The 230686-nt window shown below is 41.5% G+C and carries 185 protein-coding genes and 1 tRNA gene (2 of these 186 only partly in view); 91 read left to right on the top strand and 95 right to left on the bottom strand.

Annotated features, from left to right (window positions below; all coding sequences use genetic code 11):
• Window positions 1–524: the start of a phosphate acetyltransferase gene (pta, locus tag LH29_RS17935; RefSeq protein ID WP_045032431.1), read on the bottom strand. Its footprint begins 1570 nt before the window's first position; only the first 524 of its 2094 coding nucleotides appear in the window; its start codon is at window positions 522–524; its stop codon lies off the left edge, out of view.
• Between the two features lie 298 nt (window positions 525–822).
• On the opposite strand from pta, the gene LH29_RS17930 reads away from it, so the two are divergent.
• Window positions 823–1833 (top strand): DUF4421 family protein, encoded by a 1011-nt coding sequence (locus LH29_RS17930; RefSeq protein WP_045032429.1) that lies wholly within the window; start codon window positions 823–825, stop codon window positions 1831–1833.
• A gap of 27 nt (window positions 1834–1860) precedes the next feature.
• Here LH29_RS17930 and LH29_RS17925 read toward each other — a convergent pair whose 3' ends face one another.
• Entirely contained in the window at window positions 1861–3288 is a 1428-nt protein-coding gene (locus LH29_RS17925) for an outer membrane beta-barrel protein (protein ID WP_045032427.1), read from the bottom strand.
• Window positions 3285–3848: an RNA polymerase sigma factor gene (locus LH29_RS17920; RefSeq protein ID WP_045032793.1), complete on the bottom strand. Its 564-nt coding sequence runs from the start codon at window positions 3846–3848 to the stop codon at window positions 3285–3287. The genes LH29_RS17925 and LH29_RS17920 overlap by 4 nt, the downstream gene beginning before the upstream one ends.
• A 690-nt stretch (window positions 3849–4538) precedes the next feature.
• On the opposite strand from LH29_RS17920, the gene LH29_RS17915 reads away from it, so the two are divergent.
• Window positions 4539–5771 (top strand): serpin family protein, encoded by a 1233-nt coding sequence (locus tag LH29_RS17915; protein WP_052671065.1) that lies wholly within the window; start codon window positions 4539–4541, stop codon window positions 5769–5771.
• 48 nt (window positions 5772–5819) lie between these two features.
• Window positions 5820–6473 (top strand): NigD1/NigD2 family lipoprotein, encoded by a 654-nt coding sequence (locus tag LH29_RS17910; protein WP_082063824.1) that lies wholly within the window; start codon window positions 5820–5822, stop codon window positions 6471–6473.
• A 350-nt stretch (window positions 6474–6823) separates the two neighbouring features.
• On the opposite strand, the gene LH29_RS17905 is transcribed toward LH29_RS17910, so the two are convergent.
• The 4 genes from LH29_RS17905 to LH29_RS17890 all read right to left on the bottom strand — a co-directional run bounded on the left by LH29_RS17905 (window position 6824) and on the right by LH29_RS17890 (window position 12615).
• A complete protein-coding gene (locus LH29_RS17905) occupies window positions 6824–8464 on the bottom strand; it encodes a hypothetical protein (RefSeq protein ID WP_045032424.1) in 1641 nt (546 codons plus the stop codon).
• Between the two features lie 246 nt (window positions 8465–8710).
• Entirely contained in the window at window positions 8711–10102 is a 1392-nt protein-coding gene (gene lpdA, locus LH29_RS17900) for a dihydrolipoyl dehydrogenase (RefSeq protein WP_045032422.1), read from the bottom strand.
• Between the two features lie 209 nt (window positions 10103–10311).
• Window positions 10312–11424 (bottom strand): methylmalonyl Co-A mutase-associated GTPase MeaB, encoded by a 1113-nt coding sequence (meaB, locus tag LH29_RS17895; RefSeq protein ID WP_045032420.1) that lies wholly within the window; start codon window positions 11422–11424, stop codon window positions 10312–10314.
• A gap of 93 nt (window positions 11425–11517) precedes the next feature.
• Window positions 11518–12615 (bottom strand): DUF1573 domain-containing protein, encoded by a 1098-nt coding sequence (locus LH29_RS17890; protein ID WP_045032419.1) that lies wholly within the window; start codon window positions 12613–12615, stop codon window positions 11518–11520.
• Between the two features lie 159 nt (window positions 12616–12774).
• Here LH29_RS17890 and LH29_RS17885 point away from each other — a divergent pair, with 159 nt between their 5' ends.
• The 8 genes from LH29_RS17885 (at window position 12775) to LH29_RS17855 (ending at window position 21309) form a co-directional block, all read left to right on the top strand.
• The gene (locus LH29_RS17885) at window positions 12775–14040 is read left to right on the top strand and encodes a sensor histidine kinase (protein WP_045032418.1); all 1266 of its coding nucleotides are present in this window, start codon (window positions 12775–12777) and stop codon (window positions 14038–14040) included.
• 3 nt (window positions 14041–14043) lie between these two features.
• A complete protein-coding gene (locus tag LH29_RS17880; RefSeq protein ID WP_045032416.1) occupies window positions 14044–14751 on the top strand; it encodes a response regulator transcription factor in 708 nt (235 codons plus the stop codon).
• 247 nt (window positions 14752–14998) lie between these two features.
• Entirely contained in the window at window positions 14999–15157 is a 159-nt protein-coding gene (gene rpmH / locus LH29_RS24335; protein ID WP_074780230.1) for a 50S ribosomal protein L34, read from the top strand.
• Between the two features lie 207 nt (window positions 15158–15364).
• On the top strand, window positions 15365–16171 hold the full coding sequence (locus LH29_RS17875; protein ID WP_045032414.1) for a PASTA domain-containing protein: 807 nt from the start codon (window positions 15365–15367) through the stop codon (window positions 16169–16171).
• 2 nt (window positions 16172–16173) lie between these two features.
• The gene (locus LH29_RS17870) at window positions 16174–17214 is read left to right on the top strand and encodes an RluA family pseudouridine synthase (RefSeq protein ID WP_045032412.1); all 1041 of its coding nucleotides are present in this window, start codon (window positions 16174–16176) and stop codon (window positions 17212–17214) included.
• A complete protein-coding gene (locus LH29_RS17865) occupies window positions 17207–18196 on the top strand; it encodes a D-alanine--D-alanine ligase (protein WP_045032410.1) in 990 nt (329 codons plus the stop codon). Before LH29_RS17870 ends, LH29_RS17865 begins: the two co-directional genes overlap by 8 nt.
• Window positions 18197–18332: 136 nt before the next feature.
• Window positions 18333–19865: a replicative DNA helicase gene (gene dnaB / locus LH29_RS17860; protein WP_045032408.1), complete on the top strand. Its 1533-nt coding sequence runs from the start codon at window positions 18333–18335 to the stop codon at window positions 19863–19865.
• Between the two features lie 178 nt (window positions 19866–20043).
• Window positions 20044–21309, top strand: coding sequence for a hypothetical protein (locus LH29_RS17855; protein ID WP_045032406.1), 1266 nt, complete (start codon window positions 20044–20046; stop codon window positions 21307–21309).
• 230 nt (window positions 21310–21539) lie between these two features.
• Here LH29_RS17855 and LH29_RS17850 read toward each other — a convergent pair whose 3' ends face one another.
• The 5 genes from LH29_RS17850 to LH29_RS17830 all read right to left on the bottom strand — a co-directional run bounded on the left by LH29_RS17850 (window position 21540) and on the right by LH29_RS17830 (window position 28558).
• A complete protein-coding gene (locus LH29_RS17850; protein ID WP_045032404.1) occupies window positions 21540–23003 on the bottom strand; it encodes a RagB/SusD family nutrient uptake outer membrane protein in 1464 nt (487 codons plus the stop codon).
• Between the two features lie 18 nt (window positions 23004–23021).
• Entirely contained in the window at window positions 23022–26126 is a 3105-nt protein-coding gene (locus LH29_RS17845; RefSeq protein WP_045032402.1) for a SusC/RagA family TonB-linked outer membrane protein, read from the bottom strand.
• 1020 nt (window positions 26127–27146) lie between these two features.
• A complete protein-coding gene (locus LH29_RS17840) occupies window positions 27147–27353 on the bottom strand; it encodes a hypothetical protein (protein WP_045032791.1) in 207 nt (68 codons plus the stop codon).
• A 284-nt stretch (window positions 27354–27637) separates the two neighbouring features.
• The gene (locus LH29_RS17835) at window positions 27638–28144 is read right to left on the bottom strand and encodes a hypothetical protein (protein WP_157493753.1); all 507 of its coding nucleotides are present in this window, start codon (window positions 28142–28144) and stop codon (window positions 27638–27640) included.
• Between the two features lie 33 nt (window positions 28145–28177).
• On the bottom strand, window positions 28178–28558 hold the full coding sequence (locus LH29_RS17830; protein WP_045032398.1) for a hypothetical protein: 381 nt from the start codon (window positions 28556–28558) through the stop codon (window positions 28178–28180).
• Window positions 28559–28865: 307 nt separating this feature from the next.
• Here LH29_RS17830 and LH29_RS17825 point away from each other — a divergent pair, with 307 nt between their 5' ends.
• Both LH29_RS17825 and LH29_RS17820 read left to right on the top strand, forming a co-directional pair.
• Complete coding sequence (locus LH29_RS17825) at window positions 28866–29111, top strand: hypothetical protein (RefSeq protein WP_157493752.1); 246 nt, start codon at window positions 28866–28868, stop codon at window positions 29109–29111.
• Window positions 29105–29587 (top strand): DUF6261 family protein, encoded by a 483-nt coding sequence (locus LH29_RS17820; protein WP_045032394.1) that lies wholly within the window; start codon window positions 29105–29107, stop codon window positions 29585–29587. Before LH29_RS17825 ends, LH29_RS17820 begins: the two co-directional genes overlap by 7 nt.
• A 170-nt stretch (window positions 29588–29757) precedes the next feature.
• On the opposite strand, the gene LH29_RS17815 is transcribed toward LH29_RS17820, so the two are convergent.
• The 8 genes from LH29_RS17815 to LH29_RS17780 form a co-directional block, all read right to left on the bottom strand.
• Window positions 29758–30438 (bottom strand): hypothetical protein, encoded by a 681-nt coding sequence (locus LH29_RS17815; protein WP_157493751.1) that lies wholly within the window; start codon window positions 30436–30438, stop codon window positions 29758–29760.
• A 116-nt stretch (window positions 30439–30554) separates the two neighbouring features.
• Window positions 30555–32228, bottom strand: coding sequence for a SusD/RagB family nutrient-binding outer membrane lipoprotein (locus LH29_RS17810; protein ID WP_198152495.1), 1674 nt, complete (start codon window positions 32226–32228; stop codon window positions 30555–30557).
• A 32-nt stretch (window positions 32229–32260) separates the two neighbouring features.
• Window positions 32261–35518, bottom strand: a complete 3258-nt coding sequence (locus tag LH29_RS17805) for a SusC/RagA family TonB-linked outer membrane protein (RefSeq protein ID WP_045032390.1) — start codon at window positions 35516–35518, stop codon at window positions 32261–32263.
• Between the two features lie 898 nt (window positions 35519–36416).
• Window positions 36417–37844 (bottom strand): SusD/RagB family nutrient-binding outer membrane lipoprotein, encoded by a 1428-nt coding sequence (locus tag LH29_RS17800; RefSeq protein ID WP_045032388.1) that lies wholly within the window; start codon window positions 37842–37844, stop codon window positions 36417–36419.
• A 19-nt stretch (window positions 37845–37863) separates the two neighbouring features.
• Window positions 37864–41028: a SusC/RagA family TonB-linked outer membrane protein gene (locus LH29_RS17795; protein WP_045032386.1), complete on the bottom strand. Its 3165-nt coding sequence runs from the start codon at window positions 41026–41028 to the stop codon at window positions 37864–37866.
• A gap of 711 nt (window positions 41029–41739) precedes the next feature.
• Window positions 41740–42441: a YjjG family noncanonical pyrimidine nucleotidase gene (locus LH29_RS17790; protein WP_045032384.1), complete on the bottom strand. Its 702-nt coding sequence runs from the start codon at window positions 42439–42441 to the stop codon at window positions 41740–41742.
• Window positions 42442–42476: 35 nt separating this feature from the next.
• Window positions 42477–43160 carry a 16S rRNA (cytidine(1402)-2'-O)-methyltransferase gene (gene rsmI / locus LH29_RS17785; RefSeq protein ID WP_045032383.1) on the bottom strand — a complete coding sequence of 228 codons (684 nt, stop codon included), beginning with the start codon at window positions 43158–43160 and terminating at the stop codon, window positions 42477–42479.
• Complete coding sequence (locus tag LH29_RS17780) at window positions 43153–44076, bottom strand: hypothetical protein (protein ID WP_045032381.1); 924 nt, start codon at window positions 44074–44076, stop codon at window positions 43153–43155. The genes rsmI and LH29_RS17780 overlap by 8 nt, the downstream gene beginning before the upstream one ends.
• Before the next feature lie 135 nt (window positions 44077–44211).
• Between LH29_RS17780 and LH29_RS17775 the strand changes: the two genes are divergently transcribed.
• Both LH29_RS17775 and LH29_RS17770 read left to right on the top strand, forming a co-directional pair.
• The gene (locus LH29_RS17775) at window positions 44212–44790 is read left to right on the top strand and encodes a thymidine kinase (protein WP_045032380.1); all 579 of its coding nucleotides are present in this window, start codon (window positions 44212–44214) and stop codon (window positions 44788–44790) included.
• Window positions 44790–47258: a bifunctional UDP-N-acetylmuramoyl-tripeptide:D-alanyl-D-alanine ligase/alanine racemase gene (locus LH29_RS17770; protein ID WP_045032378.1), complete on the top strand. Its 2469-nt coding sequence runs from the start codon at window positions 44790–44792 to the stop codon at window positions 47256–47258. The genes LH29_RS17775 and LH29_RS17770 overlap by 1 nt, the downstream gene beginning before the upstream one ends.
• A 52-nt stretch (window positions 47259–47310) precedes the next feature.
• Here LH29_RS17770 and LH29_RS17765 read toward each other — a convergent pair whose 3' ends face one another.
• Window positions 47311–48012, bottom strand: a complete 702-nt coding sequence (locus tag LH29_RS17765) for a Crp/Fnr family transcriptional regulator (RefSeq protein WP_045032375.1) — start codon at window positions 48010–48012, stop codon at window positions 47311–47313.
• A 139-nt stretch (window positions 48013–48151) separates the two neighbouring features.
• Complete coding sequence (locus tag LH29_RS17760) at window positions 48152–49795, bottom strand: NAD+ synthase (RefSeq protein ID WP_045032374.1); 1644 nt, start codon at window positions 49793–49795, stop codon at window positions 48152–48154.
• Window positions 49796–49933: 138 nt separating this feature from the next.
• On the opposite strand from LH29_RS17760, the gene gldB reads away from it, so the two are divergent.
• Window positions 49934–50950, top strand: coding sequence for a gliding motility lipoprotein GldB (gene gldB / locus LH29_RS17755; protein WP_045032371.1), 1017 nt, complete (start codon window positions 49934–49936; stop codon window positions 50948–50950).
• Between the two features lie 1118 nt (window positions 50951–52068).
• On the opposite strand, the gene LH29_RS17750 is transcribed toward gldB, so the two are convergent.
• Entirely contained in the window at window positions 52069–52830 is a 762-nt protein-coding gene (locus tag LH29_RS17750) for a 3-keto-disaccharide hydrolase (RefSeq protein ID WP_045032369.1), read from the bottom strand.
• A gap of 205 nt (window positions 52831–53035) precedes the next feature.
• On the opposite strand from LH29_RS17750, the gene LH29_RS17745 reads away from it, so the two are divergent.
• A complete protein-coding gene (locus LH29_RS17745; RefSeq protein WP_045032368.1) occupies window positions 53036–54082 on the top strand; it encodes an ATP-dependent 6-phosphofructokinase in 1047 nt (348 codons plus the stop codon).
• A gap of 300 nt (window positions 54083–54382) precedes the next feature.
• Here the strand turns inward: LH29_RS17745 and rsmG are convergent, their stop codons facing one another.
• Genes rsmG through LH29_RS17730 form a run of 3 tightly spaced genes read right to left on the bottom strand, consistent with a single transcriptional unit; the run spans window position 54383 to window position 56758 of the window.
• A complete protein-coding gene (rsmG, locus tag LH29_RS17740) occupies window positions 54383–55003 on the bottom strand; it encodes a 16S rRNA (guanine(527)-N(7))-methyltransferase RsmG (protein ID WP_045032366.1) in 621 nt (206 codons plus the stop codon).
• Window positions 55004–55010: 7 nt separating this feature from the next.
• Window positions 55011–55619, bottom strand: coding sequence for an RNA polymerase sigma factor (locus tag LH29_RS17735; protein WP_045032364.1), 609 nt, complete (start codon window positions 55617–55619; stop codon window positions 55011–55013).
• Entirely contained in the window at window positions 55601–56758 is a 1158-nt protein-coding gene (locus tag LH29_RS17730) for a glycosyltransferase (RefSeq protein WP_045032362.1), read from the bottom strand. The genes LH29_RS17735 and LH29_RS17730 overlap by 19 nt, the downstream gene beginning before the upstream one ends.
• A 177-nt stretch (window positions 56759–56935) precedes the next feature.
• Here LH29_RS17730 and tgt point away from each other — a divergent pair, with 177 nt between their 5' ends.
• The 5 genes from tgt (at window position 56936) to LH29_RS17705 (ending at window position 65019) form a co-directional block, all read left to right on the top strand.
• Complete coding sequence (gene tgt / locus LH29_RS17725) at window positions 56936–58063, top strand: tRNA guanosine(34) transglycosylase Tgt (RefSeq protein ID WP_045032360.1); 1128 nt, start codon at window positions 56936–56938, stop codon at window positions 58061–58063.
• Between the two features lie 5 nt (window positions 58064–58068).
• Window positions 58069–59148: an LptF/LptG family permease gene (locus tag LH29_RS17720; protein WP_052671062.1), complete on the top strand. Its 1080-nt coding sequence runs from the start codon at window positions 58069–58071 to the stop codon at window positions 59146–59148.
• A gap of 254 nt (window positions 59149–59402) precedes the next feature.
• Window positions 59403–60947 (top strand): acyl-CoA carboxylase subunit beta, encoded by a 1545-nt coding sequence (locus LH29_RS17715; protein ID WP_045032357.1) that lies wholly within the window; start codon window positions 59403–59405, stop codon window positions 60945–60947.
• Window positions 60948–60967: 20 nt separating this feature from the next.
• A complete protein-coding gene (locus LH29_RS17710) occupies window positions 60968–61294 on the top strand; it encodes a biotin/lipoyl-containing protein (RefSeq protein WP_045032355.1) in 327 nt (108 codons plus the stop codon).
• 89 nt (window positions 61295–61383) lie between these two features.
• A complete protein-coding gene (locus LH29_RS17705) occupies window positions 61384–65019 on the top strand; it encodes a PKD domain-containing protein (protein WP_045032353.1) in 3636 nt (1211 codons plus the stop codon).
• 2 nt (window positions 65020–65021) lie between these two features.
• On the opposite strand, the gene LH29_RS17700 is transcribed toward LH29_RS17705, so the two are convergent.
• From LH29_RS17700 to LH29_RS17675, 6 genes are all read right to left on the bottom strand, one after another.
• Window positions 65022–66032, bottom strand: coding sequence for a PorP/SprF family type IX secretion system membrane protein (locus tag LH29_RS17700; protein ID WP_045032351.1), 1011 nt, complete (start codon window positions 66030–66032; stop codon window positions 65022–65024).
• Window positions 66033–66171: 139 nt separating this feature from the next.
• Complete coding sequence (locus LH29_RS17695; protein ID WP_157493750.1) at window positions 66172–66588, bottom strand: hypothetical protein; 417 nt, start codon at window positions 66586–66588, stop codon at window positions 66172–66174.
• 181 nt (window positions 66589–66769) lie between these two features.
• The gene (gene ispE, locus LH29_RS17690) at window positions 66770–67573 is read right to left on the bottom strand and encodes a 4-(cytidine 5'-diphospho)-2-C-methyl-D-erythritol kinase (protein WP_045032346.1); all 804 of its coding nucleotides are present in this window, start codon (window positions 67571–67573) and stop codon (window positions 66770–66772) included.
• A gap of 68 nt (window positions 67574–67641) precedes the next feature.
• On the bottom strand, window positions 67642–70518 hold the full coding sequence (gcvP, locus tag LH29_RS17685) for an aminomethyl-transferring glycine dehydrogenase (RefSeq protein WP_045032344.1): 2877 nt from the start codon (window positions 70516–70518) through the stop codon (window positions 67642–67644).
• A 92-nt stretch (window positions 70519–70610) separates the two neighbouring features.
• A complete protein-coding gene (locus LH29_RS17680; protein ID WP_045032342.1) occupies window positions 70611–71252 on the bottom strand; it encodes an MBL fold metallo-hydrolase in 642 nt (213 codons plus the stop codon).
• 3 nt (window positions 71253–71255) lie between these two features.
• The gene (locus LH29_RS17675) at window positions 71256–71906 is read right to left on the bottom strand and encodes a protein-L-isoaspartate(D-aspartate) O-methyltransferase (protein WP_045032339.1); all 651 of its coding nucleotides are present in this window, start codon (window positions 71904–71906) and stop codon (window positions 71256–71258) included.
• Window positions 71907–72071: 165 nt separating this feature from the next.
• Here LH29_RS17675 and LH29_RS17670 point away from each other — a divergent pair, with 165 nt between their 5' ends.
• Window positions 72072–72935 (top strand): Gfo/Idh/MocA family oxidoreductase, encoded by an 864-nt coding sequence (locus tag LH29_RS17670; RefSeq protein WP_045032336.1) that lies wholly within the window; start codon window positions 72072–72074, stop codon window positions 72933–72935.
• 91 nt (window positions 72936–73026) lie between these two features.
• Window positions 73027–74445 carry a sugar transferase gene (locus LH29_RS17665; protein ID WP_045032334.1) on the top strand — a complete coding sequence of 473 codons (1419 nt, stop codon included), beginning with the start codon at window positions 73027–73029 and terminating at the stop codon, window positions 74443–74445.
• Between the two features lie 123 nt (window positions 74446–74568).
• Here LH29_RS17665 and LH29_RS17660 read toward each other — a convergent pair whose 3' ends face one another.
• Genes LH29_RS17660 through LH29_RS17650 form a run of 3 tightly spaced genes read right to left on the bottom strand, consistent with a single transcriptional unit; the run spans window position 74569 to window position 76029 of the window.
• Window positions 74569–74880: an antibiotic biosynthesis monooxygenase family protein gene (locus LH29_RS17660; protein WP_045032333.1), complete on the bottom strand. Its 312-nt coding sequence runs from the start codon at window positions 74878–74880 to the stop codon at window positions 74569–74571.
• A complete protein-coding gene (thpR, locus tag LH29_RS17655; protein WP_045032331.1) occupies window positions 74877–75443 on the bottom strand; it encodes an RNA 2',3'-cyclic phosphodiesterase in 567 nt (188 codons plus the stop codon). Before thpR ends, LH29_RS17660 begins: the two co-directional genes overlap by 4 nt.
• A 1-nt stretch (window position 75444) precedes the next feature.
• Window positions 75445–76029 (bottom strand): DUF4294 domain-containing protein, encoded by a 585-nt coding sequence (locus LH29_RS17650; RefSeq protein ID WP_045032329.1) that lies wholly within the window; start codon window positions 76027–76029, stop codon window positions 75445–75447.
• Window positions 76030–76136: 107 nt separating this feature from the next.
• Here LH29_RS17650 and LH29_RS17645 point away from each other — a divergent pair, with 107 nt between their 5' ends.
• The 7 genes from LH29_RS17645 (at window position 76137) to LH29_RS17615 (ending at window position 83424) form a co-directional block, all read left to right on the top strand.
• Window positions 76137–77393: an arginine deiminase gene (locus tag LH29_RS17645; protein WP_045032327.1), complete on the top strand. Its 1257-nt coding sequence runs from the start codon at window positions 76137–76139 to the stop codon at window positions 77391–77393.
• A 27-nt stretch (window positions 77394–77420) separates the two neighbouring features.
• The gene (locus LH29_RS17640) at window positions 77421–77948 is read left to right on the top strand and encodes an RNA methyltransferase (protein ID WP_045032326.1); all 528 of its coding nucleotides are present in this window, start codon (window positions 77421–77423) and stop codon (window positions 77946–77948) included.
• A gap of 93 nt (window positions 77949–78041) precedes the next feature.
• Window positions 78042–79334 carry a DUF2851 family protein gene (locus tag LH29_RS17635; protein WP_082063821.1) on the top strand — a complete coding sequence of 431 codons (1293 nt, stop codon included), beginning with the start codon at window positions 78042–78044 and terminating at the stop codon, window positions 79332–79334.
• Window positions 79335–79350: 16 nt separating this feature from the next.
• On the top strand, window positions 79351–80415 hold the full coding sequence (locus LH29_RS17630; protein WP_045032324.1) for a potassium channel family protein: 1065 nt from the start codon (window positions 79351–79353) through the stop codon (window positions 80413–80415).
• A 2-nt stretch (window positions 80416–80417) separates the two neighbouring features.
• Window positions 80418–81680, top strand: coding sequence for an outer membrane protein assembly factor BamB family protein (locus LH29_RS17625; RefSeq protein ID WP_045032322.1), 1263 nt, complete (start codon window positions 80418–80420; stop codon window positions 81678–81680).
• 70 nt (window positions 81681–81750) lie between these two features.
• A complete protein-coding gene (locus LH29_RS17620) occupies window positions 81751–82680 on the top strand; it encodes a sensor histidine kinase (RefSeq protein WP_052671060.1) in 930 nt (309 codons plus the stop codon).
• A 102-nt stretch (window positions 82681–82782) separates the two neighbouring features.
• Complete coding sequence (locus tag LH29_RS17615) at window positions 82783–83424, top strand: hypothetical protein (RefSeq protein WP_045032320.1); 642 nt, start codon at window positions 82783–82785, stop codon at window positions 83422–83424.
• On the opposite strand, the gene porE is transcribed toward LH29_RS17615, so the two are convergent.
• Window positions 83421–85412 carry a PorE family type IX secretion system protein gene (gene porE, locus LH29_RS17610; RefSeq protein ID WP_045032785.1) on the bottom strand — a complete coding sequence of 664 codons (1992 nt, stop codon included), beginning with the start codon at window positions 85410–85412 and terminating at the stop codon, window positions 83421–83423. The genes LH29_RS17615 and porE overlap by 4 nt on opposite strands.
• Window positions 85413–85578: 166 nt before the next feature.
• The gene (locus LH29_RS17605) at window positions 85579–87768 is read right to left on the bottom strand and encodes a glutamine synthetase III family protein (protein ID WP_045032318.1); all 2190 of its coding nucleotides are present in this window, start codon (window positions 87766–87768) and stop codon (window positions 85579–85581) included.
• A gap of 256 nt (window positions 87769–88024) precedes the next feature.
• Between LH29_RS17605 and LH29_RS17600 the strand changes: the two genes are divergently transcribed.
• From LH29_RS17600 to LH29_RS17590, 3 genes are read left to right on the top strand one after another with little or no spacing between them, the layout of a single operon-like run.
• Entirely contained in the window at window positions 88025–89392 is a 1368-nt protein-coding gene (locus LH29_RS17600; protein ID WP_198152494.1) for a glutamine synthetase family protein, read from the top strand.
• 56 nt (window positions 89393–89448) lie between these two features.
• Complete coding sequence (locus LH29_RS17595) at window positions 89449–90498, top strand: aminoglycoside phosphotransferase/kinase family protein (protein ID WP_198152493.1); 1050 nt, start codon at window positions 89449–89451, stop codon at window positions 90496–90498.
• Window positions 90499–90510: 12 nt separating this feature from the next.
• A complete protein-coding gene (locus LH29_RS17590) occupies window positions 90511–91368 on the top strand; it encodes an HAD-IIA family hydrolase (RefSeq protein WP_045032315.1) in 858 nt (285 codons plus the stop codon).
• Between the two features lie 228 nt (window positions 91369–91596).
• On the opposite strand, the gene LH29_RS17585 is transcribed toward LH29_RS17590, so the two are convergent.
• Together LH29_RS17585 and LH29_RS17580 are read right to left on the bottom strand one after the other, a co-directional pair.
• Complete coding sequence (locus LH29_RS17585) at window positions 91597–92715, bottom strand: pyridoxal phosphate-dependent aminotransferase (protein ID WP_045032313.1); 1119 nt, start codon at window positions 92713–92715, stop codon at window positions 91597–91599.
• A 101-nt stretch (window positions 92716–92816) separates the two neighbouring features.
• A complete protein-coding gene (locus LH29_RS17580) occupies window positions 92817–93830 on the bottom strand; it encodes a glutamine synthetase beta-grasp domain-containing protein (RefSeq protein ID WP_082063818.1) in 1014 nt (337 codons plus the stop codon).
• Window positions 93831–94233: 403 nt separating this feature from the next.
• Between LH29_RS17580 and LH29_RS25205 the strand changes: the two genes are divergently transcribed.
• Both LH29_RS25205 and LH29_RS17570 read left to right on the top strand, forming a co-directional pair.
• A complete protein-coding gene (locus LH29_RS25205; RefSeq protein WP_045032311.1) occupies window positions 94234–95760 on the top strand; it encodes a TldD/PmbA family protein in 1527 nt (508 codons plus the stop codon).
• A gap of 135 nt (window positions 95761–95895) precedes the next feature.
• Window positions 95896–97215: a TldD/PmbA family protein gene (locus tag LH29_RS17570; protein WP_045032309.1), complete on the top strand. Its 1320-nt coding sequence runs from the start codon at window positions 95896–95898 to the stop codon at window positions 97213–97215.
• A gap of 68 nt (window positions 97216–97283) precedes the next feature.
• On the opposite strand, the gene LH29_RS17565 is transcribed toward LH29_RS17570, so the two are convergent.
• The 3 genes from LH29_RS17565 to LH29_RS17555 all read right to left on the bottom strand — a co-directional run bounded on the left by LH29_RS17565 (window position 97284) and on the right by LH29_RS17555 (window position 104065).
• Entirely contained in the window at window positions 97284–100103 is a 2820-nt protein-coding gene (locus tag LH29_RS17565; RefSeq protein ID WP_045032307.1) for a M16 family metallopeptidase, read from the bottom strand.
• 162 nt (window positions 100104–100265) lie between these two features.
• Window positions 100266–101279: a dihydroorotate dehydrogenase-like protein gene (locus LH29_RS17560; protein WP_045032305.1), complete on the bottom strand. Its 1014-nt coding sequence runs from the start codon at window positions 101277–101279 to the stop codon at window positions 100266–100268.
• 458 nt (window positions 101280–101737) lie between these two features.
• The gene (locus tag LH29_RS17555) at window positions 101738–104065 is read right to left on the bottom strand and encodes a sodium-translocating pyrophosphatase (protein WP_045032302.1); all 2328 of its coding nucleotides are present in this window, start codon (window positions 104063–104065) and stop codon (window positions 101738–101740) included.
• A 328-nt stretch (window positions 104066–104393) separates the two neighbouring features.
• On the opposite strand from LH29_RS17555, the gene LH29_RS17550 reads away from it, so the two are divergent.
• Complete coding sequence (locus LH29_RS17550) at window positions 104394–106061, top strand: FAD-dependent oxidoreductase (protein WP_045032300.1); 1668 nt, start codon at window positions 104394–104396, stop codon at window positions 106059–106061.
• A gap of 220 nt (window positions 106062–106281) precedes the next feature.
• On the opposite strand, the gene LH29_RS17545 is transcribed toward LH29_RS17550, so the two are convergent.
• The 4 genes from LH29_RS17545 to LH29_RS17530 form a co-directional block, all read right to left on the bottom strand.
• Entirely contained in the window at window positions 106282–107769 is a 1488-nt protein-coding gene (locus tag LH29_RS17545; RefSeq protein WP_045032298.1) for a UxaA family hydrolase, read from the bottom strand.
• Window positions 107770–107868: 99 nt separating this feature from the next.
• On the bottom strand, window positions 107869–109371 hold the full coding sequence (locus tag LH29_RS17540) for a tagaturonate reductase (RefSeq protein WP_157493748.1): 1503 nt from the start codon (window positions 109369–109371) through the stop codon (window positions 107869–107871).
• 849 nt (window positions 109372–110220) lie between these two features.
• Window positions 110221–110604 (bottom strand): endonuclease domain-containing protein, encoded by a 384-nt coding sequence (locus LH29_RS17535; protein ID WP_045032294.1) that lies wholly within the window; start codon window positions 110602–110604, stop codon window positions 110221–110223.
• A gap of 175 nt (window positions 110605–110779) precedes the next feature.
• Entirely contained in the window at window positions 110780–111493 is a 714-nt protein-coding gene (locus tag LH29_RS17530) for a DUF6261 family protein (RefSeq protein WP_157493747.1), read from the bottom strand.
• A 652-nt stretch (window positions 111494–112145) separates the two neighbouring features.
• Here LH29_RS17530 and LH29_RS17525 point away from each other — a divergent pair.
• The gene (locus tag LH29_RS17525; RefSeq protein ID WP_045032290.1) at window positions 112146–113159 is read left to right on the top strand and encodes a DUF2971 domain-containing protein; all 1014 of its coding nucleotides are present in this window, start codon (window positions 112146–112148) and stop codon (window positions 113157–113159) included.
• A gap of 186 nt (window positions 113160–113345) precedes the next feature.
• Here LH29_RS17525 and LH29_RS17520 read toward each other — a convergent pair whose 3' ends face one another.
• The 6 genes from LH29_RS17520 to gcvT form a co-directional block, all read right to left on the bottom strand.
• The gene (locus LH29_RS17520; protein ID WP_045032288.1) at window positions 113346–113939 is read right to left on the bottom strand and encodes a hypothetical protein; all 594 of its coding nucleotides are present in this window, start codon (window positions 113937–113939) and stop codon (window positions 113346–113348) included.
• A gap of 137 nt (window positions 113940–114076) precedes the next feature.
• Complete coding sequence (locus tag LH29_RS17515; protein WP_052671059.1) at window positions 114077–117052, bottom strand: PEP/pyruvate-binding domain-containing protein; 2976 nt, start codon at window positions 117050–117052, stop codon at window positions 114077–114079.
• Between the two features lie 352 nt (window positions 117053–117404).
• The gene (locus LH29_RS17505; protein ID WP_045032286.1) at window positions 117405–118655 is read right to left on the bottom strand and encodes a DUF1015 domain-containing protein; all 1251 of its coding nucleotides are present in this window, start codon (window positions 118653–118655) and stop codon (window positions 117405–117407) included.
• A gap of 193 nt (window positions 118656–118848) precedes the next feature.
• Complete coding sequence (locus LH29_RS17500) at window positions 118849–119769, bottom strand: NAD(P)-dependent oxidoreductase (protein ID WP_045032284.1); 921 nt, start codon at window positions 119767–119769, stop codon at window positions 118849–118851.
• A 71-nt stretch (window positions 119770–119840) separates the two neighbouring features.
• Complete coding sequence (gene serC / locus LH29_RS17495) at window positions 119841–120908, bottom strand: 3-phosphoserine/phosphohydroxythreonine transaminase (RefSeq protein ID WP_045032282.1); 1068 nt, start codon at window positions 120906–120908, stop codon at window positions 119841–119843.
• A 432-nt stretch (window positions 120909–121340) separates the two neighbouring features.
• Window positions 121341–122426 (bottom strand): glycine cleavage system aminomethyltransferase GcvT, encoded by a 1086-nt coding sequence (gcvT, locus tag LH29_RS17490; protein ID WP_045032280.1) that lies wholly within the window; start codon window positions 122424–122426, stop codon window positions 121341–121343.
• A gap of 179 nt (window positions 122427–122605) precedes the next feature.
• Here gcvT and LH29_RS17485 point away from each other — a divergent pair, with 179 nt between their 5' ends.
• Window positions 122606–122950, top strand: coding sequence for an Hpt domain-containing protein (locus tag LH29_RS17485; RefSeq protein WP_045032278.1), 345 nt, complete (start codon window positions 122606–122608; stop codon window positions 122948–122950).
• A gap of 49 nt (window positions 122951–122999) precedes the next feature.
• On the opposite strand, the gene clpB is transcribed toward LH29_RS17485, so the two are convergent.
• The gene (gene clpB / locus LH29_RS17480; RefSeq protein ID WP_045032276.1) at window positions 123000–125588 is read right to left on the bottom strand and encodes an ATP-dependent chaperone ClpB; all 2589 of its coding nucleotides are present in this window, start codon (window positions 125586–125588) and stop codon (window positions 123000–123002) included.
• Between the two features lie 840 nt (window positions 125589–126428).
• On the opposite strand from clpB, the gene ppdK reads away from it, so the two are divergent.
• Window positions 126429–129140 (top strand): pyruvate, phosphate dikinase, encoded by a 2712-nt coding sequence (gene ppdK, locus LH29_RS17470; RefSeq protein WP_045032272.1) that lies wholly within the window; start codon window positions 126429–126431, stop codon window positions 129138–129140.
• A 376-nt stretch (window positions 129141–129516) separates the two neighbouring features.
• Here the strand turns inward: ppdK and LH29_RS17465 are convergent, their stop codons facing one another.
• The 4 genes from LH29_RS17465 to LH29_RS17445 form a co-directional block, all read right to left on the bottom strand.
• Window positions 129517–130176, bottom strand: a complete 660-nt coding sequence (locus LH29_RS17465; protein WP_045032270.1) for a response regulator transcription factor — start codon at window positions 130174–130176, stop codon at window positions 129517–129519.
• Window positions 130169–130960: a sensor histidine kinase gene (locus LH29_RS17460; protein ID WP_052671058.1), complete on the bottom strand. Its 792-nt coding sequence runs from the start codon at window positions 130958–130960 to the stop codon at window positions 130169–130171. Before LH29_RS17460 ends, LH29_RS17465 begins: the two co-directional genes overlap by 8 nt.
• A 760-nt stretch (window positions 130961–131720) precedes the next feature.
• Complete coding sequence (locus LH29_RS17450) at window positions 131721–132371, bottom strand: hypothetical protein (protein ID WP_045032266.1); 651 nt, start codon at window positions 132369–132371, stop codon at window positions 131721–131723.
• A gap of 200 nt (window positions 132372–132571) precedes the next feature.
• Entirely contained in the window at window positions 132572–133714 is a 1143-nt protein-coding gene (locus LH29_RS17445; protein ID WP_045032264.1) for a hypothetical protein, read from the bottom strand.
• Window positions 133715–133920: 206 nt separating this feature from the next.
• Here LH29_RS17445 and ruvX point away from each other — a divergent pair, with 206 nt between their 5' ends.
• From ruvX to LH29_RS17420, 5 genes are all read left to right on the top strand, one after another.
• Window positions 133921–134346 carry a Holliday junction resolvase RuvX gene (gene ruvX / locus LH29_RS17440; protein WP_045032263.1) on the top strand — a complete coding sequence of 142 codons (426 nt, stop codon included), beginning with the start codon at window positions 133921–133923 and terminating at the stop codon, window positions 134344–134346.
• Between the two features lie 53 nt (window positions 134347–134399).
• Window positions 134400–134954, top strand: coding sequence for a peptide deformylase (gene def, locus LH29_RS17435; RefSeq protein ID WP_045032262.1), 555 nt, complete (start codon window positions 134400–134402; stop codon window positions 134952–134954).
• A gap of 53 nt (window positions 134955–135007) precedes the next feature.
• Complete coding sequence (locus LH29_RS17430) at window positions 135008–137020, top strand: ComEC/Rec2 family competence protein (RefSeq protein WP_082063817.1); 2013 nt, start codon at window positions 135008–135010, stop codon at window positions 137018–137020.
• Window positions 137021–137308: 288 nt separating this feature from the next.
• Complete coding sequence (gene trkA, locus LH29_RS17425) at window positions 137309–138643, top strand: Trk system potassium transporter TrkA (RefSeq protein ID WP_045032258.1); 1335 nt, start codon at window positions 137309–137311, stop codon at window positions 138641–138643.
• A 17-nt stretch (window positions 138644–138660) separates the two neighbouring features.
• Window positions 138661–140106, top strand: coding sequence for a TrkH family potassium uptake protein (locus tag LH29_RS17420; RefSeq protein WP_045032256.1), 1446 nt, complete (start codon window positions 138661–138663; stop codon window positions 140104–140106).
• 5 nt (window positions 140107–140111) lie between these two features.
• On the opposite strand, the gene LH29_RS17415 is transcribed toward LH29_RS17420, so the two are convergent.
• Window positions 140112–140726 (bottom strand): L-threonylcarbamoyladenylate synthase, encoded by a 615-nt coding sequence (locus tag LH29_RS17415; RefSeq protein WP_045032254.1) that lies wholly within the window; start codon window positions 140724–140726, stop codon window positions 140112–140114.
• 118 nt (window positions 140727–140844) lie between these two features.
• On the opposite strand from LH29_RS17415, the gene mnmD reads away from it, so the two are divergent.
• The 12 genes from mnmD to LH29_RS17355 all read left to right on the top strand — a co-directional run bounded on the left by mnmD (window position 140845) and on the right by LH29_RS17355 (window position 152241).
• Complete coding sequence (gene mnmD / locus LH29_RS17410; RefSeq protein WP_045032776.1) at window positions 140845–141510, top strand: tRNA (5-methylaminomethyl-2-thiouridine)(34)-methyltransferase MnmD; 666 nt, start codon at window positions 140845–140847, stop codon at window positions 141508–141510.
• Window positions 141511–141871: 361 nt separating this feature from the next.
• Window positions 141872–142387, top strand: coding sequence for an IS1096 element passenger TnpR family protein (locus tag LH29_RS17405; protein ID WP_157493746.1), 516 nt, complete (start codon window positions 141872–141874; stop codon window positions 142385–142387).
• Window positions 142388–142491: 104 nt separating this feature from the next.
• On the top strand, window positions 142492–143394 hold the full coding sequence (gene miaA, locus LH29_RS17400; protein WP_045032252.1) for a tRNA (adenosine(37)-N6)-dimethylallyltransferase MiaA: 903 nt from the start codon (window positions 142492–142494) through the stop codon (window positions 143392–143394).
• 1 nt (window position 143395) lies between these two features.
• Window positions 143396–143848: an NUDIX domain-containing protein gene (locus LH29_RS17395; RefSeq protein WP_045032250.1), complete on the top strand. Its 453-nt coding sequence runs from the start codon at window positions 143396–143398 to the stop codon at window positions 143846–143848.
• Window positions 143849–143959: 111 nt separating this feature from the next.
• Window positions 143960–144445, top strand: coding sequence for a D-glycero-alpha-D-manno-heptose-1,7-bisphosphate 7-phosphatase (locus LH29_RS17390; protein WP_045032248.1), 486 nt, complete (start codon window positions 143960–143962; stop codon window positions 144443–144445).
• Window positions 144446–144463: 18 nt separating this feature from the next.
• On the top strand, window positions 144464–146680 hold the full coding sequence (locus LH29_RS17385) for a RelA/SpoT family protein (protein ID WP_045032246.1): 2217 nt from the start codon (window positions 144464–144466) through the stop codon (window positions 146678–146680).
• Window positions 146681–146745: 65 nt separating this feature from the next.
• Entirely contained in the window at window positions 146746–147189 is a 444-nt protein-coding gene (locus tag LH29_RS17380; RefSeq protein ID WP_045032245.1) for a Fur family transcriptional regulator, read from the top strand.
• Between the two features lie 170 nt (window positions 147190–147359).
• A complete protein-coding gene (locus LH29_RS17375) occupies window positions 147360–148637 on the top strand; it encodes an adenylosuccinate synthase (RefSeq protein ID WP_045032243.1) in 1278 nt (425 codons plus the stop codon).
• Between the two features lie 248 nt (window positions 148638–148885).
• On the top strand, window positions 148886–150313 hold the full coding sequence (locus tag LH29_RS17370; RefSeq protein ID WP_045032241.1) for a nicotinate phosphoribosyltransferase: 1428 nt from the start codon (window positions 148886–148888) through the stop codon (window positions 150311–150313).
• 6 nt (window positions 150314–150319) lie between these two features.
• Window positions 150320–151420 (top strand): alanine racemase, encoded by a 1101-nt coding sequence (locus tag LH29_RS17365; protein WP_045032239.1) that lies wholly within the window; start codon window positions 150320–150322, stop codon window positions 151418–151420.
• 98 nt (window positions 151421–151518) lie between these two features.
• Window positions 151519–151773: a TfoX/Sxy family protein gene (locus tag LH29_RS17360; protein WP_045032237.1), complete on the top strand. Its 255-nt coding sequence runs from the start codon at window positions 151519–151521 to the stop codon at window positions 151771–151773.
• Between the two features lie 42 nt (window positions 151774–151815).
• Window positions 151816–152241, top strand: a complete 426-nt coding sequence (locus LH29_RS17355; RefSeq protein WP_045032235.1) for a VOC family protein — start codon at window positions 151816–151818, stop codon at window positions 152239–152241.
• A 75-nt stretch (window positions 152242–152316) separates the two neighbouring features.
• Here LH29_RS17355 and LH29_RS17350 read toward each other — a convergent pair whose 3' ends face one another.
• Complete coding sequence (locus LH29_RS17350; RefSeq protein ID WP_045032232.1) at window positions 152317–153780, bottom strand: aminoacyl-histidine dipeptidase; 1464 nt, start codon at window positions 153778–153780, stop codon at window positions 152317–152319.
• A 212-nt stretch (window positions 153781–153992) separates the two neighbouring features.
• Between LH29_RS17350 and LH29_RS17345 the strand changes: the two genes are divergently transcribed.
• Window positions 153993–155522, top strand: coding sequence for a peptide MFS transporter (locus LH29_RS17345; RefSeq protein WP_045032231.1), 1530 nt, complete (start codon window positions 153993–153995; stop codon window positions 155520–155522).
• A 555-nt stretch (window positions 155523–156077) separates the two neighbouring features.
• On the opposite strand, the gene LH29_RS17340 is transcribed toward LH29_RS17345, so the two are convergent.
• On the bottom strand, window positions 156078–157181 hold the full coding sequence (locus LH29_RS17340) for a DUF4831 family protein (RefSeq protein ID WP_045032228.1): 1104 nt from the start codon (window positions 157179–157181) through the stop codon (window positions 156078–156080).
• A 121-nt stretch (window positions 157182–157302) separates the two neighbouring features.
• On the opposite strand from LH29_RS17340, the gene aat reads away from it, so the two are divergent.
• Complete coding sequence (gene aat, locus LH29_RS17335; protein ID WP_045032227.1) at window positions 157303–157971, top strand: leucyl/phenylalanyl-tRNA--protein transferase; 669 nt, start codon at window positions 157303–157305, stop codon at window positions 157969–157971.
• Between the two features lie 44 nt (window positions 157972–158015).
• Here the strand turns inward: aat and LH29_RS17330 are convergent, their stop codons facing one another.
• Window positions 158016–158669: a hypothetical protein gene (locus LH29_RS17330; RefSeq protein ID WP_157493745.1), complete on the bottom strand. Its 654-nt coding sequence runs from the start codon at window positions 158667–158669 to the stop codon at window positions 158016–158018.
• A 104-nt stretch (window positions 158670–158773) separates the two neighbouring features.
• On the opposite strand from LH29_RS17330, the gene LH29_RS25035 reads away from it, so the two are divergent.
• Window positions 158774–158896, top strand: coding sequence for a hypothetical protein (locus tag LH29_RS25035; protein WP_262485566.1), 123 nt, complete (start codon window positions 158774–158776; stop codon window positions 158894–158896).
• Between the two features lie 120 nt (window positions 158897–159016).
• Here LH29_RS25035 and LH29_RS24955 read toward each other — a convergent pair whose 3' ends face one another.
• The 3 genes from LH29_RS24955 to LH29_RS17315 all read right to left on the bottom strand — a co-directional run bounded on the left by LH29_RS24955 (window position 159017) and on the right by LH29_RS17315 (window position 163417).
• Entirely contained in the window at window positions 159017–159844 is an 828-nt protein-coding gene (locus LH29_RS24955) for a nuclear transport factor 2 family protein (protein ID WP_082063815.1), read from the bottom strand.
• A gap of 544 nt (window positions 159845–160388) precedes the next feature.
• The gene (locus tag LH29_RS17320) at window positions 160389–163049 is read right to left on the bottom strand and encodes a T9SS type B sorting domain-containing protein (protein WP_045032225.1); all 2661 of its coding nucleotides are present in this window, start codon (window positions 163047–163049) and stop codon (window positions 160389–160391) included.
• Between the two features lie 2 nt (window positions 163050–163051).
• Window positions 163052–163417: a BlaI/MecI/CopY family transcriptional regulator gene (locus LH29_RS17315; RefSeq protein WP_045032224.1), complete on the bottom strand. Its 366-nt coding sequence runs from the start codon at window positions 163415–163417 to the stop codon at window positions 163052–163054.
• Window positions 163418–163890: 473 nt separating this feature from the next.
• Between LH29_RS17315 and LH29_RS17310 the strand changes: the two genes are divergently transcribed.
• Entirely contained in the window at window positions 163891–164994 is a 1104-nt protein-coding gene (locus LH29_RS17310; protein ID WP_045032222.1) for a glycoside hydrolase family 43 protein, read from the top strand.
• Window positions 164995–165176: 182 nt separating this feature from the next.
• On the opposite strand, the gene LH29_RS17305 is transcribed toward LH29_RS17310, so the two are convergent.
• The 7 genes from LH29_RS17305 to LH29_RS17275 form a co-directional block, all read right to left on the bottom strand.
• Window positions 165177–168449 carry a VPS10 domain-containing protein gene (locus LH29_RS17305; RefSeq protein WP_045032220.1) on the bottom strand — a complete coding sequence of 1091 codons (3273 nt, stop codon included), beginning with the start codon at window positions 168447–168449 and terminating at the stop codon, window positions 165177–165179.
• A 207-nt stretch (window positions 168450–168656) separates the two neighbouring features.
• Window positions 168657–170210, bottom strand: a complete 1554-nt coding sequence (locus LH29_RS17300) for a MutS-related protein (RefSeq protein ID WP_198152492.1) — start codon at window positions 170208–170210, stop codon at window positions 168657–168659.
• Window positions 170211–170300: 90 nt separating this feature from the next.
• Window positions 170301–171050 (bottom strand): LytR/AlgR family response regulator transcription factor, encoded by a 750-nt coding sequence (locus LH29_RS17295; RefSeq protein ID WP_045032216.1) that lies wholly within the window; start codon window positions 171048–171050, stop codon window positions 170301–170303.
• Window positions 171051–171053: 3 nt separating this feature from the next.
• Window positions 171054–172103, bottom strand: coding sequence for a sensor histidine kinase (locus LH29_RS24015; RefSeq protein ID WP_052671055.1), 1050 nt, complete (start codon window positions 172101–172103; stop codon window positions 171054–171056).
• Window position 172104: 1 nt separating this feature from the next.
• Window positions 172105–172827, bottom strand: coding sequence for a LiaF transmembrane domain-containing protein (locus LH29_RS24010; protein ID WP_052671054.1), 723 nt, complete (start codon window positions 172825–172827; stop codon window positions 172105–172107).
• An 89-nt stretch (window positions 172828–172916) separates the two neighbouring features.
• The gene (locus LH29_RS17280; RefSeq protein ID WP_045032214.1) at window positions 172917–173306 is read right to left on the bottom strand and encodes a LiaF transmembrane domain-containing protein; all 390 of its coding nucleotides are present in this window, start codon (window positions 173304–173306) and stop codon (window positions 172917–172919) included.
• 206 nt (window positions 173307–173512) lie between these two features.
• The gene (locus tag LH29_RS17275; RefSeq protein WP_045032212.1) at window positions 173513–175216 is read right to left on the bottom strand and encodes a glutamine--tRNA ligase/YqeY domain fusion protein; all 1704 of its coding nucleotides are present in this window, start codon (window positions 175214–175216) and stop codon (window positions 173513–173515) included.
• A 110-nt stretch (window positions 175217–175326) separates the two neighbouring features.
• Here LH29_RS17275 and folB point away from each other — a divergent pair, with 110 nt between their 5' ends.
• From folB to LH29_RS17250, 6 genes are all read left to right on the top strand, one after another.
• Window positions 175327–175677: a dihydroneopterin aldolase gene (gene folB / locus LH29_RS17270; RefSeq protein ID WP_045032210.1), complete on the top strand. Its 351-nt coding sequence runs from the start codon at window positions 175327–175329 to the stop codon at window positions 175675–175677.
• A 250-nt stretch (window positions 175678–175927) separates the two neighbouring features.
• Window positions 175928–176098, top strand: coding sequence for a hypothetical protein (locus tag LH29_RS24665; protein WP_157493744.1), 171 nt, complete (start codon window positions 175928–175930; stop codon window positions 176096–176098).
• A gap of 67 nt (window positions 176099–176165) precedes the next feature.
• Window positions 176166–176236: transfer RNA gene (locus LH29_RS17265), tRNA-Cys, on the top strand.
• Between the two features lie 307 nt (window positions 176237–176543).
• Window positions 176544–177020, top strand: coding sequence for a (2Fe-2S)-binding protein (locus tag LH29_RS17260; RefSeq protein WP_045032208.1), 477 nt, complete (start codon window positions 176544–176546; stop codon window positions 177018–177020).
• A gap of 38 nt (window positions 177021–177058) precedes the next feature.
• Window positions 177059–179206, top strand: a complete 2148-nt coding sequence (locus LH29_RS17255; protein WP_045032206.1) for a xanthine dehydrogenase family protein molybdopterin-binding subunit — start codon at window positions 177059–177061, stop codon at window positions 179204–179206.
• A 209-nt stretch (window positions 179207–179415) separates the two neighbouring features.
• Window positions 179416–180162: a lysophospholipid acyltransferase family protein gene (locus tag LH29_RS17250; RefSeq protein WP_045032204.1), complete on the top strand. Its 747-nt coding sequence runs from the start codon at window positions 179416–179418 to the stop codon at window positions 180160–180162.
• Here LH29_RS17250 and LH29_RS17245 read toward each other — a convergent pair.
• Both LH29_RS17245 and LH29_RS17240 read right to left on the bottom strand, forming a co-directional pair.
• Window positions 180146–181507: an APC family permease gene (locus LH29_RS17245; protein ID WP_045032201.1), complete on the bottom strand. Its 1362-nt coding sequence runs from the start codon at window positions 181505–181507 to the stop codon at window positions 180146–180148. The two genes, LH29_RS17250 and LH29_RS17245, sit on opposite strands and share 17 nt — an antisense overlap.
• Before the next feature lie 11 nt (window positions 181508–181518).
• Entirely contained in the window at window positions 181519–182154 is a 636-nt protein-coding gene (locus tag LH29_RS17240) for an O-methyltransferase (RefSeq protein WP_045032199.1), read from the bottom strand.
• Between the two features lie 578 nt (window positions 182155–182732).
• Here LH29_RS17240 and LH29_RS17230 point away from each other — a divergent pair.
• Both LH29_RS17230 and LH29_RS17225 read left to right on the top strand, forming a co-directional pair.
• The gene (locus LH29_RS17230; protein ID WP_045032195.1) at window positions 182733–183170 is read left to right on the top strand and encodes a peptidylprolyl isomerase; all 438 of its coding nucleotides are present in this window, start codon (window positions 182733–182735) and stop codon (window positions 183168–183170) included.
• A gap of 491 nt (window positions 183171–183661) precedes the next feature.
• Entirely contained in the window at window positions 183662–183985 is a 324-nt protein-coding gene (locus LH29_RS17225; protein ID WP_045032193.1) for a hypothetical protein, read from the top strand.
• Window positions 183986–184051: 66 nt separating this feature from the next.
• Here LH29_RS17225 and LH29_RS17220 read toward each other — a convergent pair whose 3' ends face one another.
• From LH29_RS17220 to LH29_RS17150, 15 genes are all read right to left on the bottom strand, one after another.
• Entirely contained in the window at window positions 184052–184501 is a 450-nt protein-coding gene (locus LH29_RS17220) for a GatB/YqeY domain-containing protein (RefSeq protein ID WP_045032191.1), read from the bottom strand.
• Window positions 184502–184517: 16 nt separating this feature from the next.
• Complete coding sequence (gene ftsZ / locus LH29_RS17215; protein ID WP_232302860.1) at window positions 184518–185897, bottom strand: cell division protein FtsZ; 1380 nt, start codon at window positions 185895–185897, stop codon at window positions 184518–184520.
• Between the two features lie 32 nt (window positions 185898–185929).
• Window positions 185930–187285 (bottom strand): cell division protein FtsZ, encoded by a 1356-nt coding sequence (gene ftsZ, locus LH29_RS17210; RefSeq protein WP_052671052.1) that lies wholly within the window; start codon window positions 187283–187285, stop codon window positions 185930–185932.
• A gap of 11 nt (window positions 187286–187296) precedes the next feature.
• Window positions 187297–188580 (bottom strand): cell division protein FtsA, encoded by a 1284-nt coding sequence (gene ftsA, locus LH29_RS17205; protein WP_052671051.1) that lies wholly within the window; start codon window positions 188578–188580, stop codon window positions 187297–187299.
• Window positions 188581–188582: 2 nt separating this feature from the next.
• Window positions 188583–189335: a cell division protein FtsQ/DivIB gene (locus tag LH29_RS17200; RefSeq protein ID WP_045032187.1), complete on the bottom strand. Its 753-nt coding sequence runs from the start codon at window positions 189333–189335 to the stop codon at window positions 188583–188585.
• Window positions 189332–190720, bottom strand: coding sequence for a UDP-N-acetylmuramate--L-alanine ligase (gene murC / locus LH29_RS17195; protein WP_045032184.1), 1389 nt, complete (start codon window positions 190718–190720; stop codon window positions 189332–189334). The genes LH29_RS17200 and murC overlap by 4 nt, the downstream gene beginning before the upstream one ends.
• Window position 190721: 1 nt before the next feature.
• The gene (murG, locus tag LH29_RS17190; RefSeq protein ID WP_045032183.1) at window positions 190722–191828 is read right to left on the bottom strand and encodes an undecaprenyldiphospho-muramoylpentapeptide beta-N-acetylglucosaminyltransferase; all 1107 of its coding nucleotides are present in this window, start codon (window positions 191826–191828) and stop codon (window positions 190722–190724) included.
• A 77-nt stretch (window positions 191829–191905) separates the two neighbouring features.
• Window positions 191906–193129, bottom strand: a complete 1224-nt coding sequence (locus tag LH29_RS17185) for an FtsW/RodA/SpoVE family cell cycle protein (RefSeq protein WP_045032180.1) — start codon at window positions 193127–193129, stop codon at window positions 191906–191908.
• The gene (gene murD, locus LH29_RS17180) at window positions 193129–194466 is read right to left on the bottom strand and encodes a UDP-N-acetylmuramoyl-L-alanine--D-glutamate ligase (RefSeq protein ID WP_045032179.1); all 1338 of its coding nucleotides are present in this window, start codon (window positions 194464–194466) and stop codon (window positions 193129–193131) included. The genes LH29_RS17185 and murD overlap by 1 nt, the downstream gene beginning before the upstream one ends.
• 1 nt (window position 194467) lies before the next feature.
• Complete coding sequence (mraY, locus tag LH29_RS17175) at window positions 194468–195718, bottom strand: phospho-N-acetylmuramoyl-pentapeptide-transferase (RefSeq protein WP_045032178.1); 1251 nt, start codon at window positions 195716–195718, stop codon at window positions 194468–194470.
• A gap of 9 nt (window positions 195719–195727) precedes the next feature.
• Window positions 195728–197185 (bottom strand): UDP-N-acetylmuramoyl-L-alanyl-D-glutamate--2,6-diaminopimelate ligase, encoded by a 1458-nt coding sequence (locus LH29_RS17170; RefSeq protein WP_045032176.1) that lies wholly within the window; start codon window positions 197183–197185, stop codon window positions 195728–195730.
• Between the two features lies 1 nt (window position 197186).
• Entirely contained in the window at window positions 197187–199286 is a 2100-nt protein-coding gene (locus LH29_RS17165; protein WP_045032173.1) for a penicillin-binding protein, read from the bottom strand.
• A gap of 2 nt (window positions 199287–199288) precedes the next feature.
• Window positions 199289–199600: an FtsL-like putative cell division protein gene (locus LH29_RS17160; RefSeq protein ID WP_157493743.1), complete on the bottom strand. Its 312-nt coding sequence runs from the start codon at window positions 199598–199600 to the stop codon at window positions 199289–199291.
• Between the two features lie 41 nt (window positions 199601–199641).
• A complete protein-coding gene (gene rsmH / locus LH29_RS17155) occupies window positions 199642–200547 on the bottom strand; it encodes a 16S rRNA (cytosine(1402)-N(4))-methyltransferase RsmH (RefSeq protein ID WP_045032171.1) in 906 nt (301 codons plus the stop codon).
• Between the two features lie 5 nt (window positions 200548–200552).
• Window positions 200553–200999: a division/cell wall cluster transcriptional repressor MraZ gene (locus LH29_RS17150; protein WP_038558544.1), complete on the bottom strand. Its 447-nt coding sequence runs from the start codon at window positions 200997–200999 to the stop codon at window positions 200553–200555.
• A gap of 378 nt (window positions 201000–201377) precedes the next feature.
• On the opposite strand from LH29_RS17150, the gene LH29_RS17145 reads away from it, so the two are divergent.
• Entirely contained in the window at window positions 201378–202229 is an 852-nt protein-coding gene (locus LH29_RS17145; RefSeq protein ID WP_045032167.1) for a 1-acyl-sn-glycerol-3-phosphate acyltransferase, read from the top strand.
• A 155-nt stretch (window positions 202230–202384) separates the two neighbouring features.
• A complete protein-coding gene (locus LH29_RS17140; protein WP_198152491.1) occupies window positions 202385–203344 on the top strand; it encodes a GNAT family N-acetyltransferase in 960 nt (319 codons plus the stop codon).
• A gap of 75 nt (window positions 203345–203419) precedes the next feature.
• On the opposite strand, the gene LH29_RS17135 is transcribed toward LH29_RS17140, so the two are convergent.
• Window positions 203420–205318 (bottom strand): amidophosphoribosyltransferase, encoded by a 1899-nt coding sequence (locus tag LH29_RS17135; protein WP_045032165.1) that lies wholly within the window; start codon window positions 205316–205318, stop codon window positions 203420–203422.
• Window positions 205311–205775, bottom strand: a complete 465-nt coding sequence (locus LH29_RS24005; protein WP_052671048.1) for an SPOR domain-containing protein — start codon at window positions 205773–205775, stop codon at window positions 205311–205313. The genes LH29_RS17135 and LH29_RS24005 overlap by 8 nt, the downstream gene beginning before the upstream one ends.
• A 202-nt stretch (window positions 205776–205977) precedes the next feature.
• Here LH29_RS24005 and LH29_RS17125 point away from each other — a divergent pair, with 202 nt between their 5' ends.
• Window positions 205978–206331 (top strand): carboxymuconolactone decarboxylase family protein, encoded by a 354-nt coding sequence (locus tag LH29_RS17125; RefSeq protein ID WP_045032162.1) that lies wholly within the window; start codon window positions 205978–205980, stop codon window positions 206329–206331.
• A gap of 48 nt (window positions 206332–206379) precedes the next feature.
• On the top strand, window positions 206380–206700 hold the full coding sequence (locus tag LH29_RS17120; RefSeq protein WP_052671047.1) for a NifB/NifX family molybdenum-iron cluster-binding protein: 321 nt from the start codon (window positions 206380–206382) through the stop codon (window positions 206698–206700).
• Here LH29_RS17120 and yjjX read toward each other — a convergent pair.
• Window positions 206697–207215, bottom strand: a complete 519-nt coding sequence (gene yjjX, locus LH29_RS17115) for an inosine/xanthosine triphosphatase (protein ID WP_045032160.1) — start codon at window positions 207213–207215, stop codon at window positions 206697–206699. The genes LH29_RS17120 and yjjX overlap by 4 nt on opposite strands.
• A 68-nt stretch (window positions 207216–207283) precedes the next feature.
• Here yjjX and LH29_RS17110 point away from each other — a divergent pair, with 68 nt between their 5' ends.
• From LH29_RS17110 to LH29_RS17050, 13 genes are all read left to right on the top strand, one after another.
• The gene (locus LH29_RS17110; protein WP_045032158.1) at window positions 207284–207730 is read left to right on the top strand and encodes a GNAT family N-acetyltransferase; all 447 of its coding nucleotides are present in this window, start codon (window positions 207284–207286) and stop codon (window positions 207728–207730) included.
• 39 nt (window positions 207731–207769) lie between these two features.
• The gene (locus tag LH29_RS17105; protein ID WP_045032155.1) at window positions 207770–208432 is read left to right on the top strand and encodes an AlbA family DNA-binding domain-containing protein; all 663 of its coding nucleotides are present in this window, start codon (window positions 207770–207772) and stop codon (window positions 208430–208432) included.
• Between the two features lie 90 nt (window positions 208433–208522).
• On the top strand, window positions 208523–209677 hold the full coding sequence (locus LH29_RS17100) for an alkaline phosphatase (RefSeq protein ID WP_045032153.1): 1155 nt from the start codon (window positions 208523–208525) through the stop codon (window positions 209675–209677).
• Between the two features lie 107 nt (window positions 209678–209784).
• A complete protein-coding gene (locus LH29_RS17095) occupies window positions 209785–210732 on the top strand; it encodes a bile acid:sodium symporter family protein (protein WP_045032150.1) in 948 nt (315 codons plus the stop codon).
• A 13-nt stretch (window positions 210733–210745) separates the two neighbouring features.
• Window positions 210746–212083 carry a 1-acyl-sn-glycerol-3-phosphate acyltransferase gene (locus tag LH29_RS24000; RefSeq protein WP_052671046.1) on the top strand — a complete coding sequence of 446 codons (1338 nt, stop codon included), beginning with the start codon at window positions 210746–210748 and terminating at the stop codon, window positions 212081–212083.
• Window positions 212084–212094: 11 nt separating this feature from the next.
• Entirely contained in the window at window positions 212095–213177 is a 1083-nt protein-coding gene (locus tag LH29_RS17085; RefSeq protein WP_045032148.1) for a DNA alkylation repair protein, read from the top strand.
• Window positions 213178–213186: 9 nt separating this feature from the next.
• Window positions 213187–213630 carry a GNAT family N-acetyltransferase gene (locus LH29_RS17080; RefSeq protein WP_045032146.1) on the top strand — a complete coding sequence of 148 codons (444 nt, stop codon included), beginning with the start codon at window positions 213187–213189 and terminating at the stop codon, window positions 213628–213630.
• Window positions 213631–213738: 108 nt separating this feature from the next.
• A complete protein-coding gene (locus LH29_RS17075; RefSeq protein WP_045032144.1) occupies window positions 213739–214008 on the top strand; it encodes a DUF4884 domain-containing protein in 270 nt (89 codons plus the stop codon).
• 127 nt (window positions 214009–214135) lie between these two features.
• Entirely contained in the window at window positions 214136–214588 is a 453-nt protein-coding gene (locus LH29_RS17070; protein WP_045032143.1) for a GNAT family N-acetyltransferase, read from the top strand.
• Between the two features lie 355 nt (window positions 214589–214943).
• Window positions 214944–215279, top strand: a complete 336-nt coding sequence (locus LH29_RS17065) for a hypothetical protein (RefSeq protein WP_045032142.1) — start codon at window positions 214944–214946, stop codon at window positions 215277–215279.
• 144 nt (window positions 215280–215423) lie between these two features.
• A complete protein-coding gene (locus LH29_RS17060; RefSeq protein ID WP_045032141.1) occupies window positions 215424–216956 on the top strand; it encodes an alpha/beta hydrolase-fold protein in 1533 nt (510 codons plus the stop codon).
• Between the two features lie 110 nt (window positions 216957–217066).
• The gene (locus LH29_RS17055; protein WP_157493742.1) at window positions 217067–217606 is read left to right on the top strand and encodes a helix-turn-helix domain-containing protein; all 540 of its coding nucleotides are present in this window, start codon (window positions 217067–217069) and stop codon (window positions 217604–217606) included.
• 152 nt (window positions 217607–217758) lie between these two features.
• Window positions 217759–219552: a cation:proton antiporter gene (locus LH29_RS17050; protein ID WP_052671045.1), complete on the top strand. Its 1794-nt coding sequence runs from the start codon at window positions 217759–217761 to the stop codon at window positions 219550–219552.
• Window positions 219553–219844: 292 nt separating this feature from the next.
• Here LH29_RS17050 and gltA read toward each other — a convergent pair whose 3' ends face one another.
• Window positions 219845–222106 carry an NADPH-dependent glutamate synthase gene (gltA, locus tag LH29_RS17045; RefSeq protein WP_045032137.1) on the bottom strand — a complete coding sequence of 754 codons (2262 nt, stop codon included), beginning with the start codon at window positions 222104–222106 and terminating at the stop codon, window positions 219845–219847.
• 165 nt (window positions 222107–222271) lie between these two features.
• Window positions 222272–224029 carry an aspartate--tRNA ligase gene (aspS, locus tag LH29_RS17040; protein ID WP_045032135.1) on the bottom strand — a complete coding sequence of 586 codons (1758 nt, stop codon included), beginning with the start codon at window positions 224027–224029 and terminating at the stop codon, window positions 222272–222274.
• 268 nt (window positions 224030–224297) lie between these two features.
• Here aspS and LH29_RS17035 point away from each other — a divergent pair, with 268 nt between their 5' ends.
• Entirely contained in the window at window positions 224298–224744 is a 447-nt protein-coding gene (locus LH29_RS17035; protein WP_045032132.1) for a nucleoside deaminase, read from the top strand.
• Between the two features lie 329 nt (window positions 224745–225073).
• A complete protein-coding gene (locus LH29_RS17030; protein WP_045032130.1) occupies window positions 225074–226168 on the top strand; it encodes an acyltransferase family protein in 1095 nt (364 codons plus the stop codon).
• An 85-nt stretch (window positions 226169–226253) separates the two neighbouring features.
• Here the strand turns inward: LH29_RS17030 and LH29_RS17025 are convergent, their stop codons facing one another.
• Both LH29_RS17025 and aroB read right to left on the bottom strand, forming a co-directional pair.
• Window positions 226254–227522, bottom strand: a complete 1269-nt coding sequence (locus LH29_RS17025) for a 3-phosphoshikimate 1-carboxyvinyltransferase (RefSeq protein WP_232302859.1) — start codon at window positions 227520–227522, stop codon at window positions 226254–226256.
• A complete protein-coding gene (aroB, locus tag LH29_RS17020; RefSeq protein WP_045032126.1) occupies window positions 227523–228587 on the bottom strand; it encodes a 3-dehydroquinate synthase in 1065 nt (354 codons plus the stop codon).
• Window positions 228588–228684: 97 nt separating this feature from the next.
• Here aroB and LH29_RS17015 point away from each other — a divergent pair, with 97 nt between their 5' ends.
• The 3 genes from LH29_RS17015 to LH29_RS17005 all read left to right on the top strand — a co-directional run.
• Window positions 228685–229137, top strand: coding sequence for a hypothetical protein (locus tag LH29_RS17015; RefSeq protein ID WP_045032124.1), 453 nt, complete (start codon window positions 228685–228687; stop codon window positions 229135–229137).
• Window positions 229138–229156: 19 nt separating this feature from the next.
• Entirely contained in the window at window positions 229157–230260 is a 1104-nt protein-coding gene (dprA, locus tag LH29_RS17010) for a DNA-processing protein DprA (RefSeq protein WP_045032122.1), read from the top strand.
• A 61-nt stretch (window positions 230261–230321) separates the two neighbouring features.
• Window positions 230322–230686 carry the beginning of a DEAD/DEAH box helicase gene (locus LH29_RS17005; RefSeq protein WP_045032120.1) on the top strand. Its footprint extends 958 nt past the window's final position, so 365 of the gene's 1323 nt are visible here — the first part of the coding sequence; its start codon is at window positions 230322–230324; its stop codon lies off the right edge, out of view.

Raw genomic sequence — 230686 nt, 5'->3', positions numbered from 1 at the left:
TTCATAACAACCGACTGCACCACAACATCTCTTTCAGCAAATGATTTAATAGCCAGGTCGATATTGGCAATGGCACTACCCATGTTTCTATCTTTTGCCGAGCTAACCAAAATGGTAGGAATCGATAGGTTTTTGGCAAACTCAATATTCAGATCCAACTCAAAAGTAACGCCCTTATTGTCGAAATCCGATCCTTCAACCACAACCACATCAAACTTCTCTTTTAGCTGTTTGTAGCGATCGATAATCTGATCGATCAAACGCGCTTCCTGCCCCATGTTTTTGTACTTAACAACCTGCGACATGGTAAAACCATAAGCGTCTTTGTACTCCATATCGAGGTTAAAATACGATATCATGGTTTCGATGTGATTATCGTGAACTCCCTTTGGATAATCGTTAATGATTGGCCGGAAATACCCGACCTTTGTTACTTTTGAAAGTAATACTTTTAAAACACCCAGCGTAACAAGCGATCTTCCTGTGTTACTTTCGGTGTTTGTGATATAAATTCCAGTTTTCATTCAAAAATTTTAAAAACTCTGTATATTAATTATTTTCTAATGTAACGAACACCATTGGGTTATTTGATGAATCGTCCAGGTTGCGTTGAATAGTTGGCAAAAGTATAAAAGAAATTTTCTTGTCACCCAGCAGTTGTCTTAATTAACTGTTAACAGCGCAAAATTTCACATTTCGTTGAAATTAACACCTGACAATCATCATATTGACAAAAACTGTGTCTTGGATAGTATCCGGCCAGAACTGGTACTCACAGGAAGATTGTTTCCTAAATATCAGCGAAATGATTATTTTTCAATCATGAAACTGATCTGCACTTTTCTCTTTTCCGGTTTTCTGTTTTTGAACGGTTATGCCCAAAAAGAAGAGAACAAAACTGCAACCGGGAAAAACGCTTTTATTGAAAAACACAAACAACAACTGGCCATAAAACTTTCGTTTACCAACAACACCGAATTTTTTCAGATTTACCAGCAAAACCAGGGGTACACAATAAAACCAAACACCTCGATAAAAACCAACCTGATTTTTAGTTACCGGGCTTTTTTGTTTGGTATTGGATACAGCCCCAGATTTATTCCCGGAAACGACGATGAGCAGCAAAAAGGCCGATCGAAAATATTCTGGACAGGAACAAATGTAAATCTGCCACACTGGACACAACACCTGGAATACACCAAAATAAAAGGCTTCTATTTTCACAGCAGCTCGAACCTTTTGCAAAGCGGAAGCAAGGATGCCAACTACACAAAATTGCCCGATTTAAATTACACCCGTATTTCGGGTTACACCGCCTATAAATTGAATCCGAATTTCTCTTTTTCTGCTATCGAAACACAAACCGAAAGACAGCTAAAAAGTGCAGGAAGCCTTGTTCCAACTTTTGTTTACAGGTATTATATTATTGATGACAAAAAGGAACTTTCACCAAATAACAGCTCGCAAAAGAGTAATAACCTTTCGCTTAGCCTTCAATTGGGCTACTTTTATACCTGGGTGGTAAACAAAAGCTTTTTTGTATCGGCAGGTGCTGCAACAGGCGGAGGCATAATTCACACCAACCTTGAAACCCGCTTTTATACAACCCGCTACAAAACAATTACTAATTATGCCGTTTTCAGAGCAAAAGCAATGCTTGCTGCGGGGTATAATGCCGACCGGTTTTTTACAGGAATACAATTAACGGGTAATCTTGAAGAATACAAACAACAAAAAACAACTGCTACTTTAAACGAGAATTTTCAGTTTCAGCTTTATGCCGGGTACCGCTTTGATGCGCCAAAATTCCTTCGTAGTATTTTCATTGAATAAAAGGCATTTTCCGCTCAGATTCGCGTACTAAAACTCATAATAAACTCCGGTGTAAAAACCAATCCGGTACGGACGATAATTAACATCGGGGTTCGAGTTTATCGAAGAAAGGTAATAATTCAGGCGAGGCTCCAGCGCAAACGAGAAGTGTTTCCCCAATGCATAATTAACTCCAACCCCAAGTGTTCCCGAAAAATTAAGCGTTGAGATATCGGCAGTACTTCCAATGTTTTGCACACCGTAACTATTATCGAGATAGGCATTGTTGCCAATTACAAATCCGGCGTTTATTCCACCAAGCAGTTCTACACCTATTTTTTTGTCGAGCACGCTATAACGCAAATACAGCGGAACTTCCACAAATTCGAATACCTGCGAGAACTCACCATCAGAGTACAATCGTTGTGCTGTAACATCGTTTGAGTTTTCAAGGTTTGCCGAAATATTGGCTCCCCGTGGTGTACTTTTCATTTCAATTACACCGGCTGTGCTGTTCATGGCAATTCCTCCCTCGCTTCTTCCGGTTTGCACCAGATTTGAAAAGCCCGTATTCATTCCATCGTATGCTGCATCGGGTGCTGCCCCATAAAGCATGTCTTTGTCTGATGCAAACAGATTAAATGAGTTATCGGCTTTTTGGCCGTCCTTCGCATAATAAATTCCACTCTCAACACGCAGGCGTTTACCGGTTTTGTACTGCACCGAAATACCACCGCCAATATTACTTCCGCCATTATCGCTTTCGTAAGTCATATTTTGGGCATACGAATCGTTGTGGCTGGCCGAGTGCGACGAATATCCCGGAGAAACCTGGGCTCCGATAATCCATCCGTGCTCCTGCTGTTTTTGTTCGTTTAAGTTTCGCAGGTTGGCAGCAATCAGCATTTCATCGGCAGTAAAACGTTCTTCAATTTTTGTTTCATTACTCTTTTCTACTAATGAAACATTGGATTGATTTGCTGCAAATATGGCCTCAATACGCTCTAACAAGCTGTAGCTTTCAGCTGAACGTGTTGCTATAAACTGTTCGGTTTCAGACTCATTTTGATCAACAGCACGTTCGCCTTCTGCCAGCATTCTGGTTTCCGATATTGTTTTGTTCGTTTTCGTATCTGTTGTATTTATATCCTGCGCTCCGGCCAGTTGGTCAACTTCTATTTCAATACCTTTATCTTGTGGCAAAACTGCAGGTTCCTGCGTTTTTTCGGGTGCCGGTTGTTGCTCAGCCATAGTTGGCTCTTCAATAACAGTTTTTCCGCTAAAGTACCACCCGGCAATAAAGGCCAGTACAACAACTGCCGCTGCCGATATCCAGCCGGCATAAACCCTACGGCGCTTTTTCCGCTGCCCATCGAGTTGCGACTGAATACTATCCCAAACATGCGACGGTGGCGCAGCCGAAAAACCATCAAGCTTTTCTCGGATCGAATCGTCAATATTTAGTTTTTTACTCATCCGGCTGTATAATTACTTGTTTTCTCAATATCTCCATAAAGTTCTTTTACCCGGCGTTTCAAAATATCTCTGGCGCGTGCCAGGTTCGATTTTGATGTGCCCACGGTAATTTTCATCTCTTCACTAATTTCCTGGTGGTTCATTCCTTCAATTACAAAAAGGTTAAAAACCATCCGGTAACGAGGTGGTAGCTGCTGTATTACTGCAATTAATTCTTTTGCTGAAATTCCGGCCAGAATATCATCCGACACATTTTGCCCCTCGTAAATACTTACATCCTCTACCGGATGCATAACATGCTGTTTCCTGAATTTCTCTAACGAAACATTTACCATTATCCTCCTTATCCACCCTTCCAAAGAACCTTCGTGCCTAAAGCGGCCAATATTCTGAAATACCTTTATAAACCCTTCCTGCAGGTTATCTTCGGCTTCGGTACTATCTTTGGCATAGCGCAAACAAACCCCAAACATTTTTGGTGCAAATAGTTGGTATAATTGTTCCTGTGCACGTTTATTTCCCGAAGCACAACCGTTTATTATTTTTTTCAGGTCTTCCAAAATTTTTCGCAAATAACACCCAAAAGTACTGATAAAAACGAATTGGCTTTCATCTTTCTTTTGGCATCTGCTGTAACTGTCAGTTCTCTCAAGCTAAAATCACTGGTTAGATGTGTGCTTTGTTAAAAAGGTTGCGTTGAGTTGGAAATTCTTTATGCAAGCCATTAATTTTGTTGCTATTTATTTTCGCACTAGGCGGAATGGACGAAAAAAATCATAAAAATGCTCCCCGACACGTGTCGGAATGAAAATAAACTATAGAATTTCATCTCGACGGCTGTCGGAATGAAAATCAGCGGTCAGTTTTTATCCTGACAGCTGTTGAGTAATTAAAAAATCATCAGAATGCTGCTCGACACACGTCGACATGAAAAAAAATCATTGAATTTCATCTCGACGGCCGTCGGAATGAAAATTAGCGGTCAGTTTTTATCCCGAAAGCTGTCGAGTAATAAAAAAGATAGCAGAATGCCGCTCTACACGCGTCGGCAAGAAAAACGGCAATGAACTACCCAATGAAGAGTAAACCAGGTCTCCCGATGGCTGCGCATCGGGATCAGTTCGACTGTATAATTTCAGTTCTCCGTCTGCTGACGGATTCTGAAATTAGAGTCTCACTGATTTAACATTTGTTACGCAACCTTAACTTGCCTAAACACATCTATAATGTAAATTTGTTAAACCTTTATTATGAGAACTTCATTTCCGATACTTTTAGTTTTGTTTCTTTTGATTGCCGGTTCGTGTAATCAGGATGATATAACAGTTCCAAAAACAATTACTCTCGATGAAAAATCGGTTGAGTTAATTGAAGCGGAAAACGAATTCGGGCTGGAACTTTTTCAGAAAATTTATGCCGGCGAAGAAGAATCCGATAATATTATGGTATCGCCATTAAGCGTAAGTTTGGCACTGGCCATGACCTACAACGGAGCCAACGGCGAAACCAAAACAGCCATGGAAGAGACATTGAAAGTTTACGGATTAACGCCCGAAGATATTAATGAATCGTATGCATCGCTTGTGGCTGCATTAAAATCGCTCGACCCGAAAGTTATACTCGAAATTGCCAATGCAATATATTATCGCGAAGGATTTCCGGTTGAAGAAGACTTTGTTGCCACTAACCAAAATTATTACGAGGCTGAAGTTGAAGCTCTTGATTTTGGTTCGTCGCAGGCACTGAATACCATTAATGATTGGGTGGCTGATAAAACCCATGATAAAATTGATAAGATAATCGATAACATCAGCGGCGATCATGTTATGTTTCTACTGAATGCCATTTATTTTAAAGGAATATGGCAGTCCGAATTTGACGAAGACGCCACCGAAGAACTGCCTTTTTATCTGCAAAACGGCTCGACGGTACAAGTACCTACCATGAAAAAAACCGAATCACTGCCATACTATTCTAATAATGTATTTCGGGCTGTAAAACTGGCTTATGGTGCCGGCAACTACAATATGTTCGTTTTTCTTCCGCACGAAGAAAATTCGCTTGAAGATATCGTAAATGAACTGGGCGTTAATAGCTGGAAAAGCTGGATGGAAAGTTTTAGTGACACAGTTAATATCGACTTAAAATTGCCGCGCCTTAAATACAAATACGAGATAATGTTAAACGATGTACTCTCCGATATGGGCATGGGAGTTGCGTTTGGTGATGGTGCCGATTTTACAGGAATCAACAAAGGTGGAGGTCTTAAAATTGATTACGTAAAACATAAAACCTTTATAGACGTAAATGAAAAAGGCACCGAAGCTGCTGCGGTAACTGTTGTAGCAGTTGTTGTAACCTCTGTAGGACCAAACAATATGCAGTTTAATGTAAACCGTCCGTTTTTATATGCTATTACCGAAAAAGACTCGGATGCCATCCTATTTATGGGAACTGTTAAAAACCCTAAAAGTGAAGAATAAAGTGAAATAAACGCAAACGACCTGCGTTATACATAAAATTAAAAAGCCATGAAACGATTAATCGGAATACTATCTGTATTTCTTATTGTATTTACCAGTTGCCAGGATGATGAACTGATGTCGTTTGACGCAAAAGGTACCGTAATTGATTATGCCGGTGCCGGCGATTGTGGTTTTATCATTGAGCTCGATAACGGCCGCAAAGTTCAGCCCTTGTACTACCCCGATGATTTTACTTTTTCGCAGGGACAACGTGTGCTGATTTCTTACACCGAACTTAATAACGTTTATATAAGCTGCGACCAGGGCGTGCCTTGCGAGGTTACCTACGCCGAAGAATTGTCGTGCTCGCCTTATGTTGACCTTTATTTTGAGAATTACGACAGTCTGGCCCGCGACCCTGTGCATTTGCACGAAGCCTACATGGATGGCGATTGCCTGTATTTTAAACTATCTTACAGCGGAGGTTGTGTGGATCACACCATTGATTTGGCGCGGATGCATCCATGGACAGCCAGCAGCTCAACGGTTCCTACTTTTGAGATCAGGCACAATGCCAACGGCGATTTGTGCGAAGCCTGGTTCACCCGCGAGTTTCGTTTCGACTTGTCGGATTTAAAAGCCGAAGGAAAAACCGAATTTGTACTTACCGCCAAACTTATCGGCGACGAAGTGTACAACAAAATATTTCAGCTAGATTAGGTATTCCACTAATTTTGCTGCTTAGTTAGTTCTCCAAAGGGTTGGTTGTTAAACCAGCCCTTTTTTTTTTGCTTGACCTGGATTATAACTTTCCTTGCTAAGCTGCCCAACTAAGGACCCTTGTATACACATCCTTTTCCCAACCTCTTACATTCTTCATTATCACTATTCAAAAAATATCGAAATCAGCTACAGATTGATGCGTTTGACGTTGTTCTACATTGGATATTCGTTATTGAATATTGATCATTTTCCATGCTTTTTCAAAATTTGTATTTGGGTATAAAGAATAGCATAAAAAAACGGGGAACATAAAATGCTCCCCGCTTTTGCGTTATATCGTTCTTGGTTTAAAAAATGCTGTATGAAATACCTGCCGACAAACTAATGGTAGTTTTTGCATAAGTTTCATCATAGCTTCCGATACCTGGATGTGTAAACGTTACGGTATCATCCTGGTAGAAAGTATTAGAAACACCGGCGTCGAAAGTTAGTTTATCGGTAATGTTCCACATAATTCCGCCGCCCAAGGTATGCGATGAGTTGCTGTAACTAAAATCGCTTTGGTACTGAGGTGTTACACCATTTTTCGAGCGCAAACCACCAACACTAAATGCAAAATTATCGGCTACATTAAACTGCAAACCCAGCGCCAGCTCGGTGTAGTTACCTTTAATATCGCGGTGTACCTTCTGTCCTAAAGTAGAATAACGAATATTGTTACCGTAATTAACATCTCTATCGAAATACATATTGAATGAAAGTTGTGCTTCCAGCCAACCCAAACCACGATAACCTACACCCCCTGCCAAAATTGCGGGAATATCATTCGATGATTCAGCTCCATCAGGAAATAAGCCCATATCGTCAACGTCGGTTTCGTTTTCCAAAGTCAACTTGGTTTCAAACTCGTATTTTACGGCAAATGTCCAGTCATCGGTTGGCGAAATGTTAAAACCAATAATCGGGGTAAAACCCATTCCTTTTTGTTTGGTTTTTACTTCTTTATCACCCAGTTGCGAAGCTGTTCCGGTAAGAGTTTGCGCAGTACCACTTAATGTTTGTGCGGTTGACGCAAAAGCCGGTGCTGCTTGTACATATGCACCATTTATCTGGTTCAGATTCATAGCCGAAATTTGTTCCGGTGAAAGTCCCATTAATTGCAAACCGGCCTCAATTTGTCCCTGCTGTACAGCATCCATTTGTCCTGCACCTACCAATTGAGCTAATGTATAATTACCTGCAACAGGAAGTATTGGCGCTAATGCTTCCGGCACATTTGCCAAAGCGTTTAAATTTGCTGCCATTGTGCTTACCTGTGTAGATGCTCCGTTTAACCAGGCAGCCGCATTCACTCCATTTAGCTGAATATTACGGATTGCTCCTTCGTACTTGTTTGTTGACGGCACTATACGCAAACCTCCATAAAACGAGAATTTATCATGAGGCGCATAAGATGCCCCTACCTGAATTCCCCAAAATGTTGAAGAAGCCTCCAAAGCCATTTCCAGATCGTAACTGTTTACTGCCAGTGCAGGGTCGACCTGTCCCAGCGCGGCCAATTGACCTGGAATCAGTGAAAAAGGTACTTCAAGTGTTGGAATACCCGATGGAAACTCGGCTGTTCCACCACCACCTACCGGACCAATTCCTAATGAAAAGGCCCAGTTATTTTTTTTGTAAACAGCATAAACATCAGGAAAAACAGGAATTGTAGTTTCTCCTTCGTAATGTCCTGAATTTAATGTAGGAAACTGAGTATCGATATCGCGGGTCTGAAAAATTGTTTGGCTGTAAAAAGCAAAATACCAGCCATCTTCCATTTTTACCAGTCCTGCGGGGTTATAGAAAACAGCATCAATTTCTAAAGCTGCATTTCGCGACAACATACGAATGTATTGCGCACTTTGGTTGTAGTTAGTTAATAAACCTCCTGCAAAAGCAAGCTGAAGCAGCATAGAAAATGCCACTAGCAATGTCAGTTTTTTCATTTATTTCAAGTTTTTATTAAAGAATTTTTCCCTTTATTTAACAATAGTATTCCGAGAAATTTACGGTTACTGTAGTTGATGCCTGAGCGGCAAATTTAAAACTAATTCTGAAATACAAAAACTTCACGATTGATTTTCAGCTTTTTATGGTTTTTTGGAACAATTTCGTCATTTATTCGACACTTATTGTACAAAAAACCCGAAGTTAAATACCTCGGGCTCTTTATTTTATAGTTTTTCTATTTTTTAAATATGTATCACCTCGTCGTAAGCAGCAGCTGCGGCTTCCATCACTGCCTCGCTCATTGTTGGGTGCGGATGAATGGTTTTAATCAACTCGTGTCCGGTGATCTCAAGCTTCTTGGCAACTACCATTTCGGCTATCATTTCGGTAACATTTCCACCGATCATATGTGCACCAAGTAACTCGCCGTACTTCGCATCGAAAATCAATTTAACAAAACCATCTTTTTGTCCGGCAGCACTTGCTTTTCCACTGGCAGAGTAAGGGAATTTACCCACTTTAATTTCGTAACCCGCTTCTTTAGCTTTTGCCTCGGTTAATCCAACCGAAGAAACCTCAGGGCTGGTATACGTACATCCCGGAATATTTCCGTAATCTATTGGCTCAGGATTTAATCCTGCAATTTTTTCAACACAGGTAATACCTTCGGCCGAAGCAACGTGAGCCAACGCCGGTCCGGCAACAATATCGCCAATGGCGTATACCCCGTCAACGTTGGTTTTGTAGTATTCGTCAACCTTCACACGGCCATTATCGGTTTCAACACCTATTTCTTCCAATCCAATATTTTCAGTATTTGGAGCAATACCAACTGCCGAAAGAACAATGTCAGCTTCAACCACTTCTTCGCCTTTTTTGGTTTTAATGGTTACTTTGCACTTATCGCCCGAAGTATCCACGCTCTCAACCGACGAACCGGTCATCACTTTCATTTTCGATTTTTTGAAATTGCGTTCCAGCTGTTTGGCAACATCGGCATCTTCGTTAGGCACCAGTGTTGGCATAAACTCAACCAGTGTTACTTTGGTTCCGATAGTGTGGTAGAAATAGGCAAACTCGCTGCCAATAGCACCTGATCCAACAACAACCATACTATCAGGCTGCTTATCGAGTGTAAGCGCTTTGCGGTAACCGATAATCTTTTCACCGTCTTGTGGCAGATTTGGCAATTCGCGCGAGCGGGCGCCTGTTGCCAGAATAATGTGTTTAGCGGTGTACGACGATTTTTTGCCTTTGTCGTCGGTAACTTCAACGGTATTTTTTCCGGCTAATTTTCCCCAGCCAAAAATCGATTCTACTTTATTTTTCTTAAACAAGAACTGAATTCCCTTGCTCATTCCGTCGGCAACATCGCGGCTACGCTTTACCATTGCACCAAAATCGGGTTTCACTTCTCCTTCAATGGCTACACCATAATCGGCAGCGTGGATAGCATACTCAAAAGCCTGTGCACTTTTTAGCAACGACTTTGTAGGAATACATCCCCAGTTTAAACAAATTCCGCCCAGGTTTTCTTTTTCAACCACGGCAACTTTTAATCCGAGCTGCGACGCACGAATTGCTGCTACGTATCCTCCTGGTCCGCTACCTATCACTATTACATCGTAATTCATTGTATTTTGAAATTTATTGATATTTGATTTATGTAAGTAACACCTTACCTACAGAAAGGTTTTAACAAATTTACTTCTTTTAAGATGGATTTGAAAGTGTTAACTACATGAAAGATCTCATAAAACAAAGCAAGCAAAAGGATAGAATAATTCCATTTTTTGCCTGCTTTATTACCGTTGCCAACTATTTAAGATATTAACAGCTCCGTTTATTTTAATTTTGAATACGTATTCAATAACTCGGTGGCTGCAACAAACGAACTCATCTGATCGGTAAGTACATAATTTTCGAGCATTTTCAATTTCGTTTTAATCTCGGGATGATCGTAAAAGTTTCGTTTCAATTGCTCTTCGATGGTTTCGTACATCCAGTAGGTGGCTTGTTCGTTTCGTTTTTGGTAGAAATATCCGTTATCAACCGTTTGTTTCCGGTAGTTTTCAATCTGCTCCCAAATGGTCTCAATTCCGGTTTTTTTATAGGCCGAACAGGTAACTACGTTGGCAGCCCACCCCGAATCTTTGGCCGGAAAAAGATGAATAGCATTTCGGTATTGTACTTTTGCCATTTCTGCTTTTTCAATGTTGCTGCCATCAGCTTTGTTAATGGTAATCAGGTCGGCCATTTCCATAATTCCACGTTTTATTCCCTGGAGTTCGTCGCCCGCTCCGGCCAACATTAGCAACAAAAAGAAATCGGTCATGGAATGTACTGCGGTTTCGCTTTGCCCTACCCCAACTGTTTCAATAAAAATATTGTTGTAACCGGCAGCTTCGCATAAAATAATGGTTTCGCGGGTTTTTCGCGCAACACCTCCCAGCGATCCTGCCGATGGACTGGGACGTATGTAAGCATTCCTATCGCTGGCCAATTCTTCCATGCGCGTTTTGTCGCCCAAAATACTTCCTTTGGTACGTTCACTGCTCGGATCGATGGCCAACACAGCCAGTTTTTCGCCTTTGTTCGTTAGATATTTTCCGAGTGCTTCAATAAAGGTACTTTTCCCAACCCCCGGCACTCCGGTTATTCCAATTCGAACCGAATTACCACTGTGTGGCAAACACTTTTGTATAATTTGCTGGGCCAGTTGCTGATGTGCTGATTTTGAGCTCTCGACCAAAGTTACAGCTTTACTAAGCAGTGTGATATCGCCTTTTAAAATGCCGTCAACATACTCGTCAACCGACAGTAATTTTCTATTCTTTTTCAAAAAACGCTGAACCGAATCGTTGTTAACCATATCCGGTTTTTCCACTCCTGCATTAACTATCAACCCTTTGTACTGTGGGTCGTTTTCTATATGGTGTTTATCCTTTTCTGACATCCGAATAAAATTTATCGTTCAAAAGTACAGCAAAAGAGAAGGTGCTGCAAGTTTCGCCTGCAACACCTTCTGAAATATTGACTTTAAATAAACTTAGCCTGCATTAGGTACAACAATCTGGCTTGAAATGCGCAGTGTTGAAGTTGGTGTTTTTGGATCGTTGGTAATAACCGTGATCGATTTACTTTGACGGCCACGTTTTCCGCGCGAGTCGAAAGTAACTTTAATTGGCGCTGTTTCGCCGGCTGCGATTACACTTTTCGATGGAGCTACAGCAGTACATCCGCACGACGAACGAACTCTTCTGATGATCAAATCGGTTTTACCATTATTGGTTAAAGTAAAAGTATGTTCCTTTTTGTCGCCCTGATTCATTTCGCCAAAATCGTATGATGTTTCGTTGAAATCAGCCACAGGAGCTTTTGCCAACTCTTCTGCTGAAAGGTGCGAGAAATCTTCTTCGATTGTTGCACTCACTCCCACTGAATTTTTGTAGTCGTTACTTCCGTTTAACGACAAGTAAATTCGGTGCGATGCAAATCCATAAGTGTCGGCAGCATCCGAATCGTAGGTAACAATCAAATTACCCCTTCCGTTTGCCGGAATAGTTGCCGGTTCAACTTTGGCCTCAAGGTGCTTTGGAACGGTACGGAAACCTACTTCAACCGGTTTATCGGTATCGTTTACCAATTCCAGTTCTTTGGTTACTTTTTCTCCTTTTGTAATTTTTGCATACGATAGGTAGTTTGATTTTACCCTAAGATCTCCAATTTTTCTTGGATATTGCTCTGCCAGTGTTTTTTCGCGTGGCTCAACTTTGCCGTTAATTCTTAAAATAACCGTACGGTTCTCGGCATTTGAGCTAACAGTTACCGATTTGTTGAATGACCCCGGACGGTTTTTAGGATCATAACTAACATCGATACTTCCACTTCCACCAGGTGCAACAGGTTCACGCGTCCATTTTGGAGTTGTACAACCACACGATGCACGAACATTTGACAGCACCAGTGGCGCGTCGCCCTTGTTTGTAAACTTAAAAGTTGTTTTTTGCACACCATCTGACTCTTTAAACGAACCAAAATCGTATGCCTCTTTGTCAAAAACAATTTTTGCTTGTCCCTGGCCCATCGCTGTATTAACAGCAATCACCAGTGCAAAAACTGCTAATAGTTGTAAAATGCTTTTCATAATTTATTGATTAAATTTGTCTTTTCTTGAAATCTATAAAACAAATGTATTGATGCTTGGCTAGTTTCGCTGTTAACTGAATTCAATTATTTGTTAATGAGTTGTTAACTAAAGCCGGCAAACAAAAAAATATATAGCTTAGCTATTCAATAAAAATCCATGCAAGGTAAAGCACTTAAATACATTATAATGCTGGCGACTGTGTCGATAGTTGGCGTATTTTTGGTGCAGTTTGCTTTTATACGCAGTTCCTATAATCTTTCAGAAACACAATTTCAGGAAAGTGCAAGTGTGGCGTTAAAAGAAGTTGCCTGGCAGGTTATGCTGGCAACCGGAACCACTGAAACGTTCGACAGCATTACACCGGTTGAAGTGATTTCGAACAACACCTACCTAGTGAATGTTGGTGTGGCCATTGACAAAGAACTGCTAAAACAACACCTTACCACCCAGCTAAAAAGGCACGATATATATTACGATTATGAATTTTCGATATACAGCCCCATTCAGGAGCAAATGGACGAAAGCACGCTTGTGCATATCGACGAAAACGAGGAGCCATCGGATTTTGATTTTCCGCTAAATGAGGAATACACCAACTATTTTGGCATTCATTTCCCCGACCGGTCGCCTTACTTTTTAAACCAACTCTCCATCTGGTATTTTTTAACCGCCTTGTTAATGCTGGTCATCTTTTTCTTTGGATATACCCTGTGGGTTATCATCCGCCAAAGGCAATTATCAGAGATTCAGAAAAACTTTATTAACAACCTCACCCACGAATTAAAAACACCTATTTCGTCGATAGCGCTTGCAGCAAACGTAATTAACGACAAAAAGATTTTGAAATCGCCCGACCGCCTGTTTAACTATACACACATCATTCAGGAACAAACAATACGGTTATCGAACAATGTTGAAAAAGTGCTTAACTTAGCATCGATTGAGAAAAGCCGGATTCTGCTTAACCTGGAGAAGGTAGATCTCACCGCGTTCTTACAAGAAGCCAGTGATCATTTTCGGGAATCGAAAGCCGGACAGAATGCAAAAGTTGAAATAAAAACCAAAATCAGCGACTGTACCATTCTGGCCGATCGTTTCCACTTTGCCAACCTGGTATCGAACATTCTTGAAAATGCAGCAAAATACTGCGATAAAAAGCCGGTAATTGAGATTGAACTTCTGCAAAAGCAAAATAGTTATGAACTTAATTTTATCGACAACGGTATCGGGATTCCGCGCGAACACAGGAAGCGGATTTTTAAAAAGTTTTACCGGATTCCTACCGGTAATGTGCACAACGTAAAAGGTTTCGGGCTTGGACTCGACTATGTGTACAAAATTGTAAAAACACATAACTGGAAAATAAAAGTAAACGATAATCCAAAAGGGGGAAGTATTTTTAGCCTAACCATTCCAACGTAAATTATGAGCAGCAATTCATTTAAAATATTATTGGTTGAAGACGACGAGGCGCTTCGTTTTATAGTAAAAGATAATTTAGCGGAGCACGGCTACGATGTTGAAGTAGCTGCCGATGGCGAAATTGCACTAGAACTTTTCGGGCAAAACAGCTTCGACCTGATTGTGCTTGATGTTATGCTACCAAAAATTGATGGTTTTCAGGTGGCCGAAACCATACGTAAAACCAACGACCAGGTACCGATTATCTTTTTAACGGCTCGCAGTATGACCGAAGATAAAATTACCGGGCTTACCATAGGTGGCGACGATTACATACCCAAGCCGTTTAGCATGGAAGAGCTGCTTTTAAAAATCAAGATATTTTTAAAACGTAGCCAGTCGCAGCCAATCGATACTGAATCGTCGAGCGTTTTAAAAATCGGGAAGTTCGATTTTCATTTCGACGATCTTTCGCTAACATCCAACGGAGACACCCGCAACCTTACACTTAAAGAGGCTGAACTGATTCGCTTTTTTGCCAAAAATGCCAACAAAGTGCTTAGCCGTAACGAGATTCTGGAAAACGTTTGGGGTTCCGACGATTATTTTCTGGGACGCAGCCTCGATGTTTTTATCTCGCGCCTGAGGAAATATTTTAAAGCCGATCCTTCGGTAAAAATCATTAACCTCCATGGTATTGGTTTCCGGTTCTCGGTAAAAAAGGATAAATAGAAAATTGTGAACGGCTAAACAAGGCACCACAACTGCATTCTAAAGCTTTCAGAACAATTTTATTGATAAAGAATCGTGAACGCTGAAAAAATGCTTTTCTTTGCGCAGATAAAATACTGATTAATAGAAATAAACACACAAGGTGTATTTTTACAGAAAAAAGTGTTTAACTTTTTGGAAGAATTAAAAAAAGCACTATTTTTGCAGTCCGAAAATTCTGAATAGAAACAAGTAAAACTTTATAGAAATGAAACGTACATTTCAACCATCGAATAGAAAAAGAAAGAACAAGCACGGCTTTAGAGAAAGAATGTCGACTGCAAACGGTCGTAAAGTATTAAAAGCCCGTAGAGCAAAAGGTAGAAAAAAACTTAGCGTCTCAGACGAGCCAAGACATAAGAGATAATTCATTTTATCTTGTTACATTTTGCGGGAAGGTAAAGAATTCAGTTCTTTACCTTTTCGTGTTTATGCATGTTTGTAAAGCGGCTTCTCCAAACCAAACTCCCAATATCATTTTATTCCATATTTGAAATTTGTTTAACGCCGAAATCCTTTCATCATACTTTTTTTGACTTATTTTTGTTCTCTTAAATAAGTACTGTACAAAAAAATGAGTTTAGGAAAATTTATCACCAGCCGTGCTTTTGTAAAGCACCTGTTAATTGCTATCGGACTTGTGGCACTTCTCTTTTTTATAACACTGAGAGGTTTAAAACTTTACACCCAACATGGAATTTCCTATCCGGTTCCAGCATTAACAGGTTTGAGTATGGATGAAGCTACGGCCAGCGCTGAAGCCAATAAGCTGCGCGTGGAAGTAATCGATTCGGTTTACAACAAAAATTTTGAGCCGGGCACTGTGGTCGACCAATTGCCACTGGCCAATTCACATGTAAAAGAAAACCGAGTGATCCGCGTTACCATAAACTCAAACGAGCCCGAAAAAGTTGTCTTGCCGCGTTTAACCGACATTTCTTTCCGTCAGGCACAGGTACTTATCGAAAGCACCGGATTACAGGTGGGAATTATTTCTTACCAGCCATCGGAATATAACGACCTGGTGTTAAAATCGCTACAGGATTCGGTTGAAATTTATGAAGGCGATAAAATCGTTAAAGGTTCAGCTATTGATTTGGTTGTAGGCCGAAGCCAGGGAAATATGCAAACAACTTTACCTAACCTCACTGGCTTTTCACTGGATGAAGCAAAGTCGACCATTACCGACGCCATGCTAAATATGGGCGCTGTTATTTACGACGAAACTGCAGAAACTGCCGAAGACTCGGCCAGTGCAAGAATATGGAAACAACAACCAAATCCGCAATTTACAAAACAGGTAAATCTGGGTTCATCGGTTGATATCTGGTTAACCAACGACACTACAATTATTAACCAGGCTTACGAAAGAAATTTTTAATAATGGAAGATTACAATCAGGAAAACGAAGAACTGGAAGAAAACGGGCTATACGAACATTACCGTTTATCAGTCGATCCGGGGCAATCTCCCCTGCGCATCGATAAATTTCTTTCAAACAGATTAGACAATGCCTCGCGAAGCCGCATTCAGGCTGCTGCCGATGCGGGAAATATTCTGGTGGACGGAAAACCCGTAAAGCCCAATTACAAGATAAAACCCAACGAGGAAATATTGATCGTAATGGATTTTCCGAGGCGTGAGCTAAAGATCATCCCCGAAGATATTCCGCTCGATATTGTTTACGAAGACGATCAGCTGATCGTGATAAATAAACCACCGGGCCTTGTGGTACATCCCGGACATGGTAACTATACGGGAACTTTGGTAAACGCATTGGCCTGGTATTTCCGCGATCTCCCGTTGTTTAATAGTGAAGATCCCCGGCCGGGACTGGTTCACCGGATCGACAAAGACACATCGGGACTGCTGGTGGTTGCCAAAACCGAACTGGCAAAAAATAAACTGGCGCTACAGTTTTTCGAGAAAACCACCGAGCGTCGTTATCACGCACTGGTTTGGGGAAGTGTAAAAGAAGATGAAGGTACCATAACCGGGCACATTGGTCGCAGCCTGAAAAACAGGCAGGTTTTTACCGTATTCCCTGAAGAAGATCATGGTAAACATGCCGTTACGCATTACAAAGTGCTGCGCCGCATTGGTTATGTTACACTGGTAGAATGCCGCCTTGAAACCGGGCGCACACACCAGATAAGGGTGCACATGAAGCACATTAACCACACACTGTTTAACGACAGCAACTACGGTGGCGATCAGATTCTGCGCGGGACCACATTCAGCAAATACCGACAGTTTGTACAAAACTGTTTTAAAGTGTTGCCCCGCCAGGCACTGCATGCCAAAACACTCGGATTTATTCATCCAACAACAGGAGAAAAAATGTTATTCAATTCGGAACTGCCTGAAGACATGGCTACCGCAATTGATAAATGGGAAAATTATATAGCAAACAGAAATGAGTAAGATCAACAAACCCAACATAGCCGTAATTGCCGGAGGCGATTCATCGGAATTTGTAGTGTCCGTAAAAAGCGGAGCAAACGTTTTAAAAGCTGTCGATAGCGAGAAATTCACCCCGTGGTTAGTTCAAATGCAGGGATTAAACTGGGAAGTTTTTCAAAACGAAGAGAAAATTGCCGATATCGACAAATCGGATTTTAGTTTTACCATAAACAACGAAAAGATAAAATTCGATTTTGCCTACATTACCATTCACGGAACACCTGGTGAAGACGGGATTTTACAAGCTTATTTCGAATTACTGAAAGTTCCCTACTCCAGCTGCAACGTTCATGCGTCGTCGCTTACTTTTAACAAGTGGTTTTGTAACAACTACCTGCGCTCGCACGGCATAAAAATGGCCATTTCAAAGAAATTCACAAAAGGCGAAGCTATTGATGCCGAAGCCATTGTTAAAGACCTTGGACTGCCCATTTTCGTAAAACCAAATGCCGGAGGTTCAAGCTTTGGAATTACCAAAGTTAAAGAAACCGGCGAAGTAAAAGCCGCCATTGAAAAGGCATGGCAAGAAAGCGACGAAGCGCTGGTGGAACAATTTATCGATGGACACGAGTTTACCTGTGGTGCCGTTCGCCTGAAGGGTGAAAAAGTGGTTTTCCCGATTACCGAAGTAATTCCGCAAAATGAGTTTTTTGATTTCGAAGCAAAATACACGCCGGGAGCTACACAGGAAATTACCCCTGCAAGGTTACCCGAACCGCTCTTCAAAAAGTGCCAGGAGCTCACTTCTAAGATTTACGACTTATGCGAATGTTCCGGAATCGTTCGAATCGACTTTATTTTGCAGGGGGACGAATTCTATTTCCTTGAGGTAAATACTACGCCCGGAATGACTGCTACCAGCTTTATTCCGCAACAAATCAGGGCAATGGGAAGCACGCTTAAAGACATTATTACTCAAATCATTGAGGAAAAATTAGGATAGAAAACTATCAACAATTGTGAATAGCGCTGGTTGATAATAGAGCGCTTAATATCTTGTATCAGGCAAGGTAAATTTCTATTTTTGACATCCGTTACTACTAACGGAGCGGTAAATTTTATATGCACACAGAAACAATATGGCACAACGAAAGAAAACCAATCAACAACAAAACACGATAGAGCAAATCAACGCCCAATACGGACAATTACCACCTCAGGCAGTTGATGTTGAGGAAGCTGTGCTTGGAGCACTAATGCTTGAGCGCGACGCTTACGTTACGGTTGCCGATACTATTGATTCAAACAGTTTTTACAAAGAAGAACACCGAAAAATATTCGATGCAATTAAAACCCTTTCGGGAAAGGAAAAGCCTGTCGATTTGTTAATGGTAACACAGGAGTTAAAAGACCGTAACCAGCTTGACGAAGTTGGCGGACCGGGTTACATTACCCAGCTTACCCGCCGTGTTGCTTCGGCTGCACACATCGAATTTCACGCACGTATTATTGCGCAAAAATTTATGCAGCGCGAGTTGATTCGTGTTTCTTCCGAAATTCAGACAAAAGCATACGACGATACCATCGACGTTGACGACCTCATTGACTTTTCAGAGTCGGCATTGTTCCAGGTATCCGAAGGAAATATAAAGAAAGAGACCGTACCGATTAAACCCATCCTGAACCAGGCAGTGCTGCAAATTGAGGCTGCACGTAGCAAGCCCGACGGATTAAGTGGCGTACCATCAGGATTTACTGCGGTAGACCGGATTACATCGGGTTGGGAACGCTCGGCACTGGTTATTCTGGCTGCACGTCCTGCAATGGGTAAAACAGCCTTCGTGTTATCGATGGCCCGAAACATGGCTGTTGATCACCGTCAGGCAGTGGCTATTTTCTCGCTCGAGATGTCGTCGTTGCAGTTGGTAAACCGTTTAATATCGGCAGAGTCGGAATTGGGTGGTGAAAAAATTAAAACCGGGAAACTGGAAGATTACGAATGGGCGCAGCTAAACCAGCGAATAAAAACGCTTGACGAAGCACCTATTTTTATCGATGATACGCCTGCCCTTTCGATTTTTGAATTCAGGGCAAAATGCCGCCGCTTAAAAATGCAGCACGATGTTGACATTATCATTGTCGACTACCTGCAGCTGATGACAGCCGGTACCGACACGCGCGGAAGTCGTGAACAGGAAGTAAGTATGATCTCGCGATCGCTAAAAGCCATTGCAAAGGAGCTGGACGTACCGATTATCGCCCTGTCGCAGTTGAGCCGTGCTGTTGAATCGCGTGAAGGCAAACGTCCACAGCTGTCCGATCTTCGTGAATCGGGAGCGATTGAGCAGGATGCCGATATCGTGTGTTTTATTCACCGCCCTGAGTACTTTGGTATTACCGAAGATGAATCGGGTAATTCGCTGCTGGGAATTGCTGAGTTGATCATTGCAAAACACCGTAACGGTGCCACTGCCGATGTTCCGCTGCGTTTCCAGAAAGAAATGGCTCGCTTCTCCGATCTCGATCCGCAATTCGATTCGGGAGATTTCTCCCAAGAGGTCCAAACTTTTGGCTCCTCAATGAATGAAGACGATGACAACCTGGCGGCCGGAATGACAACAAACAGCGGATTCGACAGTCAGCACTCCTCAACCAGCGACGCTCCGTTTTAGGAAGGATTAAGGATGAATGCAGAATGATGAATATAGAATGTTGATTAACGATTGCAGATTTGAGATAAAAAAATACATGTAAAACATGAAACCTCTTCTGAAATCAAAATTCGTTAATCATCATTCGCAAATCAAGTTGAACCAAAAGCCCGTTTCGCTGTACTAATACAAAAACAACATGCGCACACTCATAAAAATATTCCTTTTGCCGGTACTGCTCTTCATGGCATTGCATGCCGGAGCCGTTTCGCTGCTCGTTCCAATGGACGAAATGCAAAAGGATCACCTGAAATCGTACGGCATTGCCTATTGGGTGCTGGAACAGGATATTGAGGTAAAATGGTTGCTTAACTACCGCGGAGGCAGTTTTTTAATGCAGCACTACCCCGAGATTGAAAATGAGTGTGTAATTCGTGGTGTTAGTTTCGAGGTGATTAGCGATGCACAGGCTTCGGGAATTTTAAATGAAATTGCCCAGCCCGATATGAATCAGGATGCCGTGGCAATGAATAAAGCGCCGAAAATTGCGGTGTATTCGCCACCCAACAAACAACCCTGGGACGATGCCGTGACCATGGTTTTAACCTACGCTGAAATTAACTACGATATTATTTACGACGAAGAAATACTAAACGGCAACCTGAAAGATTACGACTGGCTGCACCTGCACCACGAAGATTTTACGGGGCAGTTTGGCAAATTCTGGCGCTCGTACCAGCACATGCCGTGGTACCAGGAGGAAGTGAGCATTAACAAACAGCTGGCACAAAAACTGGGATTTATGAAGGTGTCGGAAATGAAATCGTTTGTTACACGCGAAATACAGAAATACGTGCAGAACGGCGGTTTCCTGTTTGCCATGTGTGCCGCTACCGATACGTACGATATTTCGCTGGCAGCAGTGGGTGTTGATATTTGCGAAAACATGTTTGATGGCGACCCGATGGAAGCCAACGTTGATGAAAAGCTCGATTTCCACAACACCTTTGCATTCGAGAATTTTAAGCTGGAAAAAAGCCCGTATGTGTACGAGTTTTCGAATATTGATGCTACCGACCACCGGCATGTAGCCCGCGAAAACGATTACTTTACCCTGTTTGATTTTTCAGCCAAGTGGGACCCGATACCCACCATGCTTTGCCAAAACCACCGCAACCTGATTAAAGGTTTTATGGGGCAAACAACAGCGTACCGCAAAGAAGTGCTAAAATCGAATGTGCTGGTATTGGGTGAAAACAAACCGGCCAACGAAGCACGTTATATTCATGGCGAGAAAGGTAAAGGATTCTGGACATTTTACGGTGGACACGATCCCGAAGACTACCGCCACCTGATTGGCGACCCGCCAACCGACCTAAGCCTGCACCCCAACTCACCGGGCTATAGGCTGATTTTAAATAATGTGTTGTTTCCGGCAGCTAAGAAGAAGAAACGGAAGACGTAGAAAACATTGATACCACAAAGTGATTTGGGCCAAGCTCACAAATAAATTTTCCTGAAAAAATGAAAAAAACCGGGAGGATTTATAAATTCTACGAAGGGTAATTGTGAGTAAATGTAGAGTGAGTTATACCTCCCGGCTGGGATCTTCAACTTGAATTATCAAGTTTGAGAATGAACTGGCCCAAAAACCAATCCATTCTCATTTATTTCGTTAAATAATACAGGTGAGTATTATCTCCAACCACCGTTAGAGTAATCTTCTCCGGCTACCCCTTGACTTCCTCCATATGTATAGTTCTCTTCAGGAATAGCTTCTAATGCTTTCCCCGGAACAGGAAAATGTAAAGGAGTTCCTTTTTGCAACAAGTCTTCTTTCCTCATTTCAAAGAATGAAAGTGACATACCTGTATAAGCAAATTCTACCAATCTTTCGTAGTGAATTGCATTTGCAATATCATCAGCATTGGCGTCAACCGGAGGTAACTGGCCTCTTACTGTACGTGTACCATCATTAATCACTTGAGCTGCCTCAGTCAAACTTCCTTTTTGTAATAAGGCTTCAGCTTTGTACATATCGTTTTCCGATGCTGAATATTCTGTTACATCTGTTACCCAATCGCTTATGTAATAATCATAGCGAGAATAACGGTAAGTACTATAGTGATAGGTTCCCCTTGTTGGATTAAAGTTTTGACTAGACAAATACTGGTAATCAGATAGCAAACGGGCATCATCTGAAGTTGACTCAGGCAAAGTAACTTCACCATCAGGCCAGTATGCCGGAGTATTCGGATCCATCATATTGACAACACGCATATCAACACGTCCCCAACCGGGATATACCAAATAGGTTTTCGGTGCAAGATCATACCAAACATCATCGTCCATAAAAATGGTAAAGTCGTCAGTTAAACCGTTGTTGGTGTAAGACAATACTTTGTCCCAGTTGATGCTTCCTTTTTGAGCTTTATTACGTACGTTTCCTACCAACATACGGGCCCCCATACTATTCAGGAATTGTGTAAATACGGCATTGCCATTATTTCCTCCTGGCAACCAGGTTTCAGGCACATCAACACCGCTCGATTTCGCAATAGCAATGGCATCGTCTAACTTTTCAAGAGCAAAAGTCATTGCTTCTTTATAATCGCTCGAAGAACCATCTTCGTTAATAGCTCCATTTTCATCCGATAACCATACACGGTCGAAAACCAATGCTAAATAACCTATTGCAAAAGCCTGACCAGTTTTACCGATCATTTTTACCAAATCGGGATTCTCAAATTCAGTACCTTTTTCAGCTGCTGCCACCAGGGTATTGGCATCGGATAAAACAGCATATAATGAATTAAAATAATCATTGGTGGCATAGCCGTTACCATAAGACGGTGAATTATTCCAGGCCGCTCTTGGTTCGCCCGACATATCATTCATACCTACGTTTCCCCAAGAACACGTAGAAACATCAGCCATGGTTTGCATCATCATAGCCGGGCCACCATAGTCGTGAACTGTCATATACCAGTTGTTCAAAATACCCCCTGCAGCAGCGGTTAATGCCACTGGATCAGATGTCAAAATATTGTCGTTTGGATGCTCGTAGTTCTGTACTTCAAGATCCAGAGAAAAATCTTCACACGATACCGCAAAAAGCAATACCACCGCGAATAATACTATTTTTTTAAAATCTTTCATTTCTATACTCTTTTAATATTAAAACTTAAATTGTACTGAGAATGAGTATGAAGATTGATTCGGATAAACTCCTGAATCCACATTAAAGTATTGTTGTGTATCTCCATCGTACGCTGCTACTTCAGGATCCCATCCGGAGTAATCAGTAAAAGTAAGAATGTTTCTTCCTATCGCACTAAATTTCAGCTCTCTGAAGAATCCACTCGCAAAATTTTCTAATTGTCTTTTACGTAAGGTATACGAAAGAGAAATCTCTCTAAGTTTTAAATAACTACCATCTTCTACCCAAAAATCAACATCCTGATTCACTGCATAAAGCGATTGATAATACAAAGTTGTTTTCTTATCGCTTTCTGCTTTTCCTGCCTGGTCAACAATTGCACTACGTCCGGCAATTACGTTCCACTGTGTATTCCGGTTGTAAATGTCACCACCATGACGATAATCCCATAGCGTGTAGAAATCAAAGTTCTTCCATGAAAGATTGGAAACAACGCCCATAAACCAATCTGCATTCTGGTTACCAATCTCCTGTGTTTTGTTTACACCTTCCTCATCTACTTCAAGGAATGCTTTTTCATCTACAGTACCAATAGCAGCTGTTTCAACAACAACACCATCGCTGTTAATACTGTAATCACCAATGCTGGCTCCATCAGGCAATTGTTTTTCCATTGTTGCCAAATCGCGAACAAATTTGTATCCGTACATGGTTCCAAATTCTGTTCCTTCTTTTAATTTAAACATTTCACCGTTAGATGGGCCTACAGTTTGTTCTGCAACATTTAACTTGGTAATTTCCGATTCGGTTTTAGTAAAGTTAACGGTTACATCCCAGTTCCAGTCACCCGATTTTATGATTTGTCCGTTTAATGAGAATTCGAAGGTATTGGTTTCCAGATTACCTACGTTTTGCCACTGACGGTTTTTACCGGCATTAGCAGGAGCAAATAAATTCACTAACATAAACTGATCAGTAGACTCCTGTATTGAGTATGCTGCATCTAAACTAAATCTGTCGAGGAACTGAGCACTTAAAGCAATCTCTGTCTCTGCAGTTTTGGATGGTTTCAGATCAGGATTACCTTTAATACGGTTAGTAGACAATACACCACCACTTAAGTTGGTCATTTCATATTGCCATGTAAATCCGGGGCGCTGACCTGCAGTACCATGAGCAGCACTAATTTTCAATTCCTGGAAACCAGGGATCGCTATATCTTCAGTTATCCGATATGCTCCTGAAATCCTGTAATAGTCGTTCCAGCGTTCGTTTTCACCGAACAAAGATGAACCGTCTTTACGATACAAACCGTCGAAAATGTAACGATCCTTATAAACAAAACCGGCAATAGCAAAAAGGTTTTGTGCACGTTCTGCAGTTCTGTTTGAATTTGCCGAAATGCTTGCCTTGTCAAAATTATCCAAAGATGCAATGTCTTTGTATAAGTAATCACTACCGCTCGCACTAAAGTATTCGTAACTTCTGTCTTCAGCCAATCCGCTTAATTTAGCTTGCACATCCAATTCTCCGAATTGTTTGGCAAAGTTTAAGGTAGCCTGTGCTTTTTGCACGAGATTTAGAGAACTGTTTTTTGTCAAACTTCCCTTGCTGTAACCAAAACCAATTTCATCACCAGAACGCTCATAAGTTTCGTATTTGTAGTTACTGGTGTAACGACTGTTATTGTTTTCAAATGAGTATTCAGCATCTAAATTTAAGAAGTCTGTAAATTTCACATTCAGTTTATAACCTCCCAGGAAACGTTGTTGTTTCGTTTTTGCATCAATAGCAGCAGCGTTGTACAACGGGTTCGAGATTTCGTTTTCCCAAGGGTCGGGCTGGAAATAGTATGGAGATCCATCCGGGTTGGGATACATAACGTTGGCATCAGGAGAAATCCTTGTGATGGTTCTGAAATCACCAAACGTGCTGTTATCGGTAAGACTAATGAATTGGTTACTTGCATTGAATTTCAACCAATCGTTAATGTAATAATCCACATTAAAACGATAGCTATTACGGAAATAACCTTCAATTTCTTTCTGCACACCATCTACCTTATTGTACTCAGCAGAGAAGAATGTTTTGAATTTATCAGTACCACCGGCAACCGAAGCATACTCGGTAAGGTTTATACCTTTTTTGAAAAAAAGATCCTGAAAATCGTAATACACACCAAATGGGTTATCTGAATAACCATCTTCTTCTTCAATTCTACCGCCTTCAAGTGCCCACTCGCCACCGGCTGCGTATATACTTGGAAAACCTGCTGGATAAGTCACACCCTCGTATTTTGTATATTGGCCTTGCGCTGATTCCCAGTCAGATGCCAGTTTAAATGGGTGAGACATATTCACGTCAATAAAATTGTTAACCTGCGAAAATCCAACTTCTGAACGAACAGTTACTACCGGAGCACCAACAGCACCACGCTTAGAAGTGATAACAATCACACCATTACCTGCACGTGATCCGTATAATGAAGAAGCAGACGCACCTTTTACAATCTCAAAACTTGCAATATCGTCGACATTAATGTCGGCTAAACCACCGGCAACATACACACCATCCATCATTACCAGAGGTTGTTGTGACCCGTAGAAATTTGCTGCGCCACGTAACAAAATGGTGGCTCCCGCTCCCGGGCGTCCTAAACTTGTTACCGAAACACCGGCAACTTTTCCTTGTAAAGCACTCGCAGCTGAACCGGCTGGCACTTTTTCCAGAGCTTCTGCATTTACTGAAGCTACAGAAACAGAAAGTTTTTTCTTTTCGGTTTTACCAGCAACACCAGAAACAACAACTTCATCCAAACCAAAAACATCCGGATCGAGCGTCAGTTGAAATGTAGTTTGATTTCCAATTGGTACTTCAATGGTTTTCATACCAACAAAAGAAACAATTAAGGTTGTTGCATCATTCGGAACCATAAGGGTAAAATTACCATCCAGATCGGTAACCGTTCCCAGGGTTGTTCCTTTTAACGAAACTGAGGCGCCCGGTACTGATAAACCATCTTCAGAACTTACAATAACTCCTGAGAGCTCCTTGACCTGCGCTTGAAGCAATTGCACCCCTGCGAAAAATACAATTACAACCATTAGCATGATTTTTTTCATAGAAATAATTTTTAGTTTTTAATTAGAGCACTATAAATAATTGATTAATGCATTCACTCTTTTTAAACAGCATGATAAATCTCCATATATCAATAACATATATTCTATTAACATCATTTAATTGCGCCAGACAATACGCTTACACCAATCCTTAACAACTAAGGATCATGTATTTAATATTCTTGATCAAATACATACTCTGCCTAACACAGAAGTAATATTTTGTTAACTGCAATAATGCTTTGTAACAATTATTCTAAAATCTGGTAGATCTGGAAATTGTATTAATTGTTAATTTATCTAACAATTATCCAAAATAGAACAAACCCATCCTCACATAGTCCTCAAATTAAGAGCTACTTCGGTTAATTACAACATCTAAACGCAGATCTGTTTAGAGTCTCAGATCGTAATCCGTATTTTCTATATAAAAAAAATGAAAGATTAGTAACCACTAAAGGTTAAGTTGTAAAATTTTTGGTTCATAGAAACAGTCTTTTAAGTAATATTTAAACAGCATTTAATTTTGTAATTAATCAACGGATTCCCCCAAATCCTCTTCACTTGACAATTACATCTTACATAAAAGTATTTTTTACTTTCAGTATTACAAATATTAATATTTCTTTTGTGTTTTTAAAATATTTGTAAACCTTTTTGCGATTTTTTTAACGATTTGATATATCGCCCTTGCATAACTCAACTTTATTTATAAATATCACAATACCATATCATCCTAAATATCATATTTTTACATAATTTACTAATTGACTTATGATCTATATTTTACATATTATGTTTTACACGCATCCGCTAAAATAAAAAGTAGATTTTAAGTCTTTTTACACCTCGTAATCGGTTTTCTAAATAATTGTTTACAAGGATGATCTCAACTCTAACGATTACAGCTAGCTGGTCTGAGTCAGCACCCAAACTCCCCGGGTTACCGTTTAATACTGAACAACGTGTTGTTTCCGGCGGCTAAGAAGTAGAAACGGAAGATTTAATTCTTACACAGAATTAAAGATCTTTCAGCAATTCCAATATTTCTGCCACATCCTTTTCATCTGCTTCAAGTACTCCCCACCCTAATTGGTTTTGGAATATTCCGTCGTACGACGAGTCGTGAAAACTTCTGATGATGTGAGGAATATTATTACTTTCAAGAATTTCCCTTATACGTAACGCTTCAATGTCGCTGTTTAGTTCTTTAATTTTTTTGTTCATTGGTGTTTTAGTTTTTTGTTTTATCGTTTGTGACATGTTGTCGGGCTTACACGGAACTGCGAAACGAAAATCCACAGGTGCTGACCGCACCAACTCCGCCCTATAATATGTACCTTCTTATAAAACGTGTTTATTTATTTTCTTCTAACATTCTTTGTTTAGTCAATATTCTGTTTGAAATATTTTGAATATTACTGTCTTTTTTAATTCGGTTTAAGTGATTTTTGGGAATCCAGTCAATTGGAAATAACTTACCTTTTGAATCATAATCTTCAATCATATATTTAAGGGTAATTCGACTGCTGATCCCAAGTTTGCCTGATTGATAAGCGATTGCAGTACGATACCGATGGATATTTTTTTGTTAAGTTCTTGTCTGTATTTGAAGTACGGAACATAAATTCTTTTTGTGATATTTTATTGTTTTCAAAAAGATTTGATGCTTGTTTATAATCTTCATCATGTTCTCTTTTGTAGTTTTCCCAATCGACACTTGCATTCTCAAAATCATCTCTTAGCCTATTTAAATCAGGAATACTATCCCAGTACGTTTGAACATGTTTCCAGTCTAAATATCCGAGTCGCGGAATCTCGCCAGTTTGTTCTATAGTTTCTAAATACTTTGATACAACCAGATGATTGTATTCGATGTTTAGTTTTTTCAAATCTGCCTCAATTTCAGATTCAGATGGTTTTGATGAATCCACGGGCTTTTGGGTTATTGGCTTATTGGTTTTACAACCTCCCAAAATCAATAAAGCAAGAATCAAGGTTAGAATGTTTTGTTTCATAGCTTCGTGATATGTATTTTGGTTTAACATGTTTTATAACGGATGTGCAAGGTTTATATTGATTATATATTGTTTATATCCATATTGGTTATTGATTTTACAAGGCTGTATTTTGTGTGCAAGAACCATTTCAAAGAATAACATCGTCGGATTTTTAAAATTAATAAAATTCTTTTGAAATAAACATAAGCTGTAAAAAGCCGGGAACAGAACTTTGGGCAAAAGCTGTAAAAAATAGTTTGCAAAGGCTTGTCGGGCAGACAAATAATAGCCGCTATCCGGCAAAGGCTCGTCTACGGGACACGTGGCTGCCGAAAACTTTTTCATTCTTTGTTTGCCCGACACGCGTTGCCCGGTTATGTTTTCACCGAATGTCTGCCGGACGCGAGATGCCTGAGCATTTTTTATATCCATGTCAGGCCGACATTCATTGTCCAAACATTCCGCAAACAAATGTCTGAGCGACATTCGTTGTCCGACAGTTCATTCACCTTTTGTCGTGCCGACATGTATTGCCGAAGTATTAGTTGTGAAATGTCTGTCCAACACATGTACATCAGGACTAACAGCTATGTTGTTGAACATATATTCAGTTAACAATTTGCTTTTTATAGCTAAACTGTTGTAAATTGGTTAACAATAAAACCACAAGGACCTGTTCAAATGTCAATCATCACCCAGGAGCATGTGTTAATCTACTAACAAAAAAAAATTACATTTTATGATTCCTTTACTAATGGTAACAAGCCGTGTAACCGAGGTCGACGGCACTACCACACAAGTTATCAAGGGTTACGATGCCACAACCCTAAACACCGATCCGAACATGGAACTTATTTTCGGAGAGTTAAAACCATTATCGAGTCTGTTTTCGGCAGCCATTAAACGGATGAAAGACAAAAGCGAAGCAAAAGCTTTCGACGAAATTCGCGACAGAAAATTGGATGGTGTTTATTATTTGTGCTGAGTTTTTCGCATCATCCAGATGATCCGATTCGCAATGCAGCACTGTACATCCTGGCCATTTTTGATCATTACGGATTGGGAATAAAAGACGAAAGTTACACACGCGAAAGTTCGTTACTTAACTCGCTGCTTTCCGATTTGTCGGGCAGCGAAGCACTGACCAACATACGGCTCATTCCTCAATGCGACGTGTACATAGCCGCATTGCAGGAGGCGCAAAACAATTTCGAGAGCAACCGATTAAGTTTTGAGGAAGCACAAGCCGAAGAAGGTACACGTGAAAATGCTTCAGCATTAAAAGTACAGGTAGTCGACCTGATTAATAAAAAAGTGGTGCCATATCTTAATGTAATGGCCCAGCTAAACGATGCCACTTATGGCTCGTATGCCCGTACCGTTGTCGAAATTATTGGTACCAACAATGAGGTGGTTCGTACACGCCGAAGTAGCGAAGACGATACGGAAGAAACCGAATAGTTAATTTTATAAGCGCATTTATTTTGGGGAGACGGTGCCAGGTACACGTCTCCTTTTTTTTGCATTGCCCTTTGCTTTGACCCTGTTATTTTGTACAAAAAAGAAAAACATATACAAAGATGTGACATTTTGGTCACCTCTTTGTATATCGTATAAGTTGGTTATTCAACTTACAGGGTATTCAGATATTCCACTAATTTTACAAGATCCTCCTGACTCGTAAACTTTATTTTTTCCCTCTTCAGAAAGTTACCAATCTCTTTCACTTTCTCGGGATAAACTGTTGTTAGACTTTTTTTATTCTTTAGTTCCACCAGACCATCTGCAGCGCTAAAAATAAAATATACTGGTGATTTTACAATAAATTTTGCCGGTGTAGCCTCAACATAAGGGCGCGCCGGTTTTGGATCCTGGTATTCTGCCTCATCCAATGCCAGCAAACTATAACCTCCGCCAACCAGTTGCCTAAAAAACTGGCCCTGACTATCAGTTAGCACATACTTTAGGGTAATTTCGTCCAGAACCACCGAAGTTATTTTTTCGGGCGTAAGCACTTCAAGCACTTCTCCTTTTTCGTTTTTAAACTCAAGGTTTTGTTTATAATTGTCGTAGCGAAGTTCACCTTTGTAATATTTTCCATTATTGAGCTTTACCTGGCCCACAACAAAATCTCCGTATAAAAATGGCGACCCCTCTATATCCTCATAAGTATTGCCCGATTGAGCATTGGCCATATTTATGTTATTATACTCGATAAACTCATCAACGCCGGCCATATAACTTTGTGCCATTGTGGCGGTATTAAAAAAAAACACAAAAAATACTACTACTACCGAAATAATTGTCTTCATCTGATAAGTTTTTACTTTTTCTAAAGGTAAAAAATTCTGAATCTTTCTTACCAAAACTCTTAAAAAATAATAAGGTCCACTAAAAAGTGGACCTTATAATTATTGCATAAAAAAGTTTATTGCTTATCTGCAGCAGGAGGATCGATCTCTGTTGGGATCGGGTGTCTTCTGGTGTTCCACCATACCCAGCTTCCGAACAGTCCTTCGTTCAGGTCTTGAACTCCCTGACGTTCTTTAGCAGCATCAAGGTTAACTCCGTTATAAGTATCTTCTACAGTTGAGTAAGTCATACGTGTAGGCATACCCATATCAGGATAATAAGCTCCTTCCAGTTCGTATTCGAATATACGTGCCGGGAATCCGGTACGACGTACTTCTATCCAGGCTTGTACACCCTGACCAAACATCGCAGCCCATTTTTGCTCAATAATTTTCTGGAATTTCTCAGCCGTTGAACCACCCCATGCAACCAGCGGGTCAGCAAGGTAAGCCGCCTGGTCCACAGTAACACTATATGCCGACAAATCGTCACCGTCGCGGTTTGTTGGAGTAATTGTAGCACCATCAGTACATCCCCAACGATCCATACTAGCAGCAATACCTGCTTCGTAATGTGCTTTTGCAGCCGCATCATCGCCGGCACGCATGTAATACTCGGCCTGAATTAACTCAACCTCGTCAGCACACAACACATATAAAGGTGCAGTTTCAGTGTAAGCAATTGCAGTTCCCAATAACGAAATGTTTTGGAATGTTGCAGCAGCATGTGACAACCCATTCTGGTGTCCGTTGTATTCAATTGCATCAGTACCTACACTTTTAGGAATAGGCTGTGCATAGATATGAACCCTTGGATCGGTTCTTGCATTCAGGTAATCAATCATTGTTTGACTAACACCCTGATCAGTACGCGAGAACAAAGTATTGAAAATAGGATTACGGTAAGGTAACCCAGGATAATCCAACATGGCGTTATCGTCGTTGCTTGTCATAATCGGATACTGAGAAGGATTACTCAATACCGCAGCAATTTTTGAATCAGCATCGCTCATTGCAGCAACACCGGCAGTTGTTGTAACCTGTGTTCCACCTACCATGTCGTAAGTAAAATCCCAAGGTGTACCAGCAGCACGGTTAAGAATACGTAAGCGAAGTGAGTTGCCAAACTTTTTCCACATCATTGGGTCTCCACCAAAAAGGATGTCGCCACTACCAAAGTTAAACGATGTTGATGTAAGCAAGTTGTTTGCTTCATCTAATTCAGCAAGTAAACCATCATAAATTGACGCCTGAGTATCGTAAACAGGAGTTACATTATCACTGATAAGTCCCATGTTTGCTTCAGAGTAAGGAACATCGCCCCATAAATCGGTAAGAAAATTAAAGATTAACACTTTCCAGATTTTGGCCGCAGCGTAAAGCTCAGGTTTACCACCATCTTCGTTTGCAGGATTTGTTTTATCAAGAATGATAGCTAAATCCTGTAATGCGTTTGTGTAACGTCCGTGGAAGTCACCATCCATATTACGAGGCATGTATTTGTCCTCATCAATGTATTGCACTTTGGTCCATTGTTGAGACCATGGTCCAAGATAAGTATGCTGAATCCATCCACCCATTTCGTAGCTTATGTGCGACTCTAATGCATGAGTGAATATATTTATTGCGGGAACATCAACCGGGCTATTCGGGTCGGTGTTCATTTCCTCAAAGTCGTCTGTACACGATCCTGCAAGTACAATCAGGACGGTAAACAGGACTAATTTAAAATCTTTCAATATATTTTTCATTTTCATTGAATTTTTAAGTTAAACCATCCTTATTAAAAGTTTATTTTCAAGTCGAAACCAAGAGTCCGTGCCGATGGTATCGGAGTAGAGTTCATACCTACTGAAGTATTACCGGCACTGATCCCGTTCTCTGGATCAACATGAGGCATGTTGTCATGGATAATCCAAAGATTACGACCAACAAACGAAAGATTTACATCCCTTACACCTATTTCACTCAGGTAAGGAATATCGTTGAACGTGTATCCAACAATTATTTCACGTAATTTCACGAAACCTGCATCGTAGATCGATAGACTCGGTTTTCCCCAGTAATCATTTTCGAAGAAAGTTTGAGCAGCAACATAAGTTCCGTTAGGAACCGGCGTTGCAGATTCGTTACCTGAAGCATCAGTCAATACAACATGTCCGTCGACCAATTTACCGTAAACAGCATCGGCTTTAACACCACCACCATCAGCAATTGCATCACGTACGTTCATTCCATTGTCGTTAATTGCAGCCGTATTGGCCATCACACCCGAATAACTACCAAACCAGTCAGTAACTGAGAATTGATCTCCTCCCCAACGGAAGTCGATAAGGAAGCTTGCGTTAAAGTTTTTGTAACGGAATGCATTGTTTACACCACCATACCAGTCAGGTGTAACATTACCAATTTCGGTTTGTTGTGGAGAACGAATATAACGTCCGTTAGTACCAACAACTGGCTTTCCACTGTATTTAATGTAAGCTACATCACCATTTGAATCAAGGATTTCTGTCTCGTGCTCACGAACAATGTCGTATCCCCACATCTGGCCATACTCTTCTCCAACGCGTGCGCGTACTGTCATACCCCATGATCCGTTATACAGATTAATGTATTCCAAATCACCTGTAAGTTCTTTTACAAGGTTTTGGTTGGTTGCCCAGTTAGCGGTGATGTCCCAAGAGAAATCTTTGGTCATTACCGGAGTTGCACTAATCGTAAGCTCTACCCCTTTGTTTTGAATCTCACCGGCGTTAATCGTTTTTGTACCAAATCCGGTAGTATTCGAGATAGCGATATTCATAATCTGATTTTCAGTCGTTTCGTTATAATACGTTGCATCAATACTAAAACGGTTATTGAAGAATTTCAGTTCAGCACCAAACTCTGTTGAGTTTTTCGATTGAGGTTTCAATCCGGATGGAGCCAAAGTATTGGTGTAACTTAATGAAGGCTGACCATCAAACGGATCTGACGCATTATATGTACCCATCAATGAATAAGCATTTGCGCTACCTCCAACCTGTGCATAACTGGCTCTTAACTTACCATATGAAAGAATATTTGATTCAATTCCTAAAGCTTCTGTGAAGATGAATCCAAGAGATGCAGATGGATAGAAGTATGAATTATTATCAATAGGTAATGTCGAAGACCAATCATTACGTGCAGTTAAATCAAGATAAAGCATATCTTTATACCCCACGTTTAAGCTTCCAAAAACACTCTGAAGTTCATAATTTGTTTCACTCATTCCGGTAGTTGCAGGAGAAGCAGCATTACTTACCGCATAAAGATCAGGAATGATCAAACTTGAAACATGTGATTCGTCAATACGATATTCGTAGTGGTTGTATTCTGTACCAGCTGTACCAAGAATATCAAAATCACCAATAGTTTTGTCGAAAGTCAAAACAGCATTGGCAGTAGTCTCTCTTCGGAATGATTCGTAATTATCAAAACGTCCGTCCATCCAATCGTGAGAATCTTTTGCACGTACTTCTTTAATACGCTGCGAGTAAGCATCGGTACCTACCATTGCTCGGAACTGCATCCACTCGTTAATGTCGTATGCAACATTAACATTACCCATGAAACGCTCGCGATTCAACGAGTTAGTGTTTTTATTCAAAGTCCAGTATGGGTTATCGTGATAACTGTGGTTCCAGTTTACATTACGTCCAGAAACAGGATCTATTTCCTGCCAGTGCTCTTTCAGGTATTCAGTATCAACCTGACGTCCGAACCACTGCATGGTACTTTGGAAAATACCTGCTGAAGTATAACCTGACGACATAATGTTGTCACTTTCTGTAAGTACATATGAAGCAGATCCATTAACTCTCAATTTGTCAGTAACATTCAAACCACCATTCAAAGTAAATGTATTTTTAGTTTGATCGGTATTAGGAATCATACCTGTTTGATCCTGACGAGAAATAGATAAACGATAGTTATAACCGTCTTCCATGCGGTTAACGGCAACCGAAGTTGTACTGTTTAAACCTGTATCGAAAAGATTTTTAATGTTGTCAGGGTGTGCAACCCAAGGAGTTGGTGTGCGCACGCCGGTTACAGGATCGTATGGGCTATCGAACTGAGGGAGCAAACGACCGTCAAGACGTGGTCCCCAAGATTCGTCAATACCATCATTTACACCACCCCAGTTACCATCAACATATTCGAACTCGCCATCGTACCCCTGACCGTAAAGATCCTGGAAGTTAGGTAATTTCAGTGGGTTCGACCACATCATGTTCTGCTGAATAGAAACTCCTAAACCTTTTTTACCTGATTTTCCGTTTTTGGTAGTGATAAGCACAACACCGTTTACCGCACGTGAACCATAAAGCGCAGCGGCGTTCGCTCCTTTAAGAATCGAAATAGTTTCGATATCTGCAGGGTTAATATCTGCTGAAGAGTTACCGTAGTCGGTACCACTATAAGCACCAACCGAAGAATACGAGTTTATAATCGGAACTCCGTCTACAACAAACAAAGGCATGTTATTACCAGTTAAAGTACTCATACCACGTACAACGATACGAGAACCGGCACCTACGTTACCTGAAGAGTTGGTAATCTGAACTCCAGAGAGTTTACCCTGCAATGAGTTAACCACGTTAGCTTCGCGTGCAGTTATCAGTTCTTCGCCCTTCACGTCCTGAACAGCATAGGCCAGTCCTTTCTTTTCACGTGATTGACCGAGTGCAGTAACTACAACCTCGTCCAAACCAAGTACATCAGGCTCCATAACTACATCAATTGATGTAGAAGAACCGATAACAACTTCCTGCGTTTTCATACCAACAAAACTTAATATTAAAGTTTTGGCATCTTCCGGTGCTTTAAGTTCATAAACACCGTCAATGTTGGTGACAGTACCAAGCGTAGTTCCTTTCACCGCAACCGACACCCCGGGTATTGGCATTTCATCGTCAGACGAAGTAACCGTACCGGTTAAAGTCTTCGTTTGAGCAAAGGCAACCAAATTACCCATGAAAAGGAGAATCGATAAAAAAATCGCAATTTTTTTCATAGAAATAATTTTAAGTTATTAATTAAAGCGCTATAAAAATTGTTTTAAGCATTTTTATTCAAATTCGAGAAAAACCGGGAGGATTTAAGATTCTACGAAGGGTAATTGTGAGTAAATGTAGAGTGAGCACCTCCCGGTCATATCTTTTAAATATTTTCAATATTGTTTTATTTATTGCAATTAAGATTTTTAAAAGGTTATTTTCCCTATTCCCTTCCATCCAGAAAAATTTTAATATGATAAAAAAGAATTCTCTTCTATAGTATTTAAGATTCTTTGCCTATTCCTGAAACAATTATTAATTGTTAATTTTTTTAACAATTAGCAAAATTCACGAACCAATCCTTATACATTATTCGTCTCCATACACTAGAAACATTAATGCAGCATACTTATCGGCAGTTAGCTACTATACCGATTTATAAGAAATCTAAAATTTTGATTTAAGATCAAATGAATGATACCCCCCTTCATAGAAACATTTTTAAGTAATAATTAAACAGCATTTAATATTGTAAACCTGAAAGGATTCCCCCAAATCCTTATACTCAGCATTACCTCTCTTAAAATAGAATTTGTTGTTCTATTTTTGGTATTTACAAATATTAAAAGAAGATTTGATTTTTTAAAGAAAGTGTTAGTTTTTTTTCACATTATCTAACAAATAGATAATAACCAAGAAGTAAAACAACCTAGACACAATACACACAAAACACACCATATAATTGTATATCTGTATTTTACAAAGCACTAATCCTAACTTTTGTTCTTTTTTCCAAATACATGATTTTTGTCATATACCCAATAAAACAAAAGAAAAGCCGGTAAGAAAACTTACCGGCCGCTCTTTAATTAATAACCTAAAGTCCCTCAACAGGGTCAATAAGTATCTTAAATATTATTGATCCCACCAAATGCGGGTTTCCATAACATCTTCTCCCTGACGAGCAACAGCTGCTTTTACATTTTCTTCGTTCAGGTCGTACTCGTTTTGCGTATATGCACGACGACGGGGAATGTCTCTGCCTTCAGCAGCAGCAGGCGCAGGAGTCAATTCAGGATAATCCAAACGTCTCCACTCCGACCATGCTTCTGAGCCATCCATATATAGACTAACCCATTTTTGTTCACCAATCGACTTTTTGTAGTTTGTACCGTCGTAAGCTACTTCTGGCTGTGCCAGATAAGTATCGATGTCAGCCGTTTCTACACCCCAGAATTCCATACTGGCAGTAATTGCATCTTCATAAACTTCGGCCGCATCATCAGTGATCCAACCTCTCGCAGCAGCTTCTGCTTTGATAAACAATAACTCTGAGTATGTCATTAAAATACCGGGACTATCAGCACTACGAACAGCAATACCAGGGAACGAGATTTGCGCATTGGTTATACTTCCAGCATCTGCAGCAGACAAACCATAAGGCATACCTACAATCGTTCCTGTTTCGGGAGCTTCATCGGCATAAACAGGTAAACGAGGATCGTTTAGTGCCGCCATATAATCGGCTAAAGTTTCGCTAATAGCATAGTCAGTTCTTTCCAGGTAATGGTCGTAGTATGGATTCCAGTTTGCAGCATCTGCCAGATAAGTATACAAAGCATTATCGTCGTTGCTTTCAAAACCACCAGCCAAACCAGATGTTACTGCACTTTGTGCTGCAGTGGCATCCACCTCTGTCATACGAATTCCCACACGTGCTTTTAACGAATTAGCAAATTTCTTCCAGGCAGCCATATCTCCACCAAAAATGATATCGCCTTCCATACCGGCTGCGCTTTCATTAATCTGAGCCGCAGCTTCAGTCAATTCAGTAACAAAACTGGCATAAATTGCATCCTGCGTGTCGTAAACCGGCTGAAATGCTTCGGCACCTTTTAAGGCATCGCTGTAAGGAATTTCTCCCCACATATCGGTTATCAACTGAAAAGTGTACACTTTAAGAATACGAGCAACGGCAAGCTGGTTGGCATTGGCTCCTGATGCAGCAGCATCATTCATGGTAGCCTCATCTGTATTTAACTCAATAATCTTCTGCAAATCAGCCAAAGGGCTGTAGTAATAAGCATTAAAGCTGGCTTCTGCTGTTTCGTAACGCGAAGTATTGGTATACTGTGTTTCAGACCACAGCTGCGAATACAGCAAACAGGTAGTATTAAAACGTTGCGACAGAATTTGACGCTGCGCCTGAGTCATAAGGTATGCCGTTGGCACACTTGTTACTTTGTTCGGATCGGTGTTGATCTCTTCGAAATCTTTGGTACACCCCACCATCAAGCTAACAAAAAGCAGGGCTAAAACTGATCTCATTATATATCTCTTCATAATATCTTCTTATTAACTTTTACAATTTAACATTTACACTGAACCCCATAGTGCGGGTACTTGGGTGCTGACCATTTTCAAAACCCTGGATGTTACCCGAACCGTAAGCAGCTTCCGGATCGATGTTCGGAGCATTTTTATGAAGTATCGCCAGGTTACGACCTACTAGTGATACGCTAATTCCGCTAATAAAGCTGTTTGCGAATAATTTACTTGGCAAAGTATAACCAACTTTAACTTCGCGCAGTTTGATAAAACTTGCATCGTGTAAGTAATACTCTCTTCTGGTTCTTAGATGCTGCCAGTAATCAACCGATTCAATATAAACATCGTTAGGTGTTCCATCTTCTTTCACACCAACAGCAAGGTAACCACCACCTTCGCTTACAGGATCCCTTTGTGGATTTCCTTTAGCGTTCAGTCCGGCAGTTTCGGCCAACAAACCAGAGTAGTTTCCGTAACGGTTAGTTACCGAGTACAACTGACCACCTTTCTGGAAATCAATCAAAGCACTTAACATTACACCTTTGTAAGTAAATGTATTGGTAACACCACCGGTCCAATCTGGTAAGTACGAACCATAAGTTTGGTTAGTAGCTCTCTTATAGTACCCGTCTTCGTCAACGATACGTTGGCCGGTTTCATCGTCGTAAACAAAACCATCGGTAATCCATGTACCGTAAGTTTCTCCTACTCGAGCGTTAATAGAAGGTCCCCATGCAGCTAACTGATAATTATCAAGTCCTGCAGCCAACTCTTCAACCTTGTTGGTATTTTTTGCCCAGTTGGCAACAATATCCCATGTAAATTCTTTGTCGATTGCACGACCGTTCAGCATAACTTCCCAACCTTTATTGGTCATTAATCCGGCATTTACAACTGTTGAGTTATATCCTGAAGTACTTGCTACATCAAGGTCAAGAATCTGGTCTTCCGACTGAATATCGTAGTAAGTTACATCTAAACCTAAACGGCTGTTAAAGAAAGCCATTTCAACACCAAACTCGGTAGTTGTAATAGTCTCTGGTTTAAGAGCAGCGTTATTTAAATTGTTAGGTACTGCATATGCAGGATAACTTCCGTAGTTATTAGCCGAACCATAAGTTACGGCCAATTGGTAAGGATCGGTATCGTTACCCACCTGCGACCAACTTGCTCTAACTTTTCCTAACGAAAGGATAGATTTGTCTTCGATTAGTTCTGAGAAAAGGAATGTACCGGTTACCGAAGGATACAAATAGGAATTGTCTCCATCAGGCAGTGTTGAAGACCAGTCGTTACGTAACGACAGATCAACATATAGCATGTTTTTATAACCAATTGTTGCACTTCCGTATACCGAGTTTACAACTTTTTTCGATTTGTAATCAGTTATAGAAGGACGGTCGATGGATGCATCAACATTAAAGAAGTTAGGCACACTTAAACCACCATTAGTACTGGCAGTATTGTTGTAATACATGCGAATACGCTTGTTGGCACCCAGGTTGGCATCCAGTGTGATATCCGAACCAATTTCTTTTGTATAAGTTGCCAAAAACTCGTAGTTATTATCTTCAAGCTGGCGAACTTCTTCTTTATACCATGCCTGTGGAATAGAACCTGAAGCAATTCTTTCCTGACGACGATCGGTATAGAAATCGGTACGCGCCCATCCCTGAACTGACAACCCGGGAAGCACATCGTATTTTAACGACACGTTACCAAACACACGTTGTCTTTCCATTTGTGCAGGACTCTCATTCAATACCCAGTATGGGTTTTCCCAGTATAAAGGACGAAGATTTGTTGGAGAGCTAATGTTCCATGTGCGGTCAATACCGTCAGCAGTTTTATAGTTTTTCAGATTATCCATATCCAATTGACGCTGAAACCACTGGTTAAAACTGGTAACTACGTTACCTGCATTGTTACCATATCCTTGTCCAGGAATACCTTCGTTGGTTAAGGAAACATAGTTTACACTTGCCGAAGCTGTTAACTTATCAGTTAATTTTGAGCTTCCATTAAAGGAAATAGTATTCTTTTTCAATTCAGAAGTTGGCAAAGTACCTGATTGACGGAAGTCGGTAAACGACAAACGGAAAAGTGTTCCATCGCCACCTCCTTCTAAGGCAATGTTATTGTTTGTTGTAACACCTGTTTCGTAAAAGTCTTTAATGTTATCAGGATGGGCCACAAACGGAGTCATTTTTCCGTAGTTTGGATCATCCGGATACCAGCTGTACCACTGACGTACCAACTGACCGTCCATGCGTGGCCCCCAACTTTCGTCGGCTGCATAGTTTACAATGGGCTCACCGGTTGGCTCATAAATATCAAATGTCTGTTTGTAACCACCACCATATTCATTTTGATAATCGGGCAACAAAGCAACGGTTGACACATTTACACCCGAAGTGATAGAAACACCAATACCTTTACGTTTAGTACCTTTTTTGGTCGTAATAAGAATTACACCGTTGGCCGCACGCGAGCCATAAAGTGCAGCAGCGTTCGCACCTTTTAACACGGTCATCGACTCAATATCTTCAGGGTTGATATCGGCTGAAGCGTTACCAAAGTCGATACCACCATCTCCCGACTGCGTATTGGTAGAGTTAAAGTTCGAGTTATCAATCGGAGTGCCATCCACAATGAACAATGGCTGGTTGTTACCCGAAATTGAGTTCACACCACGAATAATAATACGCGATGAACCACCAACACTACCAGGCGATCCGGTAACCTGCACACCGGCAACTTTACCCGAAAGCGAGTTAACAATGTTTGCATCTTTTACTGCTGCCACATCGTCGCCGGTAAGCGATTGCGATGAATAACCCAACGATTTCTTTTCGCGGGTAATACCAAGGGCGGTAACTACTACTTCGTCGATACCTACAAGGTCGGGCTCCATTACGATTGTATAGTCCGATCCTTCGCCCAATTCAACGGTCTGTGTTTTCATCCCCACAAAACTGGCTACCAAAGCCTTTCCATCTTGCGGAACTTTCAAATTAAAAACTCCGTCAATATCAGTTACGGTACCAAGGGTTGTCCCTGCCACAGAAACAGAAACTCCCGGAATTGGCAGGTTATCCTCGCTGGATGTAACCGTACCGGTAACGATCTTGGTCTGAGCATTTACCACCGTCACTCCCAGCAAAACCAGAAATGACATAATAAGCGCGATTTTTTTCATAGAAAACAATTTTAGATTAATATTAAAAACTAGATTTGAAACTCTTTGAATACTACTTCAATACCACACAGGCTAAAGGGTCTACCATTTAGCCCGTGCGTAATTGAAATAATTTTTCTTTCGTTAAGTGTATAGGATGTAACCTCCCCTGATAAAAACATTTTAAGCATTAATTAAACAGCGTTTTGATATTTTTCGTTTTTGAAAATGAAAATCAAATTCCCCCAAATTTGTTCCTGTGAAATTTTAAATCAACAGAAAACTTTCACTTCCAACTCTTAATTTAAATCACTCAAATATCTATTTTTTATTCCTTTCCGGCATACACAAGGCCTCTTTTTGGCTTGTTTTATTTCTTTTTGACACAATTAATAACAACAATTTGACAGAAAATAAAAAACTGCAAAGCTCAAATCATTCATTTCTAGCTTTTTGTAAAAACTACATATACATACTGCATCACATTAAATTAATGTTAACAGAAAACCATTTTGCCTGACATATTTTCACAGAAAACACAGCCAATACTGTCATATTTCCATAATTCACCAACAAATAATACCTTTTAGAATAAAACAGAGTATTATTATCAAGAAAAGGAGAAATGATGAATGATCAATAATGAAGTGATTTTGCTAATCTACCATATTCTCGACAGCAGAGATTGATCAAACAGAAAACATAAGTTGTTGAGGGAAAGGAGAAGCAGGATTACACTACCAAAAATAATTCCTTCAGTGAACCGATAATTGTAACATCACCAGTCAAATTATTTAATGGCTGTTGTAAACGATTAAAATAAACAGCATTAATACCAAAGTTAGCCGCTCCGCATATATCAACTTCCCAATCATCGCCAATCATTAAACTGTTTTTCTTTTTGGCATTGGATGATTTAATTGCGTGTTCAAATATTCCCCGACCGGGTTTTGGTATTTTTATTTCTTCTGAAATAAATACTTTTTCGAAATAGTTTTGAAGTCCTGCTTGTTTTAACTTCTCGTGCTGAACCTCTTTAAAACCATTGGTTATTATAAATAAACGATAGCCTTTTGACCTTGCATAATCAAGAACTTCCCTTGCTCCGTCAATCAGATGCGAGTGTTTGGGCATTTCCTTTAAATACATGTCGTTCATCACTAACGCATCAATCGTATCTATATCTAATGAATCGAAAGTCAACTGGAAACGCTGCCGGGTAAGTTCCTTTTTTGTTACCTCTTTTCTGCGATAAGCCAACCAAAGTTCATCATTATTACGACAGTACTCATCAAAAAACACATCAAATTTCACGCTACCCTTATCCAACTTAAGCAACTCATAAGTCTTCAGCATAGCACATCTGGAGTTGGTTTTAAAATCCCACAAAGTATTGTCAAGGTCAAAAAAAAGATGCGTGTATTTTTTCCTCATCGCTATTGTTCAAGGTAATTTATGTGAAGGATTTGTCAATTTTGTTTCCCTTCAACAACAATCACTATTTCGCCTTTGGGAGGATGCTCCGTGTAGTATTCTTGCAGCTCAGTTACAGTCCCACGGTTCACTTCCTCGAACATTTTACTTAGCTCGCGGCAGACGCAGGCTTTTCGTTCGGGGCCAAAAAATTCGGCAAACTGCCCAAGCGCTTTTACCAACCGGTAAGGCGATTCGTAAAGAACAATGGTCCGCGGCTCTTCGGCCAGAATTTTCAAACGAGTTTGACGGCCTTTTTTCTGAGGCAAAAATCCTTCGAAAACAAATTTATCGGTTGGCAAACCCGAAACCGCCAAAGCCGGAATTAATGCCGTTGCTCCGGGTAAACATTCCACTTTCACGTTTTTCTCCACGCAAGCCCGTACCAATAAAAAACCGGGATCCGAGATGGCAGGTGTACCGGCATCCGAAATTAGCGCGACCGTATTTCCCTGCTCAATTTTTGAAACGATTGCCCCCGTGGTTTTATGTTCGTTAAACTTATGATGTGCAACCAGTTTCTTATCTATCTCAAGGTGTTTTAAAAGTTTTGACGACACACGTGTATCTTCCGCCAAAATAATATCGGCGGCTTTTAAAACTTCAACTGCCCGCAGCGTGATATCCTGCAGATTTCCAATGGGCGTTGGAACGAGTATTAATTTTGCTTCGTTATCCATTGGGGAACCGGCGCTTTACAAGGTTTACAAATTTCAGGCTGGTTTCGTTCTTTTTCCATTTAAAGTTCTCCTGCAGATAAGCCACTGCCTCCTGAATATTACCCAAATTATCGAGATCAACAACCGTTTTTGCAAAGGTTTCGGCGTTGCCGCTAAACAGCTCCCGAATATATTGGTAGCGGTCGTTTATACCGATAGCAGCCTGTATACTTTTTACCGGACTGTTTGATATTTTATATTCCAGCTTTTTATCACCATTTCCGCTAAGCAAATCGTTAACCGATTTTTCGGAAATAACACGGTCGCCAATTCTGTTACTAATCACAACAGGTTCGGGCTCATCTTCCGGCTCGTTTTTCTGATGCGGCTCTTTTTCGCTTACAGGCTCTTCAGCTATTTCCTCAGCTATTGTTTCTTCCTCCGAAGTTTCTTCTTCAACTTCAGTAGTAACACTTTCCTGCTCTTCCACTTCTTCAGCTACAACCGTTTCCTCTTCTTCAACTGATTTTTGTTCGTCCTCTTCAGGTTCTGCTTCTGGCGAATTAATTTCCTCTTCTTGTACTACTGTTTCCGGCTTACTTTCTTCCTGCTTTAACTCCTCTTCAAAGTCCGACAAAGCAGCTAAACTCTCCTTTTCTTCCTCGGAGAGCCGAGCTTGTGACTGTACTGAATTATTGGCGTTCACAGTTTCTGCCTCTGTCACAACTTTCGTTGCAGCAGGACCTGTTACTATCGTTTTTTGCGACGGTACATCTTTTCCGCCTAACAGCTGAATAATGTGTTTTGCTCCATTGAAACGTGTGCGGATAAATTCGATTTCCAGTTCATCGAATCCTTCGGCACCTTTTTCTGCAAACAATTCTTCTATCTCCGAAATATCTTTTAGCAGAAATTTAAATAACTTATTATTGTCCATTCATCCAAGCTTTTAACGCGATGTTGGTAAATTAATCGAGCTTTACAGTGCCCAAACAAGCCTGTAAATTTTATTTTTGTAAAAGTAGTAAATAAAAATACCCTGTAATAGTATTACCAAAAAGAGTAACGTTAAATGTTTATTGAAAGAGATATAAACAGCCATAAAAAAGTTGGCACCATTGAAGTTGTCGCCGGATCGATGTTTTCGGGAAAGACGGAAGAATTGATAAGGCGGCTGAAACGTGCTAAAATTGCCAAACAAAAGGTGGAGATTTTCAAGCCGATGGTTGATGTTCGTTACTCGGGAACGGAGGTGGTTTCGCACGATGAAAATGCAATCCACTCAACTCCGGTTGAAAACTCAGCGAACATTTTACTGCTGGCCGGAGATGTTGATGTAATTGGAATTGACGAAGCCCAGTTTTTTGACAAGGGCCTGATAAATGTAGTAACCCAGCTGGCCAATATGGGTATTCGCGTAATTGTGGCCGGTCTGGACATGGATTTTAAAGGCGAACCTTTTGGTCCGATTCCAGGACTGATGGCCGTTGCCGATTACATTACCAAAGTACATGCTATTTGTGTTCGGTGCGGAAGCATCGCACAATTCTCTCATCGCCTTTCGGAAAAAGAGCAAGTGGTTCTGCTGGGCGAAAAAGATATTTACGAACCACTCTGCCGACGCTGTTACAACAAAGCACATAAGGAATAATGATCAACCTGACGGCTAAACAAATAAGCGCCGTAGTAAATGGTGAGTTTTTCGCTTCCTCATCGTTTCAGGATTTTACTGTTTCAGAAATTATTACCGACAGCCGGACTTTTTTCGGCGGAACGAACGTTGCTTTTTTTGCCTTGTCTGGTCCCGTTTTTAACGGACATAATTACATCGCCCAACTTCGTAAAAAAGGCGTACTGCTATTTATCGTTTCCGACAAAAATTTTATTGACGACAAAGCCGGTTACATCCTGGTAAAGGACACGGTTTTTGCACTTCAGCAACTCGCGGCTTATAACCGCAGCCGGTTTTCACAGCCCGTTATTGGAATTACCGGTAGCAATGGGAAAACTATTATAAAAGAATGGCTCTACGATCTGCTTGCGGCTGAACTGAAGATTATACGAAGCCCGAAAAGCTACAACTCACAGGTGGGTGTACCCTTGTCGACATTGTTAATTGATGAGCAATACGATCTTGCAATTTTAGAATCAGGAATCTCGGAGCCCGGTGAAATGCAAAAACTGGCTCCAATCGTTCGGCCTGACATTGGAATATTGACCAACATTGGTGATGCTCACCAGGAAAATTTTCACTCGCTGGAGGAGAAACTACTCGAGAAATTAAAACTGTTTGCAGGCGCAAAAAAACTGGTATTTCAGTCTGATCGCTTCTACTCAAAAAACATCGCAGCGTTTTGTTCGCAAAATAATATTGATCCCATAAACTGGACGTTGGAGAACAATAACGCAGCTATTCAGTTTAAAAGCAAAATAAAATCGGCTAGTACTGAAGTTGAAGCAATTCTTAAAAATGATCACTATTCATTTTCAATTCCATTCACTGATGATTCGGCACTTGAAAATGCCTGCCATTGTTTTGCTACGCTAATTGCATTGGAGAAAGATCCAAAAGATTTTCTAACGCAATTCAGTAAGCTGCAACCGGTGGCAATGCGCCTCGAAATTAAACAGGGAATAAACAATTGTTTGCTGATTAACGACTATTACAATTCGGATTTGAATTCGCTGAGTATTGCGCTGTCGGTACTAAAACAACAAGCAGCAAAAAGCCATTTGTTTAAGCATGTAATTTTATCTGATATTCAGCAAACAGGTATTGAAACGACAGAACTTTATTCGAAGGTAAACCAGCTTTTACAGGTGTGGGGAATTAACAAACTCACCGGAATTGGAAAAGATCTTTACCAACACCAGCATATCTTTCAGCTGGAAAGCGAGTTTTATACCGGTCGCAGTGAGTTTGAAAAACGCTTTGTACGAAGCAATTATTCCTCGTCGGCAATTTTATTAAAAGGTGCACGACAATTTGAGCTGGAGAAAATATCAGCGCTACTTCAACAGAAAGCACATCAAACGGTGCTTGAAATAAACCTGAATGCGTTGGTGCATAATCTTAACACTTTCAGAAAGTTATTGCGTGCAGAAACCAAAATAATGGTAATGGTAAAAGCTTTTTCGTATGGCAGCGGCGATGTGGAAATTGCGCAGCTTTTGCAGCACCAAAATGTAGATTACCTGGCTGTGGCTGTTGCCGACGAAGGTGTTCAACTGCGAAATGCAGGCATCACAATTCCAATTGTGGTAATGAATCCCGAACACGACAGTTTTCAGAATATTATTGATTTTAACCTGGAACCAAATATCTACAGCTTCCAATTATTACAAGAGTTTGTAAAGGCTTTGGAAGAATTTGGTTTAAGCAACTTCCCCATTCACATAAAAATCGACACAGGCATGAACCGTCTCGGTCTGAAAACGGAAAAAGAAGTTGAAGAAGTAATTACATTTATTAAAAACAATAAGCACCTAAAAGTCAGTTCTGTTTTCTCACACCTTGCCGGAAGTGACGAACCGGAACTTGATGATTTTACCCAGGAACAGTTCAAACGATTTGCAGATTTATCAGCCTTAATTGAGAATAGTTTTCCATACAAAATCGACAAGCACATTTTAAACTCAGCCGGTATTGAACGTTTCCCACAGCATCAAATGAATATGGTACGACTGGGAATTGGCCTTTACGGCATTTCACAAACCGGATTAGCGTTACAGCAAATCAGTACCCTGAAAACCACTGTTTCGCAGGTTAAAACCGTAAACACAAACGAAACTGTTGGGTACAACCGAAATGGGAAAATTAAGCAACAAAGCCGGGTAGCCGTCGTTCCAATGGGTTATGCTGATGGCATAAACCGCCGACTGGGCAACGGTCTAGGCAGTGCTTTTGTTAACGGACAAGAAGCAAGAATAATCGGAAATATCTGCATGGACATGCTGATGCTCGACATTACCAACCTGGAAGTTAATCCGGGCGACAAGGTTGAAATTTTTGGGCCAAATATTTCCATTTCAAAGGTGGCCCAGCTACTTGAAACTATTCCTTATGAGATTTTAACAGGAATCTCGCAACGCGTGAAACGGGTGTATTTACAGGAATAAAAAATGCCACCTGATTTCTCAAGTGGCACTCGCAATATTTTTATAAAAACTATTAACCTAATTTACTGATGCGCTCCAGGCGGGTGGTATCCAAAATCCGAATTTTTCTGCCATCGATAGCAATTACTTTTTCGTTGGCAAAAGTTGATAAAGTACGAATCGCATTTGATGTGGTCATATTCGAAAGGTTGGCAATATCCTCGCGCGACAAGAATGCTTTTAATGTTGTACCGTCGTTTTCAAAACCGTATTTATCTTTCAGCAAAATCAATGATTCGGCCAAACGACCACGAATATGTTTTTGTGTTAAAGTTACAGTTCGGGCATTGGAGAAACCCAGTTCTTTCGAAAGTTTACTGATAATCTTAAATGAAAAATCAGGATTTTTTAAGGCACGTTCAAAAATAAAGTCGGGATCAATGGTACAAACGAGCGACTCTTCAAGAGTTACCGCCGAACCGTTATGTGTTTCCTCGGCAAGCAAAGCGCGGTAACCAATCAGTCCAAGTGGTTTTGTCATGCGAATAATCTGCTCTCTTCCACCAACGCCTTCTTTAAAAATCTTAACCTTTCCATCAATCAAAACCAAAAATCCATTCGGCTTATCTCCTTCTTTGTAAATAAATTCATTCTTTTTGTACTGCGAAAGAGAAATATGGTGTTGCAAGTCGTCTTTATCTTCCTGCCCCAACAAGTAAAAAATTGATTTCTGATTGTCAACCAGGTCTCGAAGTCCAATATCTGAATTTAACATATACCCGTCTGTATGTTTTACAGCATCAAAGCTAAAAAAAATTGTTAAAATTGATTCTTTTTTAACGTTTATTTTACCTCAAAACGGAATAATATCATCAACAATTGGGCTGAAAACGGTTGATAAAAAATTCACATGGCTAGTAACGGGCAACCAGCGGCATTTTTCGTCCGAAGCCAAAAGCTTTTGAACTTACTCTTAAAATCGGAGCTGCCTGAAAACGTTTATATTCATTCATGTTCACCATTCTTATCACTCTTCGAACCACTGCCTCGTCATAGCCCAAGGCAGCGATTTCTTTGGGCGATTTATTCAACTCAATGTAGTTGAAAAGCATCGTGTCCAAATCTTCATATTCAGGCAACGAATCGGTATCTTTCTGATCAGGGCGTAACTCTGCTGATGGTGGTTTTACAATGGTATTCTCCGGAATTATCTCGCCGTCTTTATTCATAAACCGCGATAATTTAAACACATCCAGTTTGTAAACATCGCCAAGCACAGCCAGGCCGCCATTCATATCGCCGTAGAGTGTACCATAACCAACAGCACACTCGCTTTTGTTTGTGGTGTTTAACAGTATGTGACCAAATTTATTCGAAATTGCCATCATGTAGATACCGCGGGCACGAGCCTGAATATTTTCTTCAGTAACATCGGGCGAGCGGCCTTCGAATAGTGGAGAAAGTGCCGATTCAAACTGATCAACTGCCGACTGAATATTCACCACATCGTAACGAATTCCCAGATTTTCAGCCAGCTCGCGGGCATCGTTTACACTATGGTCCGACGAATATTTTGATGGCATTAACAACACGCGTACATTTTCGGCACCCAAAGCACGAACGGCAAGTACAACGGTTACTGCCGAATCAATTCCGCCCGACAAACCCAGCGTAGCTTGTTTAAAGCCCATCTTTTTAAAATAATCGCGGATACCCAGTACCAACGCATCGTGTATTTTTTCGATGTAATCAACTTTTGGTTGCAGCGCTTTTTCGCCCAGCGACGTGGTATCCAGAACGAGGCAATCCTCCTCGAAATATTTCAGTTCTTTTACAATCTCGCCGCTGGCATCAATGTACACCGATCCGCCATCAAAAACCAACTCGGTTTGTGCACCCACCTGGTTACAATACAAAATAGGTACGCCGTATTTTTTTGCTTTTGTTATCAATACATTCTTGCGCCAGCCTTCCTGGTTGTACGAAAATGGCGATGCCGAAAGGTTGACCACAAAATCGGGTTTTAGCTTTGCCAGTTCCTCCATTGGCGATATTGAGTAAAGCTTGTCTTTGCCAAATTCGTTGGCCGTTGGTTGCTCGTCCCACAGGTCTTCACAAATGGTAACGGCAATCTTTTCGCCTTTGTATTCTACCAGGCTAAACTCACGGTTCGGCTCAAAGTGGCGGTACTCATCAAAAATATCGTAGGTAGGCAGCAGCGTTTTGTTGTGGCTGCTTTTAATTTCTCCATCGGCCAGAAACAGCGCCGAATTAAAAAGCGTTTTACCACGCTCGTGCTGGTTTATTCGAGGCGCACCAACCAAAGCTGCAATTCCCTGGCAGTGTTTAGCTATTTCGGCAACAGCATCATCGGCTTTTGCAATAAACTCCTTTTTCTCCAGCAAATCGTGCGGGTAATATCCCGTTACCGACAATTCGGAAAAAACAACCAAATCAACGTTCGCTTGTTTCAGGCGGTTGATCTCTGCAATAATCTTCGACGCGTTTCCTTCAAAATCGCCGATGGTATAATTTAACTGTGCCAGTGCAACTTTCATTTTTCTATATTAGCCGGAAGACCGAAGTGCGAAATCCGAAGTTTGTTTAAATAGAATGACGATTGCAAATCTCCAATTTTTAGTTCAGTTTTGCAATAAATAAGAAGTGTAAGCGTAATGATTTAAATTTCTTGTAAAATGAAGTGGACAAAAGCAGTGGTTTTTATGGGCGTTATTGCCCTGATTTTCTTTTCATGTAAACGAAATCCCTTAAAAGTAAATATTTCTGATGTTGACAAAGAGGTTGAAGTGGTGCGGTTTGGCGAGCAGCTTTTTAACCTTGAAGGAAAAGACACGCTGGAAACAATAACGGAACTGAGCAACGCCTACCCCGATTTTTTTAATTTGTACACTTATCGCGTTATTCAGGTGGGCGGAATTGGCGACGAAGATTTTCAGCACATGATGAGCTTGTTTTTAACCGACAGCCTGATTATGGACGTAAAACTAAAAACCGACTCGGTGTTCCCCAACCTTACAAAACTTGAAAAAGGTTTGACAAAAGCATTTAAGTATTACAGCTACCATTTCCCGGAGAAAGAACTGCCGACGATTTACACTTATATTTCGGGATTTAACCAATCGGTGGTTACGGCTGAAAATATTATTGGAATAAGCCTCGACAAATACCTGGGGCGCGATTGTAAGTACTACGAGCAATTACAAACTACGCCTCAGTATAAAGCACAAAACATGCACAAGGACAAAATTTTGTCGGACGTGGCATTTGCCTGGGCAATTACCGAATTTGAGCACGAAGACCGCGCGACCAATCTGCTGGGAAATATGGTTGAAAAAGGAAAATTGATGTACCTGGTTGACGCCATACTGCCCGATATGGAAGACTCGTTAAAAATTGGCTACACCACACAACAATTGGAGTGGTGCCAAATGAACGAACCGCAAATGTGGACTTACCTTATTGAGCACGAATTGTTGTACAATAGCAAACGGATGAATATTATCCGCTACATTAATCCGGCACCATCAACCAGCGGCTTTCCGCTCGATTCGCCCGGAAGAACCGGCGTGTGGATTGGCTGGCAGATTGTACGACAATACATGAAAAAACACCCTGAGGTAACCGTGCCTGAACTAATGGCCAATTACGATTTTCAGCAGATTTTGAACGATTCGGGGTATAATCCGGAATAACTAGCTACGAGCCACTAGCCGCGAGCTAGAAGACACTGAGCGGAGTTGAAGGATAGTTTTATAGGCATCGGTCACTGGTCATTAGCCATTGAATTTTGAATTTGATATCGCAAAAACCAGAAATTAACATTACCCCTTTGGCTGTAGCCATTTCCCCTCGCGAGGGAAAAGTTCTACAAAGCGAAGTAAGAAGGTTTGATGAAAAGCCGAACCTATATTCAGTGCTCGCTCCCTTTACGAGCTACCCTTTATACACATCTTTTTCTTATTTAAATTTCGTCCGGGAGTACCAATTAGCTTCGATCATTTTCTTTCGCCGGACGATTCAAATCATATCATCATGACCCAGGGCGACGTAATTCGTTGAATTACTTTGCCCTGGGCTTAAATATTAAGCACTTTCAGCGCTTATTCTTTTAATCAAATAAAATATCGGGCTGAAAGTCCGTATTAATTCAGCCCCGGGCAAACTCCCGATTCATCGGGAAAGTGCCGCCCGGGGTTAATGAGAAGTAATAACAAAGGCGCAAATAGAAAAGTCAATTGAAAATGAAACCTAGCATGCGCCTCATTTAGAATTCCTCTTACAGAAATTATTAGAAAAATATTTGTGTATAAAGGTTAGCTTTAAGAGGAGGTCCTGACAAGATAAGGGGTAAAGATTAGAAATGAATGTGTTCTGCACTGGAAATTGAACTGACTTGCTTCTTATTCATACAGACTCCTGAATCATTCTGACCAATTCCATAATCATTCTGACCTTGGTCATAATAGATATGTCCCACTCCATAGTTATTATCCCATAGGAAATATCTATCATGGATCCTTCCATAACTATTTTGACCTATTCCATATTCATTCTGCCCCTGGTCATACTAGGTATGTCCCACTCCATAATTATTATCCCATAGAATATATCTATTATGGAGTGCTCCAAAACAGGTGTATTCAAATATTTAAATACAATATTGGAATTTGATCATCAGGTATTGGTATTGGCCTTCTATCTGCGCAAGCCTGTAGCTTGTGGCTAATGACTGTTTGTTTGAAACTCGCAGCTAAAAAACAAAAAAGCCCGGCAGAAAAACTACCGGGCCTATCGTTATCAGCTTGAAAGCTTAATAATTCATTTCTTTAATTTTGATGTTGCGGAACCACACATCGTCGCCGTGGTCTTGCAAAGCAATAACACCTTCTTTGGCCACATTTGCCCAGTCAGGATTTAATCCCGGGAATTTCGATCCGGCAACCAGCTCTTTCCAGTCATCAGTCCACAGGTGGTACTCAACAACAGTTTCGCCATTTTGCTTGTGCACAACAGTACCTTTATAGCAAATAATTTCTACGGTATTCCATTCGCCTGCAGGTTTTGCATTTTGTGGTTTTGCAGGAATCAGGTCGTACAGCGAACCGGCTTTGCGGTTACCATTTTTTCCTAACAAAGCATCAGGGTGACGCTCGTTGTCTAACACCTGCATTTCAGGGGCCGTTTTATAAATTGGCCATCCTTCGTGCTCTTTTCCTAAGTAAAAAATACCTGAGTTACCACCTTCAGCAAGTTTCCATTCCAGTTTCAAATGAAAGTTAGAATACTCTTTGGTAGTGATAATATCGCCACCATCGCGCGATCCGGCTTCGCCCTGACCTGATTTTTTGCAGTGTAAAGTTCCGTCAACAACCTGCCATCCTGTTGGGAAATGGTCTTTGTTGTTACCACGCCATCCTTCGCTGGTTTTGCCATCAAAAAGCAATACCCAACCTTCTTCTTTTTCTTTTTTTGTTAATTGATTTAAACCGGCCGAACCTCCTGTTTTTGTACTCTTACACGAGATAGAAAACACAAAGGCAGTAGCCATTAAAAGTGAAAAAAACTTTCTCATTTCTATTACATTTAATTGGTTAAAGATTAAAATGCCATTTTTCAAACGACGTGCGAATGTACAAAAATAGTTAGAACGTTATTTTTCCACGTATAAAAAAGAAATCATGAAATACTGTATTTAACGGGCTTTTAACGTCGGTTTTATAAAGTTCTTTTGTAAATTCGGTTAATTAAAAGATTAAGTTGATTAAAAATTAGTTGATATGAGTACTTCAGCAAAGCCAAAGAGAATTGGTATTTTGACTGCAGGGGGCGATTGTCCGGGACTGAATGCAGCAATAAGGGGCGTTGGAAAAACAGCGATAGTTGAATACGGAATGGAGGTGTTGGGCTTTAATGCCGGCTACTCAGGTTTAATAAACGGCGATTACATCGAGTTGAAAGAATCGGCACTCTCGGGCATTCTTACGCTTGGCGGAACTATTCTGGGAACCTCGCGCGAAAAGCCCTACAAAGGGAATAAAAACGGAAAAGATGCAGAGGACAAACCGCACAAAATAATGAAGAACTATAAAAAGCTAGGCCTTGATGCTTTAGTTTGTATAGGTGGTAACGGAACCATGAAAACTGCAAGCCTTTTGGCACAGGAAGGCATGAATGTGGTTGGAATCCCGAAAACCATTGATAACGATGTTTGGGGTACCGATGTAACTTTCGGTTTCGATTCGGCAGTGCAAATTGCCACCGACGCCATCGACCGATTGCACACCACAGCTAACTCGCACCAGCGCGTAATGATTATTGAAATTATGGGACACCACGCCGGTTGGCTGGCATTGTATTCAGGACTTGCAGGTGGTGGCGATATTATTTTGCTTCCTGAGCTGGAGTACAACATCCGCTCGGTTTGCAAAAAAATTGAAAGCCGTTTTGAGAGCAACAAACCGTACTCAATTGTTGTAGTTGCCGAAGGAATCGATCATCCGAAAGAAGTTTCAGCAGCAACACATATTGCACAGGCTATTCAAACCTACACCGGCATTGAAACCCGCGAAACGGTTTTAGGTTACATTCAGCGCGGTGGTTCGCCAACTCCAATGGACCGGATTTTGGCCACTCGCTACGGAGCTTTTGCAGCCCAATGTATAGCCAACGAAAATTTTGGAACCATGGTCGCTGTAAAAAACAACGATTTAACAACCGTCCCGCTAGAGGAGGTTGGTGGCAAATTGAGATTGGTTGAACCGAATTTAGGACTAATTGAAAAAGCACGGAAAATGGGTGTCTCATTTGGCGACGAATACATGTAGAAAGAATAAAAGATTATTGATTAAGTATAAATAGAAAGCCGGCTTGTTGATTCAAACCGGCTTTCCCTTTTTATCATGGTTCTTCAACAAAAATAAAATCCTACCCATCCTCTTGTCCTTCCCTTAAAAAAGGAAGGACGATTGTTTTGTGATTAACCGCAAATTTTCACCAATTATTCACCAGTGTATTTACTTATAAAGGACTATCGTCTTTCCCTTCTCCGAAGGGAGAGATAAGAGAGAGGGTAATGGTCGTTCAACGATCCATCCTCTTTATATCAGCCAGAGCCATTGAATCTTTTATATTGGCAAATGCAATACTTTCTTCGTTTCGAAAAAAGGTTCTTCGAAATATTGCGACAAATCTTGCAGAAATATTCGTTTTCCGAAAGGTTTTACCTCTGCAGTAAGATCACCGCCTTTTAAATAAATTACTCCGTTGGGCAGCGCATTTTGTTGTTTCTTCGAGATGTTTGTTCTGATCCACTTTACAAAATCGGGCAAACGTGTAACGGCGCGGCTCACTACAAAATCGTACTTTTCTTTTAGCTCTTCGGCACGAACCTGATCGGCACGCACATTTTTTAATCCCAGCGATTGGGCAACCCCGTTTACCACTTTTATCTTTTTCCCGATCGAATCAACCAGGTGAAACTGTACCCCAGGAAACATAATTGCCAGCGGAATTCCGGGGAAACCACCGCCGGTGCCTACATCCAGTACTTTTGTTTTATCGTTGAAACGTATAAACTTGGCTATACCTAAAGAATGCAACACATGACGCTCGTAAAACTCAGAAAAGTCTTTTCTGGAAATCACATTTATTTTTGCATTCCAATCGGCATACAACGGCTCCAATTGTTTAAACTGTTCGATTTGGGTTTCGGTTAAGTGGGGAAAATACTTTAGAATTAAATCCATACAAAAGTTAATCTTTTCGTCCGATCTCGGTGCTTTCAATCATTTTAAACAGCATTTCGCGAGCTCTGAAAAGCTGTGCTTTAACTGTTCCGAGCGGCAAATCTAACTCTTTTGCGATTTCTTCGTACGAAAACTCTCTGAAATAACGAAGTTCGACCAGAATTTGATAACGCGGCTTTAACTTTCGTACCACGCGCCGCAGTAAAATAGCCTTCTGCTGACGGATCAGCTTTTCTTCCGGATCGGGATCTTTCGACCGAAGTTTTATGGTTTCGCTGTTATCATCCTGCCCGTTGTTTTCTATGGGCACATGCACTCCTTTTTTCTTTCGCAAGAAATCAATGCAATTGTTCGATGCAATTTTAAACAACCAGGTGCTGAATGCGTAAGTTGGCGAGTATTGGTGAAGACTTTTGAATGCCTTTCCGAATGCTTCAAGTGTCAGGTCTTCGGCATCACTGCGGTTATTCACCATTTTAAGCAGCATAAAATAAATGGCGTCTTTGTATCGGTTTAACAATCGGGCAAAAGCTTTATCATCGCCGGCTAACGCTGCTTTTACAAGCTCGTAGTCCTGCCGCGCTTTTTCCGATAGTATTACCCCCTGTTTTTCCATTTGTGATTCTGACTTTGCCTGTTAAAGCTCCACCTGAAAAAAAGTTTATAAAAAGGCATTATAAAACTGAACACTAACGAAGTTATGAATAATTTACGTTCATTCAAACGATTCTGCAATATTTTTATGATAACCATGAAAACCAGCAACTTAACCACTACCAGCGCTGCAATAATGGGCCATAGCTTGAATGCAACAAGCAAAACCAATGCAAGAGAAAGTGGATAAAACACCTGTGTTAACCTGTCGAGTAGCAAAACAAACTGTTTCCATTTACTCAGATGCTTCTCAATACGAATGCTTTTTCGAACCAAATCTTTAAACTCTGAAAGGCCGGCAGCAACCTGTTTGGTAAGAATGCTCTTGTCATTAAAACAGAACTTAACATTCTTTTTTCGGATAAAACGGTTTATTACCAGCTCGAGGTTGGCATAAGGTTCCTGCACTTTAAGGCCAAAACCGCCCAGTTTAAAGTATTCTGCTTTTTTAAACGCCACATTTTCCTCTTTATAAACAAAGGCTAATCCGTTTAGCGAGTACGAAGCACTTCTCACCTGTTGAAAGAAATTCTCGATGCGGTAAAATTTATTAAACCGGTTGTTGTTGGCTGCAACAGTGGTATAAGCTACTTTTACAACTACCTGATCGGCCACGGTTTTACCAATTTCGTTCAACCAATCCTGCGATGGATTTTGTGCACTTACCGGGTACAACAGTACCCAATCCTTTTCGGCCGATTTTAAGGCAATATTTTGTGCTAGTTTTTCTGAATAGCGTGTTTCCTGGCTCAGAGAAGAAAGCTTCATGCGCTGGTAGCGCTGCTTTAACAAGCCCAGTACCGACAAAGTATTGTCCTGCGAATAGTCGTCGATAACCACAACTTCCATATCCGGATTTTCCAAATTCAGCAGTCGCGGTAAAGTTTCGCGGCAATTTTCTTCTTCATTTCGCACTACCATTAATACCGATAGCGGTGCTTTTTCCGTAGCAAGTGGTTTTGTTCTCATTTTAACAAGCACCCGCAGCGGGAAAAAAAGCAAATACAAAAGCCGCAACAGCCACAATAAAGCAACCGCCACAACCACCACCAACTGTATAGTTGTTAAGGCATTAAAAGTATCCAACAACTCCCGGATCATAAAAAGAAGAAAATTCGGTATTAAAAACTAAGCAATAGTAGCAAAATTACCCATACCAATTTCTTTTGAGCGTTCGATTTTGTTTACAGTAATTAGTTTTTATTAACAGCCTCTGGCGGGTTTATAATAAGTTCAATTCGGGTGAAATAGCTATATTTGCCACGCAATTTTACACAAATGCAATTCGAATTACAGAAAACAACAGATAACTCACGTGCCCGGGCCGGTGTAATTACTACCGACAACGGAACAATTGAAACGCCAATATTTATGCCGGTTGGAACAGCCGGATCGGTAAAAGGAATTCACACCCGCGATATAAAAGAGGATATTAATGCCCAGATTATATTGGGGAATACCTACCATTTGTATTTACGCCCCGGAATTGATGTGATTGAAAAAGCAGGTGGTCTGCACAAATTCAATCGCTGGGACCGCCCTATTTTAACCGACAGCGGAGGTTTCCAGGTTTTTTCGCTGGGCGATATCCGCAAACTCAGTGAAGAGGGAGCGCGTTTTCAGTCGCATATAGATGGATCGTACCATATGTTTACGCCCGAAAATGTGATGGATATTCAGCGTACCATTGGCGCCGATATTATTATGGCTTTTGATGAGTGTACTCCGGGTGATGCCGATTACAATTATGCAAAAAAGTCGCTTGAGCTGACTCAACGCTGGTTGGAGCGGTGTTTTAAACAGTTTAACAGTACCGAACCAAAATATGGTTATTCGCAAACCTTGTTTCCCATTGTTCAGGGAAATACATTTACCGATTTGCGAAAAGCTGCCGTTGCCAACGTAAAAACGTTTGATGCCGATGGTTATGCAATCGGAGGTTTGTCGGTTGGCGAAACGGAACAGGAGATGTACGAAATGACGGAAGTTTGCACCGCCGATCTTCCTGAAAACAAACCGCGTTATTTGATGGGTGTTGGCACACCGGTAAATATTCTGGAAGGCATTCACCGGGGAATTGACATGTTTGATTGTGTGATGCCCACCAGAAACGGACGCAACGGCATGTTGTTTACCAGTGAAGGAATCATAAACATCCGCAATAAAAAATGGGAAAACGATCACTCTCCCATCGATGAAAACGGGACATCGTTTGTCGACCAGTATTCAAAAGCTTATCTTCGTCACCTTATAATTTCGAACGAAATGTTGGGTGCGCAAATTGCAAGTCAGCATAACCTGGCATTTTACCTCTGGCTGGTAAAAACAGCCCGCCAGAAAATACAAAGCGGCGATTTTGTAAGCTGGAAAAACGAAATGGTATTAAAACTAAAAGAAAGACTGTAAAAAAAATGAAGTGGTATAAAACAATAGATTTTTACATTTCGAAAAAGTTCCTGGGAACTTTCTTTTATGCCATTGGTCTGATTTTAAGTATCGCCATTGTTTTCGATATTTCGGAAAACCTCGACGAATTTCTTTCGAAGGAAATTCCGATTAAGGATATTGTTTTTGACTATTACATGAACTTTATCCCCTATTTTGCCAACCTGTTCAGTCCGCTGTTTACCTTTATCGCGGTAATTTACTTTACCTCGAAAATGACCTACAATACCGAGATTATTGCCATTTTAAGCAACGGTGTTTCCTATAGCCGTTTAATGCGGCCTTACCTGGTATCGGCTCTTGTAATTGCACTGTTTTCGTTTATGCTGGGCAACTATGTTATTCCGCCCGCTAATAAAACCATGAACAATTTCAGACACAATTATATCAGAAGTAAATCGGTGGGTGTTGAAAGAAATATTCATCGGCAAATCGAACCCGGCACCTACATTTATATGCAAAGTTTTAATGCCAACAATGTAGGGATGCGTTTTACTTTAGAGCGTTTTGAAGATTCAGAACTAAAAGAAAAACTTACTGCGACAAACATTCGTTGGGATGAAAAAACAGAAAAATGGATAATCAATTCATATTGGAAACGAAATATTTTTGAGGATCATGAGACTTTCGAAAAAGGCTACGTGATGGACACCACACTAAATATGGTTCCGGGCGATTTTCAACGCCTGAGCAACGAAATGGAAACCTTTACCACACCTGCACTTCTGAAAGAAATTAAATTAATGAAGATGCGTGGAGTAAACACTATCGAATGGGAAATTGAAAAACATAAACGCATTGCGAATCCGTTTGCAGCATTTATTTTAACACTTATTGGCGCCGGATTGGCATCGCGCAAAGTAAAAGGAGGACTGGGTCTGCACATAGGGCTGGGGCTGCTTCTGGCTTTCTCCTACATTCTGTTTATGCAAATTTCAACTGTATTTGCCGTTAGTGGAACCGTACCAATAATGTTTGCCATCTGGCTCCCGAATCTGATATATGCCGTACTTGCATTGCTCGTTTACCGTTGGGCAGCCCGATAGGAAATGGATACTGATTACTGGATACCGCCACTGAATGCCAAATAGTGACCAAACGACTTCTGCCATCTCACAAATCCTGCAATTTTTCAAACATCCAATACAATAATTCGAAGGGTTTGAACCTATGTTGGTTAATTTCCGTAGTACATGAATACATTAGCCCATGGCAATTAAAAAAAATTATAATTTTGCCCACGCTAAATAAAAATAACACCGGTCTGCTACCGGGAAATTTATAACTAAAAAAATACTTTATGTCACTAAGAAGTAACGTACTCGATCTTCGTAAAAGAAAGAAAGAAGTACAAAAAGGTGGTGGAGATAAAGCCATTGAGAAACAGGTAAAAATGGGTAAGCTCACAGCCCGTGAACGTATCCTGGCCTTGTTAGATAAAAACTCATTTCACGAATACGACTTATTTGTAGAGCACGCCGCCAAAGATTTTGGCATGGAAGGTAAAACCTTACATGGGGACGGTGTTATTATCGGTACCGGTACGATATACGACAAACCGGTTTGTATTTTTGCCCAGGACTTTACCGTTGCCGGTGGTTCTTTGGGTTTGATGCACGCGCGTAAAATCACGAAAATTATGGACCATGCCTTGAAAATGCGTGTTCCGTTAATTGGTATTAACGACTCGGGTGGTGCGCGTATCCAGGAAGGTGTTAACTCACTGGCCGGTTACGGAGAGATTTTCTTCCGTAATACACTGGCTTCAGGTGTTATTCCACAAATCTCGGTAATTCTTGGCCCTTGCGCCGGTGGAGCGGTTTATTCGCCTGCACTTACCGACTTTGTTTTCGTGGTAGAAAACATTTCGAAAATGTTTATTACCGGACCATCAGTGGTTAAATCAGTTTTAGGTGAAGAAGTTTCGATGGAAGAACTGGGTGGTGCCAAAGTACACGCCGAAGTTACCGGAAATGCTCATTTCTATGCCGAAACTGAAATGGAATGTTTTGATCAGATAAAAACGCTGATCAGCTTTATTCCACGTAGTAACCTGAAAAAAGCATTGCCACATAAACCAAAAGCTCCGTTAAAAGGAGTTAAGGTTGAAGATATTGTTCCTGCTGATCCAAGAATTCCTTACGATATGCGCGATGTACTAAAAAGCATCACCGATGGTTCTGAATTCTTTGAGGTTATGGAGCGTTTTGCGCCAAACATCATCGTTGGTTTTGGTCGCATGAATGGCGAAACTGTTGGTTTTGTTGCCAACCAGCCAATGGTACTTGCGGGAGTGCTTGATATTGACAGCTCGGACAAAGCGGCTCGTTTTATCCGTTACTGCGATGCTTTTAACATTCCTATTGTTACTATGGAAGACCTGCCTGGCTACCTGCCAGGAGTTGACCAGGAGCATGCCGGAGTAATTCGTCATGGTGCAAAAATTCTTTATGCATACAGCGAAGCTACAGTTCCAAAAATAACCGTTATTGTGCGCAAAGCTTATGGTGGTGGGTACATTGCCATGAACTCGCGTCACCTGCGTGCCGACTTTGTTTTTGCATGGCCAACAGCCGAAATCGCAGTTATGGGACCGGAAGGTGCTGCGAACATCGTTTTCCGTAAAGAAATTGCTGAAGCCGAGAATCCGGAAGAAATGCGCCAACAAAAAATAGAGGAGTACAAAGAGAAGTTTGCCAATCCATATGTAGCTGCAGCACAGGGCTATATCGACGAGGTAATCGAGCCAAGCGAAACACGTGCGCGCATATTGCATGCTCTGCAGGTTTCTGAAAACAAGAGCGCTTCAATGCCAGCTAAAAAGCATGGAATTCCTCCGTTTTAAACCACTAAACGAATTGCATTATGGCAGAAGAAAAAGAGCTTAAAAACCTTGTTATCCAAGGGGCTGTTTACAAAACAACCTATACCAAAAGGTTTGAGAACAGGGTTAAATATGTAACTCCGGATCCGAATGAACTTTATTCATTTATTCCGGGTACAATCATCGATCTTTTTGTGAAAACCAAACAAAAGGTGAAAGAAGGGGAAACACTTCTACTACTTGAGGCCATGAAAATGGAAAACCAGGTAAGAATGCCTTTTGATGGAGAGATTGTAAAAATTCACGTTAAAAAGGGCGAGGTTATTCCTAACCGCCATTTGATGATTGAAATTAAACCGACAAAATAACTCGTAAAGAGTTTTGAAATACTAAAACCGCGCAATTAAATTGTGCGGTTTTTTTGTTTTTAATAATTAGATTTAGCCTCGAATAAAGTATGGCTAAAAAACTAATTTTTATACTGCTGTTTCAGGTAACAATTCTGAATCTGGCAGCGCAGTATTCGAATCCTTGCAGGAAGTCAACAGAAGGAACTGATTTCTGGTTTGGATTTATGGAAAGTAGGAATTACCATAGTGGTCATTATTTGGAAATAACAGTTACCGCTCGTGAAGCCACCACATTCAACGTTACAATAGGCAAAGACGAAATTCCCTTTAACGGGACTTACTCAATCAATTCCAATAGCTCAGTTCAGGTTACCATTCCCTGGTCTATGGTTGAAGCAACCGGTTCGGAACAAATTCAAAGCAAAGGAATTCATTTAGTTTCGGAAAAACCGGTTAATGTTTATGCACTAAACTGGGATGCCAACTCGGCAGATGTTGCTGTTATTTTCCCAACAGAATCACTGGGAACGGAATATTTTGCCATGTGTTATGACGTTCGCATACACGAAAACAATAGTGGAGGGTATGGAAATGGAAGAAACAGTCAGTTTCTGATGGTAGCAAACGAAGATTCTACTCATGTACTTATTATTCCATCAAAAGAAACCGATCAGAAAGTAGCGGCCGGAGATACCGTCAACATCACCTTAAATAAAGGAGAAGTATACCAGGTGCAATCTAAAAATGTTGATAACAGTTCAACGGTGAACCAGGGCGATTTAACCGGCAGCTACATTGCGTCTGACAAACCAATTGCCTTCTATTCCGGCTCTTTGGGCACCACTGTGCCTGCCACTTCGGGGACATCAGCCTGGGATCATCTGTATGAACAAATACCTCCCATTCATGCCTGGGGCAGGGAATTTTTGGCTGTTCCATTAAAATCGCGCGAACAGGACAGGTACAGAATTATGGCCGCTTATAACAATACTGTTGTAAATATAACCAACCGATCTCCGATTACCTTAAACCGGGGCGAGTACGCAGAAATCGTGCTTTATCATAACGAGCCGTCACGTATTTATTCCGATCGTCCAATTCTGGTCGCGCAGTATAGCCAGTCACAATCAGTCGACCGGGATTTTACGGGAGGAAACGGAGATCCGTTTATGATCATATTAAGTTCCACAACGCAATCGAAAAACGATGTAACCTTTGTTGCCTACGATTCCGATCAGATTCAAAAATACTACGTAAACATTGTAACCTTAACAAGCGAAATCGACAACATCCGGTTTAATGGTGCACCAATATCCGGTGAATTTCAACCTTTTCCCGAAGGCAATTATTCGTATGCACAAAAAGAAATATCTGATGGGACCTACCGAATTTATAACATAAATGAAGATCGTGGATTTCTGGCCTATGTATATGGTTTCGGTGGTGTTGAATCGTATGGATATGGTGTTGGTTTTAACCTTGATCTTGTATTAGACCTGGGAGAAAGCATTGACTTTACAGGCGATACCCTTTTGCTTTGCCTTGGCGATGAAATTATGCTGGATGCCGGTCCCTACTTTGATACATATACCTGGAACACCGGAGACTCTGCACAAACGCTTATCGTAAATTCTGCCGGAAAATACAAAGTGAAAACCACCACTATCGACGACTGCCAACTGGAAGATTCCATCTATGTATATGTCAGTCAGCCATCAGCACAATTGCCGATAGATTATGATGAAGGTTGTTTCCCTTACTCGATACAGCTTGATGGCAACGAAGGTTATCAAAAATACGTGTGGCAAGATTTAAATAACGATACCATTTCCACAACTCAATCGATTACTGCCAACCAGACCGGTGAATACCGATTAACAGTATATGACAAATACAGTTGCAAGGCTCGCGACACAATGAATCTTGTTGTTTTTCCAACACCACAGTTAAATATTACTGGAACAGAATTAATTTGCGGAGCAAAACACACTCATCTTGATGTTTCCATAAGTGGTGTTGCTGAAGACTTATGGAATTATGCCGGAAGTTTTGAATGGAAATCAAACAAACCCGGAGTTAGTTTCACAAATCGCCAGCACAAAAGCGCTGATATTGAAGTGCAGGATTGGGGAGTCTACTCTATCTTTTATGAACTTACAACTTCTGATGGATGTCTAAAATCGGACACCTTCGAAGTAGCTTTTCATCCCGTACCAACATCCGAATTTAAATTTGTTGACAATCCTGAAGACAAGTGCAAAGGATATTCGCGCGAGGTAAAATACAATGGAAATGCCACTCAGGATGCAAACTTGTACTGGGATTACGGAGGGGCTAAAGTTATTGATTCTCTTGACTGGGATAATTTCATCGTTTCAATCGGGGCCTTCAATACCAACCCGTATCTTTCGCTCCACGTCGAAGAAAATGGATGCTGGAGCGATACTACATCCTCCCTGTTAGGAGCTAATCCCGATTTTACTTTAAAAACTGAGAAAGCCCGTGGTTGCGATTCGCTGACTGTTTATTTTAGCGGAGAATTAAAAGTGGAAGATGCACTTCTGTTTGAATGGGATTTTGGCGATAATTCGCCGTTAAGTAACGATAAAGACGTTTCCCATTTTTATTCAGAAACCGGATTTTACGATGTAAGCCTATTAATCACAAATACATTGTCAGGCTGCCAGATTGGATTTGAAATTGACAGCATGATAAAGATATTTCCGACACCTGAAGCAACGATTGAGGCAGATGTTTCTCTTTGTTATGAGGATTCGGCAAAGCTTATTTATGCAAACAATATCGACGCGTCAATCTGTCACTGGGATTTTGAAGGTGCACACCAATCAGGCAGCGGGAACGACTCGATAACAATTATACTAGATGAACCTTTTGGTACTGCCAAACTGCTTGTTGAAGAATACGGATGTTTTAGCCAGCCAAGTGAAGTTACCTTAAAACGAAAGCCTCATTTTGATTTTAACACCGACGAATTGGAAGGTTGCCAGCCATTCCATACCGAGGTTTTTGTTGAATCGCAGGATGATAACCTGGAATTTTTCTGGGTTACTGACTCATTACCCTACCCGCAAGGCAATTCTGTTTACTATCTCTTTCCCGATTCGGGCAGAATGGATGTTTCTTTAATTGCCAATTCCCTGGAAACCGGTTGTTCTGATAGTCTTTTAAAGGAAAACTGGATATGGGTTCATCCAAAACCGGTAGCAGATTTTGAGGTTGATTATCCGGTTGCACTGCTGGAACATGCCGATATTTCGTTCACGAATCACTCTCTTTCAGCTGACTATTCTGCTTGGGATTTTGGTGATTTGGTTACTTCATCTGAAGAAAATCCCACCCATCGGTATACAGAGCTTGGAGAATACCTTGCGCAATTAATTTCTGAATCGGATTTTGGATGTAAAGACACTTCCGAATTTTTGATAACGATTCTTCCGTTCTCGGTTCATACACCCAATGCATTCCGGCCCGACAGCGAGATTCCTGAAAACCGCACTTTTATGCCCGTTGGATTAGGTGCTGATGTTGATCGGTTTAATTTGCAGGTATTTGACCGTTGGGGACAACTGATTTTCGAATCGGACACACCGGATAACACCTGGGACGGAACAACAAAAAAAGGCGAACCTGCGCCAATGGGGAATTATGTATGGATTTCACATTATTTCGATATTCAGGGGTATGAACACGATCAAAAAGGACAGGTTCTTCTCATCAGGTAGATTTACATCTCACCAAATTCTTCCTCGTATTGATCATAAAATGGTAATGATTTTTGCTTTTTATGCTTCCTGAGCAAAATGGCGCATGAAACTTCGCTGGTTCCACCTGACGACCCCGCCAAGCCCGACACGGTAACATCATAACTATAGGCAAGCTGTACACCCTTCCGAACAAATCCGACCACAAAAATTACAGCGTCATAGCGTATACCAAAATTCTGTCTGAACCACGTTCCAACAGCCACTCCATTTTTTGCTGCATAAATTCCATAATTTACCTGTTGAAAGGCCCCCTGACTTTGTAGAATAAGCTGAGGAGAAACATCGAACTTTTTTCGCTGATGCCCATACAAATACACCGGCAACCGTGCTCCTAAATGAGCCGTAAATTTTCGTTCAAGAGGTATACCATAGTCTTCGTTTTCTGAAAAAGTCTGGTTCGGCTCAGTTAAATGATGCGCTGCAAAACCACAGAAAACCTTTTTACTATAGACCAATGCTCCAAAGGAATAATCAAAATAGCCATAATCAGGCTGGGTCAGATAATTTAATTCTCCCGAGGTTCCATGGTTCCCATAATTTATATCCAGATTATCGGCAAAAATAAGATCGTTTACACTAAGGGAATTTCGAGTATATCCGAACTGTAATCCTCCATGCAGGGTGTACTTTTCACTGATTTGAATCCCTACCGAATACGCCGCAGTCATCGATAGGGCGCCTAAAGCACCATTGGCCTGCACATCATTTAAAACATTTACGCCAACCCCACCCCTGAGAATTTTTACCGGAAAATCAAGTGCCACACTGTAGGAATTATACGCATTTGTAAATCCGTGCCACTGGTTTCGGTATTGCATGGCAACACGTGGCACCCCCACAGTACCAGCAAATGCAGGATTTAAATAAACAGGATTAGCGTAAAATTGCGAAAAAGTCACATCCTGGGCACCCGCATGATACCCTAAGATTGTAAATACAATTACGATAATACTATTTATTATTTTGGACAAAGACCCTGACTTTTTGAAAGTAACAAATATAACGGAATATCATATCTGAGATACCCTATCCAAAAATAACGCACAAAAAAGGGCTGCCTTTCGGCAACCCTCAAAAATCCAAATAAAACTAATCGCGTTTTCTATTTATCTACAAATTCCAAACTTTTTCATTAATCATCCAATCCTCAAGGCTCAACTGTCCTTCTGTTTCTGCAATTTCGGTTGGTGCTACTTCCCATGCAACTTCGTCGGTCATCCATGCTTCCATCTCCAAATTGGCTTCTGTGGTATTGGCTGCCCAATCGATTGAAGTAGACCATACATCGCTGTTTGTCATCCAGTTTTCAAGATTCAGCGACTCTTCCTGCGCTTCAACAAAATTCGTTACGTCTGAAGTGCTCCAAATCGCGTCGTTTGTCATCCAGCTTTCAAGGTTTAACGATGCTTCAACAATGTTCTCATGGCCCGAGGCTTTTGTTACTTTCTCTGTTGCATTAGCTGTTCCTACTGTAAAAATGACGGCTATTATAAGTGCAACTGTTTTTAAATTAAATCTAGTTTTCATGTTTTCTGTTTTTAACTGTTTTCTTACTAATTGTTTGTTTTCAAATGCCTTCGTAAAGGACTTTTTTGTTTTCTTGTTTTCAGTTAATATGACTATTAACGAGTACAAAGGTTACATCTCGTTTTGTTAAAAAGAATAAAAAAAATGTTAATGAGTTCTTAAGGTCGGTAAACGTCCGGGGCTATCGGTAAATAAAAATACCTTTAGGTAGGAATCTATCCAGATTTGTCGGTAAATGGCGAAATATACCAAACACTGCTGAGCCACTTCCTGACATGGAAGCGTATACCGCGCCTGCTTCGTAAAGATTTTCCTTTAGCTTTCCAATCTCGGGGAACTGCGGAAATACGCTTTTTTCGAAGTCATTTTTCACCACCGTTTTCCAATCTTCAATGGGAAGCCGGTCAATTTCCAGCAGGTTAAAATCGGGCTTTGTTGGAATGATATTTCGGTAGGCCTGTGGTGTACTTACCGAAATTGGAGGTTTAACGATTACGATTTCGTAAGCCGACAAATCGAGGTTTACCGGTTTAAACTGATCGCCAATGCCGTGTGCAAAAGTGGGTTTGTTTTCGATGAAGAACGGACAATCGGCACCAATTCTTGCAGCATAATCCTTCAACTGGGTTGTTGTTAATCCCAAGGCAAAATAATCGTTCAGCATCTTTAAAGCAAAAGCTGCGTCGGCCGATCCACCACCAAGTCCTGCTCCAAACGGAATTACTTTGTGTAAATGCATTTTTACCGGCGAAAGGTGAAAATCTCCGGCAAGCAAAGAATAAGCTTTGTAAACAAGGTTATTTTCCGCTGTGGAATCAATCTCAATTCCTGATGAAGAAAAAGCTGTTTCTTCCGCTTCGATCACTTCCAAAGCATCCGATAATTTTACCGGGTAGAAAATCGTTTCCAGGTTGTGGTAACCATCCGGTCGTTTCTCCACAACATTCAGCCCGATATTAATTTTAGCATTGGGAAATGTGATCATGCAGCAAAAATAAAAAAGCCGCCTGAAAATTCAGACGGCTTTCAACATTTATCTAAAGATTTATTTTTTTAGTCAGCAAAAGCTTCGTATTCCTCTGGTGAACCGCAGGTACAAATCAGGTTACGATCGCCCCATGCATTATCAACACGGCCAACCGGCACCCAGTATTTGTTTTCGCGCACCCAATCCAGCGGATAAGCGGCTTTCTCGCGGCCATAAGCGTGTGTCCATTCATCGGCACAAACGCTCTGGGCTGTGTGAGGTGCATTTTTAAGCACGTTGTCCGCTTTGTCGGCAACACCGTTCTCCACTTCTTTCACCTCTTCGAAAATCGAGTTCAACGCGCTGATAAAACGATCCAGCTCATCTTTCGATTCACTTTCTGTCGGCTCGATCATTAAGGTACCGTGAACCGGGAACGACAGCGTTGGTGCGTGGAAACCATAATCCATTAAACGTTTCGCAATGTCTTCTTCTGTAATTCCGGCAGATGCCTTCAGGTGGCGGCACTCCAAAATCAATTCGTGCGCTACACGTCCGTTTTCGCCGGTATATAAAATTCCGTAATTATCTTTTAATGCGGTTGCAATATAGTTTGCATTTAAAATGGCGATTTTTGTGGCTTCTGTCAGGCCTTCAGCTCCCATCATTTTAATGTAACCGTATGTAATCGGCAATACCGAAGCACTTCCCCACGGAGCTGCAGAAACCGCTGTAATTCCCACATGGCCGTTATTCATAATCGGGTGCGATGGCAGAAATTCAACCAGATGACTTGCAACTCCAATCGGGCCAACACCAGGGCCACCACCACCGTGCGGAATAGCAAATGTTTTATGCAGGTTAAGGTGGCACACATCGGCACCAATCAGTCGCGGATTAGTCAATCCAACCTGCGCGTTCATATTGGCACCGTCCATATAAACCTGGCCGCCATTTTCGTGAATCACCTCACACATTTCAATAATCGAGGCTTCGAAAACTCCGTGTGTTGACGGATAAGTTACCATAAACGCCGAAAGCCGGTCTTTATGCAGTTCAGCTTTGGCACGAAGGTCGTCCATATCGACATTCCCTTTTTCGTCGCATTTTACCACAACTACTTTTGTGCCTGCCATTACCGCACTTGCCGGGTTGGTTCCGTGTGCCGAAGAAGGAATAATCACCACATCGCGCTGATCCTCTCCACGGCTTTTGTGGTATTCCTGAATTACCATCAAACCGGCATACTCGCCTGCAGCACCCGAGTTAGGTTGCAAACTTACATCGGCCATTCCGGTAATTTCTGCCAAATCGCGGCGCAGTTCTTCCATCATTTCCTGGTAACCGCGAGCCTGGTTTTTCGGAACAAACGGATGCAAACCGTTAAATTCAATCCAGCTCAACGGCAACATTTCAGTAGCTGCGTTCAGTTTCATCGTGCACGACCCCAACGAGATCATCGACTGTGTAAGCGAAATATCTTTTTTTGCCAGGCGTTTAATGTAACGAACCATTTCTGTTTCCGAGCGGTATTTATTAAACACCTCCTCGGTCATAAATTTAGAAGTTCGTTTAAACGTGGCATCAATTTCAAATCCTTCAGGATATTCTTCGGCTACCTGCCATTTTTTGTTGGCAGCTTTTGCAAACACTTCAATGATCCAGCCAATATCCTGCGGGTTGGTGGTTTCGTCGATGCTGATACCCACATCGCCATTATCGAAATAGCGGAAGTTCATTTCCAGCTCGTGTGATAACCACTCAATATCTTCGCGCATTACATGTTTTGGTAATGCAAAACGTATGGTGTCAAAAAAGTTTTTATTGATTTGAGTATAACCCAGTTTTTCAATTTCAATGGCAAGAAATGCTGCGATATTATGAATGCGCTCAGCAATTCCGACAATACCTTCAGGGCCATGATAAACACCAAAGAAACCTGCCATAATAGCCAGCAACGCTTGTGCTGTACAGATATTTGATGTTGCTTTTTCGCGTTTAATGTGCTGCTCGCGGGTTTGCAGTGCCATACGAAGCGCCCGGTTTCCGTGCATATCTTTGGTTACCCCAATAATACGGCCCGGCATATTTCGTTTAAACTCTTCGCGTGCTGCAAAAAATGCGGCGTGTGGTCCGCCATAACCCATTGGCACACCAAAACGCTGCGAGTTACCGAATACAATATCGGCACCCCACTCTCCCGGAGGAGTTAGAATTGCCAGCGACATCAAATCGGCGGCAACTGCCACTTTTATCTCTTTTTTGTGCGCTTTTTCAACCAGCCCGGCATAATCGCTGATTTCGCCATCCGAGTTCGGATATTGAACGATTACACCAAAAACCTTATCATCAAAATTAAATTCGTCTTTAGGTTGAATTTTCAATTCGAATCCCAGCGGCAGCGCACGGGTTTTTAATACATCGTGCGTTTGCGGCCACATCTTTTCATCCACCAAAATGGTATTTACATCGTCTTTCACCATTTTCCGCGATCTCAGGTTGGCCATCATTACCATCGCCTCAGCAGCTGCAGTAGCCTCATCGAGCAACGATGCATTGGCAATGTCCATTCCGGTTAAACCACAAACCATGGTTTGGAAGTTCAGCAAAGCCTCCAGTCGTCCCTGCGAAATCTCGGCCTGGTAAGGTGTGTAAGAAGTATACCACACCGGATTTTCGAGCACATTACGCAAAACCACTGCCGGAGTAATGGTATCGTAATATCCCATTCCGATGTACGTATTGAATACTTTATTTTTTGATGCCAGCTCGAGAATACGACGGAAGTACTTTCTTTCCGACAATCCTTCCTTCATTTTTAAAGGCTGTTGTAACCTGATGTTTGAAGGAACTGTTTGTTCCAGTAATTCCTCCATCGACGAAACACCAACAAATTCAAGCATTTCGGCAATTTCTGCTCCTCGCGGGCCAATGTGGCGGGTGACAAATCTATCCTGAGACATTCGAAATATTTATTTATAGTGAATTTTTCTGCAAGTATATAAACTGAACGGATTTTAAAACATGACTTTAAACAATTTTAAAGCGTTTAGTTTTAGGTTAAAAACGGATTATTCTCTTTTTCAAAGCCAAGTGTGGTTTCCGGGCCGTGGCCACAGTACACTTTTGTGTCGATAGGCAGTGGAAAAAGTTTTTCTTTAATATTGGTTATCAAGGTATCAAAATCGCCACCGGGCAGATCAGTTCGTCCGATGCTTCCATAAAATATTACATCGCCGGCAATTAACAGCTTGTCGTTTTTACTGTAAAAAACTACATGCCCGGGAGCGTGTCCCGGAACGTGAATAACTTCTAGGTCGGCTTCACCAAACTTAATCGTCTGTCCCTCTTCAATAAATTCATCGATGGGTTTTACCGGCTGCATTTCGAAATTATACATTTTCCCCTGATCAACAGCCCGATCTACCCAAAAAGCATCGTCGGCATGTGCCAAAAACGGTATTTTGTATTCATCGCGAATAAAATCAACACCCATAATATGGTCGAAATGGCAATGGGTATTAATTATTTTTACCGGTTTCAGTTCGTTTCGCTCTATGTAATATTTTACTTCGTCCTGCTCTTCTCCGTAATAAAACCCGGGGTCGATCAGTACACATTCTTTTGTTTCTTCGTCGCTTAAAACCAGGCTATTCTGGCTCAGTGGGTTTACTACAAACTTTTTAACTTTTATCATTTATCAGAAATTTACGGTTCCTTTTAAGAGAGGAACAAAAACAAAGCCTCCATGTTTTTTCATTTTGAAATCATTTTCGCCGGTACGTACAATTTCGCACATATCCTGGTGTTTATCGCTACCCACCGGCACAACAAGTTTCCCTCCTATTTTCAGCTGCATTTTTAATTCGGGCGGCACCAGTGGAGCGCCTGCTGTTACCAGAATTTTATCAAAAGGTGCAAAATCGGGCAATCCTTTATAACCGTCGCCAAAAAAGCAGGCCGGTTTATAACCTATCGACGGTAAGAACTTATGTGTTTTGGTGTACAACTCTTTTTGCCGTTCGATGGTAAAAACCTTGGCTCCCATTTCAACCAAAACGGCTGCCTGGTAACCCGATCCGGTTCCTACTTCCAATATTTTTTCGCCCTTTTGTACATCTAGCAGCTGGGTTTGAAAACCCACTGTATAGGGTTGCGAAATGGTTTGTCCGGCACCAATGGGAAATGCCTGATCTTTGTATGCAAAATTTATAAAACCACTGTCCATAAACAAATGGCGCGGCACATTGCCAATAGCCTCCAAAACCGATGGATTTCGGATCCCCTTCACTTTCAGGCCTTCAACCAAACGCTTGCGCAGGCCTTTATGTCGCGATGTTTCGTTTATCATTTTTATGTTGCTATAGTCACAAAATTAATCGAATATACTTACCATCGACAGTTGCTACACATAATGAATATTAACATTTAACGTTGATAAATTAACACCTGCTCTAATAAAAGATGTTGAGCTGTATTCTATATTTGCATTTAAATTCATTTTAAATAGCGCACTATGCTGAATGTTGGATTAATCGGGAACACTAAAATTCTTGAGCCATTTGTACTGGAGATCAAGAAAAACGCCCAAATCAATATTATTGGGAAAGCATCTGTTGGATCGAGCGCAGAGCTCACCGGTTTTCATTATTCCATCCCGGAGTTTAACCGGGTTGAATTAATTGAACGTGCCGATTTGATCATCATGGACAACTCAACGCCCATGCCGTTTAAATTCATGCGCGATATTATAAAAAAATCGAAACACATATTTTGTGCTGAATATCCTGATCTTACCATCGATGAGTGTACTGAGTTGAATAAGCTTATCAATGAATCGCGCTCGGTGGTGCAGGTTACCAATCCGTATTTTTTCTCGCCGGCCATTCAGTGGGCAAACAAAAACATTAAAACACCGGCTTTTATCGATTATTCCAATTTCGAGGAAGATGTAACCAAAAAGAAATCGCTGTATCCCATGTTGTTAATGCTGCTGAAGCTTACGGGCATTTCTCCGAAAAAGATTGGCGCGGTAACTTTCCCGGGATATAACAACTCGAAATTTACCAACGTACGCCTTGAATTTGGTGATGCTTCGGTGGTTAACCTGAATTTTGGGAAACTGGAATCGCTGAAGAATTTTAAAGTCAGAATTTATTCCGACAACCAGTTTGCTACATTCAACTTCAGTAAAGAAAAGTTTTTATCGGACAACAAAACCATTGAATTTGCTGATGACTGCATGGTGAATCAACTCGATATTTTTATTCAAACGATTGAAGGAAAGATTAAAAAAATATCGACACTTGATGATTATTTAATTGCCATGCACGTGGCCCAAAAGATTAACAAAAAGATCGCACAGTTTTCTATTCATTAATAGCAACAAAAAACTACTTTTACAGCAACAATTTGCGCTACAGGCCGTTTGAATATTGACACGATAAACGACCTGACTTAATCACTTGTTAATGAATAAATCGCGGCAAACAGCCAAATATTTATTTTTCGATTTTTTTGCTGCAGCACTTGCCTGGGCTGCTTTTTTTGTGTACCGAAAAGAAATTATTGAACCCCAGTATTTTAACGGCTGGGATGTTCCGTTTGAACTCACTCCGCAGTTCTATTTAGGCTTATTGATTATCCCTGCTTTTTGGATTACCTTTTATTACATCGTTGGATTTTACAACAATATTTATCGCCGGTCGCGACTGCTTGAACTGGGGCAAACCTTCTTTACCTCGGTAGTTGGAGTCGTAGTAATTTTCTTTGCATTTTTACTCGACGACTGGATTGGGTCGTATAAAAACTACTACAACCTTGTTTTTACGCTGTTTGGGCTACATTTTTCGCTCACCTATATTTTCCGCCTGATACTGACCACACAAACCATTCATAAAATACACCAGCGCAAAATTGGCTTTAACACGCTAATTATTGGGAGTAACGAAAAAGCGTTAAAGGTGTATAACGAAATGTTGAACCAGTTTAGGCCGGCCGGAAATAAGTTTGTTGGTTTTATTGAATTGGATGAGAACAGCGACTCTGTTTTAGGCAAGCAGCTGCCCATGCTTGGCCACATAAAAGACATTCTCAACATTCTTGATAAAGAGCAAATTGAAGAAGTTATTCTGGCACTGGAAACAAGCGAGCACGATAAACTAAGTGAAATACTTACGATTATTGAAAACAGGCAAATTACTATTTGGGGAATCCCCGATTTGTACGATTTACTATCGGGCATTACAAAAGCCAATACCATTTTTGGTAGTCCGCTGATAAAGATCAGCAACGGATTAATGCCCGGCTGGCAGGAAAACATGAAACGCTTGCTGGATGTTTTGTTCTCTATTATCGCACTTGTCCTGTTTTTTCCGGTATTTATTGTGCTGGCGATTATCATTAGAACATCATCAAAAGGGCCTATTATTTACAAACAAGAACGCATAGGCCGATACGGCAAACCATTTTATATTTACAAGTTGCGCAGTATGGTTGACGGAGCAGAAAACGGCTCGCCTGCCCTGTCGTCGGAAAACGATACACGGATAACGCCAATTGGCCGTTTTCTTCGTAAAACACACCTCGATGAAATTCCACAGTTTTTTAATGTAATAATGGGAACAATGTCGTTGGTGGGTCCGCGTCCTGAGCGCGAATACTACATTAAACAAATAATTAAACGGGCACCGCATTACACCCACTTACATAAACTGCGTCCGGGAATAACTTCGTGGGGACAGGTAAAATGTGGTTATGCATCGAATATTGATGAAATGCTTGAACGCCTAACCTACGACATGATGTACCTGAAAAACATTTCGCTGTACATCGATTTTAAAATACTGATTTACACCATTCTGGTTAGTATAAAAGGTAATGGGAAGTAAAACTTTTCAGTCGCAGTTTTCAGTCGCAGTTACCAGTCGCAGTTTTCAGAATCTAGAATCTAGAATCTAGTATCAAGAATCCACTATCCAGTTAAGCATTCTCGCATTAAAGCATTCTATCATTCAGAATTCCGCATCGCGCTCCACAACGGCAACCCTTAGCTTGTACTTTTTATACCATTTTTCTTTTCCCAGTTTTTGTGCCTGCAAATGTTTGGCATTGTTTTTCCAGTTTTTAATCGCTTCCAGGCTTTCCCAGTACGAAACGGTTATTCCCAGCCCGTCACGAGCTGATTCTTCTCCCAAGAATCCGGGCTGTTGTTGAGCAAGCTCCAACATTTGTTGCGCCATTTCTGCGTAACCTTCATCAATAGTGGTGCGCTGTGTGGTAAAAATCACTGCGTAGTATGGTGGTTTTGGTGTATTGGCAATCATTTTAATGGGAATGTTTTAATTGGCCTGTATTCGGGCCCGGTTTGTTTTAATATGCTCTGAAATAATATTATTTCTTTCACTTCAATTTTCTGGTATTCAGCCATAGGCATTTCATCTAACAGAGAGAAAAACCGGGATCTGTTTTCAACCGATTTTATGCGGCCTAACGTTAAGTGGGGTCTGAAAGCTTTTTGCTCGCTATCAAAACCACAGGCAGACACCTGCTCCTCGATTTCCGGCACCAATTGCAACAACTCCTCCGATTCGTTGAGTTTAATAAACAAAACGCGTGGCTGGTTTTTGCTTTTAAAATAGCCCGTTCCTTTTAGGGTGAGTTCAAATTTCGGTTTTTCAGAAAATAACTCCTCCAACCGATCGACCAATTCATACAGCTGCCCGCGTGTTGTGTTGCCGATAAAACGCAAGGTTAAATGAAAACTTTCAGTATCAACCCAGTTTATCCGGTCGCTGGAAAACTGGTTTTTAAAATGTTGCAGCAGTTTCAGAACATTCTCATTGGGAACTATTTTTACGGCAATAAAAGTTCTGATGTGGTCACGCATGCTACAGATATCCTAATTCAATTAATGTTACGATTTCTTCCAACACCTGGTCTTCTTCATCCGGATCGTAACCGGCTTTTAAATCGTTCCGGAAAAGTTTGGCAATTCCCTGCCAAAAGGTAGCGCTGAATCCTCCCCTGAAATCTTTTATCAAACTGTAGGGTGTTCGCTCCGTTTCGCGATTAATCAGTTTCAGTAAAATCCGCCCATCCGAAATCGACCACGTTTTCAGTTCATTTTTGTGTTTGTCCAGCAGTTCTTTTTCTAACTGCTTCATCAATTTTCGCTGTTCTTTTCGTTCTTCCAAAGCATAGTACTCAGGCTCATACTTTTTAAGCAGTTCCCGCGCTTCCACGGCCAGCGGGTACACCTTTTTTACTTTTTGTATGTAACGCGTATACCGGCGGTATTCACGTTTGTTTTTAAATTCACGATCAGGAAAAACGGGTATCTCTTTAATATTCTTAAAAATAATTGTATCTCCATCCTGAACATAGCCCAGATTTATCTCCGAAGAATCATTTTCCTGGGCTTCGACCAGCCACGCTCCCATCATCAAAATCAATATAAAAACAAACCTCCTCATCAAAACATTTTTAGCAACATAAAAGTAGAACGAAATATTCGTTAATCAATTACAGACCATACAAAGTTTATATCTTTGGTTCCGAAAACAAAAGATTATACGCGATTATGCAAACATCGGTTCATTCAGAAATTGGCCAACTGGAAGGCGTAATTATCCACACCCCGGGTTCGGAAGTTGAAAACATGACTCCGGCAAATGCCGAACGTGCACTGTATAGCGACATTTTAAATTTGTCGATTGCCTCAACCGAATATGCCCAGTTTGAAGGCGTGCTTAAAAAAGTATCGAAGGTTTATCAGGTGAAAGAGCTGCTGGCCGACATACTGTCTATTGAAGATGTAAAAGAAAAACTGCTGAAAGAAATCTGCATGACCGAATACATCGATTCGTGCCAGCAAATGCTGGAAACCGATGCGAAAAAACTGGCAAAAATGCTAATTGAAGGTGTGGTGCTGGAGAAAAACAACCTGACCAATTACCTGAGCAACGAACGTTTTTTGCTGCGGCCTTTACACAACCTGTTTTTTACACGCGACTCGGCAATGGCAATGAACGACAATATGCTTATTGGCAAAATGGCCAACCCTGTTCGCGAGCGGGAATCGCTGATTATGGAGGCCATTTACAAATATCACCCTGGTATTGAAAGCCATGTTTTAAACCCGGCTAAACCGGAGGCGAACATTATGGTGAACCGAAAATCGATGGTAGAAGGTGGCGATGTACAAATTGCCCGCGACGATATTTTTGTTATCGGAACCGGCGTACGAACCAGCACGCAGGGAATTGATTTTATCATCGAAAACATTAAAAAGCAGAAAAAAGAAAAACAACATATTATCGTTCAGGAGCTGCCCGAAACACCCGAGTCGTTTATTCACCTCGACATGGTTTTTACTTTTCTGAATACCGATGAATGTATGGTTTATCCGCCCGTAATTTTTGGGATGAGCCGCTTTAAAACCATACATATTGAAATTGAAAATGGTGAGGTAAGCCGTATTGAAGAAATGCCCAACCTGCCAAAAGCGTTAAAAAAGCTGGGCATGGATTTAAAACCGATTTCGTGTGGTGGCAACAGCGACGAGTGGATTCAGGAGCGCGAACAATGGCACAGCGGTGCTAACTTTCTGGCTTTTGCACCAGGAAAAATAATCGGCTACCAGCGTAACGTACACACCATTGAGGAGCTAAACAAAAACGGCTACGAGGTAATTGCGGCCACCGATATTATTTCGGGAAAAATAGCGGTTGATGATTACAAAAAATGTGTGATAACCATTGCCGGATCGGAACTGGCACGCGGTGGTGGCGGTGCACGTTGTATGTCGCAACCATTCAGACGAGCTGCAGTGAACTGATAGAATCACATTGAAACAAAAAGATTTATGCGCAAACTCAGAAATATAGAACTTGGCCGTTTAAGCGTTGAGGAATACAAACAATCGACTAAATCACCCATTGTTGTGGTGCTTGATAATATTCGAAGTTGTAACAACATTGGCTCAGTGTTTCGCACGTCGGATGCTTTGTTGATTAATAAAATTTACCTATGCGGAATTACAGCCACACCTCCCAATAACGAAATCAGGAAAACCGCCCTTGATGCCGAAAAATCGGTTGACTGGGAATATTTTGAGCACACCGAAGAAGTGGTAAAAAAATTGAAGGAGGAAGGGTTTAAGGTTTATGCCATTGAACAGGTGGAAAACAGTATTATGCTGCCCGATTATCAACCGGCCGAAAATGAAAAAGTTGCCCTGGTTCTTGGCAACGAAGTAAAAGGAGTAAAACAAAGTGTGGTGAATCTTTGCGATGGCAGCATTGAAATTCCGCAATACGGAACCAAACATTCTTTCAATATTTCGGTAAGCGCCGGAATTGTTTTGTGGGATATTTTTCAGAAAATAAAGTGACTACTGATTGATAGCCCGACTTCGAGTCAGACCACCAATTTCCAATATTTCAAACATTTTCCTTATTTTTAAAGGAAACTAAAATATTCCCAAATGGCTGACTCGCAAAATATGCCCGAAGAATTTCTTCAATACATTTGGCAAAACAAACTTTTTACAACAAATCATATAAAAACGGTTGAAGGCGACCGGCTTGAGATTATCGACCAGGGACGAAAAAATACCGATTCCGGTCCCGATTTTTTTAATGCGAAGATCAAATTAAACGAAACTACGTGGGCCGGCAATATCGAAATCCATAAATCAGCCTCCGACTGGCAAAAACACGAACATACCAACGACAAAGCCTACGACAATGTTATTTTGCACGTGGTTGAAACGGCCGACACAACAATCACCCGAAGTAATGGAGAGCTTATTCCAACGTTAATTTTGAACTACCCGGAACAACTTAAACACAATTACCAAAAGCTGATAAATGCACAAACCTGGATCGCATGCGAAAACCAGTTTCATAAAGTTGATCCGATACTGTTGCAGTTGGGTTTTAACCGGCTGATGATAGAACGCCTGGAAACAAAAACACAGGCTATTGTTGAGCAACTTGAACAAAATAATAACAACTGGGAAGAGACATTTTTTCAACTACTGGCACGCATGTTTGGATTTAAAGTTAATGCATTGCCCTTTGAATTATTGGCCAAGTCGCTCTCGATTCAAACACTGCTTAAACACAAAAACAGCCTCTTTCAACTAGAAGCCTTGTTGTTCGGGAATTCAGGATTACTAAACCAGCAACTTTTAGGCGATGAGTACTATATCCGGCTTCGCGACGAATATTCCTTTCTGTACAAAAAATACAAGTTAAAAGGAATAGAAGGCCATTTGTGGAAATTTATGCGCTTGCGACCACCTAATTTCCCTACCATTCGTATTTCACAACTGGCGGCACTTATTTATCAAACAGAAGGGCTGTTTTCAAAAATTCTGGAAATTGAAACCATCGAAGAATTAAAAAAGCTGTTCAAGGTAAAAGCATCCGAATACTGGGATACACACTACAACTTTAATAAACCATCTAAAAACACTCAACCTAAGGAACTGGGCGACACGGCAGCCCACATTCTGATTATCAATATTATCGTTCCGTTTTTGTTTGTGTATGGCGAAAAACAAAACAAACACCATTTGAAAAACCGAGCGCTCGGGTTTCTGGAAAATCTTCCGGCCGAAAACAATTCCATCATTTCAAAATGGGCAAAACTGGGTGTTCAGGCGCGCTCTGCTTTTGATTCGCAAGCTTTACTTCAACTAAAAAACTATTACTGCGAATCAAAAAAATGTTTAAATTGCCAATTAGGGGTGAAATTAGTTTCATCAGTATAAAATCAGGACGACTAACATGCTAACAAGTAGCCAACAGTATAATAAATTTCAAGCGGTTTCGAGCAAAACCGTTAAAATCGGGATAGGTCTGCTTCTCTCGATTTTAATTTTTGGCTCAGCAGGGTATTATTACATCGAGGGAATGAACCTGCTCGACAGTGTGTACATGACAGTGATTACCATTTCCACTGTTGGTTTTAAAGAGGTTGGTTCGCATCCCTTAACCCCCGATGGAAAGATATTTACTATTGCTTTAATTATAATGAGTCTGGGTAGTTTGGCCTATGTAGGCTCGAATATGGCACGTTTTGTTTTCGACGGAGAATTGGCTAACTATATAAAAACGTACAGGGTGGATAAGAAAATTGCAAAATTAAAAGACCACGTAATTATTGTGGGATATGGCAGGAATGGCGAACAGGCAGCCATGGAACTGGCCGAAAACAATGTTGAGTTTGTTATTCTCGACAAACGCGATAACGTTATTTCGAGAATACGTGAAAACCCTAATTTGTTATACATCAAGGGCGATGCAACCCATGAAGAAACGCTGGAGCAAGCGGGTATTAACCGGGCAAGAGCACTAATTGCCACCACTCCAAACGATGCCGATAACGTTTTTGTGGTACTTACCGCCCGAAGCATGAATCCGGGACTTACCGTTATCAGCCGCGCTTCGGAACTGGAAAGCCAGATGAAACTAAAACGCGCCGGTGCCACCAATGTAATTATGCCTGAACGTATTGGAGGTCAGCGTATGGCAAAGCTGGTTCACCAACCCGATGTTGTTGAGTTTATCGAATACATTTTGCTGCAAAAATCGCAGGATGTTACGCTGGAAGAAGTGGCATGTAAAAATCTGGCACAACGATTTGTCGGCAAATCAATTGCTGAGCTCAGGGTTCGCGAAACAACAGGAGCCAACATTATTGGAATAAAAATTAGCGGAGCCCGTTACGTTTTTAATCCCGATCCGCAAATGATACTTTCGCGCAACGATCAGCTTTTTGTTTTGGGAAATCCAACCCAGATTAAACGCCTGAAAGAAGTAATGCAAAGCGAAGTCAACTTAAAAAAATAACTATGTTCAAGTTGAAATATCTGTCTTTCTCGTTTATCGCATTATTTAGTTTTGTTTGTTTTCTGAAAGTTGAAGCCCAAATAACTCAGTTCCGTGGCCCAAACCGCGATGGTATTTTCCCTGAAAAAGGTTTGTTAAAACAATGGCCCGAAAATGGTCCGAAAACGTTGTGGGTTGCCGAAGAACTTGGCAAAAGTAATGCATCAACTATTGCTACAGAAAACAGAATTTACACCACCGGAAATATCGATTCGCTGGAATATGTGAGCTGCCTCGATTTGCAGGGAAAAATTCTTTGGCAAAAACCGTATGGTAAAGCATGGAGAAATTCTTTTCCCGAAGCACGTTGCACTCCAACGCTGGAAGAGAACCGTTTGTACCTGCTATCAGGAATGGACCAAATGGCGTGCTTACATGCGCAAACCGGTGAAACAATTTGGAAAGTTGATTTACATGAAAAATATCAAAGCGACTGGGATATGTTTGGAGTTTCCGAATCGCCACTTTTGGTAGATGATAAAATAATTGCATCGATTGGTGGCGAAACAGCGATGGTTGTGGCACTTGATAAAATGACAGGAGAACTGATTTGGAAATCGGAATCGATGCATGCAAAACGTTCAAACATAACACCCGCGCTAATTGAGCACTGCGGTAAAAAATACATTATAACAGCCAACCAAACGCATGTTGTTAGCCTGAGTGCCGAATCCGGAGAAATTATGTGGAGTTTTCAGCATAATTACCTTAGCAAAAATGGAGATAATACAACCATTTTAACCAATGTTCCAACGTACCACGATAGTTGTTTGTGGATTACAAGCGGTTGGGATGTGAAATCGTCGATGCTACAAATCGCTCCCGACGGGAAATCAGTTTCCGAAAAATTTGCCGATCAAACGTTTGATAATGCCAACCACGGAGTTGTGCTGATTGATGGTTTTCTTTACGGCTCGAACTTTACTGGCCGACAAAGCGGAAAGTGGGTGTGCATGAACTGGGACACCGGCGAAATTGTGTGGATTGCCGATTTTTACAATAAAGGACCGATAATTTCAGCCGATGATATGTTATACCTTTGCGACGAAAAACGAGGCAACATGGCACTGGTAAAAGCAAGCCCGAAAACGTTTGAACTGATTAGTGAGTTCAAAATAAAATATGGTTCAGGGCCATACTGGTCGAGGCCGGCAATTTATAACGGAATGCTTTTGGTGAGACATGGCGAAGTGCTGGTAGCATACGACATTCGGGAAAATATTTAACTTTATCCTCCGTTTTTTTATAATCCTGACAACAGCAAAATACAATTTTGTATTTTTATGTCTTTGTTTTATGAAAAAGATCAAATTTGAATACCGTATCACTTTACTCTACCTCCTTATCGGTGGACTTTGGATCATTTTCTCCGATCGGTTTCTACTATCGGTAACCAGTAACCAGGAAATTCTGACCAAATTTCAAACCTATAAAGGGTGGTTTTATGTGGCTGCTACCGCTGTACTTTTGCTTTTACTATTAAAATCGCACCTCCGGAAATTAAGGAAGGCGGAAGCCGAGGCGAAAAAAAGCAACGCTTTAAAAACAGCTTTTCTACAAAACATTTCGCACGAGATCAGAACTCCGATGAATAGCATAGTTGGCTTTTCTGATATTCTGAACACCCAGGAGTTTAATGAGCAAGAAGTAAATCAGTACCTGGCCATCATTCGAAACAGCTCAAATCAATTGCTGTATATCGTTAATCAACTGCTTGATATTTCAATGATTGAATCAGGAAATGTAATAGTATTCAACAACACTTTTACCCTGAACAATATGATCGATGAAATAGATGCAGCTTTTAAACCCACTGTAAAGGATTCGATAAAATTTGTAGCGGAAAAAGGATTGAGTGATGAAAAAAGCCACATTGTTACTGATGCAGGAAAACTTCGGCAGGTAATTATGAATTTGCTTAACAATGCCAATAAATATACGGAAGCAGGCACCATAAAATTAAGTTATACGCTTGAGAATAATATGTTGAAGTTTACTGTCGAAGACTCTGGGATTGGCATTGCCCCCGAAAAACGGCAATACATCTTTAAACGTTTTCAAAAGGCACATAACGAAAATAAAGAGTTTTACGATGGTGTTGGCCTTGGACTATCGATCTGTAAAGGCAACATCGATCTGCTAAAAGGAGATATTGGCTTTACTTCTACCATTGGAAAAGGTTCCGTGTTCTATTTTCGTATTCCATACTCACCGGCTTCGCGGTAAATAAATCGTATCTCCCAAAGAAAATATGTTAACATAGTTTAGTTTTTTTTCAGTAACCTTAAAACAAGTAATTCCGACCTTTGTGCTGAAAACTAAACAAAAATGAAGTCAATAACCATTCTGTTAGCCATTACCTGTTGTATTAATGCCTACGCTCAAGACTCCCCCACCTTTATCATTGAAGGAAAAACGGTAAACACTGATGGGCTTCCAATTGCCGATGTATATGTAATCAACCCCAGAACTTTAGAAAAAGACATAACAAGAGCCAACGGTGTTTTTAAACTAACCGTAAGCGCCCAGGACTCGCTGATATTCTCGCACATCTCCTATTTTCGGATATCGGTTAAGGTGTATAATTTGATGCAGAATCCGATCGTTAAAATGGAATCAGAAGACGTGCAGATTCCCGAGGTAGTGGTTAGTCCCGAGCAAAAAACCGACTCGGAACGCGCCCAGGAAAACCTCAATTTTTTAGGCGACTACAAACCGCTTAAATACAACAAAATGAAACCGGAGAGCGATCCAACCACAACGATGATGACCGAACACAACCGCTTGATGCGAACGGAAGCTGGCTCGATCAGTTTTTTACCAATTTTGGGAGTTCCGCTGAAAGCAATCGACAAGGCGGTACAAAAACGAAAAAGACGCAAAATGTACCAAACAGATTATTATTCTACCCGAAAAGTAGTAAAACCACCAATAGAGGAAAAAGAAGAAGAACCCGACGAAGAGAATTAACCTTCCGGCTCGGCATCGAATCGTTCGATAAAGTCGGTCGACAGTACCCGGAACTCCGTTCTACGGTTAATTCCGCGAGCAATTTCCTGCTGTGCTTCGGGCAATTTCAGAATAAACTCTTCTGTCAGTTCATCGCCACGTTTTAAGAAATCGTATTGATTAGCTAATTTTCGAGTTACTGTTTTTGGCCAGGTTTCGCCATAACCTTTCGCTACCAAACGATTCGGGTTTATTCCCTTTTCAATCAGGTAATCCACCACACTTTGTGCACGTTTTTGCGACAGGTCGAAGTTAAACTGCTCGCTGCCAACATAGTCGGTGTGCGCCATCAACTCAATGGTAATGGTTGGGTTAAAAACCAATATCTGAACCAGTGTATCGAGTGCTGTTTTCGAGCTTTCGAGTAATTCCCAGCTGCCAAACTCGTAATTAATATTATCAACTTTTATCGGCGCATCGGTTGGAGTGAGGTTCATGGTAAAACGAAAATCCTTACTGTCCTCCAGTCCAATGGTATTTACTGCTGCTTTATCGCGCAAAAATCCGTCTTTAAACGCTGCAAAAACATATTCTGTTTCGGGCTTTAGTTTCATTTTAAACTTACCGCCACGGGCACGAATTTTCATGTTGGTACCGTCAGTTCCGATCACACGCATGGTTGATCCATCCAAATGCGATGCCGTTTCTTTATTAAAAACGTCTATTTCAATCTGGTAAACTTTCGGAGGAACTACAAATGAATAAATATCATCGCCTCGCGATCCTTTGCGGTTCGAGGTGAACATTCCTTTGTTTTCGCCGGTTACAAATGCAATTCCAAAATCGTCGGAAGGCGAATTCATTGGTGAGCCCATATTTTCAACCACCAAAATTCCATCGTCGTTTTTGTAGGCATGAAAAAGATCGAAACCTCCCTGCCCGATGTGACCGTTCGAAGCAAAATAAAGATCTCCGTTATCGCGCACAAAAGGGAACATTTCATCAGCCGATGTATTTACAGTGGGGCCAAGATTTACCGGTCTTCCAAAAGATCCACCATCAACCGTTGCCTTCCAAATGTCTTTTCCGCCCTGTCCTCCGGGCATATCCGAAACAAAATAAATCTCTGTTCCATCAGGGTTAAGCGCTGGGTGTGCTGCAATAATACTGTCGCCAACAATTTGTAATTTTATTGGACTTGACCACGAACCTCGCGACTGCGAAGTGGAGTATAATTCTGCACCCAGGGGCTCTGACTTGTCGTAACGGCAGCGCGTAAATATCATTTCCTCGCCACTTGAACTTAAGGTAACAGCACCTTCTTCATCGCCGGTGTTAATTATCATACTCTCGTCCAGCAACCTGGGTTTTTCCCATTTCTGCCGTTGAATGCCAAAAGTTGCCCGATAAATATCGGTGTATTTTTGGCCGGTAATCATACTTTCTTTTTTACCGGTTGAGGCTTCCCGCGATGAAGTAAAATAGATCTCGTTATCGCGGCCTCCAACAAAAACCGGGGAAAAATCGCTCTCGCGAGAGTTAATTTCTTTTATAGGGTTGATGATGTGCCTTGTGGGATTGGCCACCCATTCCTGTGTTTTTTGCATGGCTTCAACACCATCTAAAGCACGCTGGTCGCCCGGAACCGCCTCGAGATAGGTACGGTAGGTTTCGTAAGCCTCTTCGTATTTTTGTGTAATACGCAACATATCAGCATAATGCAGCAGCGCTTCTTTATCATCAAATCCCAAACGAATGGCAAATTTGTAATTCTGGGCAGCGTAATCATACAATCCGATTGCCCGGTAACATTCTGCTAACTGATATGCGTATTCAATTCTTTTCTCTCGGTTCTTTTCCTTTTTTCTGGCCTTACGGTATTTTTCAATGGCTTTGTAATATTCACCAATATCCTGCGACAATGTAGCATCGCGTCCGTATCTGGCCGAACCGCAACCACTTAAAAATATGATTATAACACCAAAAACAGCTAGTTTAACCTGCTTCATACCCATTCAATTTCGGGGAATAAAAGTAAAATTTTTTTACCGACTATTTCCAATAATATCGTTTAGTCTTTTATCTAACGAATTATTAGTTGCTTAAGTATACAGCTACAAAAAAAAGACTTCCTGAAAATCAGAAAGTCTTTTATGTAGTGTTGTAAACATCTTTTTATCGAACAAAAAGCAGCTCGCGGTACTTTGGCAACGGCCATTTTTCGTTGTCAACAATCAATTCAAGTCGGTCGATATGGTCGCGAATTTCATCCAGGTACGGACGCACTTCTTTGTCGTATTCTTTTGATCTTTCAACCACATCTTCCACCTTGTTTGCTTTGGCACGTGCGGCAATCATTTCTTTACGTTTTGCTTTAATCGCAGAAATATGACCTCCCACTTCTCTAATCAGGTCTAAACGGCCACCTGCCAGCGACAAAAATTCCTCCTCAGGAAATACTTCTTTCAGGTTTTTCACATTTTCGAGCAACATGGTTTGATACTCCACTGCCGTTGGCACAATGTGGTTAATGGCAATATCGGCAAGAACACGCGATTCAATCTGCACCTTCATAATGAATTTCTCGTATTCAACCTCTACCCTGCCTTCCAATTCGGATTTGTTGAAAATGCCATTACGGTTGAACAGGTCGATACACTCTTCGCGCATATAGGCCGCCAAAGAATCCGGCACATTTCCAATATTGGTTAAACCTCTTTTTTCGGCTTCTTTTACCCATTCTTCGCTGTAACCATCGCCGTTAAAGCGAATTGGTTTTGTATCGATGATCAGCGTTTTCAGTACCTGGAAGATCGCCTCATCCTTTTTCACTCCTTTTTCAATCAGGGTATCTACCTCAATTTTAAACTTTTTCAGCTGATCGGCAACTGCAGTGTTCAACACAATTAAAGCAGAAGCGTTGTTGGCCATCGATCCTACAGCGCGGAACTCAAAGCGGTTTCCGGTAAAAGCAAATGGCGATGTGCGGTTTCGGTCGGTATTGTCGAGAATAATTTCAGGGATACGACCGATATTCAGTTTTAAAGCAGTTTTTTCATCCGGAGTCATTTTACGGTCAACCACTGCTTCTTCCATTAAATCGAGCATAGCCGAAACTTCGGATCCAAGGAATACTGAAATGATTGACGGAGGAGCTTCATTGGCTCCCAATCGGTGTTGGTTCGACGCGGTTAAAATGCTGGCGCGAAGCAAATCCTGGTTATCGTAAACCGCTTTTAATGTATTAATTACAAACGTTAAAAACTGCAGGTTTGATTTTGGATTTTTACCCGGCGAATACAAATTCACTCCGGTATCGGTTGATAACGACCAGTTGTTGTGTTTTCCCGAGCCGTTAATTCCCGCAAATGGTTTTTCGTGGAAAAGAATGCGGAATTTATGACGACGGGCAATTTTCTGCATAATGTCCATGCACAACTGGTTATGGTCGTTGGCCAGGTTGGCCTCTTCGTAAATCGGGGCCAGCTCAAACTGGTTTGGAGCCACCTCGTTATGACGCGTTTTTACCGGAATCCCCAGTTTGTAGGCTTCATTCTCAACATCCTGCATAAACTTGTTTACACGCGTTGGGATGGATGAGAAATAATGGTCGTCAAGTTGCTGATCTTTTGATGATGCGTGGCCCATTAGCGTACGTCCGGTTAACATCAGGTCGGGACGCGCCATAAACAAAGCCTCATCAATCAGGAAATATTCCTGTTCCCATCCCAGGTTTGCCTGAACACGGGTAACGTTTTTATCGAAATACTGGCACACGCTGGTAGCCGCTTTGTCGATTGTATTTAAAGCACGCAATAAAGGTGTTTTATAATCGAGCGCCTCGCCGGTATACGAAATAAAAATGGTAGGAATTGTAAGTGTGGTTTCGCTAATAAATGCCGGAGACGATGGATCCCAGGCTGTGTAACCACGAGCTTCGAAAGTCTGGCGTATTCCGCCACTCGGGAACGATGAAGCGTCAGGTTCCTGCTGTGCCAGCAATTTGCCCGAGAATGACTCAATCACCCCTCCATCGGCACCATGTACAATAAAGGCATCGTGCTTTTCGGCCGTACCATCTGTTAACGGATGAAACCAGTGCGTGTAGTGCGTTGCACCGTTTTCAATTGCCCAGGCTTTCATACCCTGAGCTACCTGGTCGGCCATTTTACGGTCAACCGTAGTTCCTCTTTCAACCGCATCGGTTACTGCTTTGTAGGCTTCGCGCGACAAATATTTTTTCATTTTCGACTGATCGAAGACCAACATGCCATAGTAGTCCGAAACCAGGTTTTCTTCGCGTTCGATTTCTACCGGCTTACGGTTAAGCACTTCATCAAGTGCCTTAAATCTAAATTGTGCCATGATTAAATTTATTTAAGTCTGTTTTTTGTCTGTCCTCAAAAATAATATTTTCCATCCTCAGTCCTGACATTTATCATGCTTAATCTTCATTTTTTAAGAAAATATTTACCCGAACCTAACACAGCGAGGGGTTATTCTGGAAATTTTCTACTTTTTTAGCAAAACGACATACTAAAACCACATCCTTAACAAACGAAAGTTATAATGACGATATTTGTTATTTCCTCAAACATCGTTTATTTTAAAATCAAATTTGATGCTAGCAATGGATAAGCAAGAGATACTGACTAAAATAAAAGAACGAAATTTCACTAAAATAAAGTTTGCTGTAGCTGATATTGACGGGATTTTGCGAGGCAAATACATTCATAAAGATAAGTTTTTAAATGCCCTGGAAAACGGATTGGGATTTTGTGATGTGATTTTTGGCTGGGACTGTGCCGACAAGTGTTACGAAAACAGCCAAATTACAGGCTGGCACACCGGTTACCCCGATGCTAAAGCCAGTATTGCCCCCGAAACTTACCGCCAGATTCCGTGGGAAGACAACACTCCGTTTCTATTAGGCGATTTTAGCAACGACCCAAAATATGCAGATGCCGCTTGTTCGCGAAGTTTGTTAAAACGTATTGCCGCCCAAAGCGAAGAAATGGGTTTTATACCTATCTTTTCGCAAGAGTTTGAGTGGTTTAATTTTCAGGGGACACCAAGCGAAATTGCCAATGCTGAATATAAAGATTTGCAACCGATAACTCCGGGAATGTTTGGTTATTCAATTTTAAGAACTTCGCTGAACCAGCCTTATTTTAACGACCTGTTCGAGTTGCTTCAACAGTTTGACATTCCGCTTGAAGGCATGCACACCGAAACGGGTCCCGGAGTTATGGAGGCTACGGTTATTCACGACGAAATTCTTGCTGCAGCCGACAAAGCTCTGCTGTTTAAATCGGCGGCAAAAGAAGTTGCCTATAAACACAATTTTGTGGCTACGTTTATGGCCAAATGGAATGAAAAACTTCCGGGTTGCGGTGGGCATATCCACCAAAGTTTGTGGGATTTAGATAAAAAGAAGAATTTGTTTTTGGATGCGAATTCGACTGATGGAATAAGTAAAACCATGCAACATTATATTGCTGGGCTGTTAAAATGTTTACCTGAAATACTGCCCCTATTTGCGCCTAACCCAAACAGTTATAAACGACTGAGCGGCGGCGATTGGGCTCCCCGCACACTTACCTGGGGAATCGACAACCGTACTTGTGCAGTTCGCGCCATTCCGGGAAGCGAGAAATCTACCCGCATTGAATTACGGGTTCCGGGATCGGACACCAACGCCTATCTGGCCCTTGGAGCCTCGCTGGCCGCCGGACTTTACGGCATAAAAAACAAACTACCACTGGAAATTGCTCCGACCAAAGGAAATGGGTACCTGGAAACAGGCAATGGTATGTTGCCCGATTCGCTGGAAAAAGCAACTAAAAAAATGGCCGAATCGGAAATTGCCAACGAATTGTTTGGCGAGGCATTTGTAAAATATTTCACCCTTACCCGCGAATGGGAATGCCAACAGGTTGACCACAACGATCCGCAGTGGGAGCTAAAAAGGTATTTCGAAATAATTTAAAACAACACGAAGGCTGCAAGGCAAAACCAACTAACTTTGAAAAAAAGAAGAAAGAGATGATGCAGAGACTGGATTATGGAGAGATAATCAAACTTGCCTGGAAAGAATTTGATGGGGAAAGACACGAGATAAAAGGTGTTTTTGATGTTAGCGCAAAGGTTTCCACCAATCATGTATACAAAATATCGTTTTACAAACGCGAACCGGTTTTTGCAAAAATTTCGGAATACGGCAATTTTGAAGACTTTAGGGAGGACCACATCATTATAAACAACCTGGCCAACAACCTCGAGTACCCATATCAAATGTTTTTGGCACAATCGCTGGTCAAACGCAACGAACTGTATATTTACCGTTACCACGAACGCAAGCGCAGTGCCTGGGTAGTATTTTACAATCCCATTCAAATTCGAAATAAACTACCCCGCCGGCTGGAAGAAAGACACATAAAAAAACTGGGCCGCGAGCTGGCTCGTTTTCACAAAGCGTGCACCAACGTTTCGAACCAGTTGCCACATTCCTCGAAAAACGTAATTACTGATATTCAGAAACTAAAACGCTCGATCCACAAGAGCGAAATACAGATGGAAGAGTCTCACAAGGATTTGATTCTGCGACATGCCGATTATTTTTTGGGGAATGCCGACCGCGTGAATTACAACACCGAAATTGAAACCATACCTGTTTTGGTTGACTGGAACATTGGTAATTTTTCAATTACCGGCGACGGAAAGTTTTATTCGCGCTGGGATTACGACTGGTTCCGCATGTCGTCGCGCGTAATGGACTTTTACTTTTTTAGCCGAGTGGTTTCCGATGTTGGCGACCGCACCGTTTTCAGTTACAAAGTGGATACTTTAATGGAAGACCGCTTTATGCTGTTTCTGAAAGAATACCACAGAATTTTTCCGTTAACTCCACCCGAAGTGCATTTGATTAAAGAAGTTTACCGCTTTTTTATTTTGAACTATGTTATTAAAGACGGGCCATACTTTTTCAGAAAATACTATTCAACCAAACTGATTAAGGAAGCCTACGAAACTTATTTCCCTGCCATGGAAGCCAAATACCGGGTAGAGAAGATTTTGAAAACATTAAAACTCTGATGCTGTACTAATATGAGAACAAAAAGTTTTAGAAGTGTAGTGAAAAACTACCGGGCGGTGTTTTTTGATGCCTTTGGTGTATTGAAAAATCATTCGGGACTGATTGAGGGAGTAGGAAATACTTTCAAATATCTGGAATCGAAGGGAATTCCGTATTACGTATTAACAAACGACTCATCAAGAAGTCCTCAGGAACTATCAAACTGGTATCAGAAAAGAGGTCTGACTTCTATTACCACCGATAAAATTTTATCATCGGGAATGCTGGCCATGGAGTTCTTTAAAACAAAACTGGCCAACGGAAAAGCAGTGGCTTACCTTGGAACAAAAGATTCGGCCCACTACCTGGAAACGGCGGGGCAAAAAACAGTCCCCATAAGCGATGTAGACCTGAACGATCTGGAACACATAAAATCGTTTGCTTTTCTCGACGACGAAGGATTCGACTGGAACAAGGATATCGATAAAACCATCAACCTGCTACGCCACAAAAATATGACCGTTATTGTGGCAAATACCGACATTAACTACCCGGTAAATAAAAACGATATTTCGGTGGCCATTGGCGGGCTGGCCGACCTGGTAGAACAAATTCTGGGAAAGAAATTTATACGTTTCGGGAAACCCGATGCACAAATGTTCCTGCTGGCTTACGAACGTGCGATGATGGACGTACCCAACATTAAAAGAAACGAGATTTTAATGGTTGGCGACACGCTTTATACCGACATTATTGGCGGAAATAAATTCGGACTCGACACCGCGCTTGTTCTGTCCGGAAATACCTTGCCGGATAACGCGAATATTAAAATTATTAGTTCGGGAATTATCCCGACTTACGTTTGCGACTCGGCAGTTATTGAGCCGTAACAAGCTTTTGGATGCTGGATACTGGATGCAGGATTCTTGATACTTGATACTTGATACTGCAAACTGAGACTTGAGACTGAATACTCAATACTCAATACTTCTGATATTTGATCCTGAGAACTGTGACTGAAAACTGAGACGGTAAAATTAGACTGATGTTGGTTGCTTGCATACTAAAAGCCCATAGCTCTTTTAGTACTTTTGACTTTCAACTTTTGCCTTTTGCCTTCAACATTTTGCAGCCACCGCTTTCAGTGCATGAATCAGCAATTGGTCTTTTTCCTTGCCTTTTGATGCAATCCGTATGTGTTTATCGTCCAAGCCTATTTTGTTGGAACAATCGCGTACGTACACGCCAAAATTCTGCAGTAATTTCATTTGCAGATCGTAAGCAGTCATTGCAAAATTAATCTTCAACAGAATAAAATTACTGTTCGTAGGGTAAACCTCATATCCTTCAATCTCACTCAGTGCCTCGTGTAGTTCGCGAACATCGGAAATAACATGTTTGCGGGCATTGTGGTATTCAACATCGGTATCTTTTAGCTGCGTTAAAAAGTACTCGGCCAGCGTGTTTATATTCCAAACGGGCAATGCATTTCTAATTTGTTGCAGATAATATTCGTTGGCGGTGCAGCAATAGCCCAGGCGCAAGCCCGGCACACCGCAATGTTTACTCATGCTGCGTACAATCACTAGGTTCTGAAACTGTTCAACCACAGGCATGAAGCTTGGAATTTCTTCACCCGCAAAATCTATGAACGACTCATCAACCAACACCAGTTTCAAATGTTTCATGCGATTTAAAAAGCCGGTTATTTCTTCAATCGAAAGCAACTGCCCGGTAGGATTTCCGGGATTGATAATCAAAGCAGATGATAGTTTTTCCTCCAACAACCAATCGGCATATGCTTCCAAATCCAACTGATATTGTTTGTCGGCAGGAAGCTGAAACAGTTTCACCTTTTCCAGGTTTTGCACCTTTTCGATGTATTCGCTGAAAGTGGGAACGGGAATTCCCATATCCTCAACAAAGTTGTTTTGAATAATCGTGATCAGCTCGGTGGCGCCATTTCCTAAAACGAGGTATTCGGGTTTTATGTGCAAAACAGCCGCCAAATCCTGTTGCGCAAGTTTCGGGTTGCTCGACGGGTATGCTTTAAGCACTTCAGGTAGTTTATCCTGAAGCCGACGTATTAATGCTTCTCCGGGGAAATAAGGATTTTCAATGAAACAAAAATCCACCACATCAGCCAGTTGTTCTTCTCCAACAATATCAACTAACGATGGCGAATGCGAAGTCTCTTCGAATAAGTGATGTTTTATTTCAATTTGTTTCCTGAACATGGCTATTACTATTAGGGCATTGCGATTTGTGGCGACAAATTTGAGCAAAAAAAAACTGCCCTACAATAAGGACAGTTTCTTTTTTATTTTGCAAATATGTCTTAGATTTTTGCAGCATGAACAGTTTTAATAATTCTTGCTCCAATTTTATAAGGATCACCATTTGATGCAGGACGACGGTCTTCCAAACGACCTTTCCAACCATCCTCAACAGTTCCAACAGGAATACGGATAGAAGCACCACGGTCAGAAACACCATAGCTGAAATCAGTGATGGCAGCAGTTTCGTGCTTACCAGTTAAACGCTGATCGTTGTAAGCACCGTAAACATCAATATGCTCTTTAATGTTTTTACCGAACTCTTCGCAAATTGCATTGAATACTTTTTCGTCGCCACAAGTTCTCATTAAACCGTTAGAGAAGTTAGCGTGCATACCTGAACCGTTCCAGTCAAGTTCTTTTCCAAGTGGTTTTGGATGCCACTCAACATCAACACCATATTTTTCAGCAGTACGCTCCAAAAGGAAACGAGCCATCCAGATTTGGTCACCCGCATTGTGTGCACCTTTAGCAAAAATCTGGAATTCCCACTGTCCGGCAGCTACCTCAGCGTTAATACCTTCAACGTTCAAACCGGCTTCCAAACAAATATCAAAATGCTCTTCAACAATCTGACGACCGAAAGCTTTAGAACCACCTACACCACAGTAGTAAGGTCCTTGTGGCTCAGGAAAACCTCCTGCAGGGAAACCTAAAGGTAAACGTGTTTGTGGATCGTACAAGAAATACTCTTGCTCGTAACCGAACCAGAAATCTTCATCTTCTTCTTCGATATGAGCACGACCATTGGTTTCGTGAGGAGTTCCATCAGGATTTAGAACTTCAGTTAAAACAAGGTATGCATTTTTACGGTCCGGATCAGGACAAATGAAAACAGGCTTCAAAAGAAGGTCAGAAGCACCACCACCGGCCTGGTTAGTTGATGATCCATCGAAAGACCATACAGGACAGTCTTCCAAATTACCGCTAAAATTTTCTGCTACACGCGTTTTTGCTCTAAGCTGCTGAGTTGGTACACTTCCGTCCAACCAAATGTATTCCAATTTTGATTTCATGATGTAATAAATTTTATTTAAAAATAGATTTTTTCTAACTGTCTCCCACAAAAATATGCTTAAATGAAACTTGTTGAAGCATATTTATAACAAAATGTAATAAATTAATACAAAATTTACATTGAAAATAGATTTTTGTCAAACACCCCAAATTTAATGACACCCCCAGAAAATTTCTTCATCTTTAACAAAAAATGCTCGTAATATTTACATACCCCTCTCTGATATTTGCATTTTTTCGCCATGAAGCCCCCAATTCGGATCACACCCCCGTATTTTATCAGATTTTACCGGTGCATATTGCAGATATTATTATAGAAATGTAATTTTAATCGACCAAACATTACCAATTAACAGGATAAAACGAAAAAGACATTTGACAATTAAAAACAATACATGCACTATGAAAGTTGACAGACGTGATTTTATTAAAACAAGTGGTATGTTTGCAGCGGGAAGTATGGTTTTACCTCCCTTTGTGCAATCGTGCCAAAACGTACAAATTTCAGCAGACGTGAAAAGTTATTTAGATCATTTTGAAGTGACTACCGAAATGTTGCAAAAAGTTATTGCAACAGCTATGAGTAAAGGCGGCGACTATGCCGACTTATTTTTTGAACACAAAATTTCAAACAGCCTGGCGCTTGAAGACGGGAAAGTAAACCGCGCTTACTCAAACATCGACTTCGGTGTTGGTATTCGCGTGTTAAAAGGCGACCAAACCGGTTTTGCCTACTCCGAAAACATTGCGCTCGACGATATGCTGAATGCAGCAAAAATGGCCGCTAACATTGCCAACACAAGCGCCAGCTTTAATGCTGCCGACTACAACGAGAAACTGCCCGCCAATTTCTACAAAATTTCGAAAAAGTGGGAAGATGTTTCGGTGAAAGACAAAGTGCCTTTTGTACAAAAGGTAAACGACAAAATATTTGGTCTCGACGACAAGGTGATTAAAGTAAATGCCGGAATGAGCGACGAAAGCAGCTACGTAATGTTTTACAACTCGGAAGGACGCTTAACCTACGATTACCGGCCAATGGTCAGCTTTTATGCGGTTTGTGTGATGCAGGAAGGTGAACAAATTGAGAATGCTTATGCGGCACGATCGGTTCGTCGCGGGTTTGAGTGGCTGACTGAAGATTTGGTTGACGAACTGGCCAACGAAGCCGTTGAAAAAACCAACCTGCTGTTTAAAGCCGGAAAACCTAAAGCCGGAGAAATGCCTGTAGTTCTTGGTGCCGGAGGTTCGGGGATTTTACTTCACGAAGCCATTGGCCATACTTTTGAGGCCGATTTCAACCGAAAAGGAACTTCTATTTTCAGCGACAAACTGAATAAAAAAGTTGCTGAAAGTTTCATTAATATTATTGACGATGGTACGCTGCCAAACGACCGCGGTGCCATCAACATCGACGACGAAGGAAACGACGTACAAAAAACTTACCTGGTAAAAGACGGTATTTTGAACAGCTACCTGCACGACCGGATCAGTGCCAAATATTATGGTGTTGAACCAACAGGTAACGGACGTCGCGAATCGTTCCGCCACATGCCAATTCCGCGTATGCGATCAACCTACATGGAAAATGGCCCGCACACCACCGAAGAAATTTTCGCAGCAGTTGATTACGGCGTTTACGTTGATAATTTCAGCAATGGCGAGGTTAAAATCGGTGCCGGCGACTTTACCTTCTTTGTAAAATCGGGGTACATTATCGAAAACGGAAAACTCACCACTCCTATCAAGGACATTAATATTGTTGGTAACGGCCCACAGGCTCTGGCCGACATTTCGATGGCTGCCAACGACTACAAAAACGACAGCGGCACATGGACCTGTGGAAAAGACGGACAATCGGTTCCGGTAACACTTGGCTTGCCAACTGTTTTAGTGAAAAAAATGACCGTTGGAGGAACAAATGCATAACCTCGTAGCTTAAAATTACAAGGGGAAAACAATCAATCATCCCCCTAAATCCCCCTTCGAAAGGGGAAGCGCGACGAAGGAGTGCAGGGGATGAAAAAAAGTAAAATTGATGTTTGAATCTTAAACTTAAAAACCATGACAAAAGAAGAAAAATATACATTGGCAAAATGGGCTATGAATCATGCATTGGAGAATGGAGCCCAGGAGGTAAGCGTAAACATTTCGAACAACCAAAGTAGCAGCGTTGAAGTGCGCGAAGAAAAAATTGATAAACTGGAACAGGCGCTGCAAAGCAACTTGTCTATCCGTTTATTTGTCGACAATAAATACTCATCGCACTCCACCAGTCGCTTAAATAAAGAAGACCTGGCACGGTTTATCGAAGAAGCTATTGAAGGCACAAAATACCTTTCGGAAGATGAATTCAGAACACTGCCCAAGCCTGAATTGTATTACAAAGGCGACGGACCAGACCTGGGTTCGTTAGACAAAAACTTTGGCAGCGTTGACCCGGTAGAAAAAATACAGGTGGCTTTTGCCGCCGAAAAAGAAATCCTGGGAAGCAACGAGCGTATCATATCGGTATCCAGCAGTTATTACGACGGATTGAACGAGCGCGTAATGGTAACCAGCAATGGTTTCGAAGGCGATACCGCCAACTCGTACTTTGGAATATACACCAACGTTTCGGTAAAAGGTGATGGCGATGCCCGCCCTGAGTTTGGCTGGGGAGAAACAGCTATTAAATACAACGAACTGAAAAAAACGGGAACCGGAACAACCGCATTAAAACGTGCACTTGATAAAATCGGTGCGAAAAAAATCGAATCGGGAACCATGCCAATGATCGTTGAAAACCGTGTGGTAAGCCGCATTTTTAGTCCGCTGATGAACGCATTGGATGGATCAGCTATTCAGCAAAAAAACTCATTCCTTATCGATAAACTTGGCGAAAAAGTAGCTTCTGAGAAATTAACGCTAACCGACGATCCGTTTATTATCGGAGGCCGTGGTTCACGCCTGTTCGATGGCGAAGGTATTGCCACCAAAAAACGTACAGTTTTTGAAAAAGGTGTTTTAAAAACGTATTACATCGACACTTACTACGGTAAAAAACTGGAAATGGAACCCAACAGCGGATCTACCACCAACCTTGTTTTTGAAACCGGCGATAAAGACCTCGACGCATTAATTGCATCGGTAAAAAGGGGAATTTTTGTTACAGGGTTTAACGGAGGTAACAGCAACGGATCAACCGGTGATTTCTCGTATGGTATTGAAGGTTTTTTAGTGGAGAACGGCGAGATTGTAAAACCGGTTACCGAAATGAACATTACCGGAAACATGAAAACCTTGTGGGCAAACATTGGAGAAATTGGTAACGATGTGCGGGATGACTCTTCGTGGCGCACACCATCGATTCTCTTCAACGATGTTGACTTTAGTGGATTGTAAAAGCAACGCTATAAAAAAAAGAGCCGTTCTGTAAATTCCAGAACGGCTCTTTTCTTTTCTGCCCAATATTATAACTCGAATAATACAGGGTCGCCTAAACCAATATTCTTTAAAGCTGAAAGTTGCGTTTCAGCGTCTCCAACAACTACATAATACATGTGTTCCGGATCGAGTAATTTCTGAGCCAGTTCTTTGTGCTGCTCAGGCGTTAACGACTTGATAAACTCTTCCTCTTGCTTTACGTAATCGAAAGGTAAATCGTAAGCACTAATATTGGTAAGCATCGAATGTAATGCTCCCAGCGTTTCAAATCCTCGGGCATTCGATTTTATCAGTGCATCTTTAGTAAACTGCAGATCGGTATCTGAAATTCCTTCGCGGTATTTTTCAATCTCGTCTTTAAAAATCTGAACCGATTCTTCAGTAGCCGTTGTACGAACGCTTGAGCTGGCCTGGAATGTTCCGTAATTTTTTCCTCCCGAGAAATAAGTTCTGGCACCGTAAGTATAGCCCTTTTCTTCGCGCAGGATAAGGTTTACAATTCCGTTAAAACTGCCACCCAGTTTGTAATTCATTACAGTCGCCTTCTCAAAATCGTCGGAAGTGCGTGGAACGGCATTTTGTCCAATATTAATAACCGACTGTTTTGCCCCAGGAACATCAACAAAATAGATAGTTGATTTCTCCGGAAGTTTCGGCGCTGCAATTTCGGGAAATACAACATCGTGCGCTTCCCAGTTCGAGCTTAAACCTGCCAATCCGGTAACAACCCGTTCCTGATCAATTTTTCCAACCACATGCATCCGCGCCACAGATGGAGATATCGCCTTGTTGTAGAAATCTTTCAAATCATCCATGGTGATCGATTCCAGGCTTTCTACAGTTCCGGAAGTAGGCATTGCCAATATATTATCGTCGCCATAAACCAACTTATCAAATGCCACCATTGCCAAATAATTAGGATTGGCCTCGTTACGTTTTACATTGTTTATCATTCGCGACTTTACCAGTTCAAACTGTTCCTCATCCCAACGCGGCTGCAATAAAATCTCTTCAACAAGTGCAAGCGTTTTTTCATAGTTTCGGGTAAGGCTGTTTACATAAACCGAAATATTTTCGGTACCGGCTCGAACACTGATATTAGCACCAAGCAAATCGATTTCTTCTTCCAGTTCTTCGGGCGTTTTTGTTGCCGTACCTTCCATTAACATACTGGCCATAAAACTTGCCACTCCTGCCTTATCTGTAGGAGCCAGAATATGACCACCGTCCATAACTATCGAATATTGAACCAAAGGCAATTCGTTTTGCTCGATACCATAAACTTTAATGCCGTTTGCTGTTTCATCTGTCCAAACCGCAGGCACCGAAATTTCAGGATCGGGTCCTTTGGCCGGTTCCACCGAACGATCAAATTCAGTTGGTGTTTTTGCAATCACTTCTTCTTCAGCAATTGCCGACTGATCAACCTGGGTAGCCTCTAAAACATTCTCTTCAACAATACCTGCATCAACCGAATTTTCGGCAATCAAATCAACCTGTCCTTTAGGCACAAAGCTGGTTGCCAGGTAATTTTTCCCTTTTATATATTTGTCGTAAACCCGGTTGATATCCTCAATGGTTACGGCTTGAATTTTTGCAATATCTTCCTCGATAAAACCCGGCGATCCTGCAAATTCGTTATACATAGCCAACTGAAACGACTTATTCAGTACCGAACTTACGCCGTTGTAAAATTGTGTTTCCAACCCGGCTTTGTGTTTTTCCAGATCTTTCTCGGTAATTCCTTCTTCTTCAAAAAGCTGAAATGCCTCGAACACTGCATTTTCAACTTCGGCAAGACTTGTACTCGCATTGGCATTTACCGAAATGGTAAACTGCCCGGTCAGCTCCATTGAACGGCTGAAAACCGATGCCCGTGGTGCTAATTTTTTGTCCTTAACAATAACCCGGTAGAAAGGCGATTTTTTGCCGCTTCCGAGTACTTGCGCCAGAAATCTTAGTGCGTAAGCATCTTTGTTGTACTGCTCAACAGTTGGCCAAATCATGGTTAACTGTGGCGTTCTGGCAAAATTATCTTCGTGGTACAGCTTTTTTGTTTCGGTCAGTGTTACATTCTGAGGCTCCATGTCTTCTACTTTTTCGCCACCCGGAATTTCACCAAAATATTTCTCGAGCAATGGTTTTACATCCTCTTCCTCGAAATCGCCGGCTAACACAATTGTGGTATTGTTGGGCACATAAAATTTCGAGTGAAATGCTTTTACATCATCAACCGACGCATTGAACAAGTCTTCCATTTCGCCAATTACTGTCCAGTTGTAGGGATGCCCTTCAGGATACAGATTTTTTGCAATTACCCATTGGTTAAATCCGTAAGGACGGTTATCGTAGGATTGGCGTTTTTCATTCTGTACAACATTTTGCTGGTTGGCAAAGGCCGATTTTGTTACCGTATTCTCTAGGAAGCCCATTCGGTCTGATTCCATCCAAAGCACCATTTCCAGCGCGTTTTTCGGAACAACTTCGTAATAGATGGTCTGGTCGTTTCCGGTACCGCCGTTTAATGTTCCTCCGGCCGACTGAATTTTTGTAAAGAATTCATCCTGTCCAACATTTTCTGACTGCTGAAACATCATATGCTCGAACAAGTGAGCAAAGCCGGTTTTACCGGGAACTTCGCGGTTTGACCCGACGTGATACATAATTGCAACTGCTACGATCGGATCTGATTTGTCCTGGTGTAAAATTACATCAAGACCGTTATCCAGCTGATACTGAACGTAAGGAACCGAAAGCTTTTCATCGTTTTGTTTTGTGGTAGTGCACGAACCCAGAAACAGTAGGAATGCCAAACTGAGACTGAGGAGAAAACTTAGTTTTTTCATGATTTAAGGTGTATTGAATTGTTTTTTACGAAGTTAGCACAAAATATAAATAATCAAAACATTGTTAAGTATCAATTTATGGGCTCAAACCTCCCGGTAACGACATAAAAAAACAGGAACCAAAACGGCTCCTGTTTTTCAATGCTACGAAAAATTACTCTATTAAACCATTGGATATTTTTTGAAGATATCCTCCGATTTCGTTAGTATATCAACATATTGTGCCCGCTGGTATGCAAACGGGTCTTTCATACTTTTACGTGATAGTTTTCCCCTGAAATCATCAAGCGTCTTGTATCCTTTATCGTCCATCCACTTATTGATATCCATAAGAATATCAGAAACTACCGATGGCGAATTACGGTAAATGGTACTTACCACCTGCACCACATCGGCTCCGGCAAGCAGCATTTTTATTACGTCGTTGGCATCGTAAATACCACGGCTAATACAAACACTTCCCTCCACATTTCCGTGCAACAAGCCTGCATAGCGCAAACCTACCATATGGTCTTTTGGGTTACTTAATTCCCATGGGTAGAAATATTCTTCTTTTTCAATATCTATTTCGGGTTGGAAAAAGCGGTTAAATAACACATAACCATCAGCACCGGCCTCATCAACCTTTTTAATAAAATTCAATGGATTGGTGTAAAACAAACTCATTTTTACACTCACCGGAATTTTAACCACTTGTTTAATGGCTTTTACAATTTGCACCTGCTTGTCTTCAATCGATTCGCCGGTTACTTCGAAATACCCCGGCACGGCATAAAGGTTTATTTCCAAACCTGCCACACCTGTTTTTTCCAGTTCCTGTGCATATTCAACCCAGGTTGGTTCGTAAATGGCATTCAGACTTGCAAATACCGGAACATCAACACTTTTAACCAGTTTCTCCACATTGTATAAATGCTCTTTTGGTCCGGCATGTTTTAATCCCGGAAAAAGATCAGTCATTTCTGCGTTTCGGTTTTCATATTCGCTGAGTAACTCATCCATTTGCAAACTTTCGAGTTGAATTTGCTCCTCGAATAACGAACGGTATACAATCGCCCCAATTCCGGCTTCTTCGATTTGTTTAATTACATCGGGTTTCGATACTAAGTTGCTTGCTCCAAGTATGAGTGGATTTTTTAGCTCTACACCCATATAAGTTGTTGTTAGATTCGCCATGGTAGTATTTTTAATGATTAGAATTTACGTTTTTCTTAGTGTAACTGAATTTACAAATAATTTGTTCAATTACGAAGTTAAATTTTGTTTATGTGCGATAGAGATAATGTGACGATGAGGCCTTGAGAAGATTAGACTTTAAGCACCGAAAGGATGAGGTGGTTAGAATAACGGAGGAGTTTGAAATAAATTGTTAAACTGAAAAATTGCTGAATTGCAAACCTGATAGCTGGAAACAGTTACTGAGCTTCGTGAGTTTCAGACGACAAGAACCCATTCACGGAGATGAAAGCTTACAATTTTACAATAGCAACAATTTAACACTTTTTCATCTCTCTATCTGAAAAAACTCAGCGTCAACTTTCCAATCTGTACCATCTGCATTCCAAGCTAATCAAACACAAAAAAACCACCTGCCTTTCGACAGATGGTTTCATATTTTAATATTAATAACTTGCTTACAGCAAACTTAATGTTACAGTTAAACCGGCCATTACAACCGAAACCATAGTCATTAATTTAATCAGGATATTCAGCGATGGTCCTGAAGTATCTTTGAAAGGATCGCCAACAGTGTCGCCAACAACACCGGCGTGGTGTGCTTCGCTACCTTTTCCACCGTAATTTCCTTTTTCAATGTATTTTTTAGCGTTATCCCAGGCACCACCTGCGTTATTCATAAATACAGCCAGCGTAAAACCGGCAGTTAAACCACCAGCCAACAAGCCAATAACACCGGCAACACCCATTGAAGCTCCAACAACAACAGGAACTATAATTGCTACTAATGAAGGTACCAACATTTCTTTCTGTGCTCCTTTAGTTGAAATTTCAACACATTTGGCATATTCAGGTGTAGCTGTTCCTTCAAGGATTCCCTTAATTTCGCGGAACTGACGGCGAACTTCATCAACCATTGCACCCGCTGCGCGACCAACAGCCTTCATTGTCATTGCACTAAACAAAAATGCCATCATTGACCCCAGGAAAAGACCACCTAAAAACAGGGGGTTAAAAAGAGTAACGTCGTAAGCAGCCGTAAAATCTTTTACAGAAGCAGTTGAAATCTTAATTGCTTGCATTCCATCCTGTGCTGCCGGAGCAATATCATTATAAAAGATATATGATCCTTTGGTAACAAATCCTTCTCCGGCTGTTGCTATTTTTCCAAACCACAATCTAATTTCTTCCATATAAGCAGAGATTAGAGCCATTGCAGTTAATGCCGCAGAACCAATTGCAAATCCTTTACCGGTTGCTGCAGTTGTATTTCCCAGCATATCTAAAGCATCTGTTCTTTCACGAACTTCCGGCGGAAGCTCAGCCATTTCAGCGTTACCTCCTGCATTATCAGCAATAGGTCCGAACGCATCAGTAGCCAATGTAATACCCAGTGTAGATAACATACCTACAGCAGCAAAACCAATTCCGTAAACACCCATAGCAAAGTGTTCTGCACCACCTGCTGCCCAGAATGATCCCATAATACCAAGTACAATGGTTACAACCGGTATCCAGGTTGAATACATACCAACGGCTAAACCATCAATAATAGTAGTTGCAGGTCCTTGTTGCGCTTGTTCTGCGATACCTTTTGTAGGTTTATATTCATCAGATGTAAAATATTCAGTAGCCTGCCCGATAATAACACCGGCAGCCAATCCAATAATAACAGCCCAGAAAACGCCCCAGGTTACCCAACCAAGGTAAGCCATTCCGGCCATTGCAAGAAGTATCAAAAATGAACTTCCTCCGGTACCAATTAACAGAGCATTTAATAAATTTTTCTGTGTAGCAGATTCTTTGGTACGAACCATGAAGATTCCCACTATGGAAAGAATAATTCCAATGGCAGCAACAAGCATAGGAGCTGTAACTGCTTTAACAGGATCGATACCTGTATCAGAAAGAACGATTGCAGGAAGAGCGGCACCAAGAGCAGCGGTTGCTAAAATAGAGCCAGCGTACGATTCGTAAAGGTCGGCTCCCATACCGGCAACGTCGCCAACATTATCACCAACGTTATCGGCAATAGTTGCAGGGTTACGCGGATCGTCTTCCGGAATACCGGCTTCTACTTTTCCAACAAGGTCGGCACCCACATCAGCTGCTTTAGTATAAATACCTCCTCCAACGCGAGCAAATAATGCTTGTGTAGAAGCACCCATACCAAAGGTTAACATGGTAACTGTTATCTCAATTAATTTTACTCGTTGGCCTGCATCGTTGATTACACCATTCGTTACATAATCAGTACTTCCGTGAACGAAATGAAGCCCTAAGAATTCAGCACCATTAGCCATATGCTCCGGTGTAAATACAACTTCACTTAGAAAAAAGTACCATGCTGCAATATCTAACAATGCAAATCCCACAACGATTAAACCCATCACTGCGCCACTTCGGAAAGCAACCTGCAAACCTTTGTTCAACGACTGCGAAGCTCCGTGTGCTGTACGCGCTGAAGCAAATGTTGCAGTTTTCATTCCCAAAAATCCACAAAGGCCTGAGAAAAAACCACCAGTTAAAAATGCGATGGGCACAAATGGATTTTGAACGCCAAAATATGCCATAATGGTTAGTAGGATAAAGAGTATTACAAAAACAATTCCTACAACCTTGTACTGTCTTTTCAGATAAGCCATTGCACCTTCACGAACGTATTGTGCAATTTCTTTCATCCTGTCAGTACCTTCTGAATTCTTCATCATCGATTTGAAGAATATCCAGGCAAATACCAATGCCAAAATCGAGGCAACTGGCACTATAAAAAATATACTGCTCATAAATTGATAAATTTTAGTGTAGCTTTTGGCTACGGTTTAGTATTAAATTGAAATTTGTTCTTCTTCTGGTTTCTAGTCCGGTTTTACAAAAAAAAGTTTTTTGCAATAGACAAAGATAAATTTCTAAACGAAATGAGGAATTTTAGCTTATGTATTTGACAACAGGTTGAAAATTTTTTAACATCTGAAATTCAGACTATTTCATATTTTATTATAAACATTTTGTTCAATCAAAATCAAAACTTAAATTCAACCTCTAAACGGATTACATTACGAAAGATAAAAGAAAGAAATCCATCCGACGACTTTTAACTAAACCTGATTAGCTATGAAAAAGAAACATCTCCTCCTCTTCATCGTTAGCGTTGCACTTTTAATTTTTAGTTGTAACAGCAAACAGGATGTAACAACTACAAATGCCGATGTTGTAATATATGGTGGAACTTCGGCGGCTGTTACGGCGGCTGTTCAACTGGCAAAAATGAATAAATCGGTTGTAATTGTTTGCCCCGATAAACATTTGGGCGGATTAACATCAAGCGGACTTGGTTTTACCGACACCGGAAATAAAGTTGTGATTGGCGGACTGGCCAGAGAATTTTACCAGCGCGTGTATTCGCATTACCAAACCGATGAAGCCTGGCAGTGGGAAAAGCGCGAAGAATATGGCAATACCGGGCAGGGAACTCCGGCAATTGATGGCGACAAACGCACCATGTGGATTTTTGAACCTCATGTGGCCGAGCAGGTTTTTGAGGATTTTATCAGCGAAAATAACATCAGTGTTTTCCGGAATCGTTGGCTCGACCGTGAGAATGGAGTGGAAAAACAAAACGGCAAAATCATTTCCATTACCATGCTGAACGGCGAAAAGTACCAAGCAAATATATTTATCGATGCCACTTACGAAGGTGATTTAATGGCCGCAGCGGGGATTAATTACCACGTTGGGCGCGAAGCAAACGATGTTTACAACGAGCAATGGAATGGCATACAAACGGGCGTGCTTCATCACGGGCATCATTTCGGCAATATGAATATCAGCCCTTATGTTGTTCCCGATGATCAGGCAAGTGGCGTTTTGCCCCGTATTTCAACCGATGATCCGGGAATTAAAGACGATGGCGACAAACGTATACAGGCTTATTGTTTCAGGATGTGCCTGACAAAAGTGCCTGAAAACCGTGTTCCTTTTGAGCAGCCTGAAGATTACGATCCTGCACAATACGAACTGCTGGTTAGGGTGTTAAACCACGGCTGGCGCCAGACGTTTAATAAATTCGATCCGATTCCGAACCACAAAACCGATGTAAACAACCACGGACCGTTTAGTTTTGATAATATTGGCATGAACTACGACTACCCCGAAGCGACCTACGAGCGCCGGGCCGAGATTATTCGCGAACACGAAAACTACCAGAAAGGCCTGCTTTATTTTTATGCTACCGATCCACGAATTCCTGCTGAAATACAAAATGAAATGCAACAATGGGGGCTGGCAAAAGATGAATTCACCGATAACGGAAACTGGCCCCACCAGATTTATGTACGCGAAGCCCGGCGTATGATTGGCGAATTTGTGATGACCGAAAATGAGGCGCTGGGAAAATCACCGGTTCCCCACTCTGTTGGAATGGGTTCGTACACCATGGACTCGCACAACACGCAACGTTACATCACTCCTGAAGGTTTTGTGCAAAACGAAGGCGACATTGGTGTTCATCCGCATCAGCCTTATCAAATTGCGCTGGGATCGATTCTACCGAAACAGGAAGAATGTGAGAATTTGCTGGTTCCGGTGGCGGTCTCGAGCTCGCACATTGCATTTGGGTCGATACGAATGGAGCCCGTTTTTATGATACTTGGGCAAAGTGCGGCACTGATTGCCGGAATGGCACTGGAGAAAGAGACTCCAATTCACGACATTCAGTATGAAGAAATAAAACCAAAACTTGAAGCTGCCGGACAGGTGCTGGAACATCAGGAGATGGAATAAACTACATCGTAGCAGGCTAATGGGGTATCAATTTTGAATTTTGTTTAGTAACGATCAAGCATCGGAGTATTAACTCATTTATCCCGATATGCTCTGCTATCGGGATTAGTTCGACCATCAAATTACAGTTCGTTTCTCTCCTGTAATTTGGGTCTCACTAAAAAAAATCCCCGCAACCCATGGCTGCGGGGACCTAAATAATACTTCTCAATTATGGTAGCTATAACGTTACGCCTGTTTTAAAAATGGCAATTTCTTTAAACCCGGTTTTTTCGTGGTTTAATTGTTTGCCGCTGGCTACTTCAATAATAAACTGAACAAAGTCTTCCAAAAGCTCGTCCATGGTTTTGCCTTCGAGCAAAGTGCCGGCGTTAAAATCTATCCAGTTTTTCTTTTTGTTGAACAGATCAGAGTTGGTAGAGATTTTCATGGTGGGCACAAAACTGCCAAACGGTGTTCCGCGCCCTGTGGTAAACAGTACCATCTGGCAGCCGCTAAATCCGAGTGCCGATGCAGCCACCAAATCATTTCCGGGTGCCGACAATAAATTCAAACCTTTTGTTTTTAAGGGCTCAGCATATTTCAAAACGTCGACCACTGTTGCTGTACCACCTTTTTGGGTACATCCCAGCGACTTATCTTCGAGCGTTGAAATACCACCCTTTTTATTTCCCGGCGACGGATTTTCGTAAACCGGCAAATTATGTTGCAGATAATAATCTTTAAAATCGTTGATCAGGCTTACCGTTTTGTCAAACACCTCTTTGTTTTGAGCACGCTCCATCAGCAAAGTTTCGGCACCAAACATTTCAGGTACTTCGGTAAGAATTGTGGTTCCACCCTGCGCCACCAAAAAATCGGAGAAAGCACCTACCAACGGATTGGCAGTAATTCCTGAAAAACCATCCGATCCACCACATTTTAAACCGATATTCAGCTCCGACAAAGGAACAGCTTCGCGTTTATCGGTGTGCATCACTTCGTAAATTTCCTTCAAAATCTCCAGTCCGGTTTCCACCTCATCTTCCACATCCTGAGATGCTAAAAAGCGCACACGGCTTTCGTCGTATTCACCAATAAACTTTTTCAGGTGGTCGATCTGGTTATTCTCGCAACCCAAACCGAGCACAAACACACCACCGGCATTTGGGTTATTAATCACATCTGCCAGTGCTTTTTGCGTATTCACGTGGTCGTCGCCCAACTGCGAGCAACCGTAGCTGTGTTTAAACACTTCTACCGCATCAATATCGGTCGGATTTACTTCCTGCTTAAACAAATCGATGATCTGCTGCGCCTGTCCGTTCACACAACCAACTGTTGGCACAATCCACAGTTCGTTGCGGATTCCCACCTTGCCATTGCTACGTTTGTAACCCTGAAAAGTGAGCTCACGTCTGGCAACGGCCAGTTCGTTTAATTTCTGATCGAAAGAATAATTGATGGTGCCCGAAAGATTTGTTTTCAGATTCTGAACATGTATGTGTTCTCCGGCTTCGATGGCTTGTGTAGCATGGCCAATCGGCGCACCATATTTAATAATATCCTCGTTTTCGGCAATAGCAGTAAGTGCAATTTTGTGCCCTTTCGGAACATCATTTTTAATTGCCAGCTCCTGCTCATCAACTACAATCGATTCACCTGCTGTAAAATCTTTTAAGGCGATGATCACATTGTCGGTTGGATTTATTTTTATGAAGTCTGCCATTTCTGTTTTCTTAAAAGTTTCTCGCAGATGGTGCAGATAACACAGATCTTAAACAATTAATTCCAGCGAAATCCGCGTAATCTGCGAGAAAGTATTTGTTTAATTGCTCATTTTATCGATGGTAATCTGCATCAGCGGATTGTCTTCGCTAAGTACCGCTTTAACTGCCTTTTTCATGCCCACCTGCGTAATCAGGAACAGGTAGTGACTAACGGTAATCGTGAGGTTTGGAATATCATTCAGGTTTTGTTTCCAAACTTTATCAAGGCTCAATACTTTTTCGCACAAAATGTAAATCGAAATCGGGCGGCCATCACATTCTGCCCAGGCTTCTTTATAAAAGTCAACGATCCACTCATCGTCCTGAACGTTGTAGGCTTCGCCATTGGCCTCGCCTTTAAAATACGCGATCATTGCCGCCAGCGAGAACACCAGCTTTTGTGGCAACATGCCGTGTTTTTGTTCGAAGTTAATCAGCGATGGCAGGTTACGTGTTTCCCATTTCGACATGGCATTTAAGGCAATACTTTGCCACTGATGACGAATAAACGGATTGGCAAAACGCTCCAGAATTTTGTTGGCAAATTTCTTCAGTTCCTTTTCTGTTCCATCCAGAACCGTTAATACCTCATCGTATACCAGCTCTTTCATAAAACTACCTACCTCGAGGTTTTCGTAGGCATCGCGAACGGTTTCAATTCCGCTCAGGTACGACACGGCATAACTTCCGGTGTGGCAACCATTCAGCACCTGTACTTTTTGCTCGCGGAAACGTTTCATGTCTTTTACAAACTTCACTTCCAAACCGGCTTTTTCAGCAGGAAACTCATCCTGCACCCACTCCGGCGCTTCAATCACCCACAGGTGGAAATATTCGCCAACCACAACCAGGTTATCTTCGTAGCCTAACTCTTGTTGAATTTCTTTGATCTCTTCGCGCGGAAAACCCGGAACAATACGGTCAACCAGCGTGCTGCAGAAACAACAGGCCTCGTTCACCCAGCTGATAAAATCGTTGCCAAGGTTCCATTTTTCGGCATGTTGCAATACGAATTTCTTAAGGATATCTCCGTTTCGGTCAATCAGCTCGCAGGCAAAAAATATCAAACCTTTTGATTTGTCGCCATTAAATTCTTTGTAGCGCATGTATAACAATGCCGCCACTTTTGCCGGAAACGACGTTTGAGGAGCCATTTCCAGCGTATCGTTTTCTTCCCAGCTGATACCGGCTTCGGTAGTATTCGAAAACACAAAACGAAGATCGGGATTCAGTATACTTTCTTTGTACGATTCGAACTCGCTGTATGGATTAATGCCTTTATTGATACAGTCGATCAGCGAAAATTCGGTTACCGGCGTCCCGTTTTTAATCCCTTTCAGGTAAACATGGTAAAGCCCGTCCTGGTCGTTTAACATGTTAACCATACCGTTTGGCAGCGGCTGAACCACATCAACACCGGCGTTAAAACCGATCTCTTTGTTCATTTTATCAACGATCCAGTCGGTAAAAGCACGTAAAAAATTTCCTTCACCAAATTGAAGTATGCGTGTTGGGTAACTATTTGTTTCAGTTGCGTTGGTACGATTTAATTTCTTCATCATCAAAAAATCTATAACCTTATTTCACAGGTGTAATTAGTACTTTATTTATTGTTTTGAGCGGGCAAATATAAGTTTTTAATGTTTTCCGTTAACGTTAACGGATTGAATTATTTTTACTCATTTTTAGAGATAAACACCCGATAGATTCACCAAAAGCGCCTGTTTTCAGGGAGAATGAGAACTATTTTTAAGCACTAAAAAGTTTATGTGCTTTGCCGGTGGGTTAAGTGAATGTTAAACGGGGTAAAAACAGCGTACAAAAAAAGGGATGTGCACATGGCAACATCCCCTTTTAATCCTTAAAACAAAATCTATGTATTAACCCTCCGAATCATCTTTACTCACCCTCGCTCCCTCTCTTTTGCAAAAAGAGGGACGGCCAGCCGGATTTTCAAACCGCTTTTCTACAAATTATCAACTTTGACGCTTCAACGCTACTTCCCTCTTTGCGACAGCAGAGAGGGATAGATCGAAACTTGTTTCGGTCAGGGTAAGTCCAGTAGCCCTCCGAATCATCTTTACTCACCCTCGTCTCCCTCTCTTTTGCAAAAAGAGGGACGGCCAGCCGGATTTTCAAACCGCTTTTCTACAAATTATCAACTTTGACGCTTCAACGCTACTTCCCTCTTTGCGACAGCAGAGAGGGATAGATCGAAACTTGTTTCGGTCAGGGTAAGTCCAGTAGCCCTCCGAATCATCTTTACTCACCCTCGTCTCCCTCTCTTTTGCAAAAAGAGGGACGACCAGCCGGATTTTCAAACCACTTTGCTACAAATTATCAACTTTGACGCTTCAACGCTCATTCCCTCTTTGCGACAGCAGAGAGGGACAGATCGAAACTTGTTTCGATCAGGGTGAGTCCAATAGCTGAATAAATTGCTTTATTTTATGCAGAACCCCAATAATATCAGAGTTAACCTCTTCGTTTTTTATTCTTAACATATGAAGACCAAGGTCGTGTAGTATATCTTCCCGATCCTGGTCTCTTTGCTTTTGAAAATCGTGAATCTTACCATCAAGCTCGATTATCAACTTTTTTTCATCACAATAAAAATCGGGAATAAAGTATTTTGGTTTATAGTTTATGCGGTCATAGATTATCGGATGTTGCCGCAAAAACTTTAACCCGAGAAACTTTCTGTTTCGGAGTTGCTGCCAAAGGATTCTTTCTTCTTCAGTCATTCTCTGACGCAGTTTCCTCGCTCTACTTATCGGAGTATGATCATCGCTCATTATATTCCTTTTTTACTCACCCTCGTCTCCCTCTCTTTTGCAAAAAGAGGGACGACCAGCCGGATTTTCAAACCACCTATCCACTTAATTTACGGCAACCAGCCTCAAAGCTCCTTCCCTCTTTGCGAAAGCAGAGAGGGATAGATCGAAACTTGTTTCGATCAGGGTGAGTCCATTACCCCTCCGAATCATCTTTACTCCAGCGTTTGCGGACGGCGTCGTTATTGTCGGCAATAAGTTTGGCAACGGTGGCGGCAAATGCGCCGTAGGTTTCGGCCTGAAAACGCTCGGCCGAACGTAAAAATACCACCAGGTCGTCGTTGATCAGGGCAGCTACTTGTTTTTTCAAAGTAGAGGCATTTAGCTGGGCGTCTTCTTCGGCCAGCTCTTCAGCATATTGGGTTTGTGTGTCCTCGAAATCGTTTTGTGCAGCCTGCAGGGTGGCAATATTTTCAGCTACTCCCGGCAGCAGCGCAATGGCCGCCTGAACATTGGGAGCAGCAAGGTCGCCCAGCATCGATACCAGGTGCGACGACTCGGTTACATAACTTTCGTCGATTACCGAAAATCCATATTTATCAAATACGGCTTCAACCACCAGTGCTGCATTACGAATCGTTTCGTCGGGGTAATAGGTGTACCCCTTCACAAGGTACCCCACTGCCCGGTCGGCAGCATCGCGGATATCATCCTTGTCGGCCAATATACTCTGTGCTTTCGAGCGGTCGATGGCATCGCCAAGGGCATTATTTTGTTCGGTAATGGAGGTAAACATCGGCATAAGCGTTCGGTCGGCGCTTAATGCCGATTGCAGGAAAGCATTAATAAGTAAACGTGTAGTTCCGTGAATTTCGGTTGTGCGGCTGTTAACAATAATTTTTTCAATCATGGTTTTAGATTTTACATTAGTAATTGTATTATTTGGGCTGCTTGCAGAGGGATTGATTATAATGATTTTTTGAGTTACCCGGGCAATTAGCATTAGCAATTTACGGCAACCGGAACTAAATATCAAGCCTTTACCCGCATGTTATTGAACATATGAATCGTATTTTGCCGCTTGCCGATAAGTTTTAAACCCCCGGAATTAACTTTCTACCCTTAAACTAACGTTTAAGCCTTGAAAGGAACACCCGACGAGGTTTAAACAAACGTTTAAGCCCCAAAAGGAACGCCCGACGCCGTTTAAACTAACGTTTAAGCGCCAAAAGGAAGACCGGAAGCCTTTATACAAACGTTTAAGCGCTCACCGGAGCTCCGCCAGCGTTTAAACAAAAGTTTAAGCCTCAGAATTGTTTTTTGCTTTAAACTTTTGTTTAAGCCACCAAACGGATTTTTAAACTATTACCGAAAAAACAATTATATTTAATGCACTAAAGATTAAAATAACCGAATACATTGAACTTTACTCTGCGCAAGATAAAACTCAAATCTCCTTTTCAGAAGGTATTAACACCAAGGATAAAGGCACATTCCAGAAGTGCGCGGTAATAAGATAAGTACACTGTACACATATACATACGCGGGTAGCAAACTAAAAAATGACAACAGAACAGAAAATAGAGCGATTCAAGCAAGGGCTTCTTACATTATTCCCCGGACTTGACACGACTCATTTAAAATACGGAAATAATAAAAATGGAAAGGATGTATGGAACAATATTCATTTCAATATTCCGCCAGACAATAGAAACCTTGAAAGAAGCCCTTATTTCTTCAAAGAACAGTCGGTTGTTCATTTTAGTAACATTTACGCTTTAAACTCCATACTACAAGAGCAATCCGTTCGACTTTACAATCTTAACAACCTCAATGACCCAAGAGAATTCACATTTGCGAGTAAAGTTTTCAATCTGAGAAAGGAACTAGTCGAAGACTCGAAAGACAATCTTTATCTTATCTCATTTTGTAAGCGCGAAATTCTTAGAAACGCTCAAGATGAATTCAATATGTGGCGCCTTTACGGACAAAATGGTAAAGGTCTTGCTATTGTGTTTTCAATTGCAAATAACCCTACAGAGTGGAAAGACTTTCATATAAGTCAAGTTATCTATGGTGCAGACCAACGACAAAGATTTGTTAAACTCCTCGAGCTTATAGACCAATTAAACAAAACAACACCATCAATAAATTTAGATTTTGGAAAACTTTGTGCTTTTCATAAATCCAAAATGTTTGCAATAGAAAAAGAAGTTCGTATCGTATTTGATAGAAGAGAAAAACGCTCCGGAATGGTAAATAGGACAGTTACTTTTAAAGGTCAGCCTGTATTCCCAATAATAAAATCCGACTTGTACAAATTGATAGAAAACAGAGACAACATTCGATATCTGAAACTCCCATTATTTCATAAAAACAGACAAAATTACGACCCTGAAGTTCCTTTGCTCAAGATTGACCAGATCATCATCGGATATAACTTTATTGACCAAGTATCGAAACTTAAGGACAACTTAAAAGACTTATGCGAAGAACAACTCGGTTATATCCCGACAATAAAACAAACACGATTGAAAAACTATTATTGGGACATTGATTCAACAAAGAAAAAATAGCCAGCAGCCAATCGAGTAGGCAGTCGAAAGGCAACAAAGCCTATCAGATAGGCTATTACACCACCCAGTACAAGGGTCTACCACTAGACGGTTCGCTAAGTCAGAGTAAACAACGGCGATTTTAGTTTCATCTCGTTAAAAGTATCCAGCAAAGGAACGTATTCCCGCTTTTTCATATTGAAACCCTTACACCACCTTTTTCCCGCTGTAATGGAAATAAGTTACTACTGATTCAACGGCAATCCGGATAGCTTCACCAATCGGATATTGTTTCTGGGCTTCTTTGAAATCGATAAACTGCAAGCGCTGATAATAAGCTGTAGCCTTGGGTCCCAATGGTTTTGTCAGCAAAATACGATTCGCGTTTGCAACCAATACTGTCTGTTCCTCATTTATCGTTTTACATGCCGCAATAAGCCGTGTGCCGTGTTTATCGGTGCGGTAATTATACGAGAATAAGCGGCATATTAATCCTCGTTGCTCGTAAAACATACAGCCTGCGCGCCTGTTTTCGGTTGACATATAATTTAAGACCGGGCAAATTTTCGGATCGTTTATCTGATCAATATTCACAAGCACACTATCCGCCAAATTGTGCTTATGCAAATAATAGGCTAATGGATAAAACTCAAGAGCCGAAGCGGTAATATTTGAAGTGGTGCAGCATTTTATACAATTATCGACACAATGCAGACCCGTTTTTTCCTGTAATTTCAGGATATCTTTTTCCAGTGTTTTGAATAATTTTTCAACAGCACGGACTTTGCGCACTATATTCATAAAATCAAAAAATTAGTACCCAAATATATACAGGAAAACAAATGATTATTCCGGGCCGTTAAAATATTTTTTGCGAAACGAAAACCCATTCAACTCACAGCAATTAATAGTCGAATGCGTGCATATACAGTTTGCTTCTAGCAGTGAATTAAAACACGCCGGTCGCGCCCGTTCATTAAAATGGTAAGTGGTTTATCAAACTGCACATGTTTTATAAATTCGGTTTCGCGAAGCACCGGTTGTTGTTTCAAAGCCTCCATTTTTAGTTTGGTGTTTCGCGAATTATGCGGCACCGAAAAGTAGCCCACATTCATCGACGTTACATTGTGGAAAAAGTGCGAGCCCAGCGAAGCATCGAGCGGGAAATCGGGCAAGCCCATTTCAACAATTATTTTGGCTTTCGAGATGTTTGCCCACAACACCGGAATTCCGGTATACGGATCGCGCGAGCCCCAGCGTCCCGGCCCGATAAGGATATACGAGCGGTCCTCTTTTTCGAACCAGTCGTTTAATTTACTGATCTCCTGCGCCATTTGTTTGGTCTTCATTTTGTCGAACTTATCCGGATCGACAAAAACCACATCGTAAATGTCTTTAATTTTGCCATTGCCCATTCCGTGCTCGGCATACATAAATACCTTGTCTTCTTCCACCATTTCAATATCCACTTCCACCTCTTCCTCGATGCGGATAAGCGGTTTTATCTGCAATAAATAAAGCGTTGGTTTGCCGTTTTCCGCCGGCTCCAGATCCAGGGCATATTCAATTTCCACCGGCGAACCCATTGCTTCCTTAAACAGTTTTAGCAGCAACTGCAACACATCGGCAAGCGGCAGATGGTTGTACTTTAATATATTGGCAAAGTCAATTACTTTGGGTCCCGGCCCCTGAATTCCCGGTATCAGATCGTCATTTTCGATGAAATAAGTGGATGCCGAATGCTCCAGCGTTCCGTCTTTTTCGGCTTCTTTTATGCGGTATTTTTTTATGGCTGCATCTTCGCCGTCTGCCGCCAGATCAAAATCAGGGTTCGACAGATCGATGGCATAAAACTGTTTCTGCGTATCGCGCAACAAATCTTTTAACGACGATGCATTCAGGCTGGGGTATTTCGGACAGAAGCGGAATGCATTCTCGCCACCAACAACATACATTCCGAGCCCAACGGCAGCTACCGAAAAACCATCTTCGGGTTCCATGTAGGCAATGGGGTAATAATTATACGACTGCGCCACGCCCGAAAGCGTAGGATAATATTTATCGTTGTACTCGTGGCCAATCACTTCCTGAATGACCACCGCCATTTTTTCCTCTTCAATTTTGTAATTCACCGCATCGAAATACGCCTGCGCCGACTCGGTAAAAATGCTGGAATAAACCAGCTTAATGGCCATTTCAAGGTGTTGGTAACGCACCTCCAAATCGGGATGATTATTCGGAATAAGATAAGTAGCATAAACCCCCGAAAAAGGTTGCAGCAAAGAATCTTCGAACAATCCCGACGAGCGCACTGCCAGCGGCCTTTTTATCTTTTTAAGGTATTCGATCAGTCTTTTCCTGATCTTATCGTCGAACTCCGATTCAAGAAAATGTTTTCGGATGGCGCTATAATCGTTAAACGAGTAAATATCGTCGTACAGGTTGTTGGTTTCAATAAACTTATCGAACTCCAGCGCACCAATTACCGATGTTGAAGGAATGCGGATATTCATTTCAGGAATCAGTTTCGCGAAGTCGATGTTCTCGATAAAATTGCAGATAAAAGCGATACCTCTCCCCTTTCCGCCCAGCGAACCTTTTGCCATACGCACGATAAAGCGGCTGGACGAAACAAATTCGGAGTCGAAATTTACAATGGTACCCCGCAAGCGTTCGAAGCGCACTTTTTTAAAACTGTCGAGGCAAAACTGCCGCAGTTCTTCAGGCGAATCAAAATCCGACATCTGAATTGGCATAAGCAATTCTGCCAGGTTGATCTCGCCACGCGCCATTAGCCAGGTGGAAAAAGAGTTTCGGCTTCCGTGATATTGCAACGATTCTTCGGGGATATCTCTGAATTTCTCCTGAAACTCCACCAGGTTTTTTGCCTGCGCAATGGGCAAACCATCCATGCCTTTAAAAACAAAGTTGCCGAATCCCAATCGCCGGTAAAGGAAATTGAAAATATCCATCGACAGGCTCTCCGAGTTTTTATTGATAAAATCGGCACCTACTTCTTTGGCACGCTGTGCATTGGAAATGTCGTGCGATTGCAGAAGCAAAGGAATCGGAAATTTCCGGGTTGATTGTGTAAACTTCAGCAAATCAATACCGGCATCTTCGTCTTCTACTCCATTTCGTTCAAACTTCACATCAGAAATTACACACAACATGTACCGCCGGTAGCTGTTTATAAATTTCACTGCCTCCTCGTAGTTGTCAGCCAGAATTACTTTTGGCCGGGCCCGCATCCGTAAAATTTTATGCAGCTCATCAGCGGCATCTTCATTCACCAAAACCTGTGTCTGGGTCATTACCGTGGTGTAAAGCATTGGCAGGTAACGCGAGTAATACTGAATACTGTCTTCCACCAACAAGATTATCCGAACGCTACCATTTTGTGTATCGCGTGCCACGTTGCTTTTGTCCTCGATGTATTTGATCATGGCCATAAAAACATTCGAGTTTCCGTTCCACACAAAAATGCGGTCGATAAAATCGAGTTTTCGGCGCTCGGCCTTGAAGAAACGCAAATCGGCATTGTTATTCACCAACAACAAAAGAGGTACTTTTGGGCGCAAATCCCTAATGGCACGGGCGGTTTCAACCGGTGTGTGTTTATCCATTCCGGCCATTACAATTATCAGGTCGAAATCGCGGTGTTCCAGTATAAGCGTTGCCTCTTCCTGGGTGTGCACACTGGTAAAACGAGGCGCAGCGTAAAGGTTTAGCTGCAAGTATTCGCCAAAAATTTTATCGCTGAACTGCCCCTCGCGCACAATGGAATACGAGTCGTAAAGCGTGGCCACCAGCAGTACTTCTTTTACTTTGGTGGGCATTAGCTCCTGGAAAATATCGCGGTCGTTTTTGCGCTTTTTGTAAATGGTAGATAAAGATATGTTGTCGATGTCCATTGCTGATCGTATTTAGCTTTTGAAGTTAGGGAATTTTTAGTGTTTGAAGAATGACAGGCACAAAAAACATGCATGACTCACGGAAATCACAAACAGGAATACAAGGAGGAGAATATCGTTTCACGCAAAGAAAAGAAGAAGCGCAAAGTCCGCAAAGATTTATGCCTCCGGAAAAGTCTGTGATGCGTGCATTGCGAAAACTTCGCGTACTCTGCGTGAACTTTCTCTCTTTTATCACTATGAGGCTTTCAAAAAAAATCCCGATCTGTCAGCTGACGGACCGGGATATAATATTGTCGAGTCATCAGCTCACAGTTTGCTACAACATATAGTGAGCGGATGACTTAAAAGTTTAGTCCAATTTATGAATCACCAACCCTGAGCGTAATTTTGGTTCGAACCAGGTTGTTTTTGGTGGCATAATATTTCCACTGTCGGCAATGTTTATTAATTGCTGCATGGAAACCGGGGACAGTGCAAAGGCTGCTTTCATTTCGCCCGAATCAACACGGCGTTTCAGCTCTGCCAAACCACGAATACCTCCAACAAAATCGATACGTTTTGACGTACGCAGGTCTTTGATATCCAAAATCGGATCGAGCACCTGGTTAGAAAGGATCGTTACATCCAGAATTCCAATCGGGTCTGAATCATCGTAAGTTCCTTCTTTGGCAGTTAATTTATACCAGCTTCCGGCCAGGTACAAACTGAATTCGTGCAGTGCCGATGGTTTAAAAATCTCAGGTCCCATGTTCTCTACATCGAAACCTTTCGAAAGCTCGGCAAGGAAATCGATTTCCGATAAACCGTTCAAGTCGGTTACCACGCGGTTATAATCGATAATCTGCAGTTGGTTATCCGGAAAATGTACAGCCATAAAATAGTTGTACTCCTCATCGCCTGTATGATTTGGGTTCTGTAACGTTTTTTCGGCACCAATTCGCGCAGCAGCAGCAGTTCGGTGGTGACCATCGGCCACATAAGTAAACGGAACTTTATCTTCAAAAAGTTGCTCCAGTTTGGCATTTGTTTCGGCATCGTCGATGGTCCAGAAATGGTGACCAAATCCGTCTTCTGCAGTAAAATCGTAATCGGCAGCTTTGCTTTTTACAATGTTCTCAACAATGGCATCAATTTCAGCCACGGCTTTGTAGGCAAAAAATACCGGCTCGATATTGGCATTCAAATAACGCGTTAAAACCATGCGGTCTTCCTCTTTCTCCGGACGGGTAAGTTCGTGCTTTTTAATAATGCCGTTTTCGTAATCGGCACAGGCAGCAGCACCTACAATTCCGTACTGGGTAAGCCCATTCATGGTTTGTGCATAAATATAATATTTGGCCTCGGCATCGTCCTGCAGCCAACCTTTTTCCTGAAAAGCTTTGAAGTTTTCAACGGCTTTGTTGTAAACCGTTTCCGAGTGAATATCTTCCACTCCCGGGCATTCAATTTCGGCTTTTGTAATACGAAGCAACGATTTCTCTTTTCCTTCAGCCATTACAGCTGCTTCTTCCGAATTCATTACGTCGTAAGGAAGACATGCCAGTTCTTCAACAATTTCTTTTTGAGGACGAAGTCCTTTGAATGGTTTTATTATCGCCATTATTTTGATTTTAAATTTATAGACAACCAGATTTTTAGATTGCCAAAAATATAAATCCGGTTTCTATTTGTAACATTTATTGTAAGAAATAATTCATTGTGCAACTTTGACTTAACCTACAGCCTGCTCACAAAACTCAACCACAAAGTTTCACAAAGGAGGCACAAAGATTCACAAAGTACCACAATACAAGCTATTTATTCACCTGATGTGTATTATCGCCTTTTTCAAAGAAATCGACAATTTGCTGAGCCGCTGCCAGACCGGCATTTAAGTTGGCCTCGGCTGTTTGTGCACCGGCTTTTTTAGGTGTAAAGAAAAATCTTCCGGGGAATTTCTCCTCAAACTCAGCTTCACTATCGGGTGTAAGATCCGACATGTATTTAATACCCGGTTTTTCTTCCATACATTTTACCAGATCAGGCTCATTAATAACTTCTTTTCGGGCGGTGTTTACCAAAATACTGCCATCTTTTAAGTGTGAAAGCACTTCGGCACTAACCGATCTAATGTGCTCGCCACGTGCCGGAACATGAATGGAAACGATATCGCTCTTTTCATAGAGGTCTTCCAGCGATTTAGCCACTTTCAGCCCGATTGCAGCTGCAGCGCCTTTACTGTAGCGGGTGTAAACAATTACTTTCATTCCCATGGCGCGTGCAATACGGAAAACATTTCGGGCAACGTAACCAAAACCGTGCAATCCGAGTGTGCGGCCACGCATTTCGCCACCTGGTTTTCCGGAGTACATTTCGCGCAAACCCATTATGGCCAGGCCAATGGCTAATTCGGCAACGGCATTTGCGTTTTGTCCGGGCGTATTCATTACCACAATGTTGTTGGCTGTAGCAGCATCAAGATCAACATTGTCGTAACCGGCACCAGCGCGTACTACAATTTTTAGTTTTTTACCGGCGTTTAGTACTTCCTCATCAAACTTATCGCTGCGGATTATTGCCGCTTCAACATCGGCAACCGCATCCAACAGCTCTTGTTTTTCGGTGTACCTTTCGAGCAACTGAAGCTCGTAACCGGCTTTCTCAAAAATTTTACTGATTTTTTTTACAGCAACCGGTGCAAACGGTTTTTCTGTAGCTATTAAGACTTTTCTCATCACTCATAAAAATTTAGGTAGAAAAAATGCAGGACGTCTGCCCTGCATTTTCGATAGTTTTATAAATTGAATTACTTCATTTTTTCAAACTCCTGCATGGCATCTACCAATGCCTGAATACTTTCAACAGGCATTGCATTGTAAATTGAGGCTCTGAAACCACCAACCGAGCGGTGTCCTTTTATTCCCAACATACCTTTTGCAGTTGCGAAATCCATAAACTCCTTCTCAAATTCAGCATACTCCGGAGTCATTATAAAAGTTACGTTCATTAACGAACGATCTTCTTTTGCCAGTACGGTACCCTGGAACATTTTATTACGATCGATTTCATCGTAAAGGATTTTTGCTTTTTCAATGTTCTTTTGCTCCATTGCTTCCACTCCGCCGTTTTCTTTCAACCAGATTAAGGTTTGCAAACAAGCAAAAACAGGAAGTGTTGATGGTGTATTAAACATCGATTCCGCTTTAATATGCGTAGTGTAATCCAACATGGTTGGAATCGGGCGCTCTACTTTTCCAAGTGCTGCATCTTTTACAATTACCAAAGTAGCTCCTGATGGTCCCAGGTTTTTCTGTGCACCTGCATAGATCAAATCATATTTCGACACATCGATCGGGCGACTGAAAATATCTGAAGACATATCGGCTACCAAAGGCACATCAACTTCCGGAGTAGGAATTTGTGTTCCGTAAATGGTATTATTTGATGTATAGTGGAAATAACTTACATCCGATGGTACTTCGTAACCTTTTGGAATGTAGTTATAAACGGTGTCGGCCGATGAAGCAACTTCAACTACCTCGCCAAGAAATTTGGCTTCTTTAATGGCTTTTTTCGACCATGCACCTGTATTTAAATATGCTGCTTTTTTATCCAGTAAATTGTATGGAGCCATTAAAAACTGTGTGCTGGCACCACCTTGCAAGAAAAGCACCGAATAACCTTCCGGCACTTTAAGTAATTCTTTTACCAAAGCAACTGCCTCGTCCATCACAGCAACAAACTCTTTACTACGGTGCGAAACTTCCATTACAGAAAGTCCGGTTCCGGCAAAGTTTAAAGCAGCCTCAGCAGTTTTTTCCTTTGTAAATTCCGGCAGAATTGAAGGTCCTGCGTAAAAATTGTGCTTCTTCATATAATACAACAATTAAGGTGAGTAATTAAATTTTTTACCTTTTAAACACCACTATAAAGTTCTTGAATAGTGATTGTTTAGCCGATGAGAAAAATCAAGTTTATTTTATTTTTATGAGTTTTAAAACACTGATTAACAACACAAAAACAGATGATTAATATCATTCCTACTGTCTCTCTGACGTTAACGTTGTCGGTATCAATCTGTTATTTCATACAAAAATATCTTATTCCAGACAACAATACCCTATTTTGCTCAATAAATGATTTTTTAGGTGTAATATTTAAAAAGAATTTAAATAGACCTTCAGAATCGGGATTCGGTCAGCGAATAAATTTCAGTGTACTGCGTTTTTTGCAACCTGAGTTTCACAAATAAAAAAGCCGCCCGTAAAATACAGACGGCCAAGTTTAGTTCGATTTGTTTTATTATTTAGATAAAAGGAAATTTCACAATTTCTGCAGGAATTACCTTGTTACGGATCTTCACAAAAATACCGGTACCAAATGCCGAGTATTCTTTGGCCACATAGCCCATTCCAATTCCTTTATTTAAAACCGGCGACATGGTTCCTGAGGTAACTTCACCAATTGTTTCGCCGTCAGAGTTTACCAGTTCGTATCCATGGCGCGGAATTCCTCGGCCGTTAAGTACAAAACCGCGTAATCGGCGGGTAACACCTTCGTTTTTTTGCATGGTTAAAAATTCGCGGTCGATAAATTCGCGGCCGTTATTGAATTTGGTAATCCAACCCAAACCGGCTTCCAGCGGCGAGGTTGTATCGTCGATATCGTTTCCGTACAGGCAATATCCCATTTCCAAACGAAGCGTGTCGCGGGCAGCCAAACCAACTGGCTTGATACCGGCTTCGGCCCCGGCTTCAAAAATGGCGTTCCAAATTTGTTCGGCCACATTGTTTCTGAAATACAACTCGAAACCACCGGCTCCGGTGTAACCTGTTGCAGAAATGATCACCTCATCAACTCCGGCAAATTTATCGGTAACGAAGGTGTAAAATTTTATTTCTGAAAGATTTACATCGGTTAACTTTTGGAGTACCCCGGTTGCTTTTGGCCCCTGAATAGCCAACTGGCTAATTTCATCAGAAGCATTTTCCAGCTCGGCACCAATCTCTTCGTTTTGCTGCACCACCCAGTTCCAGTCTTTCTCAATATTGGCAGCGTTAACTACCAGCATATATTTTTCAGGCTCGTAGTAATACACCAGCAGGTCGTCAACAATTCCGCCTTTACCGTTTGGGAAACAGCTGTATTGTGCCTGCCCCAGTGTGAGAATCCGTGGATCGTTTGATGTAATTTTGGCTACCAGATCAAGTGCTTTCGGGCCTTTTACCCAAAATTCGCCCATGTGCGATACATCAAAAACACCAACGCTTTCGCGCACGGTCATGTGTTCATCTTTAATGCCACTATATTCAATAGGCATTTCGTATCCGGCGAACTCCACCATTTTGGCGCCTAATTTCTTGTGTATTGAATTAAATGCAGTTGTCTTCATTTTAATTTTTCAGTTATTAACGGATTCAGCTCGTTTGACAAACCGTTTATCTTTTTGAAGAAAGATTTCGTTGAGCAAAACTATGTATTCAAAAACGGTACAAATATGAATTTTATCAGCAAGAGCACAAAAAGCTTTCCCGATTATTTTGCTAAATTGCTGGCCGCAATCATAAAAAAATGGACAATACATTTCAACACATCGATCCATCTCAGATCGAAACACTTGCAGGTGGAGACAAAGAATTCATCAAGGAAATGGCAGAAATTTTCCTCGAACAAATTGAAGAATTTGTGACGAACATGGGTTCATTCCTGCAAGAAAAAAACTGGGAAAAACTGGCACGCGAGGCACATACGGCAAAATCGTCGGCAATGACATTTGGCATGGATGACACCGGCAATTTGCTAAAGAAAATTCAATTGGAATGCGAGGCCAATAATCTCGATGATGTTCCCGGGATGGTTGAAGATGCAATCAGTCAGTTGCAGGCTGCATCTCCCGAAGTACAGGAGTTACTATAAAAAGAAAACGGCCCTCATGAGAGAGCCGTCTTGCTTATATCTTAAGTTTTTAATTGCTGAAAACCAATGAATCGTTTTCATAGTCGATTACAATCGGTTTGGTTTTATCAACTTTACCCGAAAGAATCCTTTTTGACAATTCATTCAACACAAAGCGTTGAAGCACACGTTTTACCGGACGTGCACCAAAATGCGGATCGTAACCTATTGCCGATAACCATTCGCTTGCTTTTTCGCTTAACTTAATTTTTAGTTCACTGGCCGACAAACGTTTTACAATTTGCTCGAACTGCAGACGAACAATTTCTTTAATCGCTTCTTTCGATAGCGGTGTAAATACAATGGTTTCATCAATACGGTTCAGAAACTCCGGACGTATTGTTTTCCGCAACATCTCCAGCAGCTGGTTACGCGTTTTTTCCAGCACCTGGAATTCGTTGCTATCATTCATGGTTTCGTAATTCTCCTGAATGATATGCGATCCCAGGTTCGATGTCATAATAATAATCGTATTCTTAAAGTTTACGGTGCGGCCTTTATTATCGGTTAAACGGCCATCGTCTAAAACCTGAAGCAACACGTTAAATACATCGGGATGCGCTTTTTCAATCTCGTCGAAAAGAACCACCGAATAAGGTTTATGGCGAACTGCCTCAGTTAACTGGCCACCTTCGTCGTAACCCACATATCCCGGAGGCGAACCGATCAAACGGGTTACCGAGAATTTCTCCTGGTATTCCGACATGTCAATACGGGTGATCATATTCTCGTCGTTGAACAGGTATTCGGCCAATGCTTTTGCCAATTCGGTTTTACCAACACCTGTTGTTCCCAAGAAGATGAAAGAACCGATTGGTCGTTTTTCGTCCTGCAAACCTGCACGGCTGCGGCGCACGGCATCAGAAATGGCAATAATCGCCTCGTCCTGTCCGATCACCCGGTTGTGCAATTCATCTTCCATGTGCAGCAACTTTTCGCGCTCGCTCTGCAACATTTTCGAAACCGGAATACCGGTCCAGCGTGCCACCACTTCGGCTATATCTTCCGTATCAACTTCTTCTTTAATCAGGTTCTCACCTTTTTTCATTTCCTCCAGCTCGGCCTGCAGTTTTTCAATCTCCGCCTCTACCTCTTTTACTTTTCCGTAGCGTAATTCGGCCACACGACCATAATCTCCCTCCCGCTCGGCTTGTTCAGCTTCAAATTTGTAGGTTTCAATCTCTTCTTTCTTTTTCTGAATGGCTTCAATTACCGATTTCTCCGATTGCCATTTGGCACGTAAACGTGATTGTTCCTCCTTTAAATTCGAAATTTCTTCATTTAGCGAATTTAATTTTCGGGTATCATTTTCACGTTTTATCGCCTCGCGTTCAATCTCCAACTGTTTAACGCGGCGCTGAATTTCATCCAGTTCCTCTGGAACGGAATCAATTTCCAGACGTAGTTTTGCAGCAGCTTCATCCATTAAGTCGATGGCTTTATCGGGTAAAAACCGATCGGAAATATAGCGCTGCGACAATTCAACCGACGCAATAATAGCATCATCTTTTATCTGAACTTTATGGTGGTTTTCGTATTTCTCTTTAATACCGCGCAAAATTGAAATGGCGCTTAATGTATCCGGCTCGTCAACATGTACGATCTGGAAACGACGCTCCAACGCTTTATCTTTCTCGAAATATTTTTGATACTCGGCCAGTGTAGTTGCACCAACAGCGCGCAGTTCGCCACGCGCCAGTGCAGGCTTTAAAATATTGGCCGCATCCATTGCTCCTTCACCTTTTCCGGCACCTACCAGCGTGTGAATCTCATCGATAAACAAAATTACCTCATCGTTCGATTGAACAACCTCGTTTACCACAGCTTTTAAGCGCTCCTCGAATTCGCCTTTGTATTTTGCTCCGGCAACCAAAGCTCCCATGTCCAGCGAAAATACCTGTTTCGATTTCAGGTTTTCGGGCACGTCGCCACGAACTATACGGTGCGCCAGTCCTTCGGCAATTGCCGTTTTTCCGGTTCCGGGCTCGCCCAGCAAAATCGGGTTATTTTTTGTACGGCGCGACAGGATCTGCAAAATCCTGCGAATCTCATCATCACGGCCAATAACCGGATCAAGCTTACCCGATCGGGCACGTTCGTTCAGGTTGATGGCAAAACGATTTAAGGAATTGAACTTATCTTCGGCCGTTTGGCTGTCAACTTTCGATCCTTTTCGTAATTCTTCAACAGCCAGTTTCAGCTCTTTTTTTGTAATACCATTGTCTTTCATCAAACGGCTGGTATTGTCTTTTACTTCGAGCAGTGCCAGTAAAATGTGCTCAACAGAAACATACTGGTCGCCCATTTCCTGCGCCAGACCAAGCGCTTTCTGCAAAGCCTGATTTGCACCCGAAGAAAGGTACTGCTCGGCCCCTGAAACTTTTGGATACGATTGAATAATCTGGTCGAGTGCCTGTTTAAAGACAGGAACATTAACATCCAGTTTTTTAAGTAAAAACTCCGTAACATTCTCAGCTGAATGAAGCACTCCGCGAAGAATATGACCGGATTCGATTGCCTGTTGGTTGTTTCCCTGGGCAATTTGAAAAGCCTGCTGAATGGCTTCCTGCGATTTTATGGTGAAATTATTAAAATTCATGGCTTTATGTATTAAAATTCGAGAATATCCGAAACAACATTCAAGCCATAACCAACTGACAGACAGAATGTCGCAACCACACAAAATAATACAGAAACAATTTCAGGAAAGTGGGAATATGTATGAAAAAGTGGCAGAATTGGGCATAAAAAAAACAGAGACAATCAACTATTATCTCTGTTTCCTAACCTAACCAAATCTATTTCTATGAAAAAAACACTTAAACTATTCAAATCTATGCTACAAAATTACGCCGTATTTTAGTTAACGCGTATCAACGGAAGTTAAAGAATGTTATAAGTTTAATAAAAACTATTCTACCGGATAGAAAAGTTAAAAACCGGAAGCGAGTGGTTCGCCCAAATAACGCGCAAAAAAAAACAGAGACGTTTTAAATTCATCTCTGTTTCCTAACCTAACCAAATCTATTCTCTATGAAAAAACACTTAAACTATTCAAATTCTATGTTACAAAAATACGGCGCATTTTAGTTAACGCGTATCAACGGAAGTTAAAGAATGTTAACAGTTTATTTTCAAGAAATACACTCGCCGCCTGAGGTGTAAACAAAACAGAATTTCAACCGTTCGAAATAACAAACATCGAAACAGAATGAAAAAAACATTAGCACTAAAAAGCCGTATTTATCCGAACAATTTGCTATTAAAGCAAATCAGACATATACAAATAGTATAATGTCTGAATACATTATGATACATGCCTATAAAACAGGCTTTAAAGCAGTTCAAAAACTTTCTAAAGTGGAAAAATAAAGTTACTTTAGCGTCCATTTCAATTTTAAATCTAATTCTATATTATTATAACTAAAATTTCAATTTTATGACAAAACATGTATATACTTTCGGAGCCGGAAAGGCAGAAGGTAAAGCAGACATGAAAAACCTTCTTGGAGGTAAAGGTGCCAACCTTGCAGAGATGAACCTTATTGGTGTTCCGGTTCCCGCAGGATTTACTATTACTACAGATGTTTGTACAGCATATAACAAACTAGGAAAAGATGCGGTTATTGATATGCTAAAAGCTGAAGTTGAAAAAGCTATTGCTGATACAGAAGTGGCAATGAATGCAAAGTTTGGCTCAAAAGGCGAAGCTTTTCCACTGATGCTTTCAGTTCGTTCGGGCGCACGGGTTTCAATGCCTGGAATGATGAATACCGTACTTAACCTTGGTATGAACGATGATGCGGTTAAAATTTTGGCCGAAAAATCGGGTAACGAGCAATTTGCTTACGACTCGTACCGTCGTTTTATTCAAATGTATGGCGATGTGGTAATGGGTGTTGAAGCAGAAGAAGGTGAGCACGACCCTTTCGAAGAAGTACTTGATAGAGTAAAAGACGAAAAAGGTTATAAAACAGATGCTGAAATTCCGGCTGAAGATTATAAAGTTATTGTTGAAGAGTTTAAAGCAATTGTAAAAGAAAAAGCAGGAATAGAGTTCCCTACAAATCCTTGGGATCAGCTTTGGGGTGCAGTTTGTGCTGTATTCGATTCGTGGAATACACCTCGCGCAATTCTTTACCGCCAAAAAGAACAAATTCCTGAAGAATGGGGAACAGCGGTTAACGTTCAGGCCATGGTTTATGGTAACATGGGCGATACTTCGGGTACCGGTGTATGTTTCTCGCGTGATGCCGCTACCGGCGAAAACCTGTTTAATGGCGAATACCTGATTAATGCCCAGGGAGAAGATGTAGTTGCCGGAGTTCGTACTCCTCAGGAAATTACCCTGATTGGCTCGCGTCGTTGGGCAGAACGTAACGGAACTTCAGAAGAAAAGAGGAAAGCAACTTTCCCTTCGCTTGAAGAAGCAATGCCGGAAGTTTATGCACAACTGAACGATATCCAGCAAAAACTGGAAAATCACTATAAAGATATGCAGGATATGGAGTTCACTATCCAGGATGGTAAACTTTGGATGTTGCAAACCCGTAACGGGAAGCGTACCGGTGCTGCCATGGTAAAAATGGCTGTTGACATGCTTGAAGAAGGTATGATTGACGAAAAAACAGCATTACTGCGTCAGGAACCTAACAAACTGGACGAACTACTTCACCCTGTTTTCGATAAAGAAGCAATTGCAAATGCAACTGTATTGAGTAAAGGTTTACCAGCGTCTCCGGGTGCGGCTACCGGCATGTGTGCTTTCTCGGCCAAACGCGCTGAAGAATTGGCAGCCGAGGGTAAAAAAGTAATTTTGGTTCGTCGCGAAACTTCTCCTGAAGACCTTGCAGGGATGTATGCTGCTGAAGGAATTTTGACAGAACGTGGAGGAATGACTTCGCACGCTGCAGTTGTAGCACGTGGTATGGGTAAATGTTGTGTTTCATCTGCTGCCGGAATCACTGTTACCATGACTTCAATGAAAATTGGCAATAAAGAATATAAAGAAGGAGATTTTATTTCATTGAACGGCTCAACCGGGGAAGTATACGATGGTGAAGTAGCCACAATTACTCCATCGCTAGATGGCGACTTTGGAAAAGTAATGCAATGGGCCGAGAACAATACGCGCATGTATGTACGTACCAATGCTGATTCTCCTGCCGATGCTGAAATAGCTCGCGAGTTTGGAGCTAAAGGTATTGGTCTTTGCCGTACCGAGCACATGTTCTTCGAAGGTGACCGTATCTGGAAAATGCGTGAAATGATTCTGGCTGAAAATGTGGAAGGACGTAAAGCTGCTTTGGCAAAACTGCTTCCTATTCAGCGCGAAGACTTCTACGGAATTTTGAAAGCTATGGACGGATTTGGTGTAACTATCCGCTTGTTGGATCCACCATTACACGAGTTCACTCCGAATGATTTGGAGTCTCAAAAAGAAATGGCCGAGAAATTAGGCGTTCCTGTTGAGGTTGTAAAAGAAAAAGTTGAAAGTCTGCACGAGTTTAACCCAATGTTGGGTCACCGTGGATGTCGTTTAGGAAATACTTATCCTGAGATTACAGAAATGCAGGCTCGCGCAATTATCGAAGCTGCTTGCGATCTGAAAAAAGAAGGATTCGATCCTAAACCTGAAATTATGGTTCCACTTATTGGTACTGTAAAGGAATTGAAACTTCAGGAAGAAATTATCCGTTCGGTTGCTAAAGAAGTAATGACTGAAAAAGGAGTTGAAGTGGATTATATGTTGGGTACTATGATTGAGATTCCACGCGCTGCATTAACTGCAAATGAAGTTGCAGAAGTAGCTGAATTCTTCTCATTCGGTACAAACGACCTTACGCAGATGACCTTTGGATACTCTCGTGATGATGCTGCAAAATTCTTACCTGTTTACCTTGAAAAAGGTATTCTGAAGCAAGACCCATTTGAAGCACTTGATCAAACAGGTGTTGGGCAGCTGGTAGAAATCGCTGCCGAAAGAGGACGTTCAGTACGTAGCAACCTGAAATTAGGAATTTGTGGTGAGCATGGTGGTGAGCCATCATCGGTTGAGTTTTGCCACAGAGCCGGATTGGATTACGTAAGTTGTTCTCCTTTCCGTGTGCCGATTGCACGCGTTGCTGCTGCTCAGGCTAATTTAAAGTAGAAAATACTTAAGTAAGATAATTAAGAGCTGCTCTTCGAAGTGGCTCTTTTTTTTTGATCTTTTACCGAAAACCAGGTAGAATTACCTGGTTAAAATCGAGTAATTCTACGCTATTTTTTTTGCTATTTCTTACCGAACTTTGCTTCAACTATTAAAGGATCCATCAATGGAAATAAGGCGTAAAATAAATTCACATTCGTTAGACACATTCACATCACTATCGCTGAACTGTATTTCCTCCCCTCTGTATAGTTATTTTTTATCCTCTAGCTTTCAACACATTTTACTTCAACATACACTGTCCCATTTCCCTGAGTCACTGTGATAAAAAATAAGATGATGGAATCCGAAAAGGAGCGCAGATTTTGTGCTCCTTTTATATTTTATAGAGGCTATTTTTAATGGCAAATATTACAAGACCTGCAATATTTTTTGTATTTGTTTTTTCCAGCAGATTGTACTTGTGTCCTTCTATAGTACGTGCGCTAAGACCCAGTTTTTCACCAATTTCGGTGGCCGTTAGTTCTTCACAAATCAGCTTCAGTACCTGACTCTCGCGCTTTGTAAGTTTTAACTGTGATCCCGTATCTGTAGAAGCATTCTTCTTAAGGCCTTGTAAAACTGCTCCCGATAAACTACCCGAAAAGTAAAAATCGTTTTTTATTACTTTTTTTATGGCCAGCTCCAACTCATCAGGCTCGGCATTTTTTAACAGATAACCGTTTACCCCTTCGCTAACCAGGTGAGCCACCAGTTGAGGAGCTTCCTCCATACTGAGTATTAAAATCCGAATATCGCGGAAGTCTTTTCGCAGATGTTTGGTTACCTCAACGCCATCCATTTCGGGCATATTAATATCGAGCAATACCAGGTCTGGTTTTTTATCCAGCTCCCCGATCAACTCCAACAATTCAACACCGTTACCGGCTTCGTAGATACTCTCAACAATATCAAAATCTTCTAACAGGCCTACCATACCTTTTCTAAAAAGTTTATGGTCGTCGGTAACTACAATATCTATTTTTTGCTCACTCATTAGCCTGCAAAATTATAATTGCCCGGGTTCCTTTTCCCGGCGATGATTTCATTTTAAATTTTGCATTTGCCATCTCCGACCGGCTTTCAAGGTTTCGCAAACCAAGTCCTGTTTGCATTTTTTCTTCCAGAAGAAATCCCTTTCCGTCGTCGCCTACAACAACTGCAACAAGCTGTTTTGCAAATCGAATATTTATTGAAATTCGCGATGCCTCGGCGTGTTTAATGGCATTATTTACCAGCTCCTGCACAATACGAAAAACGGCCAGTTCCTGTTTACTGTCAAAACGAAATTGCTCTCCGCTTTTCCAACACTCAATAATCAACTGATCTGATTTATTTACCCAGCTTGCCAGCTCTTCAAGTGCAAAATACAATCCCAGCTTTTCCAACGACGGCGGTAATAATGACCTTGAAATGCGTCGTACCTGTAGAATTACATCGTCGAGATAGGTTTTGGTCTCGGTTGCCAACTCTTTTGCTTTCCCCTCTTCTGTCTTTTTTTCTATCCTCCCCACAGTGAGTTTTACCACCGAAAGCATGGCACCAACCTCGTCGTGCAAATCGCGTGCAATACGTTTGCGTTCGTTCTCCTGCGATTGAATGGTGTTTTTTATAATTTCTTCCTGCTGATTTTGAACGACACGATTCAATTCCAACTGTTTCAGCAACAATCGCTTTTGGTAGGCTATAAAGAAAAAAAACAGGCCTCCTGCCAATAGCAGCATCCCAATGGTACCAATTAAATACACCAATAATATTTCGGAATTCCCTGTCGCTTCCACATTTCACATTTTAGACAATGCTAAAATAATTAACAAAATCGAACTTTCTGTAAAATTTGAACAATAATCTAAAATAACAAAACAACAACAATAGGGGCTATACAATTCTCCCTGAGGTTTTTATCATCTTTCCTCCGGCTTTACTAAAGCCAATAGTTACAAGCACATAGAACAGTGTCAGGATCACAGAGAAAGAGACGACAGTTATTTTTGAAAACTCACGCGAATATTCCAAAATAAGATTAAACAAAACGGTAAAAAATAAGTTGCCGGAATAGTAGATGAGTAATGCACCGTTGATCCAAATTAATGGTTCATCCCACAACGACATGATTTTTGCTTCAACCATCACTCTGTAAAAGTACCAGATGCATAGAACAATCACGACAAAAGTTGCGATGGTACGCGAAAAATTTGGGTATTCGTATATACTTTGAAAAAATACGAGGTTAATAAGATTGAAGAGCTCGAATATCGAAATTAATACAATTGAAAACCGAGTTAGTGTTTTCTTGTAGATCAGACTTGAATAAAATAATACCAGTATTGGGAAAGTAACAATTTGGTACAAATGAATAAACGGCATTGTATTATCCAGACCGAAACGCCTAAGAATAAAGGTTACAAGTTCGTTTACTGTACCATAAAGAACATAAAGATAAAACAGCTTCAGAGAAGTGTCGAATCTTTTAAAACAGAATAACCCTGTAATAAAGGGTAACAATATTGAAATCCAAAGAAAATCTGTCAAGCCGGAAGTTTATGAGTTGTATATGCTTCGTTCGTCGCAAAACGGTGGACATAATTGTGCTTCGTCGTAATATTCTAGTTCATCTGCTGCTTCTACCGTCTGCTCTGTTGCAGAAGATGCAGAGCTCAACATTATATTCATTGTTTTTGAAACACCAAACTCTAACACAATTTCTTCATGATTTTGAGCATTAAAAAGCTCATGCAATTCGAACTTAGTTAGCAGATAGGCATTGGGGTAAATATACTGACGAAATGCTGCGCCGTCTGCGTCCGGCTCAATTTCTCCAGATCTCCATTTGCGATACAAACGGATACTCTCGATTACCTCCTCCGTATTATCCGAGAAGTCTTCATTGTTTTTGTTCAGTTTATAAACTGGTGTTTCGTAGTCGGCATAAACATCACCACTCCCTAAAAGAAAAGATGAGACAGCATAGGCACACAGCACATATTTGTTGCCATCTTTCTTATTTTCTAAACCCAGATAAACGCGCACACGGTTCTCATTTTCTCCTATAAGTGATTTATAGGTTTCTTTTTGAAGAATTATTGGTGTAATTTTTAGATTGAAGGTTTTATCTGCTTCTTCTTTAAAATTCTTTTTCCAGTTTTTTGCTTTTTCTGCCGGAAGTTGATCTCGTTTTAATTTTTTTTCCATTTTTTATTGTATTTGGACTACTAAAAATAGACAAAATGTTTGACATAAAAACAGGTTCAATAACATATTCTCAAAATAACATCACAATACGGACAAAAAAACAAAAACTGCCCGCCAAAACTTTAGTTGACGGGCAGTGCTGTAAGAAACAGTATAAATCTAAGGTCTAGCCTGCTTCGAAATACTTTCTCAAATTACTGTTAATAAGGCTCGTAATAATATTCATCTACATATCCCGGGCTGTAATAATCGTCGTTATAGGCATAGTACCTGTCGGGATAGTGAACCAGGCTAAATCCTAAAGCTGTTGATTCAAAGAACAAATTCCCAATCCTGAAATACAGGTAGCCATTTATATGAACTTGCTCGTAGCCATATGGTAAACGTTCGAATGAAAATCCAAATGGCAGGTTTACCAATACATAACCAATACCTCTGTGATAACGGAAAAAGTGTCCGTCGTAGCAATAGTAGCGATTATGGTTGTGAACAAATACGGTTGGACGATAAACAAACTTGCGAATTACGTGCCCGTAGTGACTGTTGTAGTAATAATACTTGTGGTAACGGTATGAGTATGGATTGTACCCTCCGTAATAGTCGCGCCAGCTGTGGTGGTTCCAATGATAGTGTTCCCAGCGATTGTCCCAATGCCTGTTTTTATGGTAATTGTAATTTGAATAATACTTTCTGTCGCTATAATTATAGTTCATTGCTTTCGGACGGTTTCTGCTACTCCACTGGGTGCTGCTACCACGGTAACTTTTAGTAGGCGTAAAGCGCTTGTCATTGCGGTCTACATTATAGTACCTGCGTGTATCGGTAACTGAACTTCGGCTCGATCCTCTTCCGTTTGTAACTGACGGATTTGATTTTTTCGAATCGGTGTAAACCCTCGATGGCTGCCTGGTTGCCTCTCTGCCTCTTGACTCGTTGGTTCTTTGTGGTTCACTTTTCCGGTAAACATTATCTGAAGCTCTTGTTGTACTTTTTTGCGTTTTATAGCTATTGTTAGAACTACTTTTTTGCTGAACATCGCGATTTACCGAACGAGAATCATTATACTTATTGTTGCTTGAACGAACATTTGCACTGTTTCGGCTGCTTGTTGTTCTACTTGACGACCGAACGCCTCGATCCGATGTTGCCGGAGTTGATTGCCGATAGGTTTTTGAGGCACTTTTGGTTTTTACCTCGCTTTTGCTACTCCTTTTCGGAGCTTCCCTTTTTTCTGTACCTCTTTCTCCTCCCCTGCGCTGGGCCTGGGCCGGAACTGTTGTTATTATTGTAATTGCCGCCAGAGTAAGTATCGTGGCAAACAATTTAAATGTTGTTGCTTTCATGACAATAGACTTTAAAATTCAACAATTTGTTTGCTATGCTCTGTTGGCGCCAAAATAAAAATCGATATCTGCCTTTGTAAATGCAAAGCGTGTGCCAAAAACTTCACTGCCGCGCACACCAAAAGTTACACCTACTAGAGAACAGGCATTTATGAACTTTTTTTTCTAAGCAATTCTCTCTACTTTTGCGCCGATTTAATTAAAGTATGGCCCGGATATTAGCAATAGATTACGGAAAAAAGAGAACAGGATTGGCAGTAACCGATCCAGGGCAAATTATTGCCAGCCGTTTAACAACAGTTCCAACGCATACCATTTGGGATTTTCTGAAAGATTATTTCCAAAAAGAAGAGGTAGAAACCGTGGTTGTGGGATATCCCAAACAAATGAACAACCAGGCCTCGGAGTCTGTTAGATTTATCAATCCGTTTTTGAAAAAGTTTCAGCAGAAATATCCGGAGATAAATCTGGAGATTTACGACGAGCGTTTTACGTCGAAAATGGCGTTTCAAACCATGATTGACAGTGGGCTAAAAAAACAAAAACGAAAAGACAAAGCATTGGTTGATGCCATTAGCGCAACCATTATTTTACAAGATTATTTAGAACAGAAACGCAACTTATTACGTTAAAACCAGCTTTTCAAAAGGTTTAAAAAGTTGCTATCGATATAAAAATAGAAAGAATGAAATACCCGGTAACAGTATACGGAGACCCTTTATTACGAAAGAAAGCCAAAGCTATTGAGAAAGATCATCCAAAGTTGGATGAGATAATTGAAAACATGTGGGAAACCATGTACTACTCTGATGGCGTTGGTTTGGCCGCACCACAGGTAGGATTATCTATTCGCCTGTTTGTAATCGATGCATCATCGGGTGCCGACGAAGAGCCGGAATTGGAAGGTTTTAAAAAGGTTTTTATTAATCCCGAGATTATTGAAACCAAAGGCGATGAGTGGACAATGAATGAAGGCTGTTTGAGTTTGCCGGAAATCAGGGAGGATGTAAGTCGCCACGACGAGGTAACCATTAAATACCTTGATGAAAATTTCGTGGAGCACACTGAAACCTACAAAGGATTTGCGGGCCGTGTAATCCAACACGAATATGACCATTTGGAGGGCATTTTGTTTGTTGATTATCTATCGCCATTGCGCAAACGTTTATTAAAAGGAAAACTTATTGCTATCTCAAAAGGCAAAGTTCGTCCGCACTACCGAATAAAAGTTCCGAAATAAAGTAACCATTTTTCAAAACCTACGTTTAAGGGCTAATCCGTCAAACGTAGGTTTTGGAAAACACATTTAAAAACATACCCTTCTTACGAATTGCAGTCGCCTTTGCCACTGGCATTTTCCTTTCTTCAATATTTACAGGCTCCACCACAGTGCTGATTTATGTGGCTATTGTTTTTTGCGGAGTTTTAATTCTCGTCCATAAACACTACAATTATAATCTTTCTCCGCTTTTTGGAGGAATTACTTTTATTCTACTGATCTTATTCGGTGCCATCAATTACCAACAATACAACCGGCTACCACCTCCCGAAACAAACGGATTAATGGCAGCCACCGTGCTCGAAACCCCGCAGGAAAAAACCAATTCCTACAAAAGTGTGCTACTTATTCATTCGGTAAAAACAGAAGATACATTGATTGGCACACGAGAAAAAGTGCTGGTTTATTTTGAAAAAAATGACGACATCAAACAATTAAAGCCGGGTAGTCAGATTATTTTTGAACAGACACCCGAATCAATTGAAAACCGTGGCAATCCTTACGAATTTGACTACAAAAGCTACCTCGAAAAGAAACACATTTTCCGACAGGTTTATTTAAAATCCGGGAATTGGAAATTAACAGGCTACGTAAACAACACGCCACTTTTATGGGCCGAAACGATTCGCGATAAACTGCTAAAAATATATCACGAGCAGGAAATCGGAACAAAAGAAACAGAAATTCTTTCAGCGCTCACGCTAGGCTACAAACGCGACCTCGACCGCGAAACAAAACGTGTATTTTCTTCGGCCGGAGCCATGCATGTACTGGCCGTTTCAGGCTTACACGTAGGTATCGTTTTCTTTGCTTTTTCAATCTGCTTTGGATTTTTACAAAAACAAAGATTTGGCCGTTTTCTATACGTGATGCTTTCCATTAGTTTGTTGTGGTGTTTTGCTTTTATCACCGGCTTGTCGCCATCTGTTTTACGTGCCTGCACCATGTTTAGCCTGATAATAATTGCCGGAAACATCAACCGTAGGGCAAATATTTACAACACGCTTGCGGCCTCGACCTTTTTGCTTTTGTTGGTAAATCCCAATAATCTTTTCGAGGTTGGATTTCAACTCTCGTACATGGCTGTTTTTGGAATTGTCTATTTGCAACCCCGAATTGCCGGACTTTGGACGGTAAAAAACAAGGCGGGATTGTTTTTCTGGAATTTGATAAGCGTTTCAATTGCAGCACAAATAGCTACTTTCCCACTTTCGGCCTACTATTTCAATCAATTCCCCACCTATTTTTTACTAAGTAATATTGTTGTAATTCCGGCCGCCATGCTGCTTATCCCCCTCGGAATGGGATTGTTGGCCTTTTCAAAAATACCACTGCTGGCCTCTTCTATCGCTTTTGCCGTAAAGTGGATTATTAAAATTGTATATTTTTTACTCTTTTCCATCGATTCATTTCCGCATTCAACACCCGATGTTGTGCTTCATACGCCCGAATTGCTTTTCGTTTTGGCCCTCCTTTTTTCCATTTTTTTATTTCTGAACTCGCGGCGGGTTTTCTATATAAAATCAGCGCTTTCGTTTGCAGTTTTGTTAGCTGTATTCATTCTGTTTTCTGGCTACAAACAAATCAACCGACACGAAATAATTGTTTTAAACGCACAAGAATCAGTGACTTGTTTTATTACCGGGAATAGAATGTATGCAATTTCGGCAGATACACTTTCGCCTGACGATTACATCTATAGTTCCGTGCAAGATATAAAACGACAGAAACGATTAACGAAACTTGTTTTTCTGACTTCTGATTCAACATTCAACGATAATTTCCTGTTCCTCGATAAAGGGTTGGCTGTTTTCGAAGGAAAAACAGTTCTTTTAAATCCTGCTCACATGACGCTAACAAACACCATTTCTCCTAACTTAATCATTAATTTATCAGGCAATTACATTTCGCAATCTGTTTCAGAAGATTGTTGTTTAATAACGTACTATCCCTCCCGGAAAAAGGTTACTTCCGGCGTAAAACAACACATTCTCTCCGAACAAGGGGCCTTTGTGTCAAGTTGGTAATCGCACAACTCATTTAAAATGCCGTGCTCGTGAACCTTTGTTCGGGTAAAAATTATTTTGGTAAATTCATACAAATTACACGGTGCATTTTGTAATTTAGAATGTTAATTTAATGTTGGAAGCGGAAAATTATAAAGCCTTTTCCGTTGAGTTTAAAAACAGAATGCATTATTTTGCTTCATTAAATAATACAGACAGATGAAACGAGCAGGTAGAAATTATGCTTACCTAATAAAAGTTGCAGGCGAGTTCCATCGAATACTTTTGAGAATTAACAATTATAATTAGATGAAAGTTGTTATTGCGGGTGCCGGCGAAGTGGGAACACATTTGGCGAGAATGTTAACCAATGAAAACCACGACATTACCTTACTGGATGATTCTCCTGAAAAACTTGCGAATATTAGTAGTGAGGTAGACCTGATGACAATTGCCGGTTCTGCTCATTCATTTCAGGATTTAAAAAGTACCGACCTGGCAAAATCCGATCTGTTTATAGCAGTTACTCCTTTTGAGGAACGAAACGTTTTAGCCTGTTCAATGGCGTCGTACCTTGGGGTTAGCCGTACAATTGCACGAATAAACAACTCGGAATACCTTCAGGAAAGATACCGATCAAAGCTTAACAACCTGGGAATAAACGAATTGATTTACCCCGAAAGTCTGGCTGCAAAAGAAATTGTTGCCTCGGTAAAACAAACGGCAACACGTCAGTTAATCGAGTTTTCAGGCGGAAAACTGATTATGATGGGAATTAAGGTGCGCGAAAATGCACCGGTGCTGAATAAAACATTTGAAGAATTATCACAGGAAAATCAGCATTTATTGGTAGTGGCAATTAACCGCGACAATGAAACGATCATCCCGAATGGTAATGATTTTATAAAAAACGGAGACATCGTATTTTTTGTTACCACACCGGCCGAGCAAAATAATGTTTACGAATTAACTGGTAAAACACTCTTCGAAGTTAAAAACATTATGTTTTTGGGAGGAAGCCGAATTGCCCAAAAAGCCATTGAAAAACTGGGCGAAAATTACCGAATTAAAGTAATTGAAGGCGACCGCAAAAAATGCGAAAAGATTGCCGACAAGTACGAAAATGTACTGGTAATTAACGGCGACGGGCGTAACCTGAATTTGTTACGCGAAGAAGGAATTGAAAAAATGGATGCTTTTGTGGCAACCACCGGAAATTCGGAAACCAACATATTGGGCTGTCACCTGGCAAAAACATATGGTGTTCGCCGAACAGTGGCCGAGGTGGAAAACCTGGCCTACATGAACCTTGCAGACAATATGGATATCGGTAGCATTTTTAATAAAAAGCTGATTGCTGCGGGTTATATTTACCGTTTTACACTTAATGCCGAAATTTCGAAAGTAAAATGTTTAACAGCCTCCGATGCCGAAGTTTTTGAGTTTATTGCCAAGCCCGGAGCTAAAATCACACAAAAATCAATAAAAGATCTTGACTTCCCCGAAGAAGCAAAAATCGGAGGTGTGATTCGTGGCAACATGGGCTACATCGCCCACGGATATACCCAAATTCAGGAAGGCGATAAAGTAGTCGTATTCACCCTGCCTTCAGGAATTAAAAAGCTGGAGAAATTCTTTAAGTAAGCGCAAACTACCGGAACATGAATCTTAAAATCATATTCAGAGTACTTGGTTTTTTATTGTTTGTAGAGGGAATTGCCATGGGCATCGCTCTTCTGGTTGCTCTGATTTATGGAGAATCCGACATTAGTGCGTTCTTAATTTCAGCCGGAATAAATCTGGCCATTGGCGGACTGATTGTTGCAACCACTTCGAAGGCAAAAAAAGATATTGGCAAACGCGAAGGATTCATCATCGTATCGATGGTGTGGATTGTGTTCTCCTTTTTTGGCAGTTTACCGTATGTTATAAGTGGTTCCATTCCCAGTTTTACCGATGCGTTTTTCGAAACCATGTCGGGGTTTACCACAACTGGCTCATCAATTTTAAACGATATTGAGGCACTTCCCCATGGCATTTTATTCTGGCGAAGCATTACACAATGGCTTGGAGGAATGGGAATTATCGTTTTATCGCTGGCTATTTTGCCGGTATTCGGAATTGGTGGTATGCAGCTGTTTATGGCCGAAGTTCCGGGGCCAACTCCCGATAAAATAAGTCCGAGAATTAAACAAACGGCAAAAACACTTTGGGTAATTTACCTCACATTTACGGTGGTCGAAACTTTATTGCTGTGGGTTGGAGGAATGACCTTTTTCGACGCTATTTGCCATTCGTTTACCACCATGGCTACCGGAGGTTTTTCAACCAAACAGGCAAGTATTGCGCACTGGCCATCGCCATTTATTCAGTATGTAATTATTGTTTTTATGTTTTTGGCCGGTACAAATTTTACCCTCTCCTATTTCGCTATTAAAGGAAAATTTTCGGTGGCTTTTAAAGACGAAGAGTTTAAATACTACAGTTTTTTTACCCTTGGATTTACGGCCCTTATATTTATAGGCCTGTTAATTTCTGCCGAAATCGGCATTGAAAAAGCATTCCGCGATTCACTGTTTCAGGTTATTACAATAATCACAACCACAGGCTACGCCACTGCCGATTACCTCACCTGGCCACCGGTTTTAACAATGCTCATTTTTGTGCTTTTCTTTTTTGGTGGTTCTGCCGGGTCAACGGGTGGAGGTATAAAGATCATGCGTATTGTTGTGCTGCTTAAAAACGGCTATTACGAACTTAAACGTTTGGTACATCCCAATGCTATTATTCCTGTTCGGTTTAATAAACACTCGGTTGATGCAAAAATCGTTACCAACGTGCTGGCATTTTTTATGATCTACTTTGTAATTTTTGCCATCAGCACCGTTATTTTCACACTGATTGAGCCGGATATGGAATCGTCGATGGGAGCTGTTGCTACCTGCCTGGGAAATATCGGTCCGGGACTGGGATCAGTAGGACCTGCAGAAAATTTCTACCACATTAAACCTATCGGGAAGTGGTTCTTATCATTTCTGATGCTGCTTGGCCGACTGGAGCTGTTTACTGTTTTGGTGCTCTTCTCTCCATCGTTCTGGAAAGAATAATCAATTTAATATTCCAATTCGCCTTTTCCCTGACGGACCAAAATTGGTTCGTCTGATGTGCAATCAATAATTGTTGATGGGATTAATTCGCCAAAACCACCGTCGATAACAATATCAGCCAGTTCTGCGAATTTTTCATGAATCAGTTCCGGATCTGTGGTGTATTCCAAAATCTCATCGTCATCGTGCACCGACGATGAAAGGATTGGATTTCCAAGTTCACTTACGATCTCACGAATAATATTGTTATCGGGAATACGAATTCCAACCGTTTTCTTTTTCCCTTTAAAATACCGGGGCACATTGTTGTTGGCGTTGAGAATAAAAGTAAACGGGCCCGGCAAATTTTTACGAATGAGTTTAAAAATATTATTGGGAATTGGTTTGGTGTAATCCGACAAATGACTGAAGTCGCTGCAGATAAACGAAAAATTGTTCTTTTCAACCTGAATACCTTTAAAACGAGCCACCTTTTCAACTGCTTTTTGGTTGGTAATGTCGCAGCCAAGTCCATAAACCGTGTCGGTTGGGTAAACAATAACACCGCCTTCACGCAAAACATCTACAACTTTTCTGACATCGCGGGGATTTGGATTTTCATTATACAAGCGCACCAACATAGTTTTTCCTATTTTTGGCCGGTAAAATTAGTTTTTTAAGTTATAAAAGGTGCTTTTTTGCAGCTTTTTAGCTTAATACTGATTGAACAACATAGGATTTTTAGGAAATTCGCAGGCCATGCAAAGAAAAATTATAAGTACTGAAGACGGATCTAAAACACTGTTTATTCCCGAGATGGACGAACAATACCACTCGGTAAACGGGGCATTAACCGAATCGGAATATGTGTATCTCGATAAAGGATACCGGCACAATCAATCAGCCACACCGGTAATTCTCGAAATTGGTTTTGGAACCGGATTGAACGCGTTATTAACGGCCGTTGAAGCAGAAAAGAAAAAACGAAGAACCATTTATATTTCCCTGGAAAAATACCCGATTGAGGCAACAGAAATAGAGCAGCTCAACTATGGTAGTTTGATTTCGGAAGAAGCGGAAGAACTTTTTTCAGCGCTGCACAATAGTGAGTGGAATGTTAAAACAGAAATTTCACCGTATTTCCATTTGCTAAAACTAAAAACCGACCTCACCCAATTTTCTTTTGAAGAACTCCCAATGGTTGATGTAATCTATTTTGATGCATTTGGCCCCGACAAACAACCCGAGATGTGGAACGAGGAAATTTTCAGAAAACTTTACGGTATCAGCAACTCAAATGCAAACCTTGTTACCTATAGCGCCAAAGGCGAAATTCGCCGCCGAATGGAACGATCGGGCTATATTTCGGAGCGACTTCCCGGTCCTCCGGGTAAAAGACAAATGCTTCGGGCAACGCGGCCTTAAAAAAAAATGCGCAACAATCCACCAGAAACATTAACACTAAACACTGTAACACTGAGACTTAGAACACTGTCACCAAGAGTATTCGATAAGCCGAACAACAAACACGATTGTTCGATTTTTCCTGACTTAAACTTTTTTAACATTTTTTAATTCCATAGATTCCATTTCTGTATTTTTCACAATTTTTCGTGGAAAAATGTCCCGAAAAAGGTTAAAAACCAACCTTTTGACATTTTGTTAAAAAATAAACGATCGCCGGAAAAACACCTTTCTGATAGATATTTTCAATTTTTTCTGCATTTGAATTCTTGGAATTTGTAAAAATTCCTGTAAAATTTGGACTTCATTCAACGTGAAATTTATGATTTATCAATTTCAAATTGTTTCACAAGAGGCCCAAAACTTCCGATTGGAAGTTGCTCTGGATGAGAAACATTCATTTTTCGATTTTCATAGTATTATACAGAAAAGTGTTGGTTTTGAGTCACACCAACTGGCATCTTTCTTCGTGTCCAATAAAAACTGGAGAAAGCTGGTTGAGATTTCAATGTTAGACTTAGGTATAAATGGTGCAGCATTTTACATTATGCAAAAAACAAAATTAGGCGACTTGCTGCAAGACAAAGGACAACAACTCATTTATACATTCGATTTTTTGAACGACAGGTCTTTTTTTATAGAACTAACTGGAATAATTATGGAAAAAAATCTTAATGAGCCATTAGTCGCTTTAAAACAAGGCGATTCCCCCGTTCAGGTTTTAGGAGAAGAAAAAATTGAACTTGAATCTGGTATAGGCCAGGAAGAAGAAGTTTATATGGATTTTGGAGAGCTTGATGATTACACTGAAATCTTTGGCGAAATGGACGATTTCTAATCACGAAAGACGACTGTTTAATCCATGTTTAAAAAAATTCCAAGGCTGTTCAATATTTTGAACAGTCTTTTTTTTGTCATTAATTTGCCAAAAATCATGCATTCATGCCAAAAACTCTTGTTGTAATTACCGGCCCAACCGGAATTGGGAAAACCGAAGTGAGTATAAAAGTTGCCCAACATTTTAATGCTGAAATCGTTTCGGCCGATTCGCGGCAAATTTTCAGGGAACTCAACATTGGCACTGCAGTTCCGTCGAAAGAGGAATTGGCAGCGGTACCCCATCATTTTATTCAAAGTCATTCGGTTGAAGAAAATTATAATGCCAGCCGCTACGAAACTGAGGCGATGGAACTGATCGACAAGCTTTTTCAGCAGAAAGATGTTTTATTGCTGGTGGGCGGATCAATGTTATACATCGATGCCATTTGCAAGGGCATTGATATTATGCCCGATGCCGATCCTGAAGTTCGGGCAGCATTAAAAAACCAACTGGAAGAAGAAGGCTTGGAAGGCCTGCGTCTGCAGCTAAAAACACTCGATCCTGAATACTATAAAAAAGTGGACCTGAAAAATCCGAACCGAATTATCCACGCACTGGAAATTAGCATTCAAACCGGAAAACCCTATTCATCATTTCGCTCCGACACACCAAAAGAGCGTCCTTTTCAAATCATAAAAATTGCGCTGAACTGCGACCGGCAGGTGCTACACAACCGTATTAATTTGAGGGTCGACAAAATGATGGAAGCCGGCCTGGAAGCAGAAGCCCGGAGTGTATACCACAAAAAACATTTGAACTCGCTAAACACAGTGGGTTACCAGGAACTGTTCGCTTATTTTAACGGAGAAATCCCCCGCGAAAAAGCAATTGAGCTAATCAAACGCAACTCGCGACGTTATGCGCGTAAACAAATTACCTGGTTTCGTCGCGATGAAGCTGTAAAATGGTTTGAACCAACCGATACCGCAGAAATAATCGCATGGATCAACACACAAATCAAGTAACATGGGCCAATTTATAATTCGTGTTTACGGACTGGTTATTAACGAAAAGAAAGAAATCTTACTTTCTGATGAATTTGTACTAAACACCAGAATGACCAAGTTCCCGGGAGGCGGACTGGAATTTGGAGAAGGCTTGATTGATGGGTTACAAAGGGAATTTAAAGAAGAATGCAACGGACAGGAAATTGAGAATATCAGGCATTTTTACACCACCGACTTTTACCAAAAAGCACTGTTCTTTGATAACGCCCAACTAATCAGTATCTACTACCTTTCCGACCTGAAACAGCCATTAAAATTTAAGATATCAGAAAAATCATTTGACTTTGAAATTGATAGCGGCACAACACAAAGCTTTCGCTGGGAACAAATAAAAGACCTGAAAGACAACGACATTACTTTCCCAATTGATAAATATGTTTTGAAGAAGTTAAAAGCAACATTTAATGTTTAACACGCTTCTGTAAATCAAACATCTTTCTGCAAAAACTGTTTTCTTAGGGAACAGTAACAAGCCGGCAACAGCATATCATCTGCAAAAAAGCAGAACAAAAGTCTTTCGAAAATGATAGCTAACAATAAAAACAAGGCCCTTTTTATCGACCGCGACGGAACGATTAACGTGGAAAAAAACTACGTGGTCCAAATTGAAGATTTTGAATTCATTCCGGGCATTTTCGAACTACTAAAGAGTTACCAAAATAAGGGTTATCTGTTATTCGTAATCACCAATCAATCAGGCATTGCGCGACAATATTATAGCGAAAACGATTTTCTTCGTTTAAACAATTGGATGATCCGGCAGTTTCAGAAACATGGAATAGAAATAACAAAAGTTTATCATTGTCCTCATCATCCTGAAATAACAGGAAAATGTAAATGCAGAAAACCCGAACCGGGAATGATTTTGCAAGCCATTCATGAATTTAATATCGATCCAGTTAACTCTGTGTTGATAGGAGACAAAAAAAGAGATATTTTAGCAGGAGAAAAAGCAGGGATAGGAAAGAATTTATATATTCAAAACTTATTACAGACAGATTTAAGTTAAGGATCAGACAAAGGCAAAGTGCAACATTTTACAAAAGCAGAAATAAGGCATATTGAAGACCGCTACCAGGATTTTTTGAAGGTCATTAAAGACAAGTTTGATGAAGGGCGGTTGGCACGTATCGAGAAAGCATTTCGCTTCTCGAATGCGGCGCATCATGGCATAAAACGTAAATCGGGCGAACCGTTTATTATTCATCCCATTGCAGTTGCGCGTATTGTTGCGGTAGACTTGGGATTGGGTGCCACTTCGATTGTTGCGGCCCTTTTACACGATGTTGTGGAAGACACCGACTACCGTATGTCAGACATTGAAAATATGTTTGGAACACGCGTATCGCGCATTGTTGACGGGCTGACCAAACTTTCGGGCGATTTTGATGCCAAACACGCGCTTACACTCAAAAAGATGCTGATGACTCTTTCGGACGATGTTAGGGTTATTTTGATAAAAATTGCCGATCGTTTGCACAATATGCGAACGCTTGATTCGATGCCGGCGCACAAAAAAATTAAGATTGCCGGCGAAACGCTTTTTCTTTATGTGCCACTGGCCCACCGCTTAGGTTTACATGCCATAAAAAGCGACCTGGAAGATTTAAGCTTTAAGCATAAACATCCGGAAGAATACGAACAGATTCAGTACCTGCTGCACAACCAGGAAGATAAGCGGAACTACCTGGTAAACGAATTTACCAGCCCGATCATTGAAAAACTGAAGGAAGAAGGAATAGATTGTAAGGTAGAACACCGGCTAAAAACAAGTTACTCCATCTGGCAAAAGATGCAGAAAAAGGCGGTGGCTTTTAATGAGGTTTACGACATTCTGGCTATTCGCATCATTATCAACTCAAAAAAAGGGATATCGGAAAAAAGACAGTGTTTTGATGTTCTTTCGATAGTTACCGACATCTATAAGCCAAAACCCGACCGGATTCGCGACTGGATCACCATGCCAAAAGCAAATGGTTACGAATCGTTGCATGTTACCGTGATGGGACCACAAGGGCATTGGGTTGAAATTCAGATACGAACCGACAGAATGGACGATGTAGCCGAACACGGTTTTGCGGCACATTATCGTTACAAGGACATCCGCAACTTTGAAAACGAACTGGATCCGTGGATTGAACGGATACGCGAACTGTTGCAAAGTTCCGATTCTGATGCTTTTGAATTTCTCGATGATTTTAAACTCAACCTGTTCTCTTCCGAAATAAACGTTTTTACACCAAAAGGCGATATGTTTTCGTTGCCGCTTGGATCGACAGTAATCGATTTTGCCTACGAAATACACACTGAGCTGGGCAATAAATGTATCGGCGCCAAAATAAACACCAAGCTGGTTCCTATTAGCCACATACTTGAGAACGGCGACCAGATTGAAATTTTAACCTCAGAAAACCAGTCACCAAAACTGGAGTGGTTGAAGTTTTCAGCATCGCCAAAAGCAAGAGGTAAAATAAAAAATGTATTCCGTCTCGAAAAAAGCAAACATACTGAAAAAGGCAAGGAGATTATTGAAGAGCTTTTTAAAGAAATTAACGCTCCGTTTACATCGAACAACCTGAAAAAACTAACAGCGCATTTTAACCTGAATAACAAGGAACAGTTGTATTCTGAAGTTGGAATGGGCTTTCTGGAGCTGGATGATGTGAAAGACATTATCGGCAAAAAGTCGGAAAGCAAGCTGGTTAAATACTGGAACATCACATTTGGATCCGGTAACAAAAACAAGGAAGAAGAAACGCCTGAAAACCAAAAGATTGATAAGAAAAAACCATTTCTGCTGCGCGAAAACCAGGACAATATCAAATTCTCGCTGGCAAAATGCTGTAATCCAATTCCCGGCGAATCAGTTGTGGGCTACCTTACAACCGACGACCACGTTATTATTCACAAGGTAAAATGCCGCGAACTGGAAAAATTTATTGCCAACCAGGGCGAAAAAATCATTCAGGCCGAATGGACAAAATTTAAACGCCAGTCGTACCTTACCCGGCTGCATTTACAAGGATTCGACCGTATGGGAATTGTTAACGAAGTAACAACGCTTATCTCGAAGGGACACAATATCAACATGCGTTCACTTAAATTCGATACGCACGATGGAATTTTTATGGGGGACCTGTTTTTATACATTCACAATACAAACGATTTAGAGAACTTAATCAACAAGCTACGAACGATTAAAGGTATCGATAGTGTAAATCGTGTAGAAAACCTTGAGGATTAATTTATATTCATTCTAAAAGAATAAATTTTTTTTCTATTTTTGGCCTATTTAAAATTGGTTTAATTATGAATAACCACAAGACCAGAGAAACTGTGCGCAACATGTTTACCGAGTACCTTGAAAAGAACGGTCACCGGAAAACACCTGAAAGATTTGCAATTCTTGACGAAATTTATTGTCGTGAGGGGCATTTCGATATCGAGTCGTTATACATTTCGATGAAGAACAATAACTACCGGGTAAGCCGCGCTACACTATACAATACCATCGATTTATTGCTTGATTGCAAGTTGGTGGTAAAACACCAGTTTGGTAAAAACATTGCACAGTTCGAAAAGGCATTTGCAACACTTCAGCACGATCATCTTATCGACACAACACATGGTACCGTAGTTGAGTTTTACGATCCTCGCATTCGCGAAATTATTGAAGATGCCTGCAATAAAAACAATTTTAAATTGTCGCACCACACGCTTTATATCTACGGCGAAAGCACAAAAAAGGAATAAAGCCGTTAATTCTTAATAGATTATAAATTAAATGCAGAGTGCTGGTATTTCTATTGCAGAGCATAAAATATTTAGTACTTTTAACTGCTTAATTTGAAAGCCGTGAAAGGTTAATCTTGATCGATTAAGTTTTCGCGGTTTTGCATGTAAAATAAAAATCAAAATTCAAAATGAAGGTAGATGTATTGTTGGGCCTGCAATGGGGCGACGAGGGAAAAGGTAAAATTGTTGACGTATTTACTCCGGAGTACGATGTTATAGCTCGTTTCCAGGGAGGGCCAAACGCCGGCCACACCCTTGAATTCAACAATATTAAACACGTTTTGCATACAATCCCTTCGGGCATTTTCCGTGAAAATAAAATCAATGTAATTGGTAACGGTGTTGTTATCGACCCAATCGTTTTCAAAAAAGAAATTGAATCGTTGAGTAAAATCGGTGTCGATATATCGAAAAACCTTTATATCTCGAAAAAGGCACACATGATTTTGCCTACTCATAAAATCTTGGATGCTGCATCGGAGCAGAAAAAAGGCGACACAAAAATTGGTTCTACCTTAAAAGGAATCGGACCAACCTACAAAGATAAAATTGGCCGCGATGGTTTGCGTGTTGGCGACCTGGTTCACGGCTTTGAAGAAAAATACACTGCGCGAATCAACAACCACAAAGTAATGTTAAGCGAGTTCTTTAAGTACGACTACGAAAAGATGCTTAACGAATGTGAAAAAGAGTGGTTCGAAGGTGTTGAAGTGCTGAAATCATTCCAATTGGTTGACAGCGAACACATGATTAACGATGCCTTAAAAGCAGGCAAATCAGTATTAGCAGAAGGAGCGCAAGGAACATTGCTCGATATCGATTTCGGATCGTACCCGTTTGTTACCAGCTCGAACACGATTTGTGCCGGAGCTTGTACCGGTTTAGGATTGGCACCAAATGCCATTGGAAAAGTTTTCGGAATTTTTAAAGCTTACTGTACGCGCGTTGGAATGGGCCCGTTCCCTACCGAACTTTTCGATGAAACAGGTGAAAAACTGCGTACTGCTGGTAACGAATTCGGATCAACAACCGGTCGTCCGCGTCGTTGTGGCTGGCTAGATTTAGTAGCGTTGAAATACACTTGCATGCTTAACGGCGTTACCGAACTGATAATGATGAAAGCCGATGTGCTGGATGATTTCGATACCATTAAAGTTTGTGTAGGATATGAAATTGATGGTGAAGTTGTAGAGCACTTCCCATTCGAGTTAGACGACAATGTGAAACCTGTTTACGTTGAACTACCGGGCTGGAAAACTGATTTGACCAAGATTAAAAACCAGAACGAATTCCCGGAAGAACTGAATAACTACATTAACTTTATTGAAGACGAAATGGATATTCCTATTACGCTTGCATCAGTTGGACCGAACAGGGAACAAACAATTATGCTCGAAAAAGAATAAACAAAGATATTTTAGATTGAAAACGCTGTTCATTTATTTGAACAGCGTTTTTTGTTTTAGAATGTCGCCCGAGATTTCGAAAATTCCCCAACATTTCTGCTACTTTTCATTGCAATTAAGTACCAAACACTGACCTGTTTACAAAACCGCCTCCTTGTTCTGAGCATAAACATTCGGTTAAATTATTAATCAGATCATATAGATAGTTATATTTCTTAATTATCTTTAAGCATCTCAGAGGGGGCAAAATGGGATCAATATTTAAGGAGACATTAGGACTATATACCGACTTGTATGAGCTGACTATGGCTCAGGGGTACTTTTTTTGTCAAAAAAAAGACCAGAACACTTCGTTTGATTATTGTTTCAGGACCAATCCGTACAAAGGTGGGTACACTGTTTTTGCAGGTTTGCAGGATTTTATTGATGCCCTGAATGAATTCACCTATTCCAAATCAGATCTGGAATTTCTAAAAGCAAACGGATTCAAGGATGAGTTTCTGGAGTATCTGCGCGATTTTAAATTCTCCGGCGATATTTACAGCGTAAAAGAAGGAGAGATTGTTTTTCCGAACGAACCGCTTCTGTCGGTTGAAGGAAACATTATTGAATGCCAGTTGGTGGAAAGTATTTTGCTGAATATTCTGAATTTCGAATCGCTGATTGCTACAAAAGCTTTCCGCATCAAACATATTTCGGGGCAAAAATTATTTGCCGATTTTGGACTGCGCCGTGCTCAGGATTTTGGTGCCATTCATGCCAGCCGGGCCGCCTGTATTGGCGGTGCTTCATCAACATCGAACACTTTGGCCGGGAAAATATATGATATTCCTGTTAGCGGAACCATGGCGCACAGCTGGGTACAAAGTTTCGATTCGGAGCTGGAAGCTTTCAGAGCTTTTGCAGAAACCAATCCCGACAATACCATTTTGCTGGTTGACACTTACAACACCTTAAAATCGGGAGTGCCGAATGCCATTACCATTGGTCATGAAATGGCTGCAAGAGGCGAAAAACTAAAAGCCATTCGGTTGGACAGCGGCGACCTGGCTTACCTCAGTAAAAAAGCACGTAAACAACTGGATGATGCCGGATTACATGATGTTCAGATTCTGGCTTCGAACCAGTTGAACGAATACGTAATAAAAACTTTGCTGCTGGACCAGAATGCTGCCATCGACGGTTTTGGAATTGGCACCGAAATGATTACCGGAAAAAGCGACGCTGCCCTGGATGGCGTTTATAAATTGACCGAGATTGACGGAGAGCCAAAAATGAAATTCTCCGAAAATATTGAAAAAATTACCCTGCCCGGGAAAAAACAAATGGTAAGGTATTTTGACGAAGAAGGTATGTTCTACCGCGATGGAATTCTGTTACAAGACGAAAAAGCGGAAGAAGTGGATACGATCTATCACCGGATTTACCCCGAGAAAAACACCGAAGTTTCGAAATTAAAAGTCGAACTTCTTCGCGAAAAAGTGGTTGAACAGGGAAACATCTTACTTCAACACAAAAGCCCTGTAGAAATACACGAGTACCTGAAAAGCCGGGCTGCTTTATTGCCCGACGAACATAAACGTTTTATCAGCCCACACTTGTATAAAGTTGGCATTTCGAATAAATTAATGGCTACCCGCAACGCTCTGACACAAAAATTAAGAACGTTACACTAGTTTTTTATGACAGAAATTACACGACCTACACTAATTATTGACAAAGAAGTTTGCCTGCAAAACATTGAACGGATGGTAAAAAAAGCGGAGAACTATAATCTTCGGTTAAGGCCTCATTTCAAAACGCATCAGGCAGCAAAGGTCGGTGAGTGGTTTAAACGTTTTGGGATCAGCCAGATTACTGTTTCTTCGGTGTTAATGGCTGAATATTTTGCATCGAACGGATGGAATGACATAACGCTTGCTTTTCCGTTGAATATTCTGGAAATGAGCCGGATTAACCGTTTGGCCGATTCCATAAAACTAAATGTACTGCTTGAAAACAGGGAGGCGGCAGAAGTGCTGGCCGGAAAAGCGAGCAACAAAATTGGCGTGTATTTAAAAATCGACACCGGTTACAACCGTACAGGTATTCCTGCAGGCAGAACGGGGCGTATCGATTCAATCCTTGATATTTTGCGCAAAAACAGCAAACTTACTTTTAAAGGATTTCTTACACACACCGGCCATACCTACACGGCACTATCAACCAACGAAATATTCAGCAGTCATTTTGATGCCCTGCTTAAACTGAAGAAGCTAAAAAACAGGTATCATAAAGAATATCCGGGAATGGAACTGAGTATGGGCGACACACCATCGGCAAGCATTTGCGGAAATTTCGACGGGATAGATGAGCTTCGTCCGGGCAACTTTGTTTTTTACGACCTCATGCAGCACAACCTCGGCGTATGCGAAATAAGTGATATTGCGGTAAAAATGGTGTGCCCGGTTGTGGCCAAACATGTTTCGCGTAACGAAATTGTGATTTACGGTGGTGCTGTTCATTTCTCGAAGGATACGCTGCAAAATACGGATGGTAAACAATTATATGGTCGGGTGATTATCAGTCAGGATGATGAAAAGATTCTACTCGACACCAAAAATTACCTGTCGCGCCTTTCGCAGGAACACGGTGTAATAAAAGTTACGCCTACCCATTTTAAACAGATAAACGTGGGCGATTTGGTGGAGATCATTCCCGTACATTCGTGCCTTACCGCAAATATGATGGGGCACATGATTACCACCGAAGGCGAGTTTATTGAAATGATGCCAAAATATTAGTAAAATGAAACGAGCATTTAGACTAGTACGCCCAAGGGGAATATTAAGATATGTGCGAGTTCCATACTATACCGTTAAAAATAAACCATTTTAATAGTATGAAATTAAGTGAACTACCCAACATCGGGAAAACGCTGGAACAGAAATTATTGAACGCCGGCATTACAAGTCATGAACAACTTAGTGAAACAGGTGCTGAAAATACCTTTTTAAGACTTGAGATCGAAGATGAATCGGCGTGTTACAATATGCTTTGTGCGCTTGAGGGAGCTATTCAGGGAATTCGCTGGCATCAACTTTCAAAAGAAAGGAAGGATGAGTTGAAGGAATTTCTAAGATTAAAAAGAATGTAATCCAACACACAACCCTTACTCATTAACCAATATCTCAAAAAAATGAAACCACGATTAAACATTGTAACAATCGGAGTAAAGAACCTGCAGGTTTCACGCGATTTTTACAAAAATGCATTGGGCTGGGAACCGACAAAAGACAGCGATGAGAACATTGTTTTCTTTAACCATGGTGGAATAATTTTAGGCCTCTACCCCATCGACAAGCTGGCCGAAGATGCTGAAATAAGTCCTGCCAGAAGTGGTTTTTCAGGAGTTACATGTGCCATCAATCTCGATACTAAAGAAGCCGTTCAGGAATTGTATAACACGGTAATTAAAAACGGAGGTAAACCGCTTGTTGAACCTCGCGAAACCTTTTGGGGTGGTTACGATGCTTATTTTGCCGATCCCGACGGGAATGCCTGGGAAATTGCATGGGCGCCATTCTGGAACTTTGATGAACAGGGCAGCCTGATTATGGAATAAAAAAATGCTACAACCAGAGAATAGTGATAGTATGACTTTGAGTCATACTATCACTATTGTTAATTATCGGAAATTCTATTTTTCAGGAATAGCTTCCAGTGTGGCCACCAAAAACTCCCAGAATTTCTTAACTGTTTCAATATTTACTTTTTCATCCGGTGAGTGCGGGAAACGAATGGTTGGTCCAAACGAGATCATATCCCAGTGCGGGTAGTTTTGTGCCAGAATACCACACTCCAAACCTGCGTGAATTCCCATAATTTTGGGTACCCTGCCCCATTTTTCGTTATACACGTTTTGCATGGTTTTTAAAATCGGCGATTCCATGTTTGGTTTCCATCCCGGATAAGCGCCCGACAAAGTTACCTCGGCGCCAGCCAGTTCAAAAACAGCTTTTAAACGCGTTCCCAGTTCATCTTTAGCCGAATCCACCGAGCTACGCATCAAACAACCACCATTAATGGTTTTGCTTTTTGCGTCCGATTTCAGAATGGCCAGGTTGGTAGAAGTTTCCACCAGCCCTTTCATGCTGTCGCTCATCCGGATAACACCATTTGGGCAGGCAACAACAGCTTTTGTTACGTTTTTCTGAGTAGCTGCATCGATCAAAGTTTCCGGCATTTCGGTTTGTTCAACAGCAATATCAATATCAGGTTCGGTAGCAGCAAGTTCAGCTTTTACGTCATCGGCAATTTCATCAACCAAAGCAATAAATTCGGCCACTTTTGCCTCTTCAACCACAACTACACCAAAGGCTTCGCGCGGTATGGCATTTCTTAAACTTCCGCCATCGATACTGGCCAAACGAACACCCAATTCTTCGGCTGCATTTATAATCCGGAAAAATGTTTTTATCGAATTTCCGCGGCCCAGAATAATATCCATTCCCGAGTGGCCACCTTTCAAACCGGTTACGCTTAATTGCAAAGCCACAAAACCAAGCGGAACTTCTTCTTCAGTATAATTGAAAGTAATATTTACATCCTCACCACCGGCACAACCTACGTACAATTCACCTTCGTCTTCCGAGTCGGTATTAATCAGGATTTCAGCATCGAGCATACCGGCTTTTAATCCGTTTGCCCCGTCCATTCCGGTTTCTTCGGTAGCGGTAAGCAACACTTCAATGGGCCCGTGCTTTAAGGTTTTCGAGGCCAAAACAGCCATTGCAGCCGCCGAGCCTATACCATTATCGGCACCCAGTGTTGTTCCGTTGGCTGTTACCCAATCGCCATCAACGAAAGCCTCTATCGGATCGTTTTGAAAATCGTGAACTTTATCGCTGTTCTTTTGCGGAACCATATCGAGGTGCCCTTGCAGAACCACCGTTTTGCGGTTTTCCATACCCGGTGTTGCCGGCTTTTTTATAATTACGTTTCCGGCATCGTCTTTAATGGTTTCCAATCCCAGTTTTTCACCAAAACTTACTGCCCAATTCTGAATCTGCTCTTCATGGTTTGAAGGACGTGGAATTTGGGTCATTTCAGAAAAGATCTCCCACACATTTTGTGGCTCGAGATTTTTAATTTCTACACTCATAATAATGCGTTTTTTACTTCAGGTTAAATACCTGCAATTTTATCGAACAAAGTAAGCAACAAATGAAAAAACATTTTGTGCATTTTCGGCTTAAAAGTTTTTAAAACAGTATAAAATTAGGCAGAAGAACAGAAAAGCTGATATGTTTCACGGAAATCTTTGAAGATAATTGATATTTTAGCGAGCTTTAGAAAATAAAAGATAAAGATATTATGAGTAGAGATGCAAATAAAGCCTTCTTTGGTCACCCAATCGGGCTTTCAACACTTTTTGCCAGTGAAATGTGGGAACGCTTTAGTTACTATGGAATGCGGGCCTTATTGGTTCTTTTCCTTACGGCAACTTTTGCTTCGGGCGGATTTGAAATGGCAGAACTCGATGCCTTTACCATTTATGGTATTTTCACCGGTTTAGTTTATGTTACCCCGATTTTGGGTGGAATGCTGGCCGACAAAGTGCTGGGGCAGCGAAAATCGATTTACATTGGAGGTTTAACCATGGCCGTTGGACAATTCCTGTTGGCCGGAAGTGCGTGGTTATACGGTTCTGATGCAAGTATCGAATTCCGTCAAACCATTTTTTACGCCGGATTGGGAATTCTGATTCTGGGTAATGGTTTCTTTAAACCCAACATTTCTACCATGGTGGGCGAATTGTACGACAATAACGACCCACGCAAAGACGGTGGTTTTACCATCTTCTACATGGGTATCAACCTGGGTGCATTTATCTCTCCTCTAATAACAGGTAAACTTGGTGAGCAGGTAGCCTGGCAATATGGTTTTCTGGCTGCAGGAATCGGAATGGTTTTAGGTACTGTTTGGTTCTTTGTTCGGAGTCACACACTTGGGCACATTGGAATGCCTCCAAAGGTAAAAGCTGAAAGAGTACGTCTGATTCTGAAAGACTGGTTCGGGATATTACTTTTCGCCGTTGGTATTGTTGCAGTAGTGTTTGCTGTAATCGTTGGCTGGGGTGCAATGCCTGAAACCGTTTCGAAAACAATCATTTACATTGTTGGAATTGGTGCTGTAATTGTACTTGCCACAAGTATTTTTAGAGGAACAAGCGGTAAAGCCGAATGGTCGCGAATAGGAGTTATTCTTGTTCTGGCCCTTTTTAACATCTTATTCTGGGGTGGTTTTGAGCAGGCAGGTACAACCTTTAACGTTTTTGCCCGCGATAATACACAACGAATGATCGGCAACTGGGAAATTCCGGCCAGCTGGTTTCAAAGTATTAACGCTATCTGGATTGTTACATGCGCGCCGCTATTCAGCATTTTATGGTTGAAGCTGGATAAACTAAAAATAAACCCTAATACGCCAATGAAATTTGCCTGGGGTTTAATTATGCTTTCGCTGGGCTTTGTGATCATGGCAATTGCTTACAGCAGATCTACAGGAGGCGAAACACTTCGTTTGGTTAGCCCATTGTGGTTGATCGTGGTATTCCTGTTCCATACATTTGGTGAACTTTGCCTCTCGCCAATTGGCCTTTCGATGGTAACCAAATTATCGCCACCAAAACTGGTTTCTACCATGATGGGAATTTGGTTTGGTTCGATTGCCGCCGGTAACTTTGTGGCTTCGCAAATGAAAGCTATCTCAATAAAACTTGAGAGTGCCCTGGGAACTGAAATTCAGGTTTTCTGGTTAATCGCTATCCAGTCGGCTATTTTTGCGCTTATTGCAATTGCCCTTTCTCCGGTATTGAAAAAGATGATGCACGGAATAAAATAGGAAATAAACTATTTGAGAAAATATTTAAAGTATCCGGCTTTTTTAAGTCGGGTATTTTTTTTGCCTAAATATTGGTTAAGGGGTCTAAAAAAGAGATCACCTGTAAACTCAGGTGGATTAATATTTTAACTTTCTACAGATATGCGGCGCAGGGAGGTTCCGCTTTTCAATCAACTTTTATACTTGCGCCTTTTTATACTACATCATATATTTTCCTTGGGCGACGCAATAGCCATTTGGCAATTAGCTTTGCCCAAGGCTGAATTAAACAGCACTTTCAGCGCTGAAAGTTAAATTTACGAAAAGCACAGAGCGCTGAAAGTGCGATTTACTCTAGCCCGGGGCATACAATTCCGAATAGCATTCGGAAGAGTTTCGCCCCGGGTTAAAAGCAGGGAACACCAAAGGCGCAACCATAAAGCTTTTTGAAACGGAATGATCGTTTGTGCCGCAATTCTCAAGCGTCGATAGAATAATCCTCCACCCCAAATTCAATGTGATCCACAAAAAAAGCCCGGCTAAACCAGGCTTTCTAATCATATATTTTTTGCGATTCTATTTCAATTGAACGGATTTAATAGCTCCTGTTTCAGGGTGAAATTCGATGGAGTAATCCCCGCCCAGTAATTCTTCAGGAACCGGAGCAATACTTCCAAACTGTGCAATGGTAGCACGCGCCGAAGCCAGGCTGTTCAGCTCGTAAATAACTTTTATATTCGCCACTCCCGGCATTCGGTAGTAAACACCATCGTAACCGGCATCGGGGTTATCCGAAGCAGCCTCTGCCTGGTATTTTGCCAGTAAACCGGCTACCTGTTCAAACTCAACCATTACTGGTTTCCCTGAGAGATCGCTGGCCGGAACAACACCATTTTCATCCGAAATACGGAAAATCACCGCATTCTTTTCATTGGCTTCCGGCATATAATCAAAACTAAAGGTTTCAGTTTTATACGTGGTTCGGCCCACAAACAGTTTAATGTAATTCTGCTCGGTACGTTTTAGCTCTGCCAGACTCACCTCGTAGGCTTTCCCATCCGGGTACTCGCCATCGATACGAAGAGCTGCCAGATCGTATTGGTTCATCCGGCAATCGAGCACGCGCTGGGCCGCTTCGGCCGCTTTTTGCTCCATGCCTACAGCTGTTGGCCTGAAGTTATTGGTAGAGTCACCGGGGATTAAAAATGGTGTATCCGAGAAATAATCAAAGGAAAAACCATCGTCGAGATCCGGTTTCTGAAATGTTTTGTTTGATTGAACCTGCAACGACATTGTTGCTGTTCCGGCTGAATTTATTCCGGCCAGACAACCGTTGGGCGCCAGACTAATGGTTGCAGCAATATCGCCCATCGCTTTGTAAACCTGCTGTGGATCGGGCTCCGAAAAAGTTTCGATTTTAACAGCCGACACCATCCATTTTACCGATGCTCTGTTACGGGCATCTTTTATACCCAGTAACTGTTGTGCATAAGCAGCATATGGTCCTGGTTCAAATTTCTCGCGAATGGCTTCAACGTGTACTTTAATTCCTGTACGTGGCAAAGCGTAAGCAATCCCCTCAACATAGGCGGGAGCGATTCCTTCGTCTTCTTTCTTTTTGCGCTGTCCAAAGGTTGGGATGACCAACATTACAGCAATTATCAATGCTAAATACCTCATTGTTCAAATTGTTTTTGGTAAAACCCAAAAGTATTAAAATTATTTTGTGTTATAAATTCATTTTTGGTTCTCGTTCCGCCAATCGTATTAAAATGTTTCATCGCGTGTTATATTTGCAAACATGATACAATTTCCCGATCCGAACCAGGCCGACGACGATGGATTGCTGGCACAAGGCGGCGAGCTCACTCCCGAGTTTTTGCTGTCGGCGTACTGCCAGGGTGTATTCCCGTGGTTTTGCGAGGGCGAACCTATTTTGTGGTGGTCGCCTAACCCGCGAATGGTGTTACTGCCGGAGGATTTTAAACTAAAGAAAAGTTTACGGCAAGTGATCAACAAAGGGATTTTTGAACTTCGTATCGACACCGCTTTCCGCGAAGTAATTACTGCATGCAGTAAAACCAAACGTAGCCACGAAGATGAAACCTGGATTACCAACGACATTATCGACGGTTATGTACAACTGCATAAACTGGGATACGCCCACTCGTTCGAAACCTGGCTTGAAGGGAAGCTGGTTGGCGGATTGTACGGACTTTCGCTGGGAAATTGTTTTTTTGGCGAATCGATGTTTTTTACCAAAACCGACGCCAGTAAATTTGCCTTTTACCACCTGGTGCAGTTTGCCCTGAAAAACAACTTTGCGTTTATCGATGCCCAGCAACCAACCGACCACCTGGCCAGTTTGGGAGCCCAACCTATTCCGCGAAAAGACTTTTTGGAGATGCTGGAGAAAGCATTGCAGCGTGATACTTTGCAGGGGAAATGGACAACAAAAACAGAGTGCTGATAACGCGAATTTTGATTGATAGGTTAATGTAAAAATTGTTATTATTAATCATCCTCCAGACTCTCTGGCATTGGAGGAAATTGGAAATCCTTTTCTGAAATAACAGTATCGATACTTATGGCTTCGTAAACATTACAATACCCTTCGTTTCTAGGGACAAGTTGCCTTTTAAGCACTAATTTCCCGTCGTTACTAATAAAATTGAAGAACGAACCGTAGTTTTTTACGGGAATATCATCTGCAACCCAAAAATATACAGTTGTTGTAGGTCCCAACTGATATTCTAATTTTGTGCAGGTATAACCTAATATTTCTTCTTTCCTCCTGAACTTCCGAATAAACTGATAGTAAAATACATTGGGCAGTCTATCATAATTAAGCAAGAACGAATCAACAGGATTATACAGATAGGAATCTTCTCCTTCCTTCAAGTAATATTGCGAAATAGAACCGTAAATATCAACTTTTTTTGCAAGCAAAGTATCTGCTTTTACGGCAAAATCTATTAAAGAATCTTGTGTAAACACAAAGCCTTGGGCTTCATCTTTGTAACCATTAGGGTAAGAATACCTGTAAACCACTTTTCCTTCAAATTCGTTTTGGGCGAATGCATTTGGTTGAAGGGAAAAACATAAGACACAAAACAAATAGAAGTGTTTTACTCTTAGTTCTGTGTGAAAAAATCGTCTATATCTCATTTATACCGCGTTTAAACTTATCATAAATTTAATAATTTTTAAATAATTAATAGTTTATCCAAAAATCACAATTTAGCGACTTGAGTTCTCTGCATAAAAAAAGGATGTTGAAAAAACACTTGCCCAAACCTATTCCGCGAAAAGACTTTCTGAAGATGCTTGAAAAAGCATCGCAGATGGATACTTTACAGGGGAAATGGACGGATAAAATTAACCGCGGATTATAAAACCACGGTATCTCAAAAAATCGCACACATATTTTGCGGATGCCAACACACCCGGCCAAAGCAGGACGCTTATGCTTTAATAAATATTAGGAGCCATGGGGTTCCTGCCTTCTTTTCAGTCTATTCGCTCTCTAATAATTTTGTGAACGATAGTGAGGCTAATTTCCAATCTCCATTTTCTTGTTTGTAAACTTCAGTCACCATAAAAGGATTTGTGACTTCATTTCCTCCAACTTCAGCTAACAAGCTTATCCTGTTTAAGAGTATTGCAGTATTTTCGATTACATTTACTGAGACCTCATGAATATCTGCTTTTTTGTAATGAATTCCGCCACTTCTGATGATTTCAATCTCTCGGTCTTTTCCCCAACTTCCCCCCATGTGAACGAACACTGAATTTTCATGAAATAAGTTTTCCAGTTTGTCTGTATTTTTATCTGCCATCCATTGCCATTTCGCTTTTGAAAGTTCTTTAATTATTTGTTCCGGATTCGCATTTGGTGCAATCTGATGGGTATCCCGAACGCTGCTAAATGTCAGGTCCAATAATTTCCAGCTATTCCCTTCTTTTTTATAGATTTCAGTAACCGTAAATTCATTTGACACATCTTCTCCTCTAACATGTGCCATTAAAGTTATTCGGTTCCAAAGAACTGCCGTGTTATCAAAAACTTCTACCACAACATCATGAACATCTGCCTGCTTGTACCAAATACTACCGGTTTCTATAATTTCGAGTTCCCAGTCTTTGTTCCATGTGCCGCTCATGTGTACAAATTTTGATTTGTTGTGGAAAAGTGTTTCCAATTTATCCACATTTTTATCTGCCATCCATTGCCACTTCGCTTTTGAGAGTTCTTTAATTTCCTGCTCTGTTGTTGATTCCTGAGCAAAGGATAAGTTTACACTCATCAAAATCATGGTGAGACCAATTATTAGCTTTTTCATTTTTCTGGTTATTAATTGTAATAAATTTTGCTTTCAGATTGTAATAACATACCCCCTCTACTACGTGACGCAGCCCTTATTAGTTGCCAAACTTCCAAAGTGCTGATATAACTTCGTTTGGTAGTTAAAAACAAGCCATATCATCGTTTTGTTTTTAATTCTCCGCAATACTAAAAAGTACACAATCGATATATCATACTGTTCCGAAAGGGTAATTTGTACCAGACCATACTTCAACTTACTTGATGTAATTAAACACTCAAGATAATTCTCTAAAAAATGCCACCTGCTTATAAAACAGGTGGCATTTTTTAGAATCCTCTCACATAAGGTTGTAGCTTGTTATCTAAATCTGTTAACCAAAAGAGGCTTTTTTATTGAATTCTTGTAGTATCAACAGCTCTCAGAAATGTTCCGTGATAGTTAGTTTTGCGGAACCACGACTCGTACAAACGATGGTTTTATGAAAACAAAAATCCCGGTTATGAGGGCTTTTTAAACCTATTATAATCTCGAAGTTTATGTGCAACCTACTTAACATCTATTACTTTGGTGGTGAAGGCAAAATGCTGTAAGCAATATCATCAAATCTTCCCTTTTTCATAATTTCTTTAAGACGAATAATATGCGAATCGACAGTTCCTTCTTCAATATTTACTTTGGCTCGCATCTTATAACCTTCAACATCATTTTTATTTGAAATCCTTCTGTGTTGCACCTCCATTGCAATTATCCTCTGTTCAAATTCTTCAAATGAGTATTCTTTTCCTCCCAAATTTATTGTACCATCCTTTTTCAGTGTTATTGGCTTGAGAGGTGGAGGTGGTGGCGGAGTCACATCTTTTCGAATTATTTCGAGATCATCCACATTCTGCAACTCAGCATATATCTGCTCAGTTCTTTCGTTAGAAACGGTTGAATAAACAACCAGTTCCACTCTTCGCTGTGTACCGTCGTTTGGCAACAGGTTTTCCAAAACATTTTTCAAATCCGCAAGTTCACAACTTTCCCTGTTAACACTTAGCCATTTTTCGTGAAAGCGAATGGATGGGATGGGGTATTGAGGATTATCGGGGACTATTCCCAAGACGTGTGGTGGTGGCATTTTTGCTAACAGTAAAGTTCCATTTTTTACTTCTCCATTTCCCAGCTCAAGCTTATAATTGTATTTCCCTGCCGACAATTTATCGTTTTCAGAAGAACCGTCCCACCATTCTTTTCCTTTCCCCCAGATATCCGTGTTCCCATAATTCTTTTTTTCAAACACTTTTTGGCCCTCGTTATTAAATATCACCAGCTTCGCATCCTGATATTGAGGATATATGCCTTTTATTTCAAAGAAATCGTGAATGCCATCGCCGTCTGGAGAAAAACCTTCAGGAATGAACAACTCCGAGTTCTGATCCACCCTTGCTTTAAGTTTATCCATTTCCAAACCGGGTTTGTTCAACTCCTCAGGGAATACATGATGAATTTGCTCTACATGCATACTTTGTTTCCAAAGCATGTAATTAATCTTACTTATCTCTTTTGAACAAATTTGCTGCGTTTCTGAACCATGCTCGAAAGTTGCGTTTACTCGATAATAATGATTCGTTCTTTCTTCTTTACTAATCGCCTCCAACTCCTGCTTCCATACCTTCAAATCGTGTTCAAATTCGTCCAGATTTTCGTAGGTTTTACTGCCGAAAACAATCGTACCATCGTAGCGCACCAACAATTCCATTGGTTTTGGTTCGGGCGAAGGTTTACCGTCAAAGGGCAACCAGGTACTTGAGCGGGGATTTTTTGGTGTTTCGTACGAAAATCGGATTGGAATAATCTCGTTTACTGTTTTCTGATTCTCTTCATCCAGATCGAGATATTTCTTTCCAAACAAAATAAACGCTTTTGCTTCCCGGGCTTGGAGGTAAGCCTCTCCTATTTGCCGCAAGGTAAAGTTTATCGCTTCTCTCGACGATTCAATATCGTTACGATACGAGATCCAGCCTTCTGAAACTTTTACTGTTCCTATACCCGGAATTTCGCTTTCAATAAAATCAGGACCTTTGTTCCCATCCGGATTTTTCCCGCGCAGATAATCTTCTACAATCTGCTTAATATTTTTATCTCCGGGATATTGATTTTCTATCAGATACTCATCTTTGGCATTCATTAATATCACCAAAACATTATTGGCTTGTCGAGGTGCGTTTTTGTCTTTAAAATCGGGTTGGTAAATTCCATCGCCAATTTTATCGATGTTCCATTTTTCGAGCCATTGCTCCGCCTTATTTTCCGTGTAGCGTACCGGAATAAAATCTGCTGATTTTGTAATCAAATCGGGTCGTGCAAATGCTTGTAGAAGCACTATTATTAAGGGCACAAAGAGAATCACCTTCACCATGCCCCATTTCTGACGTTTTGTTTTTGTCATCATTTTTAATCTTTTTACAATGGGTTTTTGAGTAAAATGGTTTGCCATGGCAAAACGTCTTTCGCCAACGGCCTTCTCCAATACCAGCAACTGGTATTTTTGTGCATCGATGCCTGTATTCAATACGGCCTCATCGGCCTGGTATTCGTGTACTAATTTTAAATCGCGGCGTAAAAGCCACATAAACGGATTAAAAAAATGCAATACCGTAAACAGCTCGCAAAACAGCAAATCTACGGCATGTTTATGCCTGATGTGCGCATATTCGTGTGCCACAACAATAGCCTTGTTCTCGTGAAAATCCTTCTCCGAAAGGACAACTTTATTCAGAAATGTAAAGGGTTGTACAAAGTCCTTCACAACTGCCAGAATTATTTCGCGGAAACGGTGCTTTTCGGCACTTTTTATGATTGTGGAAACGCGATAAATTCCAAATATAAGTCGAAATAAAAGCAGTGAAATGATTGCCGTATAAAATATCGCCCAATAGTTAATTGGAGGAATATTTTCATGAACCGGAGTTTGTATACTAACTGAAGAATCCAGTGATTGTGTTACAAATGGAGCTGAAACAATTTCCCTGGCAATACCGGCTGAAGCCATTTCAATTTCCTTATAAAAGAGCTGGACAGTCAGGAATGGAATGCTTGCCGACAGCACCATAATAGAAAGCAAAAGAAAGCGGGTTAAACGATGATTATTATCGTTTCTGACGGTTAATCGGAATAAACAATAAAGCAGAGCCAGACTAACTGACGATTTTATAAGGTAGGCAAAAAAGGGTGTCATCTTTATTCGTTTTTGCTGTTTTCAATCTCCGAAATCAACTTCCGCAAATCCTCAACAGAAAGGTTTTCTTCTTCAACCAGGGCAGATACAACACTCTTGTACGAATTATTAAAATACTTTTTCACCACGTTTCCTAACGACTGTTTGCTGTAATCTTCCTTTGATACTGCAGCAAAATAGCGATAGGTATTTCCAAATTTCTCATGCGCAATAAATCCTTTCTCCTCCATTGCCCTAACCATGGTTGAAAGGGTGTTGTAGTGCAGTTTCTGATCGGAATATAATTCCTTCAGCTCTTTCACAAACATGGGGCCTTTCTCCCAAAACAAACTAAGGATCTCTTCTTCTTTCGGCGTAAGTTTTTTCATGGTTCAAACTTTTAAATTTAAAGCGATTTGTAATCTCAGAGGGAGAATACAAAACAAATATAACTATATTTTTTAGTCCCTCTACTATTATTTATAGTTTTTCAACTATTTTCTTTAGTTTCGATATGAAAAACGTCCGTTATAAAGCAGAAGTTAAACAAAGAAATAGTGCAATTATCGGAAGAAAAACAAACACTAATAATCTTCTGGTTAATCATGATTCGTATTAATATCCTATGATTTCATGGCGATTAACAACTCCAACCTTTATTACTATTTTGAAGGAATTAAACTTATAATAATTGAGGTAGTCAATAATTGATAACATTGAAAAAAAATGATTAGATATAATAAAGCTATCCCCTCTGTTTCAACCTGAATTACTTCTGCTTAAACACAAAAAGATAAATAGTATATTAGTCACTCGATAAAAAAACGTACCGAATAATAACCCGGATTTAAAATCACTTTTTATGAAAAAACTTATTACCTCACTATTGCTATTAGCTTTTATTGCAGGGGCTGCCGTGCAGGCACAAACACCCGACGTGCCAACCAACAAAGCCAAAGGAATTGAAATTGTAGACGAACTACAAAAACCGGCTTCAGCCCAAAATTTTAACACAAAAGACCTGGCGGCCTATTTGTTGGTTTATTTTAAAGACCAGACACAAAGCGCCTACATGGCTGTTAGCAGCGATGGCTATACTTTTACCGACCTGAACAATGGCGAGCCGATTTTTGATGGTACAAAACTGGCCGAACAAAAAGGCGTTCGCGACCCACACATTACCCGTGGCCCAGATGGCGCCTTTTACCTGGCCATGACCGACCTGCATATTTTCGGACAGCGCGCAGGCCATCGCGACACCCAATGGCAACGCCCCGAAGAAAAATACGGATGGGGAAATAACCGCGCCATTGTACTGATGAAATCCTACGACCTGATCCATTGGACACATTCCGATTTTCGGGTTGATAAAGCTTTCCCCGAACTGGGCGATATCGACTGCTCGTGGGCACCGCAAACCATTTACGATACTAAAGAGAAAAAAATGATGGTGTATTTTACCATCCGCTACAACAATGCCAATGCAAACATGTACTATTCGTATACCAACGAGGAATTTACCAGCCTTGAAACCACTCCAAAAATGATTACCGAGTTAGGAGGAATAGACGGCGACATTACAAAACTTGGCGATACCTACCACATGCATTATGTTTCGGGAGCAAAGATTTTACACGCTGTTTCGGATAAAATAAATAAAGACTATGTTACGGAAACAAGGCGCATCGATCCAGAAAGCAAACCTACCGAAGCTCCCAATGTTTTCAGGCGTTTGGGCACCGATACTTATGTGCTGATGTATGATGTGTATGGCGGGCGCCCCAACAACATGGGGTTTAGCGAAACCAGTGATTTTATTTCATACAAAAACATTGGGCATTTTAACGAGGGCGAAATGAAAACCATTGGTTTCGAACGGCCGAAACACGGTGCGGTTACCTATCTTACCGGCGACGAATTAAAGGCGATTACTGAATATTGGGGTGTAGATGTTAATACGAAATAAGCGAGAATCGGCCATCAATTTACAGGTTCGTTAGCCTACCTGTTTTCTTTCAATTTTTGAAAAACAAAAGATGCCATCCTACTGATGTATACAGTTTCGGATGGCATCTTTTTTTTAATCTCACATCCCCTTTCTCAAAGGGAGACGAGCTAGAAGCTAGCAACTCGTAGCTCGTAGCTATTTTACTCTTTCCATTCCGGTAAACGTCCCGGAGTCCATGGAGCATTTATCTTATTAAGTTCGGCTTCCAGCGCCGGAACTTCTTTTTCAACAATATTTTTCAACGCTTCCAACACCGGAGGAAATTCGTCTGTCAGAATTTCGTAAGCCTGTTTCTCGGTGGTGGTAATTCCCGTTGTCGATCCCATGTGAGTATAAGTAATATCACTCAAACGGTTGTTTAACGGCACTTGTGCAGGAGGAATTTCTTCCCAGCTTGCCCTGGCCGGCACACCATCCATTTTAAAGTTCAGCTCTTCCAACGCCACCCCAATTGCGCGGGCTTTATCCATTAATTCGGTGCTGGCTCCCGGAGTAGCGTAAACAGCTTGTTTTATCTTCTCCACTTTTGCAGTGGTTTCACTAATCATTCGGTTGGTTCCAACAACGGCCAGTGCCAGTTTATTCACTTTTTCGGCAAACTCAACATTTTCGTTGTAGTTTTCTGCCGGAAGTTCGGTATTGTTCAAACGCTTGCAAGTGAAGGAAACCGGCTCAACCAAATCGGTCAGTTCGCCTTCGTGCCACAATTTCATACCCACTTTGTATGTTCCGGGCATTACCATAATACCACGACCTGCGCTGGTAATCGGGTTATATTTATCGCCAATGCGGGCATTTGCTGTCGCCGCATAGGTCATATTCCAGTTCACACGGTTCACCCCTTTTGAAGGAGCTTTTGTAAACTGATCGATTACATTTCCATCCTTATCGTAAATGGTAAATATCAGGTGCGATTTTTCCTGCTGACCTTCCAGTTGTAACTCGCGCCATGTAGGTTGCGGAATTGGTTTTCCTTCCTTAAACAACTCTTTCTCTTCCTCTTTACGAAGCTGCTCTTTTGTTTTTGGCACCTCATTCAGATAATAAGTAAAAGTTGCGCCGTACTCCGGATTTTTCGCCGTAAAGTAGGTACTTCCCTGGTTGCTTTTACCACTGGTTTGTACAAACATCAGTGCATCTTTTATCGGAAAAATATCAGCTTCAGTATTTTCAAGGTCCGCTGAAATTTCTCGTAAAGGGCTATAATCATCCAAAATGTAGAAACCACGGCCAAATGTTGCTGCGACAAGGTCGGTTTCACGCTCCTGAATAGCAATATCGAACACCGGAATAGTTGGCATCCCCGATTTTAACTGTACCCAGTTTGTTCCACCATCAACGGTAAAAAAGATGCCAAACTCTGTTCCAACAAACAATAACTCAGGACGAACAAAATCCTGCATAATGGTGTGCACCGAACCGTTCTCTGGAAGATTACCAGAGATGGAAGTCCATGTTTTTCCTTTGTCGGTACTTTTACAAACGTAAGGTTTAAAGTCGTCGCGTTTTAGGTTATCGAAAGTTGCATAAACCACATTTGCATCAAAACGGTCGGCACAAATGTCGCTAACAATGGTCAGTTCCGGCACACCCGGAAAACTTTTTACCTGCATCCAGTTTTCGCCATTTTCAGTGATCGAAATAACACCATCATCGGTTCCGGCATACAACAATCCTTCTTGCAATGTCGACTCTTCAAGTGCCACAATGGTTCCCCACTGCGAGGTTGACACATCGCGAACCACCGCCTCTGCCGGCCAGTATTTACCCATTACCGGAATTGATGTGCGATCGATTTGTGCAGTAAGGTCATCGCTGATCACTTCCCAGGTGTTGCCACGGTCGTCGCTACGGAAAACCTTGTTGGCCGCCATGTACAAACGCGTATTCTTATGCGGACTGATAAACAACGGAGCATTCCAGTTCCATTTGTAAGTCAGTTCTCCTTTGCGTTCTATAGGTTTAATACTTAAACTCTCGCCACTTTTTTTATCAATACGATACACATTTCCGTACTGGTATTCCGAGTACACGATGTTTGGATTTCCGGGCTCGATAGCTCCCCAGAAACCATCGCCACCAAGCGTTGGTTCCCACTCGTCACTAATCACACCATCGCGGCTTGTATTTTGCGAAGGACCACCCATCGAGTTGTTGTCCTGTGTTCCGCCGTAAACGTTGTAAAACGGCTCAGCATCGTCGAGGTAAACACGGTAAAACTGCGTAACCGGCAGATTTTCTTTAAAATCAAAAGTCTTTCCGTCGTCCCAGGTTTCGTAAATACCACCGTCGCCACCAATAATATAGTGCTCAGTATCTGTCGGGTCGATCCAAATGGCATGATCATCTACGTGACGGCCACGGGTGCTTATGCTTGTCCAGTTTTTTCCTCCATCAACGGTTACTTTTGATACCGTTTCTGTTGAATATACCTTATCCACATTCTTCGGATCGCACACTATTTCGTTGTAATACTGACCGCTTGAGTGATAATCGCTCATTTTCTCCCAGCTTTCGCCTTTATCAGTCGAGCGGAAAAAACCACCTTTATCTTCAGCAGCCTCCACAATCAGATACACGTAATTCGGATCAACGGGCGATACATCAATTCCCATTCCTCCAATATGAACTGAAGGTAGTCCTTTCATGACCTTGCGCCAGTTTTCGCCGCCATCGGTACTTTTATATACGGCTGATTCCGGTCCACCCCCAATTTTTGTAAACGAAGTTCTGCGACGCTGCTCCGATGTTGCGTACATAATATCAGGATTACAAGGATCCATCACCACATTGTTTACACCGGTGTTTTCGCTAATCTCCAGCACTTTGTTCCAGGTTTCGCCACCATCGGTACTTTTGTACAGGCCACGCTCCTCGCCCGGTCCCCATGCCGATCCTTCAGCAGCAACAAAAATAACATCCGAATTGCGTGGATCGATAACGATTCCACCAATCTGGCGGCTTTCTTTCAAGCCCATATTTTTGAAGGACTTACCACCATCAAGCGATTTATAAACGCCATCGCCATAACCCAATGCACGCTGGTGGTTGTTTTCGCCGGTTCCAACCCAAACCACGTTTGAGTTATTCGGATCGAGCACCACAACACTTGTTGAATACGAACCGTAATTATCGAAGATCGGACTCCAGGTAATGCCATTGTTGGTGGTTTTCCAAACATTACCCGAAGCAACAGCCACGTAATACTCTTTATGATTGTCGGGGTTTACGGCAAAATCAGCAATCCGACCGCTTGCCCATGCCGGACCAATACTTCGCCATTTCAGGCCACTAACCAGCCCCGAATTAACAAAAGGCTTGTCTTCTTCCTTTTTCTCTTCTTCTTTCTTTTTGGAAAAGGCTACCGATGAAACCAAAAATACGGCCGCCATTAACAGTGTGAGTTTTTTCATAGAATTATTTTAAATGAGTGAATTCATTGTAAGAAAAATGCAATAAAAAATATCAGGTTCCGGCTAATATCAATCAGTTTAGGTTCAGTTTTATTTGGCGCTTAATATAAGAAATAATAAGCTTTTCAAAGAAGATTTATGTCACGAAGGAAAACTTCGGCATTAAAAGAGAAGACGAAATGGGGTGATTTATCGACCAGCTTTGTTTTAAATATTATTATCCAGTTCCTTAGATATACTATTCGCTTCTTTAACGATACTTTCGGGATAATCATTTATCTCCAGAATCCTGATCGCATTTCTTGTTTTCAGTTTGCCGTCTTTTATCCGATAGTCAAAATCTACCGTTTTATGATTGACATTCTCGCTAAAATGAAACAAAGCATATTCATCATGAAGTAAATCGGCCAGCTCAATATCGTGTGTGGAAACCAGAACAATATTTTCTCCTCCTGCCAGTGAAGACAGAACTGCTTTACCAGCAGAAATCCTTTCAATAGTGTTTGTTCCCTTGAATATTTCGTCGAGTAAAAACAAATTTGGATATTTCTGGGTACCGGCTTCCAACATTGTTTTTATAGTAAGAACCTCTTCGAAATAGTAGCTCTTATCATTTAGCAGATCATCACTGATTCTGATGGCCGAAAACACCCTCATTCGTGGCATTTCAAAATCAGCCGCGAAACAAGTATTTAAGGTTAATCCGCTTATAACATTAATGCCAACGGTTCGGATAAAAGTTGTTTTGCCCGACATATTTGATCCGGTGAGCAAAACTGATTTCTGATCGATATTAATATCATTCTCAACACAATCAGGTACTAAGGGATGATATAAATTTTTAGCCTGTAGCTTTTTGGCCTGCGCACTAATTTTTGGAATACAGTAATTTGGTGCACCTTCCCGAAGTGAAGCAACGGACAATAAAACATCAATTTTCCCAACAAAGCTAAACACATCATCCATTTCCCGGCGCATGGAATCGAGCCGTTTTAATACCCCAAACAAGAAGAGGGGCTCAATCAGAAACAGTATTTTGAAGAGTTCAATAAGACCTGCCACCAACGCAGCCATATCATTATCCATTTTAGCTTCCAGCCTGAAAAACGACAGCCTTCTTTTTATGCCAGAAATGGCTTTGAGGGATTTTCCAAGCTCACTATTTTGTGTGGTAAGTCGCTCATCTTTATAAAGCTCGGATGCCACTTTTGTTAAGCGTAACAATTGAGGTATCGAGCCTAAATACTGGTACAGGTTTCTTTTATTCCAAAAATGAATCATCATGTTTATGATGAAAATCCCGAACAGGAAAAATTTGATTTGTTGAGATACCGGAATTAAAAGAACAGAAACCAAACTCAGTACCGATAATATTTTGCATATAAAAAACCACCCGGGCGCTTTTTGGTGCTCCTCCTGAAAAAGTGTGCTGATATAATAAGCATCAGTGCTTTTTAATTTCTCCAATTGAAGTTGAACTGACGTTCTGAAATCGGGATCATTCAGGAAATGACCAATCAGTGTTTCATCCGAATTATGATCCGATTGGGGGATAGTTCTCAGTGTTTGATACAAATATTGCTGCCCTACTTTTGAGTGAGTCCGGTCGACAAACATAAACAACTCGTTAAAATCGAGATCGTTGCATATTTTATCCGAAAGCGTCTGAAAAGCGTTAGAATTATCCTTTGCCCGAAAGTACCTTTCAATTAAATCAAAATGAAATGAGTCGTCCTTAACTTTTCCAAAAGTTCTTTGCAACTCTTCTCTTTTCCTTTTTTTTCGATTTAATACCACAAGGTTTTCTATTTGAGGACAACATAGTTTTTCTTGAAATATTGCTGTTAAATATTAGAAATTCAACACCCCCTTCAAGTTTTTATAACCTGTTTTGCTGACTTTCAATTTTGTTTTGTCGTGCAGTATAACAATGTACGATTCCTTTTCGTATTGCTGTATTTCTTCGATCTCGTCGACCTTTACAATGTAGCTGCGGTGAATACGCACAAAGTTTTTCGGGTTTAAAGCATTCTCGAAATACTTCATGGTTTTTTGTTTCATCCAGCGTCCATCGTTGGTGTAGATCATTACATAATCATCCATTGACTCGATGTAACGCACAGCATCAACCGGAGCGATATGAATTTTATGACGATCCTTCACCACAATACGGTCGAGGTATTCATCCTTTGGAAAATCGCTTACTTTTTCGGCTACATCCGACTCTTTTCCCTCGGTTTGAATGCGCTCCAGAACTTTCTGAATGGCCTCATCCAAACGATCTTTCGAGTAGGGTTTTAACAGGTAATCGGCTGCATTATAGTCAAAGGCTTTTAAAGCATATTGGTCGTAGGCCGTGGCAAATATTATCTGTGGTTTGTGCTCGAGCAACTCCAGCAGCTCAAAACCTGTGATCTTTGGCATTTGGATATCAAGAAAAACCAGGTCGGGTTTTAACTCGTTGATTTGTTTTACGCCTTCAAAACCGTTTTCGCATTCGGCAATCAGATCAATAGCGTCATTATCTGCAAGGAACGACTTCATCAGGTTGCGAGCCAGTTCTTCATCTTCAACTATAATTGTGCGCAATTTTTCAGTCATGGTTTACAATTTTTGAGGAATGGTTAAAGTTACGGTAAATTCGTTTTGTTTATCTTCAATTTTCAGCAAATGCGGGTTTCCGTAGATCACCTGCAGGCGGTCGCGGATATTACGCAATCCAATTCCTTCGCCCTTTTTGCTTAATACATTTTTATCGTAGGTATTGCTGATGGTTACCACAAGTTTATCGTCGTCGCACCGGCAATGGGTAATTACATCGATGGTTTCGGTGGCTTCATACACACCGTATTTTATGGCATTTTCGTACAGCGGCTGAAGTATCATATTCGGAATTACGGCCTTTAAACAATTCTCTTCAACCGCAAAAACCGGGTTCAGCTTTTTCCCGAAACGTACCTTCTCAATCTTCAGGTACAGCTTGTTATTATCTATTTCCTGCTGAACAGTTACTTTTTCGCGTTGGTCGTGCTTAAGCGAATAGCGCATCAGCTGCGAAAGGTTGATCACCATTTCCTGTGCTTTTGCCGGATCGGTCATTGTAAGCGACGAAATGCTGTTCAAGCTGTTAAACAAAAAGTGCGGATTAATCTGCGATTTTAAGGCATGCAATTCGGCTTCTTTTACCAGCGCTTTTAGCTTGGTTTCGTTTTTGGTTTTTTCTTTAAATGCCAGGTAATAATTTACGGCGTAGAAAAACACCACGTTAAATGTATAAAGCAAATATCCGTTATAAAGCCCGGTGAACAGATAGTTATGATCTTCCTTTAACTGCCCGGGATTTATGAGTTTTGTAATTACCGTACCAATGTAAAGCCAAATTAAAACGATTATGGTGGCGGCAATAACATGGGCCAGAATTACACGACCAACACTGTTATCTTCGAGGGTACTGAATTTTATGACATACCAGATGGCAATTCCTAAAAATCCGAAAAGGATGATGTAGGCAAAACGTTCGGTCATGGCGGTAATAAAATCACTTTCGCCAACCGAAACAACCACTAAAACCATTACCACTGCCAGTATCAACCAAAACGCAACATACGAAATGGCCAACCGTGGTGATTTTATAAAGGGATGTCTAAAGTCCATTTTACAGGTATTTGATCTCTACGCCACCAAAAGCCGCAAAACCTTTTATCACCAGCGTTTTCGATGGATCGGGAACAATTTGATTCAACGAAGCACCGCGTTTATCGGTATAACCACCAAAAATAGCTGTTACTTCATTTTTCACCGTCCAGTCGGGTGGTACTTTAAAACCGCAGCCGCCAAATAAAGCCAGCGTGTCGATAACAGCACCATTGGCCGAAAGTTTTGCCTGACGAAGATCGTACTCCGTTCCGCCAAAAACTGAAGTGCTTTTTCCGCCCATAAAGTTCTGCGAATTTACATACACTTCGCGACCTCCGAAGATCACAAAATCATCGAAGTAGTCCTGCCCTTTTTGATCTCCCGGATTAAAATTGGGGCCTTCAAAAGGGTTTCGTCTTCCGGAGTGTGTTACCAGAATTGCCACGCCAATACCAATTATTAATACCGGCCAGCCTATTCGTCGTAATTCATAAGGTATATGAGCCACTTCCGGAATCAAAAAGAAACCTCCGATTACAATTAAAACTGTTCCTGTGGTTTTATTCCCTCCGATTATGGAGAAGACCCCAATTCCGATAAGTAACATTTGCCACGAGATCAGAATATCGTTCCAAAATGAAGGAATAAGATCGAGGCGCTCGAAAATCCACAGTGCACCTACCACAATTAGAAATAAGCCCAAAAAGGCTCTTCTGTTTGTACTCTCCGGTTTATTATCCATGATAAAAGTTTTAACTGTCCTAAAATATTGATAATCCTCTAAACACTGTCCATTTTTTTAGTGGATTTACTTTCCTTCGCAACTACGGGCTAAAACAAACGCGCGATCAACCCAATTCCCACGGCAATTAAGATTACCGGGAAAAGAAACACAATTGCCGCTCCTGATATGAAAATCAGTTTTGGCAATAAAAATATTCCTCCAATAATTAGCAGTATTAAACCGCCGGAACGTTTGCCGGCCATTAATACTGCACCGATAATGATCAAAATAACAGGCCATGAAAAAACAAAATGCCCTATTCCATGAAAAACGCTTCTTACAGGACTAAAAATGTCATGAAAGTTTAAAAACGGAAAATCAAAAAAGAAACCGGTTTGTTTTAGTATCCATACCAAACCAATACCGATTAAAACTAAAGCCAAGACTTCTTTTGAGTTTTCCTTTTTTTGCGTTCTTTCCTGTGGCACTTTTTCCATGATAGTGTTTTTTGCATTTACGCATCAAAAGTAAAAATCGCAAGCAGGCCAAACAGTTTACATTCGGTTAACAAAGGTTATGAATCGGTAAATGGGTATATGCAGGTATTAACGGGAATGACGCATTTGATGGGTTATATCGTAAAAATGCCGGAGTTAAGGCATAAAAAAAGGTTGTTCCCGATACGAAAACAACCTTTTTGCTTTTATTTTTTTTGTGCTTTTGCCCACGAATCGCGTAAGGGAACTGTTCGGTTAAACACCGGCAGTTCGGGCGTTGAATCCGGATCCATGTTAAAGTAGCCCATTCGCTCAAACTGAAAATGATCGAGCGGTTCAGCTGTTTTTACAAATGGCTCCAGGTAACAGTTATTCAGCACTTTTAACGATTCAGGATTCATAAACTCTTTAAAGTCTACATCCTTATGTCCATCCGGCTCTTCATCGGTAAACAAACGATCGTAAAGGCGCACTTCTGATTTAACAGCATGTTTTGCCGATACCCAGTGTACCACACCTTTTACTTTTCTACCATCGGAAGATTTTCCTCCTTTTGACTCGGGATCGTAAGTACAGTGCAGCTCAACGATTTTGCCGTTTTCGTCTTTAATAACTTCGTTACATTTTATCAGGTAACCGTAGCGCAAACGCACCTCGCGGTCGGGCCCCAAACGGAAAAACTTACGTGGAGGATCTTCCATAAAATCGCTTTGTTCGATATAAACCTCGCGTGAAAATGGAACATCACGACGCCCCATCGATTCATCCTCCGGGTTGTTTACGGCGCTTAATATTTCTTCTTTATCCTCAGGATAATTGGTGATAACCACTTTCAGCGGATCGAGCACGCCCATTACACGCTGTGCAATTTTATTCAGATGATCGCGCACACTGAATTCCAGCAGCGACACATCAGTCATTCCATCCACTTTTGTTACGCCAATTTTATCCGAGAAATTACGGATCGATTCAGGCGTGTAACCTCTTCGGCGTAAACCCGAAATAGTTGGCATCCGCGGATCGTCCCAACCACGAACGTGATTGTCTTTCACCAATTCCAGTAATTTACGCTTGCTCATTACAGTGTACGTAAGGTTCAAACGCGAAAACTCGATCTGACGCGGACGGTAATCCGAATCCATCAACTGCGTAATAAACCAATCGTATAACGGACGGTGCACCTCAAACTCCAAGGTACAAATCGAATGGGTGATTCCTTCCCAGTAATCGCACTGACCGTGCGCAAAATCGTACATCGGATACACACACCAGTTATTTCCGGTGCGGTGATGTTCGGCTTTCATTATCCGGTAAATAATCGGATCGCGCATATGCATGTTCGGCGATGCCATATCTATTTTTGCACGCAGCACTTTCTCTCCCTCGTTAAATTCGCCCATTGTCATTCGCTCAAATAAATCGAGGTTGGTTTGAACCGAACGATTTCTGAACGGACTTTCAGTTCCCGGTTTCTGCGGCGTTCCTTTTTGCTCGCTTATGGTTTCAGCATTTTGGTCGTCGACATAAGCTTTGCCCTCTTCAATCAATTGAACGGCAAAAGCGTGTAGTTTTGGGAAATTATCGGATGCGTAATACAAACGATCCTCCCAGTCGAAACCCAACCAACGCACATCTTCCATAATCGATTCAACATATTCAGTTTCCTCTTTTGATGGGTTGGTATCGTCGAAACGAAGGTTTGTTTTACCTCCGTATTTTTGCGCCAACCCGAAATTTAAACAGATCGATTTGGCGTGGCCAATGTGTAAATAACCATTGGGTTCGGGGGGAAAACGTGTATGTACACGATTATCATTTTTCCCTGCGGCCAAATCGGCGTCGATTTGTGCATGAATAAAGTTGGCCCTTTTGGGCGCTTCAGCATTAGTATTTGTATTTTTTTCTGCCATTTTCTTGATTTATCCCCTATTGAATAAGGCTACAAAATTAAAAAATGATTTGTGAGTACACTTAACACCTGTTCAAATTATTACTTTTGTTGCAATAATATTAATTAGGGATGGGAGTAATTGAAATAGAGGGAATGAAATTTTATGCCTATCACGGGCATTTTGCGGCCGAGCAAATTGTTGGCAACCACTTTGAAGTGTATTTGCGACTGGAAACAAACTGCGCTGCTGCTGCCAAATCAGACAATCTCGACGACGCACTGAACTACCAGGCTGTTTACGAAACTGTAAAAGAAGTGATGCAGATTAAATCAGCTTTGTTGGAAAATGTAAGCAAACGTATTTTGGATACCCTTTACGACCGGTTCCCGGCAATTGATAAAGCCCGAGTTAAAATCTCGAAAATGAATCCGCCAATGGGAGGCGAAATGGAACGGGTAAGCGTTACTCTGGAGCGATAATTTATGGTCACTGTTTACAGAACGTCATCCTGAGCGAAGTCGAAGGATGGAAGGAATGAAGGACTGAGATTTGAAATGCTTTAATGCTGAAATACTTTAATCGAAAAAACTCGCAGCTCGTAACTTGTAGCTCGCGACTAACATAATCCCATGTTATTAAATATTTAATCCCCAGCTCAATACTGACATTTATCAAATTATTCGAACTTCTTTTTCGTATTTTCGAAAAAAATAATTCAACCTTTTACTCATGTTTTATAGTTCGAATAATTTAAACGAAGGGAAGTGCCGAAAATCGTGCACTACTGAAAAGAAGCGAGAGCTTCACGAGGGAAATAATCCAAAATCGACTGATATCGGTTGGCAGTTAGGTGCCAGCGACTTGCATGTAAATGCAAACTGGCAAGAACGCAGAAAATAACACGATTTTATTTTTTATGTTGCGAGAACTGCAAAATTTTATATTTTTGCAGTCCGAAAACGTACAAGGTTCCTTGGCCGAGTGGCTAGGCAGCGGTCTGCAAAACCGTGTACGGCGGTTCGACTCCGCCAGGAACCTCAACAAAGAGAGCAATAACAGCTCTCTTTTTTTATTTCAGATAATCAATTGTTTTAGCCTTAAAACCCTTAAGCAAACCTCAAATGCAGAATCCTGTTTTGGTTCTTAGTATTACTGCACGCATTATCTCCATTCAATAACTTCTGTTCTTCCAAGGAGTATTACACCATTACCACTTCCCCATTTTCTTTGTAATTAATTCTTAGTAAATTTGAAGGAAGAGCATTTTTGCCAAAAATGATTTCACGCGGAATTTGAAACAACACTAAATTCTGCAGGAAATCTAAATCATATTAAACCAACTGTAATGAAAGCGAAAATCGAATTTACTTTAAACGGAAAAAATGTTTCGGTGGAACTGGAAGAGTCGAAAAAGCTGCTTTGGGTTTTGCGAACACATTTCAACCTGACAGGCACCAAATATGGATGCGGCGAAGGATATTGCGGCGCCTGCACCGTACTCATCAACAACTCGGCAACCCGGTCGTGTGCCACCACCATTGGCGAGGTAGCCGGCAAAAATGTGATCACAATTGAGGGACTTGCACAGGGGGAAAAGCTGCATCCGGTGCAGCAGGCATTTGCCGACCATGATGCGCTGCAATGCGGCTACTGCACTCCGGGCATGATTATGAATGCTGTGGGATTATTAAACGATCAGCCAAATCCGAGCCGGGAAGATATTATTTTGGGAATGGAAGACAATCTGTGTCGTTGTGGTGCTCACAACCGTATTCTCGATGCAATTGAAGCCGCTGCAAACGAAATGCAAAACGGCAAGTAATTCAGCTTTTAATGTATTCACACCTAAAAAATGACAACATGGATAAGGCAAAAAATATTCAGGATTATATAGAAGGACACACCCCTTCCAACACCATAAAACGCCGGAACTTTATTCAATTGCTTGGCGGAGGTATTTATGTTTTCTTTCATGCCGGAGCAGCGCTAAAACTGATGGCGGCTGATGGAGATCAACGGCAGTTACCGGATGATTTTAATGCTTTTCTTCGAATTCATGAGAATGGAAAAGTATCGTGTTATACCGGAAAAATAGAGATGGGTCAGGGAGCAAATACGGGCCTGGCCATGATGCTGGCCGATGAGCTTGATGTAGCGTACGAAAATGTTGAAATGGTAATGGGCGACACCGATCTCTGTCCTTGGGACATGGGAACGTTTGGTTCGCTTACAACCCGCATGTTCGGGCCGTCGATGTTGGCCGCTGCAGCAGAAGCGCGCCAGGTTTTATTGGAACTGGCTGCGGAAAAACTGGGTACAGAAGTGGACAAGCTCGAAGTTACTGAAGGTGTGGTTTTTAATCGTCAGAACAAAGGAGAGGCCGTTACTTACGCTCAACTTACCAATGGGCAACGCATAGAACGGGTTGCGAAAAAAGATGCTACCGTTAAAGATTATTCGAAATACAAAATAATGGGCAAGCTGAAATTCCGTGCCGACAGCATGGAAAAGGTTACCGGAAAAGCCAAATATTCCGGCGACATGCGTTTACCCGGAATGCTTTATGCCCGTTTATTACGTCCGCCATCACATGGTGCAAAATTAATTTCGGTGAATACATCGGAGGCTGAAAAAATTGACGGAGTTCAGATTGTAAAAGATGGCGACCTTGTGGCTGCTTTGCATGAAGACCCGGAAATGGCAGAAAAAGCACGAGGCTTATTTCGCGCTAAATTTGAGAAGGCTGACAAACCGGTTAATAATGACAACATTTTCGATTATCTAAAGGAACGTGCACCGGAAGGAAATGTAAATATTAATGAGGGAGATCTTTCAAAAGGAGAAGAACTGGCAACCTCGGTTTTTAATACCGAATTCCACGACGGATACGTTGCCCACTCGCCCATGGAACCTCACACTGCAATGGCTTATTTCGACGGCGATAAAATGACTGTTTGGGCCGGAACGCAAACACCATTCCCCGCCCAATCAAATATTGCCCGAATATTGGGAATGGAAGCAGAGAAAGTTCGGGTGAAACCTCCTTACCTGGGAGGTGGTTTTGGTGGAAAATCGGCCCACGGACAAGCCGTTGAGGCAGGAAAACTGGCAAAACTAACCGGTAAACCGATTATGGTTGACTGGACACGGGAAGAAGAGTTTTTCTATGATAACTTCCGTCCGGCAGCAGTTTTAAAAGTAAACTCGGGAATCGACGACGCAGGTAAAATTACCTTCTGGGATTACCACGTTTATTATGCCGGCGACCGCGGCTCCGAAACCCTGTACGATGTGCCTCATCAGAAAAGAACGGTTTACGGACGTGGATGGAGAGCACCGGGAATACATCCTTTCGACACCGGAGCGTGGCGCGGACCGGGCAACAGCACCAACACCTTTGCACGCGAAACACAAGTGGATATCATGGCTGCCAAAGCCGGAATCGATCCGGTGGAATTCAGACTAAAAAACCTGAAAGACCAACGTGCTATCGATGTGCTGGAAGCCGTGGCAGAAATGGCTGACTGGAAACCGGGAAAATCACCGTCAGGAAGAGGTTTCGGTGTTGCTATTGGTTCTGATGCCGGAACCTATGTTGCACACATTGCCAAAGTTGATGTTAACAAAGAAACCGGTGAAGTGAAAGTTTTAAAGGTTTGGGTAGCGCAGGAAATGGGATTTTGTGTAAATCCACAGGGTGCAACCATTCAAATGGAAGGCTGTATAAACATGGGGCTGGGTTATTCCCTCAAAGAGGTTATTGAGTTTGAAGGAGGAAAAGTGAAAACCAAAAACTTCGACACCTATGAAATTCCACGGTTCTCGTGGATACCGGAAATAGAAACTAAAATTCTGCAAAGAAACACGCCTCCGCAGGGAGGTGGAGAACCGGCAATTGTTTGTATGGGAGCCGTAATCGGAAATGCTATTTACGATCAGACGGGAGCCCGATTACTTGAAATGGCGATGACACCAGACAAAGTACTTCAGGCTTTGAAAAATGTATAATCATTAAGTAGAAATAATCCTACGAATTACAATTTGTCACTTTTTAATAGAATCAACCACAAGACCTGGATTCCAGCGCGATTAAAACCTGGAATCCTTTTTTTATCCGTATTGCTTCTTTTCGCATATTTGTAATCAATAAGAATGTTGACGTGATTCGGATCCGCTAATAAATCCGAAAAGTTTGCAATTAAACAGATATGCTTTCAATGAAAATCGCCCGTATAATTTTATTCTCGCCGCTCGCTTTCATCAGGCTTTTACTGGTGCTGTTTATGAGTGCTTATGTTACCATAATCGGGTGGTTTTGGCTAAAAACAAAAGGTTTTAGTCGGCGCATGCAACAGTGGGTGGCCGGCACCTGGGGGCGTACCATTCTTTTTATTTGCGGAATAAAAGTGGATAAAAATGAAATTCCCAAATCGGGCAATTATATCCTGATGCCCAATCACCGGAGCTACATCGATATTTTTATTGTTGCAGCCATGACTCCTGCAGCTATGGTTGGAAAAGCAGAAATAGCCAAATGGCCTTTTGTGGCTTTGGGAGCACGTGTTACCAATTCCATTCTGGTTGACCGGAAAAACCAGAAAAGCCTTCTGATAACGATGAAAAAAATAAAAGAGTCGGTTAACAGCGGTATTCCGGTAATTCTTTTCCCTGAAGGAACAACTTACAAAGGACCGCTTACCAAAAAGTTTAAAAACGGCAGCTTCAAAATTGCGGCCGATGGGAACATTCCTGTTATTCCGATGGCTATTGATTTTAACGACGTGAATGATGCCTGGGTTGACCAGGACACTTTTGTGGGGCATTTTTTCCGGCAGCTGGGGAAACCGCTAACCCGCGTTACCATTCGTTATGGTGAACCGATTCTGGACAACGATCACAAACAGTTGCAGGAAAAGACCAAGGAGCAAATTGAATCGATGCTAAAAACTATTCAGTCTGCTTAACTTTTTTTCGCTGAAACCAATAATACACCGGAATACCCGACAAAGCGGTTAAAACAGCAATACTCGACTCTACAGGTCGCTCGAAATAGGCCAGAACCAGAATAGCCGTACTTACCACAATAAAAAATAGCTGTACATACGGATAACCCGGTAAGCGCAATTGCTGGTGTTTCGATCGTCGTAATTTTATATTGCCCGCCACCGCTATAATCGGAAAAATTCCCAATGAAAACCCCATGTAGGTTAAAATCTGCTCGAAAGTACCCGAAAGAACCAGCACAATAGCAATTGCTGCCTGCAACAAAATAGCATTAGAGGGCACTTTATGTTTCGGACTAATTCGGGCCACTGACTGAAAAAACAAACCATCGCTGGCCATCTTATAATAAACCCGCGGCCCCAGAATAATAAATGCACTTAACGAAGAAAAGAGGGCAAACGAAATAAGTAATGAAACAATGGTTTCGGCAGTTGCACCAAACGCCATTCCGGCGGCTAAACCTCCAATTTCAGGTTCGTTCCGCATTTGTGATGCCGGCACCGAATACACAAAAAACAGATTTAGCAGAATGTATAAAACAGTTACTGTTAAAGTTGAAATGAGTAAAGAACGCGGAATAACTTTTCGCGGCTCCCGAATTTCGGAACCAATGTAAGTTGCCGAGTTCCACCCACTGTAGGCAAACATGATAAACATTAGCGAAAGACCAACTGCTTTCCAATTGTCGAACGAAAACTGAAAGGGCAAGGCCGGGTGTACATTTTGCATACTTCCATTGCCCAAAAGCAAACCGGCAATTATTAATCCTACTACCAAAAGTATTTTTAGTAAGGTAAGCCAGTTTTGCACCCTGGCACCAAGCACTATCCCGCGCGAATGCACAAAACTAAAACCAACGATAACAAGAATGGCCATACAACGGCTAAAATCTTCAACGCTAAGGATTTCATTTAGCATCAACCAGTTTTGTAACTGAGGAAAGGCCCAGGTAAAGTATTTTGCAAAACCGATTGCCGAGGCAGCAATGGGTGCCGAAAAGCCAACTATGAGCGATAGCCAGCCACTTAAAAAACCCAGCATTGGCGAGTACAGTTTTGATATAAATACATATTCGCCACCGGCTTCGGGAAAAGCAGCTCCCAATTCACCAAACGAAATGGCTCCGCACAAGGCAACCAAACCGCCAATTCCCCACAAAATCAACATAACAACAGGGTTCTGCAAAAATCCCATTAAATAGCCGGTTGTAGTAAAAATTCCGGCTCCAATAATATTGGCAATAACGATATTGGTTACAGGAAATAAACCTAGTTGGCGCTCCAGTTTCTTTTGCAAATTATGCAAGATGAGTTCGTTTATTTTTTAAAACTTTTTGATATTCCGGCACGACTGGTTTGGTCGATTGTTGTATCGTAAGTTTCCAGGTTTTCAACATAGCGAAGAAATTCACCAATGCCATTCAGACGTGTCGAAGTGTTGTGAGCAGTAAAACAAGCCCCCTTTTTCAACTTTGGATCCATCGCAATAAAGTAGTTTTTATACCAGTATTTATCCGCATCGCAGAAAACAAAATCGAACTCTCCTTTTAACTCGGGCACCAACTGGTGTGCATCGGCCAGTCTAACGTCGATATATTTTAAAACACCGGCTTTACGAAAGTTCGCCTTGGCCTGCAAATAACGGGTTTTATCAATTTCAATAGTTATTAGCTTCCCTCCTGTTTTACTCAATGCCCAGGCAATCCAGATGGCAGAATGACCGGTTGAGGTTCCAATTTCAACGGCAGAAGTGTAGCCGTTTTCAACAATAATATCGTACAGAATTTTTCCATCGGTTAGGGGAACATTCATATCGCGCCATTCGCTGGCGTTTTTCTCCAAAAAGCTTTTTACTTTTTTATCGAGAGTATTTTCGATTTCAGGATATTGACCGTAAGCACTAAAGACAGTCAGAACTCCAAATATGCATAGTATAAGTAGTCGGTTTTTCATTCTTGTAAATTGAAATCAGCATTAGCTTTAATGCAAGCAAGATAATAAATTCTGTTTGAAATTTCTGTGGTTTTCGATTGGGAAAGCCCCTAAAACCTCTGCCGGGCAAAATTAAGACATTCCAGGTTCCATATCAAAAAGCGGAACATAATATTTATGAATTCGAATACGAACGTATCAATTCATCTAAATTCATAGATAAAATAATAATTTACTTTGTATTTGTTTTTTTTATGCTGGAGAAAACATATATTTGTAATGCATTTGGGATTCATCCCATATTGTGTGTTTGGGGGTTAACATTTAGGAAGGAGACTGTTGAGTCTCCTTCTTTCTTTTTATACCTTTCTGCAAACACTGCTACTCCTCAACCTTTTAGCTTATCATAAAGCCATGCTAACCCGATTACATTCAATGCCTTGCGAAAAGGTCATTATGAAAATTGTTCTTTTTTTCTACATTTGTGCCGAATTAAAAATTTTTAAGATTAAAACGAGCATAATAAAAAGCCTTTTCAAAATCAGGCAAATGTTTATGCGCGTTAAATAAGTTACTTAATAAATTAGATATATAAACGAATGAAAACAGCTGAAATACATACTTCAAAAGGAGTAATGAAAGTTAAGTTTTACGAGGAAGATGCACCCGGAACTGTTGCCAATTTTATCAAGCTTGCGGAATCGGGTTTTTATAACGGGCTAACTTTTCACCGTGTGATCCCTAACTTCGTTATCCAGGGAGGATGCCCTGACGGAACCGGAGCTGGTGGACCTGGCTATTCAATTGATTGTGAAACCAGCGGGAACAACCAATATCACGATAAAGGTGTTCTTTCGATGGCCCACGCAGGAAGAAACACAGGTGGGTCTCAGTTTTTTATCTGTCACAACCGTGAAAACACGCAACATCTCGATCGTCATCACACTTGCTTCGGACGCGTTTTTGAAGGACTTGATGTAATCGACGACATTCGCCAGGGTGATGAAATTGAAAAAATAATTATCTCGGAAGAATAGTTTCACCAAAGATAAGATCAAGGGAGCCATTTACAGGCTCCCTTTTTTTATGCCTAATTTCCCAAATTATTTTGTTACGGGTTTATTATGATCTTCAATTACCCCTTCTTTTCTCGTTTCTAAGCATTTCAAATTACAAGGTTCTGTTTTTATTTGTGTATCAGCACTATTCAAATAAATCAAAAAAATATGCACAAACACATGCACACTTCTCATTAACACCATCTTACACAACACACAACCACCGCATCACACCATAACGATACTTAAAAAACAATTATTAGTCACCCCTCCTTCATTATTCAACTTTTTGATTCGAAAAGTTTAGTTATTAAAATTGAAAAATTTATGATTTAGCTATTGCAAATGTCGTTTCCATCCTATTTATTTGTTCGTGTAATAAAGAAGTAAACTCTAACTAAAGCAAAGATTAAAACCAGTAATCTTTTGACTTATTAAAATTATTTTTCACAATCTTAACTGGTACAAAAATGGCAAATAATAAACCGAAGGTAATTAAGGATTACAGCAAACTTGATAAGGATTTACAGGAGCAAATTAAGCTAATATATGCAGATGGTTTTGCTGATAACCTTATCCATTTTTTTGATAAAACCGGTCAGAAAATTACGGTTTTACCATTTGAAACGGAAGACAAATATTACATGTTAAGAATGACCGAAAACGAAGCCGTTGCTCTTGTTGACGAGGACGACGATTACGATGATGACGGATTCTTAAAAGACGAGGTTAAACAAGATTACGAAGACAAATATTCGGACCTCGACCACGTAGCGGATCAATTGGAAGATTAAAACATAAAAAAAGCAGGTATGTATTTACAAACCTGCTTTCTATTTTCGTATTGAACGTTTCGTTTGCTACGCTAATAAAGCTTTTACTTTATCGGCTACATCTTTGCCATCGGCCTGGCCGGCGAGTTTCTTCGAAGCAATTCCCATCACTTTTCCCATGTCTTTCATGCCGATGGCACCAACTTGTTCGATAACGGCTTTAACAGCTGCTGTGAGCTCTTCGTCCGACATTTTTGCGGGCAGATAACTTTCGAAAATAGCCACCTGTTTCATCTCCTGTTCGTACAAATCGTCACGCCCCTGCTCTTTGTAAATATTTGCAGAGTCGGAACCTTGTTTTGCGAGTTTTGAGATAATTTTCAGCGCATCATCATCGGCCAAAACGTCGCCGGCACCTTTTGCTGTTTGCGCCTCAAGCATTACTTTTTTAATGCCGCGCAAAGCTTCCAGCTTTTCTTTTTCGCGGGCTTTCATGGCCGCTTTTATGTCTTCATTAATTTGATCAAATATTGCCATAACTATCAATTTTTTATTAATCTACGTTATCGTGAAGATAACTGTTTCTGTCTGAAATACGGTTGTCGCGATCTACAGAATATCCCGAACGGTCTCGTTTGTATTTTGGATCGTTAATGCGAATATTCCGACGTTTAAAAGCCGGTACATTTTCCAGCTCATCCACATCGTCGTCGCTCAGGTTGGCGTAATCGTTTACATCAATTTCTTTCTCAACACTACTGCGCTCACGCGATGTTATCGGATACAAGGTTTCGAATTCGTCGTCATCGTTACTATTTTTGTTCTCAACATTGAACTCAAAAGACGATTGACTTCTGCTATCTTCGTTTTTATGCTCTGAGAAATGTACATTTTTTGTAACCGATACCGATTCTTTTTCAAGTGTGTGCGACACCACCTTTCGCTGGCTTTGCTCCGATAGCTCGGAAATAATACTGGTTGGAAATCCGGTTGCAATAACCGTTACCGAAAGTTTATCACCTAAGCTTTCATCAGTACCATTTCCCCAAATTAAATCGGCATCAAAACCAGCCATGTTTTGCACATAATCAGTAATCCGGCCAACTTCATCCATGGTCACCTCTTTAGTTCCCGAGTTGATATTTACCAGAATGTTTCGTGCTCCGCGAATTTCATTGTCATTCAACAATGGCGAGTTTAATGCTTTTCTCACGGCATCTTCTGCCCGGTCTTCTTCGTCGCTCACACCGGTTCCCATAACCGCCATTCCGCTTTTTCGCATTACGGTTTCAACATCGGCAAAGTCAACATTTATATATCCGGGCACAGTAATAATTTCGGCAATTCCTTTTGCGGCGGTAGACAAAACATTATCGGCTTTGGCAAAGGCCTCGGAAATACCAAAATCGCCAAACATCTCTCGAATACGTTCATTATTGATCACCAGCAACGAATCAACATAAGTTGCCAGTTCTTTTATGCCTTCGTAGGCTTGTTTTATGCGTCTTTTCCCTTCGTTACGGAACGGAATAGTAACAATGGCCACAGTAAGATATCCCTGCTCTTTACAACACTGTGCAATAACAGGAGCGGCTCCGGTTCCGGTTCCTCCGCCCATACCGGCAGTTACAAATACCATTTTGGTGTTTTCCGACAAGGTCTTTTTTACATCTTCGATGTTTTCAATAGCCGCCTGCCTGCCCACTTCCGGTTTATTACCGGCTCCGCGTCCTTCGGTTAATGACGCACCCAGCTGCACCCGGTTTCGAATAGCACTTGCCTCCATCGCTTGCGCATCGGTGTTGCAGATTACAAAATCCACATCGCGAATTCCGTGCTTAAACATATGGTTTACGGCATTTCCGCCACCGCCACCAACGCCGATTACCTTAATCGCGGCACCAGGAGTTTTTTCCATTACAAAATCAGCCATATCTTCCATTTTCTTCACCCTGTTTTGTGTTATTAATCAAGAGGTTGATCTTCATCACCGTCATTAAAAATCTTGCTGCCAAAATTTTTATAAAACCAGTTATCGATATTCGATTCAGTAACAGGCTCGTCTTTCTTTTTTTCTGCCTTTTCCCTGGTTTTGGTCTTTTCTTTTGACTTCCAGCCAAAACCCGTCGATTTGGATTTTGGCCTGGCTTTTGGTTTTGGTTGCGGAGGAACAAACATTATCGTTTCTTCCTCTTCCGGCTCTGGCTCGTATGGTTTTTCTTCGTATAAATCAGAATAAATGGTCTCTGCCGTTTCGTTTATCGGTTCCTGCTCGGCAACAGAATCTTCCAAATCATCGTCGAGATTAAAGTTTTGCACCTCTTTTTCGGGTTGCAATTCTTTGTTAGGATTGGTATCAAAACCGGTGGCCAAAATAGTCACACTAATTTTGTCGCCAAGGCGCTCGTCGTAGCCATTACCCCAGATAATATCGGCATCCTGACCAGCTTTCTCCTGCAGCGACTCAATTATTTCGCCAATCTCTCCAATTCGAATCTCTTCACTTCCCGAGATAATATTCAGCAGTATATTTTTTGTTCCGTAAATATCGTTACTATCCAACAGTGGCGATTCGAGTGCGGCATTCACGGCGTCCATTGCACGGCCTTCGCCTGTAGCAAAACCGGTACCCATAATAAACACCTCGCTCTTTTGCATCACCGTTTCCACATCGGTATAGTCGATGTTTACATTTCCGTGTACGGTGATTATTTCGGCAACTCCTTTAACGGCTGTTGACACAATGTTGTCGGCCATTTTAAAGGCCTGGCTTGCCGGCAGATCGCCGTAAATATGGTGCAGTCTGTCGTTACTGATCACCAGCATACTATCGACAAATTCGGCCATTTTATCAATACCTTCCTGGGCCTGTGCACGGCGTTTATTTCCTTCGGCCGGCGACGGAATGGTTACTACCGCAATGGTTAAAATGTCGAGTTCGCGGGCCAGACTTGCAATTACAGGAGCAGCTCCGGTTCCGGTTCCACCGCCCATTCCTGCCGCGATAAACAACATTTTTGTATTGTCACCCAGCACCTTTTTCAGGTCTTCGTAATTTTCGCGGGCGGCTTCGGCTCCTCTTTCAGGTTTATTTCCGGCGCCCCGTCCTTCTGTTAATGTGGTTCCAAGCTGAATTTTAATCGGCACAGGACTATTGTCCATGGCTTGCGAATCGGTATTACAGATGATATAATCAACACCTGTTATTCCCTCTTCGAACATGTGATTGACCGCATTGCAACCACCACCGCCAACTCCAATTACTTTAATAATTGATGATGCTGCCTTCGGAAATTGAAAATTTGCTAATTCTTCGGTCATATCTTTTTGTTTTAATTGAATTCAAGGTCTTCGTTGTCGTCGCCAAAAAAGTTGATCGCACTTTGCAAAGCTCCTTTAACGTTGGTCATTAAACCACGTCCGTTCCGGTGCACTTTTGGCTCGGGCAATGTTCTTTCTTCTCCAACATTTTGTGCTATCGAAAGTTTTAACGCTCCCAATGCAGTCAAGAATGCCGGATTTTTTGCTTCTTCCCTTCGGTTTGCAGGAAGGATTACGGGGTGTGCTCTGCGTGCATCCAAACCGGTATGAAATTTTACCAGCGTGATGATGTGTCCCAGATTTGAGGTTCCACCGGCCAGAACAATTCCGGTACCCAAACGATCGGCAACTCCCGATCTTTCGATTTCGGCAACTACACAATCTACAATCTCTTCCAAACGCGCCTGTATAATATACGCCAGACTTCGGATGGTGATTTCTTTTGGTTCCCAGCCATTATTTTTGGCAATGGTTACGGTGTCCTCTGTTTTAATCTGGTCGCCCAAAGCTTGTCCGTAACGCACTTTTAGCAACTCCGCTTTTTCAAGAAATGTAGAACAACCAACTTTCAAATCGTTGGTAATTACTGCTCCGGCAAACGGAATTACAGCCGTGTGTACCAGTGCATTTTCGTAGTAAATAGCCAGATTGGTAGTTCCGGCACCAATATCGAGCACCACACCACCCATTTCCTTTTCAGGTTTTGAAAGCGCGGCCTCTGCTAGTGCCAGCGACGAGTGGAAAACTTCACCCAGTTCTACACCAACACTTTCCAAAACGCGGTTCAAAATCTGGTATTCCTGATCAGGCATAATCACCAGTTTGTAACGGGCTTCAATCTTTTTCCCTGTGGCTCCAACAGGTTTTAGCTCCTCCGTTTCATCATCTATAATAAACGAAGTTGGAATAACTTTCAGAATACGGTAATCATTTTTGATCTTCAGGTTTTTCGCTTCATTGTACAACTCGTCAATATCGAGACTGGTTACCACGCCGCCTTCGCCCGTAAAACGCGAAGCCTTGTAATCGATGGTTCGCATACGTTTTCCGGCGTATGCCACATCAACAATCGCGATTTCTTCTTCGAGCTGTGCATCCAACTGTTCCAACACTGCAGTGATGGACTCCGTCGCATCTGCAAGATTAAAAATCATTCCTCTTTTTATGCCTTTCGACGGCACCTGGGCAGTACCCAGTATTTCCATTTTCCCCTCGGCAGTTGCCTGGCCTGCAAGCGCAACCATTTTTGAGGTTCCCATGTCGATAACAACTGAAAGATTTGTTCTTGAAGCCATAATTACCTTCTTTTTGCTATTACCTGATCTTTATATTTTAAACTGATCGTTTTGTATTTATTCCAATTATTCTTTGCCATAATCTGCTTGTAAAAAGCTTTCATATTCCGCAACTTTTCCTCGTAATTTTCCAGCGTACCAAACTCAATGGTATGATCGCCAACCAGGGGAATCAACAGCACATCGCCACCTTTTTGCACATGAATCTGCTCAATTTGTGCATTCCAGAATTCGTCGTTCTCTATCGTTAAAACACATGGCAACAGTGTTTCTTTTGCGTACTCTTCGCTGATATCTCCGGTAGCAACAAGCACGTTTGCCGCATAATTTGTAGATACCGGAATTTTACCACCAAACTCATCAAGGTAATAATTTCCTTTGTCAGAAAATACGCGCACTACCGGTTTCCGGTGTTTCAGATTGATGGCCAGCACGCCTTTAAAAGTGGCGCTATCGGTGCGGGTAACAACTTTATAAACCTCGGCTTTTAAAATCGCTTCGTGTTTTTCAACCGCCTCCTCGATCTGCACTGTATTTATACTATCAAAATCCTTCCCGATAATATCCTTATCGATCGACTTCACCAGATTTATCAGCTCAGCGCGATTTACTTTTATAACTTCCTCCGGATTATAATTAACCTGAATATCGTTGCAATTGACGTGTTTATACTTCAGGGAAGTAAACGCCAACGTTACCAGCAGAAATACCAGCAACATCAACAAACCGCCTATTTTTGCAAACTTCTTTATCATTTCTCTTTACTTTCCAACAGTTCAATTATTCTCTCCACCATTCGGTCGATATCGCCTGCCCCCATTGTTAGCACAATTTCGTTCCTGTCCGATTTTAGTATTTTCAATACCTCATCACGCTCGGCCAGCATTCGGTTCTCCAGCTTCATTCCTTTATAAATGATAGCTGATGAAACGCCGGGAATTGGTTCTTCGCGGGCCGGGTAAAGCGGAATAAGAATAGCTTTATCCAACAAATCCAGACTTTGTGCAAACTCAGCCGCAAAATCTTTGGTGCGCGAAAACAGGTGAGGCTGAAAAATTCCGGTCACTTTTTTATCAGGAAATAAGTCCTTAACCGAAGTTATAAACGCCTCTAATTCCGCTGGGTGATGTGCGTAATCATCGATGTAAATCCGATTCTCCGAACGGTAGCGAATATCAAAACGACGTGCCACGCCCTCGTAATCCTCAATACCTGCCTTTATAGCGTTCGCCGATGCACCGGCCAACCAGGCCAAAGCACTGGCTCCAACCGTATTTTCTACGTTTACCAGCCCCGGGTAGTTCATTTTGCAGCTGGCAATTATTCCATCCGGAGTTTTTAAATCGAACGAATAAAAGCCTGTTTCCGAATTCAACTGCAGATTTAATGCAGCAAAATCGGTTTTACCTTTTAGCGAGTAGGAATAAACTTTTGCATCAGTTTTCGAGGTATCCAATTCCACTCCTTCTTTTAGCACCAAACTTCCTTCGGGACGGATCTGCGAAATAAATTTCTCGAATGACTCAACGATCTTTTCCTTTTCGCCATAAATATCCAGATGATCGGCATCAACCGAAGTAACCAGTGCCAATTGTGGTTTCAGGTGTAAAAACGAACGATCGAACTCATCGGCTTCTGCAACAATCCATGGCGAATCGTTTTCAGGCAACACCAGATTACTCCTGAAGTTCTTTGAAATGCCGCCCAAAAATGCACCACATCCTTGTTCTGTTTTACTCAGGATATTGGTAACAATGGTACTTGTCGTTGTCTTTCCGTGTGTTCCGGAAACAGCAATTCCCTTTCGCTCGTTGCAAATCATGCCCAAAACTTTAGCCCGCTTAAACAAACCTATTGGCTGGCTTTTAAACCAGTTTAGTTCTTTATGCTCGTCGGGCAAAGCCGGTGTGTAAACGGCGATGGTTTCGGCCGGATTCCATTTCGACGGAATATTTCGGATATCGTCATCAAAATGTACATCGATCCCTTCTTTCTGAAGAGCGTCGGTCAATGCCGTTGGTGTGCGATCGTATCCTGCCACATTGCGCCCCGAAAATTTAAAATAACGGGCCAGCGCACTCATCCCTATTCCTCCGATACCAAGGAAATATACATTCTTTATTTTCTGAATGTTGTCCATTCTATTGTCTCACTAATTTTTCTACTTCATCAACTATTTGTTTGGTAGCATCAGGTTTGGCCAGCTCTTTACTTTTTGCTGCCAATGCGCTGCAACGATCTTCATCGTTCACCACCTCAAAAGCCAACGGAAATAATTTCTCGTTAATCTCATCATCGCGCACCATTAATGCCGCATCCTGTTCTACCAAAGCCATCGCATTTTTTGTTTGATGGTCTTCCGAAACATTTGGCGACGGCACCAAAATCGATGCTTTTCCAACCAGACACAACTCCGAAATTGTTCCTGCCCCTGCTCTTGAAATCACCAAATCGGCCACTTCGTAGGCCAGGTCCATACGTGTTATAAACTTATGAATCTGCAGGTTTTTCGGTTTTGTTTCTTTCAGGTCTTCCTGAATTTTATCGTAATAATATGCTCCGGTTTGCCAGATCACCTGAACGCCCGAAGCCGCTATTTCTTTTATATTTTTTAGTACAGCCTGGTTTACTGAACGTGCACCAAGACTACCGCCAACAATCAAAATAATTTTATCATCCTCGCTTACGTCAAAAAACTCAAAAGCCTCTTTTCTGTTTTGCTTTTCGGTCAAGTTTTCGCGTACAGGATTTCCTGTAAAAATCAGTTTTTCGGCCGGAAAGAAGCGCTCCATTTTATCGTAAGCCACACAAATGGAATTTACCTTTTTGCTCAAGAGTTTATTGGTAATTCCGGCATACGAATTCTGTTCCTGAATTAAACACGGCACCTTAGCTTTTGCCGCCGCCCTTAACAACGGACCGCTGGCATAACCGCCAACTCCAATCGCCACTTCAGGTTGAAAATCGGCTACAATCTTTTTCGCCAGCTTCGAACTATGGCGCAGCTTTTTAAAGAACGTAATCATTTTCATGCTGGGCTTCCGTGGAAATCCCATCACCGGCAAGCCAATAATTTTATAACCGGCGGCAGGCACTTTCTCCATTTCCATCCGGTCTTCGGCACCAACAAATAGAATATCAGCGTCAGGATTGCGCTTTTTAATTTCGTTGGCAATGGCCAGCGCCGGGAAAATATGCCCCCCGGTACCACCTCCGCTAATTATGGCTTTATTTATCTTTTGTTTCATCTATCCCAATTTTTATATTCCCCGATCCTGGGTGAGATAAAAATTCATTTATGCTCCAATGTTACTCACTTATTATTTCAGTCATTGACTGCATCATTCTCTATTTCGTAATCTTCATCAGGAGCTTTAATCATAATCGGTTGCTCCACTACTTCTTTGTCCTGCTGGTTTTGGTGACTCACACTAAGTATCAAACCAAAAGCCAGCGATGTAAACAACAGCGATGTTCCTCCCAGACTAATCCATGGCAGTGGCTGTCCGGTTACCGGTAACGCGCCACTTGAAACACCTATATTTATCATGGCCTGAAAGACCAGTACCAATGTTAGTCCAATTACCATAAATGCCGGAAACGTTCGGGTGGCCCGCCTGACAATCACGACTCCCCTGAAAAAGAAAATCAGGAAAAGCATAATTACCGCAATACCGCCCAACAAACCATATTCTTCAACAATTATGGCAAAAATAAAATCGTTGTACGCAGCGGCCATGTAATTACTTACATCAGAATGGCCGGGACCTTTTCCAATTATTCCGCCGGAATAAATGGCCAGCTTGGCATAGTCGGCCTGTGTAATTCCCTGCGATGCTTCCGGTGGCGGAGGATTTATAAAACGTTCGATCCGTCCTTTTATGGTATGCACACGGCCAATACTATCCGGCAAAAGATCGGCTGTAAAATAGATTGTTACTACCAAAGCGATCCCAATACCAACTAGTGAAAACAAATATTTTAATGGAATACGCCCACAAAACATCATCGTCATGATGGTTGCGAAAAGCAATGCTGAGGTTGAGAAATCGGATATAAAAATCAAACCACAAACAATAGCTGTATAAAATATTATCTTCTTAAATGCTTCCCACAAGTCGCCTTTTGTTTTTTGGCGTTTTCCTAAAATTTTGGCTGAGAATAAGACGAGTGAAATTTTAGCCATTTCGGCCGGCTGAAAAGTAGCACCCCAGAAATTAAGTGTACGTCCGCTGGACGAAACAAACGATGTTCCGCGCATGGCAATGGAAAAGAGTAAAAAGCCGATACTTGCCAGCAAAGCCCACCACGCCAGTTTCGAGTATAATTTTATGGGTAAAACATTTACCATTAATAAAATAACCCCAATTCCTGTACCCAGAAATACTACCTGACGGAAAAGGTATTTTAAGGTGTTTCCCTGGGCCACACGATAAGCCAGTGCACCCGTTGAACTGTACACAATAAGCAGCGACAACACCGATAACAGCATCAGCACCATCCAAAGCACGCGGTCGCCCTTAAATAATTTCAGAATGGAATGTTGCATTACAAATTCCTTACTTCTTTTTTAAATTGATTTCCTCTGTCTTCGTAATTCTCAAATAGATCGAAACTTGCACACGCCGGCGATAAAAGCACAGTGTCGCCATTTCGGGCCAGGTAATAAGCAGCTTTTACTGCCTCTTCCATACTTGATGCATCTACAATGTCGGCAACACAATCGCCAAAAGCTTCGTGTAATTTGGCATTGTTTTTACCCAGACAAACGATGGCCTTCACCTTGTTGGTAACAAGCCCCTGCAACATGGTGTAATCGTTGCCTTTGTCCACTCCGCCGGCAATCCAAATCACCGGTTTGTGTACACTTTCCAACGCATACCACGATGAATTTACGTTCGTCGCTTTCGAGTCGTTGATAAACTCGATGCCATGAACTTTAAGAAAGCGCTCCAAACGGTGCTCAACACCTGTAAAATCCGAAAGGCTTTCTCTTAATTGTTCATCCCTGATTTTTAATACCATGCTTGCAATGCCTGCGGCCATGCTGTTGTAGGTATTGTGTTTCCCCTGTAGTGATAAATCCAGTATCGACATGCTGAATTGATTTTGATTAAAGTTGATAATTATCCGATTGTCTCTCACACCTGCTCCAGGCCCGGCAGCCTCTCCCAACCCAAAAGGAAGTTGAACAGGTTTTATCTCTCTTTTATTTATTTCTTTTTGAATCACTTCGTCGTCGGCACAATAAACGAAGTAGTCATTTGCTGATTGATTTTGAAGAATCCTGAATTTTGAATCGATGTAGTTTTGCATGTCGTAGCCATAACGATCGAGATGATCGGGAGTGATATTCATCAACACGGCTACATCTGCTTTAAACTCATACATTCCGTCGAGCTGAAAACTGCTTAACTCGATCACGTAAACATCAAAATTTTCTTCGGCCACCTGCCACGCAAAGCTTTTACCAACGTTTCCTGCCAGGCCAACATTCAATCCTGCTTTTTGCAGAATATGGTAGGTTAGCAAAGTGGTAGTTGTTTTGCCGTTGCTTCCGGTAATACAAATGGTTTTAGCCGACGTAAAACGTCCGCCAAATTCAATTTCCGAAATAACCGGAGTGCCTTGCTCTTTTAGCTGCTTAACCAGCGGTGCTGTTTCCGGAATTCCCGGGCTTTTGACTACCAGTTCGGCTCCTAAAATTTTTTCTTCTGAATGATAGCCTTCTTCAAAACCGATCTTATAATTTGAAAGAACGTCTTTGTATTTTTCCTTGATTTTTCCAAGGTCGGACACAAATACTTCGTATCCTTTTTTTTGTGCTAGAATGGCTGCTCCAACGCCGCTTTCGCCTCCTCCTAATATGGCTACCAATCCTTTCACTCTATCTCATTTTTAATGTTGCAATTGTTATCACAGCCAGAATAATTCCGACAATCCAAAAGCGTGTTACAATCTTTGGCTCAGGGAAACCTTTTTTCTGAAAATGGTGATGAATCGGACTCATCAGAAATACTCTGCGTCCTTCACCATATTTGCGTTTGGTATATTTAAACCAGCCCACCTGAATAACCACTGATAGGTTTTCGATCAGGAATATTCCACACAATAGCGGAATCAAAATTTCTTTGCGGATGATAACTGCAAAAACTGCCAGAATTCCACCCAGCGCCAAACTTCCGGTATCTCCCATAAAAACCTGTGCAGGAAAAGAGTTGTACCATAAAAATCCAACAGTAGCACCAATGAAAGCTGCAATAAAAACAGTCAACTCACCAATATTTGGGATGTACATGATATTCAGGTAATCGGCATAAATTACGTTACCACTTACGTAGGCCAGAATTCCCAGCGTAGCTCCGCTAATGGCCGAAGTCCCGGTTGCCAGCCCGTCAATTCCGTCGGTTAGGTTGGCAGCATTTGACACTGCTGTAATGATCAATATAATTGCAACGGCATAAACCAGCCATTTTAACCACGACGCAGCATCGCCGGCAAAAGCCACCAGCCAGGCATAATCAAATTCGTTCTTTTTAATAAACGGAATGGTAGTTTTGGTCGACTTCACATCTTCCATTACAAACTGCTCGGTGCTTTCTCCGGTAGCCGGATCAACAACTTGTTCAGAAAGGAAAGTACCGTTTTCATCTGTTACGTGCTCACGAACTTTTACATCCTCGCTAATAAAAAGAGTGGCAGCAACGATAAGCCCCAAACTTACCTGCCCGAGAATCTTAAATCGTCCGGCCAGCCCTTCTTTGTTCTTTTTAAATACTTTGATATAATCATCGACAAAACCGATCATCCCCAAAAACGCAGTGGTGATCAGCATTAACAGTATGTAAATATTATCGAGGCGGGCAAAAAGCAATGTCGGAATAATAATGGCCATAAGAATGATAATTCCGCCCATTGTTGGTGTTCCCTGTTTTTGCATTTGTCCTTCAAGACCCAGGTCGCGCACCTCGTCACCAATTTGCTTACGCTGCAAAATCCGAATCAGCTTTTTCCCGAAAATCGTTGTAATAAACAACGAAAGAATAATTGCTGCTGCCGAGCGAAAGGTAATGCCCGGAAGCATTCCAATTCCCGGAATATCGTATCCTGCCAAAAGTTCGTATAGCCAATAAAACATATCTTGTTTTTAATTATTTAGTCCAAAACAGTTCCTTACTTCTTCTCTGTCGTCGAAATGATGTTTCACTCCATTTACTTCCTGGTAGTCTTCGTGTCCTTTTCCGGCAATCAGAATAATATCGCCGGGCTGTGCCAGCATCACCGCCGTTTTAATCGCATCACGACGACTTACAATCGACACCACTTTATTTTTATATTGCGGCTCAACGCCGGCTTCCATGTCTTTTATAATTGCCTCAGGATCTTCGCTTCGCGGATTATCCGAAGTTAAAATCACCTTATCGCTGGCGGCCAAAGCTTCCTGTGCCATCTCGGGGCGTTTTGTTTTGTCGCGGTCGCCACCGGCACCAACCACAGTAATCACCTGCTCGTTTCTTGTTCTGATTTCAGCAATTGCTGCCAACACATTTTTTAATGCATCTGGCGTGTGTGCATAATCCACAATCGCGTATTTCCCGTCTTCGCTGCGGATGGTTTCGAAGCGGCCCTGCACCGATTGCAAATTGCTGATGATGGTAAGCACCTCACCTTTATCCTGCTCCAGCTCAACTGCCGTTGCATAAACCGCCAGCAGGTTCGAGGCATTAAACAGGCCAACAAATCGTGTCCATATTTCCTGCCCGTCCATATTTAAAAGCATACCATCAAAATGACTTTCCATCACCTTACATCGGTAATCGGCCATGGTACGATTGGAGTAGGTCAGTTTTCGGGCTTTTGTATTTTGAAGCATCACCAGGCCATTTTTATCGTCGGCATTAACCAATGCAAAAGCATCTTTTGGCAACCCGTCGAAAAAGGCTTTTTTGGCTTTTATGTATTCAGCAAAAGTTTTGTGATAATCGAGGTGATCGTGCGTGATATTAGTAAAAATACCACCGGCAAACTGAATCCCCGCAATACGCTGCTGATGAATGGCATGCGAACTCACTTCCATAAAACAATATTCGCAACCCGCCTCCACCATTTCGGCCATCAACTGCTGAATTTTTAGCGAATCGGGCGTAGTATGCGAGGCAACTTCCTCTTTCTCGTTTATTTTGTATGAAATTGTTGAAAGCAGACCAACATTGTAGCCCTGCATACGGAAAAGTTTGTGCAGCAAACTGGCAATGCTGGTTTTACCGTTTGTTCCGGTAACGCCTACCACTTTCATTTTTGATGATGGCAAACCATAAAATGCAGCTGCAATTTCTCCCAAAACCTTATTGGAATCTTCAACCTGCACATAAGTAACAGCCGGTTTTGTTTCTTCAGGAAGATCTTCACATACAATTGTTGTTGCACCATTCTTTATTGCCGTATCAATAAAACGATGCCCGTCAACAGAAACGCCTTTTTGCGCCACAAACAAATTATCTTCGGTGATTTTCCTTGAATCGAATTGTATACCCGCAACTTCCTTATCGATGTTACCAATGCATTCAATAATCCCTATATGTTCCAACAACTTCTCTAGTTTCATCCTAACTTAATGAGAGATATACCGTTTGTCCCGGGCGGTACGAACTACCGGGTTTCAACGATTGTTTGTTAACTTTTCCTATTCCGTTTATTTTCACTTTCAAGCCTGCATTCTCCAACAGGAAAATGGCATTACTGGCGCCCATTCCAACTACATCGGGAACAGTATTCACCGGCATCACATTCTCTTCCAGCACAATGGTACTATCCTGTGTATTCAGCGAAACCATTCTTGAATCGGGCAATCCACGTAAATTTTTCAGCTCCAGCTCTTCGGCCAAACGAAGAATATCATCGCGTTGCCCGCTTTTTATCTGAGGAATGTCTTCTCCTTCACCATTATCGTCTTCAGGGGTGGCATTCATTATCTGGCTGGCATAAACTTTCTCCGAAATTTCTTTAAAAACAGGACCGGCAACTGCAGCTCCGTAAATCGAATTCCGTGGTTTTTTGAAGGTTACAATCAGCGAATACATCGGATTGTCAGCAGGAAAATACCCTACAAACGACGCATAATAAGCTCCGTATTCGTAACCTTTACCATCTGAACGGGCCACACGCGCCGTTCCGGTTTTTCCGGCTACCTTAAACTGATCGCCCTGAACTCCTCGACCGGTTCCGTTCTGACAAACACCTTCCAACATGGCCTGCGCTTTTGCAATGGTCTCTTTCGAAACGATCATCGGGTTCAGCAACTCAGGTTTAAATGTTTTTACCAGTGCTCCATTATTTCGAATCTCCTTAACCAAACGCGGTTTTACCATTGCGCCATCGTTGGCAACGGCGTTGTAAAAGTTCAAAATCTGCAATGGCGTTAGGCGCAAATCGTAACCATACGACATACGACCCAAAGTGGTAGTACCCCACCAATCGGCATTTCCTGGGTACTTTATATATGGTTGTCCTTCTCCGGCCAGTTCCAATCCCAAAGGTTTTTGAATGCCAAATCCATAAATCCGGTCAACGTAATCTTTTGGGTTGTTTGAATAGTTTGACAAAATCACTTTTGCCGTTCCGATATTCGACGATTGCTCCAGTATTTGTTTCACATTCACTTTGCCGCAAGCGTGGTCGTCGGTAATGTTTTCCTGCGCCCAATAACCGTGTCCGGTATCAAACACATCGCTGGTATCCACCACTCCGTCTTCCAGCGCCACGATTAGCGACACCAGTTTAAACGTTGATCCGGGCTCGTAACACCCACGATGACCCAGCGCATAATTATCTTTTTCGTAATAGCCGTCTTCGGTTTTTCCGAGGTTGGCAATCGCCTTAATTTCACCGGTTTTCACTTCCATTAAAACTGCGGTTGCCCATTCCGGATTCGATTTTAGCGCCTGTTTATACAATGCACTCTCCGCAATGTCCTGCATTTTCACGTTAATGGTGGTAATAATATCCATCCCGTTTTGCGGCTCAATTTCGGTTCGGGTCACCCAACGTCCCGATAAGTTTTGTTTGTAACTGATGCCGTTTTCACCACGCAAATACATTTCGTACGAACGTTCCAGTCCGTTGTAACCAACCGGAACCGGAGTTAAGGCATTCTCTTTGTTCAAACTTCCAATGGTTCGCTGAGCCAGCATACCCAGAGGATTCAGGCGTTTGTTCTCTTGTTCAACGATAAGCCCGCCACCAAATCGTCCGCGGCGCAGAATTGGAAATTTTTTAAATTCCTGCAGTTGATTGTAATCTATTTTTTCAGGTGTGAGCAAATAACCACGATTCCTGTTTTTATAGGCCGAACGCAATCGCCTCGCATATTCGTTTTTTGAAGCATCTTTATAAAAAGCAGACAAATGCCAGGCTAATGAATCCACCTCGTTGTCGAATACTTTTTTAACGCCTTCGGCCGCTAAATCAATGCGGATTTTATACCCCGGAACCGATGTAGCCAAAACACTGCCATCGTCGGCACAAATCGTTCCCCGTACCGGCGGAATAATAACCGTATTATTAGTCAGGTTCTTTTCAATTTTCTGCCAGCGCTCATTTTTTATCTGCTGAACAGAAACAAGCTTAAAAACAACCACAACTCCGAACAACGTCAACACGAAGTATACAATTGCAATACGCGACAATATGGTTTTTCTGATCCCCACTCCTAATCTTCTTTTTCAACCGTTATTTTTTGAGGCGGACGCATTGGTTCCTGCAAACCAATTCCGGCCTCTTCAACTCGTTTTGCTACTTCCGACGGACGGCTGGCGTCCATCAACTTGGCAGAAAGCGTTACCGATTCCGAACGCAACTCTTCCAACTCTTCCTGCAACACTACAATCTCTCGCAGTGTACTTTCCGACCAGTTACGATTGGCAATCAGCAACAAACCCAAAACCGCCAGAAATGCCACAAACGGCATCTGCCGCAAAGTGCGTTCATCGGTAAGAATGGTACCCCCGATAAAGGATTTCATTCCCGTACGTTTTCTTGTATTTTTATTTTGCTCTGCCATCGTTAAATTCGTTCTGCTATTCTCAGTTTTGCACTTCTCGATCGCGGATTGGCCTGCAGTTCCTCTTCTCCGGCGATAATCACTTTTCGGTTTATAATTTTGAAAGGCGACTGTACATTTCCGTAAAAGTCTTTCTCGATCTTTCCTTCAAAATTCCCCGACCTCATAAAATTCTTGCACAGGCGATCTTCCAAACTGTGATAAGTAAGAATCACCAGGCGGCCGCCGGGTTTTAGAATATCGAGCGAAGTAGCCAGAAATTCGCGCAAGGCTTCCATCTCTTCATTCACTTCAATTCGAAGTGCCTGAAAAACCTGTGCTAAATATTTGTTCTCGATTGCTTTTGGAGCGCACGATGATGCAATTTCTTTTAAGCGTGTTGTTGTTTTAATCGGAGCTTCGCTTCTGGCTTTTACAATTTGTGCAACCAGTTTGCGGGCATTTTTAACTTCGCCGTACATCCGAAAAATCATCTGAAGTTTTTCTTCGTCGTACTCATTTACCACTTTTGCGGCATCAAGTCCGGCTTCACGATTCATGCGCATGTCGAGCGGAGCATCGAAACGAAATGAAAAACCACGATCGGCTTCATCAAACTCATGCGACGAAACGCCCAGATCGGCAAAAACCGCGTCCACCTGTTCAACATCGTAGTACTTCAGAAAATTACGTACGTAACGAAAATTATGACGAATAAAAAAAAGCCGGTCATCCTCTATGGCATTCCCGGCAGCGTCTTCATCCTGATCGAAAGCAAACAAACGACCACCACTGTCAAGTGCATTCAAAATCATTGCCGAATGACCGCCACCTCCAAAAGTGGCATCGACAGCACTGGCACCGGGATGCAGATTCATCCCTTCGATACTTTCGGCTGCCAGAACCGGTATGTGATAAATAGCAGACATCTTCCCTACAAATCAAATTCTCTCAACATGTCCAGATAAGCATCATCAGATATATCGTCGGCTTCTGCCACGATTTCGTTGCTCAGGCTAATAGAGGCACCCATTCCAAGGAATGTCACCTTGCCCTCCAGGTTCGCGTACTTTAAATATTCATCAGGAATATTTATCCGACCGTTTGCGGCAAGGCTTACCGGAGCAAAATTCCGGAAATACTGACGCAAGGCTGCAAAATGCGCAGGATTGGTACTGGCGCGTACTTTCGCCTGAAACTTCTCCACTTTTTCCTGCCACACTTCCATCGGATGAATATCGAGGCATTTCCCCAGTCGGTTTTTCTCCAGAACAACCTGATCAGGAATATTTTCGCCCATCGCCTTCTTAAAAGCCGACGGAAGAACCACCCGCCCTTTGTCGTCGATGGTAGCCTGATATGTTCCTGCGAAAAATGCCATAAATCCCTAAAAGTCTTTTTATCAAGTGTAAAAATACAATTTTATTCCATTTTGTGCCATATTATTCCATTTCATTCCACAATGCATTTTACACTTTCTGTTAATAACCTGATCACAAAATGTTCAAAACCTGTTCAATTCTGTTAAAAACCCAAATTCCACCACTGATTTACAGCTTTTTACAAACGCCCAAACACAACCAACATATCGTTAATAACTCGTATTTTGGCAATATTTATTTTATCAACGAAGATTACATCATTAAAACTTCAGGGATATAAAAAACAAAAGAAGGGAAAGACTAATCAAAAGATCTGCATGGTGACATTTTTCAGATTAAGCAATTTTTAGTTAATTGCCGCCGCAAATAAACCAGAAATGACGACAGAGAATAGCATAAAAAGCTCCAAGCCAATTCGGATCAGAGAGGTATTTGCCGCCAAAAGCCCGGTGCTGGCAAAATACATCCCGGGATTTGTATATCGTTGGTTAAACAACATTCTGCATCTCGACGAAGTGAACGCGTTCCTTAAAAAGTACGGACACCTCGAGGGAATTGAATTTGTAGACAAAGTGGTTGAGGAATTTAATGTTCACGAATTCGTTCACAACCTGGAAAACATTCCTGAATCAGGGCGTTACATAATTGCCAGCAACCATCCGCTGGGCGGTTTTGATGGCATGTTGCTCATGAAAAATATAGATGCACGTTTGGGATCATTCAAGTTTTTATCCAACGATATCTTACTCAATATACCTCAGTTAAAACCGGTTTTTGTGCCGGTAAACAAACATGGCGGACATGCGCGCGAGGCTGCGAAAAAGCTCGCCGAATGTTACAACTCAGATGATCAGATTCTAATTTTTCCGTCAGGACTGGCATCGCGAAAAATTAAAGGGCAGATCATGGATCTGGAGTGGAAAAAACATTTCATCAGCAAATCAATAAAACACAAACGAGATATTATCCCTGTGTTTATCAGTGGCAGAAATTCCAACCGATTCTATCGCATAGCTAAATTCCGTAAGTTTTTCAAAATAAAATGGAACCTCGAAATGTTTTTTCTCCCCGACGAGACCATGAAACACAAAAACACCGATGTGCATCTTTATTTTGGAAAACCCATACCATATACTACTTTCGACCACACAAAAACGCACCAGGAATGGGCAGAATGGGTTAAACAAAAAGTTTATAAACTAAAAGAAAGTTCTGATTCAGTAAATTAAACTGTATTATAGAACAGCATTCACGTGATTTTTTTAATTTTGTATTCCAATTTTCAAAAGGAACGGGAACCCGAAACAAGTATTGACAATTAGCGTAATGTCAGAGGGACACAAGTTTAGGGAGTTTGGATACACAGACAGATAAAAAGATTGAAATGAAGGACATAGTAGCACCTATAGCGAGAGAAGCAATTTATGCAGAGCTAACGCCTGACAAGTTACTTCGCAAAACCAACAAAGGTGGCAACGAAATATACATCGTAACAGCACACGATTCGCCTGCAATTATGCACGAGCTGGGGCGTTTAAGGGAAATAACATTCAGGGACGCCGGAGGCGGTACTGGTAAAGAAACCGATATCGATAGCTACGACACAGCAAAAAATCCTTACAAACAGTTAATTGTTTGGGATCCGGATGCGAAAGAAATATTAGGCGGTTACCGCTATGTGTTGTGCGCCGATGCTCCACGCGACGAAGAAGGCAACATTAAACTGGCTACTTCGCGGGTTTTTCATTTTTCGAAAGAATTTGAAGAAAACTATCTGCCTTACACATTAGAATTGGGTCGTTCATTTGTACAGCCGGCTTACCAATCGAGCAAGGCCGGAGCGAAGGCACTTTTTGCACTCGACAACCTTTGGGACGGACTGGGAGCACTTACTGTTGATCATCCGGAGATAAAATATTTCTTTGGAAAAATTACAATGTACGAGCATTTCCACAACGAAGCCCGTAACCTGATTCAGTATTTCTTTAAAAAATATTTCCGCGACAAGGAAAATCTGGTGTATCCGTTAAATCCGGTTGAGTTCAACATCGACATGGATGCCATGAAAAAACTTTTTGTTGGCCCGGAATACAAGGATGACTACAAAATTCTGGTACAAAACGTACGCACATTTGGCGAGAACATTCCACCGCTGGTAAATGCCTACATGAACCTTTCACCATCGATGAAAACCTTTGGAACGATTAAAAACGAGGTATTTGGAAACGTACTCGAAACCGGAATTATTTTAACAATTAAAGATATCTACGAGGTTAAAGTTGACCGCCACATTGAAACTTACATAAAAGGTAAGGAAGACGATGAATGGCCAACGGTTGAATAAAACATACCTCACCAAAATAAAAATGGCCCGATACTTTAAAAGTACCGGGCCATTTTTTTATCTCTTAATCCAGAACTAGTAGGCTCTGGCGTCTTTTCCTTCAATGTAGTTGATAAACGATCCGTTAACCACACGGTTTCCTCCCGGAGTTGGGTAGTTACCGGTAAAATACCAGTCGCCCAAATCGTTCGGACAAGCTTTGTGCAGGTTTTCGATTGATTGATAAACAATCTCAACCTCCGCATTACAATCCTCCGGTTTCAGCAATTCAGCAATTTTAGCAGAAACCTCTTCGGCTGTAAATGGCTTATAAATTTCGCGAACGTAGTTTACCATTTCTTCTTTTGGCAAATTCTCCTGCTCTTTACATTTTTTATAAACCTGTTGAATCAGTGATTCTTTCCCATTGTCTTTCAACAACTCGATAGCGGCATTAAAAGCAATAAATTTATCCAAACGTGCCATGTCAATTCCATAACAATCAGGATAACGAATTTGTGGTGCCGACGAAACAACAATGATCTTTTTCGGCTTCAATCGGTCGAGTATTTTAAGGATACTCTTTTTCAAGGTTGTACCGCGCACAATCGAGTCGTCGATAATCACCAGTGTATCCTTGTCTTTCTGAATCACGCCATAGGTAACGTCGTAAACGTGTGCTACAAGGTCATCACGACTGGCATCGTCGGCGATAAAGGTTCTCAGCTTCACGTCTTTAATGGCAATTTTCTCTACCCGCGGTTCAAACGATAAAATTCGTTTAATATCCTTGTCGGACAATGAACCGTTCTTCTTCTGAATCTGATCGATTTTCCAATCTACCAAATGATTACGAACGCCATCAACCAAACCATAAAAAGCGGTTTCTGCAGTGTTCGGAATGTACGAGAATACGGTATTTTCGTAATCGTAATCCACAGCTTCCAAAACAATCGGAGTTAGTAAACGCCCCAGTTGTTTTCTTTCCTGGTAAATCGCTTTATCGCTACCACGCGAAAAATAAATTCGCTCGAACGAACACGACTTTCTTTTATGCGGCACACGGATCATTTCTCTCGAAATCTTTCCGTTCTTTTTAATGATCAGTCCTTCGCCGGGGCCAATTTCCTGCACATCGTCTTCCTGCAAATTCATTACTGTTTGAATTACAGGACGCTCTGAAGCTACCACCACAATTTCATCGTCGGCATAATAATGTGCCGGGCGAATTCCCCACGGATCGCGAACCACAAAAGCATCGCCATGCCCAACCAAACCGGCCATGGCATAACCACCATCCCAGTCTTTCGAAGCACGCTCCAGAATATTCTGAATATCGAGGTTTTGCTCAATCAACGGAGAAATCTCGTTATTATCGTAGCCTTCGTTTTTATATTTTCTGAAAAGCAGCTGGTTTTCCTCATCAAGGAAATGCCCCACTTTTTCGAGTGCTGTTACTGTATCGGTATAAGCTTTTGGATGCTGCCCCAAATTAAGCAGTACATTAAAAAGCTCGTCGGTATTGGTAAGGTTAAAGTTACCTGCCAACACCAGGTTACGCGATTTCCAGTTGTTCTGGCGCATTACCGGATGCGTAAAATCGATGCTGTTTTTACCGAAGGTACCATAGCGCAAGTGCCCCAGGTAAAGTGTTCCGGCAAACGGGAAATTGTTTTCGGCCCATTCCGGGTCGTTGATGTCGAAGTTGTTACGCTTGGCTTTTTTCAAAGGTTTGTTCACCTTATCAAAAACATCTTTTATTGGATTTGGCTCAACCGAGCGGAACCGGCTTATGTACGGATTTCCCGGATCGAGCTCTGATTTTACACAGCAAATTCCGGCGCCGTCCTGTCCGCGGTTATGCTGTTTTTCCATTAAAAGGTACAACTTGTTCAGACCGTACTTCCAGGTACCATACTTTTTATGGTAGTAAGAAAGCGGTTTTAACAAACGAATTAAAGCAATGCCACACTCGTGTTTAATCTGGTCACTCATACTGATTTTGTTTCAACAATGGAAATTCGATTACATCAGGAACAATAAAAGCTGCAGGATAATTTTTTTGAATTTGCTTATACAACTTCAAAGCCTCATTTTTCGTTCTAAAATCGCCTACACGAACCCGAAAGTTTGGTGCAATAAATTTTATATGAACGGGAAAATCCGGGTAGTTTGTCAGAAATTCAGTTTTTAGGTTAAGGGCTTGTTCTTTAGCGTCCAATCCAGAACTAAAAAAGATCTCAACCCTGTATCCATCCATCCCCTCTCTTTTTTGGTTCTTTTCAATATGCCATTTTAGCATTTTGTCGAGCCGTGCGTCTCTATTCACATCCAGTCGGTCTATAATCGCAATGTTGCTTGTATCAGCAGGCATTTCTTCAAAAAGATCAACTTGGGCGAACGAGAAATTTGTGGCCAACAGACCAACTAAAACCAGCAAAAAAGTCCTCATTATTCCTTTTTTATTGAGTGCGCAAATATAATTTAAAAACATATAAAACACGAACGGTTTTTATCCACATAACATTGCCTTAATCTATAAGTAATATGAGAGCCCGAAAACAACGCTTTTACCTGTTGATATTTTTTAAATTGCTTTTTCATGATTTTAAAACTTAACCTAACTTTACGGCCACAACATTAGGATTAAAGTTATGGGAAATTTAGTGGAAGAGTTTGGCAGTTACCGGGCAAAAATGAATGAGAAAATTCTGGCTTCGGACAATAAAGTGATGAAACGTATTTATAGTCTCGATACGCTAACTTATAAAGAAGGTGCTCTGGGTGCCAACGTAAAAGAAATGCTGGGGCTGGCAACATCGCTGGTGTTGCGCTGCGATGACTGCGTAAAATACCACCTCGAAAAATGCCATGAGCTAAATGTTACCACCGACGAAGTTTTTGAAGTATTTAGTGTAGCCAACGTAGTAGGCGGAACCATTTGTATTCCGCACACGCGAAGAGCCGTTGAATACTGGGAAGAACTGAACAAATTAAAAAAAGATTAAACATTTTGGGATATAATTGTTATTATTAAAATCTAAAAGAGTTAAACTATGAGTAAAATATTTGCGATTACATCCTCAGGCAAAACAGAAAAGTCATTTCTCGACCTCCGTTTCGGAAAGTGCGAATACATTGTATTGTTTGACGTTGACAAAAACCAGTATTCTATTGAGGAAAATAAATTTATTGAAGAATCGCACAGCGGAATTAAATTAGTTGATTTCTTAAAAGAACAGGGAGTAACCACCATTGTAACCGGCGAAGTAGGGCCAATGGTTAGCGAGCGTCTGGAAAAAGAGAAACTGCAACTGGTACTTTTACACGAAGAGCGCATCCGCGTTGACGAAATTATGGATCGAATAGAAGGCTAATATAAACCGGGGTTTAAAAATGACACCAACGCAAGCTGTACCGCCTGTTTATAAAGGGCGGTCCGGTTAATTTTATTCCCCGTTAACAGCCCCACAGCACCGCTTTTTTGTTTCGAGTTTTGCTGTTTAAACAACATATCGTTGGCATCGCCCAACTCATAACCTTCGGCAATTAATTCGGCAACTTTAGCCGGCAACTGAAAGCTTGTTGTTCGTGCCTTGCCGGTTTTTTCTCCCGATGAGATAACAATCCAGGCAAAAGCTTCTACTTCCGAACCATTAACCGAAAGTCCGCCTTCAATACCCACCCAATAGTCGGCATCACTAAATTTCTTTCGGGCATTCTCCACGCGGTTTATAGCACCTTTTAAAGTTTCAGCGTCGCTTTTGGGCTGATCCGAAACACCCGACTCAACTGAAACACCCAACACTTCCACTCCTTCAAAATAGGTACTAAATCCTGCATCGGTGGCATTTATTTTCACCGGATTTTTCGAAGCTACAACTATCTTCATAAATTAACTTTGGCGAAAATTAATGATTTCTGTGGAATTACTATTTTCGTTGATTTCAAACTTATAACATGATAATACGACAAGCAACTTTACAGGACCATAAAACACTGGTAGAATTTCAGCTGGCAATGGCACACGAAACAGAAGGCATTGAACTGCACGCGCCAACCGTTGAATTAGGCGTTGAAGCTGTTTTAAACGACAGCAACAAAGGCAACTATTACGTAGCCGAAGTTAACGGACAGGTTGTAAGCTCCTTGCTAACCACTTTTGAATGGAGCGACTGGCGCAACGGAACAATATTGTGGATACAATCGGTTTATGTAATGCCCGATTTCAGGCGAAAAGGTGTTTACCGTAAAATGTATGCGCACATAAAAGATATGGTAATGAAAGCCGACAACCTGAACGGAATTCGTCTGTATGCCGACAAAACAAATGTGGCTGCACAAAAAACCTACGAAAACCTTGGAATGAACCAGGACCACTATGTAACGTTTGAATGGATGAAATAGTGACGGATTAACACCGAACAGGAAAAAAGGAATTAACGCATGAGCAGTTATATTTATAAACTTATTGCAGAGGGAGAACATCAGCAGCAGGACTTTAAGTTTTGTATTAACGACTCGAAAAAAATTGCCAAATCGTTGGTGGCCTTTGCCAATACCGATGGAGGGCGTTTGCTTATTGGCGTAAAAGACAATGGCAAAATTGCCGGCATTAGCAGCGACGAAGAGTTTTATATGATTGAGGCGGCGGCAAAAATATACAGCAAACCTCAGATTAATTTTACCACACACCAATGGCAAATTGAGGGGAAAACCGTTTTAGAGATCGGGATTGAAGCCAGCGATAAAAAACCACATTTTGCAAAAGACGAAAACGGAAAATGGCTGGTCTACATCAGGCAGAAAGACGAAAATATTCTGGCCCACAAAATACAGCTAGAAGTGTGGAGCAAGGAGAAAAGCCCTAAAGGCGTTTACTTTAGCTACTCCGACAACGAGCGTTTTCTGATCGACTTCTTACGAAACAATGAATCCATCACTTTTTCAAAATTCATGCGAAAGGCACATTTATCGCGTAAAAAAGCAGAAGAAATACTGAGCAACTTTGTAATTATCGACATCATAAAAATGCATACCACGCAGGATGGAACCTATTTTACGCTGAATACCGAATTTGATAAAGAAGAAATTGAAAAGTTCAGTTGACTTTACAAAACTATTCACAGTTTTTTATTGTTAATTTAAGGTTCAATAATTGAAATACTATACATTTACAGCACTAAATAAAGAAAAGACATGTTACAGAAATTATTTTTTTCACTTGCCTTTTGTGCCCTTTCTTTCGGGACATTTGCGCAAGATGCATACCTGAATGCAGAGTCAGAAGATACAGATAAAGTTTACCCGGGAAACGCTCCTTACGAGGTAAAAATGTATCCGCAAAAGTTTAAAGCTGAGAAACCAAAAAACATTATTTTCCTTATCGGCGACGGTATGGGAGTAAGCCAGGTTTTTGCGGGAATTACAGCTAACCAGGGGCACTTGTTTCTCGACAACTTCCGTCACATCGGTTTTTCAAAAACCCAATCGGCCGACAATTACATTACCGACTCGGCAGCCGGCGGAACAGCCCTTGCATGTGGTGTAAGAACTTATAACGGAGCTATTGGCGTTGATACCGACACTGCTAAAGTAAAATCAATACTGGAGGAAGCCGAAGCTAAAGGTTTGGCCACAGGGCTGGTTTCAACATCGGCAATTACACATGCCACTCCGGCATCGTTTATTGCACATCAGCCCAGCCGGAATATGTACGAAAACATTGCTGCAGATTTCCTGAACACCGATATCGATGTGTTCATTGGCGGTGGAAACGATCATTTTACAAAACGTAAAGACGGTCGTAACCTGGCCAACGAATTAAAGGAAAAAGGCTACACTGTTGAGACCGATATTGAAAAAATTGCCAAGGTAAAAAGTGGCAAACTGGCCGGTTTAACCGCCGAAGTTCACAACGGAAGAACTGCAGAGCGTGGCGACATGCTACCGGTTGCAACATCAACAGCAATTAATATTCTTGATAATAACGACAAGGGCTTCTTTCTGATGATTGAAGGTTCGCAAATTGACTGGGGCGGACACGCCAGCAGCACCGTTTACATTGTGGAAGATATGCTCGATTTTGACCAGACAATTGGCAAAGCGCTTGAGTTTGCAGCAAAAGACGGCGAAACACTGGTATTGGTTACTGCCGACCATGAAACCGGCGGAATGGCACTAACAGGTGGCGACATGAGTACCGGAAGGGTGAAAGCCGACTACCCGACAACCGGTCATACAGCAGTTATGGTGCCGGTATTTGCTTATGGCCCGGGAGCTAAAGAGTTTATGGGAATTATGGACAATACCGATATTCACGACAAAATGAAAAAATTGCTTCTAAGCAAATAGGGAAAACCTTATAATTACAAAACCGGCATTGACCATTAGCGTTCAATGCCGGTTTTTTTATGAAATATCAGCATTGTTTAGTATTTTGCCGCTTCAAAACTAATCACATGAAAGAAGCACTGGAAGTTCTTGACAATGTCAGGCTCAATTTTTCTCCAACAGGTTTAGTAGCGCTTAACATCACCATTGCATTCATAATGTTTGGTGTTGCCCTCGACATTAAAATCGAGCATTTCAAACAACTAATAATGCGCCCCAAATCGGTTATTGTTGGTGTTATTTCGCAGTTTGTGCTTCTTCCGGCAGTAACTTTTTTGTTTGTTATATTGCTAAATCCCACGCCAACGGTAGCCCTCGGTATGTTGTTAATTGCATCGTGTCCGGGTGGTAATATCTCGAATTTTATGAGTGCCCTGGCAAAAGGCAATCTCGCACTTTCGGTTAGTTTAACGGCCATTGCTACGCTGTCTGCCACTTTTATGACCCCGATAAACTTTGCACTTTGGGGCGACCTGTTTATTAATATTTACAACAACCAGGGTGCCGGCGACTACCTTGTTCCCATCAAAATCGATTTCTTCCAGATGGTGCAAACAGTGGTCATTTTGCTGGGCATACCCGTTATTGCCGGGTTGCTAATCGCACAATATTTTCCGGTGTTAACGCACAGAATTAAGAAACCCATTCGTAAAATTTCGATAGTTATTTTTATTGGGTTTGTAATTGCACTGCTAAGCGCCAACTTCGAACATTTCATGAAGTTTATACACCTTGTTTTTCTAATTGTTCTCATTCATAACGGACTTGCGCTTTTAGCCGGTTTTAGCATTAGCAGCATTTTCCGCTTACCACGAATTGACAAACGAACCATTACTATAGAAACCGGAATCCAAAATTCCGGTCTGGCACTTGTACTCATGTTTAATCCCAAAATATTCCCTCCCGAACTGGAGCTTGGCGGAATGACCATTATTGCAGCCTGGTGGGGTGTTTGGCATATTTTAAGCGGATTTGCCGTATCGTCGTTTATGGCACGTTTTAAGTTAACCAGATAAACTAAGTTTTAAGATGAAATACGAAAAGTGGTCATTGGGATACTGGCTGTTAAAGCAGTATGTCCGTTTTGTCGACTGGACCATTCATGATAAAATTATTTTAAGCGGGACTGATAACATTCCCAATAACAAGCCAATTCTTATTGCCCCGAACCATCAGAATGCGCTGAGCGACCCGATGGCTATACTTCTGCACACCCGTTTTCAGCCGGTGTGGCTGGCACGTGCCGATATTTTTAAACCCGGCTTTATAACGCTGGCATTACGTTTTCTGAAGATTATGCCCGTTTACCGCATGCGCGACGGGAAGGATCAGCTTTCGAAAAACGACAAAACCTTTGCCGATTCAATAAAAGTATTGGAAAACAATGGTGCACTGGCCCTTTTCCCAGAGGCGGCCCACTCGGCAAAACGACAAATGTTATCGCACAAAAAAGCTGTTCCTCGTATTGTCTTTCAGGCCGAAGAAAAAGCCGATAATAACCTGGATATCCACATTGTGCCAACCGGAATATATTACAGCAGTTACTGGAAATTTAACCGCAGTGTGCTGGTGAATTTTGGCAAACCAATTTTGGTGAATGATTTTTTGGACGCTTACCACGAAAATTCCAGCGCCGCAACACTGGCCTTGCGCGATGCGCTTGAAAAAGCTATTGAGCCACTTACTATAAACATTAAAAGCAAAGAGCATTACGAATGTTTCGAGCTTATCCGGGCGATTTACGGAAAGGCATTTGCACAAAAAGCAGGAAGGCAAGCAGACTTTGTGAGCCGTTTTGAATCCGACCAGCGACTGGTAAAAATTCTGGATGAACTGGACAACAATAGCCCCCAGAAAGCGGAAAAGATCTGCAACGCCACAAAACAATTTGATACCGATGTGCGGAAACATGGTTTGCGCTCGTGGCTGGTTGAAAATCCGGAAAACAACTTCCTGAAACTTGGCCTCAATAAACTGCTTTTACTGATCACCTTGCCGGTTTTTGCTTTTGGTTTTCTATTCAACGCCATTCCGTTTATTGCCATCGATACCATTGTTCGAAAAAAAATAAAAGACTTTGCCTTTTGGAGTTCCTTTTCACTGGTTTTGGGTTTTACCCTCTTCCCTATTGTTTATTTACTCGAGCTCTGGGCAGTTTCGGGCTGGCTTCCTTTATGGTGGCACAAACTGTTGTTTCTTGCCTTACTCCCATTTGCCGGCAAACTGGCTTTTCGATGGTACATTCTTTTGCTAAAAACAATTGGGCGGGGACGGCTTTTTATCCTGAAAACATTCAGAAAACAACAATGGCAAAACTTAAAAAATAAGCAGGAACAACTCTTTGATGAACTCAATAAACTCAGCTAAAAACTACTACCATGGCCGACAAACTTAAAGACACCTTGTTTCCTTTAGAGAAAGTACAACTTTTTGCCACCGTTTTAAAAGAAGTGTATCCGCCGTTTCAATCGGAAGAATTTGTTGCCGCAGTGTGCGACAAAGATTGGCCGGAGCGCGAGTTAAAAGAAAAAATGAGGCATACCACTTTGTGTCTTCACCAGTTTCTTCCGCAGGATTTTGAAAAGGCGGTTGAAATTCTGGTGGCCATTGTACCAAAAGTTACCGGTTTCGAGGCCATTGTTTTACCCGATTATGTTGAGGTGTACGGCCAGGAACACTGGGACATTGCTTTGCCCGCATTGGGTGAACTGACCAAATGCGGAAGCTCGGAATTTGGTATCAGGCCATTCTTAAACAAAGATTTGGAAGGTGCTATGAAATACATGCTTGCCTGGGCCGACAGCGACGATTTTCGGGTAAGACGCTTTGCCAGCGAGGGATGTCGCCCGCGCCTGCCGTGGGCATCAGGAGTTCCGGCTTTGAAAAAAGATCCGTCGCTGATTCTGCCAATTCTGGAGAAATTAAAAGACGACCCGGAGGAATTTGTGCGAAAGAGTGTGGCCAATAACCTCAACGACATTTCAAAAGATCATCCGGAACTGGTGCTGGATATTTGCGAACGCTGGCAGGGAAATTCAAAAAACACCGACTGGATTATAAAACATGCCTGCCGCACACTCTTAAAACAAGGCAACAAAAGAGCAATGCTGCTGTTTGGTTTTGCCAATCCGGAGCTGATGAAAGTGGAAGATTTCCAACTCTCAAACACTTCGCCGGCAATTGGAGATGATATTTCGTTTCGTTTCAAACTCGCCCTCGATACCAAACAAAAGCAAAAAGTGCGTATCGAATACATCGTTCACTTTGTAAAAGCCAACGGCAAAACATCGCCAAAAGTTTTTCAGATAAAAGAAGTGGAAATGAAACCGGGTATGCACAGCATCAACAAAAAACACACCTTCAAAAATATGACCACGCGCAAACATTACCCCGGCGAGCATACTTTCGAAATTGTTATAAACGGAGATGTAAAAGCTTCGGCCAAACTTCAACTCAATTAAAAATATTACATGGATATTAAAATTAGAAAAGCAACTGAAAACGATTTCCCGGCAATGTTCGGGCTGATTATGGAACTGGCGGAGTACGAAAAAAGCCCCGAAAAGGTGAGCAACTCGCTGGAATTAATGTACGAGCAAAAGGACTACTTTAAATGTTATGTGGCCGAAACCGAAGAAAAGGAAATTATAGGCATGGCACTTTACTATTTCGCTTATTATACCTGGGTAGGAAAAACCTTGTACCTCGATGACCTGTATGTTAAAGAAGCTTATCGCGGCAAGGGATTGGGCAGCCGTTTAATGGATAAAATGTTTGAAGTAGCGAAAGCAGAAAAATGCAAACGTATGCGCTTACAGGTGCTGAACTGGAATCATCCGGCAATAAAACTATACAAAAAAAGCGGATTTACAGTTGACAAAACCTGGTACAATTGCGATATCGAGGACTTATAATCTAACACGGGTTCCCGGAAGGAACATACTAATTCTCCCCCCTCTTGCTTTACATAAACACATGGCATCATTCTTGTATTTCCCCAGCAAACATCAATTTTTAAAGCCATGAAAACCATTCAACAGATTATTGCCGGAGCACTTTTTATTCTATTTACTGCCTGCTCGGGTGTGCCTATAACCATCAAAAGTCCGGAAAACAATTCGACCTACAACGTTGAATACCTATTTGAATACGATGGCTGCAAAGTGTACCGTTTCTATGATCAGGGTGAATACGTTTATTTTACCAATTGCAAAGGCGATGTTACCAGCTTTGCCGGTGATTCAACAAAAACACGGATTGAAAATCATGTTCGGATTATTGATGAGGAGTAACCACAACAGCGCGGTTTAAGCAGGAAAAAAGAACTCATTTGAACTTGCCCAAACGGGTAGAATTATACATTTTTTGTAATTTCATGCCACCTTAGCGCGCAAGAGTACTTATTAAATTGGCAAATAAATGATACAAATAAGAGAAGCCCAACCCGAAGATGCAGGAATTATCCTGGAATGTATTAAAGGCCTCGCCGTTCATGTTGATCAGGTAGAAATGGTAACGGCCACCGTGCAGGACATTCGCAACACCATTTTTGCACCCGACACTCACGTAACCGTTTTTGTGGCCGAAAACGAAGACAAAAAAGTGTGTGGTTTTACGCTTGTTTTTAAATCGTTCTCAACGTTTAAAGGGGTTACCAATTACCACATCGAAGACCTGTTTGTTTTTCCGGAATACCGAAAACTGGGAATCGGTGCGATGCTTATGAAACACCTGAAAACCTATGCAAAAAGTAAAGGAGCAAAAGTGATCGACTGGTACGTTAACAACCGGAACCACAGTGCGATGGACTTTTACGACCGGATTGGCGCGAAAAAACTCGATTACAAATCGATTTATTATTTCGACGTTTAAAACCCACCTAAGGATGTTTTCTTTTCGGAAAGATTACATCCTTTGAGGCCGGTAAAATAAGAAATAATCGAATCCTCAGTCAGTCAGCCAGCCAACACCTGCTTTACCCGGCAAAGCTAAAGCTCTTAGATCAAACAAGGTACTTCCGAACCTCAAAGCATATGCTTTTTACACCACTTTCGATGCTATTTAGTTATACCTCGATGTTTTTTACATCTTATTAGATGTTTTTTAATTGTATCTCGAGGCTATTAGCATCGTGATTAACTCTAATAACATCTATTCTATTGTTTTATAGATATATATTTATGTTTTTTCCCTAACTTTAGAGGTATATAGAATAAACTTTATACTTATGGAAAAGAATTTTGTACTTCCGATGGTGAAACGAGTAATGAAAAGCAAGAATGTTAATGGTGCCGACATTGCCCGTGCACTAAATTTGCACCCCACTTCGGTTAATGGCATGTTACACCGCCCTACCATGCAGGTGCAAAAGCTTGCCGACCTGAGTAATTTACTGCAATACAACTTTTTTCGCGAACTGGCCACCAAATTCCCTTATGCGGAACCTGATTGCGCCGATACCGAATTGGTTAACGAAAATGCAAGCCTGCAAAGCCGGGTTAAAGAGCTGGAGCTGGAAGTAAATATACTGCGGCAAACCATTCGCGACCTGGCCGGTAAGTAAAAACCGCTTCATCTTGCTTATTTCCAATTGTATAGAAAAAACATTATATTTATTGCTGTATGTTACTGCTGCCAAATACACATGCAAACCTCTCAATAAAAAATAGTGGCACACAAATCTTATCCATTTATAAAAACGAAACAGATGAATATCAAAAGTTTTCTCCTACTGTCTTTTCTGGCAATTACTTTTTTTTCGGGATTTGCGCAACAGCAATCTACGAAATTAGCTTTTACCATTTCGGTGGATGATAACCTCAAAGACAGCTTTAAATCCAGAGGAAGGTTACTAATTTATATTTCAGACACTGATAAGTCGGAGCCGAGATTCTCATCGGGTTATGATGGTAATGAATCTGTCTTCGGAAAGAATTTCGAGAACTGGGACAAAAACAAATCCCGGAGAGTAAATGGCGATGGAGACTGGGCAAAAACCTCTGAATGGGATTTCAACTCGGTTCCTCACGGCGTATATTTTATACAGGCAGTTTGGGTTCATAACAGGGATTCTGAATCGCGCAGCAACACTGCCGGCAATTTATACAGTGCGCCTGTAAAAGTTGATACAAAAAACAAACAATTGGTTGAACTAAGCTTTTCTGAAATCATTCCTGAAAAAAAATTAGAGGATAACGAGTTAGTTGAGTTTTTTGAAATGGAAAGTCCGGTTTTAACAAAATGGTGGAACAAATCAATGCATTTAAAGGCTTCGGTTTTACTTCCTTCGGGTTACAAAAGCCATCCAAAAACAAAATATCCGGTACGCTATAATGTAGCCGGATATGGTGGTCGGTTTACGCGAATCAATTCTTTAATCAAAAATGAAGAGTTTATGTCGTGGTGGACTTCGGAGGATGCGCCACAAATCATTACTGTTTTTCTTGATGGAGAGGGACCGTTTGGCGATTGTTATCAGCTCGATTCAGAAAACAGCGGCCCTTACGGAGAGGCCTTAATTAACGAGTTAATTCCAGAAATTGAGAAACAATTCAGAATTGAAGGAACTCCCGAAAACCGTTTTGTTGATGGTTGTTCTACCGGAGGTTGGGTATCGCTCGCCTTACAATTAATTTACCCCGAAACTTTTAACGGATGCTGGTCGTATAGCCCGGATCCGGTGTGTTTTGCTAAAATGCAACTGGTTAATGTCTACGAAAATGAAAATGCTTTTTATAACGACCGAGGGTACTTGCGACCAAGTATGCGGGATATTTATGGCGAACCTCAATTTTCGATAAAACAGGAAATGACTGCAGAGAATGTTCAGGGATATTCGAACACCTATGTGACATCGGGCGGTCAATGGGGAGCATGGAATGCATTGTACAGCCCCAAAGGAGAAGACGGACTGCCCAAACCGATTTTTGATCCTGTTAGCGGTGCAATTGATAAAGAAGTTGCCAAGCATTGGAAGAAATATGATTTATTGAAATACACCGCGTCGAACTGGCCAGAGCTTGGGCCAAAACTCGAAGGGAAAATTCATATCTGGATGGGTGATATGGATAATTTTTACCTCAATAATTCGATGCGGGATTTTAAACAATACCTGAAAAGTACTACAAACCCTAAATCTGACGCGCAAATTGAATTTACACCTATGAAAGGACATTGCTCGAATTATTCCCACAAACGAATTTTAACAGAAATACAGCAAAAATTAAGTGAGATGGAATAAACGAGTACGGTTCAGACGGCCGAAAAACTTATTTGTCGTGTAAATGTCGTGCGAGTGCTGTTGTAAGTTATCGGAATCAGTGAGACATTTGAGTGCTAAAAAAAAACAAAATGGAAACAGGAAAACTCATTAAAGAACTACGGATTAAAAAGGGAATGACCCAGGAAGAGCTGGCCGAAAAAACAGAAGTGAGCACCCGAACGATTCAGCGCATCGAAAACGGGCAGGTAGATCCGCGGTCATACACCCTGCAAATGATTGCTAAAGCTTTGGAAGTTGATTTTAGTTTATTTGCATCCACCGATGCCGGTGAATGCGAGGAAAAAGAACACAGCAACAACATCTGGTTAGGTTTTTTACATTTGAGTGGCATCCTTCCACTGGTGTTTCCAACCGTGCTGATGTGGCGGGCCAGAAAGCACAAAACAACAGCCATGTCGCGCCACTATCGTTCGGTTATCAGCTTTCAACTCCTTATTTGTGGTGTTCTTACAGGTTGCCTGTGGATTTACTGGAAAGCAAATGTTACTACTCCGCTCCTTGGTGTACTTCTGATTAACACCTTACTTTCAATAACAAATACCGTAAAAGTGCTGAACGGCGAACCCTATATTCCTTCGCCATTTAGAAAAAACGAAAGCCCGGATTAATAGCCGGATAATAATTGGCGAACCACTCCTCCCCTTTGTTTATGCAGTAATACAACTGCAAACTCATTAACAACTTATTTAATACACCCAGGTATTCTATTTGGACTAAATTTCATATATTGTGAAAGGGACATAACGATAAAAACAGCGCTATGGAAGAATTTCACATTAATATTCTGAATATTTCTGCGGTATTGCTTGCAGCATATCTTGGAGGAGTTGCAATACGAAAGATCGGTTATCCGGCCATTCTTGGCGAATTGCTTATCGGAATTGTGCTGGGACCGGCCGTACTGGGATGGCTCGAATATTCTGAGGCAGTAAAAGTGCTGGCCGAAATCGGTATTATTCTGCTGATGGTTTACATCGGGATGGAAATCGACTTTCGCGACCTGAAAAAAGCCTCGTGGGCGGGATTGCTGGCGGCCATCGGTGGATTTTTTGTCCCTTTTGTTTTGGGTTACTTTGCCATTGTATGGACGGGCGGAACACCAATTGCCGGATTGTTTGTTGCCATTGCGATTGGTGTAACCTCGCTGGCTACCAAAAGCCGCATTCTTATCGATTTGAAACTGCTGAATACCCGCATTGCCTATGTATTAATGGCCGGTGCGCTAATCTCCGATACGCTGGCACTGGTTATCTTTTCGGGCATCACCAACTTTGCCGAAACCAATGTGGTAAACATTACCGAACTGCTGCTGATTGGCGGCAAGATCCTGGTATTTTTTGGACTTACCATTTCCATTGGCGCTTTTCTTTTGCCCCGTCTCGGGAAGTACATTACCCGCTCGGGAATGAAAAACAGCACCGCCTATTTTACACTTATTCTTATTGTAACCTTTGGGTATTGCGAGTTGGCAGAACTGGCCGGAATGCACAGCATTTTAGGAGCATTTATGGCCGGTTTATTTATAAAGGACAACCTTTTCCCCAAAAAGATTTCGAAAGAACTGAACAAAGCTTTTTACGATGTTTCCATCGGTTTTATGGCACCTATTTTCTTTGTAACGGCCGGATTTTTTGTGGATGTTACCGTTTTTCAAACCGACCTGGGTTTGCTGATACTGGTTACATCATTGGCAATAGTGGGCAAAATTGTGGGTACTGCTTTGTTCTACCTCCCCTCGCGAAATGGCTGGCGCGAAGGAATTACCATTGGTACGGGAATGAACGGCCGCGGAGCCGTTGAAATTATCATTGCAGAAATCGGCCTTGGAATGGGCATTATCGACAAAACGATTTTCTCCATACTGGTGTTTATGGCCATTTTTACCACCCTTACCGTACCTGTGCTTTTAAGCTGGACCACCAAATGGTTGCGCAAACGTGGCGAATTGGTTTATATGGACGAACGCCGTGGAATTGTATTCCTCGGAGTAAATCCGCTGAGTCTTATTCTGGCTAAATATTTCAAAGATCAGACTCCGGTTACGCTTATTGATAATAACCGCGAACTGGCTGCCAGGGCAGAAAAAGCGGGTTTCAACAGTCTGTTTGGCAACGCACTGCACGAAGACATGTGGGAAGACTTACAAGCCGACAATGTGTTGACAGTTGTAGGAATGACAACAAATAACCGGGTAAATACGCTGGCCGCAAAAATGGCAAAAGAAAAGTTCCTTGTTCCTGAAATTGCTGTAGCTCAATCTCCGTCAGAAGAGTTTAATGAAACAACAGAACTTGAGAATATAAATCTCTTATTTGCATCGCCAATTGGCCTTGATGAATGGGTGCACAAAATGCAGCATGATGAAGCCGGTGAAAGCAGCATTCCGGTTGAAAAAGAAGTGTCGTGCAAAGAATGGATTGCTGAAAATAAAATCGATCTGGAGAACACATTACCGATTCTGATCGAAAATGAAAAAGGAAGAATCAGGCTATTTAGCTCAGCAGAGAGTGTGCAGGCTGGCGATAAAGTGTTGGTTTTGAAGGCTGAGAAATAATGATCTCGGATTTTGTATACATCACAGAATATATTTGATTGGCGGAGTTATCACCCAAGATATTATTGTTACGAATTCCGTTCAATGAGGTTGCGCTGACCCCCTATAATCCCCCAAAGGGGGATAGTTCCTCCCCTTCGGGAAGGTCAGGAGGGGTCAAAAGTTGCTGTACTTATCCAATAGAACATAAAATATAAAGGAGCCCGAAAGCTCCTTTATATTTTATGTTGTCATCAGAGTAACCAGAAGAGTGATAGCCTCACTTTGAGTGAGACGATCACTGCGGGATATACTAATTCAATTGCGTATCGATAGCTTGTGCGGCGATTTTTCCGGCCCCCATGGCCAAAATTACGGTTGCTGCACCGGTAACCACATCGCCTCCCGCATATACATTTTGCATACTTGTTTTCATGGTCTGCTCGTCAACGATAATACCACCCCACGAATGCAAATCAAGCCCTTTGGTACTTTGTGTAATTAAGGGGTTTGGCGACTGCCCCACAGCAATTACAACCTTATTTACATCGAGCATAAAAGTCTCCCCTTCTACAGCAACCGGTCTTCTACGTCCTGATGCATCAGGTTCTCCAAGTTCCATTTGCTGATTTTCGATAGCTCCTACCCAACCGTTACCATTGTCATGAATTTTTACCGGATTGGCAAGCAACTTAAACTGAATACCTTCTTCTTTTGCATGTTCAATTTCTTCAGCTCGCGCAGGTAGTTCATCTTCTCCGCGTCGGTAAATGATATAAACTTCCCCGGCTCCTAAACGCAGGGCAGTTCGGCAGGCATCCATGGCAACGTTACCACCACCAACAACGGCAACTTTATCGCCTTTCTGCACCGGACTTGGTGTTTCGCGTTTAAAAGATTCCATTAAGTTCACACGGGTCAGAAATTCGTTTGCCGAATACACCCCATTCAGGTTTTCGCCTTCAATATTCAGGAAACGCGGTAATCCTGCACCGGTAGAAATAAAAATGGCCTCAAAACCATCTTCTTTCAGATCTTCAACAGTTAGCGATTTTCCCACGATCACGTTTTTCTCAATTTTAACGCCCATTTTTTTGATGGAGTCGATTTCTTCGCGTACGATTTGTTTTGGTAAACGAAACTCCGGAATACCGTACATCAATACTCCGCCGGGCGTGTGAAGTGCTTCAAATACAACCACCTCGTGACCTTTTTTTGCCAGTTCGCCTGCACATGCAATTCCGGCAGGTCCTGCACCAATTACAGCCACTTTCCTGCCCGAGTTGTACTGCGGAAGTTCTTCTTCGAATTTATGTTCACGTGCATAATCGGCAATAAAACGCTCCAAACGACCGATGGCCACAGGTTCATCTTTTTTGCCGCGTACACAAATCGCTTCGCACTGATTTTCCTGCGGACATACGCGACCACAAACCGCAGGCAAACTATTATAAGATTTTATGCTTTTGTAAGCTTCCTGAAAATCGCCTTCGGCAATATGACCGATAAACTCAGGGATATTTACATTAACAGGGCAACCGCTAACACACGAAGGTCGTTTACACTGAATGCAGCGCTTGCCTTCGTTTATCGCTTCTTCCTCGGAATAACCCATTGCCACTTCGCCAAACGATTTACTTCGTTCAAGCGGGTCAAGCTCCGGCATTGGCGTTCTAAGCGGCTGCATATTAAACTTGCCTTTCATTTGGGCAACAATTGGCGCTGCAGGCTTTGCTGCTTTGTAATTTTCACCCGACAGGCCAATTCTGCAGTTATGACCGTTCTCCTGGTCTTTGTACATTCCCTGGCGGCTGGTAATTTCATCGAAATCCACATCGTAACCATTAAAGTCGGGACCGTCGACACAGGCAAATTTTGTTTTACCGGCAATGGAAACACGGCAACCTCCGCACATTCCGGTTCCATCTACCATCAAAGGATTTAATGAAACCGATATCGGGATATCAAATGGTTTTACCACGTTCACCACCGCTTTCATCATCGGAATCGGACCAATCGCGATTATTTCATCGTATCGATTTCCTTCGTCCAATAATTTCTGAACAATGTTGGTAACAAATCCTTTTGTTCCGAGGCTTCCATCATCGGTAGCTACAAATACGTTCTTCGACAGTTTCGAGAATTCTTCCTGTAGAATTACAAAATCGGCGCTTCGGCCTCCTAAAACAACATCAATCTCTGTGTCGTTTTCGGCATGCATTTTTATTTGAGGATACAAAGGAGCCGCACCAACACCTCCGCCGATTCCAATAACCTTTTTCGGTTTATGATCAACACAAGGCAAACCCAACGGGCCGGCAACATCACTCAGATAATCCCCAACATTTTTTTGCTGAAGCAATTGGGTTGAGTGCCCCACAACCTGATAGATCATTGTTACCGACTGCTCTTCGCGGTTAAAGTCGGCAATGGTTAGCGGGATGCGTTCGCCTCCTTCTTCAACGATAATGATTATGAATTGTCCGGGTTGGCATTTCCTGGCTACGTATGGCGCTTCCACAACAATCTCCTCAACGGCAGGATTCAGAATTCTTTTTCGTAATATTTTATGCATAATTTTTATCAGTCAAGGTTGGCTGTCTGTTTTTTGATTTTCGTGCAAAATTAACCGGAAGTTCAAGCACCAATACAATCTTTTGTTATTCTTCGTCAGATTTAACGGTTTCAACAAAAAAGGAGCCCGAGAAGGCTCCTTTAAATCAATTGTATGTGGTAGAAATTACTTCTTTTCTTTCAGATTCAGTTTCAAATTCAACTCGTCTAACTGAGCTTCTGCAACTGCCGATGGCGAATCGATCATTACATCGCGGCCCGCATTGTTTTTCGGGAAAGCAATAACGTCGCGAATCGTATCCAAACCTGCAAATAACGATACCAAACGGTCGAAACCAAAAGCAATACCTGCATGTGGCGGCGCACCGAATTTAAAGGCTTTCATCAGGAAGCCAAACTGTGCTTCAGCCTCTTCTTTTGTAAAACCAAGCAGGCTAAACATTTTCGACTGCAGTTCAGAATCGAAAATACGAACCGAACCACCACCGATTTCAACACCGTTGATAACAAGGTCGTAAGCATTGGCACGTACTTTTCCCGGATCGGTATCCATTAGTTCAATATCCTCCGGTTTCGGAGAAGTGAACGGGTGGTGCATCGCGTAAAAACGTTTTGATTCTTCGTCCCACTCCAACAATGGGAAATCGACAACCCACAATGGTTTGAACACATTTTTGTCGCGTAGGCCAAGTTGTTTACCCATTTCAAGGCGCAACTCGCCAAGAGCATCCAACATGTGTTTTTTGTCGCCACTCATTACCAGGATCAGGTCGCCGGCTTCGGCTCCTGTTTTTTCTGCCCAGGCTTTCAGGTCGTCTTGCGAGTAGAATTTATCTACCGACGATTTAAACGTACCGTCTTCGTTACATTTCACATAAACCAAACCTTTGGCACCAATTTGAGGGCGTTTTACCCAATTGGTCAATCCGTCGAGTTGTTTACGGGTGTATTCAGCACATCCTTTGGCACAAATGGCACCAATGTATTCAGCCGAGTCGAACACCACAAAATCTTTTCCTTTTACGGTTTCGGTAATATCGTTGATCAGCATTTCGAAACGGGTATCGGGTTTATCCGATCCGTATTTCTCCATTGCTTCAGCGTAAGGCATCCACGGGAACTCATCCACTTCCACGTTCAATGTTTCTTTGAACATGTGGCGGGTTAATCCTTCGAACATTTCCAACACGTCTTTCTGCTCCACAAACGACATTTCGCAGTCGATTTGTGTAAACTCCGGCTGACGGTCGGCACGCAGGTCTTCGTCGCGGAAACATTTTACAATCTGGTAATATCGGTCGAAACCGGCAATCATCAACAGCTGCTTAAAGGTTTGCGGCGACTGTGGCAAGGCATAAAACTGGCCTTCATTCATACGCGATGGCACAATAAAATCGCGTGCTCCTTCGGGAGTCGACTTAATTAATACCGGCGTTTCAGTCTCAATAAAATCTTTTGAGTTCAGGTAATTACGAACGGCGTGTGCCATTTTTGAGCGTAAAACCAGGTTTTCACGTACTACATCGCGGCGTAAATCGAGGTAACGGTATTTCATCCGCAGGTCGTCGCCACCATCTGTATCATCCTGAATGGTAAACGGCGGAAGTTCTGCGGGGCTTAACACGTTAATTTCCGACAAAGCGATTTCCACCTCGCCGGTTGGTATATTTTTGTTTTTGCTCTGACGCTCGCGAACCGTTCCTTTTGCCTGGATCACAAATTCGCGTCCCAACTCCTCAAGGGCATCGGCAACGGCTTTGTCGGTATTCTCGTCAACCACCAGCTGGGTAATGCCGTAACGGTCGCGTAAGTCTACAAAAGTCATGGCTCCCAGGTCGCGGACGCGTTGCACCCAACCGGCCAGAGTTACTTCATTTCCTGCATTCTCAATCCGAAGTTCGCCACAAGTATGTGTTCTGTACATGATGTCTATCTTTTATTTACGCCGCGAAAATAGTGATATTTTGGCAATTATACCGGAAACATTTGGCAGCTTTTCGGGGAATTGTACAGCAGTTGCTCTAAAAGCGAATATATTTAGCCCCGTCCTTTAGGGCGGGGACAAAAAACATGGGACATCCAAGAATTTTTAGGATTTTTGTACTTTAATTAGAATACGAAAATCCTAAAAATTCTATCTTCATCGCGAATTTTGAAACCCCGCCCTAAAGGACGGGGCTAAATAATAAATTATGATTGAACCGTTTAACGACGAATATTTTATGAAAAAAGCCTTTGCAGAAGCTGTTCAGGCTTTTGACGAAGGCGAAATTCCGGTTGGAGCCGTGGTGGTATCAAAAGGTAAGATAATTGCACGCGCCCACAACCTTACCGAAACCCTGAATGATGTAACCGCGCATGCCGAAATGCAGGCCATTACTGCAGCGGCCAACTTATTGGGCGGAAAATACCTGAACGACTGCACGCTTTATGTAACACTGGAACCCTGCGTAATGTGTGCCGGCGCATTGGGCTGGTCGCAAATTGGCAAAATCGTTTATGGCGCCTCCGATGAAAAACGTGGTTTTAAAAAATTTGCAGCCAAAGCACTTCATCCGAAAACAGAAATTGTTAGCGGTATTTTTGAAACCGAGTGCGCTGAATTGTTGCAGGAGTTTTTTCAGAAAAAGCGGAAATAAAAGGTTAAATCGAACTCAGCAGCGGAATTAATTTATAACATATTGTCACAGTTCGACTCCGCTCACTGTGACTGTCAGGCTGAGCGCAGTCGAAGTCTGATTATTAACTCCACCAACAGGTTTTAACCATCTACCTCATCTCTTAAAACTGCATTCCCAAGCACGAGGAAAAGGTTCGAAGTCACCCACATTCGGACAAAATTCAAGTAATCGAATAATTTTAAACGGCCATCTTTCTCATCACAATATTTTTGCTAAGTTTGACTTTCTAATATTTTTAAAAACAATTTTAAGTCTATTAGAATATTTTACTAAACCAAATAAACAAAATGGCTGAATTTAAAAGACTTATTTCGCTTGACGCCTTCCGCGGATTTACAATTGCCGCAATGATAATGGTAAACAATCCTGCAACCTGGGCACATATTTATCCGCCGCTGGAACACGCCAGCTGGAATGGTTTAACCCCAACCGACCTGATATTTCCGTTTTTTATATTTATCGTTGGCGTGTCCATCGCATTGGCCTACACCAAACGACTGAACGCAGGTGTTGACAAAGGCCCGATGTACAGGAAAATCGTTTTTCGTTCGATAAAAATATTTGCAGTTGGCATTTTGCTTTGGTTGTTCCCCAGCTTTAGTTTCGAAGATGTGCGGATTGCCGGAGTACTGCAGCGAATTGCCATTGTATTTTTAGCCTGTGCCTTTTTATTCCTGAACTCGAAATGGAAAACCCAGGCCATTGTTGCCGGAGCTTTGCTTGTAATTTACTGGCTCGTGATGATGTTGATACCTACTCCCGGTTACGGAAAAGTAATGCTGGAACCCGGTGCCAATATTGCTGCCTGGGTCGACAGCAAATTCCTGCCCGGTTATTTGTGGCAGAAAACATGGGATCCGGAAGGACTGCTAAGTACATTTCCGGCCATCGCCACCGGAATTACCGGAATGCTGGCTGGTCATTTGGTGCTTAGCAAACTACCTGCTGAACGAAAAGTAATTTACCTTTTCGCCTTTTCGTTTTTTGCTTTTATTATCGGCTATTTCTGGAATTATATCTTCCCAATCAATAAAAATATCTGGACCAGTTCGTTTGTAATGGTTACTTCGGGACTGGCAGGAATGGTTTTAGCTGTGAGTATCTTTTTTGTGGATATGCTTGGCCGTACACGTTTAACCAAACCAGGAATTATATTTGGCTCGAATGCCATCGCCGTTTATGTACTGGCCGATGTGTGGCGCCTGCCTTTTTATTCCTGGAAATTTGGTGGAAGCAGCTTAAACAACCACTGGATGAGTATGTTTGAAAACACCGGTTGGAGTATGGAAATGGGCAGCTTTTTGTATGCCGCCCTGTTTATTGGCTTCAATTTTATTCCGGCCTGGATCCTTTATAAGAAGAAGATATTTATAAAACTATAAGATATAGAACGCTGATGACACTGATACAAATGATTTTCACAGCGTTTTATCAGCGATTATCTTCTCAATCAGCGTCACCGGCGTTCTAATCCGCTTCAATCGAAAAACCCACCTGTTTCAGGTCTTCCCAAAAACCGGGGTACGATTTGGTAACCACCATCGGATCATCAATTCGCATCGAAAAGCCCGCTAAAGCCATTGGCGCAAAAGCCAGTGCCATGCGGTGATCGTGGTAGGTATTTATAATTGGATTTTCTTCCTGTTGTTCCTGATCAAGTTTTCCATCCCAGGCCAGTTCTCCAAACTGAGGTTCGGCTATGGACGCTCCAAATTTTGCCAACTCGTTTTGCAGCGCCGTAATCCGGTCAGTTTCTTTGATCTTCAGGGTTTTTAAACCTGAAAAGTGAAACGGAATATTTTTAGCCACACACAAACACGCCATGGTTTGCGCCACATCGGGATTTTCAATAAAATCAAGTACCAGTTTCTCCGGCTGACGGTTTTTGTGTTTTTCCAACAGAACACCCTCTTCTTTTTGTGTTGAAGTAACTCCAAACTGCTCAAACCAGGCGGCAATGTTGGCATCGCCTTGCAAACTATCGAGTAACAGATTCTCCAGCAATAGCTCACCATTGTCAACCAGCGCCATAATCTGGTACCAGTACGAAGCACCCGACCAGTCGGCTTCGCAGGTAAAATCGAGGGCAAAATATTTTTGCTCCGGCACAAATATCTCGTTATCGTCCCAGCGGTACTGAATGCCAAATTTTGCCATCAATTCCAGCGTAAGTTTTATGTATGATCGTGATGTGACATTGCCTTTCAGCTTTAAAGTCAGTCCGTTTTCAATGGTTGGAGCAATTAGTAAAAGCGCCGAAATATATTGGCTCGAAACACTTCCATCCAACTCAATGGTTTGCCCTTTTAAATGCGAACCCAAAATCTTCAGCGGCGGACAGCCTTCAGTCCCCAGGTACTCAATTTGTGCACCCAGTTTATTTAGCGCATCTACCAAAATAGAAATGGGGCGTTGCTGCATGCGCTCCGATCCGGTTATCTCCCACTCGCCAACAATTTTTGCCAGAAAAGCGGTAAGAAAACGCATCGCGGTTCCCGCATGCCCGATATCGAATTTATTGCTGTTTGAAAACAATGCTGCCGTCAAAACTTTTGTATCGTCACTGTCCGACAGGTTTCGAATCGGATACGGGCTGTAACTTAAAGCATTAATAATGAGTGCCCGGTTGCTTATACTTTTTGAAGCCGGAAGATTAATTGCTCCCTTAATTTCTTTTATTTCGGTAGTTACCTGGTAAATCATGTCAGAAGTAATAAAATGAATTCCGTCTGTCAATTACAGACTTTTATAGAATTTAAGCGCCTCCAGAATCAGTTCTTTGCTGCAATTCTGGTTGATGGCAATTTCGCCAACTTTTGGAAGCAGGGTAAAATTAATTCGCCCTGATTCGTTCTTTTTGTCGTGCGTCATCAATTGATACAAAGCTTCAAAATCGGTCTCTTCAATTTCGAATTTGCCGTAAATATCCAACATCCATTTGGTCAGCTCATCGCAATCGGCTTGCGGAAAACCACACATTTTCACCGACAGGAACAATTCGGCGATCATGGCATAAGCAACAGCGTAACCATGCAAAACGGGCCGGTTCTGTTTCATGGCCAGACTTTCGAAAGCATGACCAACCGTGTGCCCGAAATTCAGTGCTTTTCGAATATTGTTTTCGGTAAGGTCGTTGGCTACGAAATATTCTTTCACGTTTACCGAGTGGCGGATGATTTCCTGTAACAGATCGTAATCAATAGTATCGAAATTAAAATCTTTCAGCTCTGCCAGGTGTTCCGGACTGTGAATCAGTCCGTGTTTGATCATTTCGGCAAACCCCGAAATAAAATTGTTACGATCGATGGTTTTCAAAAAATCGGTATTTATAAGAACGGCAACCGGTTCTTTAAATACGCCAATTTCGTTTTTTAATCCGTTAAAATTAAACCCGGTTTTCCCACCCACCGAGGCGTCAACCTGCGATAACAAGGTTGTTGGCACATTCAGAAAATCAATTCCGCGTTTAAAAGTGCTGGCTGCAAAACCGGCAAGATCGGTAAGCATTCCTCCACCAATATTAATAAGTAAGGATTTGCGGTCGCCCTCGTTTTCCGATAAAAACTGCCAGATGGTTTCAACCGAACCAATTTTTTTATTGCGCTCTCCGGCCGGAACAACAACTTTTTTAATGTTGTTTTCTGCCAGAAAATTATCCAGGTTGGCTACCCAAAGTTTATCAACGGTTTCTTCGGTAGCAAGAAACACTTTGCCCTTTGGATAGTTATCGATATAAGCCTGAAGTTCCTGTTCCAACTTTCGGCTGTAAATTATTTTAGAGTAAATTTTTGAATTTCCCATAAGTAGCTGCTAAATTGCGATAAAGTTACAATAAAAATGGCATTGCCTTTTTTTAAGGGTGCCCGTGGCAATAGTTTTAGATATTTAATAACGAACGATGACAATAAAAAACACCGAAAAGGTTTCGAAGATCAAAAAAATATTCTTCCTGGTTTCCATACTAATTGCGCTGGGTATTCTGGCGCTGTTTTTACTCGACCATGTTCTGCTTGCACTGGCCGGGTTGGGCGTTTTCTCCATGTGGTACCTTTATTTTCATGTGGCCGATTATCAATACATCGAATATTCCGACGATGCAGACAAAATTATTCTTCGCTATTACAAAGTGATCAGTTTTACCGGAAAGGCCTATAATTCCATTGAATTTCCCAAGTATCGTTTAAGAAAGGCGCTTTTCGAAGATTCATTTTTTGGTAAATTATCCGATTTAACGCTTGTAATAAAAACCGATCGGGGAATAGCCGAATACCCGGTTGTTAGCCTGGCTGGCTTAACTATCGAAGACCGCGAACGTATTCAGGAATCGCTAAATTCAATCATAAAAAACTAAGCCCGAACTCCCTGCACTTATGAACGAAGACCTTAAATACAAAGTGGCACTATCGATGCTTCCCAATATTGGAGGTATTCTTGCCCGCAACCTGGTTGCCTATATTGGCAGCGCCGAAGGTGTTTTTTCGCAATCGGCCAAAGCATTAACAAAAGTTCCCGGAATTGGAGAAGCTTATGCCCGCCAGATAAAGAAAAACAATGTGCTGCCACTGGCAGAAAAGGAACTGGAGTACATTGATAAAAACGGAATCGACATCCATTTTTATACCGACGCCACTTATCCACGCCGGCTAAAAAGTTGTGTTGACGCACCACTTATTATTTACACCAAAGGGAACATGAATCTCGATACTGAGCGGGTAATCAGCATTGTGGGTACGCGTAACGCCACCGAATACGGTCGGACAATAGTAGAAAATCTGTGCCGTGAATTTGCCGAACGAAAATACAATATTTTGATCGTTAGTGGTTTGGCTTATGGTATTGATGTACAAGCCCACCGTTGTGCCCTGAACTACAATCTGCCCACCGTTGGCGTTATTGCTCATGGGCTCGATACGCTTTACCCGGCCATACACAAACAAACGGCGGAAAAAATGCTGGAATGTGGTGGAATTGTTACCGATTTTCCGAGCAACACCAAAATAGACCCGGCTAATTTTATAAAACGCAACCGTATTATTGCCGGATTGGCCGATGCCACAATTGTGGTGGAATCGGCCCAAAAAGGAGGCTCGCTCATTACTGCCGATATTGCCTCATCGTATAACCGCGATGTTTTTGCGTTCCCGGGCCGCGCAGGCGACACTTACTCAAAAGGCTGTAACCTTCTGATAAGAAATAACGGAGCGACTTTAATTGAAGGCATCAACGACCTGGAATATTTTATGGGTTGGGAAAAACCCGATAAAGTTGACGCCGTGCAGTCGAGTTTGTTTATCGATTTAAATCCCAACGAACAAAAAGTAGTTGACCTGTTAAAAGAAAAAGGCGAACTTTTTATCGATCAGATTTCGGCAGAAATAAAACTTCCGGTAAGCCGTATTTCAGCCACAATGTTAAACCTCGAATTTAAAAACCTGGTGCATGCGTTGCCCGGTAAAATGTACAAATTGAGGTAAGTCGGCTTTATTTTCTAATTTTGCACCGAAACAGAAAACGTTGTTTTCTAAATTTTATAGAATGAAGAAGACTTTTGAAGATTTAAAAGTTGCAAAATCGATATTAAAATCGCTCGACGATATTGGTTTTACTACGCCAACACCCATTCAGGAAAGAGCTATTCCGAAAATAAATTCGGGGGTGAATATTGTTGGTGTGGCCCAAACCGGAACCGGAAAAACGGCGGCTTACCTGCTTCCCTTGCTATCTCGTTTAAAAAAGCCGGAAGGAGTTGATCCGCGTGTAGTAATTCTTGTTCCAACACGCGAATTATCGATTCAGGTGGGTGAAGATATTGCAGAATTAACTGGTTACTCGGAGTTGCGCCATGCGGCGGTATTTGGAGGTATTGGCTGGACAAAACATGCTGCTTTGCTGGAACCGGG

The organism is Draconibacterium sediminis (assembly GCF_000949475.1).
Taxonomy (GTDB): domain Bacteria; phylum Bacteroidota; class Bacteroidia; order Bacteroidales; family Prolixibacteraceae; genus Draconibacterium; species Draconibacterium sediminis.
This window is presented reverse-complemented; position numbering and strand designations above follow the sequence as displayed.

What these genes read in the sequence shown, in the direction of transcription:
- LH29_RS17800 (WP_045032388.1), bottom strand. Translation starts at nt 37,844, where the DNA reads ATGAAGAGATATATAATGAGATCAGTTTTAGCCCTGCTTTTTGTTAGC.
- LH29_RS17720 (WP_052671062.1), top strand. Translation starts at nt 58,069, where the DNA reads ATGAAGTGGTATAAAACAATAGATTTTTACATTTCGAAAAAGTTCCTG.
- LH29_RS17360 (WP_045032237.1), top strand. Translation starts at nt 151,519, where the DNA reads ATGAAATTAAGTGAACTACCCAACATCGGGAAAACGCTGGAACAGAAA.
- dprA (WP_045032122.1), top strand. Translation starts at nt 229,157, where the DNA reads ATGAACGAAGACCTTAAATACAAAGTGGCACTATCGATGCTTCCCAAT.
- LH29_RS17595 (WP_198152493.1), top strand. Translation starts at nt 89,449, where the DNA reads ATGATGCAGAGACTGGATTATGGAGAGATAATCAAACTTGCCTGGAAA.
- LH29_RS17375 (WP_045032243.1), top strand. Translation starts at nt 147,360, where the DNA reads ATGAAGGTAGATGTATTGTTGGGCCTGCAATGGGGCGACGAGGGAAAA.
- LH29_RS17145 (WP_045032167.1), top strand. Translation starts at nt 201,378, where the DNA reads ATGACGACAGAGAATAGCATAAAAAGCTCCAAGCCAATTCGGATCAGA.
- LH29_RS25205 (WP_045032311.1), top strand. Translation starts at nt 94,234, where the DNA reads ATGAAAGTTGACAGACGTGATTTTATTAAAACAAGTGGTATGTTTGCA.
- LH29_RS17570 (WP_045032309.1), top strand. Translation starts at nt 95,896, where the DNA reads ATGACAAAAGAAGAAAAATATACATTGGCAAAATGGGCTATGAATCAT.
- LH29_RS17585 (WP_045032313.1), bottom strand. Translation starts at nt 92,715, where the DNA reads ATGTTCAGGAAACAAATTGAAATAAAACATCACTTATTCGAAGAGACT.
- LH29_RS17880 (WP_045032416.1), top strand. Translation starts at nt 14,044, where the DNA reads ATGAGCAGCAATTCATTTAAAATATTATTGGTTGAAGACGACGAGGCG.
- ispE (WP_045032346.1), bottom strand. Translation starts at nt 67,573, where the DNA reads ATGATCACATTTCCCAATGCTAAAATTAATATCGGGCTGAATGTTGTG.
- LH29_RS17850 (WP_045032404.1), bottom strand. Translation starts at nt 23,003, where the DNA reads ATGAAAGATTTTAAAAAAATAGTATTATTCGCGGTGGTATTGCTTTTT.
- LH29_RS17650 (WP_045032329.1), bottom strand. Translation starts at nt 76,029, where the DNA reads ATGAGGAGGTTTGTTTTTATATTGATTTTGATGATGGGAGCGTGGCTG.
- LH29_RS17845 (WP_045032402.1), bottom strand. Translation starts at nt 26,126, where the DNA reads ATGAAAAAAATCATGCTAATGGTTGTAATTGTATTTTTCGCAGGGGTG.
- aroB (WP_045032126.1), bottom strand. Translation starts at nt 228,587, where the DNA reads ATGGGAAATTCAAAAATTTACTCTAAAATAATTTACAGCCGAAAGTTG.
- LH29_RS17550 (WP_045032300.1), top strand. Translation starts at nt 104,394, where the DNA reads ATGAAAAAGAAACATCTCCTCCTCTTCATCGTTAGCGTTGCACTTTTA.
- rpmH (WP_074780230.1), top strand. Translation starts at nt 14,999, where the DNA reads ATGAAACGTACATTTCAACCATCGAATAGAAAAAGAAAGAACAAGCAC.
- LH29_RS17620 (WP_052671060.1), top strand. Translation starts at nt 81,751, where the DNA reads ATGAAAAAGATCAAATTTGAATACCGTATCACTTTACTCTACCTCCTT.
- aat (WP_045032227.1), top strand. Translation starts at nt 157,303, where the DNA reads ATGATACAATTTCCCGATCCGAACCAGGCCGACGACGATGGATTGCTG.
- LH29_RS17705 (WP_045032353.1), top strand. Translation starts at nt 61,384, where the DNA reads ATGGCTAAAAAACTAATTTTTATACTGCTGTTTCAGGTAACAATTCTG.
- LH29_RS17555 (WP_045032302.1), bottom strand. Translation starts at nt 104,065, where the DNA reads ATGAGCAGTATATTTTTTATAGTGCCAGTTGCCTCGATTTTGGCATTG.
- LH29_RS17185 (WP_045032180.1), bottom strand. Translation starts at nt 193,129, where the DNA reads ATGCAACATTCCATTCTGAAATTATTTAAGGGCGACCGCGTGCTTTGG.
- LH29_RS17095 (WP_045032150.1), top strand. Translation starts at nt 209,785, where the DNA reads ATGAAAGAAGCACTGGAAGTTCTTGACAATGTCAGGCTCAATTTTTCT.
- LH29_RS17560 (WP_045032305.1), bottom strand. Translation starts at nt 101,279, where the DNA reads ATGGCGAATCTAACAACAACTTATATGGGTGTAGAGCTAAAAAATCCA.
- def (WP_045032262.1), top strand. Translation starts at nt 134,400, where the DNA reads ATGAAATACCCGGTAACAGTATACGGAGACCCTTTATTACGAAAGAAA.
- LH29_RS17315 (WP_045032224.1), bottom strand. Translation starts at nt 163,417, where the DNA reads ATGAAAAAACTTACGCCGAAAGAAGAAGAGATCCTTAGTTTGTTTTGG.
- LH29_RS17295 (WP_045032216.1), bottom strand. Translation starts at nt 171,050, where the DNA reads ATGACTGAAAAATTGCGCACAATTATAGTTGAAGATGAAGAACTGGCT.
- LH29_RS25035 (WP_262485566.1), top strand. Translation starts at nt 158,774, where the DNA reads ATGTTGAAAAAACACTTGCCCAAACCTATTCCGCGAAAAGACTTTCTG.
- LH29_RS17125 (WP_045032162.1), top strand. Translation starts at nt 205,978, where the DNA reads ATGGGAAATTTAGTGGAAGAGTTTGGCAGTTACCGGGCAAAAATGAAT.
- LH29_RS17635 (WP_082063821.1), top strand. Translation starts at nt 78,042, where the DNA reads ATGGCTGACTCGCAAAATATGCCCGAAGAATTTCTTCAATACATTTGG.
- murG (WP_045032183.1), bottom strand. Translation starts at nt 191,828, where the DNA reads ATGAAACAAAAGATAAATAAAGCCATAATTAGCGGAGGTGGTACCGGG.
- LH29_RS17870 (WP_045032412.1), top strand. Translation starts at nt 16,174, where the DNA reads ATGGAAGATTACAATCAGGAAAACGAAGAACTGGAAGAAAACGGGCTA.
- LH29_RS17240 (WP_045032199.1), bottom strand. Translation starts at nt 182,154, where the DNA reads ATGAAAAACCGACTACTTATACTATGCATATTTGGAGTTCTGACTGTC.
- LH29_RS24955 (WP_082063815.1), bottom strand. Translation starts at nt 159,844, where the DNA reads ATGAAAAAGCTAATAATTGGTCTCACCATGATTTTGATGAGTGTAAAC.
- LH29_RS17345 (WP_045032231.1), top strand. Translation starts at nt 153,993, where the DNA reads ATGAGTAGAGATGCAAATAAAGCCTTCTTTGGTCACCCAATCGGGCTT.
- LH29_RS17825 (WP_157493752.1), top strand. Translation starts at nt 28,866, where the DNA reads ATGATTCCTTTACTAATGGTAACAAGCCGTGTAACCGAGGTCGACGGC.
- LH29_RS17630 (WP_045032324.1), top strand. Translation starts at nt 79,351, where the DNA reads ATGCTAACAAGTAGCCAACAGTATAATAAATTTCAAGCGGTTTCGAGC.
- LH29_RS17930 (WP_045032429.1), top strand. Translation starts at nt 823, where the DNA reads ATGAAACTGATCTGCACTTTTCTCTTTTCCGGTTTTCTGTTTTTGAAC.
- LH29_RS17710 (WP_045032355.1), top strand. Translation starts at nt 60,968, where the DNA reads ATGGCAGAAGAAAAAGAGCTTAAAAACCTTGTTATCCAAGGGGCTGTT.
- LH29_RS17420 (WP_045032256.1), top strand. Translation starts at nt 138,661, where the DNA reads ATGAATCTTAAAATCATATTCAGAGTACTTGGTTTTTTATTGTTTGTA.
- meaB (WP_045032420.1), bottom strand. Translation starts at nt 11,424, where the DNA reads ATGTCAGAAAAGGATAAACACCATATAGAAAACGACCCACAGTACAAA.
- LH29_RS17795 (WP_045032386.1), bottom strand. Translation starts at nt 41,028, where the DNA reads ATGAAAAAAATCGCGCTTATTATGTCATTTCTGGTTTTGCTGGGAGTG.
- LH29_RS17670 (WP_045032336.1), top strand. Translation starts at nt 72,072, where the DNA reads ATGCTGAATGTTGGATTAATCGGGAACACTAAAATTCTTGAGCCATTT.
- LH29_RS17140 (WP_198152491.1), top strand. Translation starts at nt 202,385, where the DNA reads ATGAAGGACATAGTAGCACCTATAGCGAGAGAAGCAATTTATGCAGAG.
- LH29_RS17565 (WP_045032307.1), bottom strand. Translation starts at nt 100,103, where the DNA reads ATGAAAAAACTAAGTTTTCTCCTCAGTCTCAGTTTGGCATTCCTACTG.
- dnaB (WP_045032408.1), top strand. Translation starts at nt 18,333, where the DNA reads ATGGCACAACGAAAGAAAACCAATCAACAACAAAACACGATAGAGCAA.
- folB (WP_045032210.1), top strand. Translation starts at nt 175,327, where the DNA reads ATGGGAGTAATTGAAATAGAGGGAATGAAATTTTATGCCTATCACGGG.
- LH29_RS17525 (WP_045032290.1), top strand. Translation starts at nt 112,146, where the DNA reads ATGACAACAGAACAGAAAATAGAGCGATTCAAGCAAGGGCTTCTTACA.
- tgt (WP_045032360.1), top strand. Translation starts at nt 56,936, where the DNA reads ATGCAATTCGAATTACAGAAAACAACAGATAACTCACGTGCCCGGGCC.
- LH29_RS17590 (WP_045032315.1), top strand. Translation starts at nt 90,511, where the DNA reads ATGAGAACAAAAAGTTTTAGAAGTGTAGTGAAAAACTACCGGGCGGTG.
- LH29_RS17775 (WP_045032380.1), top strand. Translation starts at nt 44,212, where the DNA reads ATGTTTATTGAAAGAGATATAAACAGCCATAAAAAAGTTGGCACCATT.
- LH29_RS17615 (WP_045032320.1), top strand. Translation starts at nt 82,783, where the DNA reads ATGAAGTCAATAACCATTCTGTTAGCCATTACCTGTTGTATTAATGCC.
- LH29_RS17765 (WP_045032375.1), bottom strand. Translation starts at nt 48,012, where the DNA reads ATGTTAAATTCAGATATTGGACTTCGAGACCTGGTTGACAATCAGAAA.
- LH29_RS17735 (WP_045032364.1), bottom strand. Translation starts at nt 55,619, where the DNA reads ATGGAAAAACAGGGGGTAATACTATCGGAAAAAGCGCGGCAGGACTAC.
- LH29_RS17340 (WP_045032228.1), bottom strand. Translation starts at nt 157,181, where the DNA reads ATGAGGTATTTAGCATTGATAATTGCTGTAATGTTGGTCATCCCAACC.
- LH29_RS17260 (WP_045032208.1), top strand. Translation starts at nt 176,544, where the DNA reads ATGAAAGCGAAAATCGAATTTACTTTAAACGGAAAAAATGTTTCGGTG.
- LH29_RS17745 (WP_045032368.1), top strand. Translation starts at nt 53,036, where the DNA reads ATGAGTACTTCAGCAAAGCCAAAGAGAATTGGTATTTTGACTGCAGGG.
- LH29_RS17885 (WP_045032418.1), top strand. Translation starts at nt 12,775, where the DNA reads ATGCAAGGTAAAGCACTTAAATACATTATAATGCTGGCGACTGTGTCG.
- LH29_RS17255 (WP_045032206.1), top strand. Translation starts at nt 177,059, where the DNA reads ATGGATAAGGCAAAAAATATTCAGGATTATATAGAAGGACACACCCCT.
- LH29_RS17675 (WP_045032339.1), bottom strand. Translation starts at nt 71,906, where the DNA reads ATGATAAACGAAACATCGCGACATAAAGGCCTGCGCAAGCGTTTGGTT.
- LH29_RS17535 (WP_045032294.1), bottom strand. Translation starts at nt 110,604, where the DNA reads ATGAGCGATGATCATACTCCGATAAGTAGAGCGAGGAAACTGCGTCAG.
- gcvP (WP_045032344.1), bottom strand. Translation starts at nt 70,518, where the DNA reads ATGTCTCAGGATAGATTTGTCACCCGCCACATTGGCCCGCGAGGAGCA.
- LH29_RS17065 (WP_045032142.1), top strand. Translation starts at nt 214,944, where the DNA reads ATGGAAAAGAATTTTGTACTTCCGATGGTGAAACGAGTAATGAAAAGC.
- rsmI (WP_045032383.1), bottom strand. Translation starts at nt 43,160, where the DNA reads ATGGATAACGAAGCAAAATTAATACTCGTTCCAACGCCCATTGGAAAT.
- LH29_RS17890 (WP_045032419.1), bottom strand. Translation starts at nt 12,615, where the DNA reads ATGAAAAGCATTTTACAACTATTAGCAGTTTTTGCACTGGTGATTGCT.
- LH29_RS17580 (WP_082063818.1), bottom strand. Translation starts at nt 93,830, where the DNA reads ATGAAATCAAAATTGGAATACATTTGGTTGGACGGAAGTGTACCAACT.
- LH29_RS17605 (WP_045032318.1), bottom strand. Translation starts at nt 87,768, where the DNA reads ATGGCACAATTTAGATTTAAGGCACTTGATGAAGTGCTTAACCGTAAG.
- LH29_RS17645 (WP_045032327.1), top strand. Translation starts at nt 76,137, where the DNA reads ATGCAAACATCGGTTCATTCAGAAATTGGCCAACTGGAAGGCGTAATT.
- ftsZ (WP_232302860.1), bottom strand. Translation starts at nt 185,897, where the DNA reads ATGGCTGATTTTGTAATGGAAAAAACTCCTGGTGCCGCGATTAAGGTA.
- LH29_RS17170 (WP_045032176.1), bottom strand. Translation starts at nt 197,185, where the DNA reads ATGAAACTAGAGAAGTTGTTGGAACATATAGGGATTATTGAATGCATT.
- LH29_RS17050 (WP_052671045.1), top strand. Translation starts at nt 217,759, where the DNA reads ATGGAAGAATTTCACATTAATATTCTGAATATTTCTGCGGTATTGCTT.
- gldB (WP_045032371.1), top strand. Translation starts at nt 49,934, where the DNA reads ATGAAGTGGACAAAAGCAGTGGTTTTTATGGGCGTTATTGCCCTGATT.
- yjjX (WP_045032160.1), bottom strand. Translation starts at nt 207,215, where the DNA reads ATGAAGATAGTTGTAGCTTCGAAAAATCCGGTGAAAATAAATGCCACC.
- LH29_RS17100 (WP_045032153.1), top strand. Translation starts at nt 208,523, where the DNA reads ATGTTACAGAAATTATTTTTTTCACTTGCCTTTTGTGCCCTTTCTTTC.
- LH29_RS17030 (WP_045032130.1), top strand. Translation starts at nt 225,074, where the DNA reads ATGGCTGAATTTAAAAGACTTATTTCGCTTGACGCCTTCCGCGGATTT.
- LH29_RS17120 (WP_052671047.1), top strand. Translation starts at nt 206,380, where the DNA reads ATGAGTAAAATATTTGCGATTACATCCTCAGGCAAAACAGAAAAGTCA.
- LH29_RS17520 (WP_045032288.1), bottom strand. Translation starts at nt 113,939, where the DNA reads ATGAATATAGTGCGCAAAGTCCGTGCTGTTGAAAAATTATTCAAAACA.
- LH29_RS17250 (WP_045032204.1), top strand. Translation starts at nt 179,416, where the DNA reads ATGAAAATCGCCCGTATAATTTTATTCTCGCCGCTCGCTTTCATCAGG.
- LH29_RS17790 (WP_045032384.1), bottom strand. Translation starts at nt 42,441, where the DNA reads ATGAGGAAAAAATACACGCATCTTTTTTTTGACCTTGACAATACTTTG.
- ftsZ (WP_052671052.1), bottom strand. Translation starts at nt 187,285, where the DNA reads ATGACCGAAGAATTAGCAAATTTTCAATTTCCGAAGGCAGCATCATCA.
- LH29_RS17350 (WP_045032232.1), bottom strand. Translation starts at nt 153,780, where the DNA reads ATGAGTGTAGAAATTAAAAATCTCGAGCCACAAAATGTGTGGGAGATC.
- LH29_RS24010 (WP_052671054.1), bottom strand. Translation starts at nt 172,827, where the DNA reads ATGGATAATAAACCGGAGAGTACAAACAGAAGAGCCTTTTTGGGCTTA.
- LH29_RS17500 (WP_045032284.1), bottom strand. Translation starts at nt 119,769, where the DNA reads ATGAGAAAAGTCTTAATAGCTACAGAAAAACCGTTTGCACCGGTTGCT.
- ppdK (WP_045032272.1), top strand. Translation starts at nt 126,429, where the DNA reads ATGACAAAACATGTATATACTTTCGGAGCCGGAAAGGCAGAAGGTAAA.
- gcvT (WP_045032280.1), bottom strand. Translation starts at nt 122,426, where the DNA reads ATGAAGACAACTGCATTTAATTCAATACACAAGAAATTAGGCGCCAAA.
- LH29_RS17925 (WP_045032427.1), bottom strand. Translation starts at nt 3,288, where the DNA reads ATGAGTAAAAAACTAAATATTGACGATTCGATCCGAGAAAAGCTTGAT.
- LH29_RS17835 (WP_157493753.1), bottom strand. Translation starts at nt 28,144, where the DNA reads ATGAAACAAAACATTCTAACCTTGATTCTTGCTTTATTGATTTTGGGA.
- LH29_RS17485 (WP_045032278.1), top strand. Translation starts at nt 122,606, where the DNA reads ATGGACAATACATTTCAACACATCGATCCATCTCAGATCGAAACACTT.
- LH29_RS17200 (WP_045032187.1), bottom strand. Translation starts at nt 189,335, where the DNA reads ATGATAAAGAAGTTTGCAAAAATAGGCGGTTTGTTGATGTTGCTGGTA.
- LH29_RS17310 (WP_045032222.1), top strand. Translation starts at nt 163,891, where the DNA reads ATGAAAAAACTTATTACCTCACTATTGCTATTAGCTTTTATTGCAGGG.
- LH29_RS17390 (WP_045032248.1), top strand. Translation starts at nt 143,960, where the DNA reads ATGATAGCTAACAATAAAAACAAGGCCCTTTTTATCGACCGCGACGGA.
- LH29_RS17405 (WP_157493746.1), top strand. Translation starts at nt 141,872, where the DNA reads ATGATTTATCAATTTCAAATTGTTTCACAAGAGGCCCAAAACTTCCGA.
- LH29_RS17780 (WP_045032381.1), bottom strand. Translation starts at nt 44,076, where the DNA reads ATGGACAATAATAAGTTATTTAAATTTCTGCTAAAAGATATTTCGGAG.
- LH29_RS17545 (WP_045032298.1), bottom strand. Translation starts at nt 107,769, where the DNA reads ATGGCAGACTTCATAAAAATAAATCCAACCGACAATGTGATCATCGCC.
- murC (WP_045032184.1), bottom strand. Translation starts at nt 190,720, where the DNA reads ATGGACAACATTCAGAAAATAAAGAATGTATATTTCCTTGGTATCGGA.
- LH29_RS17135 (WP_045032165.1), bottom strand. Translation starts at nt 205,318, where the DNA reads ATGAGTGACCAGATTAAACACGAGTGTGGCATTGCTTTAATTCGTTTG.
- LH29_RS17760 (WP_045032374.1), bottom strand. Translation starts at nt 49,795, where the DNA reads ATGAAAGTTGCACTGGCACAGTTAAATTATACCATCGGCGATTTTGAA.
- LH29_RS17865 (WP_045032410.1), top strand. Translation starts at nt 17,207, where the DNA reads ATGAGTAAGATCAACAAACCCAACATAGCCGTAATTGCCGGAGGCGAT.
- LH29_RS17505 (WP_045032286.1), bottom strand. Translation starts at nt 118,655, where the DNA reads ATGGCGATAATAAAACCATTCAAAGGACTTCGTCCTCAAAAAGAAATT.
- LH29_RS17715 (WP_045032357.1), top strand. Translation starts at nt 59,403, where the DNA reads ATGTCACTAAGAAGTAACGTACTCGATCTTCGTAAAAGAAAGAAAGAA.
- LH29_RS17160 (WP_157493743.1), bottom strand. Translation starts at nt 199,600, where the DNA reads ATGAAATCCTTTATCGGGGGTACCATTCTTACCGATGAACGCACTTTG.
- LH29_RS17465 (WP_045032270.1), bottom strand. Translation starts at nt 130,176, where the DNA reads ATGAGTGAGCAAAAAATAGATATTGTAGTTACCGACGACCATAAACTT.
- LH29_RS17750 (WP_045032369.1), bottom strand. Translation starts at nt 52,830, where the DNA reads ATGAGAAAGTTTTTTTCACTTTTAATGGCTACTGCCTTTGTGTTTTCT.
- LH29_RS17075 (WP_045032144.1), top strand. Translation starts at nt 213,739, where the DNA reads ATGAAAACCATTCAACAGATTATTGCCGGAGCACTTTTTATTCTATTT.
- miaA (WP_045032252.1), top strand. Translation starts at nt 142,492, where the DNA reads ATGCCAAAAACTCTTGTTGTAATTACCGGCCCAACCGGAATTGGGAAA.
- LH29_RS24005 (WP_052671048.1), bottom strand. Translation starts at nt 205,775, where the DNA reads ATGAGGACTTTTTTGCTGGTTTTAGTTGGTCTGTTGGCCACAAATTTC.
- serC (WP_045032282.1), bottom strand. Translation starts at nt 120,908, where the DNA reads ATGAAGAAGCACAATTTTTACGCAGGACCTTCAATTCTGCCGGAATTT.
- rsmG (WP_045032366.1), bottom strand. Translation starts at nt 55,003, where the DNA reads ATGGATTTAATTCTAAAGTATTTTCCCCACTTAACCGAAACCCAAATC.
- clpB (WP_045032276.1), bottom strand. Translation starts at nt 125,588, where the DNA reads ATGAATTTTAATAATTTCACCATAAAATCGCAGGAAGCCATTCAGCAG.
- LH29_RS24665 (WP_157493744.1), top strand. Translation starts at nt 175,928, where the DNA reads ATGTTTTATAGTTCGAATAATTTAAACGAAGGGAAGTGCCGAAAATCG.
- LH29_RS17515 (WP_052671059.1), bottom strand. Translation starts at nt 117,052, where the DNA reads ATGGACATCGACAACATATCTTTATCTACCATTTACAAAAAGCGCAAA.
- LH29_RS17110 (WP_045032158.1), top strand. Translation starts at nt 207,284, where the DNA reads ATGATAATACGACAAGCAACTTTACAGGACCATAAAACACTGGTAGAA.
- mnmD (WP_045032776.1), top strand. Translation starts at nt 140,845, where the DNA reads ATGCAAAGAAAAATTATAAGTACTGAAGACGGATCTAAAACACTGTTT.
- LH29_RS17015 (WP_045032124.1), top strand. Translation starts at nt 228,685, where the DNA reads ATGACAATAAAAAACACCGAAAAGGTTTCGAAGATCAAAAAAATATTC.
- LH29_RS17910 (WP_082063824.1), top strand. Translation starts at nt 5,820, where the DNA reads ATGAAACGATTAATCGGAATACTATCTGTATTTCTTATTGTATTTACC.
- LH29_RS17060 (WP_045032141.1), top strand. Translation starts at nt 215,424, where the DNA reads ATGAATATCAAAAGTTTTCTCCTACTGTCTTTTCTGGCAATTACTTTT.
- LH29_RS17540 (WP_157493748.1), bottom strand. Translation starts at nt 109,371, where the DNA reads ATGATGAAGAAATTAAATCGTACCAACGCAACTGAAACAAATAGTTAC.
- LH29_RS17305 (WP_045032220.1), bottom strand. Translation starts at nt 168,449, where the DNA reads ATGAAAAAACTCACACTGTTAATGGCGGCCGTATTTTTGGTTTCATCG.
- mraY (WP_045032178.1), bottom strand. Translation starts at nt 195,718, where the DNA reads ATGTTTTATTGGCTATACGAACTTTTGGCAGGATACGATATTCCGGGA.
- LH29_RS17445 (WP_045032264.1), bottom strand. Translation starts at nt 133,714, where the DNA reads ATGAAAGCAACAACATTTAAATTGTTTGCCACGATACTTACTCTGGCG.
- LH29_RS17805 (WP_045032390.1), bottom strand. Translation starts at nt 35,518, where the DNA reads ATGAAAAAAATTGCGATTTTTTTATCGATTCTCCTTTTCATGGGTAAT.
- thpR (WP_045032331.1), bottom strand. Translation starts at nt 75,443, where the DNA reads ATGCGTGACCACATCAGAACTTTTATTGCCGTAAAAATAGTTCCCAAT.
- LH29_RS17150 (WP_038558544.1), bottom strand. Translation starts at nt 200,999, where the DNA reads ATGGCATTTTTCGCAGGAACATATCAGGCTACCATCGACGACAAAGGG.
- LH29_RS17680 (WP_045032342.1), bottom strand. Translation starts at nt 71,252, where the DNA reads ATGATAAAAGTTAAAAAGTTTGTAGTAAACCCACTGAGCCAGAATAGC.
- LH29_RS17815 (WP_157493751.1), bottom strand. Translation starts at nt 30,438, where the DNA reads ATGAAGACAATTATTTCGGTAGTAGTAGTATTTTTTGTGTTTTTTTTT.
- LH29_RS17035 (WP_045032132.1), top strand. Translation starts at nt 224,298, where the DNA reads ATGATTGAACCGTTTAACGACGAATATTTTATGAAAAAAGCCTTTGCA.
- LH29_RS17355 (WP_045032235.1), top strand. Translation starts at nt 151,816, where the DNA reads ATGAAACCACGATTAAACATTGTAACAATCGGAGTAAAGAACCTGCAG.
- LH29_RS17080 (WP_045032146.1), top strand. Translation starts at nt 213,187, where the DNA reads ATGGATATTAAAATTAGAAAAGCAACTGAAAACGATTTCCCGGCAATG.
- porE (WP_045032785.1), bottom strand. Translation starts at nt 85,412, where the DNA reads ATGAAGCAGGTTAAACTAGCTGTTTTTGGTGTTATAATCATATTTTTA.
- LH29_RS17770 (WP_045032378.1), top strand. Translation starts at nt 44,790, where the DNA reads ATGATCAACCTGACGGCTAAACAAATAAGCGCCGTAGTAAATGGTGAG.
- lpdA (WP_045032422.1), bottom strand. Translation starts at nt 10,102, where the DNA reads ATGAATTACGATGTAATAGTGATAGGTAGCGGACCAGGAGGATACGTA.
- LH29_RS17905 (WP_045032424.1), bottom strand. Translation starts at nt 8,464, where the DNA reads ATGAAAAAACTGACATTGCTAGTGGCATTTTCTATGCTGCTTCAGCTT.
- LH29_RS17660 (WP_045032333.1), bottom strand. Translation starts at nt 74,880, where the DNA reads ATGATTGCCAATACACCAAAACCACCATACTACGCAGTGATTTTTACC.
- LH29_RS17330 (WP_157493745.1), bottom strand. Translation starts at nt 158,669, where the DNA reads ATGAGATATAGACGATTTTTTCACACAGAACTAAGAGTAAAACACTTC.
- LH29_RS17915 (WP_052671065.1), top strand. Translation starts at nt 4,539, where the DNA reads ATGAGAACTTCATTTCCGATACTTTTAGTTTTGTTTCTTTTGATTGCC.
- LH29_RS17055 (WP_157493742.1), top strand. Translation starts at nt 217,067, where the DNA reads ATGGAAACAGGAAAACTCATTAAAGAACTACGGATTAAAAAGGGAATG.
- LH29_RS17370 (WP_045032241.1), top strand. Translation starts at nt 148,886, where the DNA reads ATGGGATCAATATTTAAGGAGACATTAGGACTATATACCGACTTGTAT.
- rsmH (WP_045032171.1), bottom strand. Translation starts at nt 200,547, where the DNA reads ATGTCTGCTATTTATCACATACCGGTTCTGGCAGCCGAAAGTATCGAA.
- LH29_RS17415 (WP_045032254.1), bottom strand. Translation starts at nt 140,726, where the DNA reads ATGTTGGTGCGCTTGTATAATGAAAATCCAAATCCCCGCGATGTCAGA.
- LH29_RS17640 (WP_045032326.1), top strand. Translation starts at nt 77,421, where the DNA reads ATGCGCAAACTCAGAAATATAGAACTTGGCCGTTTAAGCGTTGAGGAA.
- LH29_RS17810 (WP_198152495.1), bottom strand. Translation starts at nt 32,228, where the DNA reads ATGAAAAATATATTGAAAGATTTTAAATTAGTCCTGTTTACCGTCCTG.
- LH29_RS17220 (WP_045032191.1), bottom strand. Translation starts at nt 184,501, where the DNA reads ATGGCAATATTTGATCAAATTAATGAAGACATAAAAGCGGCCATGAAA.
- LH29_RS17070 (WP_045032143.1), top strand. Translation starts at nt 214,136, where the DNA reads ATGATACAAATAAGAGAAGCCCAACCCGAAGATGCAGGAATTATCCTG.
- LH29_RS17875 (WP_045032414.1), top strand. Translation starts at nt 15,365, where the DNA reads ATGAGTTTAGGAAAATTTATCACCAGCCGTGCTTTTGTAAAGCACCTG.
- LH29_RS24000 (WP_052671046.1), top strand. Translation starts at nt 210,746, where the DNA reads ATGAAATACGAAAAGTGGTCATTGGGATACTGGCTGTTAAAGCAGTAT.
- LH29_RS17625 (WP_045032322.1), top strand. Translation starts at nt 80,418, where the DNA reads ATGTTCAAGTTGAAATATCTGTCTTTCTCGTTTATCGCATTATTTAGT.
- LH29_RS17365 (WP_045032239.1), top strand. Translation starts at nt 150,320, where the DNA reads ATGACAGAAATTACACGACCTACACTAATTATTGACAAAGAAGTTTGC.
- LH29_RS17280 (WP_045032214.1), bottom strand. Translation starts at nt 173,306, where the DNA reads ATGGAAAAAGTGCCACAGGAAAGAACGCAAAAAAAGGAAAACTCAAAA.
- aspS (WP_045032135.1), bottom strand. Translation starts at nt 224,029, where the DNA reads ATGTACAGAACACATACTTGTGGCGAACTTCGGATTGAGAATGCAGGA.
- LH29_RS17450 (WP_045032266.1), bottom strand. Translation starts at nt 132,371, where the DNA reads ATGGAAAAAAAATTAAAACGAGATCAACTTCCGGCAGAAAAAGCAAAA.
- LH29_RS24015 (WP_052671055.1), bottom strand. Translation starts at nt 172,103, where the DNA reads ATGGACTTTAGACATCCCTTTATAAAATCACCACGGTTGGCCATTTCG.
- LH29_RS17395 (WP_045032250.1), top strand. Translation starts at nt 143,396, where the DNA reads ATGGGCCAATTTATAATTCGTGTTTACGGACTGGTTATTAACGAAAAG.
- LH29_RS17695 (WP_157493750.1), bottom strand. Translation starts at nt 66,588, where the DNA reads ATGAAAACTAGATTTAATTTAAAAACAGTTGCACTTATAATAGCCGTC.
- LH29_RS17085 (WP_045032148.1), top strand. Translation starts at nt 212,095, where the DNA reads ATGGCCGACAAACTTAAAGACACCTTGTTTCCTTTAGAGAAAGTACAA.
- LH29_RS17600 (WP_198152494.1), top strand. Translation starts at nt 88,025, where the DNA reads ATGCTAGCAATGGATAAGCAAGAGATACTGACTAAAATAAAAGAACGA.
- gltA (WP_045032137.1), bottom strand. Translation starts at nt 222,106, where the DNA reads ATGCATAAAATATTACGAAAAAGAATTCTGAATCCTGCCGTTGAGGAG.
- LH29_RS17105 (WP_045032155.1), top strand. Translation starts at nt 207,770, where the DNA reads ATGAGCAGTTATATTTATAAACTTATTGCAGAGGGAGAACATCAGCAG.
- LH29_RS17275 (WP_045032212.1), bottom strand. Translation starts at nt 175,216, where the DNA reads ATGGCAGAAAAAAATACAAATACTAATGCTGAAGCGCCCAAAAGGGCC.
- ruvX (WP_045032263.1), top strand. Translation starts at nt 133,921, where the DNA reads ATGGCCCGGATATTAGCAATAGATTACGGAAAAAAGAGAACAGGATTG.
- LH29_RS17320 (WP_045032225.1), bottom strand. Translation starts at nt 163,049, where the DNA reads ATGACACCCTTTTTTGCCTACCTTATAAAATCGTCAGTTAGTCTGGCT.
- LH29_RS17830 (WP_045032398.1), bottom strand. Translation starts at nt 28,558, where the DNA reads ATGGATATAAAAAATGCTCAGGCATCTCGCGTCCGGCAGACATTCGGT.
- ftsA (WP_052671051.1), bottom strand. Translation starts at nt 188,580, where the DNA reads ATGGCTTCAAGAACAAATCTTTCAGTTGTTATCGACATGGGAACCTCA.
- LH29_RS17665 (WP_045032334.1), top strand. Translation starts at nt 73,027, where the DNA reads ATGAATAAATCGCGGCAAACAGCCAAATATTTATTTTTCGATTTTTTT.
- trkA (WP_045032258.1), top strand. Translation starts at nt 137,309, where the DNA reads ATGAAAGTTGTTATTGCGGGTGCCGGCGAAGTGGGAACACATTTGGCG.
- LH29_RS17840 (WP_045032791.1), bottom strand. Translation starts at nt 27,353, where the DNA reads ATGAACAAAAAAATTAAAGAACTAAACAGCGACATTGAAGCGTTACGT.
- LH29_RS17855 (WP_045032406.1), top strand. Translation starts at nt 20,044, where the DNA reads ATGCGCACACTCATAAAAATATTCCTTTTGCCGGTACTGCTCTTCATG.
- LH29_RS17230 (WP_045032195.1), top strand. Translation starts at nt 182,733, where the DNA reads ATGAAAACAGCTGAAATACATACTTCAAAAGGAGTAATGAAAGTTAAG.
- LH29_RS17380 (WP_045032245.1), top strand. Translation starts at nt 146,746, where the DNA reads ATGAATAACCACAAGACCAGAGAAACTGTGCGCAACATGTTTACCGAG.
- LH29_RS17225 (WP_045032193.1), top strand. Translation starts at nt 183,662, where the DNA reads ATGGCAAATAATAAACCGAAGGTAATTAAGGATTACAGCAAACTTGAT.
- LH29_RS17730 (WP_045032362.1), bottom strand. Translation starts at nt 56,758, where the DNA reads ATGATCCGGGAGTTGTTGGATACTTTTAATGCCTTAACAACTATACAG.
- LH29_RS17530 (WP_157493747.1), bottom strand. Translation starts at nt 111,493, where the DNA reads ATGATTGAAAAAATTATTGTTAACAGCCGCACAACCGAAATTCACGGA.